The organism is Streptomyces sp. AMJ-169, assembly GCF_055597585.1.
In genome coordinates, this window is the sequence record NZ_JBVLTJ010000002.1 from 1 (window position 1) to 228,884 (window position 228,884).

A 228,884-nucleotide genomic window follows, 5' to 3' on the forward strand; every position below is an offset into this window, starting at 1 on the left:
TCCGGGCTTCCCTTCGTTCTTGCGTTTCCGACTCTATCAGATCTTTTTCCGATCCGATTTCCTCGGTGCTTTCCGGGTCTTGCTCGGCTTTCGCTTCGCGTTTCCCTTCCGGCGGTTCCGACTCTATCAGATCCTTTCGGCGTCTGATTCCCAGTCAGCGGGTTTGTCTTCCTGGCCCGTTGGGCCGTTCCGACGAGTGAGACTTTAGCGGATTCCCGGCCCCCGACGCCAATCGGGGGGCCGCGTCCTTTCGAACGTGGATTCCTCATTTCGCGAATACGCACGCCAATGAACCGACAGCGCGGACGGACAGGAAATACCTGTTCGACTGCTCGTCGAGTAGTGGTTGGTACTTGCTGAAATGGCTGTCCGGGGACCGACCGGAGTCGGCGCTCACGTCGGACAACTCGGAGAACACTACGTATCGGCCCGGGGTGTGTCAACTCCCGTCCCGCGGGCACCCCCGAGGCGTACCCTGACGGGCATGACGACGCATACGTGCACCCATCAGTGGTGGGCCGCCTGACCGCGGCCGTCCTTACGTATGCACCCAACGGCCGCCACCTCGGCGGCCGTTGACGTATCTCCTCCAGAACCTCCGGAGGCCGGCCGGGCGAGGCGGGCGGCTCCGAGCAGGAGGTGGAGTGAGATGACCCGGGTCTTCAGCGGGATCAAGCCGACCGGACATCTGACCCTGGGGAACTACCTGGGGGCGATGCGCCAGTGGGTCACGGTGGACCAGCACCGCGCGGACGCGGTGTTCTGCATCGTCGATCTGCACGCGCTGACCGTGGAACACGATCCCGCGCGCGTGCGCAGGCTCAGCCGGCAGGCGGCGACGCTGCTGCTGGCGGCCGGGCTCGATCCGCGGCTGTGCACGGTCTTCGTCCAGAGCCATGTCGACGAGCACGCCAGGCTGTCGTATCTCCTGGAGTGCGTCGCGAGCGACGGGGAGATGCGGCGGATGATCCAGTACCGGGAGAAGGCCGCGCGGGAACAGGCGCGGGGCGGGAGTGTGCGGCTGTCGCTGCTGACGTATCCGGTGCTGATGGCGGCGGACATCCTCGCGTACGGGGCGGACGAGGTGCCCGTGGGCGACGACCAGGCGCAGCACGTGGAGCTGACGCGGGATCTCGCGATGCGGTTCAACCAGCGCTACGGGCACGCGTTCGTCGTACCGAAGGCGGTGCATCCGGTGGTCGCGGCGCGGGTGATGAATCTGCGGGATCCGCTGTCGAAGATGGGGAAGTCGGATGATTCGGGGCCGGGGATCGTCTATCTGCTCGATGAGCCGGACGTGGTGCGGCAGAAGGTGATGCGGGCGGTCACGGACGGCGGGCAGGAGGTCGTGTACGACCCGGAGGGGCGGCCCGGGGTGGCGAATCTGCTGGAGATCCTCGCCGCGTGCACCGGCGGGAACCCTGACGGGCTGTCAGGCGTTCACCGGTCGTACGGCGCTCTGAAGCGGGATGTGGCGGAGGCGGTGGTGGAGGCTCTCCGGCCCCTGCGGGAGCGGCACAGGGAGTTGTGCGCGGACCGGGTGTTCGTGGAGGAGGTGTTGAGAGACGGTGCGGAGCGGGCGCGGGCGATGGCGAAGCCGGTGGTGGACGCCGCGTACCGGGCGATCGGGCTGCTGGAGCCGGCTGCGGCGCCGGTGGCCGTCCGGTAGCGCGGGGGCCGTCGTACGGGGGCGGGTCTTCCCGGGGAGAGGGGAGAGGCCCCCGTGCGGGGTGTCAGTCCTTGGTGCCGGAGGCGAGTTGGCGGCTGCGGTCGCGGGCGGCTTCGAGGGCGGCGATGAGGGCCGCGCGGACGCCGTGGTTCTCCAGTTCGCGGATGGCGCTGATGGTGGTGCCGGCCGGGGAGGTGACGTTCTCGCGGAGTTTGACGGGGTGCTCGCCGCTGTCGCGGAGCATGACGGCGGCGCCGATCGCGGACTGGACGATGAGGTCGTGGGCCTTGTCGCGCGGGAGGCCGAGGAGGATGCCGGCGTCGGTCATGGCTTCGACGAGGTAGAAGAAGTAGGCCGGTCCCGAGCCGGAGAGGGCGGTGCAGGCGTCCTGCTGGGACTCGGGGACGCGCAGGGTCTTGCCGACGGCGCCGAAGATCTCCTCCGCGTGCGCGAGGTGCTCGTCGGTGGCGTGGGTGCCGCCGGAGATGACGGACATGGCCTCGTCGACGAGGGCGGGGGTGTTCGTCATGACGCGGACGACGGGGGTGCCGGCGGCCAGGCGGTTCTCGAAGAAGGCGGTGGGGATGCCGGCGGCGCCGCTGATGACGAGGCGGTCGGCGGGGACGTGCGGGGCGAGTTCGTCGAGGAGGGCGCCCATGTCCTGCGGTTTGACGGTGAGGATCAGGGTGTCGGCGGTCTTCGCGGCCTCCGCGTTGGTGACCGGGGTGACTCCGTGGCGGGCGCGGAGTTCCTCGGCGCGCTCGGGGCGCCGGGCGGTCACCAGCAGGTCGGCCGGGGCCCAGCCGCCCCGGATCATCCCGCTGAGCAGGGCTTCACCGATCTTGCCGGTGCCGAGGACTGCGACTTTCTGGCTCATGGGGTTCATCCTCGCACCGGCCCGCGGCGCGGGCGGCGGGCGTCCGGTGGGCGGACCGGGGGTCAGGGGGTGCGCCGGCGCAGGGTGGCGGCGCCGAGGGTGAGGACGAGGAGGGCGCTGCCGGCGACGACGAGGAGGTCGCGTACGAAGGCCCCGGTGAGGTGGGGGTGGGTGAGGACCTGGTTCATGCCGTCGACGGCGTACGACATGGGCAGGACGTCGGAGAGGGCTTCGAGGACGGGGTGCATGGTGTTCCTCGGGGCGAAGAGGCCGCAGAGGAGGAGCTGGGGGAAGATCACGGCCGGCATGAACTGGACGGCCTGGAACTCGGAGTCGGCGAAGGCGGAGACGAAGAGGCCTAGGGCGGTGCCGAGGAGGGCGTCCAGGAGGGCGACGAGGAGGAGCAGCCAGGGGCTGCCGGTGACGTCGAGGCCGAGGAACCAGACGGCGAGGGCGGTGGCGAGGGCGGACTGGAGGACGGCGAGGGCGCCGAAGGCGAGGGCGTATCCGGCGATCAGGTCGGCTTTGCCGAGCGGCATCGCGAGGAGGCGTTCGAGGGTGCCTGAGGTGCGTTCGCGCAGGGTGGCGATGGAGGTGACGAGGAACATCGTGATCAGGGGGAAGACGCCGAGGAGGGAGGCGCCGATGGCGTCGAAGGTGCGGGGGCTGCCGTTGAAGACGTAGCGGAGCAGGACGAGCATCAGGCAGGGGATGAGCAGGAGCAGCGCGATCGTGCGGGGGTCGTGGCGGAGCTGGCGCAGGACGCGGGCGGCGGTGGCGGTGGTGCGGGCGGGGGTCAGGGTGCTCATCGCCGGGGCTCCTTCGCGGGAGTGGGGGCCGTCGCGGGCTCGTCGGCCGGGTGTTCGTCGGCGCGGTGTTCGTCGGCCGGGTGTTCGTCCACCAGGTGGAGGAAGGCCGCTTCGACGGTGTCGGTGGCGGTGCGGGTGCGCAGGGCCTGCGGGGTGTCGTCGGCGAGGAGCTGTCCCGCGCGCATGAGGAGGAGGTGGTCGCAGCGTTCGGCCTCGTCCATGACGTGGGAGGAGACGAGGAGGGTGGTGCCGCGAGCGGCGATGGTGCGGAAGAGCCGCCACAGGTCGCGGCGCAGGACGGGGTCGAGGCCGACGGTGGGTTCGTCGAGGACGAGCAGTTCGGGGGTGCCGAGGAGGGCGACGGCGAGGGAGACACGGCTGCGCTGGCCGCCGGAGAGGTTCCCGGCGAGCGCGCCGGCGTGGTCGGTGAGGTCGACGTCGGCGAGGACGCGGCCGGTGTCCGCGCGGCGTGCGGCGGCCGGGCGGGCGGGGTCGAGGACCGCGCCGAAGTAGTCGAGGTTCTGGCGGACGGTGAGGTCGTCGTAGACGGAGGGGGCCTGGGTGACGTAGCCGATCGCGCCGCGCAGGCTCGCGTGGCCGGCGGGGCGGCCGAGGACGTCGAGGGTGCCGGTGACCTTGGCCTGGGTGCCGACGATCGCGCGCATCAGGGTCGTCTTGCCGCAGCCGGAGGGGCCGAGGAGGCCGGTGATGCGGCCGGTGGGGACGGTGAAGGCGAGGTCGCGCAGGACGGGGTGGCCGCCTCGGGTGACGGTGAGGGCGGCGGCGTGGACGGCCGGGGTCGGGGCGGGTGAGCGTCGGGTGGAGGGGCGTGAGTTTTTATTCATCACGTGATGAATACTCCTCTCGCCGGAGGGTGTCGTCAAGGGATGCCGGGCCGGGGGCGCTCGGTGCGGCGCAGGCGCGTGCGGGGGTGAGCGGAGCCGGGTGTTCCGGTGGGTCTGCTTCCGCCGGTCCGGGAGCGGCCCGAAGTGGACGTGTGCGGTCAACTCCCTTTGCCGACAATGGATCTCGCGTACGGCGTGGCGGGGTTCCGGGCCGTACGCGTTCTGTTCCGCGCCCCTCCCCCGGCGCGGCGCCCACGCATCTCCCTGTCGTCGACCGGAGGTGCCGTCGAGATGCGCCATGGCGTGTGCAAGGCCGATCTGTTCGCTTCGCTAGTCGTGTTTCTTGTCGCGCTGCCCCTGTGTGTAGGGGTCGCGCTGGCCTCGGGGGTGCCGCCCGAGCTGGGGCTGGTCACGGGGATCGTCGGCGGGCTGGTCGCCGGGGCGCTGCCCGGGAGCAGCCTCCAGGTCAGCGGTCCCGCGGCCGGGCTGACGGTCCTCGTCCACGAGGCCGTGCGCTCGTACGGGCTCCAGGTGCTCGGCGTGCTCGTGTGCGCCGCCGGGCTGATACAGCTCGCGCTCGGGGCGCTGCGGCTGGGGCGGTGGTTCCGGGCGGTGTCGGTGGCCGTCGTGCACGGGATGCTCGCCGGGATCGGGCTGATCCTGGTCGCCGGGCAGGTGTACGCGCTGGGTGACGTGTCCGCGCCGGCGGGCGGGATCGCCAAGGTCACGGGCCTGTTGGAGCTGCCGGGGCGGGTGGATCCGGTGGCGTTGTCAGTGGGGGGTGCCACCATGGCCGTACTGCTTCTCTGGGGGCGGTGGCGGCGGGGGGCGCGGCTGGTGCCCGCGCCGTTGGTGGCGGTCGTGGTGGCCGCCGCCGGGTGTGCGGTGTGCGGGCTGGAGGTGCGGATGGTCGACGTGCGGGGGCTGTGGGAGGCGGTGCGGCTGCTGGCGCCGGGGGACTTCGGGCGGCTGGCGGACGTGGGGGTGATCGGGACGGTCGTGGCGTTCGCGCTGATCGCGTCGGCCGAGTCGCTGTTCAGCGCGGTCGCGGTGGACCGGATGCATGGGGGGCGGCGGACCGATTACGACCGTGAGCTGATGGCGCAGGGCGCGGGGAACGCGGTGTGCGGGGTGCTGGGGGCGCTGCCGATGACGGCGGTGATCGTGCGGAGTGCGGCCAATGTGCAGGCGGGGGCGCGGACGAAGGCGTCCCGAATACTTCACGGGGTCTGGCTGCTGCTGTTCACGGCCGTCGTCCCCGGGGTGCTCGGGCTGATACCCGTGGCGGCGCTGGCCGCGTTGCTGGTGTACGCCGGGTGCAGGCTCGTGCCGGTGCGGGAGATGCGGGCGCTGTGGCGCGGTGAGCGGGGCGAGGTGGTCGTCCTGGCGGTGACGGCCGTCGCGATCGCCGTCGGGAATCTCTTCGAGGGGGTGCTGATCGGGCTGGCTCTGGCCGTCGCGAAGACCGCGTGGGACACGAGCCGGGTGCAGGTGGAGATCGAGGATCTGCGCGCGGCGGGGCTGGTGGTGCGGGTCACCGGGCACGCGACGTTCCTTCGGCTGCCGAAGCTGCTTGACGCGCTGGAGGGTCTGCCTGCGGATCGCGTGGTGCGGTTGGAGCTTGGGGGCTTGCGGCACATGGATCTGGCGTGCGCGGGGGCGTTGGAGGGGTGGGTCGAGAGTCGGGAGAGGGGGGTGGGGGGTGGGGTGAGGGTTTGAGGGGGGTGGGGCTGAGCGGGGTGGATGGCTAGGGGCGAGGGTGCGGGTTTTTTTGGGGGGGGTCCGGGCGCCGTCCGTGTATGGGGGGGGCGGCGCCCGGCCGTGCGTCACGAGGCGTGGGTCAGGGGACGTGGGTCAGGAGGCATGCCTCAGGGGGTGTGGTCCGGGGGCTTGGTCAGGGGCGTGGGGCGACCAGGAGGAGGACGTCGTAGGCCTCTTCTACGACGGCGTCGGGGAACTCGGTGAGGAGGTGGGCGCGTTCGGCGGTGAGGAAGGCCTTGGTGCGCTCCTCGGTGTCGACCAGGAAGCTGGAGTGGCTGCCGATGTTGGCGAGGTGGGTGTCGAGGGGGACGCGGCGGGTCCAGCGGACGGTGCGCACCGTGAAGGTGAGGGTGCCCGTGGGGTCGGCGACGCGCGGGTCGGCGGCGCGCTTCTTCTCCTGGTCGACGTCGAGGCCGAAGTGGCGCGCGATCCGGGCGGACTGGGCCTCGAGCCAGGGGACCTCCGACGCGCTCCGGTTCCACCACAGCGCCAGCGCCCCGCCCGGCCGCAGCACCCGTACGGCCTCCGGGACCGCGCGCGCCGGGTCGGTCCAGTGCCAGGACTGGGCGTACGTCAGGAGGTCGAAGGAGGCGTCCGCGAAAGGGAGTTGATTGCCGTTGCCGCGGACGAGCGGCACCTCGGGGAGGGTCTTCCTGAACTCCGCCGCCATCCCGCCGCCCGGCTCGACCCCGACGACGTCCGCGCCGCGCGCGTGCAGCACCGCTGTGGAGATCCCGGTGCCCGCCCCGACGTCCCCGACTCTCGCCCCCACCAGCGGACGCCCGGCGAGCTCCTCGACGGTGTCCAGCAGAACGGGCGGATAGGAGGGCCGGTTCGCCGCGTACTGCGCCGCGGCGTCGTTGAAGGAGACGGCTCGGGCTGCTGGGGGGAGGGGGGTTGGGGTCATAGGGCCATGGTGGAGGGGGGTGGGGGTGGGGGGAACTGGAAATGGGTGAGAGAGAGGGGGGGATGGGGGTGAGGGGGGCGGTTGGTTGCGGGTGAGGGCTTGGGCGGGGGGCAGCTGCGGGGCGCGGCTCTCGACGGGGGCAGGGCGGCTGCTGGGGCCAGTCTCCCGGCGGGGGCCGGCTGTGGGTGGCGACTCGGCGGGCGGTCGGCTGCGGGGTGCGTCTCTCGGCCGGGGAGGGGAGGGCGGCTGCGGGGGCCGGTCTTCTGGCGGGGTCCTGTGGGGGGGCGACTCGGCGGGCGGTCGGCTGCGGGGTGCGTCTCTCGGGAGGGGGCGGCTGCGGGCGCGGGGCTCTTGGCGGGCGCTCGGGTGCGGGGCTCTTGGCGAGAACCCAGGTGCGGGTACGGGCCGGACTCACCGAGGTTCAGCAGTTCGAGGCTGTGGGCGAGAACTCAGGTGTGGGTACGAGCCTCTCGGCGGGCGCCCGGTCGCGCGGGCAGGCTCTCCGTCGGCGCTCGGCGGCGGGGCCGTCAGCCGCAAGGGCGGCCCCTCAGCTTGCGCCTGGCGTCGGCTTCCCGGTCTCTGGTGCGGCTCTCCCGGCCATGCGTCCGACGCGAGCGGGTCCTCCTCGGCCCGTGCCCGGCTGCCCGCTCCCGGCTCCCGGCTCCCGGCTCCCGGCCGTAGGTCCCCGGCCGCAGGTCCCCGGCCGCAGGTCCCCGCTCGTCGGCCTCAAACCCCCTCTGCGCGACGCCCCCTCAACTCCCGCCCCTCACACCCCCCTCACCCCCTGCGTCTCCTCTTCGCCGGGTTCCCCGTGCGTCGTGTCGAGCGGCGGTGGTGTTGTTCCAGGGCCGTCTCGTAGTCCTGGCGGTGGAGTTGTTCGCCGGGGGCCTCGGTCAGGGAGCGGATGAAGTAGGCGGCGAGGGAGCCCACGAAGCCGATGGCGAGGAGGCCTCGGAGGGATGCCTGGCGGGCCGGGTCGGGGTGTTTGCGGAAGGTGTCCCAGGTGTGGCCGAAGGCGAGCGCGCTGCACCCGGCGAACATCACGACCACCAGGACGTTGACGAAGCCGCCGACGTCGGCGAGCGCGAGGCCCTCGTAGGCGAGGCGCAGGACCAGGCAGGAGACGACCGTCGCGGCCAGCGCGCCCGCGCTGACGGCGGCGCGGCGGGCGGTGTAGCCCTCGCCGCGCTCGACCCAGCTCGTGCCGAAGAAGCGCAGGGGCTCCGGGCGAGGGCCCGCCGCTTCAGCCCCGGCGTCCGCCGCCGGGATGTCCGTGATGCCGCTCTCGTCGCTCACGTCACCGATTATGGCGCCGGGCACTGACAATGCCCCCGGCGGGGCGGCGCGGGCGCGCGGCTGCGGGAACGCGCCCTCGCCGTCGTACCGAACGCGCCCCTGAGCCGTCGTACGAGGCCGCCCCCGGACTTCCTCAGGGATGCCCCCTGGACTTTCTCAGGGGCGCGCCCCGGGCGTCGTACGAGGCCGCCGCGCTCCCCCCTGGAACTCGGCGGCCCTCATCGCCGTCAGCTACAGCGGCCCGCCACGTAGCCGTCGCTGCCGGTCTTGATGTACGAGTCGGAGACGTACTCGCCGTTGCCGATGCAGTCCCAGATGTTGCTGGTGTTGTAGTAGCCGGTGACCCAGGTGCCCGGGGTCTGGCAGTAGATCGCGACGCTGGCGCCGGCGGCGAGGACGCGGACTATGGAGTAGTTGGTGCCGGGGCCGCTGCGGACGTTGAGGCTGACGCCCGGGGCGACCGGGTAGTAGACCGTGTTGGACGTGACGGCGGCGGCGACCGCCTCTTCCGTGTGTTCGACGGACATGATGAAGAACTCCCCCCGTGTGTTTTCCCCCGATTTGATGCCCCTCGGCGGCCGAGCCTGCCGTGGGACCCCCTTGATTCCCGCCGAACGGCGGCTGAAACATGTGTACTTGATTCGTACAGGATGGCCAGCACGCCGCCTCTGCCGGGCCAGGGCCATCGATTAGGCTCCGAGGGCCGTACATCAGCACGGGGGTGGTCCATGGCGCCACGGAGGGACACGGGAGCGGGCCCGGAAGCGGAACTTCCGGAGTACGCCGGTCACTACCTCCTGGAGTCACGTCTCGGCGCGGGCGGCATGGGTGTGGTGCACCTGGCCCGCAGCACCTCGGGGCTGACGCTCGCGGTGAAGGTCGTGCACGCCGCCTTCGCCAAGGACCCCGAGTTCAGAGGCCGTTTCCGGCAGGAGGTCGCCGCCGCGCGGCGGGTCAGCGGGGCGTTCACCGCGCCCGTCGTGGACGCCGATTCCGAGGCCGACCGCCCCTGGATGGCGACTTTGTACATCCCTGGGCCGACGCTCTCCGAAGAGGTGAAGCGGAACGGGCCGATGCCCCCTGAGAAGCTGCGCAGGCTGATGGCGGGGCTCGCGGAGGCGCTGCGCGACATCCATCGCGTGGGTGTGGTGCACCGCGATCTCAAGCCGAGCAACGTCCTTCTGGCCGAGGACGGCCCTAAGGTCATCGATTTCGGGATCTCCCGCCCGAGCGACAGCGAACTGCGCACCGAGACGGGCAAGTTGATCGGCACCCCGCCGTTCATGGCGCCGGAGCAGTTCCGGCGTCCGCGCGAGGTGGGCCCGGCCGCGGACATCTTCGCGCTGGGGTCCGTCCTGGTGCACGCGGCGACCGGGCGCGGCCCGTTCGACTCCGACAGCCCGTACATCGTGGCCTACCAGGTCGTGCACGACGAGCCGGACCTGACCGGCGTCCCGGAGAACCTCGCGCCCCTGGTGCTGCGCTGCCTCGCGAAGGAGCCCGAGGACCGGCCCACGCCGGACGAGCTGATGCGTGAACTGCGGTCGGTGTCGGCGTCGTACGACACGCAGGCGTTCATACCGGGGCGGCGGGTTCCCGGGGGCGGGGCCGAGGAGACCCGGAGCACCACGGGGGTCGGGGGGCCGCTCCAGGACGCCGGGGCGCTTGGCACAGGGGCGCTCGGTACGGGGGCTCCCGACGCCGGGGTTCCTGAGGACGCTCCCGTTCCGGCGCGGCGCCGGCTGCGCAAGACCCTGCTCGTGACGGCCGCCCTCGCGCTGGTCGCCGGCGGCGGGCTGGCCGGGGTGACGCTGCTCGGCCCGGAGAGCCCCCGCCAGCCGCGCGAAACGGCCTCCACGGCACCCGCGTTCGCCCCCTGGGCGACGAAACCGGCCACGGGCGCGGACAGCGGCATGCCGCGCTGCACGTACGACCAGGAGCGCCTTCTGTGCGTTCAGAAGGGGCTCGTGTCGGCGCTGGACGCGACCGACGGACGGGTGCTGTGGCGGCACCGGCTCGACACGGACGACGTCCCCCCGCGCGCGCCCGTGGTCGAAGGCGGCCTGGCGCACGTCACCGTGCACGCGGGCGCGCGCGTGCTGGCGCTCGATCCGGCCACCGGGCGCACGCGCTGGCAGCGGGACGTCACGGCGTACCCCGGGGTCGCCTACGCGGGCGGTGCGCTGCTGCTGACCTCGCCGGGCGGCACGGTCACGGCGGTCGACGCCGCGTCCGGCGAGGAGCTGTGGAGCAAGCGGATCAGCGGGCAGAGGCTGCCGCTGTTCACGGTGTTCGGCGGGGACCGGCTGGCGTACGCGACGAGCACCTCCACCGACGGCGCACGGACGCGTGTGACGGCCGTCGACCCCGCGTCCGGCCAGATCCGCTGGGACAAGCGCTTCGAGGGCTCCCTGACGGCCGTGGGCAGCTCCGAGGGGCATCTGGTGCTGCTCGCGGGCGGCAGCGACTACGGGCGCTCCGACGCCGTCGTGCGCTACTCCCCGGCGAGCGGCGAGGTACGGCGCACGCGGCTCGGCGTCGCCCTCACGCAGGCGCGCGCGGTGATCCAGGGCGAGCGGATGTATCTCCTGGACTACGACGGCCTGTTGACCGCCCTCGACCTCGGGACGGGCCGTCAGGTGTGGTCGCTCCAGACCTCCGTGAGCCGCGGTTCGGCTCCGGCGGCGGAGGGCACGCGCGTGTACTTCAGCGCCGCCGACGGGCGGCTGCTGACCGTCGACGCGCGCGCGGGGCAGCTGATCGGGCAGACCGCCCTGCGGCTCGGGCCGCGCCCCGACCAGGTGGAGATGGCGCTGCCGGTTCCGCAGGTCGCCGAGGGGCGGGTGTACGCGGGCGCGCCGGACGGGACGGTGTTCGCGGTGAAGGAGTCGGCTCAAGGGTGAGGCGGGCCCTATAAGGCGGGGCCCTATGAGTCGGGGTCCTATAGGGACGTCGGTTGCAGGACGTCCCTATAGGAGTGCCGTTCTCCTAAGGGGTGGCGTTCCTCCAGGAGTGCCGTTCCCCGGGGGTCAGCCCAGCTTGCTGACGTCGCGGACGGCGCCCTTGTCGGCGCTGGTCGCCATGGCGGCGTACGCGCGCAGGGCGGCGGAAACCTTGCGCTCGCGGTTCTTGGGGGCGTAGACGCCGTTCAGGGCAGCCGCGCGGCGGGCGAGTTCGGCGTCGTCCACCAGGAGTTCGAGGGAGCGGCCCGGGATGTCGATGCGGATGCGGTCGCCGTCCTCGACGAGGGCGATGGTGCCGCCGCCGGCCGCCTCGGGGGAGGCATGGCCGATGGAGAGGCCGGAGGTGCCGCCGGAGAAGCGTCCGTCGGTGATCAGGGCGCACGCCTTGCCGAGGCCGCGGCCCTTCAGGTAGGAGGTCGGGTAGAGCATCTCCTGCATGCCGGGGCCGCCCTTGGGGCCCTCGTAGCGGATGACGACGACGTCGCCCTCCTTGATCTCCTTGAGGAGGATCTTCTGGACGGCCTCTTCCTGCGACTCGCAGACGACGGCGGGGCCCTCGAAGGTCCAGATGGACTCGTCGACGCCCGCGGTCTTCACGACGGCGCCGTCGACGGCCAGGTTGCCCTTGAGGACGGCGAGGCCGCCGTCCTTGGAGTAGGCGTGCTCGGCGGAGCGGATGCAGCCGCCCTCGGCGTCGTCGTCGAGGGTGTCCCAGCGCTCGGACTGGGAGAAGGCCTCGGCGGAGCGCACGCAGCCCGGGGCGGCGTGCCACAGCTCGACTGCCTCGGGGGACGGGGAGCCGCCTCGCACGTCCCAGGTCTTCATCCAGTCGGCCAGGGAGGGGCTGTGGACGGAGTGCACGTCCTCGTTGAGCAGCCCCGCGCGGTGCAGTTCGCCCATGAGCGCCGGGATGCCTCCCGCGCGGTGCACGTCCTCCATGTAGTACGTGCGGTTCTTGGCGACGTTGGGGGCCACCTTGGCGAGGCAGGGCACGCGGCGGGAGACGGCGTCGATCTGCTCCAGGCCGAAGGGGACCTCGGCCTCCTGGGCGGCGGCCAGCAGGTGCAGGATCGTGTTCGTGGAGCCGCCCATGGCGATGTCGAGCGCCATGGCGTTCTCGAAGGCCGCGAAGGAGGCGACGGAACGGGGCAGTACCGTCGCGTCGTCCTGCTCGTAGTACCGGCGGGTGATGTCCATGACGGTGCGCGCGGCGTCGACGTAGAGCTGTTTGCGCGCGGTGTGCGTGGCGAGCACCGAGCCGTTGCCCGGCAGGGACAGGCCGATCGCCTCGGTCAGACAGTTCATCGAGTTGGCGGTGAACATGCCGGAACAGCTGCCGCAGGTGGGGCAGGCGTTCTCCTCGATGCGCGCGATGTCCTCGTCGGAGATCTTGTCGTTGACGGCGTCGGAGATCGCGTCGACCAGGTCGAGCGTGCGGACCGTGCCGTCGACCAGGGTGGCGCGGCCGGACTCCATGGGGCCGCCGGAGACGAAGACCGTGGGGATGTTCAGCCGCAGGGCGGCGTTGAGCATGCCCGGGGTGATCTTGTCGCAGTTGGAGATGCACACCAGGGCGTCGGCGCAGTGGGCCTCGACCATGTACTCGACGCTGTCGGCGATCAGGTCGCGCGAGGGCAGGCTGTAGAGCATGCCGCCGTGGCCCATGGCGATGCCGTCGTCGACGGCGATGGTGTTGAACTCGCGCGGGATGCCGCCGGCTTCGGTGATCGCCTCGCTGACGATCCGGCCGACCGGCTGGAGGTGGGTGTGGCCCGGCACGAACTCGGTGAAGCTGTTGGCGACCGCGATGATGGGCTTCCGGCCGATGTCCGCACCGGGTACACCGGAGGCGCGCATAAGGGCGCGTGCGCCCGCCATGTTGCGGCCGTGGGTGACTGTGCGGGACCTCAGCTCGGGCATCGTCGCTCGCTCCTTCAGACAGGTAGGGCTGGTAGTGAGCGTACGCCGGTCATCCAGGGGGCGGGACGGTGTGTCCGGTATGCGGGATGTGCATCTCGGGCGCCCGCTGTTTTCCGCAGCCGCTCCTCAGGGTGCGGTCAGGTGTGCCTGGACGACGGGGGCGACGCGGGCGATGAGCTGTTCGACGTCCGCCGAGGCCAGCGGTTCGACCTTGATGACGTACCGCAGGATCGCGCAGCCGACGAGCTGGGCGGCGGCGAGTTCGGCGCGCAGCTCGGCGTCCGGGAGGTCGACCCGGGCGGCGATGCGGCGCAGCAGCTGGGAGGCGATCAGGCCGCGGAAGACGGCGGCGGCGGTCTCGTTGGTGACTGCCGAGCGCAGGACCGCGAGCAGGGGGACGCGGGTGGCCGGGTTCTCCCAGATGCCGAAGACGAACCGTGCGAACCGTTCGCCGGCCTGCTCCAGCGGGCCGTCCTCGATCGCGCCGGGGGCGGACAGGGCAGGCCCCATGACGGCTTCGACGGCCGCCGCGAAGACCTGTTCCTTGGTGCCGAAGTAGTGGTGGACCAGCGCGGAGTCGACCCCGGCGGCCTTCGCGATGCCCCGCATCGACGTCTTCTCGTAGCCGCGCTCGGCGAACTCCTCGCGGGCGGCGGTGAGGATGCGTCCGCGGGTCTCGCCGGTCGCCGCCTCGGTACGCCGGGGGCGGCCACGACGGCGGGGGGCCGGAGAGGGCCCTGAGGGGGGCTGGGGGGCGCCGGAGGAGGGTGGTGGGGTCGGGGGCCGGTCGGGGGTGTTCGGGGCGCCCGCGGGGCTTCTGCGGCTTTTTGTGGCGTCGGTCCCGTTCTGGGGGTCCGGTGCGGCCGGAGTCTCCGATGCGCGCTCCCTCACCTGCGGGGCACCTTGAGGGCCGACGCGAGGTGGAGGCGGGTGAAGGCGAGGGCCTCGGCGAGGTCGGCCTCGCGTTCGGCGCCCGACATCGCGCGGCGGGTGTTGACCTCGATGACGACATGGCCGTCGAAGCCGGTCAGCGCGAGCCGTTCCAGGAGCTCCGCGCAGGGCTGGGTGCCGCGACCCGGGACGAGGTGCTCGTCCTTGTTGGAGCCGAGGCCGTCGGCGAGGTGCACGTGGCCGAGCCGGTCGCCCATGCGGTCGACCATGTCCATCGCCTCCACGCGCGAGGTCGCCGCGTGGCTGAGGTCGATGGTGAAGTGCCGGTAGTCGTCCTTGGTGACGTCCCAGTCGGGGGCGTACGCGAGCATCTCGCGGTCGCGGTAGCGCCAGGGGTACATGTTCTCGACGGCGAACCGCACGTCCGTCTCGTCCGCCATCCGCCACACGCCCTGCACGAAGTCGCGCGCGTACTGGCGCTGCCAGCGGAACGGGGGGTGGACGACGACGGTGCTCGCGCCGAGTTTCTCGGCCGCCGCGCGGGCGCGCTGGAGCTTGGTCCAGGGGTCGGTGGACCACACCCTCTGGGTGATCAGCAGACAGGGCGCGTGGACGGCGAGGATCGGCATCCGGTGGTAGTCACTGAGCCTGCGCAGCGCCTCGATGTCCTGGCTCACGGGGTCGTTCCACACCATCACCTCGACCCCGTCGTAGCCCAGGCGCGCGGCGATCTCGAAGGCCGTCGCCGTCGACTCCGGATACACCGAGGCCGTAGACAGAGCGACCTTCGCATCCGGGATGCGCACCACTGGTTCTGCCACGAAGCACAGCGTACGGTCCCCGCCCGGAGCCTGAGTGTCCGGTCGCTGTGGGCCGCCTGTGGGCCCGCGTCAATCGGCCACGCGCGCGTGGGGGTTGTCCCGGTGGCCGCGCGCGTTCCGAATGGGGGCATAGAGGGAGGCCGGGATGGTCAGATGGGGGTCTAACGGGCGCCGGGGAGAGCCGTACGCGCGGGCGCGGGCGGGCGAGGTGACGGCGGGGCAGGGGTGGCGCACTTCACGTTTGCCGAATCGCGCCGGTCGGCTGCGCGATGCCGCAGGAGGCCGGGTCCGGTTCCCACTGGAGGGCCGTCCCGGGTCCGTCGTACGCGCCCCCTTGAACGGCCTCCTGGACGTGCCCTCTTGTGGTGCTCCCCCGCGCGCGGGCCCTCCGCCGTCCGCGCGCGGGTGGGGGTCATTCGGCGGGCATGTGGTCCAGGCGGCGCAGGATGATGCCCTCGCGCAGGGCCCAGGGGCAGATCTCCAGGGTCTCGACGCCGAAGAGGTCCATGGTGCCCTCGGCGACGAGCGCGCCGGCGAGGAGCTGGCCCGCGCGGCCCTCGGAGACGCCGGGGAGTTCGGCGCGCTGGCCGGTGGTCATGTCGGCGAGGCGGGGCACCCAGGCCTCCAGGGACTCGCGCTTGAGCTCGCGCTGGGTGTACAGGCCCTCGGCGGAGCGGGCGGCGCCGGCGATGCGGGCGAGCTGCTTGAAGGTCTTGGAGGTGGCGACGACGTGGTCGGGGGCGCCGAAGCGGCTGAACTCGCCGACGATGCGGGCGATCTGTGCGCGCGCGTGGCGGCGCAGCGCCCGTATGGCGTCCGGACCCGGCGGGTCCTCGGGCAGCCAGGCGGCCGTGAGGCGGCCCGCGCCCAGCGGCAGGGAGACGGCGGCGTCGGGCTCCTCGTCGATGCCGTAGGCGATCTCCAGGGAGCCGCCGCCGATGTCCAGGACGAGCAGCTTGCCCGCCGACCAGCCGAACCAGCGGCGGGCGGCGAGGAAGGTCAGGCGGGCCTCCTCGGGGCCGCTGAGGACCTGGAGTTCGACGCCGGTCTCGTCCTTCACGCGCGCGAGGACGTCGTCCGCGTTGCTGGCCTCGCGCACGGCGGAGGTCGCGAACGGGAGCAGTTCCTGGACGCCCTTGTCCTCGGCGGCCTGGAGGGCCTCGTGGATGACCGTGATCAGCCTGTCGACGCCTTCGGGGCCGATCGCCCCGTGCGCGTCGAGGAGTTGGGCGAGGCGCAGCTCCGCCTTGTGCGAGTGCGCGGGCAGCGGTCGTGCGCCGGGATGTGCGTCCACCACCAGCAGATGCACCGTGTTCGATCCCACGTCGAGGACACCGAGTCTCATGGGTGAAACGCTACTGCCAGCGGCTCTGTACTCCGTCCCCTGGGAAGTGCCGTAGGGGTCCCGCGGCGATTTACCCTGGGGGCGTGCCAAAGACGAAAAAGGCGAAGAACGAAAACCCTGATAAGCGGGGCAAGAAGGACAAGTCCGGTCAGTCTGTGCCGACCGAAGGTTCTTCGCGGGCGAAGCCGGGGAAGCGGCAGTCCCCGGCGGACGACGAGAAGGGGCTCGACTTCGCGCGCGCGTGGGTGGAGTTCCCCGACCCCGCCGACGACGAGCAGGTGTTCCGCTGCGACCTCACCTGGCTGACGTCCCGCTGGACGTGCGTCTTCGGCAGCGGCTGCCAGGGCATCCAGGCCGGCCGCGCGGACGACGGCTGCTGCTCCCTGGGGGCGCACTTCTCCGACGAGGACGACGAGAAGCGCGTCGCGGAGCACGTCGCCAAGCTCACGCCCGACATCTGGCAGCACCACGACGAGGGCACGCGCGCGGGATGGGTCTCCGAGGACGAGGAGGGCTCCCGCCAGACCCGCCCGTTCAACGGCTCCTGCATCTTCCAGAACCGCCCCGGCTTCTCCGGCGGCGCCGGCTGCTCCCTGCACATCCTCGCCCTGCGCGAGGGCCGCGAGCCCCTGGAGACCAAGCCGGACGTCTGCTGGCAGCTGCCCGTACGCCGCACGTACGACTGGATCGACCGCCCCGACGACACGCGCGTCCTACAGATCTCCATCGGCGAGTACGACCGCCGCGGCTGGGGTCCCGGCGGCCGCGACCTCCACTGGTGGTGCACCTCCGCCACCTCCGCCCACGGCGCCGGAGAACCCGTCTACGTCTCCTACCGCCCCGAACTCACCGAACTGATGGGCAAGGCCGGCTACGACCGCCTGGCCGAACTCTGCGAGGCCCGCCTGGCTTCGCAACTTCCCCTGCTCGCACCGCATCCGGCGGATCCGGTCGGCTGAGGCGAGCGGGGGCGCGCCGGGGGTTGACTGCGTAGTCAGCGCCGTGGCGGTGGGGTGACTACGCAGACATGACTGCGTAGACATGACTACGTAGTCGTGACTGCGCAAACATGACTACGCAGTCACCCCCTCCCCCACCCCCACTCCCCCCTAACCCCCCGAAGGACCCGCCTCCCCACTCCCCGACGGCGAAGGACTCCCCGGCTCCGGCGCCGTCTCACTGGCACTCGGCTCCGGAGAGGCGGACGGCGGCCCCGACGGGGACGGCTCCGCGGACGGCGATGCCGACGGGCTCGGCGTGGGAGCCGGCGTCGGGGAGGAGGGCGCCGGTGTCGACGGGGTGCCCGGGGTCGGCCCGTGCCCGGTGATGGAGACGACGGCGCCCGCCGGGGCGACGGCCACGCGCGCGTGCCAGGTGCCCGAGGGCTCGCGCAGGGGATCGACGTAGACCTTGACGGTGGTCGAGTCGCCGGGGGCGAGGGTGCCGGAGGTGTGGCTGAGGCGGAGCCAGGGGGCCGGGGTCACGGCGGACCAGTGGACCGGGGTGTCGCCAGCGGCGGTCAGGGTGATGAGGGTGGTGTCGCCGCTGGTCGTGGCGGTGACGGTGAGCCGGGCGGCGCCTTTCTTGTCGGCGCCGGTGACGCTGACGACCTCGACGGACACGGCGGGGGCGCCGTCGCGGCCGAGGTCGGCGCCGGGGCGGGCGGCGGAGCCGGGGCGGCGGCGCCCGGTCTCGGCGCCGAGTCCGGCGGGGCCCTGTGCCTCGCTGGAGCGCGGGGTGCGGTCGTCCGTGCCCTCGGCGGTGGGGGCGCCCCGGTAGGCGGCCCACAGGGCGAACACGGGGGCGGCGACGACCGTGGCGACGACGGTGGTCGTGACGGCCCGCGCGCGCAGGCGGTCGCGGCGGGCGGCGCGGTCCTTGGGGTCCATGGGGAAGCCGCGCCGGTCGAAGCGGGGTGCGGCGGCGCCCCGCGCGCGGGGGAGGTGTGCCAGCGCGGCGTGCAGGGCCGCGCGGGGGGCTTCCAGGACGGGCAGTTCGGCCGGGGTGACCTGGGCGCCGGGCCAGCGTCCCGGGACGGCCCGTTCGGCGGCGCGGCGGCAGCGGGGGCAGTCGTCGACGTGCCGGACGAGTTCGCGCCGCAGGGCGGAGCTGAGAGCCAGTTGGTGGTCGCCGGTGAGGCGGGCGACGCCGGGGCAGCCGCCGCTGTCGACGACGGCGAGGGCCGCGCGGGTGCGTTCGACCTCGCAGGCGGCGGTGGCGAGCAGCTCGCGCGCGGGTGCGAGATCGAGGCCGAGGACGGCGGCGACCTCGTGCACGGCGAGGTGGTGGCGTACGGCGAGTTCGAGGGCCTCGCGCTGCTCGGGGGTGGTGCCGGCGGCCTCCGGCCAGGCGAGCCGGGCGAGTTGGCGCCGGCGCCGGTCCTGTTCCTCGGCGTCGGGGGTCTCGGCGGGGCGGCCCGCCGCGTGGGAGGCAGGACGTTTCTGCTTGGCCTCGGCCAGCTTGCGCAGGCAGGCCCAGCGCGCGAGCGCGTACAGCCACGCGCGCTGGTCGTCGGGGGCGTCGGGGGCGCGGTGGGCGCGCCGTCCGGCCAGGGCGAGGGCGTCCCCGAGGGCGGCGACGGCCGTGTCGTGGTCGCACAGGACGGACAGGCAGTAGGTGAACAGGCCGTCGAGGTGGGGCTCGTGGCGCGCCGTCGGCTGCTGTGCCAGCACACGCGCCGCCGCGCGGTCACGCGCCTCCCGGCGCACCCGGTGCGCGCCGGTCGTACGGGGCGGGGTCTGCGGACTGGTGCTCATCACCCGTGCGACCGTAGGCGCACGGGAACCGCCCGTTCCTCCACCTTGAGCCCTTTTAATCCGTACGGGTGAAACGATCCCTCAAAAGGGGACCGGGGCGGGCGCGGGCGTGCCGGGCGGGCGGGGTTTTCCACAGGCCCGGCGGCGCTGTCGGTGGCGGCCGCTACGGTGTGCCCATGGCTGCCCGTACGAAGACCACCAAGGACCGTCCCTCCTATCGCTGCACGGAGTGCGGCTGGCAGACGGCCAAGTGGCTCGGCCGGTGCCCGGAGTGCCAGGCGTGGGGGACGGTCGAGGAGTACGGCACGCCCGCGGTGCGGACGACGGCGCCGGGGAGGGTGACGACGTCGGCGGTGCCGATCGGCCAGGTGGACGGCCGGCAGGCGACCGCGCGGACGACGGGGGTGCCGGAGCTGGACCGGGTGCTGGGCGGCGGTCTGGTGCCGGGCGCGGTGGTGCTGCTGGCCGGGGAGCCGGGGGTCGGCAAGTCGACGCTGCTGCTGGACGTGGCGGCGAAGGCGGCGAGCGACGAGCACCGCACGCTGTACGTGACGGGTGAGGAGTCGGCGAGCCAGGTGCGGCTGCGGGCGGACCGTATCGGCGCGCTGGACGACCATCTGTATCTCGCGGCGGAGACGGATCTGGCGGCGATCCTGGGGCATCTGGACGCGGTGAAGCCGTCCTTGCTGATCCTGGACTCGGTGCAGACGGTGGCGTCCCCGGAGATCGACGGCGCGCCGGGCGGGATGGCGCAGGTGCGCGAGGTGGCGGGCGCGCTGATCCGGGCGTCCAAGGAGCGCGGGATGTCGACGCTCCTGGTGGGTCACGTCACGAAGGACGGGGCGATCGCGGGTCCGCGGCTGCTGGAGCATCTGGTGGACGTGGTGCTGCACTTCGAGGGTGACCGGCACGCGCGCCTGAGGCTCGTGCGGGGCGTCAAGAACCGTTACGGGGCGACGGACGAGGTGGGCTGCTTCGAGCTGCACGACGAGGGGATCACGGGCCTCGCGGACCCCAGCGGCCTGTTCCTGACCCGGCGTGACGAGCCGGTGCCGGGGACGTGCCTGACGGTGACCCTGGAGGGCCGTCGCCCGCTGGTGGCGGAGGTGCAGGCGCTCACGGTGGACTCGCAGATCCCCTCCCCGCGCCGTACGACGTCGGGTCTGGAGACGTCCCGGGTGTCGATGATGCTGGCCGTCCTGGAGCAGCGCGGGCGGATCAGCGCGCTGGGGAAGCGGGACATCTATTCGGCGACGGTCGGCGGGGTGCGGCTCTCGGAGCCGGCGGCGGACCTGGCGATCGCGCTGGCGCTGGCGTCGGCCGCGAGTGACACCCCGTTGCCGAAGAACCTGGTGGCGATCGGTGAGGTGGGCCTCGCGGGCGAGGTCAGGCGGGTGACGGGGGTGCAGCGCAGGCTGTCGGAGGCGCACCGGCTGGGGTTCACGCACGCGCTGGTGCCGGGTGACCCGGGGAAGGTGCCGCAGGGGATGAAGGTCCTGGAAGTGGCGGACATGGGTGACGCCTTGCGCGTGCTGCCCCGTTCCCGTCGCCGGGAGGCCCCGCGGGGTGAGGAGGACCGCCGGTAGACTTTGCCCTGGTCTCGCCCGTCCGTACGAACCTGGTGCGTGGACGGGGAGCACCTCAGAACCTGCGACCGGAGGAGTGCAGTGGCAGCCAACGACCGGGCGGCGGCTCCCGGAAAGTCCGGTGGGAGTGCCGGTTCCGATGGCCTGATGCGCGCCTCGCTGAGCGCTGTCGCTCCGGGCACGGCCCTGCGCGACGGCCTGGAGCGCGTCCTGCGCGGCAACACGGGCGGTCTGATCGTCCTGGGTTCCGACAAGACCGTGGAGACCATGTGCACGGGCGGGTTCGTGCTGGACGTCGAGTTCACGGCGACGCGGCTGCGCGAGCTGTGCAAGCTGGACGGCGGGATCGTCGTCTCGTCGGACCTGTCGAAGATCCTGCGCGCGGGTGTGCAGCTGGTGCCTGATCCGACGATCCCCACGGAGGAGACGGGCACCCGGCATCGCACGGCGGACCGGGTCTCCAAGCAGGTCAACTTCCCTGTGGTGTCGGTCTCGCAGTCGATGCGGCTGATCGCCCTGTACGTGGACGGGCAGCGGCGGGTCCTGGAGGACTCGGCGGCGATCCTCTCGCGCGCGAACCAGGCGCTGGCGACCCTGGAGCGTTACAAGCTGCGTCTCGACGAGGTGGCGGGCACGCTGTCCGCGCTGGAGATCGAGGACCTGGTGACCGTGCGGGACGTCTGCGCGGTGGCCCAGCGGCTGGAGATGGTGCGCCGGATCGCGACGGAGATCGCCGAGTACGTCGTCGAGCTGGGCACCGACGGCCGGCTGCTGGCGCTCCAGCTGGACGAGCTGATCGCGGGCGTGGAGCCGGAGCGTGAGCTGGTCGTGCGGGATTATGTGCCCGAGCCGACGGCGAAGCGTTCGCGGACGGTGGAGGAGGCGCTGTCGGAGCTGGACGCGCTGACCCACGCGGAGTTGCTGGAGCTGTCCACGGTGGCGCGGGCGCTGGGGTACACGGCGTCTCCCGAGGCGCTCGACTCGGCGGTCTCCCCGCGCGGTTTCCGGCTGCTGGCGAAGGTGCCGCGGCTGCCCGGGGCGATCATCGACCGCCTGGTGGAGCACTTCGGCGGTCTCCAGAAGCTGCTGGCCGCGAGCGTGGACGACCTCCAGGCCGTGGACGGCGTCGGCGAGGCCCGCGCGCGCAGCGTCCGTGAGGGCCTTTCACGGCTGGCGGAGTCGTCGATCCTGGAGCGCTACGTCTGACGGCGCTTCAGCGGCCGTAGAGGCCCGCACAATCGCCGCCCGCCCCCGGCACAACCCCACGCAACCGCCTCAGGGGGCCGCACAGTCGTACAACCCGGTCGTACAACTCACCCCGGGGTATGCCTGCGGCACCCGCGCGCGGGAGGGTCAGTCGGCTTCCAGGACGAAGGAGGTCTGTGCCTTCGCAAATCCTGGGGCCTTGGCCTCGACGAGGTAGGTGCCGGGGCCCGCGGTGCCGGCGGGCGGGGTGGCGCACTGGGCGGCGCTGGGCTTGCGGTCCCACTTCAGGGTGTAGGTGAAGTCGCTGCCGGCCGGGACACGGTAGAGGGTGCTGCCGGTCTTGGGGCAGTCGGCGGAGGACCAGTAGGGGTTGTCGCCGCCGGTCTGAGTGATCGTCAGAACCGCTGCCTTGGGGCCGAGATCGACCTTGCAGTCGCTGGCGGAGGTGTTCTTCGCGGTGAAGCGGAAGGTGGGCGTCTGGTCGGGCGTGTAGGTGTTGCTGACGCTGCTGAGGGTCCAGGTGACCAGGCTGGCCGTGCAGTTGGGCAGGGTGCTGCTCGCCGGGAGGGCGCCGCCCGCGCTGCCGCTGCCGTTGGCGCCGTCGTCACTGCCGCCGGAGCCGCTGCCGCCCGCGCTGCCCGAGCCGCCCGAACTGCCGCCCGTACCGCCGGAGTCGCCGGTGCCCGATCCCGAACCGGAGCCGGATCCCGAGCCGTTGGAGCTGCCGTCGCCCGACTCGCCGCGCCCGCCGGGGTGTTGGCTGATCGCGGGGCCCGAGCCGGAGGGGCCGGGGGTGATCGAGGAGGCGGGATTCTTGCCGTTGGAGCCGTCGGCGGAGGTCTTGCGGCCACCGCCGCCCGAGAGGACGATCCAGGCGATCAGGAGCGCCAACAGGGCGAGTACGGACAGCAGTAGAGCCCTCCGTCGCCAGTAGATGGTGGAGGGAAGCGGCCCGACCGGATTGCGCAGTGATCCCACGCCCAAACTGTACGAGAGATCACGGCGTTCGCCGTCCCCACCCGCCGCCGGAACCACAACTTTTCCGGATCATCATTCCGGTCACGGGCACCCAAGGGGCCACCGCCGCCCCACTTGTTCACGATCGCACCCCTTGCACCTTTGGCCAGCACAGCCCGTAGCAGCACGACGCCACCCCTGTGCGCGCTTCCCCGCACGAGTGACGGCACGCACGCGTGGACCCCTTCCCATGGCAGGATCGAAGGGCCATGACTGCGCCCACGAAGCTCCCGCACACCTCCCCCGCCGACGCCGTCCCCGGCCCCTCCCGCGCCACCCCCGCGCGCGGGGAGATCACCGGCGGCCATCTGCACACCCCTGTCATCGACTGGTTCGACGAACACGCCAGAGACCTGCCCTGGCGGCGTCCCGAGGCGGGCGCATGGGGCGTGATGGTCAGCGAGTTCATGCTCCAGCAGACGCCGGTGAGCCGCGTCCTGCCGGCCTACGAGCAGTGGCTGGCCCGCTGGCCGCGCCCCGCCGACCTGGCCGCAGAGGCGCCAGGCGAGGCCGTACGCGCGTGGGGGCGGCTCGGCTACCCCCGGCGCGCGCTGCGGCTGCACGGGGCGGCGGTGGCCATAACGGAGCGGCACGGCGGCGACGTACCGGCGGACCACGCGCAGCTGCTGGCGCTGCCCGGGATCGGGGAGTACACGGCCGCCGCGGTCGCCTCCTTCGCCTTCGGCCGCCGGCACGCCGTCCTGGACACCAATGTGCGCCGCGTCTTCGCGCGCGCGGTGACGGGCGTGCAGTACCCGCCGAACGCGACGACGGCCGCCGAGCGCAAGCTCGCGCGCGCGTTGCTGCCGGACGACGAACCGACGTCCGCGCGGTGGGCCGCGGCCTCCATGGAGCTGGGCGCCCTGGTGTGCACGGCCAAGAACGAGACCTGTCACCGCTGCCCGATCGCCGCGAGCTGCGCCTGGCGGCTCGCGGGCAAGCCGGACCACGACGGGCCGCCGCGCCGGGGGCAGACGTACGCGGGGACGGACCGCCAGGTGCGCGGCAAGCTGCTCGCCGTCCTGCGCGAGGCGCACACGCCGGTGCCGCAGTCGGCGCTGGACCGGGTGTGGCACGAGCCGGTGCAGCGCGGGCGCGCGCTGGACGGGCTCGTCGCCGACGGCCTGGTCGAGCCGCTGCCGGGCGGCCTGTACCGCCTGCCGCTGACCTGACCCGCCGTCCGGCGCGCGGCCTGACGCAAAGTCACTTCACAGCCGAGGGCCCGTGTCACGGCGGTCTCTTCGGCTGTGTTGCACTCGACCGGCGGGCAAATCACCCTATAACTGGTCAAGTGGTCTGGGATTTTTATGCGGAGCCTGCTTCCGTTACACAACCGACGGACAGCTGAGCGCCAGCCGAAGGCTGCTCCGCACAGTGCCGTGACAACAGCTCCGTAACTTCATTCGCATGCCCCGGAAACAAGAAATCCGGGACGTACAGACCACGGGGACTCCGGCCGCGACGCCGGCCGGAACGGGGATTCGGAGGCGGTTGATCATGGCGCAGGGCGAGGTGCTCGCATTCGAGGAGTACGTCCGCACCCGGCAGGACGCGCTGCTGCGCAGTGCCCGCCGGCTGGTCCCGGACCCGGTCGACGCCCAGGACCTGCTCCAGACGGCGCTGGCGCGCACGTACGGCCGCTGGGAGGGCATCGCGGACAAGCGGCTCGCGGACGCCTACCTGCGCCGGGTCATGATCAACACCCGTACGGAGTGGTGGCGGGCGCGCAAGCTGGAGGAGGTCCCCACCGAGCAGCTCCCGGACGCCTCGGTCGACGACGCGACCGAACAGCACGCGGACCGCGCCCTGTTGATGGACGCCATGAAGGTGCTGGCTCCCAAGCAGCGCAGTGTCGTCGTCCTGCGACACTGGGAGCAGATGTCCACGGAAGAGACCGCCGCGGCCCTCGGTATGTCGGCCGGGACGGTCAAGAGCACGCTGCACCGGGCGCTCGCCCGGCTCCGCGAGGAGCTGGAGGCCCGCGATCTGGACGCACGCGCGCTGGAGCGTGAGGAGCGGGAGCGTTGCGCGGCAGCCTGACCCAGGCTGGGCAAGACCCGGACGGGGGGACCTACCAGGCGGCGATCACGGGGGTGGCCGTGCTCGCCGCCCTCGCCCTGTGCGCCTCCGCCTGCGGCACCGGCGGCACCGGCGCGCGTGACGAGGGCCCGGCGCACGCGCAGGCCGTCGCCAGCGCCACCCCGTCGGACCGCGGTCTGCCGTCCGTCGACGCCACCGAGGGCGAGAAGGTCGACGCCGTCCGGCTGGTCAAGGACGACCCCGAGGTGGCCACCGAGGTCAAGCACGAGCTGAAGCCCTGCGTGGCCGACGAGTACCCGGTCGACGTCTCCTACGGCAACCTCACCGGCGGCAGCGCCAACGACATCGTGGTGAACGTCCTGACCTGCTCCGACACGGTCGGCATCGGCGCGTACGTCTACCGGCTGGAGAACGGCCGCTACGAGAACGTCTTCAAGGCCGAGGAACCGCCGGTGTACGCCGAGATAGACCGCGGCTACCTCGTCGTGACGAAACAGGTGTACGCGAAGGACGACACGGTCGCCAACCCGTCCGGCGAGACCGTGATCACGTACTTGTGGACCTCGGGCGCCTTCGCCCGGAAGTTCAGCACCCACACCGAGTACGGCAGCACCGGCAGCGAGCCGACGGCGGCGCCCGCAGGCTGACGTCTCGACCGAACGGTCTCTGACCAGCCAGAATCGGGGTGCGGGAAAAAAAGTCCGGCGGTGTGAACCGATCGGGCGGCCCGGACCGATGTACGGGTGAAGGGCATCGCCCACCTGTACGACCAACGCCTACGAGGACTGAGAGCATCCGGATGGCAGATCAGACACACGTGCTGTTCGTCGAGGACGACGACGTCATCCGCGAAGCCACCCAGCTGGCTCTGGAGCGGGACGGCTTCGCGGTCACCGCCATGCCCGACGGCCTGTCGGGCCTGGACGCCTTCCGGGCGAACCGCCCCGACATCGCGCTGCTGGACGTGATGGTGCCCGGCCTGGACGGCGTGAGCCTGTGCCGCCGTATCCGTGACGAGTCGACCGTCCCCGTGATCATGCTCTCGGCCCGCGCCGACTCCATCGACGTGGTCCTGGGCCTGGAGGCCGGCGCGGACGACTATGTGACGAAGCCGTTCGACGGTGCGGTCCTCGTCGCCCGGATCCGCGCGGTGCTGCGCCGCTTCGGACACGCGGGCGGGGGCGAGCGCGGCGAGCCGGAGGCGGCGGCCGGCGGCGGCGTGCTGACCTTCGGCGACCTGGAGATCGACACCGAGGGCATGGAGGTCCACAAGGCGGGCCGCCCGGTGGCGCTGACACCGACGGAGATGCGCCTGCTCCTCGAGTTCTCGTCCGCGCCGGGGACGGTGCTCTCGCGCGACAAGCTGCTGGAGCGGGTCTGGGACTACGGCTGGGGCGGGGACACGCGGGTCGTGGACGTCCATGTGCAGCGGTTGCGAACGAAGATCGGCCAGGACCGGATCGAGACGGTCCGCGGCTTCGGCTACAAGCTGAAGGCCTGAGCGGGGCAGGGGTGCGGGGGATGAAGCGGGTGCGGACGCTGTGGGTGCGCGCGGAGATCCGTACGGGTCTGCGGTGGAAGCTGGCCTCGGCGATCGCCCTGGTCGGGGCGCTGGTCGCGGTCGTGCTGAGCCTGGTCGTGCACAACGCGGCGCGGGTGTCGATGCTGGACAACGCGCGGGATCTGGCCGACGAGCGGGTGCAGATCGCCCAGCGCAACTATGAGCTGTCCGGCCGCCCGAACTTCCCCGGTATCAAGATCGACGATCCGCAGCTGCCGGCGGAGCTGCGGCGCAAGGTCGACGAGGGCCGCAGGGCCACGTTCGTCTCCGACCGCAGGGGCGGGGTGCCCGACATCTGGGCGGCCGTCCCCGTCAAGGACGGGACCGTCCTGTCGCTGCACACCAACTTCACCGACCGCAGCACGGACATCCTCAAGGACCTCGACCAGGCCCTGATCATCGGCTCCATCGCGGTCGTCCTCGGCGGCAGCGCGCTCGGGGTCCTGATCGGCGGCCAGTTCTCCCGCCGGCTGCGCAAGGCCGCCGCCGCCGCGCATCAGGTCGCCGGCGGCGAGACGGACGTCCGGGTGCGGGACGCGATCGGCGGGGTCGTGCGGGACGAGACGGACGATCTGGCCAGCGCCGTCGACGCCATGGCCGACGCGCTCCAGCAGCGGCTGGAGGCCGAGCGCCGGGTGACCGCCGACATCGCGCACGAGCTGCGCACCCCGGTGACCGGTCTGCTCACCGCCGCCGAGCTGCTGCCGCCCGGCCGGCCCACGGAGCTGGTCCTGGACCGGGCGAAGGCGATGCGCACGCTGGTGGAGGACGTCCTGGAGGTGGCCCGCCTCGACAGCGCCTCCGAGCGGGCCGAGCTGATGGACATCATGCTGGGTGACTTCGTCGCCCGCCGGGTCGCCGCCAAGGACCCCGAGGTCAAGGTGAGAGTGGTCCACAACGCGGAGGTCACCACCGACCCGCGCCGCCTGGAGCGCGTCCTGTTCAACCTCCTGGCCAACGCCGCGCGGCACGGCAAGCCGCCCGTCGAGGTCACCGTCGAGGGCCGCGTCATCCGCGTCCGCGACCATGGCCGGGGCTTCCCCGAGGACCTCCTCGCGGAGGGCCCCAGCCGCTTCCGCACCGGCAGCACCGACCGCGCGGGCCATGGCCACGGACTGGGCCTCACCATCGCCGCCGGCCAGTCCCGGGTCCTGGGCGCCCGCCTGACCTTCCGCAACGTCCGCCCCCCGGGCGCCCCCGCCCACATACCCGCGGAGGGCGCGGTGGCGGTCCTGTGGCTGCCCGAACACGCACCGACCAATACGGGGAGCTACCCGATGCTGCCGTAGCGGGCATGGCGAAGGCCCCCGGGGCGGACACCTGCCGGGGGCCTTCGGCTCGCAGCCGGAGCGGTCGGTCGTCACCGCTCCGGCGTCACCTCATACGGACTCGGTGACCGTCTTCTTCGCGGCGGGTGTACCGGCGGCGGGCGTACCGGCGGCCGACGCCGAGTCACCCTCAGGAGCACCAGCCCCCTCCGAAGCACCGGCCGCCTCCACGGGCTCCGGCTTCGCGCCGGCCCCCCTCAGCGGCACCTCCTTCACGAACACCGAGGCGATCAGCACGACCACCGCGACGACAGCTCCGAGGAGGAACGAGGCATGGATACCGTCGGTCACCGCGTACTGGTACGCCTCCCGCGCCGCCGCGGGCAGCTTCGCCAGGCTCGCGGCGTCCAGCTGCGCCGACTGCTCGGTGACCTTCGAGCCGAGGGCGCCGGCCCGCTGGGCCATGGCGTCCTGGACGTGGCTGTTGAAGAGCGCGCCCATGATGGCGACGCCGAAGGAGGAGCCGAGGGTGCGGAAGAGGGTCGCCGAGGAGGAGGCGACGCCGATGTCCTTCATCTCGACGCTGTTCTGCGCGACCAGCATCGTGATCTGCATGAGGCAGCCCATGCCGAGCCCGACGACGGCCATGTAGACCCCGGAGGTGAACCGCGAGGTGCCGGTGCCCATCGTCGACAGCAGGTACAGCCCGACGATCATCAGCAGTCCGCCCACGACGGGGAAGACCTTGTAGTGCCCGGTGTTGGTGGTGATCCGCCCGGCGATCATCGAGGTCACGAGCATCGCGCCCAGCATCGGCAGGAGCAGCAGCCCGGAGTTGGTCGCGGACGCGCCCTGCACGGACTGCTGGTACAGCGGCAGGAAGAGGGTCGCGCCGAACATCACGAAGCCGGTGACGAAGCCGATGACGGACATCAGCGTGAAGTTGCGGCTGCGGAAGATGTGCAGCGGCAGGATCGGCTCGGCGGCCCTGGTCTGCCAGAACACGAACCCGACCAGCGAGGCGACGCCGATCGCGATCAGCTCCATGATCCGCGCGGACGTCCAGTCGTACTCGGTACCGCCCCAGGTGGTGACGAGGACGATCGAGGTGATGCCGACGGTGAGCAGCGCGGCGCCGAGATAGTCGATGCGGGCCGAGGACCGCTTCTTCGGCAGGTGGAGCACGACACTGATCAGGCCGAGGGCGACGACGCCCAGCGGCAGGTTGATGTAGAAGGCCCAGCGCCAGCCCCAGTGGTCGGTGATCGTGCCGCCGACCAGCGGTCCGCCGATCATCGCGAGCGCCATGACGCCCGCCATCATGCCCTGGTACTTGCCGCGCTCCCGGGGCGGTATGAGATCGCCGATGATCGCCATGACGCCGACCATCAGACCACCGGCCCCGAGCCCCTGAACGGCACGGAAGGCGATCAGCTGCCCCATGTCCTGGGCCATGCCGCTGAGCGCGGACCCGATCAGGAAGATCACGATCGAGGTCATGAAGGTGGCCTTGCGGCCGTACATGTCACCGAGCTTGCCCCAGATCGGGGTCGCCGCGGCCGTCGCGAGCGTGTACGCGGTGACGACCCACGACAGATGCGCGAGACCGCCGAGATCGCCGACGATCGTCGGCATCGCCGTGCCCACGATCATGTTGTCCAGCATCGCGAGCATCATCGTGATCATCAGCGCCAGCAGGACGACGCGTATGCTCCGCGGCTGTTTCCCCTCGGGTACCACTTGGCCCCCGTTCACCTCTTCGACACCCTGTGTGTCCGCCATCTTTTCCACTCCCCCAGGACGGGCCACTTACTTGCCGCCCGGCTAGTTGACTACACTCGGGAACGTAGCCCGGCAACTAGCCGGGCGTCAAGTAAGTTTTCAAGGAGTGCGAGGAGTACGAAAATGGGCGTCACCATGGACGGCACCAAGCAGCAGCGTCGCGGCAACACCCGCCAGCGCATCCAGGACGTCGCGCTCGAACTCTTCGCCGAGCAGGGCTACGAGAAGACGTCGCTCCGCGAGATCGCCGAGCGTCTCGACGTCACCAAAGCGGCCCTGTACTACCACTTCAAGACCAAGGAAGAGATCATCGTCAGCATCTTCGAGGATCTGACGAAGCCGATCGAGGACCTGATCGACTGGGGCACCGGGCAGCCGCACACCCTGGAGACCAAGCGGGAGATCCTGCGGCGCTACAGCGACATCCTGGCCGGCGCCGCCCCCCTGTTCCGCTTCATGCAGGAGAACCAGGCGACCGTCCGCGAGCTCCAGATCGGCGACTCCTTCAAGGACCGCATGCGCGGGATGCGCCGCCTCTTCCTCGACCCCGACGCCGCGCTGACCGACCAGGTCCGCTGCGTGAGCGCGATGTTCACGCTGCACGCCGGGATGTTCCTGCTCCAGGACCTCGACGGCGACCCCGAGGACAAGCGGGCAGCCGTCCTCGAAGTCGCCGTCGATCTGATCACCCAGGCCCACCAGGGCTCGCTCAGACAGTGACGCCCTTGCCGCGCAGGAAGGTCACGGGGTTGACCGCCGAGCCGTAGTTCGGCGTCGTACGGATCTCGAAGTGCAGGTGGGGGCCGGTGGAGTTGCCGGTCGAGCCGGAGAGGCCGATGCGCTGGCCGGTGCCGACGCTCTGGCCGACCCTGACGTCGATGCGCGAGAGGTGGGCGTACTGCGAGTAGACGCCGTCGGCGTGCTTGACCACGATGGCGTTGCCGTACGCGGACCCGTCCCCGGCGCCGCCGGAGCCGGCCTTGACGACCGTGCCCGCGTGCGCGGCGACGACGTTCGTCCCCGTCGGCACGGCGAAGTCCTGGCCGCTGTGCTTGGCGGACCACAGGTTGCCGGACTGCGCGAAGCTCGCGGAGAGCGTGTACGTCTTCACCGGGTCGACCCAGGCGGGGGTCGCGGCCGACGCCACTCCGCCGCCCAGCGCGACCGCGGCACCGACAGCGGTGGCACCGACGGCCACGCGGAGGCGGAGCGCGGACTTGCGGGCGGAGCGGGACGTGGCGCGGGAGAACATGCGTACCTCGGGAGGTCGGGGACAGAAAGACCACCCGGGCGAACAGCCGTCGCCGGGTGGACTCTCCCTTGGTAACCCCGAGCCCCCCGAAGCCCCAAAAGTGTGATCTACGACGGACGCTAGTACGTCGCCATAAACCACCCCGATCCGGACAGACAGCTGGTTCAAAGGATCTACTAAGCTCGTTAGTATGTGACCTGGAACCCGTGCCGCACCTCACTGGCCGGGCGCAGCAGTGTGATGCGCGTCTCGGCATCCCACTACCGTCCGGTAACCCTCTGGTTCCCCTCAAGCCACTCCCACCCACGAGCATGCCCACGACCGGCAGTGCTCGGAAGCGAGAGGACCCCCCCCATGACCACAGGCACCTGGACGCGCCGCATAGGTATGACGGTCGTCGCCACGACCGCCCTGACGGCCCTGGCCGTCCCGGCCGGCGCCCAGGCCGCTACGGCCACGACCACCTCGGCCTCCGCCACCGCCGCGGCGAAGGTCGACTACGCGACCTGGCAGCAGGACTGCCAGACCGTGATGGACCAGGCGCTGCCCTACCTGGAGGACCGGATCGCCGCCGGCAAGCCCGGCGAGAAGCAGGCGATCGTCTTCGACATCGACAACACCACGCTGGAGACCGACTTCGGCTTCAGCTTCCCCCAGCCGGCCAACAAGCCGGTCCTGAACGTCGCCAAGTACGCGCAGACCCACGGCGTCTCGCTGTTCTTCGTCACCGCGCGCCCCGGCATCATCAAGGCCGTCACCGACTACAACCTGAAGCACGTCGGCTACCAGGTCTCCGGGCTCTACGTCCGCGGCCTGAGCGACCTCTTCAAGGACGTCGCCGCCTACAAGACCGCCCAGCGCGTCGACATCGAGAACAAGGGCTACACGATCATCGCCAACATCGGCAACAGCGCCACCGACCTGTCGGGCGGCCACGCCGAGAAGACGTTCAAGCTGCCCGACTACGACGGCCAGCTGTCGTAGCTCTCCTCGGGAACAAGCCTTTCGCGTACGACGGAGAGGGGCCGGTGCTTCGACAGCACCGGCCCCTCTTCGTGCGGGCGCGCACCCTGGAAGCGCGCGCCCCTTGAGGCTTACGCCTCCTTGCTCAGGTTCGGCCCGGCACCGCCGGCCGCCTGCTCGATCGGCGGGACGTCGGGCAGCGCCGACTTCTCCTCACCCCGGAAGGTGAAGGTGGCGGTGTCGCCCTCGCCCTCGGTGTCCACGACCACGATGTGACCGGGGCGCAGCTCGCCGAAGAGGATCTTCTCCGAGAGCGTGTCCTCGATCTCGCGCTGGATCGTCCGGCGCAGCGGCCGGGCGCCCAGGACGGGGTCGTAACCCTTCTTGGACAGCAGTTCCTTGGCGGACTGGGAGAGCTCGAGGCCCATGTCCCGGTCCTTCAGGCGCTCGTCGACCTTGCCGATCATCAGGTCGACGATCCGCAGGATGTCCTCCTGCGTGAGCTGCGGGAAGACGACGACGTCGTCGACACGGTTGAGGAACTCGGGGCGGAAGTGCTGCTTGAGCTCGTCCGACACCTTGTTCTTCATGCGCTCGTAGTTGGTCTTCGAGTCGCCCGAGGCCGCGAAGCCCAGGTTGAAGCCCTTGGAGATGTCCCGGGTGCCGAGGTTGGTCGTCATGATGATGACCGTGTTCTTGAAGTCCACGACCCGGCCCTGGGAGTCGGTCAGGCGACCGTCCTCCAGGATCTGCAACAGGGAGTTGAAGATGTCCGGGTGGGCCTTCTCCACCTCGTCGAAGAGGACGACGGAGAACGGCTTGCGGCGCACCTTCTCGGTGAGCTGGCCGCCCTCCTCGTACCCGACGTAGCCGGGGGGCGAGCCGAAGAGCCGCGAGACCGTGTGCTTCTCGCTGAATTCCGACATGTCGAGGGAGATCAGGGCGTCCTCGTCGCCGAAGAGGAACTCGGCGAGCGCCTTGGACAGCTCGGTCTTACCGACACCGGACGGGCCGGCGAAGATGAACGAACCACCGGGACGCTTGGGGTCCTTGAGGCCGGCGCGGGTGCGGCGGATCGCCTTGGACAGCGCCTTGACGGCGTCGACCTGGCCGATGACCCGCTTGTGCAGCTCGTCCTCCATGCGCAGGAGGCGGCTGGACTCCTCCTCGGTGAGCTTGAAGACCGGGATGCCCGTCGCGGTGGCGAGGACCTCGGCGATCAGCTCGCCGTCGACCTCGGCGACGACGTCCATGTCGCCGGCCTTCCACTCCTTCTCCCGCTTGGCCTTCGCGGCGAGGAGCTGCTTCTCCTTGTCGCGCAGGGAGGCGGCCTTCTCGAAGTCCTGCGAGTCGATCGCGGACTCCTTGTCGCGGCGCACGCCGGCGATCTTCTCGTCGAACTCGCGCAGGTCCGGCGGCGCGGTCATCCGGCGGATGCGCATCCGGGAGCCGGCCTCGTCGATCAGGTCGATCGCCTTGTCCGGGAGGAAGCGGTCCGAGATGTAGCGGTCGGCCAGGGTGGCGGCCTGGACGAGGGCCTCGTCGGTGATGGAGACGCGGTGGTGGGCCTCGTAGCGGTCGCGCAGACCCTTGAGGATCTCGATGGTGTGCGGCAGCGAGGGCTCGGCGACCTGGATCGGCTGGAAGCGGCGCTCCAGCGCGGCGTCCTTCTCCAGGTGCTTGCGGTACTCGTCGAGCGTGGTGGCACCGATGGTCTGGAGCTCACCGCGGGCCAGCATCGGCTTGAGGATCGAGGCGGCGTCGATCGCGCCCTCGGCGGCGCCCGCACCAACCAGCGTGTGCAGCTCGTCGATGAACAGGATGATGTCGCCGCGGGTGCGGATCTCCTTGAGGACCTTCTTCAGGCGCTCCTCGAAGTCACCGCGGTAACGGGAGCCGGCGACCAGCGCGCCGAGGTCCAGAGTGTAGAGGTGCTTGTCCTTGAGGGTCTCGGGCACCTCGCCCTTGACGATGGCCTGCGCGAGGCCCTCGACGACCGCCGTCTTGCCGACGCCGGGCTCGCCGATGAGCACCGGGTTGTTCTTGGTGCGGCGGGACAGCACCTGCATGACCCGCTCGATCTCCTTCTCGCGCCCGATGACCGGGTCGAGCTTGGACTCGCGGGCGGCCTGCGTCAGGTTGCGGCCGAACTGGTCGAGGACCAGGGACGTCGAGGGGGTGCCCTCGGCAGGTCCGCCGGCGGTGGCGGTCTCCTTGCCCTGGTAACCGGAGAGCAGCTGGATGACCTGCTGCCGCACCCGGTTGAGGTCTGCGCCCAGCTTGACCAGGACCTGGGCGGCGACGCCCTCGCCCTCGCGGATCAGGCCGAGCAGGATGTGCTCCGTGCCGATGTAGTTGTGGCCCAGCTGAAGGGCCTCGCGGAGCGACAGCTCCAGGACCTTCTTGGCACGGGGGGTGAAGGGGATGTGCCCGGACGGAGCCTGCTGGCCCTGCCCGATGATCTCCTCCACCTGCTGACGGACCGCCTCAAGCGAAATGCCGAGGCTCTCCAGGGCCTTTGCGGCGACACCCTCACCCTCGTGGATCAGGCCCAGGAGGATGTGCTCGGTGCCGATGTAGTTGTGGTTGAGCATCCGGGCTTCTTCCTGAGCCAGGACGACAACCCGCCGCGCGCGGTCGGTGAACCTCTCGAACATCGTTAATCGCTCCTCAGAGCGGTCAGGCAATGAGGGGACGCTCCCCTCGCTGTCCTTCCGCAGCTTAGTCCCGCAAGCGGGGACCGCTCATTCCAACTGCCGACACCGTCCGGATCACCTCCGCGAATGCGGAGACCAGTAGCAGCCTCCTGACCCCGAACGCCGACATCTGCTCCAACCTGATGGTGCGAGACGATGTTCCCGCAGGCCAGGCAGTTACCCCAGTCGCCAGTACGCCGATGGCGAACGCGGGACCGCTCTGTCTGCGCGTCGCCCCCTCCCACTAGGGATGTCTTACCCGTCGAGGCTGACAGTCCATGCCGCACGCACCGAGTCCCTCCGCTACGGGCGAACAACCTTGCGCCGCCCGCCACGGCCGCACGCCCCCTCTTCCCGCACACCGCGCAGCCGCCTGAGCACCCAGCGTAACTCTCGGCCTCTTCCGGCGGTTGGCCGGTCATGGTTGGCATCCCGCCCCCGGCCGTCCCCGCCGTCACTGCTGCTTCCACGGTCCCTCTCCCCCGTCGGCCCCTCGATCCGGTCCGCGATCTGCGCGGTTGGTACGAGAACGAACTGCGCTGGCCGACCGTGCCCGGTTCCCCGGTACGACTTTTCACGGGCCGCCGCTTCGACGTCCTGGACGTGCCGGCGGAGGCGGGCCGGGCCGCGCTCGGCAGGACGGGCCCCCTCGCTCCGGTGGCCCTGTGCGGCGGGCGGATGCGGCTGCTGGTGGCGGCGGGGAGCGCGGAGGAGCTGCCGGGCGTCCTGGAGTGGCTGGAGTGGGGCGCGCTGACGCTCGACATCACGGCGTTCGGGGCGGGCGGGAGCATCGAGGCTCCGGAGCGGCCGGGAACGGCGGAAACGGTGCAGGGGGCCGCTGTGTGGCTGCGGCCCCCCGTCTCGGGTCGCGAGGTCGAGGCCTCGCTGCCGACGGTGTCGGCGCTGGGGGGCGGGAAGGGCGCCCCCGATCTCGTAAGGCTCGTGGACACGCTGGCGACGCACTGTCATCGTGTCCGGCTGCGGCGTGCCTGGCTTCAGCCGTTGGCCTTCTCGTAGGCCTCGCGGATGGTCGCGGGGACGCGGCCACGGTCGTTGACCTCGAAACCGTTCTCCTTCGCCCACGCGCGGATCTGAGCGGTGTCCTGGTTGCCGCCCGCGGCCACGGCACGGCCCTTGGCCCGCCCGGCGGCGCGGCCACCGGTGCGCCGGCCGCCCTTCAAGTAGGGCTCGAGGAGGCCGCGCAGCTTGTCGGCGTTGGCCGTCGTGAGATCGATCTCGAACGTCTTGCCGTCCAGCGCGAACGTCACGGTCTCGTCGGCCTCGCCGCCGTCGAGGTCGTCGACAAGAAGGACCTGAACCTTCTGTGCCACCGGATTTCCTTTCATCGATAACGAGTGGGCCGACAGTCCTCGGCGTCCGCCGTTTCGCCGCCCCTTGTTATATGAACTACGCAGTACGTCGGAAAGCAAACCGCTTTTGCCGGGAAAACACAAACCCCTGGGAGAGACTGACTGCCCGCACCGTCCGGAAACGTGCGCGTTTCGGACATAGACACCTTGGGCAAGGTCGATCACAGATGCAGAAGCATCCGACTGTTGCCCAAGGTGTTCGGTTTCACTCGTTCGAGTCCGAGGAACTCGGCGACCCCCTCGTCATAGGAACGCAGCAGCTCCGCGTACACATCGGTGTCCACGGGCGTCTCACCGATCTCCACGAAGCCGTGCTTGCCGAAGAAGTCCACTTCGAAGGTCAGGCAGAAAACTCGGCGAACACCGAGCCAACGTGCTGTGTGCAGCAACTTCTCCAGCAACAGATGGCCGACACCGGAGCCCTTCAAGCCGGGCTTGACCGCGAGAGTGCGGACTTCCGCGAGGTCTTCCCACATGACGTGCAGCGCGCCGACGCCGACCACCTCGGCGTTGTCGTCCCGTTCCGCCACCCAGAACTCCTGGATGTCCTCGTAAAGCGTCACTGTCGCTTTGTCGAGCAGGATGCGGTCGCGGGCGTAGGCGTCAAGGAGTCGGCGTACGGCGGGGACATCGCTGGTCCGGGCGCGTCGGACGGTGATGGCTTTAGCGGGGAGTTCGGGCATCTCCGCGGAGGGACTCTGCGCTGACATGAGCGGACGCTATCGCCCGGGGGAGTCCGCCGCCGACCCGGGGTTCTCGTTCTCCGCGCGCGGAGCGGGGGTTTCCGGCCCCTGGATCATGCGGACGGCATCTCGCAGGGCCGCGCGCTGTTCCTCGCTCATCATGCCGAAGAAGGCGACCAGAGCGGCGGCCGGGTTGTCGCTCTGGCTCCAGGCGTCGTTCATCAGGGCCGCCGCGTAGGCCGCGCGCGTGGAGACGGCCTCATATCGATAGGCCCGCCCTTCGGACTCCCGGCGCACCCAGCCCTTCTGATGGAGATTGTCCAAAACGGTCATCACCGTCGTGTAGGCGATGGACCGTTCCTGCTGAAGGTCTTCGAGGACTTCCCGAACGGTCACCGGGCGGTTCCACTTCCACACCCGCGTCATGACCGCGTCTTCGAGTTCTCCCAATGGGCGAGGCACAGCTGAACAATAGTGGGAGATCCGCCCAATGACGTGCGGAACGTGCGCCTCACCTTACAAAGGTGAACAAAAAGGGCGCCGCGGGGTCGGGGGCGTTCACCCCGGGGCGCGCCTTCGTCAGCTCTCGGTCGGCGCGGAGTTCTGGCGGGCGCTCTCCGCGCGCGCGAGGGCGGCGTCGACGGCCGCGTCCTCCTTGGCCTTGTTGGCGCCGCCCTGGGTCTTCACGATCACCCGGATCAGCCCGATGAAGAAGACCGCCATGACGATGGGCGGGACGAGCGCGGAGACATAGTCCATGCGTCCAGGGTAGCCACGCGGAAACCGGACATCCGGGCGGGGTCGGGGTAGGGGGCGGCCCCCTAAGGCGCAACGCGTCGCGCCTCGGAGCGCAACACGTTGCGTGATTAAGCAGCGACAGCGACCGGAATGGCAGGTCACGGGGGAACCGTGGCCGTAAATCGGAGGCCTGTAAATCGCGTGATCCGCCGAATCGGGCCCCGGAGAAGGCGGTGACCGGAAAATCGCCCGTCCCCCGACTTCGTGCGAACGTCCGAATGCATAGCGGCCGGCCGAACTCCTGACCGATTCAAGCCGACGGCACCATGACCGGACCCCTGTACCCCCCAGGAAGGAACCCCTACTCCGTCCCGGCCGGCGATCACACCGTCACCGCGGCCGGAAGCAACTCACAGCAAGGGGAAGATCTCGTACGGTAAACCGCGGGAAGGCGGGCTCCCTAGTGCGGTGGGGCGGGAAGTCGCCTTATGGCGAGAAAACCGTGCTTCTGCCGACGGCCGGCACGGACTCGCAAAGACGCGGGCCCCAAAGGTTCGCGGAGCTCCTGCCGTGCGGCAGAAGCCCCGTCGTCAAGGGCCGCAACCCCTTACCGGGAAGCGAACCCCTATTGCGGTCCGTTCAGCCCGCCGCCAGTCGTTCCTGGGGGTCGGCCGGGGGCGGGGTGGGTTTGCGGCGGGGGAAGACCTCGCCCGGGGTGGGGATCGGACGGCGAGGGGGCTGCTCGGGCGCCGGCGGGGTCTCCGCGGGGGGCGCCGGCGGGCGCTTCTCCGGGGGCTTGGGGGTCTCCGGGGCCGGGGCGTCCAGGCTGCCGCCCGGGGAGAGCCCGCCGGGGAGGGCCAGGAGGCGGGTGCGGGAGGGCGGGACGGCGGCGGTGGGCATGAGGGGCGCGGGGACGGCGTGCCGGGTGGTCCGGCGGGCCAGGCGGGCGCGGACGTCCTGTTCGGCGAGCCCCTGGCAGCGCGTCAGGAGGGTCGCCGCCAGCGGGTTGCCCCGCAGGGCGCGCAGGGCGGCGAGGTCGTCGGGCTCGGGACGGTATCCGGCGCCGAGCACCTCCTCCAGGAGCGTCAGATAGCCGGCGGCCGTGCCGGGCAGAGCGGCGCGGTACCGGGCGAGGTCGGCCACCAGGAAGGCCCGCAGCCGGGCCGCCTCCCGCACCGCCTCGTCGAGGGACGTGGCGAGGCGATGACAGTCCTGGATGTCCTCGGCCGAGGCGGGACCGGGGTGGAGGGCGAGGGCGAGAGCGCGGCGGAGCACACGCAGCTCCTCCGCACCGAACGCCATGCCGCCGCGAGATCCGTATGGCGTGGGCATGCGGCGACAGTACGCGCTAATCAGACAAATTCGACATAGGGGGCGGGCGTGGCGCCGAGCTTTCTGTCCGGGGGCGGGCGGGGGCGCCGGATCTGTACGACGCCGTCGGGCGCGGGGCCGGGGCCCCGCGCCCGGCTGAGAGCGCCGTGAGCGGCCCGCCAGCCGCCCTCAGAGGCGCCCGGACGGAACCAGGGCCCCGGAATCCCTCCCGGCCGGCCCCGGCCCGCTCACGGCGCTCTCAGCCCCGCCGCCCCGCTACAGCCGCGACACGTTCCGCTCGTACACCAGCCGCAGCCCGATCAGCGTCAGCCACGGCTCGTGCTCGTCGATCACCGAGGCCTCGCCCAGCACCATCGGCGCGAGCCCTCCGGTCGCGATGACGGTGACGTCGTCGGGGTCGGAGGCGAGTTCGCGGGTCATGCGCTGGACGACGCCGTCGACCTGGCCCGCGAAGCCGTAGACGATGCCGGACTGCATGGCCTCGACGGTGTTCTTGCCGATGACGCTGCGCGGGCGGGCCACCTCGATCTTGCGGAGCTGGGCACCCTTCACTCCCAGGGCCTCGACGGAGATCTCGATGCCGGGGGCGATGACGCCGCCGACGTACTCCCCGCGCGCGGAGACCGCGTCGAAGGTGGTCGCGGTGCCGAAGTCGACGACGACCGCGGGGCCGCCGTACAGCTCCACGGCGGCGACCGCGTTGATGATGCGGTCGGCGCCGACCTCCTTGGGGTTGTCGGTGAGGATCGGGACGCCCGTCTTGACGCCCGGTTCGACCAGGACGGCCGGGACGTCGCCGTAGTAGCGGCGGGTGACCTCGCGCAGTTCGTGCAGCACCGAGGGGACGGTCGCGCAGATGGCGATGCCGTCGATGCCGTCGCCCAGCTCCTCGCCCAGCAGGGGGTGCATGCCCATGAGGCCGTTGAGGAGGACCGCCAGCTCGTCGGCCGTGCGGCGGGCGTCGGTGGAGATGCGCCAGTGCTCGACGATGTCCTCGCCGTCGAACAGGCCGAGGGTGGTGTGCGTGTTGCCGACGTCGATCGTCAGAAGCATCTGGTCACTCCGCCTCGCGCAGGTCCAGGCCGATGTCCAGGATCGGCGAGGAGTGGGTGAGCGCGCCGACGGCGAGGAAGTCGACGCCCGTGTCGGCGTACGCCTTGGCGTTGTCCAGGGTGAGCCGCCCGGAGGCCTCCAGGAGCGCGCGCCCGGCGACGATCCCTACGGCTTCCTCGCACTCCCCGGGGGTGAAGTTGTCCAGGAGGATCAGGTCGGCACCTGCGTCGACGACCTCGCGCAGCTGGTGCAGGGTGTCGACCTCGACCTCGATGGGGACGTCCGGGAAGGCCTCCCGTACGGCGGTGAAGGCCTGGGTGACGCCGCCGGCGGCGACCACGTGGTTGTCCTTGACGAGGGCCGCGTCCGAGAGGGACATGCGGTGGTTGACGCCGCCGCCGCAGCGCACCGCGAACTTCTCCAGGGCGCGCAGCCCGGGGGTGGTCTTGCGGGTGTCGCGCACGCGCGCCTTGCCGCCCTCCAGGACGTCGGCCCACGCGCGCGTGGCGGTCGCGATGCCGGAGAGGCGGCACAGGATGTTCAGGGCGCTGCGCTCGGCGGTGAGCAGGTCGCGCGTGCGCGTGGTGATCGACAGCAGCGGCTGCCCGGCCTCCACGCGGTCGCCGTCCTCGACGTGCCGCTCGACCTCGAACTCGTCGGCGCAGACGATGGACACGACGGCCTCGGCGACCCTGAGGCCCGCGACGACGCCCGCCTCGCGCGCGACGAAGTCGGCGGTGGCGACGGCGTCCTCGGGGATGGTCGCGACGGTCGTGACGTCGACGCCGTGCGCGAGGTCCTCCTGGATGGCGACATTGGCGATGTCCTCGACCTCGACGGGGTCGAGGCCCGCGTCGGCCAGGAGTTCGGCGAGCGCGGGGTCGAGCCCGCACTCCAGGTACTCCTCGCCGCCTTCGGCACCGCAGGCGCAGCCGTCGCCGCAGCCACCGCTCTCGACGAGGGGAAGGTCGTTGCTCACTTCGCTCACTGCTCCTGGGGGCGCTGGGTCGGGGGGAAGTCGGCGGTGTCCGTGGGCCGCGCGGCCAGCGAACGGTCGGGACCGAGGGTCACGACGATATGGCGGCGCCAGGTGGTGTCGTCCCGCTCGGCGTGGTCTTCGCGCCAGTGGCAGCCGCGGGTCTCTTTGCGCAGGGAGGCGGCGGCGACCAGGACGCGGGCGACGAACAGGAGGTTGGTGGCCTCCCAGGTGTCGACGCCGGGTTCGGCGGTCTTGCCGTTGTCGTGCAGGGACTCCCGCGCGTGCGCGTGGAGCGCGTCGAGCTGGCTCGCGGCCTGTTCCAGGGAGGCGGCGGAGCGCAGGACGCCGGCGCCGTCGGTCATGATCCGCTGGATCGCGAAGCGTGCCTCGGGGGCGAGCAGCGGGTGCGCGGGGACCTGCGGGGCCGCGACGGGGGCGGGTACGCGCGCGGGGAGGCCGCCTTCCGCCTTCCGGTCCGCGATGTCGGCGGAGATCCGCTCGGCGTAGACCAGGCCCTCCAGGAGGGAGTTGGAGGCGAGCCGGTTGGCGCCGTGGACGCCCGTGCAGGCGACCTCGCCGCACGCGTACAGGCCCGGGACGGTCGTGCGGCCCTGGGAGTCGGTGCGGACGCCTCCGGAGGCGTAGTGGGCCGCCGGGGCGACCGGGACGGGCTCGTGGACGGGGTCGATGCCGTGGGCGCGGCAGGCGGCCAGGATCGTCGGGAAGCGGTGCTCCCACATGGAGGCGCCGAAGTGGCGGGCGTCGAGGTACATGTGCTCGGCGCCCTGCTCCTGCATGCGGCGCATGATGCCCTTGGCGACGATGTCGCGGGGCGCGAGCTCGCCCAGTTCGTGCTGGCCGGCCATGAAGCGCACGCCGCCGGCGTCGACCAGGTGGGCGCCTTCGCCGCGCACGGCCTCGGAGACGAGGGGCTGCTGGCCCTCCGCGTCGGCGCCGAGGAACAGCACCGTGGGGTGGAACTGCACGAACTCCAGGTCGCTGACCTCCGCGCCCGCGCGCAGGGCGAGCGCGACGCCGTCGCCGGTCGACACGGAGGGGTTGGTGGTCGCGGAGAACACCTGGCCCATGCCGCCGGTCGCGAGGACCACGGCGGGCGCGTGGACGGCTCCCACGCCGTCGTGCTGGCCCTCGCCCATGACGTGCAGGGTGACACCGGCCGTGCGGCCCTCGGCGTCGGTCAGGAGGTCCAGGACGAGCGCGTTCTCGATGGTGCGCACCCCGCGCGCGCGGACGGCCTCGACGAGCGCCCGGGAGATCTCCGCGCCGGTCGCGTCCCCGCCCGCGTGCGCGATGCGCCGCCGGTGATGGCCGCCCTCGCGCGTGAGCTCCAGGTCGCCCTCGGCCGACTCGTCGAAGTGCGCCCCGGTCGCGATGAGCCTGCGCACGGCGTCCGGGCCCTCGGTGACGAGGATGCGTACGGCGTCCTCGTCGCACAGGCCCGCGCCCGCGACGAGGGTGTCGTCCAGATGCTGCTCGGGGGTGTCGCCCTCGCCCAGGGCCGCCGCTATGCCGCCCTGGGCCCAGCGGGTGGAGCCGTCGTCGAGGCGGGCCTTGGTGACGACGACGGTGTCCAGGCCGGCGGCCTCGCAGCGCAGGGCGGCGGTCAGGCCGGCGACTCCGGAGCCGACGACCACCACGTCCGCGGTGATGGCCCAGCCGGGCGCGGGCGCGTGCAGCCGTATGCCGGTGGTGTGTGTGCCTGTGGTGGTCACGAGGCGGCTCCGAAGGTCAGCGGGAGGTTGTCGATCAGCCGGGTCGTGCCGACCCGGGCGGCGACGGCGAGGACGGCCTCGCCGGTGAAGTCGGCCCCGATCTCCGTGAAGTCGGCCGGGTCGACCAGCGCGAGGTAGTCCAGCTTCAGCGGCGGGTCCAGGCGGGCGGCCTCGTCGAGGACCACGCGCGCAGCCGCGCGGATGCCGGCCGCGCCTCCGGGGGACGCCTTGGCGACGGCGTGCGTGTCGGCCGCCGCGCGGGACTCGCCGATCGCGCTGAGCGCCTGCGCGCGCGCCTGGGTGGCGGGCACCTCCCGCGCGCGGGCGCGCAGCGCCTCCTGGGCGGCGTGCCGGTCGCGGCCCGCGAACAGCGCGCGCGAGAGGGCGAGCGCGGTGCGTCGCTCCGGGGGCGAGAGGTAGCGGTTGCGGCTGGAGCGGGCGAGTCCGTCGTCCTCGCGCACGGTGGGCACGGCGACGATCTCGACGCCGAAGTTCAGGTCGCGGACCATCCGGCGGATCAGGGCGAGCTGCTGGGCGTCCTTCTGCCCGAACAGGGCCACGTCCGGGCGGGTGAGGTGCAGCAGCTTGGCGACGACCGTCAGCATGCCGTCGAAGTGCCCGGGGCGCACGGCGCCTTCGAGGCGCTCCCCCATGGGTCCCGCGCTGACGCGGACCTGGGGTTCGCCGCCCGGGTAGACCTCCTCGGCGGACGGCGCGAACACCACGTCCGCGCCCGCCTGTTCGGCGATCTTCAGGTCGGCGTCCAGCGTGCGCGGGTAGCGGTCGAGGTCCTCGCCCTTGCCGAACTGCAAGGGGTTGACGAAGACGGTGACGACGACCTCGCCCGCGGGGCCGGCGAGTTCGCGCGCGGCGCGGACGAGGGCGGCGTGGCCGTCGTGGAGGGCGCCCATGGTCATGACGACGGCGCGCGGGCGCGCGGGGGCCTCGGCGGCGGGGCTGCCCGCGCGGGTGTGCAGTTCGGCGGCCGTCCGCAGCACGGTGGTCATCGGGCGTCCCCCTCCGCGCTGTCGGGGCCGGTGGTGCCGGCCGCCAGGACGTCCAGCAGGTCCTCGGCCAGCTCGGGCTTCAGCAGGCCGTGCGCGAGGGCGCGGTCGGCGGTGGCGCGGGCCATCGCGAGGTAGCCGGCGACGGCCTGGGGGGCGTGCTTGCGCAGCTCGCCGACGTGGGCGGCGACCGTGCCCGCGTCCCCGCGCGCGACGGGCCCGGTGAGGGCGGCGTCGCCGGAGCGCAGCGCGTTGTCGAGGGCGGCGCCCAGGAGCGGGCCCAGCATCCGGTCGGGGGCCGACACACCGGCCTCGCGCAGCAGTTCCATGGCCTGGGCGACCAGGGTGACCAGGTGGTTGGCGCCCAGCGCGAGGGCCGCGTGGTAGAGCGGGCGGCTCTCCTCGGCGATCCACTCCGGCTCGCCGCCCATCTCGATGACCAGGGCCTCGGCGGCCAGGCGCAGCTCCTCGGGGGCGGTGACGCCGAAGGAGCAGCCGGCCAGGCGCTGGACGTCGACGGGGGTGCCGGTGAACGTCATCGCCGGGTGCAGCGCCAGGGGCAGCGCGCCCACGCGCAGGGCCGGGTCGAGGACCCGCGCGCCGTAGCGCCCGGAGGTGTGCGCGATGAGCTGCCCCGGGCGGACGGCGCCGGTGTCGGCGAGGCCCTGGACGAGGGCGGGCAGCGCGTCGTCGGGGACGGTCAGCAGGACGAGTTCGGCGCGCCGCAGGACCTCCTCGGGCGTCACCAGGGGCACGTCGGGCAGGAGCAGCGCCGCGCGCTTGCGGGAGGCGTCGGAGACGCCGGAGACGGCCACCGGGCGGTGCCCGGCGAGCTGGAGGGACGCGGCGAGGGCGGTGCCCACCCGGCCGGCGCCGACGACGCCGACGGTGAGCCGCGCCGGGCGGTCCCTGGGGTCTGGCTGGTGGACTGTACTCACGCGACCGTGGCCTTCCCGTTCCAGTCCGCATCTGGGTACCGGACGATTTCTCGTCATGTTAACGCGATCTGTTCCGCGGGCCATCTCGTCGTCCACAGGCTGTGGGTGTTCGTCGTACCGGCCGTACGGTCTGTGGAAAACCCGGGTGTCCGTGCGGGCGGGGCGCGGCATCATCCGGGGCATGACCTACGACCCCGGCCCGCACGGGCAAGAGATCCCCTCCCCGCGCGAGGAGCTGCGTGAACGCCGCGCGGCGGCCCAGCGCGAAGCCGCCCGCGTCCTGTCCCGCCCCCTGCACCGCGCCTCCTTGCGCGAGCGGCTGGAGCATCTTCAGGACGCGGCCGAGGTGTACGACCTGGACGAGCGCGCGGATGTGTACGGCAACGGCGTGGTGACCGCCCTGGAGGAGCGGGTCGCCGGGCTGCTCGGCACGGAGGCGGCCGTGTTCTTCCCGACGGGGACGATGGCCCAGCAGGTCGCCCTGCGCTGCTGGGCGGGACGTACCGGCAACCCGGTGGTGGCGGTGCATCCGCTGGCCCATCTGGAGGTGCACGAGCGGGGCGCGCTCGCCCAGGTGTCCGGGCTGCGTCCGGTGCATCCCACACGGGAGCCGCGGACGCCGACCGCGCGGGAGGTGCGCGAGCTGGAGGAGCCCTTCGGGACGCTCGCGCTCGAACTGCCGTTGCGGGACGCCGGTTTCGTGCTGCCCACCTGGGAGGAGCTGACCGCCACGGTGGCCGCCGCGCGGGAGCGCGACGCGGTGGTGCACTTCGACGGCGCGCGCCTGTGGGAGTCGACCGTCCACCTGGGCCGTCCCCTGGAGGAGATCGCGGGGCTCGCGGACAGCGTCTACGTGTCGTTCTACAAGTCCCTGGGCGGGCTCAGCGGGGCCGCGCTGGCCGGTCCGCGCACGCTGGCGGACGAGGCCAGGGTGTGGCGGCACCGGTACGGCGGGATGCTCTTCCACCAGTTCCCGGCGGCCCTGACCGCCCTGGCGGGCCTGGAGCGGGAGCTGCCCCGGCTGCCGGAGTACGTCGCCCACGCGCGCGTGGTGGCCGACGCGCTGCGCGAGGGGTTCGCCGCGGCCGGGGTGCCCTGGGCGCGCGTGCACCCGGAGGTCCCGCACACCCACGAGTTCCAGGTCTGGCTGCCGTACGACGCGGACGTCCTGGCGGAGGCGGCCGTCCGGCAGGGCGAGGAGAGCGGCACCCTGCTGTTCTCGGACGCCTGGGAGCGGGGTGGGCCGGGGCTCGCGTACACGGAGGTGTCGGTGCGGGCGGCCGGGCTGGAGTGGGGCGTGCGGGACGTGAAGGAGGCGGCCCTGGAGTTCGTGCGGCGGCTGGAGCCGGCGGCGGGCTGAGGGGCGGTGCGGGGTGGGCAGGGGTGCCGGTCGGCCGGGGTGCCGGTCGCGGGGGCGTTGTCAGTGGCGGGGTGCACCATGGGGCCATGAGCGTGAGCATCGACGTCGCCGAGCTCCGGCCCGAGCAGGTGGCCTTCGTCCCGTCGCCCCTGGCCGAACTCGGCATGGCGCTGCACACGCTGTCGGAGCCGGGCCATCATCCGGGGCTCCAGGGCTGGGCCGCAGGCGTCATGGCGGGCCTGGACCCGCATCTGGCCGACCGGATGTGCGAGGCCGACTTCCTGTGGCGGACGGTGTTCTCGGACCTGTTCCTGGCCTGCGCGGGCATCCCCGGCGCGCTCCCGGGCGGGACCCTGGCCGAGGACCTGGCGCTGCTGGACAGGCTGCCGGACGACCAGTTCGTGGACGCGGCCCTGGAGTTCGCCTGCCCGACCTGCGAGTCGACGTCCCCCGGCATCCTCCAGGACGCCTCCTTGCGTGCCCGCGCCCTGGAGCTGGCCGCCTCGCGCGGGCCCCTGCAACTGCGGTTCACACAGCGGGTGCTCGACGACCCGCCCGGCGTGCGCGCGTGGCTGCGGCGCTTCCTGGAGGACTGCGACGAGGCGTTCTTCGCGGACGCCTGGGACCGGCTCGGCCATCAGCTGGCGGCCGACGCGCGCCACAAGACGCAGCTGCTGCGCAGGCGCGGCCCGGCGGAGGCGTTCGCGGCGGTGTCCCCGGCGGTGCGGCTGGACGAGGACGGCAGCCGGATCGTCGTCGACAAGCTGGTGCGCAGCCGTACGGACACCCGGGGCGGCGGGCTGCTGCTGATCCCAACGAGCCTGGGGCGGCCCCATCTGAACGTCCTGCACCGGCACGGCTGGCAGCCCGTGCTGCACTACCCGGTGCACTCCCCCGCCCCGGTGTCCCCGCCGTCGGTCGAACAGCTCACCTTGAGGATGGCCGCCCTCTCCCACCCGGTGCGCATGCAGCTGTCGCGCAACCTGGCGCGCAGCGCGTACACGACGACCGAGCTGGCCCGCATCCACGGCCTGTCGGCGCCGGAGATATCCCGGCACCTCGCGGCGATGAAGAAGGCCGGGCTCATCACGACCCGCAGGCGCGGGCGCTATGTGCTGCATCAGCTGGACGTCGCCCTGGTCGCCCGCCTGGGCAGCGACTTCCTGGAGGGCATCCTCAGGTAGGCGCCCTCTATAGGGCTCTCAAGGAGCGTGAGCGGCCCTCTTAAAGGAGCGTCAGCCTTAAAGGAGCGTCAGCCGTGCCCGCCGCCCGCGCGGACCAGCCCCGTCTCATACGCGAGGACGACGACCTGCACCCGGTCGCGCAGCCCCAGCTTGGTCAGGATGCGGCCGACATGGGTCTTCACGGTCGCCTCGGACAGCACGAGACGGCCCGCGATCTCCCCGTTGGACAGCCCCTGGGCGACCAGGACCATGACCTCGCGCTCGCGCTCGGTGAGCCGCTGGAGCTCCTTGTGCTCCGGCGAGCGGCCCGCGCTCGGCAGCATCGGCGCGAACCGGTCCAGGAGGCGGCGGGTCGTGGAGGGGGCGACGACGGCGTCACCGCTGTGCACGGAGCGGATCGCGGTGAGCAGCTCCCCCGGGGGCACGTCCTTGAGCATGAACCCTGAGGCGCCCGCCTTCAGCCCCGAGAAGGCGTACTCGTCGAGGTCGAACGTGGTCAGGATGAGCACCTTCGGCGGGTCCGGCTGCGCGCAGATGCGGCGCGTGGTCTCCACGCCGTCCAGCTTCGGCATGCGGACGTCCATCAGGACGACGTCGACCTCCTGGGCGCCCAGCACCTGGAGCGCCTCGACCCCGTCACCGGCCTCCGCGACGACCTCCATGTCCGGCTGGGCGGCGAGCACCATCCGGAACCCGGTGCGCAGCAGCACCTGGTCGTCGACGAGCATCACGCGGATCGTCATCGGGTCCTCTTCCGTGAGTCTTCTTCGGGGGCGTGACAGGTGTCAGCGAGGGGCGTGCGGAGGCTTCTAATGCGCCGGTTTCAGCGGCAGGAGGGCACTGATGCGGAATCCTCCGCCGGGACGCGGACCGGCGTCCAGGGTGCCGCCGACCATGCCGACGCGTTCGCGCATGCCTATCAGACCGTGCCCCCGGCCGTCGGCACCGCCCTCCTCGTACAGCTCGTGGGGAGCGCCCTTGCCGTCGTCCTCGACGAGCAGCCCCAGGCCGTCGTCGAAGTAGACCAGCCGCACACTGGCGCCCGCGTTGGGCCCGCCGTGCTTGCGGGTGTTGGTCAGGGCCTCCTGGACGATCCGGTACGCCGTCAGCTCGACGCCGCTGGGCAGCGGGCGCGGGGTGCCCTCGACCTTGAAGTCGACCGCCAGACCGGAGCCCCGGCACTGCTTGACGAGCTCCTCGATCTGCTCGACGTCCGGCTGCGGCACGTACTCGCCGCCCTCCTTGGGCTCCCCGGTGCGCAGGACGCCCAGCAGGCGGCGCATCTCCGCGAGGGCCTGGCGGCCGGTCGACGAGATCGTCTCCAGGGCCTTCTTGGCCTGGTCGGGGGCGGCGTCCATGACGTAGGCGGCGCCGTCGGCCTGGACGACCATCACGGACACGTTGTGGGCGACGACGTCGTGCAGCTCGCGCGCGATGCGGGCGCGCTCGGCGGCAACCGCGACCTTCGCCTGCGCCTCGCGCTCGCGCTCCAGGCGGGCCGCGCGCTCCTCCAGCTGGGCGAGATAGGCGCGCCTGGTGCGCATCGAGTCGCCGAGCACCCACGCGAGGACGAACGGCACGGTCTGGAAGACGATGACCACGAAGCCGGTCGCGGCCCCCATGCCCTCCTGCGGCCAGCGCAGCTGGGCGGCGCAGGCCGCCCCCAGGCCCATGCCGAGCGCCGCGCGGGAGGCCCAGCGGGCGCCGGTCGTGGCGACCGTGTAGACGATCACCAGCATCGCGAAGTCGGCGACACCGACCTCGACGCCCAGGACCAGCTGGGCGCAGCCCACGGCCGCCGCGAGCAGCAGCATGGCCTCGGGCCAGCGCCGGCGCAGCCCGACCACCAGGGACAGCAGCACCACCACGGGGACGACCAGCACCGGCGCGCCCATGCTGGCGGACCGGTCGCGCGAGGTCTCCATGGCAGCGGCGAACCCGAACAGGATGACGGCCCAGAGGCCGTCCACCCATGTCGGGTGCCTGCGGAGGAAGTCATAGAGGCGCTGCACGTAACCCAGCGTAGGGAAGCGTGATGCGGGTGGGGGTCAACCGGAGGACCGATCCGACCCCCCTACGTGTACTCCGCAAGGTGGAGGGAGTGATCACCTGTGCGCCTAGTCTGTCCGGATGACGGACGAGGTGACGGGCGTGGACGGTGGCTGGCACGGCTGGCGGGAAGCCGCCGAGAACGCCCTGTACGGCCCCGGTGGCTTCTACCGCGGACCGGAGGGCCCCGCCGGGCACTTCCGCACGTCCGTGCACGCCTCCCCGCTGTACGCGCGCGCGGTGGCCCTGCTGCTGTGCCATGTCGACGAAGCCCTGGGCCGGCCCGACGTCCTGGACTTCGTCGACATGGGCGCGGGCCGCGGGGAGCTGGCCGCGGGCGTGCTGGCCGTCCTGCCGGCGGAGGTGTCCGCGCGGACGCGCGCGTACGGCGTCGACCTCGCCGAGCGCCCGGCCGGTCTGCCGGACCGGATCACGTGGCTGTCCGAGCCGCCCGCGCGGATCACCGGGCTGCTGTTCGCCAACGAGTGGCTGGACAACGTGCCCGTGGAGGTCGCCGAGACCGACGCCGCCGGGGTCACCCGGATCGTCCTCGTGCGCCCCGACGGCACCGAGCAGCCGGGCCCGCCGGTGTCGGGGGCCGAGGCAAGCTGGCTGGCCCGCTGGTGGCCGCTGGAGGGCGCTGTGGGGCTGCGCGGCGAGATCGGGCTGCCCCGGGACGAGGCGTGGGCGTCCGTCGTCTCACGGCTCGACGGGGGGCTCGCGGTGGCGGTCGACTACGTCCACACGGCCGCCTCCCGGCCGCCGTTCGGCACGCTCACCGGCTTCCGCGAGGGCCGGGAGACGGCGCCCGTCCCGGACGGCACCTGTGACATCACGGCGCACGTCGCCGTGGACGCCTGCGCGCGGGCGGGCGAGGAGGCGGCCTCGGAACCCGCGCTGACCCTCCCCCAGCACGCCGCCCTGCGGGCCCTGGGCGTCTCGGGCGTCCGGCCGCCCCTCTCGCTCGCGTCCACCGACCCCACCGCGTACGTCCGCGGCCTCGCGCACGCGGGGGAGGCCGCGGAGATCACCGCGCGGGGCGGCCTGGGCGACTTCGGCTGGCTGACCCAGCCGGTCGGGATCCCGAACCCGTTCGCCGTGTAGCGGGCGCCGGCCCGGTGTCCCCGGCTCCCCAGGCCGCGGCCCTACTTGTCGATGTCCCCCACCACGAAGAACATCGACCCCAGGATCGCCACCATGTCCGCGATCAGCGTCCCCGGCAGCAGTTCGGCGAGCGCCTGGATGTTGTTGTACGACGCGGAGCGCAGCTTGAGGCGGTACGGGGTCTTCTCGCCCTTGCTCACGAGGTAGTAGCCGTTGATGCCCAGGGGGTTCTCGGTCCAGGCGTAGGTGTGGCCCTCGGGTGCCTTGAGGACCTTGGGCAGGCGCTGGTTGACCGGGCCCGGCGGGAGGTCGGCGAGGCGGTCGAGGCAGGCGTCGGCGAGGTCGAGGGCGTTGTGGGTCTGCCCGAGAAGGCACTCGAAGCGGGCCAGGCAGTCCCCTTCCGTCCCGGTGACGACCTTGAGGACGTCCTGGAGTTCGCCGTACGCGAGGTAGGGCTCGTCGCGGCGCAGGTCGAAGTCGACGCCCGACGCGCGCGCGATGGGGCCGCTGACGCCGTACGCGTGGACGGCCTCCGGGGAGAGGGTGCCCACCGCGCGGGTGCGGCCCCGGAAGATCTCGTTGCCGAGGACCAGGTCGTCGAAGACGTCCATGCGGGAGCGGACGGCGGCGACGGCCGTACGCGCGCGGGAGGTCCAGCCGGCGGGGAGGTCCTCCTTGAGGCCGCCGACGCGGTTGAACATGTAGTGCATGCGTCCGCCGGAGACCTCCTCCATGACGTTCTGGAGGGTCTCGCGCTCCCGGAACGCGTAGAACACCGGTGTGATCCCGCCGAGTTCCAGCGGGTACGAGCCGAGGAACATCAGGTGGTTGAGGACCCGGTTCAGCTCGGCGAGCAGGGTGCGCAGCCACACCGCGCGCGGGGGCACCTCCATGCCGAGCATGCGCTCCACCGCGAGGACGACGCCGAGTTCGTTGGAGAACGCCGACAGCCAGTCGTGCCGGTTGGCCAGCATGATGATCTGCCGGTAGTCACGGGCCTCGAACAGCTTCTCCGCGCCCCGGTGCATGTAGCCGATGACCGGCTCCGCGCGCACGATGCGCTCGCCGTCCAGCACCAGCCGCAGCCTCAGCACACCGTGCGTGGAGGGGTGCTGGGGGCCGATGTTGAGCACCATGTCGGTGCTCTCCGCGGCGCCGCCGATGCCGACCGTGGTCTCCGTCGTGGGAGTCATGGGCCCAGTTTCCCCTACGTACGCTGGCGGCATGGAGACGGGGAGCCCGCAGGGCACGCAGACGGCCGGACCTGAGCCGGTGTGGACGGGGTTGCCGCCGGGACTGCTGCGCATGCGGCGGCTGTTGCTGGTGGTGTGGCTGGGCCTCGCGGCCGTCGCCCTGGGGGTGACACTCGGGATGTTCATAGGTCCTTCGTGGGCCGCGTTCGCCCTGCTGCCGGTGGTACTGGCCGCCTGGTGCTGGGTCCTGCTCGGCCGCAACTGGCGTTCGTGGCGGTACGCCGAGCGCGCCGACGACCTGCTGATCAGCCGGGGTGTGCTGTGGCGGGAGGAGACGGTCGTGCCGTACGGGCGGATGCAGCTCGTGGAGGTCACCTCGGGGCCCGTGGAGCGCTGGTTCGGGCTGGCCAGCGTGCAGTTGCACACGGCCGCCGCCGCGACCGACGCGGCCATCCCGGGGCTGGACCCGGCGGAGGCCGAGCGGCTGCGCGACCGGCTCACGGCGCTCGGCGAGGCCCGATCGGCGGGCCTGTGACGACGCCGGGCGCCGACGGTGCCATAGGCCTCGGGAAGGGCTCTGAGGGGCCTCAGGAGGCGTCGGGGGACGGGGAGCGGCGGCTGCATCCGGTGACGCCGCTGCGGCGGGCGTGGGCGCCCGTGGCGGTGCTCGTGGGCTGGGCGGTGCACGACCCGAACCAGGCCCAGCAGCAGCTGACCCGGCTGACCACGACCACCTTGCTGATCGCGCTGGCGGTGCTGATACCCGCGTCCGCCCTGTACGGCTTCCTCAGCTGGTGGTTCACGCACTTCGCGGTGACCGACACCGAATTGCGCATCCGTACGGGCCTGTTGTTCCGGCGCACCGCGCACATCCGGCTGGAGCGGGTGCAGGCGATCGACGTCTCACGGCCGCTCCTCGCGCGCGTGGTGGGCGTGGCGAAGCTGCGGCTCGACGTCATAGGGACCGACGACAAGGACGAGCTGGCCTACCTGGGCGAGCGGGAGGCCCAGGCGCTGCGGGCCGAACTCCTCGCGCGCGCGGCCGGGTTCGCGCCGGAGACGGCCCACACCTTGGGCGAGGCGCCCACCCTGGAGCTGCTGCGGGTGCCCCCGCGCGAGCTGGCGATATCCCGGCTGCTGACCGGCGGCACCTGGGTGGCCCTGCTGGGCGCGCTCGTCACGGTCCCGCTGCTGTGGACGGCCGTCAACGGGTGGGCCGCCCTGGCGACCGCCCTGCCGATGCTGGGCGCCGCCGCCGCGGGCAGCGTGGGCCCGTTCCTCACGGAGTACGACTGGACGGTCGGCGAGTCCCCGGACGGGCTGCGGCTGGACCACGGGCTGCTGGACCGCTCGCACGAGACCGTGCCGCCGGGCCGGGTGCAGACCGTGCGGATCGTGGAGCCGCTGCTGTGGCGGCGGCTGGGCTGGGTGCGCGTCGAGCTGGACGTGGCCGGTTCGGACAACTCGGTTCTGGTGCCGGTCGCCCCGCGCGCGGCGGCGGAGGCGGTGATAGCGCGGGTGCTGCCCGGCGTGCGCGTGCCCGGGGCGCACGAGTTGTCCCGGCCGCCTGGGCGGGCCGGACGGGTCGTCCCGTGGTGGTGGCGCGGGTACGGACTGGTGGTCACGGACGCGGTGTTCGCGGCCCGGCACGGCCTGCTGCGCCGCAAGCTGTCCCTCGTCCCGCACGCCAAGGTCCAGAGCGTGCGCCTCACTCAAGGCCCCTGGTCGCGCCTGTGGCGGCTCGCGAGCGTCCGCGTGGACACGGGGGCCAACGAGACCGTCACGGCCCGCCTGAGGGACGCTCAGGAGGCCGCGGAGTTGCTGCTGGCGCAGGCCGAGCGCTCCCGCACCGGCCGCCGCGACGCCCGGCCCGACCGCTGGATGACGTGAGCCGGAGAACGCCAGAAGGGAACGCCCCTCGGCTCCCGACGTGAAAAAAGGGCCGTACGACCAAGTCGTACGGCCCTTCTCACGACGCGTCAGGAGACGGCGCTGCGCAGTCCCTGGAGGTCGAGCTGCTCGGTCTCGTCGTGCGCGGTCAGGTCGATGACCTGGCCGACGCCGCGCGCCTTCTCGTCGACCGGCTTGAACTCCGCCTCGGCCTCGGCCTTGTGCAGCGCGAGCGCCTCCTGGCCGACGACGTCGGCGAGGTCCTCGTTCTGCACGGCCTCCAGCGCGTCCGGGCCCTCCGGCCGCTTCGTGCCGAAGAAGTCGAACCCGCCCTGGATCATGGCGCGGCGCACCGGCTCCGCGGCCGGTACGACGGCGACGGCGGTCGGCACCGCGTAGTGCCCGGCGGGACGGCGGGCCAGGGCGCCCGCGGGGGCCGCGACCTCAAGTGCCGCTACGCCGTAGGAGGTCGAGGTCTCGCCAGCGCTCTGGCGGGCGCCGGCTTTTCCCAGGTCCTCGCCGCCCTGTTCCCCGGCGACCGCGCGCGTGTGCCCGTCGGCCGCCTCGGGCTTCCCCTGGGCGTCGTCCTCCCGCGCGGATTCCTTGCCGGCCGCGCCGCCGGGTTCGTCGCCGGGCCCCTTGCCGGACTTCTCCGGCTTCTGCTGCTTCTCCGACGCGACGGCCTTCTTGCCGACGGTCCCGGTCTTCTCCTCGCCCTTGCCGCCACCGAGCCGGTCGAGGGCGTCGTTGGCGCGCAGGAACAGCTGGGAGCCCTCGGGGGAGAAGATCCCCGCGGCCGGAGCCTTCGGGGCCTCCCCGACCGCCTCAGGCGCCTTCTCGGACCCGTCCTGCCCGTCGGCGGGCGCGGTGTTCTCTATCTCCAGCAGGCGGCGGCCCTCCAGCGCGCTCGCCCGCTCGGTCTCGGCGGTGGCGTAGCGGCGCAGCAGGGCCGCGTGCTCGCCGCGCAGGCCCGCGAGTTCGGCCCGCTTGGCGCGCAGCCGCTGCTCCAGCTTGGCGCGCAGTTCGCGGGACTCCTCCAGGTCGGTCTCCAGCTCGGCGACCCGCTCCTCGAAGCGCCACTCGTCGCTCACCCGCGCGTGCGTGAGGTCGGCGACCTGTTTGCCCGCGTGCGCGTCCCAGCGGCGCATGACGGCCGCGCCGATGACCGCGACGGCCGCGGCGAACGCGGCGATCATCCGGAGCGTGCCCGTATCGGAGAACAGCCAGGGGCCGAAGGCGCAGACAAGGGAGACGCCTGCGATCGCCGACGGAGGCAGCAGCCTGTGCAGAGGTGGGGAATGGCGGTGACGTCCACGTGGCATGGCCAGAAACTTACCGCGCGTAGGCGAACGTTGGCGCCCCGCCCCGGAAAAACACAGCCATCCCGAAACCTTCGCACGGCACCGGAAAAGAATTCCGCCGAACTCCGCCGCCCTCAGGGAGAGTACCGAGCGAATTCCAAGATCATTTCCGGCCGGACGGCGACGGGCGGCCATTCGGACATCTACGCGCGGAGCCGCCCGCGCCCCCTTGGGCGACCGCAGCCCCTACTGCTCCACGAGCCGCCCGCTGATCCACTGCAAGGTCGCCGGAATCTCCCGTCGCCATGTGTTGAAGTTGTGGCCCCCGCTGTCGAGGATGATCGACGAGATCCTGGTCTTGTTCGTCGCCTTGACCATGTCGATGAACTTGAGCGTCGCCTTGTAGTTGCTTTCACCGGCTTTGCTGGTCGTGACGAGCAGTGAAGTGTCCGGCGCGGGACGGTTCTTGAGGTACCACTTCAGGTCGGCCTCATTGCGCAGCGTGGCATTGCCCTGGAAGAGGTCGCCGGTCGTGGGGTCACTGGGCGCCGTGTAGTACGGCGAGAGGCCCGCGCCGGCGCCGTACGCCTCGGGGTGGTGCATGGCGAGCTTCAGGGCGCAGTAGCCGCCCGTGGAGTCGCCGATGACGCCCCAGCCCGCGGCGCCCTTGGTGACGCGGTAGCGGGAGGCCACCGCGTCCGGCAGGTCCTTGGCGAAGAACGACTCCGTCTGCGGACCGCCCGGGATGTCCACGCACTCCGTGTCGCGCGGCGGCGCCACCGTGGGGCGCAGCATCACCAGGATCATCGGCTGCGCCTTCCCCGCCTCGGCGAGGTCCCGCGCGGTGCGCGGATAGTGCAGCTTGTCGACGAGCGCCTCGGCCGTCCCGGGGTAGCCCGTGAGGACGACGGAGACGGGGAACCTCCGCGCGCGGTACTGCGACTGGAAGTACTCCGGCGGCAGGTACACGTACGCGGGCGAGGTGATGTGCGTCGTACGGCCGATGACCGCGACCTTCTGGATCTGGCCGCCCTTCTGCGGGCTGCCGCCCCTGCCGTCCACGCGCTGGAGGTCGAGCACCTGGAGCTGCGCCGACAAGGCGCTGCGGTCGGGGCCCGTGGCATGGTCGACGACGACCCCCTGGTCGGTCTCCTTGCCGAAGAGATCCGCCCAGCTGGCGTAGAAACCGAAAGCCTGGTTGGCCGCCAGGCCGACCGCCGCGAACAGCATCACCTGGGTGGCGAGCATCAGGGCGACGCGCCCGGCGACGGCGGGCACACTGCGCCGCGCCAGCCGCGGCCACAGCCATATCGTGCCGACGAACAGCAGTACGGCGGCCACGACCGCCAGCACCAGCACTTTCTTGCTCGTGAGACCCATCAGGTGTTCCTGCCTGCGCTTTCCGTCCGGAACGGGACGTTCGTCCCGCGTTTTCGCGAGGCCTTGTCCCGGACTTTCCCTGACCTTTGGAGCGGCTTTGGGGAGCGGAGTGAACCTCTCTCCCCTAGACACCGTCCTAGAGGGCGCAATGTCGCCGGATGCCCGAATAGGCGCCGGGATCCAGGTCTCTCGCGGAACTACGGGATGCGATGTCTGTCAGGGAAGATGGGGAAATGTCGGTTCGGGTTCCGAGCCAGTACAGCCGCGTACGGCGCGTTCTGCGAGGACCGCGCCCCGAGTCCGTGCCGCTGCTCATCGGACGGGCGTGTGCCCTTGTAGGCCTCGTCGACGTGACCGCGGCCGTCTTCCCGCGGTTCCGGCACAGCCGGATGCACACGATGGCCGAGGTGCTCCCGGGCTCCTTCGGGCCGTTCGCCGCCGCGCTGTCGCTGAGCGCGGGCATCCTGCTGCTGCTGCTCGCCCACGGCCTCAAGCGGGGCAAGCGGCGCGCCTGGCGCGCGGCGGTGGCCCTGCTGCCCGCCGGCGCGGTGGCGCAGTTCAGTTACCGGCACTCCCTGGTGGGCGTGCTGATCTCGCTGGCCCTGCTGGTGCCGCTGATCCGCCACCGCGACCAGTTCGCCGCGCTGCCCGACCCGCGCAGCCGCTGGCGGGCGCTCGCCAATTTCGTCCTCATGGCTGCTTTCTCCGTCCTGCTCGGCCTGGTGATCGTCAGTGTCCACGGCAAGCGCATGGTCGGCGACCCGAGTCTGGCGGACCGCCTCACGCACGTCCTGTACGGCCTGTTCGGCTTCGAGGGGCCCGTGGACTACATGGGGAGCACTTCCTGGACCGTGGCCTTCTCCCTGGGCGCCCTGGGCCTCCTGACGGCCGTCACGACGATCTACCTCGCCTTCCGCCCCGAGCACCCCGCCGCCCGCCTCACCGAGGACGACGAGGCCAAGCTGCGCGCCCTCCTGGAGAAGCACGGCCGCCGCGACTCCCTGGGTCACTTCGCGCTGCGCCGCGACAAGGCCGTCGTCTTCTCCCCCAGCGGCAAGGCCGCCGTCACCTACCGCGTCGTCTCCGGCGTGATGCTCGCCAGTGGCGACCCCATCGGCGACGTCGAGGCCTGGCCCGGCGCCATCGAACGCTTCATGGACGAGGCCAAGGCGCACTCCTGGACGCCCGCCGTCATGGGCTGCTCCGAGACCGGCGGCGAGGTCTGGACCCGCGAGACCGGCCTGGACGCCCTCGAACTCGGCGACGAGGCGGTGGTCGACGTCGCGGATTTCTCACTGGCCGGCCGCGCGATGCGCAACGTCCGGCAGATGGTCAAGCGCATCGAGCGCGCCGGGTACGAAACCCGCGTACGGCGGGTCCGTGACCTCGGTGACGCCGAGCTGGAGCGCGTCCGCCAGGCCGCCGAGGAGTGGCGCGGCACCGACACCGAGCGCGGCTTCTCGATGGCCCTGGGGCGCATCGGCGACCCCTCCGACGGCGACTGCCTGATCGCGACCGCCCACAAGGCCGACGACGCCGCCGGGCCCTTCGGCGACCTGAAAGCGATCCTGCACTTCGTCCCCTGGGGCAACGACGGCGTCTCCCTGGACCTCATGCGCCGCGACCGTGCCGCCGACCCCGGCATGAACGAGCTGCTGATCGTCGCCGCCCTCCAGGCCGCGCCCAAGCTGAACATCACGCGCGTGTCGCTCAACTTCGCCATGTTCCGCTCCGCCCTCGCGCGCGGGGAGAAGATCGGCGCCGGTCCCGTCCTGCGCGCCTGGCGCGGCCTCCTGGTGTTCCTCTCCCGCTGGTTCCAGATCGAGTCCCTGTACAAGTTCAACGCCAAGTTCCAGCCCCGCTGGGAGCCCCGCTTCGTCGTCTACCGCAACTCCGGCGACCTCCCCCGCATCGGCTTCGCCGCCATGCAGGCCGAAGGCTTCGTCACCCTGGCGCTCCCGATCCCCCGCTTCCTGCGCCGCACCACCCGCCCGGCCCGCCCCTGCGGCCACACGGTGGCGGAGACGGACGTGCGGGCGGCGTAAGAGGGGTGCCGAGGGGACGGGACGGTATCGTCGCGACGCAGCCGTCCACGTGACGACGAAACGGCATCGTCGCGACGCCTACGTCACAACGGAACAGGCTCGTCCCGACGTCCGCGCCACGACGGAACGGACTCGTCCCCACGCCCCCTCCCCCACCCGCCCTATACACCTCCCCCAGCCCCGGCCGAAAGCCCTTTCCCGCCAAAGAGGGCTCAGCCGGGGCTGGGGGCGTGGTGGATGGAGCGCTGGGCCTACGCTGAACGTATGAGCAAGCAGAGCGGGCGAGGGCGGGTCGCCGGGCTTCCCGAGTGGGACCGTTGCGCGGTGATGGGCGTCGTGAACGTGACGCCGGACTCGTTCTCCGACGGCGGTCGCTGGTTCGATCCGGCGCAGGCCGTGAAACGGGGCCTGAGCCTGGTGGCCGAGGGGGCGGACCTGGTCGACGTGGGCGGGGAGTCCACGCGGCCGGGGGCGGCGCGGGTCGGCGAGGAGGAGGAGCTGCGCCGGGTCGTGCCCGTGGTGCGCGACCTGGCCGCCGAGGGCGTGCTCGTCTCGGTCGACACGATGCGCGCGTCCGTCGCCGAGGCCTCCCTGGCCGCCGGCGCGGTCCTGGTCAACGACGTGAGCGGCGGCCTGGCCGACCCGGCGATGATCCCGGCCGTGGCCGCCTCGGGCGCCCCCTTCGTCGTGATGCACTGGCGCGGCTTCAACGAGGGCGGCAACATCCCGGGCGTGTACGCCGACGTCGTCACCGAAGTCATGGACGAGCTGCACGCGCGCGTGGACGCCGTGCTGGCCGGCGGCGTCGCGGCGGACCGGATCGTCGTCGACCCCGGTCTCGGCTTCTCCAAGAACGCCGAGCACGACCTGGCGCTCCTGGCCCACCTGGACCGGCTGCACGCCCTGGGGCTGCCCCTGCTGGTCGCGGCCTCCCGCAAGCGTTTCCTGGGCCATGTCCTGGCCGGCCCCGAGGGCACACCCCCGCCCGCGCGCGAGCGGGACGCCGCCACGGCCGCCGTCTCCGCGCTCGCCGCGCAGGCCGGCGCCTGGGCGGTGCGGGTGCACGAGGTGCGGGCGACCATGGACGCCGTACGCGTCGCGCGCGCCGTGGAGAGGGCGCGCGAGGCCGGTCAAGCGCCGGGCGCGCACATCGGCCGCCGTCAGCATTCCGAGCACGCCGAACACCCCCAGCGCATCGAGCGCCCCCAAGACTCCTCCGGCTCCGCCGCCCCCGTCACCGCCCCCGGCACCCCCGAAGGAGAGCGGTGAGCGCGCCCCACACGGACGTCGAGCAGGTCGAGGCCGCGAACACCGCCTTCTACGAGACGCTGGAGCGCGGCGACTTCGAGGGGCTCTCGGGGCTCTGGCTCACCCCGTCCGACCTGGGCGTCGACGAGGAGTACCACGACCCGGCGGACGTCGGCGTCGTCTCCTGCGTGCACCCCGGCTGGCCGGTGCTCACCGGGCGCGGCGAGGTGCTGCGGTCGTACGCGCTGATCATGGCGAACACCGACTACATCCAGTTCTTCCTGACGGACGTCCATGTGTCGGTGACCGGGGACACGGCCCTGGTGACCTGCACGGAGAACATCCTCAGCGGCGGGCCCGCGCCGGCCGCCGGGGAGGAGCTGGGGCCGCTGGTCGGACAGCTCGTCGTCGCCACGAACGTCTTCCGCCGCACCTCCGACGGCTGGAAGCTGTGGTCGCATCACGCGTCGCCGGTGCTGGCCGAGAACGAGGAGGACGACGACGAGGAGACGCCGTCGCCCTAGGCGCGCCGCCGTAGACATGGCAGCGCAGACATGACTACGCAGACATGACCGCGCAGACACACCGCCCCCCCACCCCACCACCCCAGCCCCACCCCCTCCCCCCACACGAACCAAGAAGTGGTTGGAATCACGAACCCGTGGGTAGGCGGGGCTTCCGACCCGTCAGCGGGCGGACGCGTCAAGGGAGTCGGTGAAGCGCCCCTTGCGCCCCGTCCCGGCCCCGCGCCCGCCGCGGACCGGCGCTGTCAGTGCTCGCGGGTAGATTCGTTCGAGGCCGGTGAGCCACCCGGGGTATGGGCGGCGGCCGTCCGCCAACCGACGACTTGCAGGAGTGATTCGCGTGGATCGTGTCGCGCTGCGCGGCCTGAAGGCCCGCGGGCACCACGGGGTGTTCCCCAAGGAGCGCGAGGAGGGGCAGACCTTCGTCGTGGACCTCGTGCTGGGTCTGGACACCCGCCCGGCCGCGGCGGACGACGACCTGACGAAGACCGTTCACTACGGCATCGTCGCCGAGGAGGTGGTGGCCGTCGTCCAGGGCGAGCCCGTCAACCTCATCGAGACGCTCGCCGAGCGCATCGCGCGCGCCTGCCTGGCGCATGACCTGGTCCAGGAGGTCGAGGTCCGCGTGCACAAGCCCGACGCGCCGATCACGGTCCCCTTCGACGACGTGACCGTCACGATCACCCGGAGCCGTACATGAACCAGTCCTACGTCCCCGGCCCCGTCGACCCGACCGTGCAGCCGGTGCCCGCGTCCGTCGTCGAGCAGGTCGACGCCGCCGACAGCACGCTGCACAACCCGCAGCGCGCGGTGATCTCCCTGGGCTCCAATCTGGGCAACCGGCTGGAGACGCTCCAGGGGGCCGTCGACGCGCTGGAGGACACTCCGGGGGTGCGGATCAAGGCCGTGTCGCCGGTGTACGAGACGGAGCCCTGGGGTGTCGAGCCGGGCAGCCAGCCGTCGTACTTCAACGCGGTGGTGGTCCTGAAGACGACGCTGCCCCCGTCGTCGCTGCTGGAGCGGGCGCACGCGGTGGAGGACGCCTTCGACCGGGTGCGGGACGAGCGCTGGGGCGCGCGCACGCTGGACGTGGACATCGTGTCGTACGCGAACGTCGTCGACGACGACCCGCGGCTGACGCTCCCGCACCCGCGCGCGCATGAGCGTGCTTTCGTCCTGGCGCCCTGGTACGACGTCGATCCGGAGGCCCAGTTGCCGGGTCTCGGCGGTGTCGGTGAGCTGCTCGCCGGGGTCGGCCTGAATGGTGTCGTGCCCCGCGCGGACCTGGAACTCCACCTGCCCTCATAGTCGTTAAGGTCAGTACGACCACTTGTCGCGGGCCGGCCGCGGCGGCTGGGGTAGCTGAAGGGACGCTGTGAGAGAGCTGCGCATCAGGTTGCTGGCCGGCGTGTTCGCCGTGGCCGGTGTCCTGTCCTGGGCGGGGGCCCGCCTCTGGAACTCGTTCGGGACCCTCCCCAGCGTCCCTCTGGCCGCGCCGATCGTCCTGGCCCTGATCGCCGTGGTCCTGCTGGCCACCGCGCTCTCGATCCGCGCCCGTCTGAAGGCCCAGCGCGAGCGGGTCGCGGGCGCCAAGGGGGTCGATCCGCTGATGGCCGCCCGCGCGGTCGTCTTCGGCCAGGCGAGCGCCCTGGTGGCCGCCCTGGTCGCCGGGATGTACGGCGGCACGGGGGTGTTCCTGCTGGAGCTGCTGGATCTCCCGGCCCGCCGTGACCAGGCCATCTACGCCGGCTTCTCGGTCCTGGCGGGGCTCGCGGTGATAGCGGCGGCCCTGTTCCTCGAACGGGTCTGCAAGCTCCCCGAGGACGACGAGCACAACGGCAACGGGCAGCCCTCGGCGGCCTGACGGCCCCTCAAGAATCAACAATAGTTGCGTTCAACGCATTGAACACCGCTCTCTCCTCTGCCATAGTCAACTATTGTTCAGACCGCAGAGGAGACGTCCCGCCGTGCCCGAAGGAACGCCCCAGGACGCCGGTTCAGCCCGGCCGCCGAGGGAACCGGTGCCCATGCCGGGGCCGTCCTCGACGTTCGCCGAGCGGCTGAACTACCTCTTCGACCGGTTCCGGCCGGCGGCGGACGACAAGGCCGCCGCCAACCCCAGGACCGGCGAGTACCGGCACAGCTACGTCGCCAAGAAGATCGCCGAGACCGGCAAGGGCTCCTTGACGTCCACGTACCTCGCGCAGCTGCGGGAGGGCGAGCGGCCCAACCCCAGCATCGCGATCGCGCGGCTGCTCGCGCAGTTCTTCTCGGTCCCCGCGTCCTTCCTGGTCGAGGACGAGGACACGGAGAAGATCCTCAGGCAGTTCGCCCTGGTCGAGTCGCTCAGGGAGAGCGGGGTGAAGAAGGTCGCGATGCGGATGCGGGGCCTGTCGCCCGCGCGGCAGGACGCCCTGCTGAAGATGGTCGACATCGCGCGGGAGGCCGAGGGGCTGCCCGCCGAACCGGACGACGACCCCACCGGCCGCCCGTGACGGCCAACCGCCGCGATCACCGCCCCCCACCGGCAGAAGGGACCGACCATGTGGCGCCGCAAGACCCGCAGGACCGCGGTCCCCGACCCGTCCGGGGCCCCCGAGGACGCCGACCCCGACGCGGCGCGGCGCGCCCAGGTCTACGACCGCAGCCGCGCCTTCCTCGACTCCCTGGATCTGCCGGCCGTCGCCAGTGTCCGCGATCTGGTGCCCTTCATCGAGGCGTGGACCGGCCGCCCGGTCAAGCTGATCCCGGTCGCGCACGACGAGATGCCCGAGGCCCTCGACGCGCAGGCGCCCTGCGGGATGTGGCTGGGCACGGACACCACCGACCACATCTTCTTCGACGCGGACACGAGCACCGCCCACGCCGATGTGATCATCGGCCACGAGTTCGCGCACATCCTGCGCGGACACCGCGACGAGGCGAACCCGGTCGGTGACCTGGGCGGTCTGGTCCCCGACCTGGACCCGGCCCTGGTGCGCGCCCTCCTGGGCCGCACGAAGTACGCCGAACCCGACGAGCACGAGGCCGAACTCCTCGGCTCCCTGCTGCAAGAACACGTCACCGCCCGCCCCGCCCCCGGCGAGGACGACGACCCGATAGCCCGCACCCTGCTGCGCTGACCGAGAAAGGGCACCGTGAAAGACATCCTGCACCCCGTGTGCCTGGCCATCGCCGGCGCCGGCTTCCTGATCCTGCTGCGCGACCTCGTCAAGAAGGACCGCCGCGACCCGGCCCTGGTCGCGCTCGCCTTCACCTACCTGTTCTCGGCGCTCAGCTACGCGGTCTCCCTGACCTGGGTGTGGGTGCGCATCGACCGCACCACGGGCGTCACCAACGTCTCCGTGCCGCTGGCCCAGTGCGCGGTCATCATGGTCTTCGCGCTCCAGGCGATCGTCCTGGCCCACTGGTCGAGGCCGCTGCCCCAGGCCCGGCGGCGCGCCCGCGGGCTGCTCGGCGCGGCGGGCGCCGTCATCGTCGGCATGGTCGTGCTGTTCGTGCTGCTCACCCCGGCGACGACCCGGCCCGTCGACTTCTCGACGTACTACGCGCACGACCCCTTCTACCAGGCGTACGTGCTGCTGTACTTCGGCACGTACACCGTCGCCGAGGTGTATCTGGCGCGCTCCTGCTGGAAGTACGCCCGGGGTGTGGCCCGTCCGTCGATCACCTGGGGGCTGCGGCTGATCAGTGTCGGCGCTCTCATCACGCTCGGCTACAGCACCGTCCGGATCGGCGCGGTCGGCGGCGCCGAGGTGGGTTTCACCGTGGCGCATCTGAACTCGTTCGCCTGGGCGTGCGGTGACATCGGGGCGACGCTCACCCAGATCGGGTACTTCCTGCCGGTCATCGCCATGCGGCTGACCGCCGTACGGGACTGGGCCGCCGAGCACCGCCGCTACGCCCGGCTGCATCCGCTGTGGGAGGCGCTCAGGGCGGCCGACCCGGGCATCGTCATGGAGGAGCCTCCGGGGCAGGGGGGCGAGCTGCGCGCGGGCCGTCGTATGCGGTTCCATCTGCTGCGGCACCGGGTCGAGATCCGGGACGGGCAGCGGGTGCTGCGTCCGTATCTCAGTGCGGCCGCGCGGGACGCGGCCGAGGCGCGGTGGCGGGCCGAGGGGCTCGCGGGCGGCGAACTGGCCGCGGCGGTCACGGCGGACCAGCTCCGGGACGCGCTGGCCCGCCACCGGCAGGGCGACGCGGTGACCCCGGCGGCGGAGTACGCCGACGCCGAGCTGGCCCTGGAGACGGTGGACGACGAACTGCGCCACCTCGTGCGGATCGCCACGTATTTCACGCCCCCGCAGCCGCGTTCCTCCGGCGCGCCGGCGTCCTCCGGAGCCCGTACGTGATGCGCCGCCGCTCCCTGCTGCGCGCGCCCGCCGCCGCGCTCCCCTTCGTCATCGCCCCAGAGGCGGTCATCGCCCCCACCGACACCGAGGCCCCCACCACCGTGAAGAACCTCCATCTGGCCCCCGCCCGCGAACAGGTCGCCGCCCTGCGCGCCGGCCGCATATCGAGCCGTCAGCTCCTCGACCGGCTCCTGGAGCATCACGCCCGGGTCAACCCGGGGCTGAACGCCGTGGTGACCCTCGACGCCGAGGGCGCGCGGGCCGCCGCCGACGCGGCCGACCGGCGGCTGGCCGCCACGGGCAAGCCGCTCGGCCCGCTGCACGGGCTGCCGCTGACCGTGAAGGACGCCCTGGAGACGCGGGGGCTGCGCACAACCAGCGGCTCGCCCGATCTCGCCGGGCACGTCCCGGACCGGGACGCCGACGCCGTCGCCCTGCTGCGCGCGGCCGGCGCCGTCGTCGTCGGCAAGACGAACGTGCCGACGATGTGCGCGGACATCCAGACGGCGAACCCGTTGTTCGGGCGGACGAGGAACCCCTTCGATCCGGAGAGGACGCCGGGCGGCTCCTCCGGGGGGCCTGCCGCCGCTGTCGCCGCGGGTCTGTCCAGCCTGGAGGTCGGTTCGGACCTCGCCGGGTCGCTGCGGCTGCCGGCCGCCTACTGCGGTGTCTACGCCCTGCGCACGTCGCGCGGCGCGAGCCCGGTCGTCCCGACCCGGGGTCACATCCCGCGGCTGCCTGGCTGGGCCACCAGCAGCGACATGATCAGCCTCGGCCCGATCGCCCGTACGGCCGACGACCTCGCCCTCCTCCTGGACGTCCTCGCCCAGCCCGCCCCGGCGGACCGCCCCGGCTGGCGGATCGACCTCCCGGCCCCGGCGAAGTCACGCCTGGGCGAGTACCGGGTCGGCCTGTGGGCGGACGACGCCTACTGCCGGGTCGGCGCCGACGTCCGCGCCCTGATGGACCGGGTCGCCGCGCTCGTACGGAAGTCCGGCGCGCGCCTGGACGACGCCGCGCGGCCGGTCGGTTTCGCGGACAGCGACCTGCTCTTCACCCGGCTGATGTACGCGACGGGGTCGGCGACCGCGTCCGAGGAGTCGTTCGCGGCGGATGTCGCGGCGGCGGAGAAGGCGCCCGAGGGGCCGGCCGGCGCCTATCTGCGCGGGCGGACCATGCGGCACCACGACTGGATGGTCCTCGACGAGCAGCGCCAGCGCTACCGGGCCGCGTGGGCGGAGTACTTCACCGAGCACGACGTCCTGATCACCCCGGCCGCGCCCACCACTGCCGTCCTCGACCAGACGGACACGCCTGCGCCGCAGCGGTTCATCACGGTCGACGGCGAGCGGCGCGGCTACTACGAGCAGACCGGCTGGCTGAACCTGGCGAGCCCGGTGGGCCTGCCTTCGGTGGTGCTCCCGGCGGGCGTGGACGCCCAGGGACTGCCGCTGTCCGTGCAGGTCATCGGCCCCTATCTGGCCGACCGTACGGTCGTCGCCGTGGCGGAGCTGCTCGCGCGGCTGCTGCCCGCCGCCCCGAAGGCGCCGGCGCTGACCTCCTGAGCTCTCGTTCAGCCCGTCACGGGGGTGTGGGCTGAGCGAGCAGACCGAAGGGCCCCAGGAAGCCGTTTCCCGGGGCCCTTCGGCTTTTCGCGGTTCAGCGCGCCATGATCAGGCTCATCGCCTCGTTGCGCGTCGCCGGGTCGCGCAGCTGCCCGCGCACGGCCGAGGTGATCGTCTTGGCGCCGGGCTTGCGCACACCTCGCATGGACATGCACATGTGCTCGCACTCGACGACGACGATGACCCCGCGCGGCTCCAGGATCTTCATCAGGGAGTCGGCCACCTGGGTGGTGAGCCGTTCCTGCACCTGGGGTCTGCGGGCGTAGACGTCGACGAGCCGGGCCAGCTTGGACAGTCCGGTGATCTTGCCGTCGGCGGACGGGATGTACCCGACGTGGGCGACCCCGACGAACGGCACCAGGTGGTGCTCGCAGCTGCTGAGCACCTCGATGTCCTTGACCAGCACCATCTCGTCGTGCCCGAGGTCGAAGGTGGTCGTCAGGACGTCCTCGGGCTTCTGCCACAGCCCCGCGAATATCTCCCGGTAGGCCCGCGCCACCCGCCCCGGGGTCTCCCGCAGCCCCTCCCGGTCCGGGTCCTCCCCGACGGCGATCAGCAGCTCGCGTACGGCGTTCTCGGCGCGTTTCTCGTCGAACTCGCCGATGGGGCCCTCGCCGTCCAGCGTCACGGCATCGGTCATGTGCTGCCTCGTTCCGGTCGGGGCACGCGTGCGGCCCGCTCTGTTCACGGCGGCGAGGGGGAGTGAAAGAAGAACGCCGCGCCCCCCAGGCTAGAACCTGGGGGGCGCGGCATCCATATCGGGCCTGGTGGGACCACCGGGGCCGAAGGGGTTCAGCTCTGTGCCGGCCGGTCCTCCGGGCCGTCGGCGGCGGCCGGTTCGGCGGCCGTCGCCTTGACGGTGGTGACCGTCGCCCCGTTGGCGCCGTTCGTCAGGGCCAGCTCCTTGGGGGAGAGGACCGGCGGACGGGTCGAGGGGGTGCGGCGGGAGGAGCCGGTCCACGCGGGCCGCGCGGGCCGCTTGTGGATCGCGGCGAAGATCTCGGCGATCTCCTCCTTGCCGAGGGTCTCCTTCTCCAGCAGCGCGAGCACGAGGTTGTCGAGGACGTCGCGGTTCTCGACCAGGATCTCCCAGGCCTCGTTGTGCGCGTTCTCGATGAGCTTCTTGACCTCTTCGTCGACCAGCGCGGCGACCTCTTCCGAGTAGTCGCGCTGGTGAGCCATCTCACGGCCGAGGAAGGGCTCGCTGTTGTCGCCGCCGAACTTGATGGCGCCGAGCCGCTCGGTCATGCCGTACTGGGTGACCATCGCGCGGGCCGTGGCGGTGGCCTTCTCGATGTCGTTCGAGGCGCCCGTGGTCGGGTCGTGGAAGACCAGTTCCTCGGCCGCCCGGCCGCCCAGCATGTAGGCGAGCTGGTCGAGCATCTCGTTGCGGGTGGTCGAGTACTTGTCCTCGTCCGGGAGCACCATCGTGTAGCCCAGGGCGCGGCCCCGGGACAGGATCGTGATCTTGTGGACGGGGTCGGAGTTGGGACAGGCCGCCGCGACCAGGGCGTGTCCGCCCTCGTGGTACGCGGTGATCTTCTTTTCCTTGTCCGACATGATCCGGGTCCGCTTCTGCGGGCCCGCGACGACTCGGTCGATCGCCTCGTCGAGCATGCTGTTGTCGATGAGCTTCTTGTCGCTGCGCGCGGTGAGCAGGGCGGCCTCGTTGAGGACGTTGCTCAGGTCGGCGCCGGTGAAGCCCGGCGTGCGGCGGGCGACGGCGGCCAGGTCGACGTCGGGCGCGACCGGCTTGCCCTTCTGGTGGACCTTGAGGATCTCCAGGCGGCCCTGGAGGTCCGGCGGGTCGACCGCGATCTGCCGGTCGAAGCGGCCCGGGCGCAGCAGCGCCGGGTCGAGGATGTCGGGCCGGTTCGTCGCGGCGATGAGGATCACGCCGCCCTTGACGTCGAAGCCGTCCATCTCGACGAGCAGCTGGTTCAGGGTCTGCTCGCGCTCGTCGTGACCACCGCCGAGGCCGGCGCCGCGGTGGCGGCCGACCGCGTCGATCTCGTCGACGAAGACGATCGCCGGGGCGTTCGCCTTGGCCTGCTCGAAGAGGTCACGCACCCGGGAGGCACCGACGCCGACGAACATCTCGACGAAGTCGGAACCCGAGATCGAGTAGAAGGGGACTCCGGCCTCACCGGCGACGGCGCGCGCGAGGAGCGTCTTGCCGGTGCCGGGACGGCCGTAGAGGAGCACGCCCTTGGGGATCTTGGCGCCGACGGCCTGGAACTTGGCCGGCTCCTGGAGGAACTCCTTGATCTCGTGGAGCTCCTCGACCGCTTCGTCGCAGCCCGCGACGTCCGCGAACGTCGTCTTCGGGGTGTCCTTGGTGATGAGCTTGGCCTTCGACTTGCCGAAGTTCATCACCCGGGAGCCGCCGCCCTGCATCTGATTCATCAGGAACAGGAAGACGACCACGATGAGGACGAAGGGGAGCAGGGACAGCAGGATGCCGACGAAGGCGTTCTGCTTGGTCGGGGAGACCGTGTACCCCTGGGGGATCTGCTTGTCCTGGTACTTGGTCTGTAGCGTGCCCGCGATGGTGACGCCCTGGTCACCGATGTAGCTCGCCTGGATCTTCGAGCTGCCCTTGATCTTCACACCGCTCTTGAGCGTGACCTTGATGGTCTGCTCGTCACCGGTGGTGATCTTGGCCGACTCGACCTGGTTGTTGTTGATCGCCTGAACGACCTGGCCGGTGTCCACCGTCTTGTAGCCGCCGGACGAGCCGACGACCTGCATCAACACGACCACGGCAAGGACGGCCAGCACGATCCACATGACCGGCCCACGGAAGTATCGCTTCACGTCCATCCATACGGAGCGGATGCCGCTCCGTCCCTCCTGCCATAGTGAGTTTGATAAGACAGTTCTTCTGACGGTACCCCAGCCTCGGTGGCCGAAGCCGCACACAAGTCCCGGCAGCGCCGTCTGCATGCTCCAACGGCGCGAATCCCGCTGGGGTTCCCGACCGCCCCGGAATCACTCGGATTCACCTCGTACGAGGCTTCAGCCGCCGTACACGTGGGGCGCGAGCGTACCGACGAACGGCAGGTTGCGGTACTTCTCCGCGTAGTCCAGGCCATAGCCGACGACGAACTCGTTAGGGATGTCGAACCCCACCCACTCGACGTCGATGGCGACCTTGGCCGCGTCGGGCTTGCGCAGCAGCGTGCACACCTTGAGCGACTCGGGCTCGCGCGAGCCGAGGTTCGACAGCAGCCAGGACAGGGTCAGGCCGGAGTCGATGATGTCCTCGACGATCAGGACATGGCGGCCCTTGATGTCGGCGTCGAGGTCCTTGAGGATGCGGACCACTCCGGAGGACTGGGTGCCCGCGCCGTACGAGGAGACGGCCATCCAGTCCATGGTGACGGGGGTGGACAGCGCGCGCGCGAGGTCCGCCATGACCATCACCGCGCCCTTGAGGACGCCGACGATCAGCAGGTCCTTGCCCTCGTACTCCGCGTCGATCTTCGCGGCCAGCTCGGCGAGCTTCGCGTCGATCTCTTCCTTGCTGATGAGTACCTCTTTGAGGTCGGCACCCATGTCTTTCGCGTCCACCCGCATCACTTTCGGTCGGTCCGTCCCACCGGCCAACCCGGGCCCCCGGAGCGCGGCTCCAGGGGTCGGGATTCAGCCTTGCCGGATCACCAGTCTGCCACCCTGGCGCTGGGCGACGACTTTGCCCGGGAGATTGATGGCTCCCTGGCCGCGCCAGCCGGTGATCAGCCGGTCGACCTCTTCGATGTGCCGGGCGAACAGCGAGCCCGCCGGGGCGCCCGCGGCGATGGCCGCGCGGCGCAGGACGCGGCGGCGTACGGCGGGCGGCAGCGCGTACAGCTTGGCGCACTCCAGGAGGCCCGCCGCGTCGCGGACGGTGCTCTCGGCCCGGCTGGCCCAGTCGTCGAGGGCGTCGGCGTCGTCGCGGGAGAGCTGGGCGGTGCGGGCGAGCGCCTCGACGACGCCTTTGCCGAGGGCCTTCTCCAGCGCGGGCAGGCCTTCGTGGCGCAGCCGGGAGCGGGTGTAGGCGGGGTCGGCGTTGTGGGGGTCGTCCCAGACAGGCAGGGACTGGACCATGCAGGCCTTGCGGGCGGTCTGCCGGTCGAGGCCGAGGAAGGGGCGCCGGTAACGGCCGCCGGCCCCCGAGACCGCGGCCATGCCCGACAGGGAGCGGATCCCGGAGCCGCGCGCGAGGCCCAGCAGGACGGTCTCGGCCTGGTCGTCGCGGGTGTGCCCGAGGAGGACGGCCGTGGCGCCGTGGCGTACGGCGGCGGCGTCCAGGGCGCTGTAGCGGGCGTCGCGGGCGGCGGCCTCGGGTCCGCCTTCGCGGCCCACGTGGACGGCGTGCGACTCGACGGGGTCGAGGCCGAGTTCGCGCAGGCGCAGGACGACTTCGTCGGCGCGCAGGTCGGAGCCGGGCTGGAGGCCGTGGTCGACGGTGACGCCGCCCGCGCGGACGCCGAGGCGGGGGGCCTCGAAGGCGAGGGCGGAGGCGAGGGCCATGGAGTCGGCGCCGCCGGAGCAGGCGACCAGCACCAGGGGGCGGGCGGGGAGGAGGGCGCTCGGGGTGCCCTGGGGTGTTCCGGTGGTACGGCCCGGGTCCGTCGTACGGGTGTGTTCGGTGAGGATGTCGTGGAGGACGCGGCGGACCGCCAGGCGTATCGCCGCGACCGCTGGATGGGGACCCATTGTCCGGTTCCCTTCATGAAGTTGTCGGGGGGTGAGCCCGAGGGTCGGTCACGCAGAGTGTGTAGATGGTGACAGAACCGGGCCGTTCCCCGAGCATCGCACGCCTATCCGTGGCTCACGGTCCCTCGGACGGGTGATTGCGGGGGCGTTCCCCTGCCGTCCGCCGGTTTCGCGTCACCCTTCGGCTGCGCCACGTCACTGTTCGGCCTTGCGGTGCACCCGGGAGACCCAGTCGGACGGCTTGGCGATCTCCGCCTTCGTGGGGAGGGTGTTGGGGGATGTCCACACCCGGTTGAAGCCGTCCATGCCGACCTGTTCGACGACCGCGCGGACGAACCGTTCGCCGTCACGGTACTGCTTGAGCTTGGCGTCGAGCCCCAGGAGCTTGCGCAGCGCGCTGTCCAGCCGGGAGGCGCCCTTGGCCCGCCGTTGCTGGAACTTCTCGCGGATCTCGGCGACGCTCGGGACGACCTCGGGGCCGACGCCGTCCATGACGAAGTCGGCGTGGCCCTCCAGGAGGGACATCACGGCCGTCACGCGCGCGAGGATCTCGCGCTGGGCGGGCGACTGGACGACCTCCACCAGGGAGTGCCCCCCGTCGTCCTCCTCGCCCTCGGGGCGGCCTCCCGCGAGGGACTGCGCGGCATCCCTGATGCGCTCCAGGAACGTCATGGGGTCGACGTCGGTCTCGCCCAGGAATGACTGGATCTCGCCCTCCAGGTGGTCCCGCAGCCAGGGGACCGCCGAGAACTGGGTGCGGTGCGTCTCCTCGTGGAGGCACACCCACAGGCGGAAGTCGTGCGGGTCGACGTCCAGTTCCCGCTCCACGTGGACGATGTTCGGCGCGACCAGGAGGAGCCGTCCGCCCCCGTCGGTGCCGGCGGGCAGGTCGCGCGTGGCCGGCGCGAACGTCTCGTACTGGCCGAGGACCCGGGACGACAGGAACGACAGGAGCATCCCGAGTTCGACGCCGGTGACCTTGCCGCCGACGGCCCCGAAGACGGCGCCCCCGGGTGAACTGCCGCGCCGCTGCTCCATCTTGTCGAGCAGGGGCTTGAGGACCGCGCGGAACCCGGCGACGTTGGCGCGGACCCAGCCGGGGCGGTCGACGACGAGGACGGGCGTGTCATGGGCGACGTCATCGCCCATACGGGTGAACCCCCGTACGTGCCCCTCGGACGCCTTCGCGTACCGCCGCAGCTCCGCGACGATCTGGCGGGCCTCGTCCCGGGAGACCTCGGGCCCGGGCCGCACCAGCCGCGTCGCGGTCGCCACCGCGAGATTCCAGTCGACCATCCCGGAAGAAGCGGCACCACCGATGCTCGTCATACGTCAACCGTACGTGAGGTGTTCCCTATGGGGGCAGGGCGTGGAGGCGGGGGTTCACCAGGGGACGGCTGGAGGGCGGGGGTCCGGTTCGGGGACCGGCCCCCGGGTCACCCGCCCCTCACTCGCAGCCGCAGGCCGCCAGTGCCGTCGCCGTGCGGTCGAGCGCCGACTGGGCCGTCGTCGGGTCGCTCGTGTCCGCCGCCAGGAAGGCGAACGCCAGCAGGCGGCCGTCCTGGTCCACCACGGTGCCCGCGAGGGCGTTGACGCCCGTCAGGGTGCCTGTCTTGGCGCGGACGAGGCCGGCCGCGCCCTGGGTGTAGCGGGACGTCAGGGTGCCGGTGAAGCCCGCGACGGGCAGGCCGGTCAGGACCGGGCGGAGGCCCGGCCGCTTGGGGTCCGCCGCCTTCGTCAGCAGGGACGTCAGGAGCCTGGTCGTGAGGCGGTCGTCGCGGTCGAGGCCGCTGCCGTCCTTGAACTGGGCGCCGGTGACCGGGAGGCCGAGCTTCCTCAGCTGGGCGGCGATCGCGGCGCCGCCGCCGGCGAAGTCCGCGCGGACGCCGGTCGCGAGGGCCGTCTGGCGGGCGAGGCCTTCGGCGATGTCGTTGTCGCTGTTGGTCAGCATGCGCTCGACGAGCGACGACAGGGGCGGGGAGCTGACGGTCGCGAGGTTCTGCGCGCGGGCCGTCGCCTTGGAGGGGCCCGGGTGGGTCGTCTTGATGCCGTCGGCCGCGAGGAAGCCGGCGAACTTGGCGGTCGCGTCGGCCGCCGGATCGGGCACCCGGTCCGCCGGTCCGCTGGCCGAGCCGTCCGCGCGGCCCTCGTCCGCCGTCAGCGGGGTGACCCGCGCGAGGTTGGGGTTGTCGCCGATGGGGTGGCGGTCGGAGCCGGCGTACAGGGTGGTGTCGTAGGAGAGGGTGACGGTGGTCAGGCCGCGTTTCTTGAGGGCCGCCGCCGTCGACGTGGCCAGGGTGCGCAGGCTGGCCCAGCCCTCGCCGTTGGCCGGGCGGGCGGTGAGGGTGGGGTCGCCGCCGCCGACGAGGACGAGTTCGCGGGTGTCGGGCTCCAGGGCGGCCCGGGTCGTCAGGCGGTGGTCGGGGCCCAGCGCGGAGAGGGCGGCCACCGCCGTCGCGATCTTCGTGGTGGAGGCGGGGGTGAGGGCGTCGTCGGGGCCCGCGCCGTACAGGAGGCGGCCGGAGGTGACGTCGACGACCGCGGCGGTGTGGCGGGCGCCGAGCGCCGGATCGGCCAGGAGGGGGCTCAGGACGGCCGTGAGGGCCCTCGGGGCCGGGGAAGTGCCCGAGACGCCCGGGGCGGCCTTCACGACCCCGCCGAGGGCCGTCAGGACGGTCGGGGCGCTGGGGGCGGGGTGCGGGGAACCGGCGCTCGTACCGTGATCCCTGTCACTGAGGGCGACAGCGCGGTCGCGTTCGGCCGTACGCTGGCCGGAGGAGTCCCAGGGGCCGGCGGCGGTCGCGGCGCAGGCGGCCAGCGCGAGGCCCGCGCCGGCGGCGGTGGCGGTGTACTGCCAGGCCCTGAGGTTCCGCCAAGTGCCCTGGCTCAGTGCGGGCTTGAGGTCCAGGGAGGGCTTCAGGCCGCGCAGCGCCTTGAGGTCGCGCGGTACGGCGGCGGCGAGTTTCGCGAGCCCCGGTTCTGCGGTTCTCCCCAGCTTCCCGAGGGCCGGCCGCAGGGACGTGGCAGCCTTCGCCAGGCGGTCCACGTGGGGTTTCGCGGCCCGCCACGGCCTCAGTCCCGGCACGACCACCAGCCCCTTTCGCGATCACACTCCAGCGTGAGGGACACTTAATCACCCGAAGTATGTGCTGATCATGGAGGAGCCACCGGTGGAGTTCGACGTAACGATCGAGATCCCGAAGGGTTCGCGCAACAAGTACGAGGTGGACCACGAGACCGGTCGGATCCGCCTGGACCGCAGGCTCTTCACCTCGACCGCCTACCCGACCGACTACGGCTTCGTCGAGGACACCCTCGGTGAGGACGGCGACCCGCTGGACGCGCTCGTCATCCTGGACGAGCCGACGTTCCCGGGCTGCCTGATCCGCTGCCGCGCGATCGGCATGTTCCGGATGACGGACGAGGCCGGCGGCGACGACAAGCTGCTGTGCGTCCCCGCGACCGACCCGCGCGTGGAGCACCTGCGTGACATCCACCACGTGTCGGAGTTCGACCGCCTGGAGATCCAGCACTTCTTCGAGGTGTACAAGGACCTGGAGCCCGGCAAGTCCGTCGAGGGCGCCAACTGGGTCGGCCGCGTCGAGGCCGAGCAGGAGATCGAGCGGTCGTACAAGCGCGCCCAGGAGGAGGGCGGCCACTGAGCCGCTCCCTATAGGGGCATCGCGCCCCTAGGAGCATCGAAGGGGCCGCACATCCCGTGCGGCCCCTTCGCTCGTCAGTGCGCATACTGAGGCCCCAGGGAAGGTGTTGTCGTACAGGGAAGTTCAGGAGCGTTGCCCGTGACGGAGGCGGAGGACCGAAAGCCGCAGTCGGACGAGGCGCGAGGGCCGTACGACCCGGAGATCACGTCGGAGTTCGCGATCCCCGAGGGAATGGCCGTCACCAAGGCTGCTCCCCCCGAGTCGGAGAGCACCTCCGAGTTCACCGTCCCCGAAGGGCTCGACGCGCCCCCTCCCCCGGAGGCCGAGGGGTCGGCGTTCTCCACGCCGCGCACCTACCGCGCGCGGGACGCCGCGTTCACGCCGCCCACCGGGGTGCCCCTGGTCAGCCTCGCGAAGGACGCGCCCTGGCAGGACCGGATGCGCACGATGCTGCGGATGCCGGTGGCCGAGCGGCCCGCGCCGGAGGCGGCGCCCAAGCACACCGAGGAGGGCGGTCCGGCCGTACCGCGCGTGCTGGACCTGACGCTGCGCATCGGGGAGCTGCTGCTGGCGGGCGGGGAGGGCGCGGAGGACGTCGAGGCCGCGATGTTCGCGGTCTGCCGGTCGTACGGGCTGGACCGGTGCGAGCCGACCGTGACGTTCACGCTGCTGTCGATCTCGTACCAGCCCTCGCTCGTCGAGGATCCGGTGACCGCGACCCGGACCGTACGGCGCCGCGGAACGGACTACACGCGCCTCTCGGCGGTTTTCAGGCTCGTGGACGACCTGAGTGACCCCGAGAGCCATCTGGGCCTCGAGGAGGCCTACAGGAGGCTCGCGGAGATACGCCGCAACCGGCACCCGTACCCGACCTGGGTGCTGACGGCGGCCAGCGGGCTGCTCGCGGGGGCCGCTTCGGTGCTCGTCGGCGGTGACGCCGTGGTGTTCGTGGCCGCCGCGATCGGCGCGATGCTCGGGGACCGGCTGGCCTGGCTGTGCGCCGGGCGCGGGCTGCCGGAGTTCTACCAGTTCCTCGTCGCCGCGCTGCCCCCGGCCGCCCTGGGCGTCGCCCTCACCGTCACCCATGTCGACGTCGCCGCGTCCGCCGTCATCACCGGCGGCCTCTTCGCGCTGCTGCCCGGGCGGGCCCTCGTCGCGGGCGTCCAGGACGGCCTCACCGGCTTCTACATCACCGCCGCCGCGCGCCTGCTGGAGGTCATGTACTTCTTCGTCGGCATCGTCGCGGGCGTCCTGTCGGTCCTGTACGCCGGCGTCAGCCTGGGCGCGCGGCTCAACCCCGACGCCGCGCTCGTCATGGCCAAGCGGCCCCTGTGGCAGATCCTCGCCGCCATGGCGCTGTCGCTGACCTTCGCCGTGCTGCTCCAGCAGGAACGGTCCACCGTGCTCGCGGCGACCCTCAACGGGGGTGTCGCCTGGTGCGTCTACGGCGCGCTGCACGACGTCGGCGGGGTCTCCCCCGTCGCCTCCACCGCCGCCGCGGCCGGGCTCGTCGGCCTCTTCGGGCAGCTGCTCGCGCGCTACCGGTACGCCTCCGCGCTGCCCTATACGACGGCCGCGATCGGGCCCTTGCTGCCGGGTTCCGCGACCTACTTCGGGCTGCTGTCGATCGCGCAGAACGAGGTCGACCGGGGGCTGGTGGGCCTCTCCAAGGCGGCGGCGCTCGCCATGGCCATCGCGATCGGGGTGAACCTGGGGTCCGAGGTGTCGCGGCTGTTCCTGCGGGTGTCCGGGGAGAAGCGCAAGGCGGCGAAAAGGACGCGAGGTTTCTGACCCCGCGCCCCTTTTAAAGCGCTTTAAGGCGCTTGAAGCGCTTTAAATCCTTGCCGTCAGCCCTGCGGGTAACCGTTCTGCGAGTAGCCGCCCTGCTGCTGAGGCTGCTGGGGCTGGTGCGGCTGCTGCGGGTACCCCTGGCCGCCCTGCTGCTGGTTCCCGTACGGGTACTGCTGCTGGCCGCCGTAGTAGCCCCCGCCCTGCTGCTGCGGGGCCCCGTACGGCTGCTGCTGGCCGCCGTAGTACTGCTGCTGGGGCTCCTCCGAGGGGATGCGGCGCAGCTGGGTCGTCGCGTCGTCCATCTGGAACTGGAACTCGGCCGTCCGCTCCGCCGGCTGCTCCTGCTCCGCCGGGGCCTCGGCCGCCGCGCGCTTGCGCTTGGAGCGCTCGCGCAGGAACTCGATGATGATCGGGACGACGGAGACGACGACGATGAGGACGAGGATCGCCTCGACGTTGGTGCGGATGAACTCGATCTGGCCGAGCCAGTAGCCGGCGAGGGTGACGCCGGAGCCCCAGGCGATGCCGCCGATGACGTTGTACGACAGGAACGTGCGGTACTTCATGCGGCCGGCGCCGGCGACGATCGGGGCGAACGTACGGACGATGGGGACGAAGCGGGCCAGGACGATCGCCTTGGGGCCGAACTTCTCCATGAACTCGTGCGCCTTGTCCAGGTTCTCCCGCTTGAAGAGCTTGGAGTTGGGGCGGCTGAAGAGCTTCGGGCCGAGGAACTTGCCGATCATGTAGCCGACTTGGTCACCGATGATCGCGGCGGCCACGATCAGCGTGCAGACCAGCCACAGGGGCTGGCTGATGTACTGCCCCTGGGCCACGAACAGGCCCGCCGTGAACAGCAGGGAGTCGCCCGGGAGGAAGGCGAAGAGCCCGGACTCCGCGAAGACGATCAGCAGGATGCCGGGCAGGGCGAAGGTCTCGATCAGGTAGTCCGGGCTGAGCCACTCGGGGCCGAGCGCAAGCATGGTCGTCACGGGGATGTGGCTCCTGCTGTGAGGTGACGGAGAAGGCGGGGAACTCAGAACCAGGCCCTGCGCGCCCAAACGTATCAACGTTGCCGACTCGGCCCAGGTTCCATGGGGGTCCCCAGGATGCACTGTGCGGGCGCTTGGGCAAACCTGTGGGCATGAGTATCGAGGACTACGGCGGGGGTCAGGGACCTCAGGCCGATGTGCTGGTCGTCACCACGAACGACGTACCCGGTTACCGCGTCGAGCAGGTCATCGGGGAGGTCTTCGGGCTGACCGTGCGCTCGCGGCATCTCGGGAGCCAGATCGGGGCGGGGCTGAAGTCGCTGATCGGCGGGGAGCTGAAGGGGCTGACCAAGACGCTCGTCGAGACCCGTAACGAGGCCATGGAGCGGCTCATCGAGCAGGCCCGCGCGCGCGGGGCGAACGCGGTGCTGGCGTTCCGGTTCGATGTGACCGAGGCGGCGGACATGGGCACCGAGGTGTGCGCGTACGGGACGGCGGTGGTACTTGCGAAGGAGTGAGCGGCGCCCATAAGGGACCTCATGCATAAACGCCATCCCTAGGGAGGCCTCTCACAACAGGGCCTCCCTAGGGCAACCGATCATCTATAGGGGTTCGTCTCGCCCTCCCCCAGGACCCCCACGAACGGCTCCCCCTCCCCCGCGAACACGTACGCCCCGCCCTCGATCCTCGTGATCAGCGCCCTGGTCCACTCCGTCTGCGCGTCCGCCGAGTGGAGCCAGAAGTTCATGATCTCGCCGATGTGACCGAACCGGGCGGGGTCCCCGTGATCCAGGTAGCTGTCCTGGACCTTCGTCCGCCAGGCGTCGATACGGCCGAGCCGCTCCCCCAGGAGAGCCGTCACCTCGTCCCTGGGGAGGTCGACCATGCCGCCCAGGGCCGCCGACATCTCGTCCGCCCGCTGGCCGTACGTCCGCAGCGCCTCGCGGAGCAGGTGCCGGTACTCCTCCCGCCCCTGCTCGGTCAGCTCGTACTCGACGCGCGGTGGCCCGCCGGCCGGGGACGGCGCGACCTCGTGCTCATGCAGATGCCCTTGTTTCGCCATCTGCCTCAGCGCGTGGTAGATCGACCCCGGCTTGGCGTTGGACCACTCATGGGCGCCCCAGTACTCCAGGTCGTTGCGGATCTGGTACCCATGGGCACGGCCGTCGTGCTGACGGAGCGCGCCCAGCACCAGGAGGCGGATCGCTGACATGAGGGCCAGCGTATGGGGGTGCCTCTACAGCTGGTACAGCTCGTAGGCCGTCTTCCCGTCGAGGCTTTCGCGGACGATGTCGGCGTGGCCGTTGTGCTGCGCGAGCTCCCTCAGCAGGTGCAGGCCGAGCCAGCGCAGGGAGGCGTACCCCTCCGGCGGGAACCACGGCCTGTCCGGCAGCGGGAACGTCTCGTCCAGGCTGCTCCGGCTCCGGAAGAACCGCTCGGTCTCCGCCGCGACCTCGTCCCAGTACGCCAGCTGCCCCTCCAGCGTCTCCCCGCCGAGCAGCCGGAAACAGTCCTGCCAGTTCTCCAGTTCCATCCCCACGGCGGGCTCCTCGCCCTTAGCCCGCGCGATCCAGCTCTGTTCGGCCCAGGCGAGGTGCTTGACGAGGCCGGCGAGGGACAGCGCGCTCGCGCTGGGGGCGCTGCCGGCCTGCTCGTCGCTCAGCCCCCGCAGGGTCCGCCGGATGCCGGCCCGCTGCTCGGCGAGAAAGGAGAGCAACGTGTCGGTCTCGCCGGCCTGCACCGCGGCCCGGGGTTCGGTAGTCATGGCTCGCCTCTTCTTCGTCGTCGGAGTGAGGGGTGTTCCCCGTTCACATCTCCGACGCTAGGCGGCATGTAGGTCAGATGCTGTCCGCTGGGGCACGTGTTGCGGGCGCCGGTGCCCCGAAGAAGAACCCGAGCCCGACGACACCCCGGCCCCTGGTCCCCGGCGCCGGCCGGCCCCTCAGAACGGAAACTCGCTCCGCCCGTACTGCACGGAGATCCACTTCAGCGTCGTGAAGGCGTCCAGCGTCGTCTCACCGTTCAGCCGGCCGATCCCCGAGTGCTTTTCTCCCCCGAAGGGAACCAACGGCTCGTCATGGATCGTTCCGTCATTGACATGGAACATCCCGGTGTCGACCCGCTTCGCGAACGCCACCCCCCGTTCCACGTCCGCCGTGTGGACGGCGCCGCTCAAGCCGTAAGGAGAGTCATTGACGATCGCCAGCGCCTCCTCCTCCCCCTCGAAGGGGACCAGGAGGGCCACGGGGCCGAAAATCTCCTTGCGGAGCAGGGAGGAGTCGGAAGGGACGTTCGTCAGCACCGAGGGTTCGACGAGGTTGTTGGTCGTCTCGCCGCGGACCAGAGCTGTCGCGCCTTCCGCCACCGCCTGGTCGACCGCCGCCGAAACCGCCTTCGCCTGGAGGGAGTTGATGACCGGGCCGATGACGGTACGCGGATCGCTCGGATCGCCCGTCTTCAGAGATCTGACCTTGGCGACGAACTTCTCGGTGAACGCCTCCAGGACCGAGCGGTCGACGAGGACGCGGTTCGCGGCCATACAGACCTGGCCCTGGTCGATGTACCGGGAGAAGACGGCGGCGTCGACGGCGTAGTCGATGTCGGCGTCGTCGAGGACGACCAGCGCGCTGTTCCCGCCCAGCTCCAGCACGGACCGCTTCAGCCGGGCGGCGCAGACGGCGGCGACATGGCGGCCGGTCTGGTCGGAGCCGGTGAAGGAGATGACGCGCGGGACGGGGTGCTCGATGAACGTGTCCCCTATCTCGGCGATGTCCGTCAGGACGACGTTCAGGAGCCCGCCCGGCAGTCCCGCGTCCTCGAAGAGCTTGGCGATGAGGGTGCCGCCGACGATCGGGGTGTCCTCGTGCGGCTTGAGGACCACACCGTTGCCGAGGGCCAGCGCGGCGGCGACCGGCTTGATGGACAGCAGAAAGGGGAAGTTGAAGGGGCTGATCACACCCACCACGCCCACCGGCTCGCGGTAGAGGCGGTTCTCCTTGCCGTCGATCGGCGACGGGAGCAGCCGGCCCTCGGAGCGCAGCGTCAACTGGGCGGCCTCGCGCAGGAATTCCTTCGCCATCCGGATCTCGAAGGCCGCGCGGAGCCGCGTCCCGCCGAGTTCGGTCACGATCAACTCGGTGACCAGGTCCTCGCGTTCCTCGACAAGACGCAGGAACCGTTCGAAGACGCCCCGGCGGGTGTAGGGATTGGTCGCCGCCCAGCCGCGCTGCGCCCGCTGGGCCGCGCGATAGGCCTGGTCGACCTCGCCGGCGGTGGCGATGGTGATCGAGGCCAGCTTGACGCCGTCGTACGGGTTGACGTCGATGATGTCCCAGGAGCCGGAGCCGGGGCGCCACTCGCCGTCGATGTACTGCTGGGCCAGTTCGCTGAAGCAGGAGGACGACATGTGATCCCTCAATCCCTTGCCGCCGAAGCACGCGCGCGCATGCCGTAGCCGTGGGGGCGGGCACCCGCTACCCGTCTCCGACCAGCCGTTCGGGCTGATCACCTGTCATGGTACTGACGAACCGCGGCCGTTGGGACGGCGATGGTTCAACAGGAAAGTTTCCATGTCCTGTTCAAGGACGTCACGACAGTTGCAGCAGCCCGCGCAGCAGGTCCCGGCTCTGCTCCGGGCTCGGGCTGTCGGCCTGGAGCTCCTGGAGCACCTGCTCGTACTGTGCGACGTCCTCGCGTTTGTCCAAGTAGAGGGCGCTGGTGAGCTGTTCGAGGTAGACGACGTCGGAGAGGTCCGACTCCGGGAAGCTGAGGATCGTGAAGGCGCCGGACTCGCCCGCGTGGCCGCCGAAGCTGAACGGCATCACCTGGAGGCGGACGTTGGGGCGCTCGGAGAACTCGATCAGATGCTGCAACTGGCCGCGCATCACCGCCCGGTCGCCGTAGGGGCGGCGCAGCGCGGCCTCGTCCAGGACGATGTGGACGTCGGGGGCGTTCTCGGAGACCAGGTACTTCTGGCGTTCCAGCCGCAGCGAGACGCGGCGGTCGATGTCGGCCGGGGTGGCGTCCTTCATGCCGCGCGCGACGACGGCGTGCGCGTACGCCTCGGTCTGCAACAGGCCGTGCACGAACTGGACTTCGTAGACCCGGATCAGGGAGGCGGCGCCTTCGAGGCCGACGTAGGTGGGGAACCAGCTGGGCAGGACGTCGGAGTAGCTGTGCCACCAGCCGGCCACGTTCGCCTCGCGGGCGAGGCCGACGAGGGCGGCGCGTTCGGTGTCGTCGGTGATGCCGTAGAGCGTCAGCAGGTCTTCCACGTCGCGTGTCTTGAAGCTCACGCGTCCCAGCTCCATCCGGCTGATCTTGGACTCGGAGGCACGGATCGAGTACCCCGCCGCTTCGCGTGTGATGCCACGCGACTCCCGCAGCCGCCTGAGTTGCGAGCCGAGCAGCATGCGTCGCACCACCGATCCGGGCTCTCCCGCGCTCACGTTCCGCCAGCCTCCCCAACCGTCTTCAGGGGCCGAAGTCTGCCACTAAATCACTCCGAGCAGTACTCGCCCGATTACAGAGACGGAAAGAAGCCAAAGGGTAGTCGCGGTGCGGGCGGGGCGACAGGGGGGCAGTGGGTGAGGAGTTGGCAAGAAGTCAGCCGTCACGGCCGACTCCGGACCCCTCCAACTCATGGCTTAGCCACCCCAGTCGGTGGAAAAAATAGGGCTGGAGGGTGACCAGGGTGGGTAATTCGGTCGCGTGCACGTGCATCTGCCCTTGCATCTGCGGGACGCATCCGAAACCATGGTCTCGCGCCACCGCTGCATCGCAACGACCGCGAATTCCCGGGAGTGCCTCGCATGGGGACGAATGGATCGACCATGCTCAAGCCATTACGGCAGGGCCTTCCGCCGCTTGATCCCGCGGCCGTGTCCGACGCCGCCTCCTGCGCCCTGCCCGCGCGGCTCGAAGCCGTGCGCGAGGCGCGGCAGTTCACGCGGCGCACGCTCGGCCAGTGGGACGTCGGCGACCGCTTCGACGACATCTGCCTCGTCGTCTCCGAACTCGTCACCAACGCCCTGCGGCACGGACTCGTACCCCTCGACCCGGCCTGCGCCGACGATCATCAGCCGCCCGTGCGGCTGCACCTGATGCGCTGGACCGGCCGGCTGGTGTGCGCGGTGCGCGATCCGGGGTGCAGTACGCCCGAGGCGCGCGACGGCGACGACCACGCCGCCGAGTCGGGCCGCGGCCTCTTCCTGGTCGACTCCTTCGCCGACAGCTGGGGCTGGCACCCGCTGGCCGGCGCGCTGGGCGGGAAGGTCGTCTGGGCGCTGTTCGGACTCGGCGCGCCGGGGCAGGGCACCCCAGCGGAGTAGAAGGATGACGACGGCCGCAGTGTGTGCGTTTTCTACGCGCGTCACCCGGGCGTCATAAGGTACGGCGGCCGTTCCCGCGAGCGAACGGCCGCCGGTCAGCCCACCAGGTGATCGAACTCCCCGTCCTTGACGCCGAGCAGCATCGCCTCGATCTCCGCGCGGGTGTAGACGAGCGCGGGCCCGTCGGGGAACCGCGAGTTGCGTACGGCGACATCGCCGCCCGGGAGCCGGGCGAACTCCACGCAGGAGCCCTGCGAGTTGCTGTGCCGGCTCTTCTGCCAGGCCACCCCGCGCAGCTGCGTCGCCGCCATGCCGTTGTCGTACACGTCGCGTCCCCCGTCAACGTCGTGGTTCACAGGTCGCTCCCTGCGTGGGTGCACCGGCCGGCGGCCATGAGTGCAGTGGTCAAGTGGTCAACTGACCCGGATCATAACTCCGTTCATGTGCGGATGCATGAGCAGATGCACGTGCACGCGGGGTGCTGCTGCGATTACAGCTTTGACGCACGCTTTACCGAGTCAGTTCCCGTGACCCCTGAGGCGACGACCCTCCGTGCACCGGCCCATCCATGAGTTAAAGACGCTTACCGGCCGTCCGGTGTTCCCGGATTCGAGGGATTGGTCCAGTCCGCTTGTTGGCCGGATCAAGTCCCCGATCATTCCGGCTACTTGGGGGCGTACGGCAGCAGAGCCATCTCCCGGGCGTTCTTGATCGCGCGGGCCAGCCGGCGCTGCTGCTGGGAGGTGACCCTGGTGACCCGGCGGCTGCGGATCTTGCCGCGGTCGGAGATGAACTTCCGCAGCAGATCGGTGTCCTTGTAGTCGATGTACTCGATGCCCGCCTGGTCGAGGGGGTTGGGGCGGGGCTTGACGGGGCGGTTGCGGTCGGGCTTGCGGGGCATGGTCAGACTTCCAGGAGGGTGTCGAAGGCGGGCGGGAGGCGTTTCCAGGCGGCGCGGCCTGCGGCGTACTCGGCGTCGGTGAGGAGGCAGGACTCCAGCACCTGTTCCAGGCCGTCGCGGTCGAGCCCCGGCGAGGTGAAGACGAGGTGCTGGCAGCGGTCGCCGTGCTGCGGATGCCAGTCCAGCGCGGCTGCCGCCCGGCGCACCGGCGGGATCATGTCCCAGGCCGCGTCCGGCAGCGAGGCGAGCCAGGGCCCGACGCTCTCGACGCAGAGGGCGCCGCCGGCCGCGTCCCAGTGCAGCAGCGTGTCCGGCTTGTCCGCCAGCCAGAACCGGCCGCGGCTGCGGGCCGCCGCGCACGTGATGTCCTCCAGCGCCGCGTACAGCCGCTCCGGGTGGAAGGGCCGGTCGCGGTGCCAGACCATCGTCCCGACCCCGTGGTTGTCGGCCTCGGTGGGGAACAGGGCGCAGGCCGGGTGCTGGGCCGCGGCGGCGGACTCGACGTCGAAACCGGAGAGGGCGGCGGCGACGAGTTCGGGGTTGGGGGCGGAGTCCGGTGCGGGGGTCGGCTCGGCGTTCGGCGCCGGGTTCGGCGCGAGGTTCGGCGTGCTGCCCGAGCTGCTGCTCAACTCGGCTTCCAGGGCGCTCAGTTCGGCGTCCAGGTTGTCCAGCAGGGCGTCCGGCGCGCCGTCCGCCGTCGCGGAGGCACCCGCCAGGTCCCCCAGGTGGCCGCCCGACACGGGGACCTGACGGGCGGTCGGGTGCAGTTGGGCGAGGAGTTCGCGGTCCTCGTCGTCCGCCTCGGGGGAGTCGAGGACGGCCAGGACCGGGGCGTACTCCAGCTGGCGGGCGAAGGTGTCGGCGACCGTGCGCTCATCGGTGGCCGCCGCCGCGAGCCCGCGTTCGGCGAGGTCGTCGCCGTTGCCGAGGAAGGGCAGCAGCAGCGCCGGGTCGACGGCCGTGACGACCCCGGTGACGGTCAGCCCGCCGGCCGCGATCACCTCGGCCATCGCCTTCGGCTCCACGGAGTCCCACAGCTCGACGACCGCCAGCCGCGTCGTCCCCCCGTCCCGCAGCCGCAGCAGCTCCGGCACCAGGTCCTCCCGCAGCGCGCAGCAGGCACAGTCGTTGACCAGCGCGGCCTCTCCCACGGAGAGCAGCCCGCCGGCGTCGCTGATGGTGCGTACGACCGTCCCGGCCGCCGCGGTCGCGAGGTCGTGGTGGAGCACGACGCTCCCGGGGACGTCGGCGAGCAGCCGGGCGACCGTCGCGCGGCGGGCCTGCGCGTGCAGCCCGCCGACGATGACTACGGACAGCATCAGCTCTTCTTCCCGTACCGCTTCTCGAAGCGCTCGACGCGGCCGGCCGTGTCCAGGACGCGGGCCGTGCCGGTGTAGAAGGGGTGGCTGACGTTCGAGATCTCGACGTCGACGACCGGGTAGGTGTTGCCGTCCTCCCACTCGACCGTCTTCCCCCTCGCCGCCGCCTCGTCGGCCATCGTCGAGCGGGTCAGGAAGGCGTAGTCGGCGGCCCGGTCGCGGAAGACGACGGGCCCGTACGCCGGGTGGATTCCTTCACGCATGTCTAGCGCTCCTCTCGGAAGTCGACGTGGCGGCCGACGACCGGGTCGTACTTGCGCAACGTCATACGGTCCGGGTCGTTGCGGCGGTTCTTGCGGGTCACGTAGGTGTAGCCGGTGCCCGCCGTGGAGCGGAGCTTGATGACCGGGCGGAGTTCGTTGCGTGCCATGCTGCTATCTTACTGAAAATGAATTCCATTAACAGTCGCCTTCCAGGAGAGGTACGTCACCTATGTCCGCGCACTGCATGCTGACCGGGGCGCAGCCGGGGTTCGGGAACCGGATCTCGCACTCGCACCGGCGCACGGCCCGCCGGTTCGATCCGAACATCCAGTCCAAGCGGTACTGGCTGCCGAGTGAAGGGCGGCACGTGCGGCTTCGGTTGTCGACGAAGGGGATCAAGACCGTCGACGTCATCGGCGTCGAGGCCGCCGTCGCCCGGATCCGTGCGCGGGGGGTGCGGGTCTGATGGCGAAGAAGAGCAAGGTCGCGAAGAATCTCCGGCGGCAGGAGGTCGTGGCGCGGTATGCCGTGCGGCGGGCCGAGCTGAAGGAGGTCATCCGGCGGCCGTCGTCCTCCGATGAGGAACGGGCCGCTGCGGTGGCGGAGTTGGGGCGGCAGCCTCGGGATGCCAGTGCGACTCGGGTGCGGAACCGGGATGCTGTGGATGGGCGGCCTCGGGGGTACTTCCGGGCGTTCGGGTTGTCTCGGGTGAATGTGCGGGGGCAGGCGCATGCCGGGTTCTTGCCGGGGGTGCGGAAGTCGTCCTGGTAGGCCGGGTTCGGCGGGTGCGGCGCCGTTGTGGCTGGTCGCGCCCGCGCGGCGGTAGCCGCAAAGAGGCACAGCCCCGCGCCCCTGAAAGGTCGGGCTGCTCGCCGCTCGTTTCCAGCCGCCCGGCGCCCCTGACCTTGTCGCAGTCACAGTTGGTTCCTAGTTCGCCCCTCCCCTACCGCTGGTAGCTTGCCTCCGTCTCGGCGTCTCGCTCTGGGAGTTGGCTGTGGGATCGGTTGTGATGCGTGGGGTTTCTCTGGTCGCGGGGGTTGTTGTGCTCGCTGGGTGCAGCAGTGGGGGTGAGTCGTCCTCGTCCTCACCCTCCCCCAGCCCTACTGCTTCCTCCGCGGCCTCCCCCTCCCCTTCTCCCTCCTCCAACAGCCCTTCCCTCGACGGGAGTTGGCTCGGGAGCGGCGGTGGCCAGGCCGTTGTGCTCATGGTTGAAGGGGGGAAGGCCTCCCTTTATGCCACCGGGGGGACCCTCTGTAAGGGGACCGCTGGGGAGGAGGCGGGGATGCTGATGGTTCATCTCAGTTGTCCTGCGGGGAAGGGCGAGCGGACCACCGGGATGGTCGACTCCGTCAGCTCGTCCTCGCTGGTGGTGACGTGGAGCGGGAGCGTGGGGAAGGAGACGTACACCAAGGCCGACGGGGGCGCGCTTCCTTCGGGGGTGCCTACGGGGGTGCTCGGGTAGGGGATGATCCCTGCGGGCGCTGTCCACGCTCCGAGCCCTCTCACGCTTCCCTAGGGATCAAGTCCATGCGCGTCGTTCCTCCGCTCCGCCTCGGTGTCGCCGTTCTCTCCGCCGGTCTGCTGCTCTCCGCCTGTTCCTCAGGCAGCGGCGACGACGGCAAGAACGCCGGCTCCGCCTCCTCCCCGGCCTCCGCCGCCTCCGGTTCCGGCTGTGCGGCCGGCAAGCTGGACGTCCAGGCGGGGGCCGTCAACGCCGCTCCGGGGGTCGGGGACAGCGGGAACGTGACGTTCACCGTCACCAACACCGGTGCGCAGTGCACCTTGTCCGGGTTCCCGGAGGTCAAGCTGAAGGGCGGCTCGGAGTCGGTCGTCGTGCCGAAGGACCCGGCGGCCGAGGCGCAGGCGCTGACGCTGGCGGCACAGGGGACCGCTTCGTTCACGGTGACCTATACGCGCGGGGACGGGGACAAGGCGGTCGCGGCCACGAAGGTGGCGGTCGGGGCGAAGGAGCTGGACTGGTCCTACGGGAGTGTGGTGCTGAAGGACTCCAGCACGCCCGACGCGACGGTCAGCGGGTATCAGCAGGCCGGGGACTGATCTCCTCTCGGGGTTCGCCCGGGGGTCGGCTCGCCCGGGGTTCCGGTTCGGCGGTTTCATGCTTCCGGGAGGCGGGGGCGGGCCTTGGTGCTCGCCCTGTCGGCCGCCTCGGTTCCGTCGGTCCAGCCCGCCTCGTCGGTGATGCCTCTCAGACGGGTGGTGACCGTGTCGGGGAACATACGGTCGGTGGTCGTGGTGACCGCGAGGTCGCGGGTGGCGAGGACCGGGAGCAGGTTCTCGGGGTGGTCCGTCTCCGCGCGCTGGGCCTCGGCCGCTTTGCTGAGGCGGGTGCCGACGCGGTGGGCGTAGGCCGCCAGGAAGGACTGGCGGAAGGTCTTCGTGCGGCCCCGGCCCGCTCTGCGCTGGGCCCTCTCCGCCTGGGTCATGGCGGTCTCCGCCTGCACGAGGAGTGAGGCGTAAAGCAGTTCCACCGCCTCCAGGTCCGGCGCGAAGCCGATGACCGTGGTGAAGCAGAAGGCCTCGTGCCAGATCGCCTTGCAGTGGTTGGCGTCGGCGATCGCGTGCAGGAGGGTCGCCTTGGCCTGCTCGTAGGGGGGTTCGACGCCGATGCGCAGGGCCGTCGGGGCGTCCGGGGCGGGGGCGCCGGCGTGCAGCAGGGCCTCGTCGATGCTGTGCCGGGCCGAGAGTTCCTGGGCCTTCGCCGTCAAGGCTTCCGCTTCTTCCGGGTAGGTCGTCGCCTCCGCTTTGGCGAGGAGGGCGCGGATGCGGGTGAGGGCGCGGTTCGGGGTGGTCCGGGCGGTGCCGGCCTGCGGCTGGAGGTCCGTCAGGGGGTCCAGGGTGGGCAGGCGCAGGAGGAAGCGGTAGAGCTCCAGGAGCGTGGTCGCCCGGGTGAAGCGGTCCGTCCTGGGCGGGGGGCCGGCGGGGAGCCGGTCGAGCTGAGCCGTCCAGCGCGGGGTGCGGGGGCGGTCCGCGCGGGAGTGCTCGGCGCGGATCAGGGCCGTGAGGTGGCGCAGGTGGGGGTCGTCGAGATCGCGGCGGGCCAGGCGTACGACGTCTGCGGGCTGCCAGCCGCGCGACCAGGCGGACGTCACGAACTCCTCGCCCCTGCCGGTGAGTTCCGCGTCGGCGGCGGGGTCGGCGGCGAGGAGGGACGCGGCGGTGTCGAGGCTCGCGTCGGTCGTGTCGTAGAGGGCGGTCTTGAAGGCCTGGTCGACGGTCGTATTGCTCTGGCTCACATCGTGATCGTGCCACGGGGCACTGACAACGCGCATGTCAACCTTGGGTTGACAGTGGATAACTGTCAACCTACGGTTGCCTCATGTCTGAAGCCGAGAACCAGAACGTCACTTCGTCCATCCGTCTCGACGATCTGATCGACGCCATCAAGAAGGTCCACCCCGAACCGCTCCAGCAGCTCCAGGACGCGGTCCTCGCCGGGGAGCACCTCGGGGACGTCGCCGACCATCTGATCGGGCACTTCGTCGACCAGGCCCGCCGGTCCGGGGCCTCCTGGACCGACATCGGGCGCAGCATGGGGGTCACCCGGCAGGCCGCGCAGAAGCGGTTCGTGCCGAAGGAGTCGGTCGACCTCGACTCCAGCCAGGGGTTCAGCCGGTTCACCCCGCGCGCGCGGAACGTCGTGGAGGCCGCGCACCGCGAGGGCAAGGCCGTCGGGGCGAAGGAGGGCGTCCCCGCGCACCTCGTCCTCGGGCTGCTCGCCGAGCCCGAGGGGATCGCGGCCAAGGCGCTGGCCGCGCAAGGGGTGAGCGCCGGGGCCGTACGGGAGGCCGCCGCCGCCGCCCTCCCGCCGGCCGCCCCGGACGCGCCGAACCTGATCCCCTACGGGCCCGACGCCAAGAAGGTCCTCGAACTCACCTTCCGGGAGGCGCTGCGGCTGGGGCACAACTACATCGGGACCGAGCACATCCTGCTGGCGCTGCTGGAGCACGAGAACGGGGAGGGGGTGCTCAGTGGGCTGGGGGTGTCGAAGGGGGCTGTCGAGGCCTATGTGGGTGAGGTGTTGGCGGTGCTGACGGCCGGGGCGGGGGACGAGGGCTGAGCACTGCGGGGAGGGGGCGGCCGGGGTTTCCTGGCCGGCGGCGGACGGCTCGGGCCACGGGGGTTCGGGCCGTCCGGCGTTGTGTGGTTCGCGGTGCGTGGTCGGCATTGCGTGACCGGCATTGCGTGACTGGCATTGCATGGCCGGTGTGATTTGCGTTTTTAGTTGCCGTTGGTGGGGTTTTCGGGGCGTTGTCAGTGGGGGGTGCCAGACTCGGACACATGAGCGAACGGTGGGTTCTCGGAGTGCGGGAGGGGGGTGGGGTGGAGGCTGCCGCCGTGGGGGGCGGGGAGGTCGTCCGGGGGAAGCTGCTCGACGTCGTACGGGGGCGGGCCGATGTGGGGCGGTGGGTGTGGGGGAGCACGGCCGAGGTGTATCCGGCGCTGGCCGGCGGCGGGGTGCGGGTGGAGCGGTGTTACGACCTTGAGGTGGGCGAGGGGATTCTGCTCGCGTACGAGGGGCGGCTGGGCGAGCCCCGGTCGCCGCTCGCCGCGCTGGCCCGGCTGCGCGGGGCCGCTCCTCCCGCCGACCGGCCTCCGCGCGCGGGCCGGCCCGGGGATCAGGGGGCTCTTTTCGAGGCGGACGGGGGCGGCGGCGGGGTCTCCCTCTCCGAGCTCACCGATGTCTATCAGGAGCAGCAGCGGCGGATCTCGCTCGTCGAGCATCCCGCGCGGATGCAGTTGCTGATCACCGCCGAGTCCGCCGGATGTCTCGTCGCCACCGAGATGAACGCGGCCGGGCTGCCCTGGAGCAGTGAGGTGCACCGGTCCGTGCTGCATGAATTGCTCGGGGAGCGGTACGCGGGCGGGGGTGAACCGAAGCGGCTGGCGGAATTGGCCGACGAGGTCTCCGAGGCTTTCGGACGGCGGGTGCGGCCGGAACTGCCCGCCGATGTCATAAAGGCGTTCAACCAGGCCGGAATCCGGATCCGGTCGACCCGTAAATGGGAGATCGAGGGGATCGAGCATCCCGCCGTCCGCCCTCTTCTCGAATACAAACGGCTTTACCGGATCTGGGTCGCCCATGGGTGGAGCTGGCTACAGGACTGGGTGCGCGACGGGCGGTTCCGTCCTGAGTTCCTGGTCGGGGGGACCGTCACGGGGCGGTGGGTCACCAATGGCGGGGGCGGATTGCAGATCCCGAAGGTGATCCGGCGGGCCGTCGTCGCCGATCCCGGGTGGCGGCTGGTCGTGGCGGACGCGGATCAGATGGAGCCCCGGGTGCTGGCCGCGATCTCCCGCGATCCGGGGTTCATGGAGGTCGCCGGGCGGAAGGACGACCTGTACCAGTCGGTGTCGGACCGGGCGTTCTCCGGGGACCGGGGGCAGGCCAAGCTGGCGGTGCTCGGGGCGATCTACGGGCAGACCTCGGGGGACGGCCTGAAGAATCTCGCCGCGCTGCGCAGGCGGTTCCCGCTGGCCGTGGAGTACGTCGACGAGGCGGCGCGGGCCGGGGAGGAGGGGCGGCTGGTGCGGACCTGGCTCGGCCGGACCTCGCCGCCCGCCGCCGGGGCCGAGGAGAGTTTCGGGGACGGCGCCGGGTTCCTGGAGGAGGAGTCCGGGTGGGTGCCGGGGTACGCGTCCACGAATTCACGGGCGCGGGGCCGGTTCGCGCGCAATTTCGTCGTACAGGGAAGTGCCGCGGACTGGGCTCTGCTGATGCTGGCGGCTTTGCGGCGGTCGTGTTCCGGGATGGCGGCGGAGCTGGTGTTCTTTCAGCACGACGAGGTGATCGTGCATTGCCCGGAAGGGGAGGCGGAGACGGTTGTGGAGGCTATTCGGGAGGCTTCTGAACTGGCCGCGCGGCTGACGTTCGGGGATACGCCGGTGAGAATTCCGTTCACTTCCGCGGTGGTGGAGTGTTATGGGGACGCGAAGTGATTTCGGGCTGCTCAGATGACCGGCGGCCGGCCCAGCCGGGTCAGTTTCCACACCGTCCGCCAGCTCATCGGGCGGCGCGGGCCCGCCGGCTGCCGTACGCCCTCCATGAACCCGGCGAACCATGCCTTCAGGCCGGCCAGCGAGCGGGTGCGCAGGAGGGTGACCGCCATCCAGATGCCCAGGTGGACCGGGATCAGCGGGAGGGGGAGGTTGCGGCGGACCAGCCAGACTCGGTTGCGGGCGGTGACCCGGTAGTAGATCGCGTGCCGGGCCGGGGACGTCTTCGGGTGCTGGAGCAGCAGCTCGGGCGCGTACAGGATCTTCCAGCCCGCGTCCGCCGCCCGCCAGGCGAGGTCGGTCTCCTCGTGGGCGAAGAAGAACTCCGCCGGCCAGTCCCCCGTCCGCTCCAGCATGCGCATGCTCAGCGCGTGGCCGCCGCCGAGGAAGCCGGTGACGTAACCGCCCTCCAGGGGGTCGGTGTTGCCGGGGCGCGGGACGTGCCGGCGCTGGGTCTCGCCGTGTTCGTCGGCGATGCGGAAGCCGACGATGCCGAGGCCGGGGTCGGCGGCGTACAGGTCGCGGACGCCGCGCAGGGTCGCCGGGTCGGGGAGGAGGCCGTCGTCGTCCAGGTCCACGACGACATCGACGTCGCCGTACTCCCGCAGCGCGGCCAGCGCCACGTTCCGGCCGCCCGGGCAGCCGAGGTTCTCCTCCTGTTCGAGGAGGGTGATCTCGCCGGGGAGGGAGAGGCGGGCGGTGATGTCCGGGAGGCGGCAGCCGTTGCCGACGATCACGATGCGGGCCGGGGGGACGTCCTGTTTCGCCACCGACTCCAGCAGGGCGTCCAGCTCCGCCGGACGGTTGCCCATCGTCACCACGGCGACGGCGATCCTCGGCTCCACGGCGGCTCTCTTCCCGGTGACGGCGGCTGTCGTTCACCAAGATGTTGCCTTAGGGGCTGGAGTTGTCCGGGCGGCGGGGGACTTTGCTTGGTTTTTGCGCTGATTGTTCTTGCACCAGCAGGGCGGCCTGGACGCGGGAGCGCAGGCCCAGCTTGGCGAGGATGTGGGAGACGTGGGTCTTGACCGTCGTCTCGCTGATGAAGAGGCGGCTCGCGATCTGCTGGTTCGACAGGCCCTCCCCCAGACAGTCGAAGACGTCCCGTTCCCGGTCGGTCAGCTGGTCGAGGCCTTCCGGTTCCGTCTCGGCGGGCGCGGCCAGGCCCGCGAACCGGGAGATCACCCGGCGGGTCACCTGCGGGGCCAGTACGCCCTCGCCGCGCGCGACCAGTCGTACCGCCTCCACCAGCTGAGCGGCCTCGACCGATTTGACCAGGAAGCCGGCCGCTCCCGCGCGCAGGGCGGCGTACACGTACTCGTCCAGGTCGAAGGTCGTGAGGATCAGGACCTGGGTGACGTCCTGCTGGACCAGCGTGCGGGTCGCCTCGATGCCGCCGCCCGGCATACGGATGTCCATCAGGACGACGTCGGGCTTGAGCTGCCGGGCCATCTGGACCGCCGTGGCGCCATCGGCCGCCTCGCCGACGACCTCGATGTCGGATGCGCGGCCCAGGACCAGGGCCAGGCCGAACCGTACGGCGGCGTGGTCGTCGGCGACCAGCACCCTGATGGTCATGCTTCACTCCGATCCGCTGTGTGCGGTCCGCGCCGGCCGTCCGGGCCGGCCCACTCCCCCGCCGCCGGTCCGGGAGGTGTCCCCCGGGAGGACGCGGTGCTTCCTCCGCCCAGCGGCAGCACCGCGTGGACTCGCCAGCGCCCGCCGTCCGGGCGGGCCGTGATGGTGCCGCCGAGCGTGACGGCCCGCTCCCGCATGTTGAGCAGTCCCGTGCCGCCACCGGGCAGCCCCGCGCCCCTGGCGTCCGGTGCCAGTTCGTTCACCACCTCCACGTGCAGCGCGCCCCCCTTCAGCCGTACGCCGACCTCGGCGCTCGCCCCGGACGCGTGCTTGACCGCGTTGGTCAGGGCCTCCTGGACGATGCGGTAGGCGGCGAGGTCGACGGCGGCCGGCAGGTCGTCCCTGCCGGTGCTGTCGGCGAGGGTGACGGCGAGGCCGGCCGTGCGCGCCGAGTCGATCAGCCGGTCCAGTTCGGCGAGGCGGGCCGGGGCCGTGTACGGGATACGGCGGGCGTCGGGGTGCTGGCCGCGCAGCAGCTCGATCATGGCGCGCATCTCGCCGAGCGCGTCGACGCTGTTGCGGCGGATCGTGCGCATGACGGCGTCGACGGCCTCCCGGTCGTCGTGCAGGACGTCCACCGCGTCCGACTGGAGGGCGATCGCCGAGAGATGGCCCGCGATCACGTCGTGCAGATCCCGCGCCATCCTGGAGCGCTCCTCCGTGACAGCCGTGCGGCGGTCCAGTTCGGCGATCCTGGACTGCTGTTCACGCCGGGTGCGTTCGGCTTCGGCGGTCTCGCGCTCCTGCCGCACGGTCATCGCCCACCAGACGGGGACGAAGAGGATCGTCAGCATCAGCAGGACGAGGAGGACGACGGACTGCCAGTCCTGGGTGACGTAGGAGAGGACCGAGGTGATGACGACGACCAGGGCGATGACCGCGCGGACGAGGAAACGGCTGGCGCGGCGGGAGCCGTAGAGGGTGGCGCTGTAGAGGAGTTCGGAGAGCACCAGCAGCATCGAGATGCTGAAGCCCATCAGGACTTCGACGGCACCGAAGAGGAGGCCGCCGCCGAGGGCCGCGAGGGGCGCCTGCCGGCGGACGAGGACGGCGCAGCAGGCGCCGAGGAGGGGGACCAGCCGCCAGGGCAGCTGGGCGGACCAGGGGGCGAGGGTGTTGAGGTCGCGGAAGAAGGGGTACCAGCCGGAGCTGTACAGCGCGAGACCGACGCCGAAGAGGCCCGCGGCCATCAACACGTCTTTGCGGTGCGGCCGTAACCCGCTGTCCCTCAGTTCCCCAAGCCCTGGCACATGGTCATGCAACCACAACGTGAACGGGTCTCCGCGGGCGCGGAATCAATCTCCTCCGAAAGTCGGAGGTTGAACGGATGCGCCTCCTCCGCCTGGGGAGAGTGCCCCCGCGCGCTTCCCCTAAGGGATGACCCCTGTCCCCCTCCAACCGACGAAGACGCAGGTGGGGGCGGGCGGCGAGGCTGTGAGGCATGACTTCACCGACCACCGCCGAGGCCGGGCGGGCGCCCGCCTCCCCGACGCGGCGCATCGAGGTCCTCGACATCCTGAGGGGTGTGGCGATCATCGGCACGCTCGGCACCAACATCTGGCTCTTCACCCATCCCCTGGGCCCGCCCAGCATGTTCTTCCGGTTACCGGAGGCGGACAGCGTGGGCGGGGCCGTCGAGGTCGCGCTGCGCTGGCTGTCGAACGGCAAGTTCCTGTCGCTGCTGACGATCCTGTTCGGCGTCGGGCTGGAGTTGCAGTACCAGTCGGCCAAGCGCAAGGGGAAGCCCTGGCCCGGCTGGTACCTGTGGCGGACGGCGCTGCTGTTCGTCGAGGGGGCGGTGCACTTCGTCCTCGTCTTCGAGTTCGACGCGCTGATCGGGTACGCGTTCACCTCGCTGATCGTCGTCTGGCTGGTGGGGCGCCGTGAGCGGGTCGTCCGGGCGTGGATGTACGCCATGGGCGGGTTCCATCTGCTGTTGGTGGGGGCGCTGACGGCGGCGCTGATCGCGACCGGCACCGGGTCGTCGGACACCGCGCTGGGGCATCCGGACGTGTATGCGACGGGAGGGTACGGCGAGCAGGTCCTGCTGCGGCTGAACCGTTTCCTGCTGTACCGGATCGAGGCGTTCTTCGTGATCCCGATGGGGGTCGTGCTGTTCCTGCTGGGGTCGCGGCTGCTGCGGGCCGGGGCGTTCGAGAACAGCGAGCGGGGCGCGCGGATCCGGGGCCGGCTGATGCTGATCGGGCTCGGCTTCGGCGCCCCGCTGAACCTGTTCACCGCCTTCGCGGGGCCGAACTGGTTCGTCGTGGACCGGTACTTGATGCCGCCGCTGGTCGCGCTGGGGCTGCTGGGTCTGGTCACCACGCTGGCCCATCGCCTCACCGGTGCCCCCGGCCTCGCCCGGCGCGGGGTCACCAATGTCGGCCGCACGGCCCTGTCCTGCTACGTCTTCCAGAATCTCGCCGCCTCCGCCCTCTGCTACGGCTGGGGCCTCGGCCTCGCCGAGCGGCTCGACTGGGCCCGGCCCTGGTGGCCCGTCCTCGCCTGGGGCGGCATCGTCGCGTCGTTCCTGGTGCTGTCGACGCTGTGGCTGCGGATGTTCGGCAGGGGGCCGATGGAGCTGGTGTGGAACTGGGCCTATACGGCGCCGCAGCGGCTCGGGGGCAAGGGCTGAGCACGGCCGGAGGGGACTTCCGGTGCCGGAAGTCCCCTCGTGTCACTGCGGCCGGCCGGGCCTCAGGCCGATGTCAGCCGGACCGTCCGCAGCACCGGCGACGCCTTGATGTCCGCCTCGCAGAAACGGGGCTCGGCGAGCCGGGACCGGGCGTACAGCTCCGTCTGGTCGGCGTGATGGGGCGAGGTCGGGTCGGCGGACTGGGAGGCCGGGAGCAGGCTCGCCACGTCCGGGCAGTCGCCGTCCGTGAAGGAGACGATCTGGATGAAGCTCGGCCCGTAGACGACCTCGCCGTATCCCTTCGCCGGGTCCCATGTGTGCGTCTGGACGTTGATCAGGCCCAGCGCGGCCGGCCCACCGTGGGACACCAGCTTGCGGCCGGCGCGTACGACGTACTGGTGATCGCCGAGGGGCGCGTCGGGAGCGATGCCGAGGCGGTTCAGCTCGGTGATCGCGTCGCCGAGGGCGAGGGGGACCGAGGGCGCCGAAGTGTCCAGGTCTCTCGGGGTGTTGACCGGATCGGACGGGGTGAACGCGGTTTTCCAGGGGGCCGGGGCCCGTTCGGTGAGACGGGTCCAGAAGCGGGTGAAGAGGAGGGCGCCCCGGCTGGCCGTCGTGTAGCGCAGGTCCCAGGCCGACAGGGCGCGGCAGGCGGGGCCGGCGTCGACCGTGCCACCGCCGGTCACCGGGGCCGCGGCCGCCGGGAGCGCGGCGCACATCCGGGCGACGTCGGCCGCCGCCAGTTCGGCGACCTTGCTGCGGTCGGCGAAGAGGAGCCGCTGCATCGCCGTGCGGTCGAAGCCCTTGGGCAGTTGCTCCTCCAGTGCAGTCAGGGTCATGCGGGTGCGCATCGTGCGTTCGGTGCCCACGCTGCCGGCGATGCGGGGATGGCTCGTCAGCGGCCGGCGGGGGTTGGTGAGCCAGGCGCTGTCGTTGGAGTTGGCGACGTAGTCCGTGCGGGACAGCGTGGGCAGCCTGCCCGGGCCGAGCAGGCCGGGGACGACGGCGTCGGCGCTGGTGCCCCAGGCGCAGCCGGATCTGGCGCCGTCGAGGACGGCGAGGCCGGTGGACGCGTAGATGGACGTGCCCAGCGCGGTGTTGCAGCGGGCGGCCAGCTCGTCGGTGATGTCCGGGACGGTGTGGACTCCGGAGAAGAGGGTGTCGCCCGCCTTGTCGGCGGCGACCGTGTTGATCCACGGCATGCCCTGGGTCCGTTCCAGGGCGTCCTTGACGTCCTTCGTGCTCTGGGCCCGGCCCAGGTCGAACCAGGTGTTCAGGCCGCGCAGATTGCCTTCGTTGCCGTCCCGCAGGGCGTACGCCTTCTGTGTCGTCCAGGCGGTGGGCAGGCCGAAGGCGCCGGTGACGACGGGGCCGTAGCGGGTGGACCAGAGGGTGCGTTCGACGGGGGTGGTCTTCCCGTCGGCCCCGCGCACCTGGACCTGGACCGTGCGCCGGGTCATCCGCTCCTGGACGCCGTCGACGAGGTAGGCCGTGGGGTCGCCGGGGACCAGGGCCAGCTCGTACAGGCTGAGGGGTACGGCGGCGGAGACGGTGTGGGACCAGGCGACGTTCTGGGTGTGGCCCGAGCGGATGAGGGGGACGCCGAGCGGGGCTGCGCCGGAGACGTTCATCTTGCCGGGGACGGTCAGCTGCGCCTCCCACAGGCGCAGGGCGCCGGTCCAGGGGAAGTGCGGGTTGTTGAGCAGGAGACCGCGGCCGTTGGCGGTCGCCGCACGGCCGACGGCGAAGGCGTTGCTGCCGTAGCCCTCCTGGCCGGCGTGGAGTCCCGCGGCGACGGCGCCGGCGTCCCAGGGCTGCGGGGCCGGTGCCTTCGCGGCCGGCGCCGGTGGCCGGGCGCCGACGATCGCGTCGATCGCCCGGCCTCCTCCCCCGGAGACACCGAGGGCGTGGAACTGGCGGTAGACGTCGATCTCGGTGATGGGCCGCAGCCAGGCGGCGCCCCGGCAGGCGGGGTCGGTGATCCCGCCCGGTCCAGTGTCCGCGAGGTAGCGGTTGTAGCCGGCGACATAGCCGCGCACGAGGTCGCGGACCTCGGTACGCGGGCCGTCCGGGGCCGGCCTGGCCAGTGTCCTTTCGATCACCTGGGAGTCGTTGACCTGCTGGTAGAAGAGGTCTCCGGCCAGGTTGGAGCCGGCGGGCGCGTACGCCGTGGCCGGGCCGTCGGCGCCGTGGTGGCGCGAGCGCTGGGCGGAGACCGTGACGTAGGTGTCCGCGAGCAGGCAGATGTTGTCCTTCGCGGAGGCGTGCCCGAAGCCGTAGCCGAGGCCCGCGTAGTCGTCGGCCAGGATGTGCGGAACACCGTGCTCGGTGTAGCGGATCGTCGCCGACAGGGTGTCCGCGCGGGTGGCGCTCAGGGCCGGCGGGGCCGCGGTGGTCAGCAGCGCCCCCGCGGCTGCCAGCGCTGCGGCGATCTTCGCGCGCAACGTCGTTCTCATGTGCGTTTCCTCGTTTCCCCGTTGAGGTCGTGCTGTTCAGGTGTGGGTCAGACGGGCTCCTCGACCAGTCCCTGGCGGGCGGCGAGCGAGCGGTAGAGCGGGCTGTCGCGCAGGAGGGTGCGGTGGGTTCCGACGGCGGCGACCGTGCCGCCGTCGACGACGACGATCTGGTCGGCGGTGACGAGCGCCGCGAGGCGGTGGGCGACCATGACCGTGGTGTGCCCGGTGCCGCGCCGCCCGGTCAGCAGGCGTTGCAGCCGCCATTCGGTCTCGGCGTCGAGACTGGACGTCGGCTCGTCGAGCAGCAGCAGTTCGTGGTCGTGCAGCAGCGCCCGCGCCCAGGCGAGGCGCTGGCGCTGGCCGCCGGAGAGCAGGACGCCGCCGTCGCCGAGGTCGCGGTCCAGCGCGCCCGGGTGGTCGAGGAGCGCGCCCAGTTCGACGTCCTTCAGCGCGCGGCGCAGTTGGTCGTCCGTGGCGTCGGGGGCGCCCAGTCTGAGGTTCTCGCGCAGGGTGCCGGCGAACACGGGGGCGTCCTGCTCGACCATCGACAGGCGGGAGCGGACCGCTTCGTGGGTGAGGGAGCGGATGTCGTGCCCCGCGACGCGGATCGTGCCGTCGTCGTGGTCGTAGAAGCGGGCCAGGAGCGCGAGGAGGGTCGACTTGCCGCCGCCTGAGGGGCCGACGATCGCCGTGTAGGAGCCCCGGGGGACGGTGAAGGTGACGTCGTGCAGGACCGGGGGGCCGCCGGGGTAGTGGAAGCCGACGGCGCGAAACTCCACGAGGTGGTCGCCCGCGGGCGGCGTGGGCCGGACCGGACCGGCGCCGTCTCCTTCGACGGGCAGGCGCAGCACCTCGGCGGTGCGGTCGACGGCGGCCAGCCCGATCTGGACGGTCGTGATCGCGCGGGACGCCTGGCTGAGCGGCAGCACGATGCTGAAGAGGTAGAGCAGGAACGCCACCAGGTCGCCCAGGTCCATCGCCCCGGAGGAGACGCGGTAGCCGCCGACGAGCAGGACGGCGAAGATCGCGGTCTGGACGCCGGTGGTCACCGCCGGCTGCACCAGCGCCTCCCGCCGCGCGAGCCCGAGCCCCGCCCGGTAGGCGTCCCGCGCCCGCCGCATCACCCGCTCGCCCTCGCGCTCGGTCGCGTCGAACACCCGGATCGTGCGGATGCCGTGCAGCGCCCGTTCGGTGTCGGCGGTCATCCGGCCGACGTGTTCCTGCGCGCTGCGGCTGATGCTCCGCAACGACGCCATGAGCACCGCCATCGCCAGCGCCGCGATCGTCACCGAGACGAGCGTGATCGCCAGCAGCAGTGGATCGATGAACGCGAGGACGACGATCGAGCCGAGTCCTAGCAAGGCCGCGGAGACGAGGTCGAAGAGGCCGTTGCTGACGACCGTCCGCAGCAGGGCGGTGTCGGTGCTGACCCGGGAGACGAGATCCCCGACCCGCCGCCGGTCGTACTCGGCGACGGGCAGCCGCAGCAGCCGGCGCAGCAGGGCCCTGCGGGTGTCGAGGACCACGCCCTCGGCCAGCCTCTTCAGCAGATACACCTGTACGCCGGTGAGGACGGCCTCGGCGAGGGTCGCGCCGACGAGGATCAGTACCGGTACGAGCAGGGGCCGTTGCTGTTCGGCGCCCGAGACGATCCCGCGCACGATGAGGGGCTGGGCCAGCGGCACGACCGGCGCCGCCAGGCAGGCGAGGCCGCCGAACACGACCAGCTTGCGCCGCCCGGCCCCGGGCGACCAGGCCAGCCGCAGCAGCATCCTGAGCGCGGAGGGGGCGCCGGAGCGGGTCATCGGGCGGCTCCGGGGCCGGCCACAGAGGTCACCGCTGCTCCCCGGGCGCCGCCTCGCCCAGCTCCGCCGCGATCTCCTTCTCCCCCGCCGCGCCGGTCACCGGCGGCCAGTCGTCGGTGTCGCACCGGACCCTGACCACCGCGACCCGGCCCGCGCCGGCCGCCAGCAGCGCGGCGGTCAAGGTCGGCGCCACGTCCGTCGGCCTGGCCGGCGTCCAGGTGATGACGCCGGGTCCGGGGAACGGGTGGGCGGGCGCATCTGCGGCCGTGAAGTGGCGGGGCCGGCCGCCGCGGTCGTCCAGCATGCGCTGGAGCCAGCCGTAGCCGCCGTTGTCGAGGACCACGTAGACCACGCCGATGCGTTCGCGCACCAGCGTGGGGAGTTCGGGCCGCAGCAGGTCGAAGGCGCCGTCGCCGACGATCGCCACGACGGCCGCGTCCGGGGCCGCCAGCTTCGCGCCGGCCGCCGCCGCGGCGCCGTACCCGAGCGTCGTCTGCTCGGACGGGACGATCGAGCGAGCGCCTTCCGGGAGGGTCAGGACCGGGTGGAGGTAGGACCAGATGTCCATCAGGCCGTTCTCATGGACGACCACGCTGTCCGGCGGAAGGACCCGGGAGAGCTCCCGTACGACCTCCTTCACCCGGACCCGGTCCGCCGGGAGTTCGGGGTGGGCGGGGCGCTGCGCCCAGGCGGACAGCCGCCGGCGGGCCCGTGTGACCGCCGCCGCCCAGTCCTCGTCCCGCGTCCGTTCCTTCTCCTCCTCCAGTGCCCTCAGTTCCTCCGCCCAGGCCTGTGCGCTCGCCCCGGCGTCCGCCAGGACCAGGGGGCCCGGGCGGTCGTAGGAGAACTCCGCCGCGTCGATGTTGAGCTGGCAGACCGGGGTGTCCGGAGGCAGGCCCTCGGTGGCCGTCTCCTCCAGACGGGAGCCCAGCGCGATCAGCAGATCGGCGGACGCGAGCAGTTCCCTCACCGGGGGCAGGGCGTAGAGGCCCGCGAGACCGCAGTACAGGGGGTGGGACTCGGTGACCGCGCCGCGGCCGCTCGCCGTCGTCAGCAGGGCCGCGCCCAGGGACTCCGCGAGGCGCTGCGCCGCTCCGGGGGCGCGCAGGCCGCCGCCGGCGAGGACCACCGGGCGCCGGGCGGCGGCGACCTCGGCGGGCAGCGGCGCGACGGTCACGCCCCGGACCGGAGCGGCGGCGGTCAGCAGGCTTTCGCGCGCGGTGATCCGTTCGTCCAGGAGACCGTCGGAGATCTCCAGGAAGACCGGTCCCGTCGGGGCCTGCCCGGCCAGGGTGTAGGCCTTGGCCAGCTCGGGCAGGAGCCGCCCCGGGTGGGTGACGCGGGCCGTCCGTTTGGTCACCGGGGCGGTGAGGGCCTGCTGCGGCGCGTCCTGGAAGGCGCGGGCCCCGTCGGCGGCGGGGTCGGTGCCGCCCGCCAGGACCAGCACCGGGCTGCCGCCGCTGAACGCCTCCAGCAGTCCGCCCACGGCATGCGCCACCGCGGGCCCCTTGCCGACGAGGCACACGCCGACCCGCCCGGAGACGGCCGCGTACCCGGACGTCATGTGGACGGCCGCGCGCTGGTCGCGGCACCACACGAGGCGCAGCCCGGCCCGCTCCAGCGCGGCGAGGGCCAGCACGTCGTCACCGGGAAGCCCGAAGACGGTGTCGACCCCGCGCGCCGCGAGCCAGTGGGCGACGAGGTCCCAGGCGCCGTCGAAGATCCGCTCGCTCATTTCCTCGTGTCTCCTGCGGTGTCGAAGAGTCGCCAGTACGGCGCGAACGGGGCGTGTGCGCCGGTGAGGAGAGCTCGGCGGAGGCTGCCCAGAAGGGTGCGGCGGGGTCTCAGGGCGGTCAGGGCGAGTCTGCGGGCGGCGGTGTCCGTGGGCGGGCGGCCCAGGGCGACGTGCATCGCGCGCAGGGCTTCGGGCGGGGCGTGGGTGAGGGCCCCCGCCGTGGCCAGGAGCAGTTCGCCGCCCAGGCCGTCCAGCCGGCGCCGTGCCTCGGGCTCGCCCCAGCGGCGCACCGCCAGGTTGTGGGTGTTGAAGGAGCCGTCGGCGGCGTCCTTCGCCACGCTCTTCAGATCGTCCTCGATGTCGACGAACGACATCAGCGGGCCGATCGCGTCGGTGAACCGGCGGGCGCCGGGACTGCGGACCAGGAGCGCGGCGACCGTCAGGAACGCGCGCAGATCGCTGGAGCGCAGCCGGACCGCCTCCGCCAGTTCGTCCGCGCCGAAGGTGTCCGCGGCCGCGAGCAGTCGCGTCTCCAGCCCGAAGTACCGTTCCAGGCCGGTCAGATGGCCGTCGACGGTGTCGTCCAGGAGGTCCAGCTCGCCGAGTACCGAGCGCAGCTGCTGCGCCCACCAGGTGCCGGGGTCGTCCGCTCCGGACGCCTGGTGCGCCTCGTACGCCCAGTCCGCCTCGTAGACCACCGCCCACAGATGGGTGAACAGGGGGGACACGAGGGCCCGATCGGCGTCGGTGTAGCCGAGCGCGCGGAAGACGGGGGCGAGGGTGCCGTACACCTTGGCGCCCTTGACGTGGGCGGCGAGGGAGGTACGGGGGATCTGCCAGGCGGGGCCCTCGGGGCGGGTGCCCTTGAGGAGGTGGGCGACGGCCGGGGACCTGGCGGGGTCGAGGAGGGCCGCCATGTCAGCACCCCGCCAGGACGGCGTGGGCCTCGGCGGCCGTGGCGGCTGGATCGGACATGACGCTCCTTGTCGGCGGGGTACGGGGCTCACGGCCCGGCGATGTGGTAGCCGCCGTCCGCCCACACCACCGAACCCGTGGTGACCGGCAGCCAGTCGGAGAGGACGGCGCAGCAGGTGCGGGCCACCGCCGCGATGTCGCGGTCGTCCCAGCCCAGGGGGGCGTGCCGCGCCCAGTGGGTGGAGTCGAAGCCGGGGATGGAGGTGGCGGCGACCGTGCGCAGCGGGCCGGCGGCGACCAGGTTGACCCTGATCCGGCGGGGGCCGAGCTGGACGGCCAGGTAGCGGGACACCGACTCCAGCGCCGCTTTGGACACGCCCATCCAGTTGTAGCCCTCCCAGGCGCGCTGCCCGTCGAAGTCGAGGCCGACGACCGACGCTCCCGGGGCGAGGAGGCCGCGGCAGGCGTGGGTGAGCGCGGCCAGGGAGTACGCGGAGACCTGGAGCGAGCGGGCGACGTCCGGCCAGGGCGCGGCGGCGAAGTCCTCGTCGAAGCAGGCCGGTGAACCGTGGGCCACGCAGTGGACGACGCCGTCGAGGCCGTCGGTGTGCTCGTGGACCGCCTGCGGGAGGCGGGCGAGCTGTTCGGGGTCGGTGAGGTCCAGCTCGATCACCGGGACCGGCTGCGGCAGGCGGGCGCAGACCCGCCGCACCAGGGAGGGGCGGCCGTAGGCGGTGGCGATGACCTGTGCTCCGGCGCGCCGGGCCTGTTCGGCGACGTGGTAGGCGATGGAGTCGGGGGTGAGGATGCCCGTGACCAGGAGCCGCTTGCCTGCCAGCAGGCCGTGCGAAGTCGTCTCAGACACCCATGCTCACCCCGCCGTCGACCGGGATGACGGCGCCGGTGATGTACCGCGCCTCGTCGCTCGCCAGGTAGGTGATCAGGGAGGCCACTTCCCCGACCGTGCCGACGCGGCGCAGCGGCACGGTGGCGACGAACTCCTCGCGGAGCCGGGCGGGAAGGTCGCGGCCCATGTCGGTGTCGATGAGGCCGGGCAGGACGACGTTCACCGTGGCCTGCCGGCCGGCGAGTTCGCGGGCGAGGGAACGGGCGAGGCCGATCAGCCCCGACTTGCCGGCCGCGTAGTTGCCCTGGCCGACGCCGCCCGTCAGAGCCGCCGTGCTGGAGCAGAAGACGACCCGGCCACGCCCGGAGCGCATCAGCGGGCGGATACCGAAGCGCACGGAGTGGAAAGCGCCCATGAGGTTGGTCCGCACGACCTCCGCGAAGTCCTCGACGGGCATCCGGGCGAGCAGATTGTCGCGGACGACACCGGCGTTGACCACCAGCACGTCCAGGCCGCCGAGGCCGGTCACCGCCTCGGCCATGGCCCGCTCCACGGCCTCGGGGTCACCGACGTCGCACGCGAACGAACGGGCCCCGCCGGCCGGGGCCCCGGAGGTGCTGAGCGAGACGACCGAGTCGCCCAGCGCCGTGAACCGGTCGACGACCTCCCGCCCGATGCCCCGGGTGCCGCCGGTGACGATCACCTTCCGGGGACCGGGCCCCGCTTCCGTCAGCATGCCTTCACCACCAGCACCGCGTTGTGCCCGCCGAACCCGAAGGAGTTGGACATCACCGTCCGCAGTCGGTGTTCCTGCGCGGTGTGCGCGACGTAGTTCATCTCGGGGAACTCGGGATCGTCGCAGTTGATCGTGGGCGGGACGACTCCGGTCCGCAGCGCCTGGACGCAGGCGACGAGTTCGACGGCGCCGGCGGCCCCGATCATGTGCCCGGTGGTCGACTTGGTGGAGCTGACCGGGATGCGCCGCGCCCGCTCCCCGAACTCGGCCTGGAGCGCGAGGGTTTCCGTACGGTCGTTCAGCTCGGTGCTCGTTCCGTGGGCGTTGACGTGATCGATGTCGTCCGCCGTGACCTGCGCCGCCGCCATGGCCCGCTGGATGGCGAACCGGGCGCCGAGGCCCTCGGGGTGCGGGGCGGTCACGTGGTGGGCGTCGCTGGCGGCGCCGTACCCGGCGATCTCCGCGAGCGGGGTGATGCCCCGGCGGCGGACGCTGCTCGCCGATTCGAGGACGACCGCGCCAGCGCCGGAGGAGAGCACGAAGCCGTCGCGGGCCTTGTCGAAGGGGCGGCTCGCCGCCGTCGGATCGTCGTTGAACTTGGCGGTCAGCGCCCTCGTGGCGGCCGTCAGCGCGAGGTCCTTGCCGCTCATCGAGTCCTCCGCGCCGACCGCGACGACGATGTCCGCCTCGCCGCGTCCGATCATGCGGTGGGCCTCGCCGATCACGACCGTGCCGGAGGCGCAGGCCGCCGACACCGCGAACGACTCGCCCATGGCGCCCAGTTCCATCGACAGATAGGCGGTGACGATGTCGACGGCCCCGTACGCCGAGAGGTACGGCCGGATCGCGCGGGCGCCCTTGGCGTCGTAGACGCGGACCGCCTCGGCGTCCAGCTGGGTGGTGCCGTAGCCCGAGCCGACGAGTACGGAGATCCGCTCCGGCGGGCAGGTCCCGGGTTTCACCCCGGCCTGTTCCAGGGCCTGGTGGGCGGCGGCCACCGCGTAGGCGGCGTACGGGTCCATGCGGCGCACCTCGGGACGCGGCAGCCAGTCGGCGGCGTCGAAGCCGCGGATCTCGCCGGCGATGCGCACGGCGCAGTCGCCGGGGTCGAAGGCGGTGATGGCGGTGATGCCGCTGCGGCCCGCCACCATTGCGTCCCAGGTATCGGACACCGTGTTACCGAGGGGCGTCACGGCCCCCAGGCCGGTCACATAGGAACCCATTGCCACTCCCTTGCCACTTCTGTCGCGAAACTGCGGGTCGGTCCGGAGCGCGGGTGCGTCACTCGGCGCCGCTCACGGCCACGGCCCGGCGCTCGCCCGCGGCCGGCCGCAACGTGTCCCAGTGCTCCGCCACCGCCTTCGAGACGAGCAGCGGCTGCGGCAGCCGGCGCCCGCGCAGACCGAGGTATCCGGCCCGCACCCCCCGGCCGCCGAACGGCTTGTTGCCGTCCTCGATCTCGATGAGCGTGGCGTCGACGCTGACCATGTGCCGTTCCCGCAGCAGTGCGACGAGTGTGGGCGCGCTGCCGTAGACGGAGGCCCCGAAGGCCCGTTCGGTGAAGGCGTTCGCGGTCAGCAGGGCGCCGAGCTGGTCCTCGTCGTCGTACTCGACCAGGTTGAAGACGGGCGCGAACTGCTCGGAGACGTCGAGGGGTTCGGCGGCGTCCCAGACCAGGACGGTGGGCGTGACATGGCTGTCGCCGACGTCGATCGCGCCGCCGTGCCGGATGCGGTGGCGGTTGGCGATCAGATAGCGGGAGACCCGGTGCAGGACGTCGGGGTCCTGGATCGCGCCGTAGTCGCCCGTCGGGCCGAACGTCAGCGCCGCGACGTGTTCGGCGAGCCGGGAGCGGAACTCCCCGGCGACCGTCCGGTGCACGAAGTAGATGTCCGGCGCGAGGCAGTCCTGCCCGGAGTTGAGCAGCCGGATACGGGCGCCGTCCCTGGCCGCGGCCGTGACGTCGGCGTGCTCGGTGATGATGAAGGGGTTGATGCCCTGCCCGAAGAAGAGGAAGAGCTGCCGGTCGTCGAGCCGGGTGCGCAGTTCCTCGGCGTTCTCGTAGCGGCCGGTGAAGACGACCGTGCCGGGGTTGCCCGCGATGCGGTCGGTGTAGTCGCCCTGGGTACCGGTGAACGCCTCGATCGCCAGCCCGTGGACGGGTGCCAGGAGTTCGTGCAGGCGCAGGGCGGTGCGGGCGCTTCGTGCGGACGGCCGGAAGCTGATGCGCCGGGTGAACAGGGCGGGCACCAGCAGGTGCAGGGCGTAGGAGTACAGCACCATGTTGGACGACATGAAGACCCAGGACTCGGGCACGGCCGGCGGCTGGTACAGCGCGTACTCGGCGGCGGCGCCGCGCAGGGTCGTGACGAAGCCCTCGATCTCGGTCTCGGCGGCCCGCCGGTCGGTGATCTCCGCGAGTACCTCGACGAACCGCCCGCGTTCGGCGTGCACATGGTCGGCGGTGCGGGCGAGGGCGGCGAGCACATCGGCGGCCCGGCGGTCGGCGCGGATGCGTTCGGGCAGGATCGCGGGGCTGTGCAGCCGCTGGGCGGTCGCGGCCTGCGCGAAGGCCTTCACCCGGCCGAGATCGACCTTCCCGAAGGCGTTCTGCGGCAGCTCGTCGACGACGAACACGTGGTCGGGCGCCTCGTACGACGTGAGGTGGCGGGTGATCTCGCGGCGCCAGTGTCCGTGCGGACGGCGGCCGGGGTCGGCGACGACGGTGACGAACCGGTCGCCGCGGGCGGCGTCCTCGACGACGACACCCGCGTTGACGATCCCGGCGTCGGTGAGCCGGCGCTGCACCTCCGCCGGGTAGACGGTGAACCCGGTGCGGGAGACGGCGGCGCGGCGGCCGAGGACGGTGAGGGTGCCGTCGGCGGTGAGCGAGGCGATGTCCTCGGTGCGCTGCCAGCCGCGCGGCGCGGGCAGCAGCGCGCCGTCCGCGCCGAGCCGGCCCGTGTACTGGTCGGGGGTGCGCACCAGCAGCTCGCCGATCTTGCCGGCGGGCACGGCGGCCCCGGCGGCGTCGACGATCCGCAGCTCGACCCCGTCGAGCGCCCGCACGGCCTCGGGCCGGCCGGGGAGGGCGTGGGCGACGTTGCCCAGCTCCGTCGACCCGTATCCGTCGAGGAGCGGACGCCCCGCCTCGCGGGCGAAGCGTCCGGCGAGCCGCCCGTCCAGCGGGCCGCCGCCGACACACCACAGCCGGACCGAGCCGAGGTCGCTCAGCAGGGCCGGATTACGGGCGGCCAGGTCGAGGATCGCCTGGTAGGTGCGCGGCGGCGCGTCGACGACGGTCGCCGCGTGCCGTTTGCCCAGCCGCAGCGCCTCGGACAGCCGCGCCGGGGGCACGAGCAGCAGCCGGGTCCCGGTCAGCCAGGCGAGGACGGCCAGCGACAGTCCGTACTGGTGGGTCATCGGCAGCAGCGGAAGCAGGACGTCGTCGGGGGTGTAGCCGACGCGTACGGCGGTGCGCTCGCAGTTGGCGAGGAAGGAGCCGCCGGATCTGACGATGGCGCTGGGCCGGCCGGTCGTGCCCGACGAGAGCAGGACGAGCCCGTCCTGCCGCTCGCGCCAGGCGACGGCTCCCGGGTCCGGCAGCTCGGCCGCGCCGCCGACGTCGGCGGCGCCGATCTCCCCGGCGCCGCAGTCCCACAGCTCCCTCATCCCCACAGCGCCGAGCACCGACCCCGCGAGGCCGTCGGGGACCACGGCGCACCGGGCGCCCGACAGGTTCTCCGGCCGGCCCAGCTGCTCCTCGTCGAGGAGGACGATCGAGACGTCGGAGGCGATCAGGGCGAGCAGAGCGGCATAGAACTCGACGGTGTTGGCGCCGCTGAGGACGACCCTGTCACCCGGCCGTGTCCCCCGGTCGTACAGGCCCCGCCGGATGACCTGAACGCCGTGGCCGAGCGCATACTGGCTGACGGAGGCCCGTCTGGCGACGGCGGCTGGTTTCTCCTCCATGGCGGAGGGCATGAGAATCACCCCGTGGTCGCTGATTCGCTGTCTTCTCATGGACGAGGGGCGCGACGCACAGGCCGCGTCGCGCCCCTCAGATCAGGGCCTGGTCAGGTCCTGACGGTGCGCAAGGTGTGCGCGTTTCAGCAGGAGTTGCTGATGGTGCTGCCCAGCGCCTCGGCGCTCTCGGCGGGAACTTCGAGGCCCTGGAGCTCGATGACCGACATATCTGCCTCCTGATTGGGTTGGGTGGCTGCTCACGACCGCTTCCGCGGCCGGTTCAGCGGTGAATCCGGCTGTGTTCAGCAGGAGTTGCTGATGGTGCTGCCCAGCGCCTCGGCGCTGTCGGCGGGGACCTCGAGGCCCTGGAGCTCGATGACCGACATGTCTGTACCTCCCTTCGGGGTGTGAGCGGCCGTACGGGGCACGGCCGTGGGACAGGTGCCGCTCCTTGGTGCGACGCGAGCCTCAGAAAGGCTCGGTCCCGAGGAACGGCAGGCTCTGGGTACCGCGGTCACGGACCGCGGTGAGGGCGGCGAGGACGCCGGCGGCGCCGGTGGCGAGGTCGGCGGAGAGCCGTGCCCCGCCGCTGCCGGGCACGCCGAGCCGGCCGCCGGTCTCGACCAGGTGCAGGCCGAGATCCTGGAGATGGCGCTCGACCGCCTCGTCGGCGCCGTCGAGTCCCTTCCGCAGTGCGGTCAGCGCCAGCAGCGCACCGGAGCGTCCGGAGAAGACGCCCGCGTCGGCCGTCAGGCGCACCCAGGCGGCGGCCGCCAGCAGGGGCAGCGCCGTGCGCAGCGGCTCGCTGTCGCGGTGGCGCAGCACGGCGTCCGCGCCGAGGGCGACACCGAGCGAGCCGACCGCGAGATACGGCAACCGCCTTTTGCCGTCGACCACTTGGAGCGCGCCCGCCTGGTCGGGGGCGCAGTGGCCGAGGTCGCGCAGCACCGCACGTTCGGCCAGGTCGAGCCAGCCGGTCTCGCCGGTCGCCTCGTACAGCCGGGTGAGGAACACCGCCGGACCGCTCCAGCCGCGCATCAGCCCGGCGGGGCGCTGCCGCAGGTGCGGACTGTCGAAGAGGTCGTCGCGCAGTCGCAGCGCCGCCCTCGTCGCGAGCTCCGCGCTCTGCCGCGGGTCCAGGCCGCCGAAGCCGCCCAGGCGCGGGGCGAGCGCCAGGGCCGCGAGGCCGAGGCCCGCCAGACCCGAGAAGAGCGAGGGGTCGGTGGTGGCCTCGAAGTCCCTCACCAAGGGTTTCAGCAGGTCCCGGGCGAGGCCGTGCTCGCCGCGCAGGGTCCAGTACCAGGCGACTCCGGTCGCGCCGTCCCACAGTCCTGGTGAGGCGTGTTCGTCGGCCCCGGACGTGAGGCGGGCGCGCAGCCAGTCCTCACCGGCCGCCGGGGGTGGGTGTCCGGCCGCCCGCAGCGCCCACAGGACACCCGCGGCGCCGTGCGCGAGGCTCGCCGGTCCCGCCGGGTTCAGGTACTGGTCGGGGTCGCCGGGGAAGAGCCGGTCGGAGCGGGTGGGGTCGGCCGACTCGGCCAGGGCGGCGGCCAGCCGGTCGGCGGTGTCCCGGGCACACGGCCGAGGCGCCGTACGGCCGGCGGGAGCGAGCCCCATCGTCGTCAGGCTGTCGTCGAAGTACCCGGCCGGCAGTCCGAACCACTCGGCCGCGGTGGCCGCGTGCTCCCGTGCCTTGTCCCGGTCGAGGGCGTAGAGCGGCGCGAGCGGCAGGAACAGCCACAGCTTGAGGACGGCCAGGGCGTACCGGTCGCGCCGGGCCGCGGTGCCCGTCGCCGGGGCGAACCCCGGGTAGGCCAGCGGGGGCCCGGACGGGTCGTCGGGACTCGTCGCCATCTCGTGGTCCAGCAGCCGAACCGTGAGGTCGTCGGCGACGACGATGTTGCCGGGGTGCAGATCGCGGTGCGCGAAGCCGGCCGCGTGCAGTTCGGCCACGGCGCCCGTGACCCGGCGCAGCACCTCCTCGGCCTGTTCCCGGTACACGGCGCACTCCGCCTCGCCGGCGCCGTGCCGGATGAACGGGTGCCGCAGCGCGGCCCAGTTCTGGAGGTTTCGCCCCTCGGCCCGCTCCAGGACGAGGTAATGGTGCTCCCAGTACCGGAACGAGTCGATCAGCTCCGGTACGGCGGCCACGTCACCGAGCTTGCCGAGGACATCGGCCTCGTACAGCGCGCGGTCGACCGCGTCGGCGCCGGTGCGGTCGATCCCGGCGTGCAGGCGGGCCTCCTTGAGGACGACCTCCCGCCCGCTCTCCGCGTGGCGGGCGAGATACACCCCGCCGCCGTTGGAGAACTGCAACGCTCGCTCGACGACGAACGGGAACGGCTCGTCGGACTCGGGCGGGCGCAGAGCGTGCTGGATCCCGACGGGGGGCGAGATCCAGGACGGCGGCCGGAAGGGGACCGACCGCGGATCGTGGACCGGCGTGCCGTCGGGACCGCGCAGCGCGAGCACGCGGCGGCCGTCCGGCGTGTAGGTGTAGCCGGTCGTGAAAGCGCCGTAGCGCAGATACACGGGGGACGTCTCGCGCCAGCGCCGGTCGGTGAGGACGTACGGGCCCGGCTGCCCGGCGAGCAGTCCGTGCAGCGCGTCCAGAGTCCCGACGAGCCCGGTCTCGTCCTGCGGCGGATAGACCGCGATGAACTTGCCGCTCGCGGTGCGCGGGGCGAACTTCAGGCCGTACGCCTGCACCAGGGCGCGGCGGGAGAGGAACTTGAAGTCGAGGTGGTGGCCGAGGCAGTACGCGGCGACCTTCTCCAGGATCTCGGCCGCGTTCTCGGGCCGGGCGGAGACGTGGATCTTCCAGCCCTGGTCCGGGAGCCGGCCGTCCGTGCGGCTCAGCTGGCACCAGGGCCCCTTGACCGTACGGCGGTAGCCCTCGGTCCGCGGCAGCAGGCGCACGAAGTCCTGGTCGCCGGAAGGGTGCCAGCGCTCGGGGGGTTCGAAGTACAGGGGGTCGGCGACGGAGAACAGCTCGCCCGCCTCACGCATCCGGTGCCGCCTCGGCGCGGATGTCCAGCGCGGTCAGGGCGCCGCCGCCGAGATAGTCACGCAGCAGCCGCCCGGCCCGCTCCTTGTCCGCCGCGGGCACGGTGGGCCGGTACTTCAGCCCGTCCAGATGCTCGGTCTTCTTCAGCTCCGCGTCGTACTCCTCGCGCAGCATCGACCAGACCGTCGCGTCGTGATAACAGCCGTCGACATAGTAGAAATCCCGCAGAATTCCTTCGAGGACGAAATTACCGCGCATGAGAGCAGGCAGCGTGTAAACGTTGAAAGCACCGGTCGTGAGTTGTACGCGACGAGCACCGTACGTCATGAAGAGAATGTCGATGAGCCGTACGATCGCCTCACCGCCGTAAGCACTCTGCCAGCGGTCAGGTTCACCCACGAGAATGGCTATCTCGTACGACTGATGGGCACCGCGCCGCCGCCAGTTCACAAAGCCGAGCGGTTCCCCGGAATTGCTGTGGATCATCCGGAACGTGACGCTCCCCATATGGTGCGCGGAGCTGAGCTCGGCAGGGCTCGCCGTTTCCAGCGCATCACCAGTGAGCGCGGTTCCCGGCGCGTCCGGCGCCAGCCACCCGGCCATCAGCTCGAAGTCACCGGCGACCGGCGGTCGTAAACTGATGAATCGCCCTTGCATAAGATTCCCCCGTCTTCGGCAAGTCGCCGCCCGGGGACTCCCGTCTCCCTCGCGGCCAAATCGAAGTTAAGCCTTTGCATTTTCTGTGTCAACCGCCATTGACGAAGTCGAACGGCCTCCATTCGGGAAGTCGAACATCCTCGCCCCCGCAGGCTTCTCGAAGCCGGGACCGGTCGTCGTAATCTCCCCGGCATGACAGGAAAAGGACGGACGGCGAGCTCCCCGTCATTGGCCTTTGTGGGGGCCGGACCGAGGACGACGGGCATCCTGGAACGGATTGCCGCGGGCTGGGCGGAGGCAGGCGGCGGGTGGCGGCTGCGCATCGACGTCGTGGACCCCCATCCACCGGGCGGCGGGCGGGTCTGGCGGCCCGGGCAGTACGCCGGGATGCTGATGAACTCGCGGGCCGGGGACGTCACGATGTTCACGGACGCGAGTGTGGAGTGCGCGGGGCCGATCACTCCGGGCCCTTCGCTGGCGGAGTGGGCGGCGGGGGTGTCCGAGGGGGCGGAGGGGGCGGAGGGGCTGACGCCTGAACTGGCCGCCGAGGCACGCTCCTTGACCTCCGCCTCCTTCCCTACCCGACGGCTCGGCGGCGCCTATCTCGCCTGGTGCTTCCGGCGGGCGGTCGCCGCGCTGCCGGCCTGTGTCGAGGTGCGGGAGCACCGGACGGCGGCCGTCTCCCTCACCGACGGGCCCGGCGGCCGCCAGCTGCTCCGGCTCGCCGACGGGACCTCGCTCGCCGCCGACGTCGTCGTCCTCGCGCAGGGCAACATCGACGGCAGTCCGGACGCCGGGCAGCGCCGGTACGCGGACTTCGCGGCCAGGGCCGGCGGCTCCTACACACCGCCGGGGCCCACCGCCGACCTGGACCTCGGCTGTCTGCCGGCCGGCACCGACGTGATCGTCTCCGGGCTGGGCCTGGCCTTCGTCGACCTCATGTCCCTGATGACCGAGGGGCGCGGCGGACGTTTCGTGGCGGAGGGCGGGGAAGGCGACGGGCCGCTGCGGTACGAGCCCTCGGGTGCGGAGCCCGTGCTGTGGGCGGGCTCGCGGCGCGGGGTGCCGTATCTGCCCAAGCAGAGCACGCGGCCGGGCGGACCGCCGGACGACGGCGTCCGGTTCGCGGACACGGCGGCGCTGCGGACAGCGCTGAAAGGCGGACCGGGTCCTGACGCCTGGGAACTGACCGCCCAAGAGGTCGGCTGGGGTTATCACCGAGAGCTGTTCACCACCCACCGGGGCCGTACGGGCACATCCTGGGAGGAGTTCGCCGAGGCGTACGTACGGCTTGAGGGCACCGCCCGGGACCGACTGGTCCGGCGGTTCGTACGCCCCGGGGACAGGCTGGACCTCGCCGGTCTCCAGCAGCCCTTGCGGGGCCGCCGGTTCGGCTCGTGGGAGGCCCTGGACAGCTGGATGCGCGGCCATCTGACGGCCACCGTGGAGCGGGCCACCCTTCCTGAGCACAGCGCCTGGGCCGGGGCCGCGCGGTCGCTCTTCCACGCCGGGAACCAGCTGGCCGAGCTGCTGATGACGGATGCCGAGGCGCTCGGGGCATCCGCGTGGGACGCCATCTCCCGCGTCTCTGCGTTCAACAGCTTCTTCACCTCGGGCCCGCCCCCGCTGCGGCTACGGCAGCTCGCCGCCCTCAACAGGGCCGGCGTGGTCCGCTTCCTCGGCGCGGGGCTGCGGGTCGAAACCGCGGACGGTCACTTCGTGGCGTCGTCGGACTCCGTCGCCGCGACATTGCGTGCCCGGCACTTCGTCGAGGCCAGGCTGGCCGCGCCGGACGCGCGGGGCGGCGCCGATCCGCTGCTGCGCGGGCTCATAGGCGAAGGCGGCGGCGCCGTACGCGTGGCGGCGCGGAACTCCTCGCGGCTGGTCGCCGAAGACGGTGACTATCGGGTGGTGGACGGGCGGGGAAACGTCCGCCCGCACCGGTACGCCCTCGGTGCGTTCGCCACGGGCGGCAGCCTCGGGTCATTCTCCGTGCCCGGTACCGGTTCACCGTTCTTCCGGCAGAACGACGCGCTGGCGAGAAGGCTGCTGCGGGAACTGCAAGAAATCGCCGCAACGGGACTTTCCGTACCGGCCGGCTGAAAGAAAAGGCCCGCTCGGGACAGGTGGAAACCTGATGTCCCGAACGGGCCGGTCACTCACGTCACTTTCCGGCGACGCCCTTGTAAAGCCCCCAGACGACCTCCAGCGCCCCCAGCGCCATCAGGACCACGCCGAGCTTCGTCAAGGTGACCACCGGGGTCTCGATGTCCCCCGTGAACTGCCACAGCACCAGCCCGATGACGAACGTGGCGCCACCACCGACCAGAGCCTTCGAAGTCGCACCCATTGCCTACCCTCTTTCGATCGCGCGCGCCTTGACCCGTACCGTGCCGGCGCATAGAAATCCGACAGCGCCGGGGCGCGCATTCTTTCCTTCACTTCCCGGACCCGGCCGGTCCGGACTTCTCTTCGTTCTCCGTCCGTGGGAGGCAGCCGTGGCGACACTTCAGGAAATAGCCGAGTGGTTCCAGGAGCGCGCGGGCCGCGATCTCGGCCCCAGCGAGTGGTACGAGATCACCCAGCGGGACGTCGACGCGTTCGCCGAACTGACCCATGACCGGCAGGAGATCCATGTGGACCCCGAGCGCGCGGCGGCCGGCCCCTTCGGCGCGCCGGTCGCGCACGGCTTTCTCGTGCTGTCCCTCGTCACCCACCTGACGGACGGTCTGCTGGACCTGGAGTGGTCCGAGTCGGGACTGAACCAGCGGCTGGACCGGGTCAGGTTCCGCGCGCCGGCGGTGGTCGGCCGCCGGCTGCGGGCGTCCGTGCGGATCACCGGCGCGCGGACCCGGCCCCGGGACTATCTGGAGCTGACCCTGTCGATCCGGATCGAGTCCGAGGACGCGGAGACGGTGTGCACGGCCGAGCAGACGAGGCTGTACCGGGCGCGGGCGGGCGCGGGACTGCCCGCGTTCCCTTGAGAAGGGCCCGGCCGGGGCGGTCCTGCCTGCGGCACGCTCACTCGCCGTCCGCCAGCGACCGCCGCACCCCGACCTGATCCGCGAACTCCCGCCACAACTCGGCGTTCTTGCGCGCGGTCGCCTCGATCAGCCCCAGTTGGTGCAGCGGCGCCGAGTCGATGTAGCGGCGCCACTCGTGCGGGGACATCAACCGCGCCTCCAGCCAGCGCAGGAAGTCCCGCCCCGACTGGCTGTGCCGCAGCGAGGGGTCCTTGCGCAGCCGTTCCAGGATGTCGTGCCCGGCGAGCGCGGGGTCGGCGGCGGCCGGTCTCTCCCGGATCTTCCCGTCCTGGGGTATCACGGTCCTCGCGCGGGCGGTCCGCTCATCTCCCGCGGTCATCGCCCGGCGCAGCCGGGGCGGCACCGGATCATCGCCTCTGCTGATCCGCGACCGTACGTCCCAGGCGGTGGAGATGGAGATCCCGGCCCGCTGGGCGACCTTGCGCAGCGGCAGGTCCGGCTCCCGGCCGAGCAGTTCATGCGCCCGCAGCCGCCCGGCGGCCCCGTCCAGCGGACGCAGCCGTCCGTCCTTGCCGACGCGGATGTTCAACTGCTGCCCGTCCTCGGTCGAATCCTTCCGGACGGCGGCCACGGTCTTGGCCGCGAGCCCGACGGTCGCGGCGACCACCCGGTCCGACCACTCCGGGTGGGAGCGGATGATCCGCCGGGCGGCAGCCGCCCGTTCGGTCACGGACAGCGGCAGCCCGTGCGCGGTGTTCGCCAGCACACCGAGGACGAACATGTCCTCCGCGTCGCCTCGCACCCACCGCACCTCGATCTCCCTCTCTCCCCTCAGCCGGGCGGCGTGCACCCGGTGCACGCCGTCGATCACCCGCATCGTCTCCCGGTGGACGAGGATCGGCGGCAGCTTCGCGTCGGTCTCCGCGAGCAGCCGCACATGCTCCTCCTGGTGCGAGGTGAAGCGAGGCGAGTCGGCCATCCGCAAGGAGTCGCACGGGACCCTCTCCGTCGGCCCTTCCCCGAGCTGGCTCAGCAACCGCGGAACAGTGCCGGTCTCCGCACCGTCCGCGCCGGTACATTCTTGGTTCAACAGCCGTGCCATTGCCTTCCCCCTCGGCGTTGTCGGCGTCTCCTCACCGATCTTGCCACCGCCGCCCGCCCGGACACGCCCTACGAAAGTAGGACCCGTGGGAGGAACCGGAGGACGGGATCAAGGGCGTTTCGGATGAGACGGCGGGAGGAGTCAGTGATGAAGCGGTTTCACCGCAACCCCTCGATCCACTCCCGCAGCAGCGAGTTGAACCGGGCCGGCTCCTCCAGGAAGGGGGCGTGGCCGCTGGTCTCGAAGACGGCGAGGCGGGCGCCGGGGACGTGCTCGACGAGCCAGTCGCCGACCGGGGTGGGGTGGATCCGGCTGCGGGCGCCGTGCACGAAGAGGGTGGGCAGCGGCGGAAGGCCGGCGAGCCGGTGGCGCCAGTCCTGCCGTACGGCGTCCTGCCAGAGGGAACGGCGGGCGGGGCCGGAGCTGGCGGAGGCGGCGGTGATGAGGTCGGGGTTGGGTGTTGCGGCGGGTTCTGCGCGGGCGGCTGGCTCCGCGCGGGTGGTCGGTGAGGCGGTCGGCTCGGTGCGGGCGGTCGGTGTCGCGGCTGGTTCCGCGTGGACACTCGGCGCTCCGGTCGACTCGGCGCAGACGTTCAACGCCCCGGTCGGTTCCGCGTAGGCGCTCGGTACTGCCGTCGGCTCCGCGCAGACCCCTGGCACTGCCCCCGCCGGCCCCGCGCCCCTCGCGTAGAACCCCGCGACCATTTCCGTCAGCGCCGCCCGATCCATCTCCGCGAGCCGTTCCCCGATGTCCGCCGCGCCCTGCGCGTCCAGCGTGCCGTACGCCGCGTGCTTCCAGCCGGGCTCACGCAGAAGGTACGGGGTCTGCTCGACCGAGATCAGGCTGCGGTAGCGGGCGGTGGTGCCGTGTCTTTCGAGCAGGTGGTACGCGACCGTCGCGCCCAACGCCCAGCCCAGCAAGGTGACTTCGGCGAGGTCCAGCTTCTCGGTCAGCGTGTGGACGGCGTCGGCGCAGGCGTCCAGGGTGAGCGGCTCGCCGTTGAACGGGGTGCCGCCGTGGCCGGGGAGGTCGACGCTGATGACCCGGTGGTCGCGGGCCAGGTCGGTGACGATGACGTCGAAGAAGGCCGAGGAGGCGCCCAGGCCGTGGATCAGGAGGAGGGCGGGCCGGTCCAGGGGGCCGGTGTCCTCGAAGTACAGCTCAGACATGGGGGTTCCTTCTCGCCGAGGGCGCGGGGGACGCGGGGCATGGAGGAAGCGGGGGGTGAGGGAAAGCGGAGGGAGGAGGAAGCGGGGGCTTGGGTAAGCAGGGGTCACAGGAAGGCGGAGGTCCCATTTTTGACCGGGGTTTCCGGCCCGGCGTAGGGCGTTGCGCATCCACGCAGAGGCGGGAGCGGGGTCGGCCGCTTCGAGCCAGGGGCGGTACGAGGGGGTGGCCGAACCTCTCAACCGGCCGGTAGGGAAGAGGTGTTGGTACGACTTGGGCGGCGGGCCAGGGATCGAAGCGCCTCTCGCTTCAGTACATCGCTCGCTTCAACGCACCCCTTCATGGACACGCCCCACCCGAGCACACCCCTTCATAAACGCACCCCGCCTCAGCGCCCCTCCGCAGACACACACCACCTCAACGCACCCCCACCTCGGCGCGCCCCCGCCTCAGCGAACCCCCACCTCGACGCACCCCCGACCTCAACGCCCCCTCGCCTCAGCGAACCCCCACCTCGACGCACCCCCGACCTCAGCGCACCCCCACCTCAACACACCCCCACCACACCCCCCACCCCCTCACCACCCCCCATCAAGCAACCCCGCATCATGCGCCAACACAGCCACCTGCACCCGATTCACACACCCCGTCCGCATAAGAATCCGACTGATATGCGCCTTCACCGTCCCCGCACTGGAGTGCAACTCCCCCGCGATCTCGGCATTGGACATCCCCGTCCCCACCAACCGCAGCACATCCCGCTCAGCCGGCGTCAACCCGTCCAGCCTGCGCTGCGCCGCCTCGGTGTCGCGGCCCGAGCGGACATGCCGGTCGAGGAGTTGCCGGGTGACCCGGGGCGCCAGCACCGGCTCCCCCTTCGCGGCGAGCTGCACCGCACGGATCAGCTCGGCCGGCCCGGTGTCCTTGAGCAGAAACCCGCTCGCCCCGGCCCGCAACGCCCGCGTGACACTGCTCTCCTCGCCGAACGCGGTGAGCATCACGACGCAGGTACGCGGCGACAGCCGCCCGATCTCGCGCGCGGCGGCGATCCCGTCGCCGCCCGGCATCTGGATGTCGAGCAGCGCGACGTCGATCTCCCGCTCCCGGCACACCGCGACGGCCTCCCGCCCGTCCCCCGCCTCGGCGACCACCTCGATGTCCTCGGCGTGCTGGAGGATCAGCCGGATCCCGGCCCGCATCAGCGCCTCGTCGTCGGCGATCAGCACTCGGATCATCGGCTCATCTTAGAACCGCCTCGGCGAGGAGGAGTATGAGGAAGAGGACCGTCGGCATGACGACGACCACGGAGAGACACCCGGAGCCGAGCAGCCGCGGCCAAGTGAGTATCTCGTCGGGGAGGGGGGCGCGGGCGCCGGGCGGGGTGAGAGCGGGATTGGGGCTGGGGGTACGGAAGTTGACACCGTTGGACTTCGGAGGGCTGCGGTCCGAGGACTTGGGCGAGCCGCCGTAAGACTCGGGGGAGCCGATCTCGTACGACGCCAGCACCCCGGTCTCGTACGACTCCGGCGCCCCCGCCTCGTACGACTCCAGCACCCCGGCCCTGTACGACTCAGGCGCCCCAGCTCCGTACGACTCCGGCGACTCAGCCCCGTACGAATGCCCGGCGCCCGCATCGTCGTACGGACGCCCCCCACCCGCGTCGTACACCCCCGCACCCCCACCCTCCCCCCCATCCACCGGCAGCCAAGCCACCACCCGGAACCCCCCATCCCCCGTACCCCCCGCCGCGAACTCGCCGCCGAGGAGGGAGACCCGTTCCTGGCAGCCGGCGAGGCCGCTATGGGTGCTGAGGGCGGGGCGGGCAGTGGGGTGGGGGGCGGAGTTGGTGACGGAGAGTTCGATGCCGGGGCCGACCGGGCGGACGGTGACGCGGGTGGGGGCGCCGCCCGCGTGTTTGAGGGCATTGGTGAGGCCTTCGCGGACGACACGGTGGATCGCCTGGCGGACGGCGAACGTCACCTCGGCGCTGTCGGGGACCTCCCACTCCAGCTCTACGGAGCTGCCGGCGCGCCGGGACTCGGTGACGAGGGCGGTGATGTCGGCCCGGGTGCCACGCTCCTCGCCGGCCCCCTCGTGCCGCAGCACTCCGAGGATCTCGCGCAGCTCTTGCAGGGCCGTACCTGCGGTGGTCCGCAACAGCTGGGCCTGCTCGGTGAGTTCGGGTGCCTTGCGGGCGGCGCCCAGCTCCAGCGCGCCGGCGTGCACGGAGAGCAGGCTCAGGCGGTGGCCCAGCAGATCGTGCATCTCACCGGCGATCCGGTTGCGCTCCTCCATGCGCGCCGCCGCGGCGGTCATCCAACGCGCCTGTTCCAGATAGGCGTTGCGCTCCCGCAGCAGCCGCACCAGCGGCCGCCGCCGCCCGAGCAGCGACCCGGCGAGCGCGGGCAGCACGATCAACAGCACGGCGGACAGGGCCCCTTCCCCCATCCGCACCGCCAACTCCCCTCTGAAGAGCCCGAGTACGAGACTCAGACCGGCGACGACCGCGCAGGCCACGCCCACGGTCCGCCACACCCGGCGAAGGCTTCGCGCCGCCGACATCACGACCAGCGGCGCGACCGCGGCCGTCCACACGTTGACCCCGACGACCGGCACCGCGGCCCCCACCACGGCGGCAGCCGGCCACCACCGCCGGGCCGGTACCAGCGCCACCGCCCACCCGGCCTCCAGCAGGGCCAGCCAGAGCCGGTCCGGGGGCGCGAGGAGCAGGGGCATCAGGCAGAAGGCGGCTGCGAGGAGGCAGAGGATGAGTTCTGCTGGGGTGCGGTGGCGTGAGCGGGACGGGTCTCGCGACGGCTGCGGCTGGCTCGGCGACTGGGAGTGCTGCGAGTGCTGCGAGTTCTGCGAGTTCTGCAAGGCCTGCGAGGCCTGGGGCACTCGCGGCACCCAAGACTCCCGCAGGCCCTCAGACATCCGCCGCTCCCGCGAGTCCCCCAACTCCCGCCGCCCCAACGGTTCCTGCAACTCCCGCCGCCCCCTTGAGAACAACGGCCACCGCACCCTCCCTAGCCACCCCTGCCTCACCCGGCCACACCCCCCAACTCCGCACACAGCAGCTCGACATCAACCTGCTGCTCCCCCAACACCCTTACGACAACGGGATCGTCGAGCAGCGCAGCCACCAGCCGTACGGTACCGACCGACCCGTCGTCCCCCTCCGCAGCCGCCAACCGGGCTACAGCCATGGTCCGTTCGGCGCCCGGAGTGGGCCGGACGGAATCGGAAGCGGCAACCACCACCGCCGTCTCCTCGAACGCCCCCGCGAACAGCAGGTCCTGCCGGACCCCGCACCGCCGCAGGATCTCCGCACCGGAGTTGACCCCGGCCAGCTCCCCGGAGAGCGTCCGTCCGGCGACGCCCAGCGCCCGCTCGACCCCCAGCACCCCGAGCAGCAGATCCACCGGCTCGACGGCACCGCGCCCGCACCGCACCGCCTGCCGCACCCCCTCGTGGACGACGGCCCCCAGCACCGGTGACCCGTTCGCCGTACTCCCGCTGATCCAGGAGAAGAAGGCCCGGCCGAGCCGGTTCCCGCCCTTCCCCAGCGCCCCGGCCCGCCGCAGTATCGCGACCCCGCCGCTCTCCAGGACCTCCTCCACCGCGCAGCCCTCGACCCGCCGCAGCGCCTCGTCGGCGTCGACCTTCTCCAGGACCAGCGCCTCAAGGGCCCGGCTCCCCGGCACGCTCAGCAGCGCCCGCGCGAGATGCGCGCACCGGACCGATATCCCGCCCTCCTCCCGAGCCATCCGCACCGCCACCGCAAGACACTCCAGCAGAGCCCCGCTGAACTGGGGGAACTCCGCCACCTCAGCGCCCTTGCGCAGCCCGTCCCGCCAGCGCAACTCACGGAGGAGGGCGTCGACTTCGGTGGAATCGGCCCTCGCGCCGGGGCCGACGGAGGCAGCGCTCGCACCGAGACCTCCTGCGCCAGAGCTAGGGCCAAAGCCGGACCCCGTGTCCTCACTCGCCCACCCCACCCCACCGCGCCCCCGGATCCCCCCACTGACAGCCCCCGACTTCCGCATCCCCGGCACCAGCACATCCCCCACCTCGCCGCCCTCGACCAGCAACTCCCCCAACACCGTGTCCGTCCCCACCATCGCCAACTCCCCCTTCGCAACCCGCCGCACCGCACCAGCCAGTACCTCGACAACGTCCGGCTCGAACTCAACGTTCCCCCCAACCACCACAAACGCCCCCATTTTTTTCCACTCCCATCGATACGACCATCCGACAACCCCTGACCCCCACGACGCTACGAACCCCCCACCCCACCCCACATCGGCCGACCGTCCACCCTTCCGAGCCGATCGGCCATCCAGGAGCCACGACCGGCCAGAGGTCACGCATATCAGCCAAGATCGCGAGACCGATCCGGCATCCACACCCCCACCTCCCCCTGAACAGATCCCCAACACCCCTGGTAGACGACCCACATCACCGGATCCGACATCGATGGCTCGAAATGGACCCCCATTCCTCAGTTCTGCGACTTTCAAGGATATCGTCCGGCAAGTCACTCTCGCGTCTCCCCCCACAGCAACCACGAGAGATCGGCCATATCCATGTCGCGTCATCGCAACAAAGTCACGTCGAGTAATTCGTGAACGGCGCCGGTCAGTGCATGAGAACGACCGTCGCCGACCCCGGACAAGCAGCCCTCTCCATCGAGGTCGCGGGTGACGGGCCATTCATCGTCGTCATGCGGGACGACACCTCATATTGCGCAAGAGAACTGACCCGGAACCTCGGACAGGTAACCGGCGGGGCGCACGCTCCACAGGCCGCAGTCGATTCTGTCTCGGAGAACTACCGGCTGTTCCAGGCCGATATACGAAACGCGCTGAGAAAGACGATCCACCACCCAGGAGGCGTCACTTTCCATGTGCTGGACGCTCCTTCACTGGAAAAGATCGTACGGCAGCGCGCCGGTACCGGGCCGCTGCTGAGTCTCGACCCCTTGATAGCGGAAGCGGATCACCATCTGCGGGCCTCGCGGGGGTTTCTGCTCGGCGGGGTGGAACAAGTGGGGCTCGTGCCCAGTCCGGGGTCGCCGTCTTTTCACCGGCAGATGTCCGTGCTCCCGGTCGACACCGAGTACACGCTGATCGAGGACGACATTTTCACGGGCGGCACCATCAAAGAGGTGCTGCGGATGCTGCGCCTGCTGGGTGTGCGGATAGGGCGCGTGGTGCCCGGCATCCGGCTGACCGAAGGGGCCGACGAACCGATCCCGGACGTCGTCGTCGATCCGGTGCTGCGGTACCGCATTCTGGGCGGCCACCGGAAGAAACACCCTCTGGAGATCGCCGACCCGAGGAATTTCCTGCTCGGCCTCTCCGGACTGGTGGTCCGGCTGCCCGACGGAACCTGGACACGGGCGCCCTACTGGCTGCCATTCGTGAGGGCTTCCGCGCGCATCGGGATATCCGCCGAGTGCGAAGAGGAATTCGCACTGCTGATGATGCGGGCGAACCTGGATTTCTACCGCCGGATCCAGTGCTCACTGGGTACGACCGTACGGGTGGCCGACTTTCCCGCCCCGCTGCGCGGTCTGCTGCCGGCGCTGGGATTCGCGGATCTGTCGACACCGGTGTGCACCGCGCTGGAACAGATGATGGCGCGGCTGGAGCTGCTGGCCGACGGACAGGGACCACTGAACGGCATCCCCGCGAACGCGGATTCCCTGCGATGACCGCATCCGGAATCCTGCCCCGGACGATATTCCTCGACCTCAACGGAACCCTCATCCCGTCCACCCCCGGATCCCCCCTGGACATGGCCGCTCTCCGGAAAGTGGGACAGCTGGCCCAGGAGTTGCGTGCGGCCGGATCTCTCGTGGGCCTGTGCTCCGACTCACCGCTGGAACAGCTGTGGGAGTTCGGCCGGTGCATCGGACTCGGTGAACCGGCGGAATTCCCGGTGATCGCCGAGAACGGGAACGTCACCGTGCGCGAAAGGCAAGTGAGCGTACTCACCCCGTTCGCCGCGCTGACCGAGGTCCGTTCGACGGTCTCCGCACTCGCCTCGGAATACGGGCTCCGGCAGGCGGCGGAAACCCTGGCACCGGAATTCGGCGGTGTCCGGCCGGGCCCCGGTCAGTGGGCGTTCGGCGCGGGCCGCAGGGCGTCCGTGAGCGTCTTCGGACCGCGTGACTTCCTGGCCGTCGTACGGAATAACGTGCGGGAGTGGGCCGGCAGGCGGCGTATCGAGATCGGGTTGGAAAGCAGTCCTGACGGTCTTTATCTCGGAATGCACCCGTACCGGGAGATCGCCTCGGGGAAACGGCGGACTCTGGCCATGCTGGCGGGCGCCGCACCGGAAAGCCCGCCGCGCGACGAGCTGTTGATGATCGGGAATTCCCTCGCGGACTGGGTTCCCCCGGGGCAAGGAGTCCGGTGCGCGTTCGTCGCCGATTCGACCATCGAGGACGATATCCGCGCCGCCGCCTGGCATATCTCTGAACGGCCGGACGTGTACGGGGTCATAGACACCCTGACGAAATTGACCGCTCTCGCGGCAGCCCGGACCAGCTGGATCTAGGTCACGCGCGTATCTGTTTTCCGACCTCTTCAACACCCATGGGAGTGATCAGTGTCTCGTGTTCGTCTTGGCATACTCGGGTGCGGACAGATCGCACAGCTGATGCATCTGCCTTACGCCGCTGAATTGCGTGACCGGTTCGAATTGGTGGCCCTGTGCGACCGGGCCACCGATCTCGCCGGACGGGTCGCCGCCCGCTACGGCATCGGCAAGACCTACGCGACCTTGACTGAGATGCTGGAGAACTCCCCGGAGATCGACGCCGTCCTCGTACTGAATCTCGACCACTCCGATTCGATCGGCACCGCGCTCCGGGCGGGAAAGCACGTCTTCACCGAGAAGCCGCTCGGCTATACGCTGGCGGAGACCGAAGAGGCGGTCCGGATCTCCGAGGAGACCGGCAAGATCCTCATGGTCGGCTATATGAAGCGTTATGACAGCGGGGTCCAGCGCGGCCTTGAGGAGATCCGGAAGATCTCCCGCCCGGTCATGGCGCGCGTTCATCTGGTGGTCGGCCCGCAGTACGGGAACTGGATCATCCCGGAGCTTCTGGAGATCGACCGTTCGGGAAGCCAGAATCCAGAGCGCGACGCACGCCGGGACCGGGTCCTCGACGAGTCGAAGGAAATGGACGAGGCCGCGCTGAACGCCTATATGGAGATGTTCGGCGTCTGGAGCCACGACATCAACGTCTATCGCGGCGCGTTCCCCGCCGAGCCGGTCTCGGTGAAGGCCCACACCACCCCCGACGGAAGCGCCCTGACCGCGCTGCTCCAGTACGCGGACGGATTCCAGTGCGTGTTCCAGGGCGCGAGCAATTCGGTGCACCGGTTCGAGGAGAGCCTCACCGTCTGGGGCGACGACAGGACCGTATCAATGGATATCTCGAACCCGTTTCTCCGGCACACGCCGTCGACGGTCCGGGTCTGGCGCAATGACGCCGAACCGCTGCCGGGCCACACCCGTCCCGCGGAGATCGAGGAAGTCTTCACGGGTTCCTACGAAGAGGCGTTCAAAGAGCAGTTGCGCCATTTCCACGCCTGCGTCACCTCCGCGGTACCCGCTCCGCTGACCAGTGGACGCGAGGCCCTGGAGGACACCCGTCTGATGGCCAGGATCGTGAAGGCGACGATGGCCGAGGGCCAGTAACACCCACCGAAACCCACCAGCGGAATTGAGGAGAACCGATGCCCGGAGCCGCTAAGACCACCGCGAACCCCGCCGACAGAGTTCTGGAAACGCTCCGGCGTCACGTCCTGGTGGACGGTCCCGACCTCGTCGTCGACCTGGAGCGCAGCCACGGATCGACACTCGTCGACGCCCGTTCCGGAGACGAATACCTCGACCTGGTCGCCTTCTTCGGATCGCTGCCGCTCGGCATGAACCACCCGGGCATGTCCCGGAATCCGGACTTCATGGCGAACCTGGGCCGGGCGGCGCTGCACAAGGTGGCCAACACCGGTTTCTACACCGCCGAATACGCCCGTTTCGTCGAGACCTTCACCCGCGTCCTCGGCGACCCGGAACTGCCGCGCATGTTCTTCATCGACGGCGGCACCCTGGCCGTCGAGAACGCTCTGAAAGTCGCCTTCGACTGGAAAGCGCAGCGGACCGGCGCGGGCGACGGCCGGGAACTCAAGGTCATGCATGTGACCGGGGCGTTCCACGGCTGTTCCGGCTACTCCATGAGCCTGACGAACATAGGCGACACGAAAGTCACCGACCTCTACCCCAAGTGGGACTGGCCGCGTATCGACCTGCCGGAGACGGATTCGGCCCGCCAGGCGCTGCGGGCGGCCCGTGAGATATTCGAGCGACAGGGCGACGACATCGCGTGCTTCATCGCCGAGCCCATCCTCGGCTCGGGCGGCGACATCCACCTCAGCGGCGAATTCCTCACCGGAATGCAGAAACTCTGCCAGGAGTACGACGCCCTGTTCGTCCTGGACGAGGTGCAGACCGGCTGCGGCTCCTCCGGAACCCCGTGGGTCTATCAGCAACTCGGCCTGGAACCGGACATCGTGGCGTTCGGGAAGCGGACGCAGGTGTGCGGCATCATGGCCGGCCGCCGCGTCGATCTCGTACCCGACAACGCCCTCGTGGTCTCCGCTCGGCTCGGTTCCACCTGGGGCGGGAATCTGGCCGACATGGTCAGGACGACGCGGGTCCTGGAAATCGTCGAGGACGAGGGCCTCGTCCAAGGCGCGGCCGAAAAGGGAAAGCACCTGCTGACCCAACTCCAGGCGCTTTCCGACCTGTTCCCGGAACTCCTGACGAACGTGCGCGGGCGGGGCCTGATCTGCGCCTTCGACCTCCCGTCCGCCGAGATCCGGGAAAAGGTCCTGGAGCGGCTGCACAAGGACGAGAACACCTTGCTGCGGGCGAGCGGCGCCCGCAGCATCCGGCTCCGCCCGTCCCTGGCCGTGACGACCGTCGACCTGGACCGGGGAATAGCGGCGATCAGCCGTGTACTGGAAGGCATTTAGCACCCCGACAGAGAACCCTCGGCAAAGAAGCCCTTCCGGGCGGAGGAAGAATGAATGACGCGGTTCGCAAAGTACTGGGCTCGGACATACCTGTCCCCGCGCGCTGGCCGCTGACCGCGATCGCCACGAATTTCGCCGCGCTGTCCGTTTTCATGACGTTTTTCGGAACCTGGCTCGTCGGCCCTCTCAAGGCCACGGCCGGCCAGGCCTCCGCCGCGTTCATGCTGGCCGGCGCGGCGGGAATGGCCGGCGGCTACCTGGGCGGCCGGCTGACGGACCGGCTCGGCCCGCGTCCCGTGGCACTCACCGGCTCGTCCCTCCAAGTCGCCTGCGCCGCAGCCCTGTTGCTGCCCTCGCTCGGCGTCTGGTCCGCAGGCGCGGTGCTGGTGGCCATGACCTTCCTCCAGCCACTGCGCAACGTCGCCCAGCGCATCGCCCTCGCGGACTGCGTCCCGGAAGGGGAGCGCGAGGGGGTGTTCGCCGCGTACCGGCTCGTCGTCAGCGTCGGCACCCTGACCGGCCCGCTGCTGGGCTCCGGGCTGGTGGGGGTCGGCTGGTGGGCGCTGCATCTGGAGGTCGTGGGGATCTGTCTGGTCTCGCTGGCCTGCGTCCTGCGCCTGCCGCCGGCGGCGAAGGCACGCGGCGGGCCCCGCAAGGACGGCCGCTTCTCCGCTGTCCTCGGCGACGTACGCCTCTACGGCCTGCTGCTGGCGACCACCGCCGCCTGGACCATCGTCTATACGTACGAGACGGTCCTGCCGATCGTCCTCACGCAGTCCCACGGGCTGGCCCCCTCCGACTGGGGCCGGATCTACGCGCTGGGCCCGGCCCTGGTCGTCCTCTTCCAACTGCGCATCGCCCGCTGGATCTCCGCCGCCTCCCCCACGTCCCGCCTCATGGCCGGGACCGTCCTCATGGGCGCGGCCTTCCTGACGCTCACGGTCCGGGCGACGCTGACGGCGGTGCTCGTCCTGACGGTGGCGTTCATCCTCGGCAACATGATCTGGGGCCCGGCGAGCGAACAGGCGGCCCTCCGCCTGGCCCCCGAGGGCGAGGCGGGCGTCTACCTGGGCATCGCGTCCTCATCCATCTGGCTGGGCAGCGCCCTGGCCCCCGGCCTGGGCCTCCCCCTACGCGAACACTTCGGCGACACCGCCCTCTGGACCGCCGTCCTGGCAACGGCCCTGCTGTCCGCCGCGAGCTACCTCTTGACGAACGTCAACAGAAAAGAGGCCAGGTCACTGGGGGGTGACCTGGCCTCTGATTGAGCCGCTTTCGGGATTCGAACCCGAGACCTACGCATTACGAGTGCGTTGCTCTGGCCATCTGAGCTAAAGCGGCGACTCTGCCTGCACCGGAGTGCGATCGGCAACGGAAGCAAGTTTACACAGTCCCGGAGCCTCCTCCGACCACCCCCGCTCCAGGCCTACGAGCAGCGCTTTCCGTTCGGTGGGACGGTGTCGTGGAGGAGGTAGGCGTCGATCGCCTTGTCGATGCACGCGCTGCCCCGCCCGTACGCCGTGTGGCCGTCGCCGTCGTAGGTGAGCAGCCGCGCGGAGGAGAGCTGGGCGGCTAGGGACTTGGCCCAGGGGTAGGGGGTCGCGGGGTCGCGGGTGGTGCCGACCACCAGGATGGGGGCGGCGCCCTTCGCGGTGATGCGGTGCGGCTCGCCGGTCGGCCGTACCGGCCAGTCCGCGCAGTTCAGGCCCGCCCACGCCATGCCGGCGCCGAAGACGGGGGACGCCTTCTCGAAGGCGGGGAGTTCGGCGCGGACCTGCTCGGGGGTGGTGAACGCGGGCGGGAGGTCGAGACAGTTCACGGCCGCGTTGGCGAACATCAGATTGCCGTACCGGCCCTTGGAGTCCCGCTCGTAGTAGCTGTCCGCGAGGACGAGCAGGCCCGCGCCGTCGTTCTCCTTCATCGCCGAGTGCAGCGCCTCCCGCAGCCGCTCCCACGCGCTCTCGTCGTACATCGCCGCGATCACGCCCGTCGTGCCGAGCGCCTCGCCCAGCTTGCGGCCGTCGGCGTCGCCGGTGGGGATCGGGTGGGCGTCGAGGCGCCTGAAGAACGCCTTCAGGGTCGTGCCGACGGCGGCCGGCGTGCTCGCGGGGCAGTCGGAGTGCCGTACGCAGTCCTTCGCGAAGGACTGGAACGCCGTCTCGAAGCCGGCCGTCTGGTCGAGGTTCATGCGGCGCGCGGGCAGCGAGGGGTCCATCGCGCCGTCCAGGACGAGCCTGCCGACCCGGTCGGGGAAGAGCCCGGCGTACGTCGCGCCGAGGAACGTCCCGTACGACGCCCCCACGTACGTCAGCTTCCGGTCGCCCAGGACCGCGCGGGCGATGTCCATGTCCCGCGCGGCCTCGACCGTCGACACGTGCCGCAGCAGCCTGGGCGCGGCGGCGCCGCAGCCCTCCGCGAACTTCTTGTAGGCGCCGACCAGTTGAGCCGTCTCCCGGTCGTCGTCCGGGGTGACGTCGGTCTGCGTGAACGCGTCCATCTGCCGGTTGTCCAGGCATACGATCGGCTCGCTGCGGGCCACTCCGCGCGGGTCGACGCCGACCATGTCGTACCGCGCCCGTACCTCCGCCGGGTAGCCGAGCCCCGCGTACTGCTGGAGATAGCCGACCGCCGAACCGCCGGGCCCGCCCGGGTTCACCAGCAGCGACCCCAGCCGCTTCCCCGGGCCCTTCGCCTTCACCCGCGACACCGCCAGCCGTACGTCCCCGCCCGTCGGCTTCGCGTAGTCCAGCGGCACCTTGAGCGTGGCGCACTCGAACCCGGGGACCCCGCAGGCCCGCCAGCCGAGCCGCTGCGCGTAGTACGACGCCAGCGCCTCCGGCGTCGCCCGGGGCAGCGCCACCAGCGCGACCCGCGACCCGTCCGCCACCGGCCCGCCCGACACGGCCCCGCCCGGCGAACAGGCCCCCAGGAAGAGGGCCGCGGCGGAGAGGGCGGCTGCCGCGAGACGAGGGGGGCGGGGGGTGCGGGAGTTGGGTCGCATTCGGCGAGAGTAACGCTGAGAGATGGCCTGTGTGCGCTGAGTAGACCATCTGCCACGTACGAGTGAGCTTTACGTCAACTCCGCGCCTACGCCGTCAACTCCACGCCCGCTCCACGGAGTCGGCCGCTGTCCCGTTGACTCGGCAGGCCTCCCGGAGTGACGGCTCTCCCAAGGGCGCCACCTTCAGAGGGCCGCCGCCGCAAGAGACCGCCCCTCAAGAGCGCCCCCTTCAAAGAGCCGCCCCTCAAGAGCGCTGCCCCCGACTACCCCGCCCGCAAAGCCATCGTCATCGCCTCCACCGCCAGCAGCGGCGCCACATTCCGGTCCAGCGCCACCCTGCACGCCGAGATCGCCTCGATCCTCCGCAGCGTCCCCTCGGGACTCCCGCCCCGCGCCAGCCGCTCCAGCGTGTCCTCGAGGTCCGCGTTGGCGATGGCGACCCGCGAGCCCAGCTGGAGCGCCAGCACATCCCGGTAGAACCCGGTGAGATCGCTGAGCGCGAGGTCGAGACTGTCCCGCTGGGTCCGGGTCCGCCGCCGCTTCTGCTTGTCCTCCAGGTCCTTCATCACCCCCGCCGTACCGCGCGGCATCCGCCCGCCCTGGACCGCCCCCATCGCCGCCTTCAGCTCCTCCGTCTCCTTCCCGTCGACCTCCTCCGCCAGCACCTTCGCGTCCTCGGCCGCCGCGTCGACCAGCTCCTGCGCGGCCCGCAGCGCGCCCCCGATGTCCTCGACCCGCAGCGGCAGCTTCAGCACGGCCGTACGCCGCTCCCGGGCCGCCGGGTCGGTCGCGAGACGGCGGGCCCGGTCGACGTGGCCCTGCGTGGCGCGCGCGACGGCGGCGGCGACGGCCGGCTCGATGCCCTCGCGCCGGACCAGCATGTCGGCGACGGCGTCGACGGACGGCGTACTCAGGTTCAGATGCCGGCAGCGCGAGCGGATCGTCGGCAGCACGTCCTCCAGCGACGGCGCGCACAGCAGCCAGACCGTGCGCGGCGCGGGCTCCTCGACCGCCTTGAGGACCGCGTTGGCCGACTTCTCGTTCAGCCGCTCGGCGTCCTCGACGAGGATGACCTGCCAGCGGCCGTTCGCCGGGGACGTGAACGACTTGCGGACGGTGTCCCTCATGTCGTCGGCGAGGATCTGCGTGCCGACGGCGGCCACCGTCGTCACGTCGGCGTGCGTCCCGATCAGCGCCGTGTGGCAGCCGTCGCAGAACCCGCAGCCGGGCGCGCCCGCGAGCGCCCGGTCCGGGCTGACGCACTGGAGGGCCGCCGCGAAGGCCCGCGCGGTCTGCGTACGACCGGCTCCCGGCGGTCCCGTGAACAGCCAGGCGTGCGTCATCTTGGACGCCTCGGGCGGCGTACCCCCGGTCTGCGCGGCGGTGACGAACGCGTCCGCGTCCCGGGCCGCCGCCCCCAGCTGCCCGCTCACCCTCTCCTGCCCGACCAGGTCATCCCACACGCTCATGCCGCACCCCGCCTTCCCGTCCCACCGGCTGCCTCCACGGCCGCCTCCGTCCGACTGCCTCCATTGTGGGGGCCACCACTGACAACGCCTCCCACCTGCCCAAACGAAACGGCACCCGCCGAGATCCGACGAGCGCCGCTCCGTTTTACGACAACATCCGGTCCGAGCCGGTCTCCGGCGGCCTGAGCCTCGGGACTGCGTCAGCTTCCGGTCCGAGCCGATCTCCGGCCCGCATCAGCTCCCGGCTACGTCAGCTCCGGTCCGAGCCGATCTCCGGCCCGCGCCAGCTCCCGGCACCCTCAGCGCCGCCGCCCCCGCCCCTGCCCGAACCCGTCCTCGTCCCCCCGGGGACCGAGCAACTCGTCGGCCAGTGACGGCAGATCGTCCAGCGGTGTCTCCTCGGCCCAGTCCGAACGGGGCCGCCGCCTGGGCGTCCCGTCCTCGCCGACCTGCGGCAGCTCCCGCGTGTTCGCCTCGGAGCCGTCCGGCCGGGGAGCCTCGTCCCGGAAGAACCCGGGCGGCACCCGGTCGACGGGCTTCTCGCCGGGGACGGGCGGGAGCACGGCGGTCTCGGCGGCGTCCGCGCTGGTGTTCCGGACCGGCGGGAGCACTGCCGTCTCAGCGGCGTCGGGGCCTGCGTCCCGCACGGGCGGCAGCACGGCCGTCTCGGCGGCGGCGTCCGCGCCCGCGCCCTTGGCGGCCCACGAAGGGCGCGCCCCGGGCTGCGGCAGTTCGGCGGTCACCTCGGTGTCCCCGGAAGCGGAAGCAGAACCGGAGCCGAAGCCGGAACCGGAACCAGAGCCGGAGCCCGCCCCAGCCCCCTTGGCCCCCGTGCCCCGCGCACCCCGAGCGACCTCCCCGGCATCCCCCTTCGCCACCCCCACCGACGGCAACACAGCCGTCTCATCAGCCGCCCGCCCCCGCGCAGCCTCCTCCGGCGTCACCACCGGAGTCGGCACGGTCACCTCCTCAGTGGCCGCAGCCTTACGCTCCGCCCGCGCGGTGCCCCAGCTGACCCGGGGCCCCTCGTCGCCGACGGCCGGCTCGGGCCACGTCACACCACCGGCGGCCGAAGCCGCGGAAGGCGCCGAGCCTGCGGCGGTCGGCCATGTCACGGCCGTCCCCCTGGGCGGCGTCTTCGGCCCCGCGGCGGCTGCCGCAGCCGCCTCCTCGGCGGCCCGGCGCGCCTGCTCGGCCCGCAGCAGCGCCTCCTCGGCCTTGCGCTGCTTCTCCAGGCGCAGCGCCTCGGCCTCGGCGCGCAGCCGGGCCTCCTCCTCGGCCTGCTTGCGCAAACGCTCCTGCTCGGCCGCGCGGCGGGCCTCCTCCTCCGCGCGGGCCTTCTCCTCGGCGAGCAGCCGGGCCCGCTCCTCCTCGGCCCGCTTGCGCGCCTCCTCCGCGCGCTGACGGGCCTCCTCGGCCTGCCGCTCGGCCTCACGGCGCTGAGCCTCCTCCAGCTCGCGCCGCTTGCGCTCCTCCTCCTCGGCGCGCAGCTTGGCGAGCTGCTCCTGGCGCTCGCGCTCCAGGCGCTCCTCCTCGGCCTTGCGCGCGGCCTCTTCCTCCGCCTTGCGCCGGGCCTCCTCCTCGGCCTGCCTGCGCGCCTCCTCCTGGGCCTTGATCTCGGCCTCGGAGAGCGGCAGCAGCTGGTCGAGGCGGTGGCGGATGACAGTGGTGACGGACTCGGGCTCCTGTCCGGCGTCGACGACCAGGTAGCGCCCGGGGTCGGCGGCGGCGAGGGTGAGGAAACCGGAGCGCACGCGCGCGTGGAACTCCGCCGGCTCCGACTCCAGCCGGTCCGGCGCCTCCGTGAACCGCTCCCGCGCGGTCTCCGGCGAGACGTCCAGCAGCACCGTCAGATGCGGCACCAGGCCGTCCGTCGCCCACCGCGAGATCCGCGCGATCTCCACCGGCGACAGGTCGCGCCCGGCGCCCTGGTAGGCGACGGAGGAGTCGACGTACCGGTCGGTGATGACGATCGCGCCGCGCTCCAGGGCGGGGCGTACGACGGTGTCGACGTGCTCCGCGCGGTCGGCGGCGTACAGCAGCGCCTCCGCGCGGTGGGACAGTCCCGCCGAGGAGACGTCCAGCAGGATCGAGCGCAGCCGCTTGCCGACCGGGGTCGCGCCGGGCTCGCGGGTGAGGACGACCTCGTGTCCCTTGGCCCTTATCCACTCCGCCAGCGCCTCGGCCTGCGTGGACTTGCCCGCGCCGTCGCCGCCCTCCAGGGCGATGAAGAACCCGGTCGTCGAAGGAGCCGTCTCGGGCTCGGCGCCGCCCAGGAGCGCGTCGCGCAGGTCGCGCCGCAGCGGTACGCCGGAGCGGTCGTCGACCTTGGCGAGCACCAGCGCGGCCACCGGCAGCAGCAGCGCGCCGACCAGCATCAGCGTGAACGCCGCGCCCCCGTGCGCGAACACGAACCGCCCGCTGACCAGCCGGTGCGGCCCGATCAGGCCGGCCAGCAGCGGGGTCACCAGGGCCCCGAGGCCGACGAAGACCCGTACGACCGCGTGGAGGTGTTCCGTGGTCCGCGCGCGGCGCTGGTCCCCGGTCTCCTGGTCGAGCAGCGCGTGCCCGGTGTTCGCGGCCACGCCCGCGCCGACGCCCGCGACGGCGGCGAGCAGCAGGACGGTCGCGACGTCCGGGACGAGCCCGGCGGCCAGCAGCGCCACCCCGGTCAGCGCGATGGCCAGCGCCAGCAGCCGCCGCCGCGACAGCGCGGGCAGCAGCTTCGGCGCCGTCCGGATCCCGGCGCCGACCCCGCCGCTCAGCCCCAGCACCAGCAGCCCGTACGCCACCGGCCCGCCGCCCAGGTCGTGCGCGTGCAGAACGGATACGGCGACGGCGGCGGCGACGGCTCCCGCGACGGCCCCGCAGGCCAGGACCAGCAGCGGGATCGCGCCCGTACGGCCGGCCTCGGGACCCGCACCGGCGCTCGCGCGCGGGCGGCGCAGTCCCTCAAGCGGCGACCTCGCGCGCGGGGTGCGCGTTTGCGGCAATTCCAGCGCCGAAACGATCGAAAGCGAAGCGGCGAACAGTCCCGCCGCGACATACGACGGCAGCGCCGCCTGGTGCTGGTCGAACCAGTCGATCCCGGTCCCCAGCAGGTTGTTGACCAGAGCCGCCGCCACCAGCACGGCCCCGCCCAGCGGGATCGCCGCGAACCCCGTCCGCAGCGACAGCCGCCGCAGCGCGTCCAGGTGATCCGGCAGCGGCCGTACGGTCGCCCCCTCCGGCGGCGGCGCCGGCAGCAGCGCGGGCGCGGCGCTCTCCCGTACGACGGTCCAGACCCGCTCGGCGCCGCCCGTCACCAGGACGGTCACCAGCAGGAGCAGCAGCGCGTCGCCCGGCGTCCAGTCGATCCACAGGGGCGCGACGATCAGCGCCAGCGCCCGCAGTCCGTCGGCGCCGACCATCGTCCAGCGCCGGTCGAGCGGGCCGTCAGGGGACGTGAGAGAGGTGAGCGGCCCCAGGAGGACCGCCCCGAAGAGCAAAGTGGCGAGAATGCGCACCCCGAGGGCGGCGGTCACCGCCAGCGCGGCCCCGCGGTATCCCCCGCCGAAGGCGTCCTGGGCGACGGCGGCCTGGAACACGAGGAAGACGAGGACGAGGAACGCGAGCGCGTCCCCGACCCCGCCCACGAGCTGTGCGCCCCACAGCCGCTTCAGCTGCGGCTGCCGCAGCAGCGCCCGGACGGCCCGCTCCCGGGAGTCCACCACCAGGGCACTGTCCGCCCCCGAGGAACCACCCACCCCCGCCTCGACCCCCACCGGCTGCTCACGTCGCGTCATGCTTTCAGCCTATCCGCCCCCACCGACACCCCACCCCGCCGAAGAGACGGCCCCACAAAAACTCCGCAGGACAGAGATGCAGGACAGAGACGGGAGGGAGACGAGGTCAGGGGCGCGGGGCTGTATCGATTTGCGGCCCCGCCGCGCGGACGCGACCAGCCACATCAGCACCCGCAAACCCCCCAGCAGCCCCTCAGTCCTCCGAAGCCGGCTTAGCAGCAGCCTTCTTAGCCACAGCAGTCGTCTTCTTGGCAACCGTCTTCTTGGCCGCAGCCGCCTTCTTGGCGGGAGCCTTCTTCGCCGGCGCCTTCTTGGCCGTCTTCTTGGCAGGAGCCTTCGCCCGCTTCTCCGCGAGGAGTTCATACCCGCGCTCGGGAGTGATCTCCTCCACGCTGTCCCCGGACCGAAGCGTCGCGTTGGTCTCCCCGTCGGTCACATACGGCCCGAACCGCCCGTCCTTGACGACGACGGGCTTGCCGCTGACCGGATCGGCACCGAGCTCCTTGAGCGGCGGCTTGGCGGCGGCACGCCCCCTCTGCTTCGGCTGGGAGTAGATCTCCAGCGCCTCTTCGAGGGTGATCGTGAACAGCTGATCCTCGGTCTGGAGCGACCGCGAGTCCGTGCCCTTCTTGAGATAGGGCCCGTACCGCCCGTTCTGCGCGGTGATCTCGACCCCTTCGGCATCGGCACCGACCACGCGCGGGAGCGACATCAGCCGCAGCGCGTCCTCAAGGGTGACGGTGTCCAGGGCCATCGACTTGAACAGCGAGGCCGTACGCGGCTTCACGGCGTTCTTGCCGGTCTTCGGCGTCCCCTCGGGCAGCACCTCGGTGACGTACGGCCCGTACCGCCCGTCCCTGGCGATGATCTGGTTCCCGGAGACGGGGTCGGCGCCGAGCTCGAAGTCGCCGCTGGGCTTGGCCAGCAGCTCCTCGGCCAGCTCGACGGTGAGCTCGTCGGGCGCGAGGTCCTCGGGGATGTCGGCGCGCTGATGCCCCTCGGAGTCCTTCTCGCCGCGCTCGATGTAGGGCCCGTACCGCCCGACGCGCAGGACGATGCCGTCCCCGACGGGGAACGACGACACCTCGCGGGCGTCGATCGCGCCGAGGTCGGTGACGAGCTCCTTGAGCCCGCCGAGGTGGTCCCCGTCGCCGTTGCCCGCGTCGGCGGCGCCGCCCGCGTCGCCGGAGCCCTCGCCGAAGTAGAACCGCTTGAGCCACGGCACGGACTGCGCCTCACCGCGCGCGATGCGGTCGAGGTCGTCCTCCATCCTGGCGGTGAAGTCGTAGTCGACGAGCCGCCCGAAGTGCTTCTCCAGGAGGTTGACGACGGCGAAGGAGAGGAACGACGGGACGAGCGCGGTGCCCTTCTTGAAGACGTAGCCGCGGTCGAGGATGGTCCCGATGATCGAGGCGTACGTCGACGGGCGGCCGATCTCGCGCTCTTCCAGCTCCTTGACGAGGGACGCCTCGGTGTAGCGGGCCGGGGGCTTGGTGGCGTGCCCGTCGACGGTGATCTCCTCGGCGGCGAGCGCGTCGCCCTCGGAGACCTGGGGCAGCCGCCGCTCGCGGTCGTCCAGCTCGGCGTTGGGGTCGTCGGCGCCCTCGACGTAGGCCTTGAGGAAGCCGTGGAACGTGATCGTCTTGCCGGAGGCGCTGAACTCGACGTCGCGGCCGTCGGCGGCGGTGCCGCCGATCTTGACGGTGACGCTGTTGCCGGTGGCGTCCTTCATCTGGGAGGCGACGGTCCGCTTCCAGATCAGCTCGTAGAGCCGGAACTGGTCGCCGGTGAGGCCGGTCTCGGCGGGGGTGCGGAAACGGTCACCCGACGGGCGGATGGCCTCGTGCGCCTCCTGCGCGTTCTTGACCTTGCCGGCGTACGTGCGCGGGGCGGAGGGCAGGTAGTCGGCGCCGTACAGCTGCGTCACCTGGGCGCGCGCGGCGGTGACCGCGGTGTCGCTCAGGGTCGTCGAGTCCGTACGCATGTAGGTGATGTAGCCGTTCTCGTACAGCTTCTGGGCCACCTGCATGGTCGCCTTCGCGCCGAAGCCGAGCTTGCGGCTGGCCTCCTGCTGGAGCGTCGTCGTACGGAAGGGGGCGTACGGGGAGCGGCGGTACGGCTTGGACTCGACCGAGCGGACGGCGAAGTCGGTGCCGGCGAGGGCGGCGGCCAGGGCGCGGGCGTTCGCCTCGTCGAGGTGGAGGATCTGCTCGCTCTTGAGTTGTCCCAGGGAGTCGAAGTCGCGGCCCTGCGCGACCCGCCTGCCGTCGACGGTCTGGAGGCGGGCGACCAGCGACGACGGGTCCGACGAGTCCCCGGCGCGGCCGGATGGGGGTCCCCCCGCTCGAGCGAAGCCGAGAGTGGGGGAGAAGGTCCCCGTCAGGTCCCAGTACTCAGCAGAACGAAAAGCGATCCGCTCGCGTTCCCGCTCGACGACAAGTCGTGTCGCGACCGACTGGACGCGGCCCGCCGACAGCCTCGGCATGACCTTCTTCCACAGGACCGGCGAGACCTCGTAGCCGTAGAGGCGGTCGAGGATGCGGCGGGTCTCCTGGGCGTCGACGAGCTTCTGGTTGAGCTGGCGGGGGTTGGCGACGGCCGCGCGGATCGCGTCCTTGGTGATCTCGTGGAAGACCATCCGCTTGACGGGGATCTTCGGCTTGAGGACCTCCTGGAGGTGCCAGGCGATCGCCTCGCCCTCGCGGTCCTCATCGGTGGCCAGGAAGAGTTCGTCGGAGTCCTTGAGGAGGTCCTTGAGCTTCTTGACCTGCGCCTTCTTGTCGGCGTTGATCACATAGACGGGCTGGAAGTCGTGTTCGACGTCCACGCCGAGCCGGCGCACCTCACCGGTGTACTTCTCCGGCACCTCGGCGGCGCCGTTCGGAAGGTCTCGGATGTGCCCGACGCTGGCCTCGACGACATAGCCGGGGCCGAGATAGCCCTTGATCGTCTTCGCCTTGGCGGGCGACTCGACGATGACGAGTCGCCTGCCGCCCTTCGCGGTCTCGCTGGTCGGGGACAACTTCGCTCTTCTCTCCGGTCGACGCTGGGGCCTCCCCAGGCGTTCGTCCCGGGGGCACAGTCATGGTGACGCTGCGGAGTGTGACGGTACATCCCGCCCCCGTGTCAAACGGGAAAAGCCCGCAACGGCCACTCGAACGGTAACCCGACTACCGCCATTCCTGCCGCCCGGAGTGGCGACCGACGGTTTTCCGACGCCCGGCGCCATGCCGTCCGACGTGCCGCTACGGCGTTCCCGCGCGGGTTGTCCGCCGGGTTCTCAGACCTGTGTGACGCACCACGCGGAGGCGGCGAGCGCCCCTAGGGCGACGACGGCGGCGAACGGGGCGGAGACCCCCTGACGCACTCCCAGGGCCACCGGCCGCCGGCCGCGCACCCTGACCGCCGTCCACCCCAGCAGTCCGCCCCCGAACAGCGCGAACACCACTCCCGCGAAGATCGCCGGCCCGCTCTCCATGTCCGTCCGCGCCCCCTCGTCGTCGCCCCGCGCGGGTGCGTCTCCCGCGCGCCCGCCACGCCTCCCGGCGACCATGCCACCCCCGCGCGGCGCCCCGGCGAACCTGAGGTGAACGCCCTGCCTCACCCGTTACCGGCCCTCCCGCGCGCGGGCGCTTTCCGGCCGACTTCCCGCAAGCCCGGGGGACGCCCGGTTTCCGTCCCTCAGATCTCCTCCACCGGCTCCAGGAACCCCTGCTCGACCAGCAGCCGGATCTGCGCGGGCGTGCGGTCGCGCAGCAGGAGCCGGTCCTCGCCGACGAGCTGGGCGATCGCGTCGAGGATCACGCCGGCGCTCAGGGAGCCGTCGCAGACGCCCGCGAACCCGGCGCCCACGGTGTCGACCTTGGTGGCGCGGCGCATCCCCCGGTGCTGGCGCAGGACGACGTGCTCGGGGTCCTCGGCGCCGGGCAGGCCGACCTGTTCCTGGACGACCTCGGCGGCCAGCCGGAAGCGGGCGGCGAGGAGGGCGGCGTCGTCATGGGCGCGCAGGTAGTCGACGCGGGCGAAGTGCGCGAGGACCGCGTCGCCCAGAGGCTGCTCGATGGAGTGCGGCCACTCCTCGACCGTGACGGACGGCTCGGCGGCGCCGGTCTTGCGCAGGGTGATCCAGCCGAAGCCGACCGCCTTGACCTTGCGCGCCTCGAACTCGTCCAGCCAGGCGTCGTAGCGGGCCTGGTAGGCGACCGGGTCGCCCTGGTGGTCGCCGGCGTCGCGCAGCCACAGTTCGGCGTACTGCGTGACGTCCTGGACCTCGCGCTGGACGATCCACGCGTCGCAGCCGCGCGGCACCCAGGAGCGCAGCCGGTCCTGCCAGTCCTCGCCCTCCACGTGCTGCCAGTTGGCGAGGAACTGCGCGTACCCGCCGTCGCCGAGCCGCTCCCCGGCGCCCTGGACGAGCGCGCGGCACAGGTCGTCGCCGCCCATCCCGCCGTCCCGGTACGTCAGCCGGGCGCCGGGCGAGATCACGAAGGGCGGGTTGGAGACGATCAGGTCGTACGTCTCGCCGTCCTTGAGGGGCGCGTACAGGGAGCCTTCGCGCAGGTCGGCGGCGGGGGCGCCGGAGAGGGCGAGGGTGAGGGCGGCGATGTGCAGCGCGCGCGGGTTGAGGTCGGTGGCCGTCACGCGCGTGGCGTGCCGGGCGGCGTGCAGCGCCTGGATGCCGGACCCGGTCCCGAGGTCGAGGGCGGCGCCGACGGGGGTGCGGACGGTGATCCCGGCCAGCGTCGTCGAGGCCCCGCCGACGCCGAGGACGACGGCCTCGTCCCGCCGTCCGATCCCGCCGGCCCCGCCGACGGCGCAGCCCAGGTCGGAGACGATGAACCAGTCCTCGCCCTCGGGGCCGCCGTACGGGCGTACGTCCGCCGTCGCGGCCACCTCGTCGTCGCCCGCGCGGGTGAGCCAGCCGGCGTCCAGGCAGTCGTCGACGGGCAGGACGTCCGCCACGCGCGCGCGGGGCACCGGCTGCTGGAGCAGGAAGAGCCGGACGAGGGTCTCCAGGGGGCTGTCGCCCCGGGTCGCGCGCAGGGCCGGGACGGTCTCGCTGCGGGCCAGCGCCGCGTACGCGGGGGCGCCGAGCAGGTCGAGCAGTCCGTCGGCCGTGAAGGAGGCCGCGAGCAGCGCCGCGCGCAGCCGGGCGGCGACCTCCGCGCGGTCGGCGGAGGGGAGCGGGGGCAGCGGGGGCAGGGTGGCTTCACTCACCCGCGCATTGTCCCCCGCCGAGGGCTCCGGCCCCGCGCATCGGCCCAGGGCATCCGCCCAGGCAGCCCCCGTACCCTCAGCTCCCCGCCGCGGACCTCGCCGACGCCGACGTGGCCACCTGCTTGCAGCTCGCCTGCTTCGCCATCGCCGTCTTCACGTCGCCCTCCTCCAGGTTCTTCAGCGCCGCGTTGCCGCTCTGGCTGAGGGTGCCGAGGGAGGTGGCGATGTCCTGGAGGCCGTCGGCGAACTTGGCCTGGTCCTTGACGTTCAGGGCGTCGACCTTCTGCTTGAGGCCGGCGTAGGACGTGGAGAGGTTGTTCAGGGCGGTCACGGCGGCCTGCTGCTTCTGGGCGCCGTTGTCGACCCCGGGAGGCGCGCCGGCGGTGCTCACGGCGCCCGCGAGGGCCTTGTAGGCGTCGGACATGTCCTGGAAGGCCTGGGAGTCGGTCTTCTGGACGTTCGCGGGGGCGTTGTCGTCCGTCGCGGCCTTCTTGATGGCCTCGTTGGCCGCGTCGACCTTGGCGTCCTGGGCGGGCAGCGCGTCGCAGACCTGCTTGGCCCAGGCGTCGAGCTCCTTGTTCTCCTTCTTGCCGCCGCCACCGCACCCCGTCAGCGCCAGTACCAGTACCGCACCGCCGGACAGCGCGGACGCGAGCTTCTTGTTCACCGGATGGGTCCCTTCACATGGCTCTCGGGCCACGGAAACATACACGCAGGACCGCTGGCCGCCCCAGAACGAATGTCCCCTAAGGGGCGCGGTGAGCCATTTGCACCAAGAGCGGCAAGGGAGAGAAGGCTCACTGCGGGACATCGCACACGGACACGGGCGGGCGCCCGGCGCGTCAACTCACGCCGGACGCCCGCCCCTTGCCCGAAACGGTCAGCCCCGCCTCACGAAACCACCGCCGGATCGGCCGACTTGGACGACGTCTCCTCGTCCCCCACGGCGATCCCGCGCCGCTTGGACACGTACACCGCCGCGACGATCACCACCAGCGAGACCACCGAGATCAGCACTCTGACGCCGACGCTCTTGTCCGCCCCGTACGAGAACTTGATCACGGCCGGCGCGATGAGCAGCGACACCAGGTTCATCACCTTCAGCAGCGGGTTGATCGCGGGCCCGGCGGTGTCCTTGAAGGGGTCGCCGACGGTGTCGCCGATGACCGTCGCCGCGTGCGCCTCGCTGCCCTTGCCGCCGTAGTGGCCGTCCTCGACGAGCTTCTTGGCGTTGTCCCAGGCGCCCCCGGAGTTGGCGAGGAACACCGCCATGAGCGTGCCCGTCCCGATCGCGCCCGCGAGATACGCGCCGAGCGCGCCGACGCCGAGCGTGAACCCGACGAAGATGGGCGCCATGACGGCGAGCAGCCCCGGGGTGGCCAGTTCGCGCAGCGCGTCCTTGGTGCAGATGTCGACGACGCGGCCGTACTCGGGTTTCTCGGTGTAGTCCATGATCCCGGGGTGCTCGCGGAACTGCCGGCGCACCTCGAAGACCACCGAACCCGCCGAGCGGGACACGGCGTTGATGGCGAGCCCGGAGAACAGGAAGACGACCGCCGCGCCCGCGATCAGCCCGACGAGGTTGTTGGGCTGCGAGATGTCCATCATCAGGCTCATCGGCGCCCCCGCCCCGCCGAGCTGCTCCCCGACCTTCTGCGCGCCGGTGGTGAGGGCGTCCCGGTACGACCCGAAGAGCGCCGAGGCGGCGAGGACGGCGGTGGCGATCGCGATGCCCTTGGTGATGGCCTTGGTGGTGTTGCCGACGGCGTCCAGGTTGGTCAGCACCTGCGCGCCCGCGCCCTGGACGTCACCGGACATCTCGGCGATGCCCTGGGCGTTGTCGGAGACCGGCCCGAAAGTGTCCATGGCGACGATCACACCGACGGTCGTGAGCAGCCCGGTCCCTGCGAGCGCGACCGCGAACAGCGCCAGCATGATCGACGTACCGCCGAGCAGGAACGCCCCGTAGACGCTCAGACCGATCAGGAGGGCGGTGTAGACGGCCGATTCGAGGCCGACCGAGATTCCGGCCAGGACGACCGTCGCGGGGCCCGTCAGGGACGTCTTGCCGATGTCGCGGACCGGGCGGCGGGTCGTCTCGGTGAAGTAGCCGGTCAGCTGCTGGATGACGGCGGCCAGCAGGATGCCGATCGCCACGGCGACCAGGGCCAGGACGCGCGGGTCGCCGCCGTGGCCGCTGATCGCGGGGTCGGTGACGCCGCCGAGGTCGCCGTAGGAGCCCGGCAGATAGACGTAGACGGCGATCGCGACGAGCGCGAGGGAGATCACGGCCGAGACGAAGAAGCCGCGGTTGATGGCGCTCATGCCGCTGCGGTCGGACCGGCGCGGGGCGACCGCGAAGATGCCGATCATGGCGGTGAGCACGCCGATCGCCGGGACGAGCAGCGGGAAGGCGAGCCCCGCGTCGCCGAAGGCCACCTTGCCGAGGATCAGCGCGGCGACCAGCGTCACGGCGTACGACTCGAAGAGGTCGGCCGCCATCCCGGCGCAGTCGCCGACGTTGTCGCCCACGTTGTCGGCGATGGTCGCGGCGTTGCGGGGGTCGTCCTCCGGGATGCCCTTCTCGACCTTGCCGACCAGGTCGGCGCCCACGTCGGCGGCCTTGGTGAAGATGCCGCCGCCGACCCTCATGAACATGGCGATGAGGGCGGCGCCGAGCCCGAAGCCCTCCAGGACCTTCGGGGCGTCGGCCGCGTAGACGAGGACCACGCAGGAGGCGCCGAGCAGGCCGAGGCCGACGGTGAACATGCCGACCACACCGCCGGTACGAAATGCGATCTTCATCGCTTTATGAGAGACGGAAGTGAGATCCTTTTCCGGTTCTCCCTCCGCCGGCGTCGCTTCTCTGGCCGCCGCGGCGACCCGCACATTACTGCGTACGGCGAGCCACATGCCGATATAGCCGGTGGCCGCCGAGAACCCCGCGCCGATCAGAAAGAACGCGGACCTTCCGGCCCGCTGTTTCCAGTCGTCCGCGGGCAGCAGCATCAGCAGGAAGAACACGATCACCGCGAATACGCCGAGCGTGCGCAACTGCCGGGCGAGATACGCGTTCGCGCCTTCCTGGACCGCCGCCGCGATCTTCTTCATGCCGTCGGTGCCCTCGCCCGCCGCCAGTACCTGCCGCAGCAGCACACCCGCGACGGCCAGTGCGGCGAGCGCGACGACGGCGATGACCGCCACCAGGACACGATTTCCGTCGGTCAGCTCCGCCATTCGTCCTCCTTGACGCTTGGGCTGAGCTCAAAGATGTGGACGGATTGTAGGTACCGGAACCCGATCAATACAGTGCGAGGCATGCACAATTCGCCGCCGCGTCAAGTAATGCGGCGAGGACATTAGGATTCTTTTGACGAATCCACTGTAAGTGTTAATCGCCGTACCCGCACATGACGAAGGGCCCCGCTCGGCGGGGCCCTTCGGATACTGCGAGAACCGGCCGGACGCTACGCCACCGGAGTGGTCGGCCACGTCATCCGGATCAGCCCTGGGGTGACCTGGACGTCGTCCACGAGCCCGCTGATGACCGCGAGCCCCATGTCGTCCTCCTCGGCGTCGACGCCGCCGGAGCCCCCGTCACCGGGGACCACGACGGGCGCCTCGTCACCGACCTCGATGGAGAACTGTTTCTCCTCCTCGATGAGCCGCACCTCGACGGGCGCGGCGAGACCCGCGCTCTGGTGCAGCCCCACGGCTCGGGTACAGGCCTCGCCGACGGCGAGCCGGACCTCGTCGAGTACGGCCTCGTCCACTCCGGCCCTGCGCGCCACCGCTGCCGCCACCAGCCGGGCGGTCCTGACGTGCTCGGGCAGCGCGCTGAAGCGGAGCTCAACGGTGGCCATGCGTCCCCCTCGGAAACTCGGGCGTGCTGTCGGGGCGGGATCAGTCGACAGCCTGCACCGCGTCCTCGACCGAGGTGTGGATCGGGAACACCTTGGTGAGGCCCGTGATGCGGAAGATCTTCAGAATGCGCTCCTGGTTGCAGACCAGGCGCAGCGAGCCCTCATGGGCACGCACCCGCTTGAGCCCGCCGACCAGCACGCCGAGCCCGGTGGAGTCGAGGAAGTCCACACCCTCCATGTCGACGACGAGGTGGAAACTCCCGTCGTTCACCAGCTCGACCAGCTGCTCCCGCAGCTTGGGCGCGGTATATACGTCGATTTCGCCACCGACCTTGACGATCGTACGATCGCCGATGGTCTCGGTCGACAGGGACAGGTCCACGGAACCTCCAGCACCTTGCTATCGAGCGGTCGCCCTATGGGACACCTCGGCAGGAGCCCCTGGACGGTTCGCCGGCCGCGATGGCATTCAATCACTTACCGGCGGGCGTGCACGACGCCTTCGGCCCATTGTCCGTCACGCCGGTGACACACTCGGTGCCGATGGCCAAGAATCTGCGCTCCGACCGACTCCCGCCGGCGAACGCCCCGAAGGCGACCCTGGACCAGCTCGCCGCCGGGCCGAGCCGGTCCGCGCGCATCACCCATACGGAGCACTTGCCCCCCAGGGCGGGCCGTCATGCCGTCTGGCCTGACCGAATCCGCGCGGAGGTGGTCGCGGCCGTGCAGGCGTACGGCATCCAGCACCCCTGGGCGCACCAGGCACTGGCCGCCGAGCACGCCCTGGACGGCGACTCGGTGGTCGTCGCCACGGGCACGGCGTCAGGCAAGTCCCTGGCCTATCTCGTACCGGTCCTCTCCGCGCTCCTGGACGGCTCCGAGGCCCCCAACGGGCGCGGCGCGACCGCCCTCTACCTCGCCCCGACGAAGGCGCTCGCGGCCGACCAGCTGCGTTCGGTGAAGGAACTTTCACAACCGCTGCGCCCCGCGGTGCGTCCCGCGGCCTACGACGGGGACACCCCGGTCGAGGAACGCGAGTGGATCCGCCAGTACGGCACTTATGTGCTGACCAACCCGGACATGCTGCACCGGGGCATCCTGCCGTCGCACCCCCGCTGGTCCTCCTTCCTGAAGTCCCTGAAGTACGTCGTGGTAGACGAATGTCACACCTACCGGGGCGTGTTCGGCTCCCATGTCGCGCAAGTCCTGCGCCGGCTGCGGCGGTTGTGCGCCCGCTACGGCTCCGACCCGGTGTTCCTCCTGGCGTCCGCGACGGCCGCCGAACCCGCGCTGGCCGCCGGCCGCCTGACGGGCCTGCCGGTCGTCGAGGTCGCCGACGACGCCTCCCCGCGCGGGGAGCTGGTGTTCGCCCTGTGGGAGCCGCCGCTGACGGAGCTGCGCGGCGAGAAGGGCGCCCCGGTGCGGCGCACGGCGATAGCGGAGACCGCCGATCTGCTGACCGACCTCGCCGTCCAGGGGGTGCGCACGGTCGCCTTCGTGCGCTCGCGGCGCGGGGCCGAGCTGATCTCCGTGATCGCGCAGGAGCGGCTGGCGGAGGTCGACCGCTCGCTGGCCCGGCGGGTCGCGGCCTACCGGGGCGGCTATCTGCCCGAGGAGCGGCGGGCGCTGGAGCAGGCGCTGCACTCCGGCGAGCTGCTGGGGCTCGCGGCGACGACGGCCCTGGAGCTGGGCGTGGACGTCTCGGGCCTGGACGCCGTCCTGATCGCCGGGTACCCGGGCACCCGCGCGTCGCTGTGGCAGCAGGCGGGGCGCGCGGGGCGGGGCGGCGAGGGGGCGCTGGCGATCATGGTCGCCAGGGACGATCCGCTGGACACGTTCCTCGTCCACCACCCCGAGGCCCTCTTCGACCAGCCGGTCGAGTCGACGGTCCTCGACCCCGACAACCCGTACGTCCTCGCGCCCCACTTGTGCGCGGCGGCGGCGGAACTGCCGCTGACCGAGGAGGACTTCGCCCTGTTCGGCCCCTCGGTGCCGCAGCTCCTCCCCCAGTTGGAGGCGGCGCAGCTGCTGCGCCGGCGGACGCGGGCGTGGCACTGGACGCGGCGGGAGCGGGCCGCCGACCTCGCGGATCTGCGCGGGGAGGGCGGGCAGCCGGTGCAGATCGTGGAGACCGGCACGGGCCGGCTGCTCGGCACGGTCGACGCCGGTTCCGCCCACACGGCCGTCCACGAGGGCGCCGTCCACCTCCATCAGGGCCGCACCTACCTGGTCCGCGCGCTGGACCTGGAGGACTCCACGGCCCTCGTGGAGGAAGCGAACCCGCCGTACTCGACGGTGGCCCGCGACACGACGGCCATCTCCATCCTGGAGACGGACACCGAAGTCCCCTGGGGCGAGGGGCGGTTGTGCTACGGCTCGGTCGAGGTCACCAACCAGGTCGTCTCCTTCCTGCGCCGCCGGGTGCTGACCGGGGAGGTCCTCGGTGAGACCAAGCTCGACCTGCCGCCGCGCAAGCTCCGTACCCGCGCGGTGTGGTGGACCCTGACGGAGTCCCAGCTGGACGCCGCCCGCATCAACCCCGAGTTCCTCGGCGGCGCCCTGCACGCCGCCGAACACGCCTCCATCGGCATGCTCCCCCTCTTCGCGACCTGCGACCGCTGGGACATCGGCGGCGTCTCCGTCCCCCTGCACCCCGACACCGCCCTCCCCACGGTCTTCGTCTACGACGGCCACCCCGGCGGCGCCGGCTTCGCGGAACGCGCCTTCCACACGGCCCCGAGCTGGCTGAGAGCAACCCAGGAGGCCATCAACTCCTGCCCCTGCGAGACGGGCTGCCCTTCCTGCATCCAGTCCCCCAAGTGCGGCAACGGGAACGAGCCGTTGCATAAGCGGGGGGCTGTGCGGGTGTTGGGGGAGTTGCTTCGGGGGGTGCCGGGAGGGGGGTAGGCGGGGAGGGTAGGCGGGGGTTGGGGTGAGGGGGAGCGGGGAGGCGGGGGCTGGGGCGGGAAGGAACGGGAAGTGGGCGCCGGAGTCAAGGGTGTTCGGGGAGTCGGCGGCTGGGGCGAGAGGGAGCGGGGAGCAAGCGCCGGAGTCAAGAGGGCACGGGGAGTTGGCGGCCGGGGTTAGGGCGTGCGGGGGGTGGGTGCCGGAGTCAAGGGGGCTCGGGGCGAAGGGGAGCGGGGGATGGGTGCCGGAGGCAAGGGGGCGCGGGGAGTGGCTGGTTGGGGCGAAGGGGCGCGGGGAGCGGGCGCCGGAGGGAAGAGTGTTCGGGGAGCCGGCGGCCGGGGTGAGGGTGGGCGAGGAGTCTGCCGCTGAGGTGAGGGTGTGCAGGGAGGTCGCGGGCGCGGCGAGGCGTGCGAGGGTCCGGCGGAGGGCTGGGGCTGAAGCCGCCAGGGCTCGGCGGAGGGCTCGGCGGAGGGCTCGGGCGGGGGCGGAAGCCGTCAGGGGCTGGCGGAGGCGGGTCCAGGTGCCGGTGGTTCGAGGTGCCCGTGAATCGGTCGGTCCATTCATTGCTCGGCCTCCGACAGGGTGGTCGGCGTCCCCGTAGACGGCGGCACGACTGGCCGGACCGTTCATCGTTCGGCCCCCGACAGGGCGGTCGGCGTGCTCGTCGGCGGCGGCACAACCGGCCGGCCCGTTCATCGCTCGGCCCCCGACAAGACGGTCGGCGCACCCATGGGTGACGGCACAACCGGCCGGCCTGTCCATCGCTCGGCCCCCGACAAGGCGGTCGGCGCACCCATGGGTGACGGCACAACCGGCCGGCCTGTCCATCGTTCGGCCCCCGACAGGGCGGTCGGCGCACCCGTCGGCAGCGGCACAACCGGCCGCGCCGACGCCGGCGGACCCGCCCGGGCCCGGACCTCCGCGACGAAGGGTCCCTCCCCCGAGGCCACCGACACATCAGAGACCTGCCCCACCAACACGCACCGCACGAGCCGGGTCCCCTGAGCCCGGGTCACGGCGTCGGCCCGCGCGCAAGCCTCCTCGGGCCCCGCCGCCCAGCGCCCGGCCACTGCCAGCGCGGCCAAGTCGGCCCCGACAGCGGCCCGATGCCGGACCACGACCGCGTGCCCGAGGGAGAGCACGAGCCCGAACACCACACACAGCACGGCGATGGCACCGACACTCCATACGCTGGCGGAGCCTTGGTCACCCGACGGCGGGCATACGCGGGCGAAACCTTGGTCATCCGACAGCGGGCGCCGGTCCAGGAGACGCCGGTTCACGGCGCCCGCCGGTACACAGAACACGCGGCCCCGCCGACGAGGGCTCCCGCCAGAACCCCAACGCCGCACGACATCCCCCGGCCCGCAGGGTTCCCCGCCCCGCAGCACAGCACCCCCCGGCCCACACCACTCCCCGCCCCGCAGCACAGCATCCCTATCCCTCAGCCCACAGCGCTCCCCACCCCGCCCACTCGACGCCCCTGAAAACACCCCGAGCCGATGCCGAAACCATCCCAGGGAAGCCCCCGGGGCAGCCTCGGTGGACCCCGGGGCGTCCCGAGAGCACCCCAGGGAAACCCCCCGCACCCGGCCACCGCCCCAGCGCACCCCCCTCACTCCGCCCCCTCCCCACCCTCGACCAACCCCACGGCCTCCCCGCGCACCTCGAACGGCACCGCCCCCAGCCCGGCGGGCCTCGCCACGACCGTCACCCGGACCTGCTCCCCCTCGTGAGCGACAGTCACCTGGGCATCGCGCGGAGCCACCTCCCGGACCACCCGGACGACAGCCTCCGCAGGATCCTGCCGAGCCGCCGAGCGGGCGCCGACGCCGGCGGCATCGACGCAGCGGATCTGGGCTAGGACCACGAGCAGCCCCCCGACCAGCACCATCGCGAACGCCACCAGCACCGGCAGCACCACAGCCGCCTCGGCCGTCACCGCCCCCCGGTCCCCACCCCGCTCAGACCCGGACACTGAGCGCCCGCTTCACGATCGCCTGCAACTGTTCGCCGATCCACTCACCGGTCACCACCTTGTAGAACGCCATCGCGAGCCCGACCGCGACGAGGATCCCGACCGCGTACTCACTGGTCACCATCCCGGCATCGCCCTTGCTCATCGCCCGCACCCTGCACACCATCGCCCGCATCCGAGCCCGTACCGCTTTGCGCATCTCAACCCCCGCGAAATCAGATCCCGTTGTTCCTGTGCTCTTGGTCATCAGTCGTCACCCCTCCTCAAAACCCCGCCCCTTCACCCACCCCCTCCCAGCGCCCCGCCCAACGCCCCTCCCGCCAGCCCGATCACGACCGGCACGATCCCCACCACCACGAACGCGGGCAGAAAACACAGCCCCACCGGAGCGGTGACGAGGACAGCGGCCCGCCGAGCCCGGGCGGTCGCCGTACGGCCCCGGTCGGCGCGGGCGTCGGAGGCGAGCCGGGCCACCGGATCGGCGGCGGGCAACCCGGACACATCGGCCCGCTCCAGCAGCCGGGCCAACGCCCCCGCACCCGGCATCTGGGCCAACCTCCGCCAGGCGGCGGCCGGTTCACCGCCCAGCCGCACCTCGGCGGCACCCCGCGCGAGCGCCTCCCCGACGGGCCCGCCCAAGGCCTCCCCGACGGCCTGGGCCGCGATCACCGGACCGGCCCCGGCCGCCACGCACGCGGCCAGCAGATCGGCCGCCAGCGGCAGTTGCCGCACCGCCTCGGCCTCGTCGGCGGCCCTCTCCGGCACCCGCCCCTTCGCCCACCGCCACCGCCACAGCCCCACCCCGGCCAACACCCCCAGCAGAGCCCCCGCTCCCCCACCGACCAACACCCACCCGGTGACGGCCACCGCCACCTCCGGCAACCGCCTGCGGACCGGCTCCCACACCCTCGTACGCGAAGCCGACTCCTCCGCGAGCGCGGTCAACTCCAGCAGCCGAGCCAGCCGTTGCCGGTCCCGCCGCTCGCGCCGCGCCTTCCGCACCCAGCTCACCGACAGCCCCAGCACCAGCGCGATCCCCGCGACCGCCCCCAGCCTGTGCACTACTTCCCCGCCCATCCCGTCTCCCCTCCACACTCTCGAAACGCCCGATAAATCCCGATAGTTCCCATTCGCCTCACTCTTTCTCCGCGCCTCTTCGCCGCGCTCCTTCTCCTTGCCGCGCGCCCTCGCCGCACCCCCATTTCCGCAGCGCCCCGCCTTCTCCCGCCGCTTGCCGCAAGCCGCCCGTCACTTGCCGCCTCCGCGAGCCGCCCACTGTCCGCCGCCCACCGCGAGCCGCGAGCCGCCTGCCACCCGATGCCCCGATGCGAGCCCACCTCCCCTCACACCCCCTCCGCCCCCCGCACGATCCGCGTCACCCACCACACCCCCACCCCCTCCAGCACCCCGCCCAGCACCAGACACCCCACCCCCGGCAAGCTGTGCAGCAGCACCCGCAGCGGATCGGCCCCAAGCGCCGTCCCCAGGGCGAGCCCGAGGACCGGCAGCGCGGCCAGCATCACGGCGGTCGCCCGAGGCCCCGCCAACTGCGCCCGCAGATCCGCCCGTTGATCCCGCTCGGCACGCAACGCCCCCTCCAGCCGGTCGAGTCCGGCCGCGAGGCCGGCCCCCTGGTCGACGGCCACCCGCCAGCAGGCGGCGAGCCCCAGCAGCCCCTCGGCACCCGGCCGCCGGGCCGCGACCGTGAGCGCGCCGGGCACGTCCCCGCCGAACCGGGCCGCCGCCAGCACGGCTGCCTGGGCACCGTCGAGCCCCTCCGACTCCCGGGCCGCCCGCAACAGGGCCTCCCCGGGCTGCCGCCCCGCCCGCACCTCCCCGGCGAGCACCCCGCACAGCCCGATCACCGCGTCGGCGCGCCGCTCCCGGGCCCGCCGCTCCTCGGCCGCCACCCGCACCCGCCGCAGCAGCGGCACCCCGGCCACCCCCACGAGGACCGGCAGAAGCGAGGCCCCCACCAGACCGACGGCGAGCCCGGCCACCGGCGCCCACCACTCCGGCCGCCACCTCCCCCGCAGCCGCCGCACCTCACGCCCGACGTCCCACCGGTCCACCGCCCCGCCCCCGACGTCCCCGCCGCCCGCCAGCAACAGCCGCGCCCGCCGCACCCCTTGCCGCCGCTCCCCGAACGTCCAGATCAACGCCCCGGCGTACAAAGCGGCCACCCCGGTCGTCATCTCCTGCCCCGAACTCCCCCAGGCCATCACCATCACCACCCGTCCCCCACCGTTCCCATCGCCGCGCCCCCGCTCCCGCCGCCACCCCGACCCCACGCCTCGCCTCCGGTCCCCCCTCCGACCCGGTCCCGGACCTCACCCCCGGCCTCCCCCTCGTCCCCCAGCAACTCCCCCAACCGCCCCCACCCGACCTCCCGCACGAACCCCCGCTCCCCCCACCGCAACGCCGGCACGGTCCGCACCAGCCCCGACCCGTCCCGCTCCAGCACATGCACCTCGGCGATCCGCCGCCGCCCGCCGCGATCACGCACCAGATGCAGCACGACCGACAACGCCGCCGCCAACTGGCTGTGCAGCGCGGCCCGGTCGAGCCCGGCCGCCGTCCCGAGCGCCTCCAGCCGCGCGGGCACCCCGGCGGCGGCATTGGCATGGACCGTCCCGCAGCCTCCTTCATGGCCTGTATTGAGAGCGGCCAGCAGATGCACCACCTCCGGCCCCCGCACCTCCCCGACGACCAGCCGGTCGGGCCGCATCCGCAGCGCCTGCCGCACCAGGTCCTCCAACGTCACCAGCCCCGCGCCCTCTTGGTTCGCCGGCCTGGTCTCCAGCCGTACGACGTGCGGATGGTCCGGCCGCAGCTCCGCCGAGTCCTCGGCGAGCACGATCCGCTCCCCCGGCCCGACCAGTCCCAGCAGCGCGCTCAGCAGCGTCGTCTTGCCACAGCCGGTGCCGCCGCTGACGACGAAGGAGAGCCGCGCCCGCATCAGGGCGCGCAGCACCCGGTCCCCGCCCGGCGGCACCGTCCCCGCCGCCGTCAGCTCGTCGAGGGTGAAGGCGCGCGGCCGTACGACGCGCAGCGCCAGGCAGGTGCAGCCGACGGCCACCGGGGGCAGGACCGCGTGCAGCCGGGTCCCGTCCGGGAGGCGGGCGTCCGCCCAGGGGCGGGCGTCGTCCAGGCGCCGTCCGGCGACCGCCGCCAGCCGCTGCGCGAGCCGTCGTACGGCCGCCGCGTCCGGGAAGGACACGGACGTGCGCTCCAGGCCGCCGCCTCGGTCCACCCACACCTGGTCGGGGGCGGAGACCAGCACGTCGGTCACCGAGGGGTCGGCGAGCAGGGGCTCCAGGGGCCCGCTGCCGACCAGTTCGGACCGCAGCCGCGCCGCCGCCGCGAGGACCTCCGCGTCGCCGAGCACCCGCCCCTGTTCCCGCAGTGCCTGGGCCACCCGCGCGGGCGTCGGCTCGGCCCCGCTCTCCGCGAGCCACCGCCGCACCCCGTCCAGCAACTCGGCCCCGCCCCGCTCCAGCCCGGAGAACGTACTCACACCCCGCCCCTCTCGCCCTCGTCCACGAACCGCCGCCCGAACCCCGGCCCCGCAAGGCCCCGCCCCCTCACACCCCGCCCCTCTCGATCAGCGCCCGCTCCCAGAACTCCGCGCAGAACCGCGCCAGCGGCGCCCTCGCCGTCGCCCCCGGCGGTTTCCCGCCGCCGGCCGGCCGCAGCAGGGACGGCTCCGACGGCACCTCCCCGGCCAGTGGAAGCCGCAGCAGCCGCGCGATCTCGCGTTCGTCGAGGCCGGGGGCGTACGGTCCGCGCACCGCGACGCGCAGGTCCTTCAGGACCATGCTCATCGAGGACGCGACCCGCCCGGAGGCGGCGACGGCGCGCAGTTCGGCGGGGACGACGAGGAGGCCGAGGTCGAGCTGGGCGAGGACCTCGGCGACCCCGTCGTCGATGCGGCGGGGCAGGTCGACGACGACGGTGCCGCCCCGGCGCCGGGCGGCGGCGAGCACCGCGCGCACGGCCTGCGGCGGGACCGCGACACAGTCGCCCCGGTCCCAGCTGAGCACCCGCAGCGCGTGCAGCCGGGGCAGCGACTCCTCCAGGGCCCCGCCGCCGACCCGCCCGCGCGAGGCGGCGAACGCGGGCCAGCGCAGGCCCTGGGCGCTCTCCCCGCCGAGCAGGACGTCGAGCCCGCCGCCCAGCGGATCGGCGTCCACGAGGAGGGTGCGCAGCCCCTCCCGCGCGGAGGTGACGGCGAGGGCGCAGGCCAGGGTGGAGGCCCCGGCCCCGCCCCGGCCGCCGATGACGCCGACGGTGAGGGCGGGCCTGCCGACGCCCTCGGCGACGTCGGCGATCCGGTCGACGAGCCACTGCTCGCCGTCGGGCAGCACCAGGACGTGGTCGGCGCCGATCCGGACGGCCCGCTGCCACACCCCCGAGTCGTCCTGGTCACGCCCGATGAGGACGACCCCGCGGCGGCGTACGGCCGTGCGCAGCCGCCGCGCGGCGTCGTCGCCGATCAGGACGAGCGGCGCGGACTCCCAGGCCCTGCCGCGCGAGGGCGGTGAAGGGTGCACCTCGGGTGTGGCGCCGGCGGCGGCGCACAGCCGCAGCAGGTCGTCCAGCAGGTCCATGTCCTCGGTGACGATGAGCGGCTTGCCGGGCCGCCCGCCCGCCGCGGAGCGCGGCGGTTCCTGTGTGACTGATCCAGCCACGATTTCCATCCCCCTTCGCCGCGGAAACACAAGGCCCCGCGCTTTACGGTCGTGTGGAGAGCCGATGCGCGGATCTCCGCGCCGGCCTCGCTGCGGCGGCCGGGCGTAAACCGGCCGTTCGCGTCCGGGAAAGGAACGAGTCTCGAACTCGGCCCGATCGGACGCGGTGGAATCACGATGCGGCGAACCCGGAAATCGTGGGGATCTTGGTCGAAAACTGTGGACGGATCAGTGGTTGTGGATAACTCCGTCACCCGAACCGGTGAGCCCGAACCACTGCGTGGACGACTTCTGTGCGACTTCCGCAGAGCAGTCCGACGGCTACGCAGCGTGACGTTCTGCGGACATGCGAAAGAGGCGGCCGAAGCCGCCTCGGTCCGGCCGTCAGGGCCGTGAAAGGAAGAGAAAACCCACCCGGACATGCGACGACCCCCGCCGGGGGGGAGAGCGGGGGTCGTCCCCACAGCCTGACTCGGGGGGGAGGAGTCGGGCCGGGTTAGCACGGTCGCGAACGATCCGTGACTTCCATGGTGTACCCGAGAGCCCTCTCAGGCAAACCCACGCGCCACACCTTACGCCGAATGGGCTGCACCTATGCTCGGGGACGTGGAAAACCACTCCTTGCCGCACTCCTTGCCCCGCACAGCCGCCTTCTTCGACCTGGACAAGACGGTCATTGCGAAGTCGAGCACTCTCACCTTCAGCAAGTCCTTCTACCAAGGCGGTCTGATCAACCGAAGAGCCGCCTTGCGGACCGCCTATGCCCAGTTCGTGTTCCTCGTGGGCGGTATGGACCACGAGCAGATGGAACGCACCCGGGAGTACCTCTCCGCCCTCGTACGCGGCTGGAACGTCCAGCAGGTGCGGGAGATCGTCGCCGAGACCCTGCACGACCTGATCGACCCGATCATCTACGACGAGGCCGCCTCCCTCATCGAGGAGCACCACACGGCCGGCCGCGACGTCGTGATCGTCTCCACCTCGGGCGCCGAGGTCGTCGAGCCGATCGGCGAACTCCTGGGCGCGGACCGGGTGGTGGCGACCCGCATGGTCGTCGGCGACGACGGCTGCTACACGGGCGAGGTGGAGTACTACGCGTACGGCCCGACGAAGGCGGAGGCCATCAGGGAACTCGCCGAGTCCGAGGGGTACGACCTCCAGCGCTGCCACGCCTACAGCGACTCAGTGACCGACCTGCCCATGCTGGAGGCCGTCGGCCACCCGCACGCGGTGAACCCGGACCGCGCCCTGCGCCGCGAGGCCCTCGCGCGCGGGTGGCCGATTCTCGACTTCCACCGCCCGGTACGGCTCAAGCAGCGCATCCCCTCGTTCTCCGTACCGCCCCGCCCGGCGCTCGTCGCGGCGGCGGCCGTGGGCGCGGCGGCGGCGACGGCCGGGCTCGTCTGGTACGTCAGCAAGCGGCGCACCCCGACCGCCTGACCGAACCTGACCGGATCACACCTGTTTGAGGCGAAAAGTAAAGAACTAGGGGCAGGACTTTCGCTCATCCGGGTCCGGGAGTACAAAGGAGACAGCGGCCCGCGAGACCAAGGACATCCGAGAGGATCACCTTCATTACGCATTTGGCCCCACGGACCACGCATGTGAATCGGGCACCCACGCGACGTCGACCCGTCGATTACGGGCCAGCCGCACCAGGTCACGGGCGAAGATCCCGGCCTGATGGGCAACACATCGAGGACGCTTGGTAACCCGGGGAACATGCCGGCGGCGGTACGAGACTTTCGTACCGCCGCAACCCTTTTATCGGACTTACACCACCCCTTGGGCCGCCTCTTGAGCTGCCCCTTAGGGCACCCCTTATGCCGCCCCGCGCTGAAGCGCCTCACACACGGCCGTCGACTCACGCGCCCCCAGGACGACCGCCCGCCCGCAGTGGGCGATCCAGGCGGCCATCCCCTCGGGCGTGCCGGAGACGTAGCCCTCCAGGGCGGCCAGATAGGCGGCCCGGCCCTGTTCGGCGTGGCCGACCTCGGCGGGGCAGACCGACTTGGGGTCGAGGCCGCTGCCGATCAGGACGATCCGTTCGGCCGCGCGCGCGATGAGCCCGTTGTGCGAGGTGAAGGGGCGCAGCGCGAGAAGCTCCCCGTGGACGACGGCCGCCGTCACCAGGGCGGGCGCGGAACCGCCCGCCACGATCAGCTCAGCGAGCCCCTCGAGCCGCGCGGAGACCTCGTCGGCCCCCGGCAGCTCCAGCTCGACCAGAGGCTCCTCGACGGCCTCTCCGGGCTGCCGTGGCCGTCCGGTCGCCGCGCCCTGTTCGGCCGCCGCGACCAGGTGCAGCCGGGCCAGCACCCGCAGCGGGGACTGCCGCCACACGGACAGCAGTTGGCCCGCCTCAGCGCTCAGCCGCAGGGCCGCGCCCATGACGCGCGCCTCGTCGTCGGCGCTGAAGTCGGTGCGCCGGCGCACCTCCTCCAGGGCCCAGTCCGCCCCGGCCAGCGCCGCCGACCCGCGCGCCCCGCGCAGGGCCGCCTCTCCGGTGATCGCGTTGCTGCGGCGGCGCATGATCCGGTGGCCGTAGACCCGGTCCACGGCCTTGCGCACGGACTCCACGGACTCGGCCACCCCGGGCAGCGAACCCAGGGCCACGAGCGGATCGGCGGTCGCACCTGTCGTACTCATGAGTACGACACTAGCCACTCGGCGGAACACCCCACGAAGGAGTGGTCTTCTCCGTAGTCTTCGCGACGCGCCGGGAGTGCGCCACTACCCTTCGTGAACATGAAAATTGCTTTCGTCGGGAAGGGCGGCAGCGGCAAGACCACGCTCTCCTCCCTGTTCATCCGCCATCTCGCGGCCGTCGGCGCGCCCGTGATCGCGATCGACGCGGACATCAACCAGCACCTGGCGCCCGCGCTCGGTCTGGACGAGGGGGAGGCCGCCGCGCTGCCCGCGATGGGTGAGCGGCTCCCGCTGATCAAGGACTACCTGCGGGGCGACAACCCGCGCATCGGCTCCGCCGAGACGATGATCAAGACCACCCCGCCCGGCACGGGCTCCCGGCTGCTGCGGGTGCGCGAGGAGAACCCGGTCTACGACGCCTGCGCCCGGCCGGTGGAACTCGACGGCGGTGCCGTTCGTTTGATGGTCACGGGCCCGTTCACGGACGCCGACCTCGGGGTCGCCTGCTACCACTCCAAGACGGGAGCGGTGGAGCTGTGTCTCAACCATCTCGTGGACGGCCCGGGCGAGTACGTCGTGGTGGACATGACGGCAGGTTCGGACTCCTTCGCGTCCGGCATGTTCACCCGCTTCGACATCACGTTCCTGGTGGCCGAGCCGACGCGCAAGGGGGTCTCGGTCTACCGGCAGTACAAGGAGTACGCCCGTGACTTCGGCGTCGAGCTGAGGGTCGTGGGCAACAAGGTGCAGGGCCCCGACGACCTCGACTTCCTGCGCGCGGAGGTCGGCGAGGACCTGCTGGTGACGGTCGGGCACTCGGACTGGGTGCGCGCCATGGAGAAGGGCCGCCCGCCCCGGTTCGGCTTCCTGGAGGAGGCCAACCAGGACGCCCTGGCCAGGCTGCGGGCGGCGGCGGACGCCTCGTACGAGCGCCGGGACTGGGCCCGGTACACGCGGCAGATGGTGCACTTCCACCAGAAGAACGCCGAGTCCTGGGGCAACGCGCGCACCGGGGTCGACCTGGCGGCGCAGGTCGACCCCGGGTTCGTCCTCGGCGAGGGTGTCGCCGCAGCCGTGTAAGGACCTACTGCTTGGCCGCCGGGGCGCCCGGGACGCCCTTGGGGGCGGGGGCCGGGTGGGCCGACAGGAAGGACGTCCAGCCCGCCTTGGGGGCTTCGCCGACCTTGAGGGTGCGCAGCTTCTCCAGGGTCTTCGGGTCCTGGGCGTCCAGCCAGTCGGCCAGCTGGCGGAAGGAGACGCAGCGGACGTCGGGCTTGTTGCAGACGCGTTCGACGGTCTCCTGGACGGCCCTCATGTAGGTGCCGCCGTTCCAGGACTCGAAGTGGTTGCCGATGATCAGGGGTGCGCGGTTGCCGTCGTAGGCGCGGCTGAAGCCCTGGAGGAGGCCGTCGCGCATCTCGTTGCCCCACTGCTCGTGCTTGTCGGGGTCGCCCTGGGTGGCCGTGCCGGACTGGTTGACCATGAAGTTGTAGTCCATGGTCAGCTGCTCGTAGCGGTGCCCGGGGAAGGGCACGAGCTGCATGGAGAGGTCCCAGAGGCCTTCCTTGCGGCCGGGCCACACCTGGTCGTTGACGCCGCTGGTGTCGTAGCGGAAGCCCAGTTCACGGCCCGCCTTCATGAAGTTCTTCTGGCCCTCCAGGCAAGGGGTGCGGGCGCCGATGAGCTCCTTGTCGTAGTCGAAGGGCAGGGGCGCCGACTTCGTCATCCCGGTGTTGGTCTTCCAGGTCTTGACGAACTGCTTGGCCTGGGAGATCTCGCTCTTCCACTCGGCGACCGACCACTCGCCGACGCCGCCGTCCTTGCCGCAGAAGTGGCCGTTGAAGTGGGTGCCGATCTCGTTGCCCTCCAGCCACGCGAGGCGCACCTGCTTGACGGTGTCGGCGATGCCCTGCTCGTCGTTGAAGCCGATGTCGGAGCGGCCCGGCGAGTGCTGCGGGGGACGGTAGAGGTCACGTTTCTCCTCGGGCAGCATGTACACGCCGCTGAGGAAGTACGTCATGGTCGCGTGGTTGGCCTTGGAGACCTCGCGGAAGTGCGAGAACAGCTTCTGGTTGTCCTCCCCGGCGCCGTCCCAGGAGAAGACGACGAACTGCGGGGGCTTCTGGCCCGGCGCGAGCCGCTCGGGCCGGGGCAGATGCGGCTGGGCACCGGTGTAGGCGGTGGACCCGTCACCGATCAGGCGTACGGCGTTCTGGGGGGCCGGCGCCGCGGGCTTCACCGCCTTCTGCGGGCCCGCGGCGCCCTCCTTGGCCCCGTCGGAACCGGCTCCGCAGCCGGCGAGCGAGCCGGCGACGGCCGCGACGAGCACGGCACACGCGGCGATCCTCTGGGTGGCGGCCATCTTCCGCCCACCTTCTTCCTTCTCTCGGGACGACGCTGACGGCGCCGCCGGGGCGAGCCGACGGCGCCGTCAAGGTCGCACGGGGCCGAGAAGGAATTAGTACGACAAGCCGATGAAATGCTCACATCACTCCACAGAGTGATCTATTACCCCTTTTGCTACGAAAATCCATGCCGGACCTTTACTCTGGATTACGATCCGTTTACCTAGCGTTGCTTCATACCCGCCGCTGCACGCCGTGACCCACGGCCGCGACCCGCCCCGTCCCACCGGACGGGCCCCATTCCGCGACCGCGCCGCCCCGGAGGAGACGGGAACATGATGTTCGCCTGCGCCCCCGCTCGTACCACCGAGCCGCCCCACTCCCCGGACCCCTCCGGAGGAGGCTCCGCCGAGAGCGCCCGCCGCTCTCACCGCCCGCCGCCGCGCCGCCGCCCGCGCGCCCCCAAGATCGCCGGCGCCGACGTGTCCGCCTCGATCGCGGTCTTCCTGATCGCCCTCCCGCTGTCCCTCGGCATCGCCCTCGCCACCGGCGCGCCCCTCCAGGCCGGACTCGTCGCCGCCGCCGTCGGCGGGATCGTCGCGGGCCGGCTCGGCGGCTCCCCGCTCCAGGTCAGCGGCCCGGCCGCCGGGCTCACGGTCGTCACCGCCGACCTCATCCACCGCTACGGCTGGCGCGCCACCTGCGCGATCACGATCCTCGCCGGGCTCACCCAGCTCGCCCTCGGCTGTCTGCACGTCGCGCGCACCGCCCTCGCCGTCAGCCCCGCCGTCGTCCACGGCATGCTCGCCGGCATCGGCGTCACCATCGCCGTCGCCCAGCTGCACATCGTCCTCGGCGGCACCCCCCAGAGCGCCGTCCTCGACAACCTCCGCGCGCTGCCCGCCCAGTTGGCGCGGCTGCACCCGGCCTCCGTCGGCGCCAGCGCGCTCACGCTGACCCTGCTGCTGCTCTGGCCGCGCCTCCCGGGCCGGGCCGGGCGGCTGCTGCGCAAGGTGCCCGCCGCCCTCGTCGCCGTGACCGGCGCGACCGCCGCCGTCTCGCTCACCGGGCTCACCCTGCCCAAGGTGGAGCTGCCCTCCTGGTCCAGCCACGCCCTCGCCGGGCTCCCCGACGGCTCCGCGCCCGGGATCGCGGCGGCCGTCCTCACCGTCACGCTCGTGTGCAGCGTGCAGTCGCTGCTGGGCGCGGTCGCGGTGGACAAGATGATCGCCGCCCGGCAGACGGCGGCGCCCGTCGCCGGGGGCACCGGCGGCAAGGGGAACGACGGCAAGGGCGCCGACGACAACACCGGCGGCAGCAGCGCTCGCGGCGACACCGGCACCGGCAAGAGCGCCCCCCGGGTCGGCCGCTCCGACCTCGACCGTGAACTCCTCGGCCAGGGCGCCGCCAACATCGTCTCCGGCGCCCTCGGCGGACTCCCCGTCGCCGGGGTCGCGGTGCGCAGTTCGGCGAATGTGCACGCGGGTGCCGTGAGCCGGAACTCCACGATGCTGCACGGCGTTCTCGTAGTAGTCGCCGCGCTGCTGATGGTCCCGGTACTGGAGCTGATCCCGCTCGCCTCGCTCGCCGCTCTGGTCATGGCCGTCGGTATCCAGATGGTGTCGCTGCACCACATCCGCACGGTGACGCGCCACCGAGAGGTGCTGGTCTACACGGTGACGACGGTCGGTGTGGTGTTCCTCGGCGTCCTCCAGGGCGTCCTCCTCGGGATCGCCGTCGCCGTCGCCGTGGCCCTGCGCCGCCTCACCCGCACCCGCATCACGCACGCCGAGAAGGAAGGGGTCCATCACGTACACGTCCGAGGCCAGCTGACGTTCCTCGCGGTCCCCCGCCTCAGCCGCACCCTCCACCTCGTCCCCCAGGGCGCCCACGCCGTCCTGGAACTCGACGGCTCCTTCATGGACCACGCGGCGTACGAGTCCCTCCAGGACTGGCAGAAGACCCATACCGCGCAAGGGGGTTCGGTGGACTTCGCGGGACGGCGGGCAGGGGCGAGCGCGGTCCAGGCGGCTGGGTCCGAGGCCGGCGCCCACAGCACCGCCGACACCGGCACAGGCAGCCCCGTCACGCCCGGCATCCCCCGCGAGACCGACCGGCCCGGTACGACCATCACCCCGCCCGCCTCCCCCCGCCCCAGCAACCACCGACTCGACCACGGCATCCGCACCTTCCACCGCGACACCGCCCCCCTGGTCCGCGGTGAGCTCGCCCGGCTGGCGCGGGAAGGGCAGCGGCCTGCCCAGCTGTTCCTGACCTGTGCCGACTCCCGGCTGGTGACCTCGATGATCACGTCCAGCGGGCCGGGGGACCTGTTCGTCGTACGCAATGTCGGCAATCTCGTGCCGCCGCCCGGCGCGGAGAGCGGGGACGACTCGGTGGCCGCGGCGATCGAGTACGCGGTGGACGTGCTGAAGGTGCGGTCCATCACGGTGTGCGGGCACTCCGGGTGCGGGGCGATGCAGGCGCTGCTGAACTCCGAACCGGGCGGCGCGCAGACCCCGTTGCGCCGCTGGCTGCGGCACGGCCGGCCGAGCCTCGCGCGGCTCGCGGACGGCGGCAGGCCCTGGGCGCGGCTCGCTGGAAGGGCGCCCGCGGACCCGGTGGAGCAGCTCTGCCTGACCAACGTCGTGCAGCAGCTGGACCACCTCAGGGCGCATGACTCGGTGTCCCGCGCGCTCGCCGCGGGCGCGCTGAAGCTGCACGGCATGTACTTCCACGTGGGCGAGGCGCGGGCCTATCTGCTCACCGAGGCGCACGAGGGCGGCACGCTCTTCGACCACGTGGCCGCCGACCTGGCCTGACCCGCCGGTCCAGACCATGATCGTCCCGGTCAAATCCCGGTAAACGCACGACACCTGACACCCCCTCCAGGTCAACCGAGGTGGACCAGGACCGGGGCGCGCGCCCCGGAAACGGCGTACGGCGGACCGAGTTCCCGGCCGGGATCGTGCCTCCCCTCCCGGCCGGAACCACCCCTCCCGCGCGCCCCGCCGCCCGGGCGCCGTAAGGGAATTCGAACTCCCGCCCCCGATCCGCTCGAACCTCGGCCCCCGGAGTGTGAAAGGGGTTACACCACCTGAACTCCCGTTCCCTGGGAACCGTGGGTACGGATGACCCGTCCGAAAGCGGAATCCGAGAGGTCTACACCACTGCTCGGCCGACCCTTGTCATCACTCCTCGGGTCTGATGAGCTGTGGCCTGGGACACAACGGACACCCTGGGAAAGGGAGATGTCGTGAGCAACGAAAGCCTGGCCAACCTCCTCAAGGAGGAGCGCCGTTTCGCGCCGCCGAGCCAGCTGGCCGCGCACGCCAACGTGACGGCGGAGGCGTACGAGCAGGCCAAGGCTGACCGGCTCGGCTTCTGGGCCGCGCAGGCGCGCCGGCTGAGCTGGGCCAAGGAGCCGACGCGCACGCTGGACTGGTCGAACCCGCCGTTCGCGAAGTGGTTCGAGGACGGCGAGCTGAACGTCGCGTACAACTGCGTGGACCGGCATGTCGAGGCGGGCAACGGCGACCGGGTCGCCATCCACTTCGAGGGCGAGCCCGGCGACAGCCGCTCGATCACCTACGCCGAGCTGAAGGACGAGGTCTCCAGGGCGGCCAACGCCCTGCTGGAGCTGGGCGTCGGCAAGGGCGACCGGGTCGCCGTCTACATGCCGATGATCCCCGAGACGGCGATCACGATGCTGGCCTGCGCCCGGATCGGCGCCGCGCACTCGGTCGTCTTCGGCGGCTTCTCCGCCGACGCGCTGTCCACGCGGATCAAGGACGCCGACGCCAAGGTCGTCGTCACCACCGACGGCGGCTACCGGCGCGGCAAGCCGATGGCGCTCAAGCCCGCCGTGGACGAGGCCGTGGCCAAGGCCGGCGGGGTGCGCAGCGTCCTCGTCGTGCGCCGCACCGGCCAGGAGGTCGCCTGGAACGATGAGACCGACCTGAGCTGGGACGACGTCGTCGGCCGGCAGTCCGCCGAGCACACGCCGGAGGCCTTCGGCGCCGAGCACCCCCTGTTCATCCTCTACACCTCCGGGACGACGGGGAAGCCCAAGGGCATCCTGCACACCTCCGGCGGCTACCTCACCCAGGTGGCGTACACCCACAACGCCGTCTTCGACCTCAAGCCGGAGACGGACGTCTACTGGTGCACCGCCGACGTCGGCTGGGTCACCGGGCACTCCTACATCGTCTACGGCCCGCTCGCCAACGGCGCGACGCAGGTCATGTACGAGGGCACGCCGGACACCCCGCACCAGGGGAGGTTCTGGGAGATCGTCCAAAAGTATGGAGTGACGATTCTCTACACCGCTCCCACGGCGATCCGGACGTTCATGAAGTGGGGCGACGACATCCCCGCGAAGTTCGATCTGTCCAGCCTGCGTGTGCTCGGCTCGGTAGGAGAACCGATCAACCCCGAGGCGTGGATCTGGTACCGCAAGCACATCGGGGCCGACGCGGTCCCGGTCGTCGACACGTGGTGGCAGACCGAGACCGGCGCCGTCATGATCTCCCCGCTGCCGGGCGTCACCGAGGCCAAGCCCGGCTCGGCGCAGACCCCGCTGCCGGGGATCTCGGCGACCGTCGTCGACGACGAGGGCAACGAGGTCCCCAACGGGGGCGGCGGCTATCTCGTCGTCACCGAGCCCTGGCCCTCGATGCTGCGCACCATCTGGGGCGACGACCAGCGGTTCATCGACACCTACTGGTCGCGTTTCGAGGGCAAGTACTTCGCGGGCGACGGGGCGAAGAAGGACGACGACGGCGACATCTGGCTGCTCGGCCGCGTCGACGACGTCATGCTCGTCTCCGGCCACAACATCTCCACCACCGAGGTCGAGTCCGCCCTCGTCTCGCACCCGGCGGTCGCCGAGGCGGCCGTGGTCGGCGCCGCCGACGAGACCACCGGCCAGGCCATCGTCGCCTTCGTCATCCTGCGCGGTACGGCGTCGGAGAGCGAGGACCTCGTCGGGGAGCTGCGCAACCACGTCGGCAGCACCCTCGGGCCGATCGCCAAGCCCAAGCGGGTCCTGCCGGTCGCGGAACTTCCGAAGACACGTTCCGGCAAGATCATGCGGCGGCTGCTGCGGGATGTGGCGGAGAACAGGGCCTTGGGGGACACCACGACCCTGACCGATTCCACGGTGATGTCGCTCATCCAGGAGAAGCTGCCCGCGGCGCCGAGTGAGGACTGAGGCGGGTGTGGTCGGTCGTATGAGCTGACCGGTTGCTCAGGCCCCCCTGTACTGCTGAACGGAGCAGGGGGGCAGGGAGTTCCGGTTTGGGTATCCTGGTCAAAGGCGTGTCAAGGATGCGCCAAGATCCGAACGGGTGAATCCCGGTCGAATCGCCCAGGTGTGCCGGGAAGTCTGGTCGGCAGGTGCTCAGTCCTGCCCGCAGACCGGAGGTCCCCGTGTCCACCCCCCGTACGCCCCGCAAGCTGCTCGGCCGCCTGTCGCTCCCGGAGCGCAGGTTCGTCGCGGACGCGCTGCGGGCGGAGACGGTGGGCGGGGTGCTGCTGCTCATCGCCACGATCACCGCGCTGCTGTGGGCCAACATCCCTGCCCTGCGCGGGAGTTACGCCTCCGTCAGCGGCTTCCACCTCGGGCCGGGCGCCCTCGGTCTCAACCTCTCCATAGCGCACTGGGCCGCCGACGGGCTGCTCGCCGTGTTCTTCTTCGTCGCCGGGATCGAGCTGAAGCGCGAGCTGGTCGCCGGGGAGCTGAAGGATCCGCGCGCCGCCGCGCTGCCCGTCGTCGCCGCGCTGTGCGGGATGGCCGTACCGGCGCTCGTCTATACGCTCACCAGCCTCGGCGGGGGCGGTTCGCTGCGCGGGTGGGCCGTGCCGACCGCGACCGACATCGCGTTCGCGCTCGCCGTGCTGGCCGTGATCGGGACCTCGCTGCCGAGCGCGCTGCGGGCGTTCCTGCTGACCCTGGCGGTCGTCGACGACCTGTTCGCCATCCTGATCATCGCGGTCTTCTACACCAGCGACCTCAACTTCGCGGCCCTGGGCGGCGCGGTGGCGGGCCTGGTCCTCTTCCGGTGGCTGCTGCGGCGGGGCGTGCGCGGGTGGTACGTGTACGTTCCGCTGGCCGTCGTCATCTGGGCGCTGATGTACAACAGCGGCGTCCACGCGACGATCGCGGGCGTCGCGATGGGGCTGATGCTGCGCTGCACGACGCGCGAGGGCGAGGCCCGCTCCCCCGGCGAACGGGTCGAGCACCTCGTACGGCCCCTGTCGGCCGGTCTCGCCGTCCCCCTGTTCGCGCTGTTCAGCGCGGGGGTGCGGGTGTCGGGGGGCGCGCTCGGGGACGTGTTCGGCAGGCCCGAGACGCTGGGGGTCGTCCTCGGTCTCGTCGTCGGCAAGACGCTCGGGATCTTCGGCGGGACCTGGCTGACCGCGCGGTTCACGCGGGCCTCGCTGAGCGAGGAGCTGGCCTGGGCGGACGTCTTCGCGCTGGCCTCGCTCGCCGGGATCGGGTTCACCGTGTCGCTGCTCATCGGCGAACTGGCCTTCGCGGCCGATCCGGGGCTGACCGACGAGGTCAAGGCGGCCGTCCTGGCCGGCTCGCTGATCGCCGCCTGCTGGGCGACGGTCCTGCTGAAGCTGCGCAACGCGAAGTACCGGCGGCTGACCGAGCGGGAGGAGCGCGACGAGGACGCCGACGGCATCCCCGACGTGTACGAGGAGGACGACCCCGCGTATCACCTCCGGATGGCCGACATCCTGGACGGCAAGGCCGCCGAGCACCGCCGGATCGCCCGCGAACTGGCCGCCGCCCGCCACACATCCGCCGAACCGCCGGGCGGGGCGGGCGCCGGGGACGGCCGTCCGGCATGATCTGACGGGACGGTACAGATCGAGACCGTACGAGTTGTCCGGCACGACGGCAGGACAGATTCGGTACGGCAATCACAAGGGAGACCTCGATGAGCGCACCCGACGACAGCCCGGTCGGCGCCGAACGCAGCGTCGGACAGCTGTTCGCCTCCGCGACGGCCGAGATGTCCGCGCTGGTGCACGACGAGATCGCGCTGGCGAAGGCGCAGCTCAAGCAGGATGTGAAGCGGGGTGCCGTGGGCAGCGCGGCCTTCCTCGTGGCCGCCGTCGCCCTGCTGTTCTCCCTGCCGATGCTGAGTTTCGCGCTCGCCTACGGCATCAACGCCTGGACCGGCGGGCACAACGGCACCGGCGGCTGGAACCTCGCCTGGTGCTTCCTGCTGTCGTTCGCGGCCAACGCGCTGATCGCGGGCCTGCTGATCCTCATCGGCATCGCCATGTTCAAGAAGGCGCAGAAGGGCAAGGGTCCGCAGAAGGTCGCCGCCTCCGTGAAGGAGACCGCCGGGGTCCTCCAGAACGCCAGGCCGCACCCGCGCCCCGAACTCGCCGCCAGGGACGCCGCCCCGCAACCCCTCGAAGCTGTGGCACGCTCGACATCATGACGGACCCGGCCACCTCCTCGGCTCAGCACCCCTCCTCGGTCGTCCGGCCGGACGGCCCCTGGATCCATCGGGACGTCGCCGCCAACGGCGCCCGCTTCCACATCGCTGAAATGGGCGACGGGCCGCTGGTGCTGCTGGTGCACGGCTTCCCGCAGTTCTGGTGGACCTGGCGGCACCAGCTGACCGCGCTCGCGGCGGCCGGCTTCCGGGCCGTCGCCCTCGACCTGCGCGGAGTCGGCGGCAGCGACCGCACCCCGCGCGGCTACGACCCCGCGAACCTGGCCCTCGACATCACCGGCGTGATCCGCTCCCTCGGCGAGCCGGACGCCGCGCTCGTCGGCCACGACCTCGGCGGCTACCTCGCCTGGACGGCCGCCGCGATGCGCCCCAAGCTCGTGCGCCGGCTCGCGGTCGCGTCGATGCCGCACCCCCGGCGCTGGCGGTCCGCGATGCTCGCCGACGTCAAGCAGACGGCGGCGAGTTCACACATCTGGGGGTTCCAGCGGCCCTGGATCCCCGAACGCCGGCTCGTCGCGGACGACGGCGCGCTGGTCGCCGACCTCATCCGCGACTGGTCCGGGCCGCTCCCGCCGGACGAGGCGGCGCTCACGGCGTACCGCGAGGCGATGCTGATCCCGTCCACCGCGCACTGCTCCGTCGAGCCCTACCGCTGGCTGGTGCGCTCGCTCGCGCGGCCCGACGGCATCCAGTTCTACCGGCGGATGAAGCGGCCGGTGCGGGTGCCGACGCTGCATCTGCACGGCTCGCTCGACCCGGTCAGCCGGCCGCGCAGCGCGGCGGGCAGCGGGGAGTACGTCGAAGCGCCGTACCGGTGGCGGCTGTTCGACGGGCTCGGGCACTTTCCGCACGAGGAGGATCCGGCGGCGTTCTCGACGGAGCTGATCGGCTGGCTGAAGGATTCCGAGCCGGATCGGTGAGCCGGGCCGTCCGGCGGTGCCTGTTCGGTGAGTTCGGCCTGTTGGCCGGAAGGGGTTCGCCTCGGGGTGTGAGCGCGCCGATACGCCCGGTATCCGGATCCGAACGTCTGTCCTGCGGACGTCCATGTGCCCGACGCATAGGCCGATTGGCGGGCCGCCGGGAGGTTATCGACCTTGGGGCGGGGGCAGACGTCGGGGTATGGGCTGGACGCACGACTACAGTGACGCAGCACGCAACCGCCGCTCGGCCGAAGGCCTGAGCGCCCATCAGCGGGGGCCAGGCGCGCCAACGCCGGGGGGTGACCTCCGGGTGGGCATCCCACGGATCCTGCGCCGCAGGGCCCGGTGGGTCTCGGTGCGGCTGCGGCATCCACGGGGCTGAGCTCCCCTTTTCCCGACACCCCCGCCCCGGTCCGGGGCGCCTCTTCCCGGCTGCCGCCTCAGAGGGCGCAGTTGTCGCTGTCCACCTGCTGGCTGGCCGTCTTGCCGTCCGTGATGTCCTGCCGGATCTCGTCGGCGGTCAGGGCGTAGCCGGTCTCCGCGTCGTCGAGGGACTTGGCGAAGACGACGCCGTAGACCTTTCCGTCGGGGGTCAGCAGGGGGCCGCCGGAGTTGCCCTGACGGACCGTCGCGTACAGGGAGTAGACGTCGCGGCGGACGGTGCCCCGCTTGTAGATGTCCGCGCCGGAGGCGGTGATGCGCCCGCGCACGCGCGCCGAACGCACGTCGTACGAGCCGTTCTCCGGGAACCCGGCGACGATCGCGCTGTCGCCGGTCGCGGCGTCCTTCGAGGTGAACTGGAGGGCCGGCGCGTCGAGTCCGGGGACGTCGAGGACGGCGATGTCGCGCCGCCAGTCGTACAGGACGACCTTCGCGTCGTACTTGCGGCCCTCGCCGCCTATCTGGACGGTCGGTTCGGTGACGCCGCCCACGACGTGCGCGTTGGTCATCACCCGGCGCTCGCCGAAGACGAAGCCGGTGCCCTCCAGGACCTTGCCGCAGCTCTCCGCGGTGCCCATGACCTTGACGATCGACGCCTGCGCGCGGGCGGCGACGGCGCTGCCGGCGAGCGCCGGGTCGGGCGGCTCGACCTCGCGGATCGGCTCGTTGGAGAACGGGCTGAAGACCTGCGGGAAGCCGTTCTGCGCGAGGACCGACGTGAAGTCCTTGAACCAGGTGTCCGCCTGGACCGGGAGCACCTCGGAGACGCCCAGGAGCACCTTCGAGCCGCGGACCTCCTTGCCGAGCGTCGGCAGCGTCGTCTGCGCCAGCATCGAGCCCAGCAGCCACGCCACCAGCAGCATCGCGCCCACATTGACCAGCGCCCCGCCCGTCGCGTCCAGCGCGCGGGCCGGGGACCACGTGATGTAGCGGCGCAGCTTGCTGCCGAGGTGGGTGGTGAGCGCCTGGCCGACGGAGGCGCAGACGATCACGACGACGACGGCGACGACCGCCGCGGTCGTACTGACCTCCGAGCTGTCGGTCAGGGCGTCCCAGACGACCGGCAGCAGATAGACGGCGACGAGGCCGCCGCCCAGGAAGCCGATCACCGACAGGATGCCGACGACGAAGCCCTGGCGGTAGCCGACGACCGCGAACCACACGGCCGCGACCAGCAACAGGATGTCCAGCACGTTCACCGCTCGGCGCCTCGCCTCGTCAACTCGCCCTCACTACAGGTCGGCCGGGGAGATCCCGGGGATCGGAGGACACCCTGTCATGACCGCCAGTCCAGCGGGACCTGCTTGTCCCTGTCCCAGGGGCGCTCCCAGCCCGCGTAGTGCAGCAGGCGGTCGATCACTCCCGCCGTGAACCCCCAGACGAGGGCCGATTCGACCAGGAATGCCGGGCCTCGGTGGCCGCTGGGGTGCACGGTCGTCGCTCTGTGGGCCGGGTCCGTGAGATCCGCCACGGGGACCGTGAAGACCCGCGCGGTCTCCGCCGGGTCCATCGCGCCGACCGGGCTGGGGGTGCGCCACCAGCCCAGGACGGGGGTCACGACGAACTGGCTGACCGGGATGTACAGCGGGGGCAGGACACCGAAGAGCTGCACCCCCGCCGGGTCCAGCCCCGTCTCCTCCTCGGCCTCCCGCAGCGCGGCCCGCAGCGGTCCGTCGCCCTTCGGGTCGCCGTCCTGCGGGTCGAGGGCGCCGCCGGGGAAGGAGGGCTGGCCGGCGTGCGAGCGCAGCGAGCTCGCCCGCTCCATCAGCAGCAGTTCCGGCCCTCTCCCTCCCTCGCCGAAGAGGATGAGCACCGCCGACTGGCGCCCGCCCCCGTCCTCCGGCGGCAGGAACCTGCTCAGCTGCCGGGGCTCGACGGTCTCCACCGCCCGCACCACCGGGTCCAGCCACTCGGGCAGCCCGTCCTTGCTGACGGCCACTCGCCCCTCGTACGGACCCGCCTTTGCGGGCCCTCCCTGCGCGTCCCTGACTTGCTTCATCTCCGCACCACCCCCCGATCTTTCCCTTCCAACGCCCGCCCCTCCCGAGATCGTTCCGCACCTCGCCGCCGGCCGACCCTGATTTCTCTCGGGGGAGGGTTCTCAGGGTCGGGGGCGGCCGGCTCGCGGAGCGTCTCGGCGTGGGCCGGCGCCTCGGGCAGGCCGGGCGGGGGGCGGTGACCGGCTGCGGGGCGGCCGGATATCGCTCGGGTGCCGGGGCAGGGGCTCCGGGCGGGCTCACGTCCGGGAGGCCGGCCTGTGGCGTTCACGGCGGTCCTCCGCCTCACCCCGCCCCCAGCGGCGGCGCGGGCCTGCCGCCCGCGTCCAGGTAGGACTGGGGCGGGTTCAGGCGCTGGCCGGGGAAGCCGCCCTTCTCGTACTTCAGGAGCTTCTGGGCCTTCTCCGGGTCCGTCTCACCCTCGCCGTAGGAGGGGCAGAGGGGGGCGATGGGGCAGGCTCCGCAGGCCGGTTTACGGGCGTGGCAGATGCGGCGGCCGTGCCAGATGACGTGGTGGGAGAGGTCGGTCCAGTCGGACTTGGGGAACAGCTCCGCGATGGCCGCCTCGATCTTGTCGGGGTCGGTCTCGGCGGTCCAGCGGAAGCGGCGTACGAGGCGCTGGAAGTGGGTGTCGACGGTGATGCCGGGTCTGCCGAACACGTTGCCCAATACGACGAACGCCGTCTTCCTGCCGACTCCGGGCAACTTGACCAAGTCCTCGAGCCGGCCCGGGACTTCGCCCCCGAACTGCTCCACCAGCGCCTTCGACAGGCCGATGACCGACTTGGTCTTGGCTCGGAAGAAACCGGTCGGGCGGAGGATCTCCTCGACCTCCTCGGGGTCGGCGACGGCCAGGTCCTCGGGGGTGGGGTACTTCGCGAAGAGCAGGGGGGTCGTCTGGTTGACCCTCAGGTCGGTGGTCTGGGCGGACAGGACGGTCGCGACGACCAGCTGGAAGGGGTTGTCGAAGTCCAGCTCGGGGTGCGCGTACGGGTACACCTCGGCGAGCTCCCGGTTGATCCGGCGCGCGCGGCGGACGAGGGCCGTACGGGACTCGGGTTTGCCGGGCGGCAAGGGCGCCGGTTTCTTCGGTCCGGACGTTTTCTTAGCTGAAGTCTTCTCTGTCACCTTTGCCGCTTTCCTACCGCCACCAGGGTTGCCGCCCGCGTCCTGTTCGCCCACGGCGGAATCCCGTCGTACGGCGGTCCGCCGAGCCCCCACGGCCCGCGCTCTGACCGGCGATCCGGACACCTGGCCAGCCTAAAGCCCGGCACCGACATCCGCCCCGGACCCCGGGAATCGGTCCCCGATTGGACCCCTGCCGCTTACCTCCGGACAGGTGTGCGGCATCCTTGTGACAGATCACACTGTTTGGACCGTCAGGCAAAATGGGCACCACGGTCCCCTGGTACGTGGGGGAGAAAGATCCCCTGAGCAGGTCGACAAGGAGAGAACTCGTGGACGACGTTCTGCGGCGCAACCCGCTCTTCGCGGCTCTCGACGACGAGCAGGCCGCGGAGCTGCGCGCCTCCATGAGTGAGGTCACCCTCGCGCGTGGTGACTCGCTTTTTCACGAGGGCGACCCCGGTGACCGGCTCTACGTCGTGACCGAGGGCAAGGTCAAGCTTCACCGCACATCCCCCGACGGCCGCGAGAACATGCTGGCGGTGGTCGGCCCCGGCGAGCTGATCGGCGAACTGTCGCTGTTCGACCCGGGTCCGCGTACGGCGACGGCGACGGCCCTCACGGAGGTCAAGCTGCTGGGCCTCGGCCACGGCGACCTCCAGCCCTGGCTGAACGCCCGCCCCGAGGTCGCCGGAGCGCTGCTGCGCGCGGTCGCCCGGCGGCTGCGCAAGACCAACGACCAGATGTCCGACCTGGTCTTCTCCGACGTCCCCGGCCGTGTCGCGCGCGCGCTGCTCGACCTCTCCCGCCGCTTCGGCGTGCAGTCGGAGGAGGGCATCCATGTCGTCCACGACCTCACTCAGGAGGAGCTGGCCCAACTGGTAGGCGCCTCCCGCGAGACGGTGAACAAGGCCCTGGCCGACTTCGCCCAGCGAGGCTGGCTCCGCCTGGAGGCCCGCGCGGTGATCCTGCTGGACGTGGAACGCCTGGCGAAGCGGTCACGCTGACGCCGGGTCTCGGCCGGGGTGGTGCGGGTCCCTTGGGGGGCGGGCGCGGAATGCGGCGCCCCTTAGATCAGCCCGTGCTCCTTCAGGTACTCCAGTTGGGCCCGGACCGAGAGTTCCGCTGCCGGCCATAGGGAGTGGTCTATGTCGGCGTAGACGTGGGCGACGACCTCTGGTGGGGTCGTGTGGCCGGTTTCCACCGCTGTCTCCACCTGGGCCAGGCGGTGGGCCCGGTGGGCCAGGTAGTACTCGACGGCGCCTTGGGCGTCGTCCAGGACGGGGCCGTGGCCTGGGAGGACCGTTCGCACGCCGTCGTCGACCGTCAGGGACCTCAGGCGGCGCAGGGAGTCCAGGTAGTCGCCCAGGCGGCCGTCGGGGTGGGCCACCACTGTGGTGCCGCGGCCCAGGACGGTGTCGCCGGTGAGGACCGCCTGGTCGGCCGGGAGGTGGAAGCACAGGGAGTCCGCCGTGTGGCCGGGGGTGGGGACCACCCTGAGGTCCAGGCCGCCTGTGGTGATCGCGTCGCCCGCCGTCAGGCCCTCGTCGCCGAGGCGGAGCGCGGGGTCCAGGGCGCGGACCTTGGTGCCGGTCAGTTCGGCGAAGCGGACCGCTCCCTCGGCGTGGTCGGAGTGGCCGTGGGTCAGCAGGGTCAGGGCCACGCGTCTGCCCGAGCGCTCCGCTGCGTCGATCACCGCGCGGAGGTGGCCTTCGTCCAGGGGACCCGGGTCGATCACCACCGCCAGGTCCGAGTCCGGTTCGGCCACGATCCACGTGTTGGTGCCGTCCAGGGTCATCGCCGAGGCGTTCGGCGCGAGGACGTTCACCGCGCGGGTGGTGGCGGGTCCGGAGACGACCGCCGCGCGCGGCTGGCCGGGAAGGGCGCCGGCGTGGGTCATGCGGAGGCTCCTCCGATCGGGATGCGCTTGGTGAACTCGTCGTGTCCGGGCCAGGAGAGGGTGATCTGGCTCGGCTCCAGCTTCGCCCGCGCGAGGACGGGGGTGAGATCCCGCGCGCGGGACGCCTCCAGGGCCTCGGCGGCGGAGCGGTACGGGATCAGCTGGCGCAGGGTCGCGACGGTCGGCGGCATCATCAGCAGGTCGCCGGCGTCGTACGAGGCCGCCGCGGCGGGCGGGGTGATCCAGACGGTGCGGTCGGCCTCGGTGGAGGCGTTGCGGGTGCGCTGGCCGGCGGGGAGGGCGGCGACGAAGAACCAGGTGTCGTAGCGGCGCGGTTCGAACTCGGGGGTGATCCAGCGCGTCCAGGCCCCCAGGAGGTCCGAGCGCAGGATCAGGCCCCGCCGGTCCAGGAACTCCGCGAACGACAGCTCACGGGCCACCAGGGCCGCTCTGTCGGCCTCCCAGTCGGGGGCGGTGGTGTCGCCGGTGACGGTGTCGGGCGTGGGGCCCGCGAGAAGGACGCCCGACTCCTCGTACGTCTCGCGCACGGCCGCGCAGACGATCGCCTGGGCCGCCGGCTCCCCGACGCCGAGCCGGGCCGCCCACCACGCGCGCGTGGGGCCCGCCCAGCGCACCGTGCGGTCGTCGTCGCGCGGGTCGACGCCGCCGCCCGGATACGCGTACGCGCCTCCGGCGAAAGCCATGGAGGCGCGTCTGCGCAGCATGTGGACGGCAGGGCCGCCGTCGCCGTCCTTCAGGAGGATGACGGTGGCCGCGCGCTTGGGGGCGACCGGTGTGAGGGTGCCCTCCGCCAGGGCGCGGATACGGTCCGGCCAGTCCGGGGGGAACCACTGCCCATTCGCCATGGGCGGAGGCTATCCGCTGACCGGCGAATCTTCGAGAGCCCCCGGGGTCACCCCTCGGTGAGCTCGACCAGGACCTCGACCTCGACCGGCGCGTCCAGGGGCAGCACGGCGACGCCGACGGCACTGCGCGCGTGGACGCCCTTCTCCCCCAGGATCTCGCCGAGGAGTTCGCTGGTCCCGTTGATCACACCGGGCTGGCCGGTGAAGTCGGGGGCGGAGGCGACGAAGCCGACGACCTTCACCACGCGCGCGATGCGGTCCAGGTCACCCGTGACGGACTTCACGGCGGCCAGGGCGTTCAGCGCGCACCGCGCGGCCAGCTCCTTGGCCTCCTCCGCGGTGACCTCGGCGCCGACCTTGCCGGTGACGGGCAGCTTGCCGTCGACCAGGGGCAGCTGGCCCGACGTGTACACGTAATTGCCGGTCCGCACGGCCGGCTGGTAGGCGGCGAGCGGCGGGACGACGTCCGGCAGGGCCAGGCCCAGCTCGGCGATCCTGGCCTCTACAGCGCTCATGCCTTGGCCCGCTTCAGGTAGGCCACCAGCTGCTCGGGGTTGGGGCCGGGCACGACCTGGACCAGCTCCCAGCCGTCCTCGCCCCAGGTGTCCAGGATCTGCTTCGTGGCGTGGACGAGCAGCGGCACAGTTGCGTATTCCCACTTGGTCATGGGGGGACTTTATCCGCTGTGATGATCGCCGCTTCGCGACGGCTTTTCCTGCGACTGTCGTACCGGTTATCCACAGGGCGCTGATTGGTCCGGGCGCCGAGTGGTTACGCTCGAAGACGTGAGCAGGCTCCAGGTCGTCAGCGGCAAGGGCGGGACCGGAAAGACGACGGTCGCCGCGGCCCTCGCGCTGGCCCTCGCGCGGCAGGGGAAGCGGACGCTTCTCGTCGAGGTCGAGGGCCGGCAGGGCATCGCCCAGCTCTTCGAGACGGAGGTCCTTCCGTACGAGGAGCGAAAGATCGCCGTCGCGCCCGGGGGCGGGGAGGTGTACGCGCTGGCCATCGACCCCGAGCTGGCCCTGCTGGACTACCTCCAGATGTTCTACAAACTGGGCTCGGCGGGCCGGGCCCTGAAGAAACTCGGCGCGATCGACTTCGCGACGACGATCGCTCCCGGTCTCAGGGACGTCCTGCTGACCGGCAAGGCGTGCGAGGCCGTCCGCCGCAAGGACCGCGCGGGGCGGTTCGTGTACGACTACGTCGTCATGGACGCACCGCCGACCGGCCGGGTGACGCGGTTCCTCAACGTCAACGACGAGGTCGCCGGGCTCGCCCGGATCGGGCCGATACACAATCAGGCGCAGGCCGTGATGCGGGTGCTGAAGTCCGCGGAGACCGCCGTGCACCTCGTGACGCTCCTTGAGGAGATGCCGGTCCAGGAGACCGCCGACGGCATCGCCGAACTGCGGGCCGCGCGGCTGCCGGTGGGGCGGGTCGTCGTCAACATGGTGCGGCCCGAGGTGCTCGACGCGGCCGGGCTGGAACTCGCGGGGAGTGTCGCGCGTTCTTCGGTCGCCAGGTCCCTTTCGGCGGCCGGGCTGGGCGGGGCGCGTCGCGGGGGGCACGCCGAGAAGCTCGTCGACCCCCTGCTCGCGCAGGCCGGGGAGTACGCCGAGCGGCACCGCCTGGAGCAGGAGCAGCGCGCCGTCCTGGCCGAGCTGGCGCTCCCGACCCATGAACTCCCGCTGCTCGCCGAGGGCCTGGACCTGGCGGGCCTGTACGAACTGGCCACCGAGCTGCGGAAGCAGGGGATCGCATGAGCAGGGACCCGGCGGGGCGGGCGGACTCGGGGGGCGGGTCCGAAGGGGGCGTGTCCGAGGGGGCCGCGTCCGACAAGGCCGTGTCCGAGGGGGCCGCATCCGGGGAGGCTGCCTCCAAGGGGGCTGTATCCGGAGAGGCTGCCTCCAAAGGGGCCGCATCCGGAGAGGCTGCCTCCAAAGGGGCCGCATCCGGGGAAGCCGCCTCCAAGGGGGCGTCCGCCTCGAAGAACCCCGGCGCCAAGCTCCCGTCGTCCGCCGCGAGAACCCCCGCCCCCGACACCCACCACCTCTCCCCCACCCGCACCCTGGAGATCGACCCCCTCCTCGACGACCCCGCCACCCGCATCGTCGTCTGCTGCGGCTCCGGCGGTGTCGGGAAGACGACCACCGCCGCCGCCCTGGGCGTGCGCGCCGCCGAGCGGGGGCGCAAGGTCGTCGTCCTCACCATCGACCCCGCCCGCCGCCTCGCGCAGTCCATGGGGATCGACTCCCTGGACAACACCCCCCGGCGGGTGAAGGGCGTCGAGGGCGGCGGTGAGCTGCACGCGATGATGCTCGACATGAAGCGCACCTTCGACGAGATCGTCGAGGCGCACGCCGATCCCGAGCGGGCGGCGGCCATCCTGGGCAACCCGTTCTACCAGTCGCTCTCGGCGGGCTTCGCGGGCACGCAGGAGTACATGGCGATGGAGAAGCTGGGCCAGCTGCGGGCCCGGGACGAGTGGGACCTGATCGTCGTCGACACGCCCCCCTCGCGCTCCGCGCTGGACTTCCTGGACGCGCCCAAGCGGCTCGGGTCCTTCCTCGACGGCAAGCTGATCCGCGTGCTCCTCGCGCCCGCGAAGGTCGGCGGGCGGGCCGGGATGAAGTTCCTCAACGTCGGGATGTCGATGATGACCGGCGCCCTCGGCAAGCTGCTCGGCGGCCAGCTCCTCAAGGACGTCCAGACGTTCGTCGCCGCCATGGACTCCATGTTCGGCGGCTTCCGCACCCGCGCGGACGCCACCTACAAGCTGCTCCAGGCGCCGGGTACGGCCTTCCTCGTCGTCGCCGCCCCCGAGCGGGACGCGCTGCGCGAGGCCGCCTACTTCGTCGAGCGGCTCGCCGCCGAGGACATGCCGTTCGCCGGGCTGGTCCTCAACCGGGTGCACGGCAGCGGGGCGGCCCAGCTGACCGCCGAACGCGCGCTGGCGGCGGCGGAGGGCCTTGAGGAGGCCGCAGGGGGCGAGACGGGCGACGGGGCGGCCGGAGAGGCGGCTGACGGAACGTCCGACAGTCCCGCGCGCGCTGACGGCTCCCCTTCGGACGACCCCAACTCCCCCGCCCCCCAAGCGGATTCCCCCGCCCCCGCGGAAAATCTTGACCGCTCCGGCATTGTGGATCAGCCCCCAGGGAAGGCTGGAACTCGTAACTCTCCCGACACGTTCGGCGGTTCGGAATCCCACGCTCCGAACTCCCCGGCCCCAGGCGGCGGTTCCCCCACCGGCGCGGGCGCCGAGGCCGCGGTCGACCGGCTCACCGCCGGGCTGCTGAGGCTCCACGCGGAACGGATGCATCTGCTCTCCCGCGAGCGGCGCACCCGTGACCGCTTCACCGCGCTGCACCCCGAGGTCGCGGTGGCCGAGGTGGCCGCGCTCCCCGGGGACGTCCATGACCTCGCCGGTCTGCGTGACATCGGCGAACGGCTCGCCGCGGGGCGGCCCGAGCTGCCTGGGGACGCCGTCAACTGAAACGCCGGCGACCGGTCGTACCCGGCATGCAGGGCCTCGTACGAAGGAGCCCCGGCGCCCCGGTCGTACGCGAGGCGCGCAGGCTCCCCGTCGCCGTGCCCGTACTCCGGTACCCCGGCAACTCCCGTTGCCCCGGTACCCGTTGATCCATGTCTGGTGGGCCCCCGGGCGGTCGGCCAGGCCGGTTGGGTCCGCCTCGGATTCTGCCCCGGTCCGAGGGGGGTTCCCGGCGTGGTGCCCGAGGGCGCCGTCAGCCGACCGCCGCGTAGTTGACGTACACGTGCTCGGCCCCGAGCGGCAGTGTGCCCCGCTCGTACTCCGTCCGCGCCGTCTCCAGGAGGCGGCGCCAGGAGGTGACGGTCGGGCGGCGGCGCAGCAGGGCGCGCCGTTCGCGTTCCGTCATTCCTCCCCACACGCCGAACTCGACGCGGTTGTCCAGCGCGTCCGCCAGGCATTCCGTGCGTACCGGGCAACCGGTGCACACCGCCTTGGCCCTGTTCTGCGCTGCTCCCTGAACGAACAGTTCATCCGGATCGGTAGTGCGGCAGGCAGCCTGCGCACTCCAGTCGGTTACCCAGCCCATACCGGCGCCGTCCTCTCCCGAATCGAGGCTCCCCCACGGCGGCAGCGGCATATTCACCGCCGCCAGTTGAGGACGTTACGGAAGGCGGACACAGCGCAACACCCCCTTCGGGCCCAATCTTGAATGGCCCGAACGGACTATGCGCATCCGGCAGATCACCCGCGGGAGTGAGCCCGCGACATACATGACTTTCCCGGCGAAACCGGGGCAGTTCACTGGGATCACACCGGACACCGGCTGACACACAAGGCGGATTCGGGCACGCCGTCGACAAAAAAGTCGCGTACATCCGGAACGATTCGGGGTCGCCGGACGTACTTCTCACAAGGCCCTGCTGCCGTGACAGCTGACAGCAGCTTAGGCCAAGGCATATACGCGTGTCCGGCGATTGAGAACGTAGGCTGCCCTCATGCCAAAGAAGCGCTCGGGCGGTGGGCTGTCCAGTACGCAGCAGGCCGCCAAGTTCCTCGGTGTCAGTGTGCTCTCGGGAGCGGTCCTCGCCGGCATCGCGCTGCCCGCGTTCGGGGCGCTGGGGCTCGCCGCGAAGGGGTCGGTGGAGTCGTTCGACGAACTCCCGGCCAACCTGAAGACGCCGCCGCTCAGCCAGCGCACGACGATACTGGACAACGACGGCAACCAGATCGCCTCCGTGTACTCGCGCGACCGTACGGTCGTCGACCTCAAGAACATCTCGCCGTACATGCAGAAGGCGATCGTCGCGATCGAGGACTCGCGCTTCTACCAGCACGGCGCGGTCGACCTCAAGGGAATTCTCCGCGCGGTCAACAAGAACGCCCAGAGCGGCGGCGTCTCCGAGGGCGCCTCGACGCTCACCCAGCAGTACGTGAAGAACGTCTTCATCGAGGAGGCCGGTGACGACCCGACGAAGGTCGCGCAGGCCACCCAGCAGACCATCGGCCGCAAGATCCGCGAACTGAAGTACGCGATCCAGGTCGAGGAGGAACTGGGCAAGAAGAAGATCCTGGAGAACTACCTCAACATCACCTTCTTCGGTGAGCAGGCGTACGGCGTCGAGGCGGCCTCCCAGCGGTACTTCTCCAAGCACGCCAAGGACCTCAACGTCCAGGAGGCGGCGCTGCTCGCGGGCATCGTGCAGTCGCCGAGCCTGTACGACCCGATCAACGACGAGAAGCAGGCGACCCTGCGCCGCAACATCGTCCTCCAGCGGATGGCCGAGCTCGGCGACATCTCCCAGGCCGACGCCGACAAGGCCAAGGCCGCCCCGCTGGGCCTGAAGGTCACCCAGCCGAAGAACGGCTGCATCACGGCCGTCAAGGGCGCCAGTTTCTTCTGCAAATACGTCGAGAAGGTCTTCCTCAGCGACCCGGTCTTCGGCAAGACCAAGGAGGACCGCGCGAAGGTCTGGAACCAGGGCGGCCTGACCATCCGTACGACGCTGGACCCGCAGGCGCAGGACTCGGTGCAGTCCTCGATCAAGGACCACGTCTACCAGTCCGACAAGGTCGCCACGGCCGTCACCCTCGTGCAGCCCGGCACCGGCAAGATCCTCGGCATGGGCCAGTCGAAGCCCTACGGCTACGGCAAGAACGAGACCGAGTACAACTACTCGGTCGACTCCGCGTACGGCGGCTCCAACTACGGCTTCCCGACCGGTTCGACGTTCAAGCCGTTCGTCGCCGCCGCCGCGCTGGAGCAGGGCCGCCCGGCCAACCAGACGTACTCCGCGCCCTACGAGATGCCCTACCCGGACCGCGTCAGCACGTGCAGCGGCAAGGACTGGCGCAACAACGGCAACGAGAAGCTGGAGAACGAGAACGAGGCAGAGGTCGGCCCCTACGCGCTCAAGCAGGCCATGGCCAAGTCGGTGAACACCTACTTCGTGCAGATGGTCGCGGACATCGGCATGTGCCCGGTCGTGAAGATGACCGACGCGCTGCACGTCGTCCAGGGCAACGGCGACAAGGTCCCCGAGGTGCCCTCCTCGATGACCCTCGGCTCCACCGGCCTCTCCCCGCTGACCATGGCCAGCGCGTACGCCGCCTTCGCCTCCCGGGGCATGTACTGCACCCCGGTCGCCATCGAGTCGATCACGCAGACCATCGGCAACACCAAGAAGTCGCTCGAGGTCCCCAAGTCGACCTGCTCGCGCGCGATGAGCGAGAAGACCGCGGACACCATCAACACCCTGCTCAGCGGCGTGATCGACTCCGGTACCGGCCAGGCGGCCGGCCTCAAGGGCATCGACAACGCGGGCAAGACCGGTACCACCGACGAGCGCAAGAACGCCTGGTTCGTCGGCTACACCCCGTCCCTGTCGGGCGCGGTCTGGGTCGGCAGCGCCACCCAGAAGGTCAAGATGACCAACATCAGCATCGGCGGGGTCTACCACGACCAGGTCTACGGCGGTGACACCCCGGGTCCGATCTGGAAGGACGCGATGACCGGGGCGCTGTCCGGCAAGGACTCCGGTTCGTTCAACCTGGTCAGCATTCCCGACGGGGGCAAGGGCAACGGGAACGGCAACGGCAACGGCCGGGGCAACAATGACGACAATCGCAACGGCGGGGGCACGACCGGGTTCATCGGCGGCCTGCTGACCGGGGGTTCGTCCGACGGGGGCACGTCCTCCGGCGGGTCGAACGGGGGCTCCAGCAGTTCGGGGGGCTCCGGGGACACTCCGACGCCGACGTTCAGCTTCCCTGACGGGTTCATCCGGGGGAATGGGAACGGGGGCAGGAACTGAGGGGACCGCTGCGCTGACCTGGCGGTTTCAGGTGGGGACGCTGCGCTGACCCGAGGAGCTTGAGAAGGGGCCCCTCGTCGTCGTACAGGAATGTTTTCCTACGATGACGAGGGGCCCCTTTGTCGTGCGGCGCCGGGGGGTCGGGCGGGCGGCTTCTTGGGCGGCCGGTGTTTCTCGTTCAGCCGGCGAGGTGCTTCTTGACCGCTGCTGCCACTCGGCCGCCCTCCGCGAGGCCCGCGACCTTGGGGTTGACGAGCTTCATGACGGCGCCCATCGCGCGGGGGCCCTCGGCGCCGTTCGCCTTGGCCTCGGCGACGGCTGCCGCGACGATGCCGTCGAGCTCTTCGTCGGTGAGCTGCTTGGGCAGGTACTCGGCGAGGACGCCGCCCTCCGCCTTCTCCCGCTCCGCCTGCTCGGGCCGGTTGCCCTGCTCGAACGCCTCCGCGGCCTCGCGGCGCTTCTTCGCCTCGCGGGTGATCACCTTCTGGACCTCGTCCTCGGAGAGCTCGCGCTTCTCCTTGCCCGCGACCTCTTCCTTCGTGATCGCGGCGAGGGTCATCCGGAGGGTGGAGGAGCGGAGTTCGTCGCGGGCCTTGATCGCGGTGTTGAGGTCTTTCTGGAGCTTGGACTTGAGCGTGGTCATGGGGTGATTGTGGCAGGTGGGGGTGGGGTGGTGCGTCGGGGTTTTGGGGTGGGGCGGTGACGGGGCGGGGCTCAGGGGGCAAAGGTCGGGGGGGCCGGGCGTCGGGGTTTTGGGGTGAGGTTCCCCTAGGGGGGCTTTGGGGGTGAGATCAGGGGGGCGGGCGGTGAAGTGGGGGTGGGGGGTCTGACACGATGTTCGTATGCGAGCGCGATATGGAATTCCCTTGGGAATCGCGGCGGTCGGGGCCGCCGGACTTCTCTACTCGGCCGGGTTCGAGGCCCGTTCGTTCCGGCTGCGGCGGGTCACCGTCCCCGTCCTGCCGGCCGGGATGCGTCCGCTGCGCGTCTTGCAGGTCTCCGACATCCACATGGTCGGCGGCCAGCGCAAGAAGCAGCGCTGGCTGCGCTCGCTCGCCGGGCTGCGGCCCGACTTCGTGATCAACACGGGCGACAATCTGTCCGACCCCGAGGGCATCCCGGAGACGCTGGACGCGCTGGGCCCGCTGATGGAGTTCCCGGGGGCGTACGTCTTCGGTTCGAACGACTATTACGGCCCCAAGCCGCGCAACCCCGCCCGCTATCTGCTGGAGCGGACGACCGGCAAGCACGGCCTGAACGGCAACGCCCCCGTCGTAGGCGTCATCCACAACCCCTGGGAGGACCTGCGGGACGGGTTCGACGCGGCCGGGTGGCTCAACCTCACCAATACGCGCGGGGTGCTGAAGATCGAGGGGGTCTCCGTCGAGCTGACCGGTCTCGACGATCCGCACATCAAGCGGGACCGGTACGCGCGGGTGTCCGGGGGCCCGTCGGCCGCCGCCGATTTCTCGATGGGGGTGGTGCACGCGCCGTATCTGCGGGTCCTCGACTCCTTCACCGCCGACGACTATCCGCTGATCCTCGCGGGGCACACGCATGGGGGGCAGTTGTGTGTGCCGTTCTACGGGGCGCTGGTGACGAACTGTGATCTGGACGCGGACCGGGTGAAGGGGTTGTCCACGCATACGGCCGGGGGGCGGACGGCTTATCTGCATGTGTCGGCGGGGTGCGGGACTAATCGGTATACGCCGGTGCGGTTCGCTTGTCCGCCTGAGGTGACGTTGTTGACGTTGGTGGAGGTGGGGAAGGGGGTGGGTTAGGGGAGGGTCGCGGGGGCGAACTGGCAGGGCCGGGCTGGGATTCGTTACGGGGTTCGGTCGGCCGGAGGTGATCCGTGAGGTCTGTCGGGGAGACTCAGTCGGCCAGGGCGATCTGGGGCAGCCGGGGTGATCTGAGGGCGGCCGGGAGGCAGTTGGGCGGGTCACTCGGGTGGGTCACTCGCGTCGCCCGGTATGCCCTGTTTGCCTAGCTTGGGGGCATGACCGCTCCGATACCCAGGGACATCCCCGAGCTGCCGGCGATTCCCCGTACGCATGCCCTGTTCCCCTCTTATGTGCCGGCGTCGGCGGTGGTGGCGCCGGTGCGGCGGCCGGTGGCCGCGGTGCTGCGGTTGCTGCTGGCCGTCGGGGCGGCGGCGAGCGTGGGGCTTGCCGTGCTACTGGGGCGTCCGCTTCAGGTGCTGAGCCATTTCTCGGTGCAGGCGGCGCTGATCCTGGCGATGGTGACGTTCGTGTCGGCGCGGCGGGCGTGGACCGCCCGGCGGCCATTGCCGGGGGCGGTGACGGGGGCGGCGCTGCTGTATGTGGTGGCCGGGGCGCTGCTGTATCACCTGCTGCTGGCGGGGCGGGCGGGTGTGGTGTCGGTGACGGGGGTGGCGGGGGCGCCGACGGGGTGGCATGCGGTGGCCGGGCAACTGCTGCACACGGTGGTGCCGGCGGCGGCCGTGCTGGACTGGCTGCTGTTGACGCCGCCGGGGCGGATGCGGGTGCGGCAGGCGGCGGCGTGGCTGTTGTATCCGTTGGCGTATCTGGGGTTCACGTTGGCGCGGGGGTACTACTTGGCGGGCGGGGTGGGTACGGGGGCGGCCGGGGGGACGGGGACAGGAGTTGCCGGAGGGATGGGGACTGGGGGGACGGGAACAGCGGCGGTCGGCGGGGTGGTCAAGGGGGCGGTCGGGGAAGTGGTCAAAGGGGGCGCCGGAGGGGTGGGTGAGGGGGTGCGGGAGGGGGCTCGCGCAGGGGTTCGTGCGGGGGCCGACTACCTCTATCCCTTCCTGGACGTCGCCGCCCACGGCTACAAGCACACCCTGGCCAACGCCCTCCTCCTAGGCCTCGCCCTCTACGCCCTCTCCCTCCTCCTCACCGCCCTCGACCACGCCCGCCCCGGCCCCCTCCACCCCCGCCCCAAAACCGGATTTCGTCTCCAGCCGCCGGTGGGCTAAAGTAAACGACGTCGCCGCAGGGAGCAGGACAGCAGCGATATCGGGGTGTAGCGCAGCTTGGCAGCGCGCTTCGTTCGGGACGAAGAGGTCGTGGGTTCAAATCCCGCCACCCCGACAGTATTACGCCAGGTCAGGCCCGGCGCTGAGAGATCAGCGTCGGGTCTGATTTGTTTTGTGGGGTTCCTCTGGGTGTCAGTCGAGCGGGCGCCGTGAGCAGGGCCTCTCAGACCCCCAGCTCCTCCCCCATCCTCACCGTCACAGCCCCCCACGGCACCTCCGGTTCGGCGAACAGGCTCCAGTAGCGGTAGGACGTGCGGATCAGGGGGCGGTGCGGACGGTGTCCAGGGTCGGTGGGGGTGCCAGGGGGCGAAGCTGCCGAAGATCAGGTCTCTCCAGTCCAGCCGCGTCCTCGCCCAGGCCAGGCGTTCCAGGCCCGTGCCGAGGTCCACGGCCAGGCCAGGCGTTCCAAGCCGGTGCCGAAGTCTACGGCCAGGTGGGCGGGGTGTCGGTGGGCCGGAGGAGGACTATGTCGCCCAGGGGGAGGTCCAGGTGGTTGAAGTGGAGGGTCATGCCCTTCACCTGGCGTCGTCGCCATACCGTCGGCCTGCCGTGGATGCTGATGTGGCGGGCGTGGAAGCCCAACCCGGACAGTGCGCCCAGCCTGCCGTCGCAGGATGCCCCCGTACTCGTCGAGGCGCTGGATCGGCTGGACGCGGGAGATGTTGGCGGACGAGGTCAGGAAATCGTCCAGGAGCGTGCCGGACGTGTCGCGGCGGAGCGGACTACGGGCTGGGGGAGGAAGCCGCTGCGGTAGGTCACCTTGGCGGACCTCCTTGAGGAACGGATCGAGGGCCTGGACCGCCGAGATCGTCAGCTCGGTCTCGCGGCCCCACCGCAGCGGCAGGCAGGGTTCTCGCCGGACGCCCTGGGCGGCGAGACCCTCCTTGAGGCCCGTCAGGAGTTCCTCCCAGGGGTACGGCGTTCCTCGGAGACCGTGAACTCCCAATGGGCTCCCAGGGATTGGCGGAGGGCCTCGAACACGCGGGCCCCGAAGGAGGGGGCGCGCTCAGCATGGTCGGGGCGACATCGCCGTGAAGCGGCGCATCCCCGTCTCCTGGACCTCCGTGTGGCCGAAGTTCCCGGCCCGCTCGATCGCGAGGGCGAGCAGCTTCGCCGCCGTCTCGTCGTCCGCCGCGGGGTCGGCCACCGTGGCCGCGCCCGTCCGGTCGCACAGGGCCGCCTCGGCGCGGTTCCCTCGCGCCAGGTGAGTGCGGCCACGGGGGTGCGGCGCGCGGGGACTCGCCGAAGACGGCCGCGCCGGCCTCCCCGTACGTACGGATCCGTCGCGGAGGGCGGCCGTCTTCGCCGAGCCACTGCACGTGGTCCGCGCCGAACAGGCGTGCGTGGCGGCGTACGTACGCCTCGTCGAAGACGGGGCCGGCGATCCGTGTCCGGCGGCCGAGGAGCTGGGCCGCCCGGACGGCTAGGGCCTGTCCGGCGGATCAGGCCGGCCGGCTTGCGTGAGCGGGGTCTGGTGCGTGCGGCTGCAAGGCGGAGGAGACGCTGACATCTGCCGCTGCCGCGGCGGGCGACGCGGTGGGGGCACCTCCCGGCCGAAGGCCGGGGGACGTCGGCAACCGACGACAACGCCTGGGGGAGGGCGTGCCAGACCCCGCGACCCCAGCAGGATCCGCCGGACAGGCCCTAGGTGCGGTGCTTCTCCTCGTCTGTGCGGCCGAGCCGTATGAAGTCGAGGCCGGTGTTGGCGGGGGCGGTCGCGGGGACGGTGGTGCGCGTACCGCTCGGTCGTCTCCGGCGAGTAGCAGCGCGCTCGCCGTCGAAGGCCGCGTCGGTGTGCCGGAAGGTGGCGATGTCGCAGTCCGGCTCGCGCCAGGTGCGCGTCCAGGCCGGCCGGGACGGGTACTCGTGCCCGGCGACCAGGAGGTCGTACCCGGTGTCGCGCAGCGCGCGTTCGGTGAGCGGGCCGGGCGGCGGGCCCGGTCGGGCTCCAGGTCCGTCCGCCGGCCCGGCCCTAGGAGGTGTACGTCGGCGACCCCCCACAGCCGTCGTTGGCCGGCGGGCGGGAAGGCGTGGTTACCGAGCGACGAGCGCTTACGCCTCCGGTTTGCCGTCCGCCGAGATGCGGCGGAAGCCGAGGTACGGGACGAGGGATTCGGGCAGGACGAGGGAGCCGTCCTCTTGCTGGCACTGTTCGAGGAGCGCGGCCAGGGTGCGGCCGACGGGGAGGCCGGAGCCGTTGAGGGTGGCGACGAGCTTGGGCTTGCCGTCCTCGCCACGGGTGCGGATGTTGGCGCGGCGGGCCTGGAAGGTGCCGAAGTTGGAGACCGAGGAGATCTCGCGGTACGTGTTCTGGCTCGGGATCCAGACCTCGAGGTCGTAGGTGAGCTGGGCGGAGAAGCCCGTGTCGCCGGCGGCCAGTTTGACGACGCGGTAGACGAGCCCGAGTTCCTTCAGGCACGCCTCGGCGTGGCCGACCATCGTCTCCAGCGCGGCGTCCGCGTCCGCCGGGTCGACCATCTGGACCATCTCGACCTTGGCGAACTGGTGCTGGCGGATCAGCCCCCGGGTGTCGCGGCCGTAGGAGCCCGCCTCGGAGCGGAAGCAGGGGGTGTGGGCGGTGAGCGCCAGCGGCAGTTCGGCGGGGGGGATGATCTCGTCGGCGTAGAGGTTGGTCAGCGGCACTTCGGCGGTCGGGATCAGGAACAGCTCCCGGTCGGCGACGCCGGTCTTGAACAGGTCCTCCTCGAACTTCGGCAGCTGGCCCGTGCCGGTCATGGTCTTGCGGGTGACCAGGTAGGGGACCGCGTGCTCGACGTATCCGTGCCGGCGGGTGTGCAGGTCGAGGAAGAGTGTGGCCAGGGCGCGTTCCAGGGCCGCTCCGGCGCCGCGCGAGACCGCGAAGCGCGGGCCGGACAGCTTCGTCGCACGGGCGAAGTCGAGGATGCCGGTGGCCTCGCCGAGGTCGACGTGGTCCTTCGGCTCGAACGGGAAGACCGGCGGGGTGCCGACCCGGCGGATCTCGACCGCGAAGTCCTCGGAGTCGCCGTCGGGGGCGGCGTCGTCCGGCAGGTTCGGGATGCTGAGGAGGAGGTCGCGCAGCTGCTCCTCGACCTGGGCCTGTCCGGCCTCGATGTCCCGGATGCGGTCCTTCAGTTCGCGGGCGCGCTCCTTCAGTCCGGCGATGTCGCCGCCCTGCTTGGCCGTCCGCTGTACCTCACCCGCCACCCGCTTGGACTCGGCCCGCAGCTCGTCGGCCGAGCGGATGTTCTGGTTGCGCCGGGACTGGAGGGACTCCAGCTCGGGCAGGTCCAGAGAGTAGCCGCGGCGAGCGAGCCGACGAACCGCTTCGGCACCCATGTCGATGAGGGCGCGGGCATCATGCATGAGGGAGATCCTTCTGATCCGGCTGGTGGGATACGGACCCGACGGTAGCAACCGCCGCGCCCCCGCCGATCCGGAATATGTCCCCACCGCCGCGGGCCGCGCGGGCTCGGGGAACGGCTGCGCGGGGGGCGTCTGTCAGCGCCTTGATGCGGTCCGGCGGTTCGGCGTCGGGCAGGGACTCGGTGAGGTGGACGGGGCGGGACGGGTCGCCGTTGACGAGGTGGCGCGGGGCGTAGGTGGTCACGCGGCCCTCCTCGGGGGCGGGGAGGGCGGCGAGCACGTCGGTCATGCGCGGGGCTCTCGGGTCGCCGGTCTCCCGGTAGGAGAGGAGTCCGTCGAGGGCCAGGGCCCGGCACCAGGGGGCGAGTTCGGGGGCGGGGATACGGGAGACACGCGAGCGGCGGTGGCGAGCCGTCCGCCGGTGCCGTGCCCGAGGTCGTAGTAGACGGTCCAGAAGGCCCGGTCGAACGGCACGTTCTCCCGGTACAGGTCCTCCCGCAGGGCGGCGAGCGCCGGCGGATCGCGCTACAGGCCGACGAACTGCGCGGCTACGACTTCCACCCCACCGAACGCCTCCCGGAACTCGCCCTCCCCCGCCTCGTACGCCGGATCACAGCGGGCGTCCAGGCTCGGGCGGCTGGTTTGGCGGTTTATCTGGAGCGGGGGGCGTGCCGGCTTCGGCGTCGAGGGTGATACGCGTGGAGCAGACCAATGCGCGGTGGTTTGCATAGGTACACGGCGCCGGTCCGGGGTGGCTGAGTTCAACTCCGGTCAGTTTCAAGAGAGTTATCGGACCAAGGCCTATGAGTCCGTGGCTCGCCCGTCCGCCCTCACCAGCGATTATGAGACAAGCTATGGCGCAAAAGCTTCCGCACACAGTGATGTTCGCCTAAGTAACGACTACTGTCCGGAAGCGTGGCGGACAGTGGGGCTGTAGGTATTCGCGTGGCGATGCTGGGGCGGGTTCGGGTCTGGGTTGGGGGGGTGGAGGTTTCCGTCGGGGCGCCTCAGCAGCAGGCCGTGCTGGCTTTGCTGGTGAGCAAACGGCATCCGGTGGGGGTTTCCCTCATTGTCGACGGGGTTTGGGGGAGTTCGCCGCCTCGGGGGGCCGTTTCTGTGGTGCGGACCTATGTCTCCCGGCTGCGGAAGGTTCTTGAGCCTGACCGGGGGGCCAGTGAGGCGCCGCGTGTGGTGCTGTCCGCCGGGGACGGGTACGTGTTGCGGCGGGACCTCGTCTCCAGTGATCTCGACTTCGCGGAGAGTGAGCTTCTGCGGGCCGAACAGGCGCGCGCCGCCGGGGAGTTCGACGATGCTCTGCGGATCGTGCGGGATGTGCTCGGCTCCTGGCAGGAACCGCTGCTCGGGGTGCCGGGGCCGTTCGCCTCGGCGGTTCGGGTCGAGGTGCTCGAACGGCGGCTGCGGGCGCTGGAGTTCAGGATGCGGCTGGAGCTGGAGTGCGGGCAGCACACCGGGGTGCTGGCCGAGCTGCGGGCGCTGTGCGACGAGCATCCGCTCCGGGAGTCGTTCCGTGAACTGCTCATCCTTGCCCTTTATCGCAGTGACCGAAGAGGGGAAGCGCTTGACGCCTACTCCCAGGCGCGGCGATCCCTCGTCGATGAGCTGGGCATCGAACCAGGGCCCTCGCTACGGGAGTTGCAGGCCCGCGTCCTCGCCGACGATCCCTCCCTCGGACTGCATCCGCCCGAACCACCGGGCCCCTCCCGCATACGGCCCTCCCAACTCCCCGCCGATCTGCCGACGTTCACCGGTCGGCGCACCGAACTCGAACGGTTCTCCGCCCTGTTGGGCGACGGACAGTCCTCGATCGCCGTGCTCGACGGGATGGCCGGCGCCGGCAAGACCACGCTCGCCGTGCACTGGGCGCATCGGGTCGCCGGAGCCTTTCCCGACGGGAATCTGTACGTCAATCTGCGCGGGTACGACCCCGGGGGCGCGCGGATGGACCCGGGGGAGGCGCTGGAGACGTTCCTGATGGCGCTGGGGGTCGCCGCGCAGGCCGTGCCGGAAGGACTCGACGCCCAAGCGGCGCTCTATCGGAGCGTGTTGGCCGAGCGGCGGGTGCTGATCGTGCTCGACAACGCCGGGGACACCGAACAGGTACGGCCGCTGCTGCCGGGCGCCTCGGGCTGCCTCGTCCTCGTCACCAGCCGCAGCCGGCTCACCGGGCTCGTCGTACGGTACGGGGCCACGCCCTTCACGCTCGGGCTGCTCGGGACCGAGGAGGCAAGGGAGCTGCTGGCACGGCGAGTTGGGCAGCAGCGCGTCGGCGCCGAACCCCGGGCCGCCGACGCCATCGTCCAGCTGTGCGCCCGGCTGCCGCTCGCGCTCGCCATCGTCGCCGCCCGTGCCTCCTACCGGCCCGCGTTCCAACTCTCCGACATTGTCGAGGAGTTGCGCGAGGATCACGGCAGCCTCGACGCGTTCGTCGCCGGGGACGACATCGGGGCCGACGCGCGGGCGGTGTTCTCGTGGTCGTACCACGCCCTCTCCCCCGTCGCCGCCGAGCTGTTCCGACGGCTCGCGCTGCATCCGGGGCCCGATGTGTCCGCCGCCGTCGCCGCCGCGCTCAGCGGGGTCGAGCGGCGCCGGGTGCGGCCGGCGCTGGCCGAGCTGACGGGGGCCAGTCTGCTCATCGAGCAGCGGCCCGGGCGGTACGTCTTCCATGACCTGTTGCGGGTCTACGCACGGGAGTTGACCGTCGATCTCGACAGCGGGGCGGTGCAGGAAGGCGCGGTCGTGCGCATGCTCGATCACTATCTGCACACCGCCCTCCACGCGTCCGCCGTGCTCAGCCCGTTCCGCGAGACCATCCCGCAGCCACCCACCACAACGGACAGCGGGCCCGTTCGGTTCGACGACAGCCGGCAGGCGACCGATTGGCTGCGGACCGAGCGGAATGTCCTGCGCGCGGTCGTCGAACACGCCGTCTCCAAAGGGCAGTTCGCGTACGCCTGGCGGCTCGCCCACGCGCTCGACCTCTCCCTCGACCGGCTCGGCTTCCAGCGCGACCTCATGGAGATCAACAAAGCCGCCCTGAGGGCCGCCCGCGCGCTCGGCGACCCCGTCGCCCAGGCCCACGCGCTGCGCGGACTCGGCTTCGGGCACACCCGGTTCGGGCACCCCGAGGAGGCAATGCGGCTGCTGGCGCAGGCACTTGAGCTGTTCCGCGCCGCCGGTGACGCCTTCGGCCGCGCCCGCACCCATCGCGCGTTCGCCTATCAGGCCAACGCCCTTGCCAAGTACGACATCTCACTCGGCCACTACGCCCAGGCCGGTGAGCTGTACCGCTCGCTCGGCCACCACAGCGGCGAGGCGAGCGTCCTCAACGAGATCGGCTGGACGTACATCCTGCTCGGTGAGCCCGAACGGGCCCTGGAGAACTGCGAGTTGGCCATCGCGCTGCACCGCAAGGTCGGGGACCCCAGCGGTGAGGCGTCCGCGCAGGACAGTGTGGGGTACGCGCTGCACCACCTCGGGCGGCACGCCGACGCCGTCGAGCGCTTCGAGGCGGCCGTGCAGCTCTATCAGCGCATCGGGAACCGGTACTTGGAGGCCGACACGCTGCGGCATCTCGGGGATTCCCACCATGCCGCCGGGGACGAGGGCTCCGCGCGCGCCGCCTGGGGATCGGCGCTGGTCCTGCTGGAGGAGGGCGGGCACGGGGAGGAGGCGGAGGAGGTGCGGCTCCTCCTGAAATGACCGCCTGAAGTAACCGCTCGGCAGCTGAAGCGGTCACTCAACAGCGGTCTCCCAAACGGGACTTACCGCACCAGCCCGCGCCCCTCCAGCGCCGTCCGCAGACTCCGCAGCGCGTAATACACCCGGGACTTCACCGTCCCCTGCGGAACGCCCAGCGCGTCCGCCGCCTGCTGCGTCGTCCGGTCCGCGAAGAACGTCGCGTGCAGCACCTCGCGGTGGGCCGGCGTCAGGTCCTCCAGGGCGTCGTGCACCACCATCGACGACAGCATGCTCTCTATCTCGTCGGCCTCCGCGCCGAGTTCGCTCAGCCAGGTCGCGCCGCCGATCTCCAGCGGGCGGGCCATCTTGGTGCGGTGGCCGTCTATGACGAGGTTGCGGGCGACCCGGAACATCCAGGGGCGCACCGCCATGCCCTCGTGGTCGGACAGGTTCTGCTTGCTCCAGCAGCGCAGCAGCGTCTCCTGGATGACGTCCTCCGTGCGGTGCGTGTCGCCGCCGAGCATGCGCAGTACGTACGCGTACAGCGCCGGTCCGTGCTCCAAGTACAGGTCGCGCAGCGCCCGTTCCTCGGTGGAGACCGCGTTCGCCGAGCCGATGACCGTCACGTTCATGGTGAGCTCCTGCTCCCTCAGGAAGACCGGCCCCTGGTGGGGAGCCAGGGGTTGGGGGTCTTCTTGACTGGGGAGTGTTCCGAGGGGCGTTCCACGTTCGTTTGACGCTCGTTTGACAACGGCTGTACGACCGGCGCCGCGCGGTTTACGCGCAGGCCGGTGCGGGGGTCGGCGGCGGGTCAGGCGTATATCGCCAGCGCCTCCACATGCCGCCGGACCTGTTCCACGAGGCTCGCGTACGCCGGCGGGAGCAGTCCGCGCCGGCGCAACCTGTCCCACATGTGCAGGAGTTCGCGGCCGTGTACGAGGGCTGCGCGGTCGTCGTCGAGCCGCTGCCACGCCGCTGCCGCTCGCGCGACCTCTTCCGCCGCCCTCGGGTCGCCGGCCCCGCAGCGGATACGGGCCACCGCCAGCGCCAGCACCGTCGCCTCCCGGTGGTCGCCGCGCAGATGCGCCAAGTAGGCCTCGATCGCCCGGGCTTCGAGGGCGTGGGGGTGTTCGGTGCCCGCCGACGCCGTCAACTCCTCGCGCAGTGTGGTGGCTTCGGCGAACGCCTGGTCCAAGTGGCCCGCTGCGGAGAGGGCGTTGACCCGGGCGATACGGGAGGCGACCTCTCGGGTGAGGGGCGGGGGCGGCGGGGGGAGCTGGGTGGCGGCGGTGGCGCGGGCGCGGGCCTGGGCGAGGGCGGAGGCGAGGGCGGAGGGGCGGGGAGGGGACGGCTCCGGCGCAACTTCCGGCTGGGCGAGTCCACTTGGGGCGACCGGCGACGCCGGAGCAGGGGCTGGCACCGGAGCAGAGGCCGGCGTCAGAGCCGGGACCGGAGCAGGGGCCGGGGCCGGAGCAGAGGCCGACGCCGAAGCAGCCGCCGGCACCGGAACAGAGGCCGACGCCGGAGCAGAGGCCGGCACGGGAGCAGGGGCCGGAGCCGAAGCCGGGACCGACACCGAAGCAGCCGCCGGCACCGGCGCAGAGGCCGGCGTCAGAGCCGGGACCGGAGCAGGGGCCGACGCCGGAACAGTCGCCGACCCCGAAGCCGGGACCGGAACAGAGGCCGAAGCCGGGACCGACACCGAAGCAGCCGCCGGCACCCGCGCCGAGGCAAGCAGCTCCGCCGGAGCCTCCGCAGCGGCCTCCCCCCAAGACTCCGTCTCCTCCGGCGAACTCCCCCTCGCCTCAACCCCCTCCGGCACCTCCTCCAACACCCTGCTCGACCCGTCCGGCGCCACCTCCAACACGAAGTGCCCCTCACCCGCCCCCTCGACCACCGTCGCGTGCACCGGAGTGGCCAGCAACTGGGCGTGGTGGTGCAGCAGATCGAGCACCGCCTCGTGGACGGACTGGTCCGGCGCGGGGGTGATCGGGCGGCCGTCGATCTCGGGGGCGGTCTCGTCGGTGAGGCGGACGTGGAAGTGGGGCATCGCTGGAGGTGTCCTTCCGAGTTACGCGGTGGGAGACGGATTGGACGTGGGTGAGGGCGAGTCGGTGCCGGCGGGGTCGGTCGGGGACGGCGTCGTACCCGGTGTCGTACCGGGCGGCGGGGTGTACATCCCGGAGTACTTGGAGAACTGGGCGCGGATGGCGAGGACGTATTCCTGGGCGTCGGCGTTCTGGGGGACGCCCTTCGCGGCGAGGACGGTGTCCATGCCGACGTTGTACGCGGCGAGGGTGATGTCGAGGACGGCGCTGTCGGTGCTCTGGTCGTCGGTGGAGCGGTTGACCTTGCCGTCGAGGAGGGCGGTGCGGGCCTGTCCGGCGAGGTCGCAGAGGTAGCGGCCCTGGGCCATGATCGAGTCCTTGGCGTCCAGGGCGGACGTCTTGCCGTTGTCGTCGTCGTCCTTGCCGTACTTGTTGAACAGGTCCGGTGTCAGCTGGGAGAGGCCCTGTTTGCCGTCCGGGCCCACCTTCCCCTTGTCGAAGTTGGACTCCTTCTCCAGCTGTGAGGCGATGACGATCGGGCCGATCTCGGGGCAGATGGCGCCCGCGTCCTTGATGTCCTCGTAGAGGTCCGACGGGACGGTGTCCTCCGCCAACTCCCCTTTGCCGTCGCCCTCGAAGACCGCCTGGACCTGTTCGGCGTCGGACTCGTTGTAGTTGTCCCCGCCGCCCCCGCCGCCGCCACCGCCGGTGAAGAGCAGGATCAGCGCGATGAGCGGGGCGAGCAGCACGCCGAGGCCGCCGAAGATGATGACGATCACCGAGCCGCCGACCAGCAGCAACGGCAGCCCGGCGCAGCCGCAACCGCCCACGGCGAGCATGGAGTTGCGTACCGCGTCCCCGCCTTCACCCGATTCCGCGCCCATTTGTGCCCGCCTTCTTCCTCTCGTCTTGAACCGCCGTGGCCGGACCGCCCGTTGTGTGGTCGCTACGGGCTCGGCAGATCAAACGGCGCCCGCGACAAAGAAGTTCAAACCGGTGAAAAGCAGATCGACCAGATCCAGCGAAGAGGGGGCGGGGCACGCATGAGCGGCGGCACACCTTCGGCCAAGCCTTCGGGGCCGCAGCAGCCATGGGTACGAGGCCCGAAAGCCCCCGCCCCTACCCCAACTCCCGTCCCCCCGCAGGGCTACACCGCTCCCCCCGTCCAGGACCCCGACTTCCCCTACGGCCCCGCAGGCCGCCCGGCGGCGCCGGCGCCAGCCTCAACCGCCCCCGCCCCGGCCCCTGTCGCCGTCCGCCGCCCCGCGCCCCCGGTCCAGAAGCAACCGGTCCAAAAGCAACCGGTCCGACAACAACCGGCCCAGAACCAACCCGCCCAGAACCAACCCGCCCCCTCCTGGGGCTCCCCCCGCCGCCCCGCCCCCTCCCGCGGCCGGTCCCGTGACGAGATCGGCTGGGTCAAGGCGCACGGCGGCGCCGGTGTCTCCTCCCTCGTCGAGGTGATCGGCGGCGTCGACGTCGGCGCCCGCTGGCCCGAGCCCGCGCGGGGCGAACCCCGCCGGATCATGCTCGTCGGCCGCAGCAGCGCGCGCGGTATGCGGGCCGTCTCGCAGGCGCTCGGCGCGTTCGAGGAGGGCAAGGTGCCGCCGGGGCTCGAACTGCTCGGCGTCGTCCTGGTCGCCGACGCGCCGGGGCGGCTGCCGCTGGCGCTGCTGCGCCGGATCCGGGTGCTGCGCTCGGCCACGCACGTGCACCGGGTGCCGTGGATCGCGGCGTGGCGCACGGGCGGCCGGCCCAAGGCGCTGCCCCGTCAACTCGCCACGCTCGCCGAACTGGTGGGCTCGTCCGTGCACGAGGGACCCACGTCATGACCCTGTCACACCTGACGGCACTCGGCCCGTCGTACCCCACCGCGTCCGACCCGTCGTACCTCGCGGCCTTCAACCCTCTGGTCGGCGGCAACGAGATGTCGGACCTGCTCGGTCCCCTCGCGTGGTGCGTCACCGCCGCCGGGGTGTTCGGGCTGATCGTCGTCGGGATGCAGATGGCGCTCCAGCTGCGCCGGGGCGATCCCGGCGAGGGCGGCGAGCACTTCCGCGGCGTCTTCTACGTCACCCTCGGGTGCCTCGTCGGTACCACCGCCGGGCCCCTCGTCAGCTTCCTCGGCGACCTCAGTCTCCACTGAGCGGCCACACCCCACACCTCAGTCCCCAGTACGCAGAAATCCGGAGAATCCCCATGTCCCAGCTGCTGATGGAAACATCGAACTTCCTCGCCGCCGGCGTCCCCCAGCCCGCCCCCAACGCGCCGGGCGAGCTGACCAGCAAGGTCAACACCGTGCTCGGCATCGCCGCCTGGGCCGGTACCGCGGCGGGTGTCGCGGGGGTGCTGATCACCGGCGCCATGATGGCCATCTCCCTGAAGCGCGGCGAGAGTTCGGAGCACATGAGCCGGCTCGGCATGGTGCTGGGCGGCTGTGTCCTGGTCTCCACGGCGGGGCCGCTGATCTCCTTCGTCTTCGCGTAGGCGGACGGACGGCTCCCTGATGTTCCTACGCAGGAAGCACGAGCCCGTGCACGACGGGCCGTACTGGACGCAGCGCGGCTGGCAGCTGTCGGCGGCCTTCCTCGCGGTCGTGCTCGTCATGGGCGCCGTCGCGGTGGCGGTCTCGGGTGGCGACGACGCCAGCGCCTCGACGCCCAAGAGCCCGCTGAGCGCGAGTTCGCTGACGCCGGAGGGGCGGCCCCAGGGCTGCCACACCGTCGACAGCACCGGCGAGAGCGTGCCGAAGGACGTGGCCTGGAAGGCGATCGGGGTCACGATGGTGCCGGTCTCGCCGACCGCCGGGCCGACGCACACCACGGGCACGCCCTGGTGGTGCTTCGCGCACACACCCGTCGGCGCGGTCATCGCCGCCCACACGATCACCGCGCAGATGAGCGAGGACGGGTGGCGGACCGTCGCCGAGGACCAGGTCATGCCGGGTGACGGGCGCAATCTGTTCGTCTTCCGGCGCCAGACCGTCAACGGCACCGGCACCCAGCGCTCCCGCAACGAGACCGACCCGTCGTCGTACGCGGGCTTCAAGGTCCGCGCCTACGACGCGAAGGAGGCGACCGTGAGCCTGCTGATCAAGAACAGCCAGGGTTTCATGGCGACTTCGGTCGATCTGAAGTGGGACGGCGGGGACTGGAAGGTCGTCGCGAACGGCAACGGCACCCTCTACTCCGATCTGACCACGGTGCAGAACGCCGCCGGATATCACCTCTGGGGGGCCTGACCATGTCGTGCGACGACGGCAATCCGCTCCTCAACGCGCTGCTGGGGTTCTTCAAGTTCCTCGGCGACCCCATCGGCACCATCATGAACATGGTCGCCGACTTCGTGCTGGCCGCCGCGATCACCGTCTTCGGCGCGCTCGCGAACTCGGTGCCGAGCTTCGAGAACTCCGGCGCGGCCCAGGACATCAACAACCAGTCGCAGTGGATCGTCGTCTATCTGGCGGTCGGTTCGCTGATCTTCGCCGCCGTGCGGATGGCGATCGAGCGCCGGGGCGAGGCCGGGATCACCGCCCTCAAAGGCATCATGCGGGTCATCCTCGTCTCGGGCGGGGCGACCACCGTCGTCGTGGCCGCGGCGTCGCTGTCGGAGCGCTACTCCTCCTATCTGTTCGCGGCCGGTGCCACGAAGCAGCTGGAGGCCATCGGGCGCTGCGACGACGGCGGTTCGATGACCGCGTTCCTGCTGATCATCCTGGCGTTCCTGCTGCTCATCGCGGGCATCATCCACACGATCCTGCTGTACATCCGGCTCGGTGTGATGACGCTCCTGCTGGGCACGCTGCCGCTGGCCGCCGCCGCGTCGATGACGAACTGGGGCAGCGGCTGGTGGCGCAAGCACATCGGCTGGATGGTCGCCTGGCTGCTGTACAAACCGGCGGCGGCGCTCGTCCTGTACGGCGGCACCGCGATGCTCAACGCGCAGCCGAAGGACGGCGAGTCGGCGAGCGCCAGCACCCGGATCGCCGGTATCGGCGTGATGCTGCTGTCGGCGGTGGCGCTGCCCGCGCTGCTGAAGCTGGTGATGCCGGCGACGGCGGCGCTCGGCGGCGGGAACGCGATGTCCGGCGCCATGTCGGCGGCCGGCGGCGCGCTCGCCACGGGCGCCCGCTCGCTCGGCGGCGCGCTCGACGGCAAGGGCGGTGAATCGGGCGGCGGCGGGTCCTCGGGCCGCCAGGGTCCGAGCGGTGCCTCGGGCAGCGGCGGCGGTTCGGGCTCCAGCGGTGCCAACGGCATGAGCGGGGGCGGCGGTTCGGCCGGCGGGGTCGGCAAGGCCGGTTCCACGGGCGGCGGTTCGGCCGGCGGCGTTGGCGGCGGCGGCTCGGGCGGTGGCGGCATGGGTGGCGGCGGAATGGGCGGCGGTGGCGGCGGTGCGGCCAGCGGCGCGCTGAAGGCCGCGGGCCCGGTCGGCATGGCCGTCGAGGCCGGTATCGCCGCCGCGAAGATCGTCAGCGGGGCGGCGACCGGTTCGATCGAAGGCGCCGACGGCAACGCGGGGCACAACCAGTAACTCCGGCCGGCGGGCGGGCAATCGGTAACTCTCCAGCCGGCCGGCGGGCCCCCAACTCCAGCCCCCCACAGGGCACTCAAGCCGGCCGCCGAGCCCCTTCCCCCGTAGGGGGCCCGGCGGCCACCTCTCTCCCCAAACCTCGTTCATCTCCGGAAGGAGCCCTCATGGCCACGGAGGCAGTAACCCATCCGACGTACGGGAACTGGCGTCGGCCGCGGCGCGCGGGGCTCGGGCCGCTCGGTCTCGTCGGCACGTTCGTCGTGTTCGGCGGCCTGGTCGTCACCCTGATCGCGTCGCTGATCTCGCTGTACGCGGCGCTCGTGGTGATCGTGCCGACGGTCCTGTTCCTGATCCCGCTCACCATCCGCACCCAGGACGGCCGCAACGTCTACCAGCTGGCGGCGCTGCGGATCGGCTGGTCGCGGCGGAAGGCGAAGGGCGCGCACCTGTACGTCTCGGGGCCGATGTCGGCGCGTCCGGGCGGCCGGTTCCGCCCGCCGGGCCTGCTGAACAAGGTGACGGCGACCGAGGGCCGCGACGCGTACGACCGGGCGTTCGGGGTGCTGCACCATCCGCAGCGCAACCTCTACACGATCGTCCTCGGCTGCGACCCGGACGGCGGTTCGCTGGTCGACCCCGACCAGGTAGACGTGTGGGTGGCACTGTGGGGCGAGTGGCTGGCGCGGCTCTCGCACGAGCCGGGACTGCGCGGCGCGTCGGTCGTCATCGAGACCGCCCCCGACCCGGGCACCCGCCTCGCGCACGAAGTACTCCCCCGCGTCAGCGCGACCGCGCCGCCGGCCGCGCGCGCGGTGATGGAGGAGGTCGTCGAGCGCTATCCGACCGCGTCCTCCGAGATGCACACCTACATCACCCTCACCTACGGCACCCCGGCCGGCCAGCGGCGCAAGAAGGAGGACGTCATCGCCGACCTCGCGATCCGCGTCCCCGGCCTGCTCAGCGGCCTGATCGCGGCCGGCGGCGGCGCGGCGTACCCGCTCAGCGCGGAGCGCATCGCGGAGGTCGTCCGGGTCGCGTACGACCCCGCCGTCGCCGCCGACGTCCTCGACGCCCGCTCCCGGCACGGCGGTACGGGCCTGGAGTGGGAGGACGCCGGTCCCGCGGCGGCCGTCGAGACGGTCAACAGCTACCAGCACGACTCCGGGGTCTCCCGGACCTGGCTGATGACGCTGGCGCCGCGCGGCACCGTACGGTCCTCTGTGCTGCGCGGCCTGCTGGAGGCGGCGCCCGGCACCCGGCGCAAGCGGGTCGCGCTGGTGTACCGGCCCATCGACCCGGCGACGTCCGCCCGGATCGTCGAGGCCGACCGGCGCAGCGCCCAGTTCATGGCGACGTCCGGACGCGGCATGGTCCAGGCGCGCGCCGCCTCCGAGATGCGGGCGGCGGAGCAGACGGCGGCCGAGGAGGCGTCGGGCGCGGGGCTCGTGGAGTTCTCGCTGATGCTGACGGTCACCGTCGACAACAACGCCGAACTCGCCGACGCCACAACAGCGGTTCGCAACCTGACGGCCGCCTCGCGCGTCCAGATGCGCCCCGCCGACCGGATGCAGGCGGCGGCGTTCACCTGCACCCTGCCGGCCGGCATCCTCCCCTGGGAGCAGACGCTGGTCCCGCACGAGATCCAGGAGGCGCTGTGAGCCGGCGCAGCGAGGAGAAGCTCGCCGAGCGCGAGGACCTGCTGGCGGAGGAGCGGGCCCGCAAGGCGCTGCTGTCAGGGTCAAGTCCCATGGAGGCGGCGGCGGTTCGCTCGTCGCTGGCCGCTCCAGCGGCCAAGCAGACCTCCGGCAAGAAGAAGGCGCCGCCCCGCGAGCCGTACGTCCCCCCGCGCGGCTGGTACGGCGCCGGCGGCGGGCGCGTCGGCTATCTGGACCCGCCGACGATGTGGCGCGCGACGACCGTACAGGCGTGCGGCATGTGGCCGTTCGCCGCCGGTTCGGGCTCGCCGATGACCGGAGTCCCGCTCGGGCAGCACCTGTTCACCGGCGCGACGGTGTGCGGGGACCCGCTGAACTGGTTCACGCGGGCCCGCTACATCTCCAACCCGTCGCTGTTCATGCTGGGCATGCCGGGCCTGGGCAAGTCGACGCTGGTGAACCGGATGCTGATCGGGCTCGCGGCAACGGGCGTCGTACCGCTGGTCCTTGGCGACCTCAAGCCCGACTACGCCGACACCGTACGGGCGTTGGGCGGGCAGGTCATCTCGATCGGGCGCGGGCGGGGCGGGATCAACGTCCTGGACCCGGGGGCGATGGGCGAGGCGGCGGCGCGGATCGGCGGCGAGGCCGGGGAGGTGCTGAAGGCCGAGACGCACGGCCGGGTGCTGAACATGGTGGCCGCGCTGGTGACGATCGTGCGCGGCCGGGCGATGGACGACCACGAACAGTCCGTGCTGTCAGCGGTGTTGCACCACCTGCGGGAGCGTACGACGCCCGGGAGGCCGCCGCTGCTGCCCGACGTGCTGCGCATCCTCACCGAGGGCCCGGACCGGGTGCGCGCGGTGACGCTGGACCGGGGCGACGACACCCGCTACCGGGACGCCGTCGACCCGCTGCACCGCTCGCTGCTGGGCATCCTGGACGGCCCGCTGGGCGACACGTTCGCCTCCGAGACGTCCACCCGCATCAACCCGGACTCGCCGGCCGTCTGCATCGACATCTCCGGCATCGGCGAGGCGGACACCCAGCTCACGGCCGCCGCGATGCTCGCCGCCTGGTCCGACGGACTCGGTACGGTCGCCGCGTCGCACGCCCTCGCCGACGCCGGCCTCGCGCCCCGGCGCTGGTTCTTCACCGTCCTCGACGAGCTGTGGCGCCCGCTGCGGGCCGCCTCCGGCATCGTCGACCGCATCGACGCCCTCACCCGCCTCAACCGTTCGCTCGGCCTCGGCGACGCGAAGATCACCCACACCCTCAAGGACGCCGAGGCGCTGGGCACCGACTCCGACCGGGCCAAGGCGCGCGGCTTCGTCGAGCGCGCGGGGATGGTCGTGTGCGCGGGGCTGCCGAAGGCGGAGATGGAGGATCTGGGGAAGGTCGTCGGGCTGTCGCGGCGCGAGATCGACCTGGTGTCGTCGTGGTCCTCGCCGCCGGGGTGGGGGGTGTCGGGCGAGCATGAGGAGCCGCCCGGACGGGGGCGGTTCCTCATCAAGGTCGGTGGGCGGCCGGGGATTCCGATCAAGGTCGCGATCACGGACGCGGAGCGGGATCTGCACAACACGAACACGCGGTGGACGCCCAACGACAAGGCGGTGGAGGAGGCTGCGGCGCGGGCGGCGGCGGAGGTGCGGCGGGCTGCCGAGCAGGGGATGCCGGCGCTGCCGCCGGGTTCTTCCGGGGGGCTGGCATTGCCGCCGGGGGCTGGGGAGTTGGCGTTGCCGCCGGGGGTTTCGGATATGGATGGGAGCTGGGGCCGATGAGCAGTCCCCGCAGTGACCTGGGCGCTCAACTCCCTTGGGCGATCGTCGGGTTGGCCGGTTTCGGGATGACGATGTTCACGATCGCGTGGGCCGGCGGGACGCTGGGCTCCGGGGTGACCGGGCACGGCTGGGACGCGCCGCCGTTCGCGATGTCGACAATGGGCAAGCTGGTCTCGCAGGGCCCGGACCAGCTGTGGCCCGGGGCGCCGGCGGCGGCCGTCTACGCCGGGATGTTCCTGCTGCTGATGCTGATCTGCGTGCCGGTCGTGGTCGTCGTACGGCTGCTGCTCGACCGGGCCGGGCGGACCAAGGGGCTCGCCGGGCAGAAGGAGCTGGCGGCGATGTGCCCGAAGGGGATCGAGGCGCGGGCACGGGAGTTGCGGCCGACGCTGAAGGGCCGGGACAAGGTGCACCCGGACGAGACCGGCAACCTGCTCGGCGACCTGGACCCCAAGGGCCCTGAGCTGCGCAGCAGTTACGAGGACGTCGAGCTGGACCTGATGGCCCCGCGCGCCGGCAAGTCGACGGGCATCGCGATCCCCCGGGTGCTGCGGGCGCAGGGCGCGGTGCTGCTGACGTCCAACAAGTCCGACGTGTACGCCGTCACCCGCGCGCAGCGTGAACAGGTGGGCCACGTCTGGACGTTCGACCCGCAGGGCATCGCGCACACGCCCCGGGAGATGTGGTGGAACCTGCTCGGCGAGTGCGGGTCCATCGAGGGGGCGCGGCGGCTCGCGGGGCACTTCGTGGCGTCCGTGAACGACGACGCGTCGAAGAAGGACTTCTGGATCTCGGCCGCGCAGAACACGCTGACGGCGCTGTTCCTCGCCGCCGCGCGCGGCAAGGCGTCCGTGCACGACCTGCTGTCCTGGCTCGCCGATCCGGCCGACCGTACGCCGATCGACCTGCTGCGGGAGACCGGACTCCCGGCCATGGCCGATCAGTTGCAGGGGACCGTGCGGGGTGCCGTCGAGACGCGGGACGGTATCTACGAGACGGCCCGGCAGACCGTGTCGTGTCTGCTCGACCCCGACATCCTCGCGTGGGTCACGCCGGATCACCGCACTCCCGAATTCCGGCCGAACGAGCATGTGTTGGGCCAGGACACGCTGTATCTGCTGTCCAAGGACGGGGGCGGGTCCGCCGCCGGGGTCATCGCGGGGCTCGCCGACGCGACGATGCGCGCCGGGGTCGTCGCCGCCGAGCGGATGGGCGGGCGGCTCGATCCGCCGCTCACCGCTGTGCTCGACGAGGCGGCGAACGTGTGCCGGATCTCCGATCTCCCCGATCTCTACTCGCACTTCGGCTCACGGGGCATCAACGTCGTGACGCTGCTTCAGAGTTACCGGCAGGGGGCGCGGGTGTGGGGGGAGATCGGGATGGACGCGCTGTGGAGCGCGGCGACCGTGAAGCTGCTGGGCGCCGGGCTCGACGACGCCGACTTCGTGCAGAAGATCTCGACGCTGGTCGGGCAGCATGACGTCAAGACGCCGAGCATCTCCCGGAGCAAGGACGGGACTTCGCGGTCGTACTCCTATCGGCAGGAGTCGGTGCTGCCGCCGGACAAGATCCGGGCGCTGCCCAAGGGGACGGCGCTGCTGCTGGCGACGGGTGTGCGGCCTGCGTTGATTCGGCTGCGGCCCTGGTACAAGGAGCCGGGGGCCGGGGTGATTTCGGCTGCCGCCAAGGCGGAGGCGGAGGCGATCACCGCTCGGGCGGCGCGGAAGCTGACGGTGGATTTCGCGAAGTAGTCGCTGCTCTGAGGAGGCGTTCTGCTGGGCCTCGTTTGGTGGACTGCCTTGTGGAGAGCGCCAGTTGGGCCGTGTAGAGGAGGAGGCAGCCGGCCACCAAGGTGGCTGTGCCGACCTTTTCGTACAGGTCCAGCCAGGTGAACAGGGCGGCCAGGACCAGGGATTGAGTCAGGTAGTGGGTGAGGGCGAGGCGTCCGGTGGCGGCCAGGGTGTGGGCTGCTGCCGGGCGCTTCTGTGTGAACAGGAGGAGGGCGCAGGCGTAGGTGGTGGTGAGGGCGGGGGCGGTGAGGAGGGCAATCGCGTGGCCGATCAGGAACCAGCGGCTGTCCAGGGGGCCGTTGACGCAGATCGCTGTCGCCACTGCGCCGGTGAGGCCTATCGGGGCGGTGCGGGTGAGGGTGCGGCGGAGGGTCTTCGTTGTCATGCGGTCCAGTACGCGGGTTTTGGCTGCCGCCAGGCCCAGGAGGAAGGCGGCGAACATGTCGGGGGCGTAGAGGAGGTTCGCGGAGAGGGCTGTGGGGAGGGTGAGGGGGAGGGGTCTCGGTGGGGTGGGGGGTGTGGTGGTGACGGTCAGGATGCCGGCTGCCAGGAGGAGGGCGGACAGGGTGAGGATGAGGGCGACTGCCGTTTTTATGGCCCTGGTCGGGGTCATGTTGCGGCAGGCGTAGAGGGGGAGGGAGAGGGCGGCGTAGGTGGTGAGGATGTCGCCGGGGTAGAGGAGGAGGGCGTGGGTGAGGCCTATGGCGAAGAGGGTTGTGGTGCGGCGGAGGTGGTGGGTTGCGGTGCCGGGGGTGGGGGTTTTCGTTGCTGCGGACTGTTGTCGGAGGACGAAGCTGTAGCCGAAGAGGAAGGAGAAGAGGAGGTAGAACTTGGTGGTGGCGAGGGCGGTGATGAGCCAAGCCGCCATTTGGTCCAAGGGGGTTGAGTCTGGGGGGCCGCCGTAGGAGGCGTACGCGGTCGACATCAGTTGGGCGTTGACCAGGAGGATGCCGAGGAGGGCGAAGCCTCTTAGGACGTCTACGGGTTGGAGGCGGGGTGGGGTTGCCGGGGGCGGGGGCGTCGAGGCCGGAGTTGTCGGGGGCGTCGGGGGCGTCGAGGGTGTTCGGTGGGGGGCGGTCATCTTGTTGCGCCGTATACCGTGCCGCAGGCCGCTGTTGCTGCCAGGAACCAGGCGAAGGGGGGTAGCAGGAGGTATCTGGGGAGGGCCGGACGGGCTGCCGTGGGGCGGTTGCGGGGGTAGACGACCGGGACTTGGGCGCCGATCGGGGGGACTCCTCTGAGGCGGGCGTATCTTCCGGGGTCGAGGATCAGGGTCTGGCCCAAGTGGTCCGAGAAGAGGATCAGGCCGCCGGGGCGGGGGTCCGAGTCGGCTCGGGGGACGACTCTGCCGTTCACCAACAGGCCTCGTATCCATAGGCGTACGACTGTTGCCAGGGCTCTGGTCGCGAGGAACAGGCAGCCCAGGCCGAAGCCTGTGGAGAGGGCGAGGAGGAGGAGTTTGGGCAAGTCGGCTGGCATGGGGGCCTTTCCCGGATCGGGGGTGTCTCCTGGGGGGTCCTTTTTGGGATAACGGGTGGGGTGGTGGGGTGGTTCAGGTGGGGTGGGAGTTGGGGTGGGCCGGCGGGTGCGGGTGCGTCGTGGCTGGTCGCGCCCGCGCGGCGGAGCCGCAGATCGATACAGCCCCGCGCCCCTCAAGGGGCGGCTGCGCCGCCGTCTTCGGGCGCCTCAGCTGCGGAAGCCGCGCCCTCGTGAGCCGCCGCTCCGCAGCTCTACGACGCCCCCCGCCCCGTGCTGCGCCAGCAGCGCGCTGCTCCCCCCTCTCCCTCAGCCCCACCCGTACCCCCACTTCCCCTCCCGCTCACTGAACCGCTCCCCCACCCACCCCCGTTGTGACTACGCCCCGCCCGTGAAACCCCGCGTGGCGGCCCGCTTGGGAGGGAGTTTTCGTGCGGAGACATGGGATGCGGGCGGCTGTCCTCGCCGCCGTGGCCGGGTGTGTCGTCTCGGGAATGGGGACCGGACCGGCGTACGCCACCCCCGGCACCCCCACCACCCTCACCGAAGTACGCCTCAAACTCGACACGCTCTACCACGACGCCGAAGTCGCCACCGAGAAGTACAACGCCGCCGACGTCCAAGTCGGCAAGCAGCACAAGACGATCAGCGCGCTGAAGAAGCAAATAAGCGCCAACGAAGTGAAGTTGGTCAGGCTGACCTCGCTCGCGGGGGCCGCCGCCCGTGCCCAGTACCGTAGCGGCGGGCTCCCCGCGGAGGTGCAGTTCGCGCTGTCCCGGAACCCCCAAAGCGCCCTGAACGACGCCTCGTTGGTGCAGCAGGCCCAGCAGTCGACGCAGACTCTGCTGAGCACGCTCACCGAGACCCGGAGAACGCTGCGCAGCCGGTCCGACGAGGCCGGCGTCGCACTGAAGAAACTTGAGGACAACCGGCGGGAGATGGACTCCCACCGCAAGACCATCGAGAAGCAGATCGCCGAGGCGAAGCAGATCGAGGCGGGCCTGGCGGAGCAACAGCGCCTCGAACTGGCCGCGTTGGAGAAGCAGGCCGACGCCGACGCGCAGTCGAAGTGGGTCAAGACCGGGGTCCTGAAGAACACCGGCAACAAGGCGGTCGGCGCCGCCGCGAAGGCCGTCGCTTTCGCCACCGCCCAGCTGGGCAAGCCGTACGTCTGGGGCGCCGAGGGCCCCAACTCCTTCGACTGCTCCGGCCTCACCTCCCAGGCATGGCTGGCAGCCGGCGTCCCCATCCCCCGTACCTCCCAGGAACAGTGGCGCCAGCTGACCCGGGTACCGGTGTCGTCCATGCAGCCGGGCGACCTGATCATCTACTTCTCCGGGGCGACACACGTAGCCCTCTACATCGGCGAGGGCGAGATCATCCACGCCCCGAGGCCGGGACGGACGGTGACGGTCGCCCCGGCCGGGTCGATGGAGATCCTGGGGGTGGTACGGCCGGGCTGACCCTCGTCCGCACCCCCGCTACGGCCGGTCGGCGAAGCCCTCGACCACGCCGGGCGGGCCCTCCAAGTACGCCTGCTCCCCGGCACGTTGGCCCGCGAACGCCGTTCCGTGGGGGCCCGGACCGACGGCTGCGCGGTCTGGACTCCGCCTCACTACGTGAGAAGAGGGGCGAGTCCGCCTCTCCCCAGGTGGTCTCGCCCCTCTCTGACATGCACAACGGGGCTCACCCCTAGGGCGGTTCAACGGCGGGGCCTTGAACCGTGCGGGGTTTGTGAAACGTAGTTGCGGTGGCTGGTCGGCGTAACTCCTCAGGAAGGGCCCCTACATGGCGGACGAACCGCAGAGCGAGCCCGCGTTCATTCTGTACATGGACGGTGAGGAGTACGACGACGCCCTCTATCGGCTGACGTTGTGGGTCCGGCATCTGCTGCTTCCGGTGTACGGGCGGGAGATCGCCTCGGCGGCGCCCTGGTGCTCCAGCTGGTGGCGGCACCGGGAGGCGGTCGCGCAGTTCTACGGGCTGTGGATGGCGTGGCAGGACCTGACGGGTCCGGAGGCGAACCTCAGCGGACCCTCCGCCTGGCACCGCGACCATCTCAGCCCCGTCATGGCGAGCCTGCGCGACCCCAACGGTCCCTTCGCGGGCTGCAAACCGGGTTCCCATCGCGCCAAGGAGGCCCCGGAGATGGACCCGTACCCGTCCTGAATCAAGTGAACCGCCGTACAGGGTACGGACGTTGTACCTCCGCATAGGCGGGCACGAACGAGTTCAGGGAGGCGCCATGAGCCACGGAACGCGGGGCGAACGGAAGTTAGGGCCCAGCGGGCTGCTCGCGCGACGACGGGACGCCGGGGATGCGGGGCGAGCGTCATACGACGGCGGCGCCAACGCCCCTGCGGCTACGACCACTTGGCCCTCGTACGACGCCCCCGTACGCCTCATGCCCGCCGTCCCCCTCCCCGCCGGACTCCCGCCGCTCCCCGCCGGGTTCGAGCCGGTGAGCGCGCTGGACTCCAGCTGGGAAGTCATGCCTGGGCTGCGACGGGTGGGGTGAACCGCCGTACGCCTGCGGGCCGTTGAGCCTGCGAACCCCCGCGAGAGGGGGAGGGAGCGGGTCGGGAGTGTGGGGCTCCCGACCCGCTTTCGTACGCCCGGCCCTCTTTCGTACGCCCGGCCCGGCCCGGCTCGCTTTCGTACGCCCCGCCCGGCTCGCGCTCGTACGCCCAGGCCGCGCGGTCCGCTCTCGTACGTCCGGCCCGCGCGCCCCGCCCCCGTACCCACAACTCCCCTCAGCGGCGCGGCCCCTGCGTCGCCGGCTTCTGGGCCGTGGCCCGCGTCGGCGCCCCCTCGTCGCTGCTCGTGCTGGAGCGTGGGCTGACGCGGCCGGTGCCGCCGCCGAGGGAGAGGCGGGCCACGTCCGCCGCGCTCAGCTGGCGTTCGGCGGGGGACTGGCTGCGTTCGCTGCTGGAGGGCGAAGGGGCCGGGGTCGCCGGAGTCGCGATCTCGGTGAGGACCGAGTTCAGGCCCGCCTCCCGCCACACCTGCGGAGACGCGAGCAGCGGCGAGGAAAGCTGGTCCGCCCACTTGTAGTTGCAGTTCTGGGCGCCCAACTGCGCGGCCATGACGTCGGCGAGGCGCATGTCACGGTAGGCGGGCAGCAGCCCGACCCGGTCCGGCACGGTGAGCCCCTCCAACTGCTCGCGGTTGAAGCCCCGTTCCTGCATGAGCCACTGGCTCACCCCCTCCCGGTTCACGGCCATGCCCTCGCCCGCGATCCACTTGTGCGCCTCGGCGCGCTGGGCGTCCGCGCTCTCGAAGAGCGGCGTCAGCTTGTCCGTCACCTCCTTGGGGAGCGGCTCCGGATTGTTCGTCCGGCACACCTGCTGGTCCATCGTCCAGTTGTTCACGGCACTCTGCGCCGCCGCCACCTCGTTCGCGTTCACGAACGGTTGGTGCGCGTAGTCGAGGATGTCGTGCCGGAAGGCGTTGAGGTTGGCCTGCTGGGATTCCTTGCTGCCGCTGCTGAGGATCATGTGGGCGCCGCCCGGGACCCGGTAGGCGGCCTGCTCGGCGATCACCGAGGCGCCGGACAGCGCGCCGACGTCCAGCTTCCCGCCCGAGTTGCGGCGCTCGTGGTGGGCCTTGACCTCGTTCAGGGTGCGGACGACGTTGTAGTAGTACAGGTCGGTCTTGTCGCCGAGCTTGGTCAGCATCTCCTGGACCTTGGCGTCCGCCAGCACCCCGCGCACCGAGTTCTCGACGACACCGAACATCAGCGACGAGTCGTCCGAGTCGGAGTCATGGCCCAGCTGCTTGTTCGCCTCCGCCTTCGGCGAGCCCTTGTCGGAGCCCTGCCGGGAGTTCGAGGGCGAGGCGGGCGGGGAGAACTCGACGACGTCGAACTTGTTCTGATTCGCGAGTGCGTACACCAGTTTGTCGTGGTGCGGCATGATGTTGCCGACACCCGCCTTGCTGATGACGCCGTCCTTCTTCAGCTCGTGCAGCGCGTTCCACGTCTGCTTGACCGCAGCGTCGCTCGGGCCCTCCAGGTTGTGGATGAGGACGGCGTCCAGCTTGCCGCCGAACTGCGCCGCGATCCCCTGGACGCGGGCCTTCGTCTGCTGGACGGACTCGCCCTCGTTGACGTCGATCTTGGCGAGCACCTCGATGTCGGCCCGCGGCAGGTCCTTCACCGCCGCCGACAGCGCCCGCGTCGTGTCCCCGCCGGTCGGCGTGCGGTAGCTCTCCGCCGTGTCGAACCTCCGATAGCCCAGCTGCACCGCGCTGTTGATGTCCTCCGCTGACCTGCCGTCCAGCCCGAACACCAGCCATGGCTCGTGCGCCATCGCCCCGCCGCCTCTCTCACGTCGTACGGCGGTCTCGCCCGCCCGGTCGTCGTGCAGCACAACGGCGGGGCGGGCGGGGGTGGTTCAGCGGGTCAGCGGGTGGGGCCCTGCGCCGCCGGGCGGGCGGGAGTCGTCGCGGGCTTGGCCGCTGTGTCGGGGCTGGTGTGTGAACGGCCTTGGTTCGTCGGGGTGTTGTTCCACTGCGCCCGCAGGTAGAGGACGGCTTCCATCGGGAGGCCGTGGGATTCGGCGGGGGCGGCGGGGGCGGCGGGGGCGGCCGGGGTTGCCAGGGGGCTCACCGGGGAGGGCGGGGTCGCGGGGGTCGCCGGGTCGAGCAGCGGGCTGACGGGGGTGATGTGCGCCGCCGAGCTGACCGAACTCACGGAACTTACCGAACTCGACGAACTCGACGAACTCGCCGAGCGGGAAAGGGCGGTGGGCGTCGACGTCGCTGTCGTCGCAGGCGTCGCTGTCGTCGCCGCCGTCGTCGCAGGCGTCGTAGATGTCGTCGTGCTCGACCGCTCCGACGCGTCCTTCAGCGCCTGGAGGGCCACCGAGTCGTACAGCTGGCCCCAAGTCCCGTTGATCGTGGCCGGGTTCTGGGACGTCTGGACCATCTCGGGCTGTCTGGCGGGCTGCGCGGGGCGGGAGAAGCGTTCCTGGAGGGACTCGAACTGCTTGCGGTCGTTCTCGATGGTGCGCTGGGCGTACTTCTCCGCCGCCTCGCGGGCCGCCTGCTCCCGGCCTGTCGCCGTCGTCGCGAACATGGCGTCGGCGTCCAGCCCGCCCGGCTTCGCCAACGGGCCCAGCCGCGGCGGCTGTTCGGCCTTCCGCGCGGCTTCCGCCTCCCGTGCGATCTCGCGTTCCTGCGCCCTGGAGGCGTAGTGCGCGACCGCCGGCATGCTCAGCAGATTCCCGTCGAGCGCCTTCTTCCACTTGTTGTCGGCGCCGTTGGCGTTCTCCTTGCGCACCAGCTCCAGGAGAGCGTCCTCGAACGCCTCGCGCTGCGGCTTGTCGAGCGCCTGGATCGCCGCTTCGAGCCTGCCCAGCGGGGAGTTCACGGGCGGCTGCGCCAACTGCTGGGGCTGCGGCGCCCGTTGGCCGAACGCCGGCTCCTGCTCGTACGACGGCCCGCCCCGGTACGCCTGTTGCTGGGGCGCCCACTCCCCCTCGGACCCCTCGCCCCCGCCGGACCGCTCCCGCCTCGGCCGCAGCCGGTTGAGCAGGGCCCGCATCGCGGTGCGCAGGGACTGCCAGGCGCGGCCGGGCGCCGTACGGGCCTGGTACTCGGTGGTGAGCAACTGCCGTGCGAGCTTCGTCTCGGCCGACTCGGGTGGTTCCTTGGTCAGCCGTCTCGCTTCCTCGGGTCCCGGGCTGTCCTGAGCCATGTCCGCCTCCCTCTTCCGGAACTGCTGCAATGGGTCGGGCTGGTAAGGCTGTTGGGCGTAGAGCCCGCCTGCCACGCACACGACGGCTCGCCGCGCCCGCCGGTTCAACCCGGCCGACGGCTCACCGCTCCCGCCGGTTCAGCCGGCCGACGGCCCCCGCATGACCGTGACTTGGCCGACTGCGTTGAACCCCCGCGCGCGGCAACGCCGTTGTCGTAGCGCACGACACGCGCATACCGCCCGTACTCCCCTGCCGGCTCCGGAGATCCCATGCCCGACGAGAAGAACCCCCCGCCGTACGCACCCGATCCGCGTGACCGGTGGGTGCGGGGCAGCACGGCCTCCGCGCAGCCGCGCCCCGCCACACCCGGCTCCGACGGCTTCGCCCAGTCCTTCGCGCGCTCCAACGCGGAGCGGCCACAGGAGTCGGTGGCGCCGCAGAACCCGTACGGCGGCTACCAGCAGGGCACCGGAACCATGCTGGAGGGCGACGGCAGGCCCCCGCCGGAGACCGCCGCCCGGCCCGTCGACCCCCGCTACCAGGAGGAGTTGCCCCCTTACACGCCCTCCGAGTCGCGCTCGGTGTTCAGGTACCCGACCGTCGCCCCCGGTGTGTCGGGCGGCTCGGTGCCGAGCAGCCCGGCCCGGTACGCCGCCGATCCGCTGCCGCTGCGCCGCACCGGCAGCGAGCGCAGGGCGGGCAGCGGCGACAACACCGTCACGGCCGACATGCTCACCCGCAACTCCCTTCCCCGCGCGGAGAACCGGGCGAGCGGGACCGCGCACACCTCAACGGCCGCCGCCCGGCCGTCCGTTGACCGGCAGCAGAGTCAGAGCCAGGGCGCGCGGCGGTGAACATACCGTAGTCGCAACGGAGTTCAGGATCGGTGAACCGTCCACCGACCCCCATCCGTCGTGCCTGCGCAAGCGCCCCGCGCGCCGACCGACGAAAGGGGCCTCCGCCCTATGCGTTTCACGCTCCCGACACTGCGTCGCCCCGGCAGACGCACCTCATTTCTGCTGGCGCTGCTGCTGGTGATCGTCGGGGTCACCGGTACGGCGCTGGGTATTCAGGCGAGCCGGTCGGACAAGGACCTCGACAGCAAGTCGGTCTCCGCGACGGCCGATCACACCGTGACGTTCGAGAACCGCACCCAGGGGAAGATCTGGGTCGGCAGCACGGTCAACGCGGACGGTTCGGCCGAACTGGCCGGGCTGCCCGCGCTGGACCCGGGCCAGACCGCGACCATCACCATCCCCGAGCACGAGGGCGCGGGGCACTGGCGGGGCAAGTTCTTCGCGCGGGAGGGCTGCGGCGGCGACGAGGGGTCGTCGTTCCACTGCGCGGTGGGCGACTGCGGTCCGTACGCCGATCACTGCACGACGGGTGAACAGCCCGCGAGCCTCGCGGAGTTCAACTTCGACCCGGCCGACGCGGCGGCGCCCTGGTACAACGTCAGCTATGTGAACGCCGTTTCGGCGGCCGTCGTCATCACCCCGAACGGCACCGACCCGCCCGCGAGCGGTGAGTGCCAAGTCATGGGCTGCGCCGTCGACTTGCTCTCGGCCTGCCCGGCGGAGAACCTCACCAAGGACGCGGCCGGCAACCCGCTGGTGTGCGTCAACCCCAACCGGGACGCGAAGACGGCGTACAGCGACGCGATCAGCGCCAAGTGCCCCACCGCGTACGCCTGGTCGAAGCAGGACGCGGAGGCCGGCAACCAGACCGTGCGGCAGTGCACCAAGTGCTCGGGGCTGACGGTGTCGTTCTACGGCAACGGCGGCTCGGGGGCCACGCAGCCGGCGAACCAGCCGACCGCCGAACCCCGCACCCCTGAGACAACTGCCTCCGGGCGCAAGGGAGTCAGCCTGAACCCGGTCGACGGCGCCGCCCAGGCCCTCGTCGACTCCAAGGCGTCCTGGTACTACAACTGGGCGTCCACCACAGGCGCGGTGCCGAAGCCGGACGGCGTCGAGTACGTGCCGATGATCTGGGGTCCGGGTTCCGTCACCGACGCCGAGCTGGGCAGCGCGAAGGCCGAGGGCAAGAACCTCCTCGGCTTCAACGAGCCCGACCGGCCTGACCAGGCCAACATGACGCCGGAGCAGGCCCTCGACCTGTGGCCCCGGCTCCAGTCGACCGGGCTGCGCATGGGCGCCCCGGCCGTCTCCGCGAACGCCGACGTCGAGGGCGGCTGGCTCGACCGGTTCATGAGCGGTGCCCAACAGCGGGGTCTCCAGGTCGACTTCATCCCGCTGCACTGGTACGGCGGCGACTTCGGGCCCGACGCCGCGAACCAGCTGCGCGGCTACCTCCAGCGCGTGTGGGACCGCTACCACAAGCCGGTCTGGCTGACCGAGTACGCGCTCATCGACTTCAGCGGCGGCGCACCGCGCTACCCCAGCTCGCAGGAGCAGGTCGACTTCGTCAACTCCTCCACGCAGATGCTCAACAGCCTTGATTTCGTGGAGCGTTACTCGTGGTTCACGCTCTCGACGCAGACCGCGCCGACGGGTCTCTACGACGGGGCGACGGCGAACGCGAGCGGGGAGGCGTACCGGGCGGTCAACTGACCCTCGCCGGGGGCCGCTCGACTGACCTGCAATTCTTCGGGTACTCGCACGTAACCCGTTGAACCCTCCCCCTCCTCCCGCCCGTTGTTCGGGTGCGGCGACCCGCCGCACCCGGCGACGGCGCGAGAGGAGGGGGACGCTCATGTCAGCCGTCACTCTCCAGGCGCGCCAGCCGCTCGCGGATCTTCTCCGCGTCGGGGTGGTCGAACTCGGCGAGGATGCACAGCGCCTGCTCCCAGGTCGCGCGCGCCGACTCCGGGTCTCCTGCGGCGAGTTGGGCGTCACCGAGGTGGCCGAGGGTGTTGCCCTCGCCCCAGCGGTTGGCGATCTCCCGGTGGATCTCCAGGGCCAGCCGGTAGTGGGCGACGGCCTCTTCGCACCGGCCCGACTTCAGGTCGACGGAGCCGAGCACGTCCAGGGCGACGCCCTCCACCCACCGGTTGCCGCTGTCGCGCAGGACGACCAGGGCCGCCCGCAGACTGGTGGTGGCCTCTTCGAGCCGGCCGAGGCCGAGGTAGGCCTCGCCGAGGTTGCTGAGCGCGATGCCCTCGCCCCACGCGTTGCCCAGGCGCCGGTCGATGGCGAGGCCCCGGCGGGTGTACTCGACGGACTTCTTGAAGTCGCCGGTGTGCAGATAGGCGTCGCCGATGTTGGCCACCGCCGTGATCCGGCCCGCGATGTCCTTGAGGTCCCGGAACCCGGCCATCGCCATGAACTGGTGCGCGATGGCGTCGTCGTAGCGCTCGGTGGTGCGCAGCGCGGTCGCCACGTCGGAGGCGGCCCACGACTCGCCGAGCCGGTCGCCCGCCGCGCGCGCGGCGGCCAGCGCCGTACGGCCGCACTCCAGCCACTCCGTCGTATGGCTGCGCAGGTAGAAGAAGCCCCACAGGACGGAGGACTGCCGCCAGGCGAGCTCCGGATGGCCGGTGGCGACGGCCTGCTGGACCGCCGCGACCAGGTTGGGCCGCTCCGCCTCGCACCAAGCAAGTGCTTGGTCGTGCGTCTCGAACTCCCGTGGCCGCAGCCCCTCGGGCACCGGCAGGAGCGGCACGCGCCGGCGCCGCGGCACGATGTGGGTATAGGCGGCGTCGGCACTGTGCAGATACCAGCCGAGCAGCCGTACGACGGCCCGGTCCCGCTCCTCGGCCGGCTCCTCGGCCTCGGCGCGTTCGGCGGCGTACACGCGCAGCAGGTCGTGCAGGGCGTAGCGGCCGGGGAAGTGCTCGCTCAGCAGGTGCGCCCGGGTCAACTCGACCAGCAGCGGCCGGGTTTCACGCGGGGTGAGCCCGGCGAGGCCGGCCGCGGCGGACGCCGACAGGTCGGTGCCGCAGTGCAGGCCGAGCAGCCGGAAGAGGCGCGCGGCCGGGGCGGACAGCGCCTGGTAGGACCAGGAGAAGACGGCCCGGACGTCGGTCGTGATGTCGTCACCGCCTGCGAAGGCGTCCAGACTGCCGTGGCTGTCCCGGAGTTCCTCCGCGATCGCGCCGAGCGGGAAGTCCGGGTGCGCGGCGGCCTGTGCCGCGACGATCGCCAGGGCCAGCGGGAGCCAGGCGCAGCGGGCGATGATCTCCTCAACTGCCTGCGGTTCGGCGGCCAGCCGGTCCGTGCCGAGGCGGCGCGCGAGGAGGTCGTAGGCCTCGGCGAACGGCATCGGGTCGAGCGTCAGCGGATGCGCGCCCTCCCCAACCACCAAGCCGGCCAGTTGATTTCGGCTGGTGACGATCACCAGCGAGCCCGGGGAGCCCGGCAGCAGCGGGCGTACCTGGTCGGCGTCGCGCGCGTTGTCGAGCAGGATCAGGACTCTGCGGTGCGCCAACAGGCTTCGGTAGAGGGCGGTTTGGGCGTCGAGCCCGGTCGGGATGCGCATCGGCGGCACCCCGAGGGCGTCCAGGAGGACGCGCACCGCCTCGCCGGGGGTGGCCGTCGCGCCGGTCGGGTCGAAGCCCCGGAGGTTCACGAAGAGCTGGCCGTCGGGGAAGCGGTGGGCTATCTCATGGGCCCAGTGCACGGCGAGGGTCGTCTTGCCGATGCCGCCCATGCCGCCGATCGCGCTGATCACGACCGTCGAGGGGGCTTGGTCGGCGTCGGGCAACAGGGCGCGGACGCGGTCGAGTTCGACGGAGCGGCCGGTGAAGGTGGGGAGGTCGGCGGGGAGTTGGGCGGGGGTGTTGGGCTTGGGGGCGGGGTCGGGGAGGGGGGCGTCCGGGGAGTCGTCCCGGGGCTGGTCCTGCTGTCGGGCGGAATCCCCTTGCTGTTGGGCGGAGTTGCCCTGCGAGCGGGCCGAGTTGGCCTGTGCGCTCGCCGGTTCGGCCGGCAGGCTGAGGCTCAAGTCCCCTTCCAGGATGCGCCGGTGGAGATCCTGGAGCGCCTGCCCCGGGTCGGTCCCCAGCTCGGCGATCAGCTTCTCCCTGGCCGTCCGGTAGGCCGCGAGCGCCTCCGCCTGGCGGGCCGACCGGTACAGGGCCAGCATCAGCAGGCGGTGCAGCTCCTCGCGGAGCGGGTGGCGGCCGGTGAGCGCGATGAGTTCGGGGACGGCCTCGGCATGGCGGCCGAGGTGCAGGTCGGAGTCGAAGCAGGCCTCCAGCGCGGCGAGCCGCTGCTCCTCCAGGCGGGCGCGCTCGGACTCGGCGAGGGGTCCGGGCAGTCCGGACAGCGGGGTGCCCTGCCAGGCGGCGAGCGCGGTGTGCAGCAGACCGGCGGCGGCGTGGTGATCGCCGTTCGCCCGCAACTTCCTTGCCCGGGACACCTGTTGCTCGAACACGGCGAGGTCCAGCGCGTCCTCGGCGACGCGGGCCAGATAGCCGTCGCCGACCGACACCAGCACCTGCGGCGCCCCGGCCGGGTCACGCCCCGGCTCCAGCACCTTGCGCAGCCGCGAGGCGTACGTACGCAGCACGGACACCGCCGTCGCCGGATGGTGCTCGCCCCAGACCGCGTCTATCAGTTCATCGACGGTCGCCGGACGGCCGCGTCTCAGCAGCAGCGCGACCAATAGCGCGCGCTGCTGCGGGGACCCCAGCTCCATCTCGTCGTCGCCGCGCCAGGCCCGGACCGGGCCCAACACCGCGTACCGCACGGAAAGTTCGTCGGCAGTCACCTGGTGCACTCTACTGACCAGCGACTCTTCCTCAGCGCCCTTCACGGAATCCTTCCTTCCGTATCTACCGCGGTCCCCGTTGCCCGGCCATTGAACCGTTTCCTCCTGTGACCCGTTGCGATGCCGTGAGGTGTCAGGAAGGGGTGCGCCCATGAACCGGGGTGACCAGACAGACGAGCCGATCGAGCAGCCGGTTACGGGAGTTACGGGACCGGGACATCCCGGTGACGAGGAGGGCGGTGCCCAACTCGCCGCCGAGGGGCCCGACTTCTCGGTCGTGATCTCCGCCGACGGCTCCGCCACCGTCAACGGCCGGCCGGTCCTGGCCCCGGACGGCGAGAGCGTCGACGCGGCCGTCCTCGACACGCTCCACGAGTACGCCCGCGAGGCGGGCACCGGCGTGACGGCGGCGATCGCCGACGCGTCCGGGTACGTGGCGTACGTGGAGGTGGCCCCGGACGGCTCCAGCAAGATGCTGGAGGAACCGCCGACTCCCGCTCCGGAAGCCGGAGTTGTGCCTCCGCCAGTAGTGCTGGAGAAGGAGGAAGAAGAGGACTGGGACGACGAACCCGGCTACTCCGAGCCCGAGCCGGACGACGAGGCGTCCTACCGGCTCCCCGAACCCCCGGCCCCTGAACCCGACTTGGACAACTCCGGCTTCTCGGCGCCGAGTTATGGAGTGGCCGCGCCCGGCTTCGGCGGCGGCGAGGCCTCGTACGCCCTGCCCGAACCCGAGGCCCCCGCCCCGGACCGCCCCCTCCTCAGCCGTACCCCGCCGCCCGAACCCGCCAAGAAGAGCCGCCAGTCGGACGACGAGTACGAGGGGCCGGGGCTGCTGCACAAGCCGATGGTCATCGGGCCGGTCTCGCTGGGCGTGGCCGCGCTGGTGATCATCCCGCTGGTGATCCTGGGCAGCAATTCGGGGGGCGGCGGAGGGAACGATCGAGAGCAGGCGACCGGGGCCAACAGCTCTGCGGGGGCGCCCAGTTCACCCGAGGGGCTGCCGACGCCGACGGTGTCCGTCTCGCCGTCGACCGGGGTGGTCAGCCCCTCCCCCTCTCCTTCGGCCAGCGGTTCGGCGAGCGCGGGGCCGACGCCGTCGGAGAGCGCGCGCGGGACGCTGCCGGGCGGCGGAACAGTCACGGTGACCGCGCGACCGCCGCAGGCGACGACGACGGTGACCGCGAAACCGGCCGCCGACACGGCCGCGACCGCCGTCAACCGCCTGTTCAAGCAGGACCCTTCGGGCCGGCACATCTGCTATCGCGTGTACGTCGGCGGGCAGGGCTGGCAGCGGCCGGTCTGCGACGGGACGCTGGCCGGGACCACCGGGCAGGGCAAGTCCATCAAGGCGGTCAACATCTCGGTGCGCGGGGTGGGCGGCAGCGCCGCCAACGACTTTGTGCACAACCCGAGTTCGACCAACGGCATCGGCGTGTGGAAGCCGCACTGGACGGAGATCAAGCCCGAGGGGCAGAACATCTACATCGGGAGCGCCAGCAACAGCGCCCCGGACATCCTGGCGTTCGCGATGAACGTCGGCAGCGGCCAGGTCTGCCAGAACTCGTCCAACTTCAGGTCAGGTTGGCATCCCCAGACCTGCTCGGACCCGAGGCCGCAGCTGGTGACCATCGGGGCGTTCGGGAACGACGAGTCGCTGGAAGCCGTCAAGCTGACCGTGTGAGGAGCTTCGACCGGAGGGCGCCGCTGGGACAACTCCCCTAGCGGCGCTCTTCTTTGGGCTTCGGCTCGCGCGGCAGGAACGCGTCCGGGTTGACGTACCGCACCCGGCGCAGCCACAGCGCGCCGCCGCCGACGCCGGCCGCGGCGAAGCCGGTGATGGTGAGCAGGAGGAAGAGGCCGCGCAGGACGGCTGCGTCGACGTGCCGGTAGACCGTCCAGCTGACCGTGCACAGGGTCAAGCCGACCAGGAACAGGGCAAGTTGGCGCCAGGACAGCCAGGTCTTCAGAGCGTGCAGGGGGTCGCCCTCGACCCACAGGAGCTGAGAACGACGGTTGCGCAGCGCCGACTTGACCTGCGTGGCGGTGTTCTCCGGCGCGGCGTCCGGGGTGAGGTCCAGGTACTCCCAGAGGTCGGCCAGGGCCTCGTACGCCTGCTGGTCGTCGTAGTGGACCGGCTCCGCGCCCTCGCCGTCCTCCTGCGCGCGGCGCGCGAACTCCTTGTTGATGACGCCCGTCGGGACCGGCGCCTCGCCCTCCAGGATGCGGCGCAGGTGCTGGCAGAAGGCGTTCACGACGGGCTTGCGGCGGACCGCGTGGACGGCTTCCTTGAGGTCGGCCATGCCGCTCTCGCCGTAGGAGAGGTAGTCGCGCATGACGACCGCGAGGGCGTGGGCTGATGGCTGGTCCGGCGTCACATGATCCCCCGTCGTCAAGTCCTGCGGCAGCCAAGGCGATTGGCAGTATAGACACTTCCTCGTAGGGTATAGACACATGCGCGTCGCCGGTTCTCCCGGTCCGGGCGCGGCTCACGGGGGAGCGACGGGTGGACAAGAAAAGCCTCATAGCCGTACTCGCCGTCTGCGCCCTCCTGTTCGGCGGCTGCGGCGCGATGACGATCGCCGGGAGCGGCGCGGTGATCGGGGCCGCGAGCATCCTGGGCGCCGTGACCGGCGGCGACGAGGGTGCCGGTGGCGGCGGGGGTACGGCGCCGGGGACGGTCTGCGACCCGGGCGGCACGTCGATCGCCACGCAGGTGCCCGGGTACGGCCAATACCGGGTCACGGACGAGCAGATGGGCAACGCGGCCGTCATCGTGCACGTCGGCGAGGGCGCCAAGGTCCCCGACGACGGGCTCGTCATCGCCGTCATGACGTCGCTCCAGGAGAGCCAGTTGCGCAATCTCGACTACGGCGACCGCGACAGCCTCGGCCTCTTCCAGCAGCGCCCGTCGGCCGGTTGGGGCAGCCGTGCCCAGGTCACGGACCCGACGTACAGCGCCAACGCGTTCTACGGCGGCCCCGGCCACCCGTCCCCGCCGGGCCTCCTCCAGATCTCGAACTGGCGGCAGATGGAGAAGGGCGCCGCCGCGCAGGCCGTCCAGGTCTCCGCGTTCCCCGACGCCTACTCCAAGTGGGAGGGGCTCGCCGGGATGATCGTCGGCCGCGCCAAGGACATCAAGTGCTCGGACGTCGGGCTCAGCGGCGACGTCGGCAAGGTCATCCAGGCCGCCGAGAACCAGCTCGGTATCGACTACTGCTGGGCCGGCGGTGACGCCAACGGGCCGACGTACACGTCGTATTGCCCCTCCGGCGTCGCCACGGGCTTCGACTGCTCCGGGTTCACCCTCTACGCGTACGCCCAAGTCGGCATCACGCTCGGGCACTACACCGGCGACCAGTGGGACGCCGGGACCCGGGTCGGGGCCTACAGCGCCCTGAAACCAGGGGACTTGATGTTCTGGTCGACCGACGGGAGCGTCGGCGGCATCCACCACGTCAGCATGTATCTGGGCGACGACGAGATGATCCACGCCCCGCGCACCGGCAAGACCGTCGAGATCGTCCAGCACGTCAGCGCCAACCGGTACTGGATGGATCAGTGGATCGGCGGGACGCGGCTGTTGAAGGACGCCGGGAGCAGTGGCCGGCCCGTGAGCGACGGCACAGACTGAACACCCTTGAGAAAGGCTCCCCTTGACCCGCCCTATCGCCCTGGCCGTCTGCCTGGCCGCAGCCCTGGCCCTCGCCGCGACCGGCTGCTCCAGCGCCAACCCCGCGCCCAAGCCGAGTAGTTCCCCAACTCCCGCCATGAGCGCGGCTCCTGGCCCCGGCGGGAACACCCCGGCGACCCCGAGCACCTCCGCCGGCCCCGCTCCCTCCCCCTCGGCCGGCCTCGACTACGGCGACCCGGAGCAGGTCGCCGCCGCCTACGTGGACGCGTACGTCCGCCAGGACTGGACCGCCGACCCGCCCCGCGGCTACCTCACCCGCATCGCCCCCTACGCAACCCCCGCCTACGTCAAGCGACTTCGCGACTCCAGCAGCGACCGCTGCGACCTGATGTGCGCGTCCGACAAGAAGAACGGCGTCCGCGTCAGCGCCGACGGCATCGCGACGGTCGTCCCCGACGAGGCGCCGCGCTCGGCCAACTCGGTCTGGGTGCAGGTGTCGTACACGGAACGCACGTCCTGGGACGGCGGAGGGGACGGCAACAGCACGGGAATGGTGCTGGAGTTGGTGAAGGCCGGGGGGAGGTGGCTGGTCGACGGGCGGGTCGGGAGCCAGTGAGCCCGGCTGTCTAGACGGTCCCGAAGCCGTCCGCGAGCAGCGCCGCGAGGTCCAGGTACGCGCCCCGGGTCGCCGCCGACACCCGGTCGTAGTGGATCGTGCCGCCCGCGTACAGATGCGGGTCGTAGGGGACGCGCACGACGTGCGTGCACAGCTGCTGGAAGTAGTCGACCAGGGTGTTGAGGTCGATGCCGACGGCCTTGGGGGCGTCCATGGTGATGACGACGACGGCGTCCCGGACCAGGTGCGGATACCCCTGGGCGTACACCTCGTCGAGGGTCTTCGCGGCGCGGCGGGCGGCGTCGAAGCGGGGGGCGGCCACCACGACCAGCCGGTCGGTCGTCGCCAGCGTCCCTTTCATCGCGGAGTGTTTCATCCCCGTGCCGCTGTCGGTGACGACGATGTCGAAGGCGTGGGTGAGGATGTCGAGGGCGGTGCGGTACTGGGCCTCGTCGAACAACTCGCTGATGTCGGGGTTCTGTTCGCTGGCCGCGACCATCAACCGGTCGGCCTGGCCCAGGTATTGGTGGATCTGCGCGGCGTCGAGCAGCCCTTGCCCCACGGTCTCGCGGCGGCGCCGGTCGGCGATGACGAGGTCGCGTACGGTCGGCATGATCCGCTCGCCGAGCAGCCGGTCGGCGAGGGTGCCGGCGTGCGGGTTGGCGTCGATCACGACCGGGCGGTCGGCGCGGTGGCGGGCGAACGTCAGGCCGAGCATCGCGGAGGTGGTGGTCTTGCCGACGCCGCCTTTGATGCTGGAGACGCTGATCCGGTAGGGGCGGGCGACGGGGCGTTGGAGGCGGGCGAGGCGCTGCTGTTCGGGGGCGGCGGGGTGCGCGGGGCGGCCTGGGCGGCCGGGGCGGCGGAAGAAACCCCTGCGGGGGTCGGGGTCCGGTTCCGTGAGGGGGGCGGTGGGGGCCGGGGTGTACGGGTTCGCCGGGGGCGTCACGTAAGGGTTCGCGCCCGGTGTCGTCGCGGGTGCCGGGGTCGTATCCGGCATCGGCGCAGGGCCCGGCGCGGGCCCCGCCCCGGGCAGTACCCGTGCGAAGCCCGGCGGCAGTTCGTCCTCGTCGTCCGCCCCGGCGGGGCCGTTGCTGGTGCTCACGCTCAACTACCCAGGCTCTGAAACGGAGTTGCTATGGACGGATCACTCCTGCTCGTCCTTCGGCGGGTACAGGGAGAGCAGCCGGCGGCTCACGGTCTGCGGCCGACTCGGCTTGCCCGTCGCGTACTTGACGAGCATCTCTTCCAGGATGGCCGTCAGGTTCGTGCCCTCGACCTCCGCGCGGGCGTGCGCCATCGCGAGGTAGCGGGCCGGGAAGCGGTTGACGACCGGGACCTTGCGGGCGTTCTCCGGCGGCAGTTCGTCCGGCACCTCGGGGCGCTTGGCGCCCTCCCGCTTGGGGGCCTGGCTCAGCTCGTTGCGCCGGCGGCGGCGCAGCACGCCGAGGGCCTCGGCGTCGGTGATGGGCCCCCGGTTGGGGGTCCACTCCAGCGGCTCCAGCTCGCCCGGCAGGGCCTGCGCCTCGTCCACCCCGTCGGGGCGGCGGGTCAGGACCGACTTGGACGTCACCATCCGGCGGCGCTGCGAGCGCCGTGGTGTCTCCGAAGTGCTCATGCCTCTCCAGCGCTTGGTCGACGACTTGAGTTGGCCCCTGCACGCGAGCACAAATGCAGTCTGTACAGACACTACCGCACCGGTATCACCACAGCGACGTCACCGCATCCTCACGGCCCGCAGGCCACTTTCACCTGTCCCAACGCCGCTTCCCCCGCGCAGAGTTCCGCGAGGAAGAGGGAATCCGAGTCGGGTTCGCCGAGATCGACCCCGAAACAGACGCCCAGCAGCCAGGACCCTTCCGCCCCGGCGGGCGTCCACTCCTCCGGCACCGCGAGCGCTCCGGCGGCCAGCAGCCAGGGATAGCCCGCGAGTTCGAGGACGAGCCCCTGTTCGGTGGGGCGCAGTTCGATCAGCGGGGTGTCGGCGACCTCCGCCAACTCGTCGCCGGCCAGGCGCGTGAAGCCCCACACGGCTGCCAAGTACTCGGCGTCGCTGCTGAGTTCGGGCCCCTCCGCGGCGCCCGCCCGGGTCATCTCCCGGTCGTGCGCGAGGAACAGCCCTCTCGGCAGGGACAGCAACAGGGCGGGCCCGGCCGGGTCGAAGACCTCGGTGATCCGCGCGGACCACTCGTGCTCCCGCACGTCCAGCACCAGCGCCTGGCGCGCGTTCGCGCGCACGGCATTCTTACGCTCCACGACCATCTCCCCCGATGAGACCGCTGAAGTCGCGGGAGTCGCTTCTGCAACTCCCCTATGCACGATCATCATGGCAGTAATCCGGTCAACCGGCGTAACTGTTGAGTCCCAGAGTGTTCATGAGCGGGCATCAGCCGAACGCGGTCAAAGACCCACCGCACCCGCCCCGCGAGCCCGCTCCCGCCACCCCCGCGCCGCTGCCAACTCCCGCTCTGTACCAGGCAGTTTCAGCCACATCCGGACGACGGCCTCCCCCACCCGTTCGCAGTCGCCCGGGTCCGGCACCCGCGTCCAGCAGTAGTGCGCGTTCGCCGCACACCGCCGCACCTCACGCCCCCGCTCCCCCGACCGCTCCAACCAGTCGGCGGCCAGGGCGAGATGCAGCTCGGCCGCGCGCGCCCAGCCGTTCGCGAGGGCGACGACATGCGCGCGCACCGCCCGCGCCTGGAGGGTGTGCGGATGCGAGCCGCCGAAGAGGAGGGCGACCTCACGCTCCAGCTCACCGGCGAGCGCGGCAGCCGTGCCCGTATCCCCCGCCTGTCCGGCCGCCGAGATCCGCGCCAGCACCTCCCGGAACCGCTGAGGCGGCTCGGGCGACTCGACGGGGTCGGTCAACTGCCCGCCGAGAAAGAGGGTTTGCGTACGAAGCGCCTGCGAGACCGGCTCATCAGGAGCCCCCGCCGCGCTGTCCTCCGCCACCCGCCCGTCAGGATGAATCACCAACGGCCATACAGACCCGTCCGGTTCGAAGGCGAGCGCGGAAAGGGGACGGCCGCCGCGCCCCGCCATCGTGACCGCGACACGGAGGGCGGCAGCGCGTACGAGGCCCAAGTCGCCGTCGCTGTCGGCGGCTTCGGGGACGACGACGGGTACGCCGCCCACGCTGGCCCGGCCGCCGGCGTAGAGCACGATGGTGAGCGGAGCGCACGCGGATTGCGAACGATCGTATATACACAAGGCGGATGCGGCACGCGGTTTCCCCCGTCGGGTCCTGTCGTCCCCGCAGTCACCCTCTATGTATAGACGTTCCTCAACTGCTGGGCGAGGGGCTGCCGCTGGGCTGTTGCACGCCTGTCGATGTTGTTGCGCGCGGATAAGGGGCGGGACTCTGCGGATACATGTCCCCGGTCCCCTCCGAGGGCCGCACGACCGGCAGTTGGTCCCCGCCGAAGCTCCCGGCGGCGGCGACCGGATCGGCCGCGAAGTACCACTGCCCGTCGCGCCGCACGATGTCCACCCGGTACGACGACGTCTGCGCGGCCTTCCCGTCGGCGCTCACCAGCGTCGTCGTGAACGAGACCGTCCGCCGGTCCCCCGCCTGCCCCTTGGCGGGCGCCGGCACATACACGTCGTCCACCTCGGGCCGCCCCCCCGTCGCCGCCGCCGGTGTAGGCGCCGCCGAGCCCGAACGAGACCGTGCCCGGCAGCAGATACCGGTCCAGGTCGACGGTGTCGCTCTGCGCCCAGGCCGCCAGAAAGGGCGGCAGCAGCTCGGACTTGAGGGTCTGCGCGAGCGCCGAGTCGTTGCTCGCCCGGTTCGCGCCGGTGCCCTGCGGCGGCGAGGTCAGCCCCCCGCACGGCACGTAGACGGGACCGGCGGTGAGCCCGAACGCCGTCGAACTCCCGCGCGTCACCGCGTACATGGGCACCGCGACGCACCGCCACGACCCGTCCTGGATCTGCACCGTCCCGCGCACCAGCGCGGTGTTCCTGCCCTCGCTCCGCACCTGCGGGCTCATCACCAGGTCGATGACGGTCTGCTTGCCCTGTCCGTTCCAACCCAGCTGCGGATCAATGCCGTTGACGGCGTACGGCTGCAAGGCCCTTGCCCGCTCGTCGACATGCTCGGCGTCGTACGAGGCGAAGACCTTCACCACCGGCGCGGCCCACAGCACGGCCGCGCCCTCGGGGAAGCCGGTGGCGGCGGCCTTCACCCGCTCGTCCACCGCCGCCCGCACATCCGCCTTGCTCGCCTTGCCGCCGACCTTGGCGAAGAGGACGAGCAGGAGGAGGACGCCGAAGAGGCCGAGGACGCGGCGCAGGAGGATGCCTCGGCGGGGGCCGGCCCACATCTGGGCGGCGGAGAGGTTGGAACGGCCGTTCTTGGCGGGCTTCCGCGATGCCTTCTCTGTTTTTCGGGTCGGACTCCCTTGATCTGCCCACGAGTTGGGCGGCGCCGGCGGCGCGGCCCGCTTCCGTCCGAACCTCCCGCGCGCCTTCCCCTCCCCACCCTTGAGCAGCATCTCCTCCGTGAGCTCAGGCACTTGCGGCCGGCCCTGCGGCGGCACTGTCACGGCTCCCCCTCGACCGGCCTGGTGACTGTATAGACACCATGCACCCTACCTCTCGGGACCCGCTCAGTGTGTAGACACAGGGCGGCTTCAGCCAGACGTTTCTCCGGACTCCGCGATCCGCGCCGCCCCGCCCGCCCGCGCGATGGCCTCCTCCACCGCCGCCACCCGCTCCGCCAGCACCCCCAGCGCCGCGATCAACGGGTCCCCGCCACCGGCCCGTTCGCGCAGATACGCCGCCTTCACGGCCGCCCACCGCACTTGCTGTTCGTCGGTGAGGGTCCCCCTCAACTCCCCCAGTTTCAGGAGGTTCTCCTCCGCTCCGGTCGTCAAGGTGTGGGCGTCGGCGGTGAATTGGTCGGCGACCAGGGCGTCCAGCTCGGCGGCGTTCATCACCGGGCGGACGCGTTGGGCGATGCGGTTCATCGTGCGGTAGGAGCCCTGGAGCCGGAACGCCGGTTCGGTGCGGGCCTGTTCGGAGCGGGCGGCGGAGGCGATGTAAGCCGCGTTGACGGTGAGGACCGTCTCCCTGGCCCGCAGCAGATGGCGTACGACGGCGGTGATCTCCGTCGACTCCGCCTCGCTGTAGGGGTGTTGGAGGTGGTCCGAGGTCGCGGTGGGGTCGCCCTCGGCCAGGCGGGTGAAGAGTTCCAGGTCGGGAGTGCCCCGGCCGGACAGAACCGCCAGGGTCGGGTTCGACGTGAGGGCGTTCTCCAGGAAACTCAGCGCGAAGGCGTCCTCCTTGCCGGTCAGGACGTCGCCCAGGTTCCATACGTCGGCCCGGTTGGCGAGCATGTCGGGGACGCGGAAGCGGGCGCCGGACTCGGTGTAGGGGTTGCCGGCCATGCAGACGGCGAAGCGCTTGCCGCGCAGGTCGTAGGTGCGGGGCTCGCCGTTCCAGACGCCGTCGATGCGGCGGGTCGCGTCGCACAACGGGATGAATTTCTGGAGGAGTTCGGGCGAGCAGTGCTGGATGTCGTCGATGTGCAGGAGGGTGTTGGTGCCGGCCGTCAGCGCGAAGTTGATCTTCTCGACCTCCTGGCGGGCCGTCGCGTTCGGGGCCTGCGCCGGGTCCAGGGACGTCACGTCGTGGCCCAGCGCCGGTCCGCTCACCTTCACCAGCATCAGCCCCAGCCGGTCGGCGACGTACTCGACCAGCGTCGTCTTCCCGTAGCCCGGCGGGGAGATGAGCATCAGCAGACCGCCGGTGTCCGTCCGCCGCCCCTCCCCCGCCGTGCCCAGCTGACGGGCCAGGCTGTCGCCGATCAGCGGCAGATACACCTCGTCGACGAGCCGCCCGCGCACGAACGTCGTCATCGGGCGGGGCCGGTGGTCGTCAAGTCGCAGGCGGGCACGCTCCGTTGCGACGAGAGCGGTACGACGGCGCTGGTAGGCGCGGAACTCCGGTACGTCCTCCTCGGCGAACTTCCGTGTCCTGGCCAGGAATTCGTCGATCCGCAGCCGCAACCTGCCGTCCTTGACGCGCGGATGGCCGCCCAGCAGACCGTCCACCGTCACCTCCGGCGACACCTCCACCGAGTAGCGCGGCACGTCCGGCGAGAGCTCCGCCGCGACCGCTTCCGCGAGTTCACCGTCCGTGACGGCGAGGCCGGTGGAGGCGGCGTAGGCGGAGAGCCAGGCGTGGGTCAGCCGGCGGCGGGCGGTCAGGGAGTCGGCGGCGTCAGAGCCGCCCGAGGCGTCGGCGGCGCCGGGAATCCCGTCCTGGAACGAACTCCCCACCGCCGCGCGGAACTTGTCCAGCAGCGTCCGAGCCGCCGCCCCCAGCACGAACCCCTCCTCCCCGCCGGTCAGCTCCTCGAAGAGATACGCGGCCCCAGCGGCCCCGGCCGCCCCAGCCGCCCCACCAGCCGCCCCGATCTCCCGCGCCCACTCCCCCTCCAGTTCCCCGATGGCGGCCGCCACCCCAGCCTCCGCCCCCGCCCCCGCCCCGAACATCTCCCGCACCCGAGCCAACGACACCGCCCGCCGCAGCCACCCCTCCCGCTGCACCGCGGTCGCCCCATGTACCCAGAACAGCAAGGCACTTGCCCGCGCCCCCGGCTCGTGCCGCAGCGTCCCGACGCTCTCGTACAGCGGCAGCAGCGCCCGGAGGATCGCCTCCGTGTCGTGGTCGTGCACCCCCCGCTCGTACCCCTCGTCGTACGCCTCCTGCGCCGCCCGCCGGACCAGCGCGGAGAGGTCGCCCTCCGCGGCGGCGGCCGGGAGGAGGCGGGCCGCAAGATGCTCAGACCGGTAGATCTCCGGTGATTCGGAAGGGAGTTGGCGGTCCCAGAAGGCTTTCGTGGCGGTGAAGGAGGGGTCGGTGACCGGCGAGCGGTAGTCGGTCCCGGTGAGCGCGAAGGCGAGTCCGTCCCCGTGCGGGACCAGCGTCAGGTCCAGCGGCTGCGTGGTGACGGCGAACCGGTGGGTGCCCAGGCGCAGGGTCCGGCCGCCGTCGGCGTACAGGTCGCTGCGGTCGCGCAGCGCGCGAGTCGCCTCCTGGCGGGCCGCCTTCAGCCGGCCCTCCAGCTCCTCCGCCCTTACGGAATCGCCGAGTTGGGCCAGTTCCCCGGCCGTGCGGCGGAGTTTCGCGACCATCGGGTCGGAGGCGAAGTAGGTGCTGACGGCGTCCGCGTCGGCGAGACCGGCGGCGCGGCGGGCGACCGTCTCCAGGACCCGGCGCGCGGAGCCGGCGAGCTGTTCGGCGCGCCGGGCGCGGGCGTCGAGGAGGGTCTGTTTGCGGGCGGCGAAGGTGTCCGCCAACTCCGCTCGGCGGTCGGTGAGTTGATCCAGGAAGTCGTCGAACTCCACGAACCTGGCCTCCAGGTTCTCCAACCTGACCAGCACGGCGGCCAGTTGGGCGTCACACGCGTCCGGGGTGTCCGCCGCCGCGAGCGCTCCCGTCACCGTCTGGGCAAGCAGGGCGAGTTCGGCGGTGAACTCGGCGCGGCCCTCGCTCTCGCGCAGGGCGCGGCGGCGGGCGTCCAGGACGGCGCGGGCGCGGTTGACGGCGCCCAGCACCTCGGCGATCCGCTCCAGGACGGCCGTGCGGACGGTCGCGTCACCGGCCTCGAGTCCGGCCACCACCTCGGTGAGCGTGGCGAGTTCGGCGCCCCGCTGCTCGATCCGGGCCAGCAGGGACCCCGCCTCCGAGACGGTCGCGGCGGCCTCCGCGTCCTGCGCCAACTGCCGTACCTCGGCGTGCTGTTCGGCGAAGGCGTCCTCGCGGGCCAGGGCGGTGACCGCGCGCCGGCCGAAGGAGTCCAGGTCCCGCCCCGCCTCGGCGGCCAGCTCGTCGATGCGGCCGAGGTCGGCGTACCGCAGCTCCTTCAGCGTCAGCAAGTGCCCTTGTGCGCGCCGGAGTTCGGTGAGTCCGGTGACCCATGCGGCGGCCGTGCGCGGGGCCTCGCCGCGCAGCCTGCGCACCACGGAGGCCAGCCGCTCGGCGGCCTCGTCGAGCGCTTCGGCGGACCGCCGGGTGAGGTCGCGGACGGTACGGAACTCGGTGAGGACCTGTTCGGCGGTGGCCCGGACCTCCGCCAACAGGGCGCCTATGGAACCGAGTTCGGGCGCGGCGAGCCAGTGGTGGGTGTCGGCCGCCCGGACACAGGCGGCGGCCAGCGCCTCGTACGCGTCAACGGTCGGCGCCGCTCCGGAACCGTCCCCCGGCACCGCCCCGGACCCTCGCGCCGCCCGCGCCACCCCCAGGCAGTCCGCGATCCCCCGCACCAGATCGGCGTTCCCGATCCGCCCCAGCGGCCCGTCCCCGGTCGTCGTCGCCCGCGTGTCGGAGACGTACGGCGAGGCCCACCGCGCCACCGCGTGCACGCGCCCCAACTCCCCGCCCTCCGCGCGGAGTACGGCGAGCGTCCCGTCGTCGAACCGCGCCCACCCCCGGCAGACCAGCGGCGCCGCCGTCTCCTTGCGGATGGTGTTGTACGACAGCAGCAGCGCGCGCCCGTCGCCCTGGAAGACGTACAACACGTCCTCGCCGTAAGGGGATCGGACCTCGCGGTCGTAAGCGAGGCCCGTCACGTCCACGTCGAACGTCTTGTGCCCGCCCCCGGCCAGGCAGTAGCCGCCGGAGAAGACGATCCCCTGCCCGTCGGGCAGCCGCCGCGCGCCCTGGCCGATGCCGTCGAGGCGTACGACGGTCCCGGTGAGGCGGTCGACGACGAGGTGGCGGTGGGTGTCCTCGCGGTAGGGGCGCACCCGCAGGAGGGTGAGGTCGCCGACGCCCGCGTGGGCCAACTCGGCGTCGGCCAGGGCTTGGAGGGGCTCGGTGACGGGTTCGGTGTACAGGGTCTCGCCGGTCTCGGCCGTCACGGTCAGCAGGCCGTCGGAGGTCGAGATCCGCAGGTCCTGGACGAGGATGTGGCGGCCGTCGGCGTGGTCGGCGCGGGTGGCCTCGGTCCAGGTGAAGTCGTGGGCGGGCGGGCGGACATGGTCGCGTTCGCCGCGCGCGTCGAGGAACGCCGGGCGGTCCGCCGCGTCCAGGGTCCAGCGCAGGACGCGGATGTCGCCGGGCTTCTCGCCGGTGCGGAAGACGGCCAGCAGGCGGTCGTCGGTGCGGCGCAGCCGCAGCAGCCGGGCCTGGCGGTAGTAGCGGTGGAGGTCTCTGAACTCCCGGATGAAATCAGGGTCGTTCAGGAGGCCGGGGAGTGCTTCGGGCGGCTGCGGGGTGAGGTCCTCGGTGTACAGGGAGAAGACGTCCGAGGGCTGCCCGGCGGCGTCGGAGCCGTCGTGGCCGAGGAGGAGGAAGTCGCCGACCGCGACGATGTCCCGTGGGGTGCACGGGAGTTGGGTGCGCAGGGTGTCCGTGGCGGTCAGCGCGAGGCCCGTCGTACCGAACTCCTCGATCCGGCGGGTGTTCAACTCCTCGGTGGCCCGCGCGAGTTCGGCGGCCTGTGCGGTGAGGCGGTCGCGGAGCACCTCGTAGGCGCCGTGCTCGACGCCCCCGGCGTCCTGGATGCTGCCCCTGGTCATGGCGATGTCCTTCCTTCAGCCCCTGTACAGCGAAGAAGCGGGACCCCGCAGCTGCTGCCCCCCGCGCGGCAGCTGCGGCGTCCCGCTGGTCCGTCAGCCCTTGGCCGAGCCGTTCAGCGCGCCGGCACCGGCGAGGAGCTGCTTGAGCTGCTCGGGGTCGGTGGCGCCGGACTTCATCAGCTTGGTCAACAGGGCGGAGACTGTGAGGTGTTGGACGTCGGCGGCGCTGACCGAGCCGAGCGCGGTGGTCAGGTCGTCGGTGAAGGAGGAGCTGCCGTCGAGCCAGGAGGCCGTCAACGCCTGCGCGGTGTCGGAGTGTTGGACGAACCCGTCGACGCTCTTGCCGAGCGAGATCGCGCCGACCAGCCGGTCGAAGAAGACCGAGTCGCCGCCGACGATGTCGATGTCCGCGTTCTCAAGTCCCTTGGCCAGTACGGTCGCTTGGGCCTCGGCGACCTGCCGCTGGACGTCGAGTCCGGCGAGCCTGATCTCCTTCTCGGTCTGGATCCGCAGCCGGTACTCCTCGTGGGTGCGGGAGGCCTCGTCGAGGGCGGCCAGCGCGGCGGCCTTGTCGGTGAGCCCGGCGGCCTCGGCCTTCAGCTTCTCGCCGATGGCCTTGGCGTCGGCGAGGGCCTGCGCCTCGGCGCCCTCCGCGCGGGCCAGGGCGGTCGCGCGGGCGCCCTCCGCCTCGGCGCGCATCCGGGCCTGTGTCGCCTCGGCCTCGGCGCGCCCGGCCTTCTCGATGACCTCGGCCTCCTTGTCGCGCACCTGCACGGCGGCGAGCCCTTCGGCGGCGGCCTCGGCCTGGATGCCCTCCGCGAGCCGCAGCTTGGCCTGCGCGTCGAGGTCGGCGCTCTTCAACCGGGCCTCGGCCAGGGTGAGTTCCTCGGCGGCGCGGTGAACTGCCGCCGCCTCGGCGGCTTCTGCGGCCTTGATGTCCTTGACGAGCCGCTCCTGTGCCTCGGCCTCGGCGGCGATGACGACGGTCTGCCGCTCCCGCTCGGCCTCCTCCACAGCCCGCAACCGCTTGATGGCTTCCTCCTGTTCGGCGACCGTGCGGTCCACCGCGATCCGCTCGCGCACGACTTCGGCGATGTCGCGGCGCTCCGCCTCGACCTCCTTGTCGGCGGCGATCCGCGTCAGCTGGGTCTCCCGCTCGCGCGCGATGACCTCCAGCATCCGGTCCTTCTCGATGCGCTCGTTCTCGACGGCGATGACCCGCTCGCGGTTCTTCGCGGCCACGGCGACCTCGCGGGCCTGGTTCTCGCGCTGCACGCCGAGTTGCTCCTCGGTGCGCAGGAACGCCCCCTGGGCACGCAGCCGTTCCTCCTCGACGACCCGCGCGGTCTCCGCCTCCTCGCGCGCCCGCGACGTCTCGATCTCCCGGCGCTGCTTGATCTCCGCGTCCGCCTGCCGCCGCTCCAGCTCCAGGATGGCCTCGCGGGCGTCGACGTTCTGCCGGGTGATCTCCTTCTCCTCGGTGCGCTGCGCCTCGTTGGTGCGGACGTGCTCGACGGCCGTCAACTCGGTGATTTTCCGGATGCCTTGGGCGTCCAGGACGTTCGCCGGGTCGAGCTGGGTGAGCGGCGTCTGCTCCAGGTAGTCGATCGCCGCGTCCTCCAGGTGGTAGCCGTTGAGGTCGACGCCGATGACCTCGATGATCCGGTACCGCAGTTCTTCGCGTTTGGTGTAGAGGTCGGTGAAGTCGAGCTGCTTGCCGACCGTCTTGAGGGCCTCGGAGAACTTCGCGTGGAACAGTTCCTGGAGCGTCTTCTGGTCGCTCGCCCGTGCCGTGCCGACCGCCTGGGCGACCTTGACGACGTCCTCGACCGTCTTGTTGACCTTGACGAAGAACGAGATCCGGATATCGGCGCGGATGTTGTCCTTGCAGATCAGGCCCTCTTTCCCGGCCCGGGTGATCTCGATCGCCTTCACCGAGATGTCCATCGTCTCGGCCTTGTGC

At 71.8% G+C, this 228,884-nt stretch carries 193 protein-coding genes, 2 tRNA genes and 1 pseudogene (1 of these 196 running past the window's edge); 80 read left to right on the forward strand and 116 right to left on the reverse strand.

Annotated elements, in window-relative coordinates; genetic code table 11:
• Positions 1 to 649: 649 nt before the first annotated feature.
• Positions 650 to 1,669: a tryptophan--tRNA ligase gene (gene trpS / locus ACYUD3_RS04605; RefSeq protein ID WP_470964004.1), complete on the forward strand. Its 1,020-nt coding sequence runs from the start codon at positions 650 to 652 to the stop codon at positions 1,667 to 1,669.
• 64 nt (positions 1,670 to 1,733) lie between these two features.
• Here trpS and proC read toward each other — a convergent pair whose 3' ends face one another.
• The 3 genes from proC to ACYUD3_RS04620 form a co-directional block, all read right to left on the reverse strand.
• A complete protein-coding gene (gene proC / locus ACYUD3_RS04610) occupies positions 1,734 to 2,546 on the reverse strand; it encodes a pyrroline-5-carboxylate reductase (protein WP_470964007.1) in 813 nt (270 codons plus the stop codon).
• A gap of 62 nt (positions 2,547 to 2,608) precedes the next feature.
• Positions 2,609 to 3,355, reverse strand: a complete 747-nt coding sequence (locus ACYUD3_RS04615) for an ABC transporter permease (protein WP_470964010.1) — start codon at positions 3,353 to 3,355, stop codon at positions 2,609 to 2,611.
• Positions 3,352 to 4,203, reverse strand: coding sequence for an ABC transporter ATP-binding protein (locus ACYUD3_RS04620; protein WP_470964013.1), 852 nt, complete (start codon positions 4,201 to 4,203; stop codon positions 3,352 to 3,354). Before ACYUD3_RS04620 ends, ACYUD3_RS04615 begins: the two co-directional genes overlap by 4 nt.
• A gap of 288 nt (positions 4,204 to 4,491) precedes the next feature.
• Here ACYUD3_RS04620 and ACYUD3_RS04625 point away from each other — a divergent pair, with 288 nt between their 5' ends.
• Positions 4,492 to 5,919: a SulP family inorganic anion transporter gene (locus ACYUD3_RS04625; RefSeq protein WP_470966001.1), complete on the forward strand. Its 1,428-nt coding sequence runs from the start codon at positions 4,492 to 4,494 to the stop codon at positions 5,917 to 5,919.
• Positions 5,920 to 6,094: 175 nt separating this feature from the next.
• On the opposite strand, the gene ACYUD3_RS04630 is transcribed toward ACYUD3_RS04625, so the two are convergent.
• The 3 genes from ACYUD3_RS04630 to ACYUD3_RS04640 form a co-directional block, all read right to left on the reverse strand.
• A complete protein-coding gene (locus tag ACYUD3_RS04630; RefSeq protein ID WP_470964015.1) occupies positions 6,095 to 6,868 on the reverse strand; it encodes a class I SAM-dependent methyltransferase in 774 nt (257 codons plus the stop codon).
• Between the two features lie 777 nt (positions 6,869 to 7,645).
• Positions 7,646 to 8,164 carry an EamA/RhaT family transporter gene (locus ACYUD3_RS04635; protein WP_470964018.1) on the reverse strand — a complete coding sequence of 173 codons (519 nt, stop codon included), beginning with the start codon at positions 8,162 to 8,164 and terminating at the stop codon, positions 7,646 to 7,648.
• A 227-nt stretch (positions 8,165 to 8,391) separates the two neighbouring features.
• Entirely contained in the window at positions 8,392 to 8,691 is a 300-nt protein-coding gene (locus tag ACYUD3_RS04640; protein WP_470964021.1) for an SH3 domain-containing protein, read from the reverse strand.
• A gap of 201 nt (positions 8,692 to 8,892) precedes the next feature.
• On the opposite strand from ACYUD3_RS04640, the gene ACYUD3_RS04645 reads away from it, so the two are divergent.
• Positions 8,893 to 11,067, forward strand: a complete 2,175-nt coding sequence (locus ACYUD3_RS04645) for a protein kinase domain-containing protein (RefSeq protein WP_470964024.1) — start codon at positions 8,893 to 8,895, stop codon at positions 11,065 to 11,067.
• Positions 11,068 to 11,193: 126 nt separating this feature from the next.
• Here the strand turns inward: ACYUD3_RS04645 and ilvD are convergent, their stop codons facing one another.
• The 4 genes from ilvD to ACYUD3_RS04665 all read right to left on the reverse strand — a co-directional run bounded on the left by ilvD (position 11,194) and on the right by ACYUD3_RS04665 (position 16,104).
• Positions 11,194 to 13,047 (reverse strand): dihydroxy-acid dehydratase, encoded by a 1,854-nt coding sequence (ilvD, locus tag ACYUD3_RS04650; RefSeq protein ID WP_470964027.1) that lies wholly within the window; start codon positions 13,045 to 13,047, stop codon positions 11,194 to 11,196.
• 126 nt (positions 13,048 to 13,173) lie between these two features.
• Positions 13,174 to 13,938, reverse strand: coding sequence for a TetR/AcrR family transcriptional regulator (locus ACYUD3_RS04655; protein ID WP_470964030.1), 765 nt, complete (start codon positions 13,936 to 13,938; stop codon positions 13,174 to 13,176).
• Positions 13,935 to 14,759 carry a sugar phosphate isomerase/epimerase family protein gene (locus ACYUD3_RS04660; RefSeq protein WP_470964033.1) on the reverse strand — a complete coding sequence of 275 codons (825 nt, stop codon included), beginning with the start codon at positions 14,757 to 14,759 and terminating at the stop codon, positions 13,935 to 13,937. The genes ACYUD3_RS04655 and ACYUD3_RS04660 overlap by 4 nt, the downstream gene beginning before the upstream one ends.
• Positions 14,760 to 15,171: 412 nt before the next feature.
• Positions 15,172 to 16,104 carry a Ppx/GppA family phosphatase gene (locus tag ACYUD3_RS04665; protein ID WP_470964036.1) on the reverse strand — a complete coding sequence of 311 codons (933 nt, stop codon included), beginning with the start codon at positions 16,102 to 16,104 and terminating at the stop codon, positions 15,172 to 15,174.
• Between the two features lie 83 nt (positions 16,105 to 16,187).
• Between ACYUD3_RS04665 and ACYUD3_RS04670 the strand changes: the two genes are divergently transcribed.
• On the forward strand, positions 16,188 to 17,063 hold the full coding sequence (locus ACYUD3_RS04670; RefSeq protein ID WP_470964039.1) for a DUF3109 family protein: 876 nt from the start codon (positions 16,188 to 16,190) through the stop codon (positions 17,061 to 17,063).
• A gap of 150 nt (positions 17,064 to 17,213) precedes the next feature.
• Here the strand turns inward: ACYUD3_RS04670 and ACYUD3_RS04675 are convergent, their stop codons facing one another.
• On the reverse strand, positions 17,214 to 18,860 hold the full coding sequence (locus tag ACYUD3_RS04675) for a BACON domain-containing protein (RefSeq protein ID WP_470964042.1): 1,647 nt from the start codon (positions 18,858 to 18,860) through the stop codon (positions 17,214 to 17,216).
• A gap of 176 nt (positions 18,861 to 19,036) precedes the next feature.
• On the opposite strand from ACYUD3_RS04675, the gene radA reads away from it, so the two are divergent.
• The gene (radA, locus tag ACYUD3_RS04680) at positions 19,037 to 20,446 is read left to right on the forward strand and encodes a DNA repair protein RadA (RefSeq protein ID WP_470964045.1); all 1,410 of its coding nucleotides are present in this window, start codon (positions 19,037 to 19,039) and stop codon (positions 20,444 to 20,446) included.
• Positions 20,447 to 20,527: 81 nt separating this feature from the next.
• Entirely contained in the window at positions 20,528 to 21,652 is a 1,125-nt protein-coding gene (disA, locus tag ACYUD3_RS04685; protein ID WP_470964048.1) for a DNA integrity scanning diadenylate cyclase DisA, read from the forward strand.
• 147 nt (positions 21,653 to 21,799) lie between these two features.
• Here the strand turns inward: disA and ACYUD3_RS04690 are convergent, their stop codons facing one another.
• Positions 21,800 to 22,630, reverse strand: a complete 831-nt coding sequence (locus ACYUD3_RS04690) for a hypothetical protein (protein ID WP_470964051.1) — start codon at positions 22,628 to 22,630, stop codon at positions 21,800 to 21,802.
• Positions 22,631 to 22,878: 248 nt separating this feature from the next.
• Here ACYUD3_RS04690 and ACYUD3_RS04695 point away from each other — a divergent pair, with 248 nt between their 5' ends.
• From ACYUD3_RS04695 to cseC, 5 genes are all read left to right on the forward strand, one after another.
• Positions 22,879 to 23,841, forward strand: a complete 963-nt coding sequence (locus ACYUD3_RS04695; protein ID WP_470964054.1) for an HhH-GPD family protein — start codon at positions 22,879 to 22,881, stop codon at positions 23,839 to 23,841.
• A gap of 325 nt (positions 23,842 to 24,166) precedes the next feature.
• On the forward strand, positions 24,167 to 24,709 hold the full coding sequence (locus ACYUD3_RS04700; RefSeq protein ID WP_470966004.1) for a SigE family RNA polymerase sigma factor: 543 nt from the start codon (positions 24,167 to 24,169) through the stop codon (positions 24,707 to 24,709).
• A complete protein-coding gene (locus ACYUD3_RS04705; protein ID WP_470964057.1) occupies positions 24,694 to 25,356 on the forward strand; it encodes a hypothetical protein in 663 nt (220 codons plus the stop codon). Before ACYUD3_RS04700 ends, ACYUD3_RS04705 begins: the two co-directional genes overlap by 16 nt.
• A 152-nt stretch (positions 25,357 to 25,508) precedes the next feature.
• A complete protein-coding gene (gene cseB, locus ACYUD3_RS04710; protein WP_470964060.1) occupies positions 25,509 to 26,210 on the forward strand; it encodes a two-component system response regulator CseB in 702 nt (233 codons plus the stop codon).
• Positions 26,211 to 26,230: 20 nt separating this feature from the next.
• Entirely contained in the window at positions 26,231 to 27,559 is a 1,329-nt protein-coding gene (cseC, locus tag ACYUD3_RS04715) for a two-component system sensor histidine kinase CseC (protein ID WP_470964063.1), read from the forward strand.
• Between the two features lie 90 nt (positions 27,560 to 27,649).
• Here the strand turns inward: cseC and ACYUD3_RS04720 are convergent, their stop codons facing one another.
• The gene (locus ACYUD3_RS04720; RefSeq protein ID WP_470964066.1) at positions 27,650 to 29,320 is read right to left on the reverse strand and encodes an MDR family MFS transporter; all 1,671 of its coding nucleotides are present in this window, start codon (positions 29,318 to 29,320) and stop codon (positions 27,650 to 27,652) included.
• 123 nt (positions 29,321 to 29,443) lie between these two features.
• On the opposite strand from ACYUD3_RS04720, the gene ACYUD3_RS04725 reads away from it, so the two are divergent.
• The gene (locus ACYUD3_RS04725) at positions 29,444 to 30,040 is read left to right on the forward strand and encodes a TetR/AcrR family transcriptional regulator (protein ID WP_470964069.1); all 597 of its coding nucleotides are present in this window, start codon (positions 29,444 to 29,446) and stop codon (positions 30,038 to 30,040) included.
• Here ACYUD3_RS04725 and ACYUD3_RS04730 read toward each other — a convergent pair.
• Positions 30,030 to 30,572, reverse strand: coding sequence for a M23 family metallopeptidase (locus ACYUD3_RS04730; protein ID WP_470964072.1), 543 nt, complete (start codon positions 30,570 to 30,572; stop codon positions 30,030 to 30,032). The two genes, ACYUD3_RS04725 and ACYUD3_RS04730, sit on opposite strands and share 11 nt — an antisense overlap.
• A gap of 354 nt (positions 30,573 to 30,926) precedes the next feature.
• Between ACYUD3_RS04730 and ACYUD3_RS04735 the strand changes: the two genes are divergently transcribed.
• Positions 30,927 to 31,556 carry an HAD family acid phosphatase gene (locus tag ACYUD3_RS04735; protein ID WP_470964075.1) on the forward strand — a complete coding sequence of 210 codons (630 nt, stop codon included), beginning with the start codon at positions 30,927 to 30,929 and terminating at the stop codon, positions 31,554 to 31,556.
• 110 nt (positions 31,557 to 31,666) lie between these two features.
• Here ACYUD3_RS04735 and ACYUD3_RS04740 read toward each other — a convergent pair whose 3' ends face one another.
• Positions 31,667 to 34,192: an ATP-dependent Clp protease ATP-binding subunit gene (locus ACYUD3_RS04740; protein ID WP_470964078.1), complete on the reverse strand. Its 2,526-nt coding sequence runs from the start codon at positions 34,190 to 34,192 to the stop codon at positions 31,667 to 31,669.
• 459 nt (positions 34,193 to 34,651) lie between these two features.
• Between ACYUD3_RS04740 and ACYUD3_RS04745 the strand changes: the two genes are divergently transcribed.
• Positions 34,652 to 35,248 carry an SCO3374 family protein gene (locus ACYUD3_RS04745; RefSeq protein WP_470964081.1) on the forward strand — a complete coding sequence of 199 codons (597 nt, stop codon included), beginning with the start codon at positions 34,652 to 34,654 and terminating at the stop codon, positions 35,246 to 35,248.
• Here the strand turns inward: ACYUD3_RS04745 and ACYUD3_RS04750 are convergent.
• From ACYUD3_RS04750 to ACYUD3_RS04795, 10 genes are all read right to left on the reverse strand, one after another.
• Positions 35,227 to 35,562, reverse strand: a complete 336-nt coding sequence (locus ACYUD3_RS04750) for a histone-like nucleoid-structuring protein Lsr2 (protein WP_470964085.1) — start codon at positions 35,560 to 35,562, stop codon at positions 35,227 to 35,229. The two genes, ACYUD3_RS04745 and ACYUD3_RS04750, sit on opposite strands and share 22 nt — an antisense overlap.
• Positions 35,563 to 35,762: 200 nt before the next feature.
• Entirely contained in the window at positions 35,763 to 36,311 is a 549-nt protein-coding gene (locus ACYUD3_RS04755; protein ID WP_470964088.1) for an amino-acid N-acetyltransferase, read from the reverse strand.
• 9 nt (positions 36,312 to 36,320) lie between these two features.
• On the reverse strand, positions 36,321 to 36,734 hold the full coding sequence (locus ACYUD3_RS04760; RefSeq protein WP_470966006.1) for a BlaI/MecI/CopY family transcriptional regulator: 414 nt from the start codon (positions 36,732 to 36,734) through the stop codon (positions 36,321 to 36,323).
• A 129-nt stretch (positions 36,735 to 36,863) separates the two neighbouring features.
• Positions 36,864 to 37,043 carry a hypothetical protein gene (locus ACYUD3_RS04765; protein ID WP_470964091.1) on the reverse strand — a complete coding sequence of 60 codons (180 nt, stop codon included), beginning with the start codon at positions 37,041 to 37,043 and terminating at the stop codon, positions 36,864 to 36,866.
• A 618-nt stretch (positions 37,044 to 37,661) separates the two neighbouring features.
• Complete coding sequence (locus ACYUD3_RS04770; RefSeq protein ID WP_470966009.1) at positions 37,662 to 38,324, reverse strand: hypothetical protein; 663 nt, start codon at positions 38,322 to 38,324, stop codon at positions 37,662 to 37,664.
• A gap of 285 nt (positions 38,325 to 38,609) precedes the next feature.
• Entirely contained in the window at positions 38,610 to 39,407 is a 798-nt protein-coding gene (locus tag ACYUD3_RS04775; protein WP_470964094.1) for a type III pantothenate kinase, read from the reverse strand.
• A gap of 4 nt (positions 39,408 to 39,411) precedes the next feature.
• Positions 39,412 to 40,395: a carboxylating nicotinate-nucleotide diphosphorylase gene (gene nadC, locus ACYUD3_RS04780; protein ID WP_470964097.1), complete on the reverse strand. Its 984-nt coding sequence runs from the start codon at positions 40,393 to 40,395 to the stop codon at positions 39,412 to 39,414.
• Entirely contained in the window at positions 40,392 to 42,119 is a 1,728-nt protein-coding gene (locus ACYUD3_RS04785; protein WP_470964100.1) for an L-aspartate oxidase, read from the reverse strand. The genes nadC and ACYUD3_RS04785 overlap by 4 nt, the downstream gene beginning before the upstream one ends.
• A complete protein-coding gene (panC, locus tag ACYUD3_RS04790; protein ID WP_470964103.1) occupies positions 42,116 to 43,126 on the reverse strand; it encodes a pantoate--beta-alanine ligase in 1,011 nt (336 codons plus the stop codon). The genes ACYUD3_RS04785 and panC overlap by 4 nt, the downstream gene beginning before the upstream one ends.
• Positions 43,123 to 44,061 carry a Rossmann-like and DUF2520 domain-containing protein gene (locus ACYUD3_RS04795; protein ID WP_470964106.1) on the reverse strand — a complete coding sequence of 313 codons (939 nt, stop codon included), beginning with the start codon at positions 44,059 to 44,061 and terminating at the stop codon, positions 43,123 to 43,125. The genes panC and ACYUD3_RS04795 overlap by 4 nt, the downstream gene beginning before the upstream one ends.
• 181 nt (positions 44,062 to 44,242) lie before the next feature.
• Here ACYUD3_RS04795 and ACYUD3_RS04800 point away from each other — a divergent pair, with 181 nt between their 5' ends.
• Positions 44,243 to 45,421, forward strand: coding sequence for a threonine aldolase family protein (locus ACYUD3_RS04800; RefSeq protein ID WP_470964109.1), 1,179 nt, complete (start codon positions 44,243 to 44,245; stop codon positions 45,419 to 45,421).
• 86 nt (positions 45,422 to 45,507) lie between these two features.
• Complete coding sequence (locus ACYUD3_RS04805) at positions 45,508 to 46,605, forward strand: DUF5937 family protein (RefSeq protein ID WP_470964112.1); 1,098 nt, start codon at positions 45,508 to 45,510, stop codon at positions 46,603 to 46,605.
• 68 nt (positions 46,606 to 46,673) lie between these two features.
• Here the strand turns inward: ACYUD3_RS04805 and ACYUD3_RS04810 are convergent, their stop codons facing one another.
• Positions 46,674 to 47,348 carry a response regulator gene (locus ACYUD3_RS04810; protein WP_470964114.1) on the reverse strand — a complete coding sequence of 225 codons (675 nt, stop codon included), beginning with the start codon at positions 47,346 to 47,348 and terminating at the stop codon, positions 46,674 to 46,676.
• Positions 47,349 to 47,414: 66 nt separating this feature from the next.
• Complete coding sequence (locus tag ACYUD3_RS04815; RefSeq protein WP_470964117.1) at positions 47,415 to 48,617, reverse strand: sensor histidine kinase; 1,203 nt, start codon at positions 48,615 to 48,617, stop codon at positions 47,415 to 47,417.
• Between the two features lie 118 nt (positions 48,618 to 48,735).
• Between ACYUD3_RS04815 and ACYUD3_RS04820 the strand changes: the two genes are divergently transcribed.
• A complete protein-coding gene (locus tag ACYUD3_RS04820; RefSeq protein ID WP_470964120.1) occupies positions 48,736 to 49,758 on the forward strand; it encodes an SAM-dependent methyltransferase in 1,023 nt (340 codons plus the stop codon).
• A gap of 41 nt (positions 49,759 to 49,799) precedes the next feature.
• Here ACYUD3_RS04820 and ACYUD3_RS04825 read toward each other — a convergent pair whose 3' ends face one another.
• Positions 49,800 to 50,951, reverse strand: a complete 1,152-nt coding sequence (locus tag ACYUD3_RS04825; RefSeq protein ID WP_470964123.1) for an NADH-quinone oxidoreductase subunit D — start codon at positions 50,949 to 50,951, stop codon at positions 49,800 to 49,802.
• Positions 50,952 to 50,982: 31 nt separating this feature from the next.
• Here ACYUD3_RS04825 and ACYUD3_RS04830 point away from each other — a divergent pair, with 31 nt between their 5' ends.
• A complete protein-coding gene (locus tag ACYUD3_RS04830; protein ID WP_470964126.1) occupies positions 50,983 to 51,486 on the forward strand; it encodes a PH domain-containing protein in 504 nt (167 codons plus the stop codon).
• Positions 51,483 to 52,841, forward strand: coding sequence for a PH domain-containing protein (locus ACYUD3_RS04835; protein WP_470964129.1), 1,359 nt, complete (start codon positions 51,483 to 51,485; stop codon positions 52,839 to 52,841). Before ACYUD3_RS04830 ends, ACYUD3_RS04835 begins: the two co-directional genes overlap by 4 nt.
• 89 nt (positions 52,842 to 52,930) lie before the next feature.
• Here ACYUD3_RS04835 and ACYUD3_RS04840 read toward each other — a convergent pair whose 3' ends face one another.
• Entirely contained in the window at positions 52,931 to 54,163 is a 1,233-nt protein-coding gene (locus ACYUD3_RS04840) for a hypothetical protein (protein ID WP_470964132.1), read from the reverse strand.
• Between the two features lie 225 nt (positions 54,164 to 54,388).
• Entirely contained in the window at positions 54,389 to 55,522 is a 1,134-nt protein-coding gene (locus ACYUD3_RS04845; RefSeq protein WP_470964134.1) for an alpha/beta hydrolase, read from the reverse strand.
• Positions 55,523 to 55,755: 233 nt separating this feature from the next.
• Here ACYUD3_RS04845 and ACYUD3_RS04850 point away from each other — a divergent pair, with 233 nt between their 5' ends.
• The 10 genes from ACYUD3_RS04850 to ACYUD3_RS04895 all read left to right on the forward strand — a co-directional run bounded on the left by ACYUD3_RS04850 (position 55,756) and on the right by ACYUD3_RS04895 (position 65,256).
• Positions 55,756 to 57,567, forward strand: a complete 1,812-nt coding sequence (locus ACYUD3_RS04850; RefSeq protein ID WP_470964137.1) for a phosphatidylglycerol lysyltransferase domain-containing protein — start codon at positions 55,756 to 55,758, stop codon at positions 57,565 to 57,567.
• Positions 57,568 to 57,831: 264 nt separating this feature from the next.
• A complete protein-coding gene (gene folP, locus ACYUD3_RS04855) occupies positions 57,832 to 58,836 on the forward strand; it encodes a dihydropteroate synthase (RefSeq protein ID WP_470964140.1) in 1,005 nt (334 codons plus the stop codon).
• Positions 58,833 to 59,339, forward strand: a complete 507-nt coding sequence (locus ACYUD3_RS04860) for a nuclear transport factor 2 family protein (RefSeq protein WP_470964144.1) — start codon at positions 58,833 to 58,835, stop codon at positions 59,337 to 59,339. Before folP ends, ACYUD3_RS04860 begins: the two co-directional genes overlap by 4 nt.
• A 340-nt stretch (positions 59,340 to 59,679) precedes the next feature.
• Positions 59,680 to 60,039: a dihydroneopterin aldolase gene (folB, locus tag ACYUD3_RS04865; RefSeq protein ID WP_470964147.1), complete on the forward strand. Its 360-nt coding sequence runs from the start codon at positions 59,680 to 59,682 to the stop codon at positions 60,037 to 60,039.
• Positions 60,036 to 60,647 carry a 2-amino-4-hydroxy-6-hydroxymethyldihydropteridine diphosphokinase gene (gene folK, locus ACYUD3_RS04870; RefSeq protein WP_470964149.1) on the forward strand — a complete coding sequence of 204 codons (612 nt, stop codon included), beginning with the start codon at positions 60,036 to 60,038 and terminating at the stop codon, positions 60,645 to 60,647. The genes folB and folK overlap by 4 nt, the downstream gene beginning before the upstream one ends.
• A gap of 67 nt (positions 60,648 to 60,714) precedes the next feature.
• On the forward strand, positions 60,715 to 61,203 hold the full coding sequence (locus ACYUD3_RS04875) for a DUF3180 domain-containing protein (RefSeq protein WP_470964152.1): 489 nt from the start codon (positions 60,715 to 60,717) through the stop codon (positions 61,201 to 61,203).
• Between the two features lie 163 nt (positions 61,204 to 61,366).
• The gene (locus ACYUD3_RS04880) at positions 61,367 to 61,834 is read left to right on the forward strand and encodes a hypothetical protein (RefSeq protein WP_470964155.1); all 468 of its coding nucleotides are present in this window, start codon (positions 61,367 to 61,369) and stop codon (positions 61,832 to 61,834) included.
• Positions 61,835 to 61,882: 48 nt separating this feature from the next.
• The gene (locus tag ACYUD3_RS04885) at positions 61,883 to 62,461 is read left to right on the forward strand and encodes a hypothetical protein (RefSeq protein ID WP_470964159.1); all 579 of its coding nucleotides are present in this window, start codon (positions 61,883 to 61,885) and stop codon (positions 62,459 to 62,461) included.
• A gap of 15 nt (positions 62,462 to 62,476) precedes the next feature.
• Positions 62,477 to 63,691, forward strand: coding sequence for an MAB_1171c family putative transporter (locus ACYUD3_RS04890; RefSeq protein ID WP_470964162.1), 1,215 nt, complete (start codon positions 62,477 to 62,479; stop codon positions 63,689 to 63,691).
• Entirely contained in the window at positions 63,691 to 65,256 is a 1,566-nt protein-coding gene (locus ACYUD3_RS04895) for an amidase family protein (protein ID WP_470964165.1), read from the forward strand. The genes ACYUD3_RS04890 and ACYUD3_RS04895 overlap by 1 nt, the downstream gene beginning before the upstream one ends.
• Before the next feature lie 94 nt (positions 65,257 to 65,350).
• Here the strand turns inward: ACYUD3_RS04895 and folE are convergent, their stop codons facing one another.
• The 6 genes from folE to dacB all read right to left on the reverse strand — a co-directional run bounded on the left by folE (position 65,351) and on the right by dacB (position 73,108).
• Complete coding sequence (gene folE / locus ACYUD3_RS04900) at positions 65,351 to 65,956, reverse strand: GTP cyclohydrolase I FolE (RefSeq protein ID WP_470964168.1); 606 nt, start codon at positions 65,954 to 65,956, stop codon at positions 65,351 to 65,353.
• Positions 65,957 to 66,108: 152 nt separating this feature from the next.
• Entirely contained in the window at positions 66,109 to 68,139 is a 2,031-nt protein-coding gene (ftsH, locus tag ACYUD3_RS04905; RefSeq protein WP_470964171.1) for an ATP-dependent zinc metalloprotease FtsH, read from the reverse strand.
• A gap of 195 nt (positions 68,140 to 68,334) precedes the next feature.
• The gene (gene hpt / locus ACYUD3_RS04910; protein WP_470966011.1) at positions 68,335 to 68,895 is read right to left on the reverse strand and encodes a hypoxanthine phosphoribosyltransferase; all 561 of its coding nucleotides are present in this window, start codon (positions 68,893 to 68,895) and stop codon (positions 68,335 to 68,337) included.
• Between the two features lie 66 nt (positions 68,896 to 68,961).
• Complete coding sequence (tilS, locus tag ACYUD3_RS04915) at positions 68,962 to 70,017, reverse strand: tRNA lysidine(34) synthetase TilS (RefSeq protein ID WP_470964174.1); 1,056 nt, start codon at positions 70,015 to 70,017, stop codon at positions 68,962 to 68,964.
• 195 nt (positions 70,018 to 70,212) lie between these two features.
• Positions 70,213 to 71,346: a zinc-dependent metalloprotease gene (locus ACYUD3_RS04920; protein ID WP_470964177.1), complete on the reverse strand. Its 1,134-nt coding sequence runs from the start codon at positions 71,344 to 71,346 to the stop codon at positions 70,213 to 70,215.
• A gap of 118 nt (positions 71,347 to 71,464) precedes the next feature.
• A complete protein-coding gene (dacB, locus tag ACYUD3_RS04925; protein ID WP_470964180.1) occupies positions 71,465 to 73,108 on the reverse strand; it encodes a D-alanyl-D-alanine carboxypeptidase/D-alanyl-D-alanine endopeptidase in 1,644 nt (547 codons plus the stop codon).
• A 79-nt stretch (positions 73,109 to 73,187) separates the two neighbouring features.
• Between dacB and ACYUD3_RS04930 the strand changes: the two genes are divergently transcribed.
• Positions 73,188 to 73,679, forward strand: a complete 492-nt coding sequence (locus ACYUD3_RS04930; RefSeq protein WP_470964183.1) for an inorganic diphosphatase — start codon at positions 73,188 to 73,190, stop codon at positions 73,677 to 73,679.
• Between the two features lie 138 nt (positions 73,680 to 73,817).
• Complete coding sequence (locus tag ACYUD3_RS04935; protein ID WP_470964186.1) at positions 73,818 to 75,470, forward strand: threonine/serine exporter family protein; 1,653 nt, start codon at positions 73,818 to 73,820, stop codon at positions 75,468 to 75,470.
• 56 nt (positions 75,471 to 75,526) lie between these two features.
• Here the strand turns inward: ACYUD3_RS04935 and ACYUD3_RS04940 are convergent, their stop codons facing one another.
• Positions 75,527 to 76,453: a DedA family protein gene (locus ACYUD3_RS04940; protein ID WP_470966014.1), complete on the reverse strand. Its 927-nt coding sequence runs from the start codon at positions 76,451 to 76,453 to the stop codon at positions 75,527 to 75,529.
• Between the two features lie 161 nt (positions 76,454 to 76,614).
• On the opposite strand from ACYUD3_RS04940, the gene ACYUD3_RS04945 reads away from it, so the two are divergent.
• Entirely contained in the window at positions 76,615 to 76,980 is a 366-nt protein-coding gene (locus tag ACYUD3_RS04945) for a YbjQ family protein (protein WP_470964189.1), read from the forward strand.
• A gap of 80 nt (positions 76,981 to 77,060) precedes the next feature.
• On the opposite strand, the gene ACYUD3_RS04950 is transcribed toward ACYUD3_RS04945, so the two are convergent.
• The 4 genes from ACYUD3_RS04950 to ACYUD3_RS04965 form a co-directional block, all read right to left on the reverse strand.
• Positions 77,061 to 77,675, reverse strand: coding sequence for a PadR family transcriptional regulator (locus tag ACYUD3_RS04950; protein ID WP_470964192.1), 615 nt, complete (start codon positions 77,673 to 77,675; stop codon positions 77,061 to 77,063).
• Between the two features lie 24 nt (positions 77,676 to 77,699).
• A complete protein-coding gene (locus ACYUD3_RS04955; protein ID WP_470964195.1) occupies positions 77,700 to 78,227 on the reverse strand; it encodes a DinB family protein in 528 nt (175 codons plus the stop codon).
• A gap of 177 nt (positions 78,228 to 78,404) precedes the next feature.
• Entirely contained in the window at positions 78,405 to 79,868 is a 1,464-nt protein-coding gene (locus tag ACYUD3_RS04960; RefSeq protein ID WP_470964198.1) for an aldehyde dehydrogenase family protein, read from the reverse strand.
• Positions 79,869 to 80,049: 181 nt separating this feature from the next.
• Entirely contained in the window at positions 80,050 to 80,874 is an 825-nt protein-coding gene (locus tag ACYUD3_RS04965; protein WP_470964201.1) for a helix-turn-helix domain-containing protein, read from the reverse strand.
• A 399-nt stretch (positions 80,875 to 81,273) separates the two neighbouring features.
• On the opposite strand from ACYUD3_RS04965, the gene ACYUD3_RS04970 reads away from it, so the two are divergent.
• Positions 81,274 to 81,792 carry an ATP-binding protein gene (locus ACYUD3_RS04970; RefSeq protein ID WP_470964204.1) on the forward strand — a complete coding sequence of 173 codons (519 nt, stop codon included), beginning with the start codon at positions 81,274 to 81,276 and terminating at the stop codon, positions 81,790 to 81,792.
• Between the two features lie 95 nt (positions 81,793 to 81,887).
• On the opposite strand, the gene ACYUD3_RS04975 is transcribed toward ACYUD3_RS04970, so the two are convergent.
• From ACYUD3_RS04975 to rpmG, 5 genes are all read right to left on the reverse strand, one after another.
• Positions 81,888 to 82,148, reverse strand: a complete 261-nt coding sequence (locus ACYUD3_RS04975) for a DUF397 domain-containing protein (RefSeq protein WP_470964207.1) — start codon at positions 82,146 to 82,148, stop codon at positions 81,888 to 81,890.
• 308 nt (positions 82,149 to 82,456) lie between these two features.
• On the reverse strand, positions 82,457 to 82,693 hold the full coding sequence (rpsR, locus tag ACYUD3_RS04980) for a 30S ribosomal protein S18 (protein ID WP_470964210.1): 237 nt from the start codon (positions 82,691 to 82,693) through the stop codon (positions 82,457 to 82,459).
• A 2-nt stretch (positions 82,694 to 82,695) separates the two neighbouring features.
• A complete protein-coding gene (locus ACYUD3_RS04985; RefSeq protein ID WP_470964212.1) occupies positions 82,696 to 84,012 on the reverse strand; it encodes a GTP-binding protein in 1,317 nt (438 codons plus the stop codon).
• Positions 84,012 to 84,275: a type B 50S ribosomal protein L31 gene (locus ACYUD3_RS04990; RefSeq protein ID WP_470964215.1), complete on the reverse strand. Its 264-nt coding sequence runs from the start codon at positions 84,273 to 84,275 to the stop codon at positions 84,012 to 84,014. The genes ACYUD3_RS04985 and ACYUD3_RS04990 overlap by 1 nt, the downstream gene beginning before the upstream one ends.
• 2 nt (positions 84,276 to 84,277) lie before the next feature.
• A complete protein-coding gene (rpmG, locus tag ACYUD3_RS04995) occupies positions 84,278 to 84,442 on the reverse strand; it encodes a 50S ribosomal protein L33 (RefSeq protein WP_003999141.1) in 165 nt (54 codons plus the stop codon).
• Positions 84,443 to 84,504: 62 nt separating this feature from the next.
• Between rpmG and rpmB the strand changes: the two genes are divergently transcribed.
• The 4 genes from rpmB to ACYUD3_RS05015 all read left to right on the forward strand — a co-directional run bounded on the left by rpmB (position 84,505) and on the right by ACYUD3_RS05015 (position 86,333).
• The gene (rpmB, locus tag ACYUD3_RS05000; RefSeq protein WP_470964218.1) at positions 84,505 to 84,741 is read left to right on the forward strand and encodes a 50S ribosomal protein L28; all 237 of its coding nucleotides are present in this window, start codon (positions 84,505 to 84,507) and stop codon (positions 84,739 to 84,741) included.
• Positions 84,741 to 85,046, forward strand: a complete 306-nt coding sequence (gene rpsN / locus ACYUD3_RS05005; protein ID WP_470964221.1) for a 30S ribosomal protein S14 — start codon at positions 84,741 to 84,743, stop codon at positions 85,044 to 85,046. The genes rpmB and rpsN overlap by 1 nt, the downstream gene beginning before the upstream one ends.
• Before the next feature lie 511 nt (positions 85,047 to 85,557).
• Positions 85,558 to 85,737 carry a hypothetical protein gene (locus ACYUD3_RS05010; RefSeq protein WP_470964224.1) on the forward strand — a complete coding sequence of 60 codons (180 nt, stop codon included), beginning with the start codon at positions 85,558 to 85,560 and terminating at the stop codon, positions 85,735 to 85,737.
• A gap of 65 nt (positions 85,738 to 85,802) precedes the next feature.
• Positions 85,803 to 86,333 (forward strand): DUF4232 domain-containing protein, encoded by a 531-nt coding sequence (locus tag ACYUD3_RS05015; RefSeq protein ID WP_470964227.1) that lies wholly within the window; start codon positions 85,803 to 85,805, stop codon positions 86,331 to 86,333.
• Between the two features lie 56 nt (positions 86,334 to 86,389).
• Here ACYUD3_RS05015 and ACYUD3_RS05020 read toward each other — a convergent pair whose 3' ends face one another.
• A complete protein-coding gene (locus tag ACYUD3_RS05020) occupies positions 86,390 to 87,565 on the reverse strand; it encodes a DUF2786 domain-containing protein (protein ID WP_470964230.1) in 1,176 nt (391 codons plus the stop codon).
• A gap of 47 nt (positions 87,566 to 87,612) precedes the next feature.
• On the opposite strand from ACYUD3_RS05020, the gene ACYUD3_RS05025 reads away from it, so the two are divergent.
• Together ACYUD3_RS05025 and ACYUD3_RS05030 are read left to right on the forward strand one after the other, a co-directional pair.
• Positions 87,613 to 88,353 carry a Clp protease N-terminal domain-containing protein gene (locus ACYUD3_RS05025; protein ID WP_470964233.1) on the forward strand — a complete coding sequence of 247 codons (741 nt, stop codon included), beginning with the start codon at positions 87,613 to 87,615 and terminating at the stop codon, positions 88,351 to 88,353.
• A gap of 221 nt (positions 88,354 to 88,574) precedes the next feature.
• Positions 88,575 to 90,233, forward strand: a complete 1,659-nt coding sequence (locus ACYUD3_RS05030) for a bifunctional 3'-5' exonuclease/DNA polymerase (protein WP_470964236.1) — start codon at positions 88,575 to 88,577, stop codon at positions 90,231 to 90,233.
• Positions 90,234 to 90,244: 11 nt separating this feature from the next.
• Here ACYUD3_RS05030 and ACYUD3_RS05035 read toward each other — a convergent pair whose 3' ends face one another.
• Genes ACYUD3_RS05035 through ACYUD3_RS05045 form a run of 3 tightly spaced genes read right to left on the reverse strand, consistent with a single transcriptional unit; the run spans position 90,245 to position 93,118 of the window.
• Positions 90,245 to 91,135: a glycosyltransferase family 2 protein gene (locus tag ACYUD3_RS05035; RefSeq protein ID WP_470964239.1), complete on the reverse strand. Its 891-nt coding sequence runs from the start codon at positions 91,133 to 91,135 to the stop codon at positions 90,245 to 90,247.
• Positions 91,136 to 91,184: 49 nt separating this feature from the next.
• Positions 91,185 to 91,868, reverse strand: a complete 684-nt coding sequence (locus ACYUD3_RS05040) for a response regulator (RefSeq protein ID WP_470964242.1) — start codon at positions 91,866 to 91,868, stop codon at positions 91,185 to 91,187.
• On the reverse strand, positions 91,865 to 93,118 hold the full coding sequence (locus tag ACYUD3_RS05045) for a sensor histidine kinase (protein ID WP_470964245.1): 1,254 nt from the start codon (positions 93,116 to 93,118) through the stop codon (positions 91,865 to 91,867). Before ACYUD3_RS05045 ends, ACYUD3_RS05040 begins: the two co-directional genes overlap by 4 nt.
• 251 nt (positions 93,119 to 93,369) lie before the next feature.
• Here ACYUD3_RS05045 and ACYUD3_RS05050 point away from each other — a divergent pair, with 251 nt between their 5' ends.
• Positions 93,370 to 94,563, forward strand: a complete 1,194-nt coding sequence (locus ACYUD3_RS05050; protein ID WP_470964248.1) for a DUF418 domain-containing protein — start codon at positions 93,370 to 93,372, stop codon at positions 94,561 to 94,563.
• Between the two features lie 62 nt (positions 94,564 to 94,625).
• On the opposite strand, the gene ACYUD3_RS05055 is transcribed toward ACYUD3_RS05050, so the two are convergent.
• The 11 genes from ACYUD3_RS05055 to ACYUD3_RS05105 all read right to left on the reverse strand — a co-directional run bounded on the left by ACYUD3_RS05055 (position 94,626) and on the right by ACYUD3_RS05105 (position 110,687).
• Positions 94,626 to 97,019 (reverse strand): penicillin acylase family protein, encoded by a 2,394-nt coding sequence (locus tag ACYUD3_RS05055; RefSeq protein ID WP_470964251.1) that lies wholly within the window; start codon positions 97,017 to 97,019, stop codon positions 94,626 to 94,628.
• 47 nt (positions 97,020 to 97,066) lie between these two features.
• On the reverse strand, positions 97,067 to 98,824 hold the full coding sequence (locus ACYUD3_RS05060) for an ABC transporter ATP-binding protein (protein WP_470964254.1): 1,758 nt from the start codon (positions 98,822 to 98,824) through the stop codon (positions 97,067 to 97,069).
• A gap of 28 nt (positions 98,825 to 98,852) precedes the next feature.
• Positions 98,853 to 100,559 (reverse strand): thiamine pyrophosphate-binding protein, encoded by a 1,707-nt coding sequence (locus ACYUD3_RS05065; RefSeq protein WP_470964257.1) that lies wholly within the window; start codon positions 100,557 to 100,559, stop codon positions 98,853 to 98,855.
• A complete protein-coding gene (locus tag ACYUD3_RS05070) occupies positions 100,556 to 101,476 on the reverse strand; it encodes a hypothetical protein (RefSeq protein WP_470964260.1) in 921 nt (306 codons plus the stop codon). The genes ACYUD3_RS05065 and ACYUD3_RS05070 overlap by 4 nt, the downstream gene beginning before the upstream one ends.
• Before the next feature lie 86 nt (positions 101,477 to 101,562).
• Positions 101,563 to 102,339, reverse strand: coding sequence for an enoyl-ACP reductase FabI (gene fabI / locus ACYUD3_RS05075; RefSeq protein ID WP_470964262.1), 777 nt, complete (start codon positions 102,337 to 102,339; stop codon positions 101,563 to 101,565).
• Positions 102,332 to 103,057 (reverse strand): SDR family oxidoreductase, encoded by a 726-nt coding sequence (locus tag ACYUD3_RS05080; protein ID WP_470964265.1) that lies wholly within the window; start codon positions 103,055 to 103,057, stop codon positions 102,332 to 102,334. Before ACYUD3_RS05080 ends, fabI begins: the two co-directional genes overlap by 8 nt.
• Entirely contained in the window at positions 103,051 to 104,280 is a 1,230-nt protein-coding gene (locus ACYUD3_RS05085; protein WP_470964268.1) for a beta-ketoacyl-[acyl-carrier-protein] synthase family protein, read from the reverse strand. Before ACYUD3_RS05085 ends, ACYUD3_RS05080 begins: the two co-directional genes overlap by 7 nt.
• 58 nt (positions 104,281 to 104,338) lie before the next feature.
• A complete protein-coding gene (locus tag ACYUD3_RS05090; RefSeq protein WP_470964271.1) occupies positions 104,339 to 107,041 on the reverse strand; it encodes an aldehyde dehydrogenase family protein in 2,703 nt (900 codons plus the stop codon).
• Between the two features lie 125 nt (positions 107,042 to 107,166).
• Positions 107,167 to 107,250, reverse strand: a complete 84-nt coding sequence (locus tag ACYUD3_RS05095) for a class III lanthipeptide (protein ID WP_470966016.1) — start codon at positions 107,248 to 107,250, stop codon at positions 107,167 to 107,169.
• A 241-nt stretch (positions 107,251 to 107,491) separates the two neighbouring features.
• Positions 107,492 to 110,032, reverse strand: a complete 2,541-nt coding sequence (lanKC, locus tag ACYUD3_RS05100; protein ID WP_470964274.1) for a class III lanthionine synthetase LanKC — start codon at positions 110,030 to 110,032, stop codon at positions 107,492 to 107,494.
• Positions 110,025 to 110,687, reverse strand: coding sequence for a GNAT family N-acetyltransferase (locus ACYUD3_RS05105; RefSeq protein ID WP_470964277.1), 663 nt, complete (start codon positions 110,685 to 110,687; stop codon positions 110,025 to 110,027). Before ACYUD3_RS05105 ends, lanKC begins: the two co-directional genes overlap by 8 nt.
• Positions 110,688 to 110,879: 192 nt before the next feature.
• On the opposite strand from ACYUD3_RS05105, the gene ACYUD3_RS05110 reads away from it, so the two are divergent.
• Positions 110,880 to 112,790 carry an FAD/NAD(P)-binding protein gene (locus ACYUD3_RS05110; protein ID WP_470964280.1) on the forward strand — a complete coding sequence of 637 codons (1,911 nt, stop codon included), beginning with the start codon at positions 110,880 to 110,882 and terminating at the stop codon, positions 112,788 to 112,790.
• Positions 112,791 to 112,851: 61 nt separating this feature from the next.
• On the opposite strand, the gene ACYUD3_RS05115 is transcribed toward ACYUD3_RS05110, so the two are convergent.
• On the reverse strand, positions 112,852 to 113,037 hold the full coding sequence (locus ACYUD3_RS05115) for a DUF5708 family protein (protein WP_470964283.1): 186 nt from the start codon (positions 113,035 to 113,037) through the stop codon (positions 112,852 to 112,854).
• Between the two features lie 148 nt (positions 113,038 to 113,185).
• On the opposite strand from ACYUD3_RS05115, the gene ACYUD3_RS05120 reads away from it, so the two are divergent.
• Positions 113,186 to 113,671, forward strand: coding sequence for a MaoC family dehydratase (locus tag ACYUD3_RS05120; RefSeq protein ID WP_470964286.1), 486 nt, complete (start codon positions 113,186 to 113,188; stop codon positions 113,669 to 113,671).
• A 37-nt stretch (positions 113,672 to 113,708) separates the two neighbouring features.
• Here ACYUD3_RS05120 and ACYUD3_RS05125 read toward each other — a convergent pair whose 3' ends face one another.
• From ACYUD3_RS05125 to ACYUD3_RS05145, 5 genes are all read right to left on the reverse strand, one after another.
• A complete protein-coding gene (locus ACYUD3_RS05125) occupies positions 113,709 to 114,650 on the reverse strand; it encodes a ParB/RepB/Spo0J family partition protein (RefSeq protein ID WP_470964289.1) in 942 nt (313 codons plus the stop codon).
• 281 nt (positions 114,651 to 114,931) lie between these two features.
• Complete coding sequence (locus ACYUD3_RS05130; RefSeq protein ID WP_470964292.1) at positions 114,932 to 115,942, reverse strand: alpha/beta fold hydrolase; 1,011 nt, start codon at positions 115,940 to 115,942, stop codon at positions 114,932 to 114,934.
• A gap of 576 nt (positions 115,943 to 116,518) precedes the next feature.
• A complete protein-coding gene (locus tag ACYUD3_RS05135) occupies positions 116,519 to 117,175 on the reverse strand; it encodes a response regulator (RefSeq protein ID WP_470964295.1) in 657 nt (218 codons plus the stop codon).
• 4 nt (positions 117,176 to 117,179) lie between these two features.
• Positions 117,180 to 118,847, reverse strand: a complete 1,668-nt coding sequence (locus ACYUD3_RS05140) for a sensor histidine kinase (RefSeq protein WP_470964298.1) — start codon at positions 118,845 to 118,847, stop codon at positions 117,180 to 117,182.
• 134 nt (positions 118,848 to 118,981) lie between these two features.
• Positions 118,982 to 120,061: a hypothetical protein gene (locus ACYUD3_RS05145; protein ID WP_470964301.1), complete on the reverse strand. Its 1,080-nt coding sequence runs from the start codon at positions 120,059 to 120,061 to the stop codon at positions 118,982 to 118,984.
• A 524-nt stretch (positions 120,062 to 120,585) separates the two neighbouring features.
• Here ACYUD3_RS05145 and ACYUD3_RS05150 point away from each other — a divergent pair.
• From ACYUD3_RS05150 to ACYUD3_RS05170, 5 genes are all read left to right on the forward strand, one after another.
• Entirely contained in the window at positions 120,586 to 121,656 is a 1,071-nt protein-coding gene (locus tag ACYUD3_RS05150; protein ID WP_470964304.1) for a hypothetical protein, read from the forward strand.
• Between the two features lie 101 nt (positions 121,657 to 121,757).
• Complete coding sequence (locus ACYUD3_RS05155) at positions 121,758 to 122,504, forward strand: hypothetical protein (protein ID WP_470964307.1); 747 nt, start codon at positions 121,758 to 121,760, stop codon at positions 122,502 to 122,504.
• A 51-nt stretch (positions 122,505 to 122,555) separates the two neighbouring features.
• Positions 122,556 to 123,653, forward strand: a complete 1,098-nt coding sequence (locus ACYUD3_RS05160) for a Gfo/Idh/MocA family protein (protein WP_470964310.1) — start codon at positions 122,556 to 122,558, stop codon at positions 123,651 to 123,653.
• A 38-nt stretch (positions 123,654 to 123,691) separates the two neighbouring features.
• Entirely contained in the window at positions 123,692 to 124,990 is a 1,299-nt protein-coding gene (gene lat / locus ACYUD3_RS05165) for an L-lysine 6-transaminase (RefSeq protein WP_470964314.1), read from the forward strand.
• A 50-nt stretch (positions 124,991 to 125,040) separates the two neighbouring features.
• Positions 125,041 to 126,258, forward strand: coding sequence for an MFS transporter (locus tag ACYUD3_RS05170; protein WP_470964317.1), 1,218 nt, complete (start codon positions 125,041 to 125,043; stop codon positions 126,256 to 126,258).
• Here the strand turns inward: ACYUD3_RS05170 and ACYUD3_RS05175 are convergent.
• The 11 genes from ACYUD3_RS05175 to ACYUD3_RS05225 all read right to left on the reverse strand — a co-directional run bounded on the left by ACYUD3_RS05175 (position 126,258) and on the right by ACYUD3_RS05225 (position 142,707).
• Positions 126,258 to 126,331: transfer RNA gene (locus ACYUD3_RS05175), tRNA-Thr, on the reverse strand. The two genes, ACYUD3_RS05170 and ACYUD3_RS05175, sit on opposite strands and share 1 nt — an antisense overlap.
• A gap of 85 nt (positions 126,332 to 126,416) precedes the next feature.
• Positions 126,417 to 127,991, reverse strand: a complete 1,575-nt coding sequence (locus ACYUD3_RS05180; protein ID WP_470964320.1) for an alpha/beta hydrolase — start codon at positions 127,989 to 127,991, stop codon at positions 126,417 to 126,419.
• A gap of 263 nt (positions 127,992 to 128,254) precedes the next feature.
• Positions 128,255 to 129,460, reverse strand: coding sequence for a DNA polymerase III subunit delta' (locus ACYUD3_RS05185; RefSeq protein WP_470964323.1), 1,206 nt, complete (start codon positions 129,458 to 129,460; stop codon positions 128,255 to 128,257).
• A 299-nt stretch (positions 129,461 to 129,759) separates the two neighbouring features.
• On the reverse strand, positions 129,760 to 133,245 hold the full coding sequence (tmk, locus tag ACYUD3_RS05190) for a dTMP kinase (protein ID WP_470964326.1): 3,486 nt from the start codon (positions 133,243 to 133,245) through the stop codon (positions 129,760 to 129,762).
• A gap of 193 nt (positions 133,246 to 133,438) precedes the next feature.
• Entirely contained in the window at positions 133,439 to 136,267 is a 2,829-nt protein-coding gene (gene topA / locus ACYUD3_RS05195) for a type I DNA topoisomerase (RefSeq protein ID WP_470964328.1), read from the reverse strand.
• A gap of 258 nt (positions 136,268 to 136,525) precedes the next feature.
• Entirely contained in the window at positions 136,526 to 136,798 is a 273-nt protein-coding gene (locus ACYUD3_RS05200) for a hypothetical protein (protein ID WP_470964330.1), read from the reverse strand.
• A 128-nt stretch (positions 136,799 to 136,926) separates the two neighbouring features.
• The gene (locus ACYUD3_RS05205) at positions 136,927 to 138,462 is read right to left on the reverse strand and encodes a DUF7059 domain-containing protein (RefSeq protein WP_470964333.1); all 1,536 of its coding nucleotides are present in this window, start codon (positions 138,460 to 138,462) and stop codon (positions 136,927 to 136,929) included.
• A 76-nt stretch (positions 138,463 to 138,538) separates the two neighbouring features.
• Entirely contained in the window at positions 138,539 to 139,129 is a 591-nt protein-coding gene (locus ACYUD3_RS05210) for a small secreted protein (RefSeq protein ID WP_470964336.1), read from the reverse strand.
• A 224-nt stretch (positions 139,130 to 139,353) separates the two neighbouring features.
• Entirely contained in the window at positions 139,354 to 141,699 is a 2,346-nt protein-coding gene (locus tag ACYUD3_RS05215) for a sodium-translocating pyrophosphatase (protein ID WP_470964339.1), read from the reverse strand.
• Between the two features lie 230 nt (positions 141,700 to 141,929).
• The gene (locus ACYUD3_RS05220; protein WP_470964342.1) at positions 141,930 to 142,325 is read right to left on the reverse strand and encodes an ATP-binding protein; all 396 of its coding nucleotides are present in this window, start codon (positions 142,323 to 142,325) and stop codon (positions 141,930 to 141,932) included.
• 40 nt (positions 142,326 to 142,365) lie between these two features.
• Positions 142,366 to 142,707 carry an STAS domain-containing protein gene (locus ACYUD3_RS05225; RefSeq protein WP_470964345.1) on the reverse strand — a complete coding sequence of 114 codons (342 nt, stop codon included), beginning with the start codon at positions 142,705 to 142,707 and terminating at the stop codon, positions 142,366 to 142,368.
• Positions 142,708 to 142,787: 80 nt separating this feature from the next.
• On the opposite strand from ACYUD3_RS05225, the gene ACYUD3_RS05230 reads away from it, so the two are divergent.
• Positions 142,788 to 145,232 carry a DEAD/DEAH box helicase gene (locus ACYUD3_RS05230; protein ID WP_470964348.1) on the forward strand — a complete coding sequence of 815 codons (2,445 nt, stop codon included), beginning with the start codon at positions 142,788 to 142,790 and terminating at the stop codon, positions 145,230 to 145,232.
• Positions 145,233 to 146,095: 863 nt separating this feature from the next.
• Here ACYUD3_RS05230 and ACYUD3_RS05235 read toward each other — a convergent pair.
• The 7 genes and pseudogenes from ACYUD3_RS05235 to ssd all read right to left on the reverse strand — a co-directional run.
• Positions 146,096 to 146,485 (reverse strand): annotated as a pseudogene (locus ACYUD3_RS05235) (Rv3654c family TadE-like protein); the annotation flags it as partial.
• 362 nt (positions 146,486 to 146,847) lie between these two features.
• Positions 146,848 to 147,210 carry a TadE family type IV pilus minor pilin gene (locus tag ACYUD3_RS05240; protein ID WP_470964351.1) on the reverse strand — a complete coding sequence of 121 codons (363 nt, stop codon included), beginning with the start codon at positions 147,208 to 147,210 and terminating at the stop codon, positions 146,848 to 146,850.
• Positions 147,197 to 147,355, reverse strand: a complete 159-nt coding sequence (locus ACYUD3_RS05245; protein ID WP_470964354.1) for a DUF4244 domain-containing protein — start codon at positions 147,353 to 147,355, stop codon at positions 147,197 to 147,199. Before ACYUD3_RS05245 ends, ACYUD3_RS05240 begins: the two co-directional genes overlap by 14 nt.
• 134 nt (positions 147,356 to 147,489) lie before the next feature.
• The gene (locus ACYUD3_RS05250; protein WP_470964357.1) at positions 147,490 to 148,287 is read right to left on the reverse strand and encodes a type II secretion system F family protein; all 798 of its coding nucleotides are present in this window, start codon (positions 148,285 to 148,287) and stop codon (positions 147,490 to 147,492) included.
• A gap of 266 nt (positions 148,288 to 148,553) precedes the next feature.
• Complete coding sequence (locus tag ACYUD3_RS05255) at positions 148,554 to 149,438, reverse strand: type II secretion system F family protein (RefSeq protein WP_470964360.1); 885 nt, start codon at positions 149,436 to 149,438, stop codon at positions 148,554 to 148,556.
• Positions 149,438 to 150,727: a TadA family conjugal transfer-associated ATPase gene (locus tag ACYUD3_RS05260; RefSeq protein ID WP_470964363.1), complete on the reverse strand. Its 1,290-nt coding sequence runs from the start codon at positions 150,725 to 150,727 to the stop codon at positions 149,438 to 149,440. Before ACYUD3_RS05260 ends, ACYUD3_RS05255 begins: the two co-directional genes overlap by 1 nt.
• Positions 150,728 to 150,794: 67 nt before the next feature.
• Complete coding sequence (ssd, locus tag ACYUD3_RS05265; RefSeq protein WP_470964366.1) at positions 150,795 to 151,910, reverse strand: septum site-determining protein Ssd; 1,116 nt, start codon at positions 151,908 to 151,910, stop codon at positions 150,795 to 150,797.
• Between the two features lie 585 nt (positions 151,911 to 152,495).
• On the opposite strand from ssd, the gene ACYUD3_RS05270 reads away from it, so the two are divergent.
• Complete coding sequence (locus tag ACYUD3_RS05270; protein WP_470964369.1) at positions 152,496 to 153,341, forward strand: HAD family hydrolase; 846 nt, start codon at positions 152,496 to 152,498, stop codon at positions 153,339 to 153,341.
• Between the two features lie 381 nt (positions 153,342 to 153,722).
• Here ACYUD3_RS05270 and ACYUD3_RS05275 read toward each other — a convergent pair whose 3' ends face one another.
• Positions 153,723 to 154,547, reverse strand: a complete 825-nt coding sequence (locus ACYUD3_RS05275; protein WP_470964372.1) for a Fic family protein — start codon at positions 154,545 to 154,547, stop codon at positions 153,723 to 153,725.
• Positions 154,548 to 154,646: 99 nt separating this feature from the next.
• Between ACYUD3_RS05275 and ACYUD3_RS05280 the strand changes: the two genes are divergently transcribed.
• Positions 154,647 to 155,627, forward strand: coding sequence for an ATP-binding protein (locus tag ACYUD3_RS05280; protein WP_470964375.1), 981 nt, complete (start codon positions 154,647 to 154,649; stop codon positions 155,625 to 155,627).
• Between the two features lie 4 nt (positions 155,628 to 155,631).
• Here the strand turns inward: ACYUD3_RS05280 and ACYUD3_RS05285 are convergent, their stop codons facing one another.
• The gene (locus tag ACYUD3_RS05285; RefSeq protein WP_470964378.1) at positions 155,632 to 156,909 is read right to left on the reverse strand and encodes a polysaccharide deacetylase family protein; all 1,278 of its coding nucleotides are present in this window, start codon (positions 156,907 to 156,909) and stop codon (positions 155,632 to 155,634) included.
• Between the two features lie 321 nt (positions 156,910 to 157,230).
• On the opposite strand from ACYUD3_RS05285, the gene ACYUD3_RS05290 reads away from it, so the two are divergent.
• From ACYUD3_RS05290 to ACYUD3_RS05315, 6 genes are all read left to right on the forward strand, one after another.
• Positions 157,231 to 159,714, forward strand: coding sequence for a SulP family inorganic anion transporter (locus ACYUD3_RS05290; RefSeq protein ID WP_470966019.1), 2,484 nt, complete (start codon positions 157,231 to 157,233; stop codon positions 159,712 to 159,714).
• 434 nt (positions 159,715 to 160,148) lie between these two features.
• Entirely contained in the window at positions 160,149 to 162,104 is a 1,956-nt protein-coding gene (gene acs / locus ACYUD3_RS05295; RefSeq protein ID WP_470964382.1) for an acetate--CoA ligase, read from the forward strand.
• A 218-nt stretch (positions 162,105 to 162,322) separates the two neighbouring features.
• Positions 162,323 to 163,753 (forward strand): Na+/H+ antiporter NhaA, encoded by a 1,431-nt coding sequence (gene nhaA, locus ACYUD3_RS05300; protein ID WP_470964385.1) that lies wholly within the window; start codon positions 162,323 to 162,325, stop codon positions 163,751 to 163,753.
• Positions 163,754 to 163,842: 89 nt separating this feature from the next.
• Positions 163,843 to 164,355, forward strand: coding sequence for a phage holin family protein (locus tag ACYUD3_RS05305; protein ID WP_470964388.1), 513 nt, complete (start codon positions 163,843 to 163,845; stop codon positions 164,353 to 164,355).
• Positions 164,352 to 165,293: an alpha/beta fold hydrolase gene (locus ACYUD3_RS05310; RefSeq protein WP_470964391.1), complete on the forward strand. Its 942-nt coding sequence runs from the start codon at positions 164,352 to 164,354 to the stop codon at positions 165,291 to 165,293. Before ACYUD3_RS05305 ends, ACYUD3_RS05310 begins: the two co-directional genes overlap by 4 nt.
• Before the next feature lie 199 nt (positions 165,294 to 165,492).
• Positions 165,493 to 165,675, forward strand: a complete 183-nt coding sequence (locus ACYUD3_RS05315; RefSeq protein ID WP_470964394.1) for a hypothetical protein — start codon at positions 165,493 to 165,495, stop codon at positions 165,673 to 165,675.
• Between the two features lie 58 nt (positions 165,676 to 165,733).
• Here ACYUD3_RS05315 and ACYUD3_RS05320 read toward each other — a convergent pair whose 3' ends face one another.
• From ACYUD3_RS05320 to nth, 3 genes are all read right to left on the reverse strand, one after another.
• On the reverse strand, positions 165,734 to 166,933 hold the full coding sequence (locus ACYUD3_RS05320; RefSeq protein WP_470964397.1) for a MarP family serine protease: 1,200 nt from the start codon (positions 166,931 to 166,933) through the stop codon (positions 165,734 to 165,736).
• Between the two features lie 77 nt (positions 166,934 to 167,010).
• Complete coding sequence (locus tag ACYUD3_RS05325) at positions 167,011 to 167,733, reverse strand: NUDIX hydrolase (RefSeq protein WP_470964400.1); 723 nt, start codon at positions 167,731 to 167,733, stop codon at positions 167,011 to 167,013.
• Between the two features lie 283 nt (positions 167,734 to 168,016).
• On the reverse strand, positions 168,017 to 168,859 hold the full coding sequence (gene nth / locus ACYUD3_RS05330) for an endonuclease III (protein ID WP_470964403.1): 843 nt from the start codon (positions 168,857 to 168,859) through the stop codon (positions 168,017 to 168,019).
• A 329-nt stretch (positions 168,860 to 169,188) separates the two neighbouring features.
• On the opposite strand from nth, the gene ACYUD3_RS05335 reads away from it, so the two are divergent.
• A complete protein-coding gene (locus tag ACYUD3_RS05335) occupies positions 169,189 to 169,863 on the forward strand; it encodes a Crp/Fnr family transcriptional regulator (RefSeq protein WP_010350941.1) in 675 nt (224 codons plus the stop codon).
• Between the two features lie 62 nt (positions 169,864 to 169,925).
• On the opposite strand, the gene ACYUD3_RS05340 is transcribed toward ACYUD3_RS05335, so the two are convergent.
• Genes ACYUD3_RS05340 through ACYUD3_RS05355 form a run of 4 tightly spaced genes read right to left on the reverse strand, consistent with a single transcriptional unit; the run spans position 169,926 to position 172,289 of the window.
• Entirely contained in the window at positions 169,926 to 170,756 is an 831-nt protein-coding gene (locus tag ACYUD3_RS05340) for an MBL fold metallo-hydrolase (RefSeq protein ID WP_470964406.1), read from the reverse strand.
• Positions 170,753 to 171,622 carry an NUDIX hydrolase gene (locus ACYUD3_RS05345; protein ID WP_470964409.1) on the reverse strand — a complete coding sequence of 290 codons (870 nt, stop codon included), beginning with the start codon at positions 171,620 to 171,622 and terminating at the stop codon, positions 170,753 to 170,755. Before ACYUD3_RS05345 ends, ACYUD3_RS05340 begins: the two co-directional genes overlap by 4 nt.
• Before the next feature lie 47 nt (positions 171,623 to 171,669).
• Positions 171,670 to 172,137, reverse strand: a complete 468-nt coding sequence (locus ACYUD3_RS05350) for a RidA family protein (protein WP_470964412.1) — start codon at positions 172,135 to 172,137, stop codon at positions 171,670 to 171,672.
• Complete coding sequence (locus tag ACYUD3_RS05355; protein WP_010350935.1) at positions 172,134 to 172,289, reverse strand: DUF4177 domain-containing protein; 156 nt, start codon at positions 172,287 to 172,289, stop codon at positions 172,134 to 172,136. The genes ACYUD3_RS05350 and ACYUD3_RS05355 overlap by 4 nt, the downstream gene beginning before the upstream one ends.
• A 118-nt stretch (positions 172,290 to 172,407) precedes the next feature.
• Between ACYUD3_RS05355 and bagA the strand changes: the two genes are divergently transcribed.
• Together bagA and bagB are read left to right on the forward strand one after the other, a co-directional pair.
• Entirely contained in the window at positions 172,408 to 173,385 is a 978-nt protein-coding gene (bagA, locus tag ACYUD3_RS05360; RefSeq protein ID WP_470964415.1) for an ATPase BagA, read from the forward strand.
• Positions 173,382 to 175,115, forward strand: coding sequence for an ATPase BagB (gene bagB, locus ACYUD3_RS05365; protein ID WP_470964418.1), 1,734 nt, complete (start codon positions 173,382 to 173,384; stop codon positions 175,113 to 175,115). Before bagA ends, bagB begins: the two co-directional genes overlap by 4 nt.
• Positions 175,116 to 175,365: 250 nt before the next feature.
• On the opposite strand, the gene ACYUD3_RS05370 is transcribed toward bagB, so the two are convergent.
• Positions 175,366 to 175,698 (reverse strand): WhiB family transcriptional regulator, encoded by a 333-nt coding sequence (locus tag ACYUD3_RS05370; protein WP_470964421.1) that lies wholly within the window; start codon positions 175,696 to 175,698, stop codon positions 175,366 to 175,368.
• Between the two features lie 409 nt (positions 175,699 to 176,107).
• Between ACYUD3_RS05370 and ACYUD3_RS05375 the strand changes: the two genes are divergently transcribed.
• A complete protein-coding gene (locus ACYUD3_RS05375; protein ID WP_470964424.1) occupies positions 176,108 to 178,423 on the forward strand; it encodes a transglycosylase domain-containing protein in 2,316 nt (771 codons plus the stop codon).
• 178 nt (positions 178,424 to 178,601) lie between these two features.
• On the opposite strand, the gene ACYUD3_RS05380 is transcribed toward ACYUD3_RS05375, so the two are convergent.
• Positions 178,602 to 179,066 (reverse strand): GatB/YqeY domain-containing protein, encoded by a 465-nt coding sequence (locus tag ACYUD3_RS05380; protein WP_470964427.1) that lies wholly within the window; start codon positions 179,064 to 179,066, stop codon positions 178,602 to 178,604.
• A gap of 199 nt (positions 179,067 to 179,265) precedes the next feature.
• On the opposite strand from ACYUD3_RS05380, the gene ACYUD3_RS05385 reads away from it, so the two are divergent.
• The 3 genes from ACYUD3_RS05385 to ACYUD3_RS05395 all read left to right on the forward strand — a co-directional run bounded on the left by ACYUD3_RS05385 (position 179,266) and on the right by ACYUD3_RS05395 (position 181,500).
• Positions 179,266 to 180,204, forward strand: a complete 939-nt coding sequence (locus ACYUD3_RS05385) for a metallophosphoesterase (RefSeq protein WP_470964430.1) — start codon at positions 179,266 to 179,268, stop codon at positions 180,202 to 180,204.
• A 218-nt stretch (positions 180,205 to 180,422) separates the two neighbouring features.
• Positions 180,423 to 181,385 carry a Pr6Pr family membrane protein gene (locus ACYUD3_RS05390; protein ID WP_470964433.1) on the forward strand — a complete coding sequence of 321 codons (963 nt, stop codon included), beginning with the start codon at positions 180,423 to 180,425 and terminating at the stop codon, positions 181,383 to 181,385.
• A gap of 41 nt (positions 181,386 to 181,426) precedes the next feature.
• A tRNA-Pro gene (locus ACYUD3_RS05395) sits at positions 181,427 to 181,500 on the forward strand.
• Between the two features lie 951 nt (positions 181,501 to 182,451).
• Here ACYUD3_RS05395 and ACYUD3_RS05400 read toward each other — a convergent pair.
• The 4 genes from ACYUD3_RS05400 to ACYUD3_RS05415 all read right to left on the reverse strand — a co-directional run bounded on the left by ACYUD3_RS05400 (position 182,452) and on the right by ACYUD3_RS05415 (position 185,079).
• Positions 182,452 to 182,592: a hypothetical protein gene (locus ACYUD3_RS05400; protein WP_470964436.1), complete on the reverse strand. Its 141-nt coding sequence runs from the start codon at positions 182,590 to 182,592 to the stop codon at positions 182,452 to 182,454.
• Positions 182,593 to 183,089: 497 nt separating this feature from the next.
• Positions 183,090 to 183,446, reverse strand: a complete 357-nt coding sequence (locus ACYUD3_RS05405; protein ID WP_470964439.1) for a hypothetical protein — start codon at positions 183,444 to 183,446, stop codon at positions 183,090 to 183,092.
• Between the two features lie 51 nt (positions 183,447 to 183,497).
• A complete protein-coding gene (gene serS, locus ACYUD3_RS05410) occupies positions 183,498 to 184,790 on the reverse strand; it encodes a serine--tRNA ligase (RefSeq protein ID WP_470964442.1) in 1,293 nt (430 codons plus the stop codon).
• Positions 184,783 to 185,079, reverse strand: a complete 297-nt coding sequence (locus ACYUD3_RS05415; RefSeq protein ID WP_470964445.1) for a hypothetical protein — start codon at positions 185,077 to 185,079, stop codon at positions 184,783 to 184,785. Before ACYUD3_RS05415 ends, serS begins: the two co-directional genes overlap by 8 nt.
• Positions 185,080 to 185,216: 137 nt before the next feature.
• On the opposite strand from ACYUD3_RS05415, the gene ACYUD3_RS05420 reads away from it, so the two are divergent.
• Both ACYUD3_RS05420 and ACYUD3_RS05425 read left to right on the forward strand, forming a co-directional pair.
• On the forward strand, positions 185,217 to 185,483 hold the full coding sequence (locus tag ACYUD3_RS05420; RefSeq protein WP_470964448.1) for a hypothetical protein: 267 nt from the start codon (positions 185,217 to 185,219) through the stop codon (positions 185,481 to 185,483).
• Between the two features lie 495 nt (positions 185,484 to 185,978).
• On the forward strand, positions 185,979 to 188,510 hold the full coding sequence (locus ACYUD3_RS05425) for an ATP-binding protein (protein WP_470964451.1): 2,532 nt from the start codon (positions 185,979 to 185,981) through the stop codon (positions 188,508 to 188,510).
• Positions 188,511 to 188,572: 62 nt separating this feature from the next.
• On the opposite strand, the gene ACYUD3_RS05430 is transcribed toward ACYUD3_RS05425, so the two are convergent.
• The 3 genes from ACYUD3_RS05430 to ACYUD3_RS05440 all read right to left on the reverse strand — a co-directional run bounded on the left by ACYUD3_RS05430 (position 188,573) and on the right by ACYUD3_RS05440 (position 191,421).
• Positions 188,573 to 189,121: a sigma-70 family RNA polymerase sigma factor gene (locus ACYUD3_RS05430; protein ID WP_470964454.1), complete on the reverse strand. Its 549-nt coding sequence runs from the start codon at positions 189,119 to 189,121 to the stop codon at positions 188,573 to 188,575.
• A gap of 179 nt (positions 189,122 to 189,300) precedes the next feature.
• A complete protein-coding gene (locus ACYUD3_RS05435; protein WP_470964457.1) occupies positions 189,301 to 190,539 on the reverse strand; it encodes a hypothetical protein in 1,239 nt (412 codons plus the stop codon).
• Between the two features lie 21 nt (positions 190,540 to 190,560).
• The gene (locus ACYUD3_RS05440; RefSeq protein WP_470964460.1) at positions 190,561 to 191,421 is read right to left on the reverse strand and encodes a transglycosylase SLT domain-containing protein; all 861 of its coding nucleotides are present in this window, start codon (positions 191,419 to 191,421) and stop codon (positions 190,561 to 190,563) included.
• 159 nt (positions 191,422 to 191,580) lie between these two features.
• On the opposite strand from ACYUD3_RS05440, the gene ACYUD3_RS05445 reads away from it, so the two are divergent.
• The 8 genes from ACYUD3_RS05445 (at position 191,581) to ACYUD3_RS05480 (ending at position 200,254) form a co-directional block, all read left to right on the forward strand.
• Positions 191,581 to 192,369: a hypothetical protein gene (locus ACYUD3_RS05445; protein WP_470964463.1), complete on the forward strand. Its 789-nt coding sequence runs from the start codon at positions 191,581 to 191,583 to the stop codon at positions 192,367 to 192,369.
• Entirely contained in the window at positions 192,366 to 192,683 is a 318-nt protein-coding gene (locus ACYUD3_RS05450) for a hypothetical protein (RefSeq protein WP_470964465.1), read from the forward strand. Before ACYUD3_RS05445 ends, ACYUD3_RS05450 begins: the two co-directional genes overlap by 4 nt.
• A 53-nt stretch (positions 192,684 to 192,736) precedes the next feature.
• Positions 192,737 to 193,024 carry a hypothetical protein gene (locus ACYUD3_RS05455; RefSeq protein WP_470964468.1) on the forward strand — a complete coding sequence of 96 codons (288 nt, stop codon included), beginning with the start codon at positions 192,737 to 192,739 and terminating at the stop codon, positions 193,022 to 193,024.
• 19 nt (positions 193,025 to 193,043) lie between these two features.
• Positions 193,044 to 193,778: a DUF8175 domain-containg protein gene (locus ACYUD3_RS05460; protein ID WP_470964471.1), complete on the forward strand. Its 735-nt coding sequence runs from the start codon at positions 193,044 to 193,046 to the stop codon at positions 193,776 to 193,778.
• Between the two features lie 2 nt (positions 193,779 to 193,780).
• Complete coding sequence (locus ACYUD3_RS05465; protein WP_470964474.1) at positions 193,781 to 195,067, forward strand: hypothetical protein; 1,287 nt, start codon at positions 193,781 to 193,783, stop codon at positions 195,065 to 195,067.
• A gap of 164 nt (positions 195,068 to 195,231) precedes the next feature.
• A complete protein-coding gene (locus tag ACYUD3_RS05470; protein WP_470964477.1) occupies positions 195,232 to 196,725 on the forward strand; it encodes an SCO6880 family protein in 1,494 nt (497 codons plus the stop codon).
• Positions 196,722 to 198,503 (forward strand): ATP/GTP-binding protein, encoded by a 1,782-nt coding sequence (locus tag ACYUD3_RS05475; protein WP_470964479.1) that lies wholly within the window; start codon positions 196,722 to 196,724, stop codon positions 198,501 to 198,503. The genes ACYUD3_RS05470 and ACYUD3_RS05475 overlap by 4 nt, the downstream gene beginning before the upstream one ends.
• Positions 198,500 to 200,254, forward strand: coding sequence for a type IV secretory system conjugative DNA transfer family protein (locus ACYUD3_RS05480; RefSeq protein WP_470964481.1), 1,755 nt, complete (start codon positions 198,500 to 198,502; stop codon positions 200,252 to 200,254). The genes ACYUD3_RS05475 and ACYUD3_RS05480 overlap by 4 nt, the downstream gene beginning before the upstream one ends.
• Here ACYUD3_RS05480 and ACYUD3_RS05485 read toward each other — a convergent pair.
• Together ACYUD3_RS05485 and ACYUD3_RS05490 are read right to left on the reverse strand one after the other, a co-directional pair.
• Complete coding sequence (locus tag ACYUD3_RS05485; protein ID WP_470964483.1) at positions 200,208 to 201,161, reverse strand: DUF418 domain-containing protein; 954 nt, start codon at positions 201,159 to 201,161, stop codon at positions 200,208 to 200,210. The two genes, ACYUD3_RS05480 and ACYUD3_RS05485, sit on opposite strands and share 47 nt — an antisense overlap.
• Positions 201,162 to 201,370: 209 nt before the next feature.
• Positions 201,371 to 201,772 (reverse strand): hypothetical protein, encoded by a 402-nt coding sequence (locus ACYUD3_RS05490; RefSeq protein WP_470964485.1) that lies wholly within the window; start codon positions 201,770 to 201,772, stop codon positions 201,371 to 201,373.
• Between the two features lie 428 nt (positions 201,773 to 202,200).
• Here ACYUD3_RS05490 and ACYUD3_RS05495 point away from each other — a divergent pair, with 428 nt between their 5' ends.
• Together ACYUD3_RS05495 and ACYUD3_RS05500 are read left to right on the forward strand one after the other, a co-directional pair.
• Positions 202,201 to 203,232, forward strand: coding sequence for a C40 family peptidase (locus ACYUD3_RS05495; RefSeq protein WP_470964488.1), 1,032 nt, complete (start codon positions 202,201 to 202,203; stop codon positions 203,230 to 203,232).
• Between the two features lie 325 nt (positions 203,233 to 203,557).
• Positions 203,558 to 203,938, forward strand: a complete 381-nt coding sequence (locus tag ACYUD3_RS05500) for a DUF4913 domain-containing protein (protein WP_470964491.1) — start codon at positions 203,558 to 203,560, stop codon at positions 203,936 to 203,938.
• A gap of 584 nt (positions 203,939 to 204,522) precedes the next feature.
• On the opposite strand, the gene ACYUD3_RS05505 is transcribed toward ACYUD3_RS05500, so the two are convergent.
• Positions 204,523 to 206,079: an aldo/keto reductase gene (locus ACYUD3_RS05505; protein WP_470964494.1), complete on the reverse strand. Its 1,557-nt coding sequence runs from the start codon at positions 206,077 to 206,079 to the stop codon at positions 204,523 to 204,525.
• Positions 206,080 to 206,171: 92 nt separating this feature from the next.
• Entirely contained in the window at positions 206,172 to 207,467 is a 1,296-nt protein-coding gene (locus ACYUD3_RS05510) for a hypothetical protein (protein WP_470964497.1), read from the reverse strand.
• 270 nt (positions 207,468 to 207,737) lie between these two features.
• Here ACYUD3_RS05510 and ACYUD3_RS05515 point away from each other — a divergent pair, with 270 nt between their 5' ends.
• Positions 207,738 to 208,322 carry a hypothetical protein gene (locus tag ACYUD3_RS05515; protein WP_470964500.1) on the forward strand — a complete coding sequence of 195 codons (585 nt, stop codon included), beginning with the start codon at positions 207,738 to 207,740 and terminating at the stop codon, positions 208,320 to 208,322.
• Between the two features lie 111 nt (positions 208,323 to 208,433).
• Positions 208,434 to 210,041 (forward strand): glycosyl hydrolase, encoded by a 1,608-nt coding sequence (locus tag ACYUD3_RS05520; protein ID WP_470964503.1) that lies wholly within the window; start codon positions 208,434 to 208,436, stop codon positions 210,039 to 210,041.
• A gap of 145 nt (positions 210,042 to 210,186) precedes the next feature.
• On the opposite strand, the gene ACYUD3_RS05525 is transcribed toward ACYUD3_RS05520, so the two are convergent.
• Positions 210,187 to 213,138 carry an AfsR/SARP family transcriptional regulator gene (locus ACYUD3_RS05525; protein ID WP_470964506.1) on the reverse strand — a complete coding sequence of 984 codons (2,952 nt, stop codon included), beginning with the start codon at positions 213,136 to 213,138 and terminating at the stop codon, positions 210,187 to 210,189.
• A 151-nt stretch (positions 213,139 to 213,289) separates the two neighbouring features.
• On the opposite strand from ACYUD3_RS05525, the gene ACYUD3_RS05530 reads away from it, so the two are divergent.
• Positions 213,290 to 214,822, forward strand: coding sequence for a hypothetical protein (locus ACYUD3_RS05530; protein ID WP_470964509.1), 1,533 nt, complete (start codon positions 213,290 to 213,292; stop codon positions 214,820 to 214,822).
• A 37-nt stretch (positions 214,823 to 214,859) separates the two neighbouring features.
• On the opposite strand, the gene ACYUD3_RS05535 is transcribed toward ACYUD3_RS05530, so the two are convergent.
• A complete protein-coding gene (locus ACYUD3_RS05535) occupies positions 214,860 to 215,516 on the reverse strand; it encodes a hypothetical protein (protein ID WP_470964512.1) in 657 nt (218 codons plus the stop codon).
• A 128-nt stretch (positions 215,517 to 215,644) separates the two neighbouring features.
• On the opposite strand from ACYUD3_RS05535, the gene ACYUD3_RS05540 reads away from it, so the two are divergent.
• Entirely contained in the window at positions 215,645 to 216,772 is a 1,128-nt protein-coding gene (locus ACYUD3_RS05540) for a C40 family peptidase (RefSeq protein WP_470964514.1), read from the forward strand.
• 22 nt (positions 216,773 to 216,794) lie between these two features.
• Positions 216,795 to 217,388, forward strand: coding sequence for a hypothetical protein (locus ACYUD3_RS05545; RefSeq protein ID WP_470964516.1), 594 nt, complete (start codon positions 216,795 to 216,797; stop codon positions 217,386 to 217,388).
• 10 nt (positions 217,389 to 217,398) lie between these two features.
• On the opposite strand, the gene ACYUD3_RS05550 is transcribed toward ACYUD3_RS05545, so the two are convergent.
• From ACYUD3_RS05550 to ACYUD3_RS05580, 7 genes are all read right to left on the reverse strand, one after another.
• Positions 217,399 to 218,493 carry a MinD/ParA family ATP-binding protein gene (locus tag ACYUD3_RS05550; RefSeq protein WP_470964519.1) on the reverse strand — a complete coding sequence of 365 codons (1,095 nt, stop codon included), beginning with the start codon at positions 218,491 to 218,493 and terminating at the stop codon, positions 217,399 to 217,401.
• Between the two features lie 42 nt (positions 218,494 to 218,535).
• Positions 218,536 to 219,006 (reverse strand): hypothetical protein, encoded by a 471-nt coding sequence (locus tag ACYUD3_RS05555; RefSeq protein ID WP_470964522.1) that lies wholly within the window; start codon positions 219,004 to 219,006, stop codon positions 218,536 to 218,538.
• Between the two features lie 110 nt (positions 219,007 to 219,116).
• Entirely contained in the window at positions 219,117 to 219,644 is a 528-nt protein-coding gene (locus tag ACYUD3_RS05560) for a hypothetical protein (RefSeq protein WP_470964525.1), read from the reverse strand.
• 144 nt (positions 219,645 to 219,788) lie between these two features.
• On the reverse strand, positions 219,789 to 220,553 hold the full coding sequence (locus ACYUD3_RS05565; RefSeq protein WP_470964528.1) for a hypothetical protein: 765 nt from the start codon (positions 220,551 to 220,553) through the stop codon (positions 219,789 to 219,791).
• A gap of 104 nt (positions 220,554 to 220,657) precedes the next feature.
• Positions 220,658 to 221,908, reverse strand: a complete 1,251-nt coding sequence (locus ACYUD3_RS05570; protein ID WP_470964531.1) for a hypothetical protein — start codon at positions 221,906 to 221,908, stop codon at positions 220,658 to 220,660.
• Between the two features lie 117 nt (positions 221,909 to 222,025).
• The gene (locus ACYUD3_RS05575; protein ID WP_470964534.1) at positions 222,026 to 226,921 is read right to left on the reverse strand and encodes a DNA repair ATPase; all 4,896 of its coding nucleotides are present in this window, start codon (positions 226,919 to 226,921) and stop codon (positions 222,026 to 222,028) included.
• 93 nt (positions 226,922 to 227,014) lie between these two features.
• Positions 227,015 to 228,884 carry the 3' portion of a flotillin family protein gene (locus ACYUD3_RS05580; RefSeq protein ID WP_470964537.1) on the reverse strand. Its footprint extends 167 nt past the window's final position, so the window shows 1,870 of its 2,037 coding nt (coding positions 168-2,037); its start codon lies beyond the right edge, outside the window; the stop codon is at positions 227,015 to 227,017.

Coding starts and splice junctions, on each gene's coding strand:
- trpS (WP_470964004.1), top strand. CDS start 650: ATGACCCGGGTCTTCAGCGGGATCAAGCCGACCGGACATCTGACCCTG.
- proC (WP_470964007.1), bottom strand. CDS start 2,546: ATGAGCCAGAAAGTCGCAGTCCTCGGCACCGGCAAGATCGGTGAAGCC.
- ACYUD3_RS04615 (WP_470964010.1), bottom strand. CDS start 3,355: ATGAGCACCCTGACCCCCGCCCGCACCACCGCCACCGCCGCCCGCGTC.
- ACYUD3_RS04625 (WP_470966001.1), top strand. CDS start 4,492: ATGCGCCATGGCGTGTGCAAGGCCGATCTGTTCGCTTCGCTAGTCGTG.
- ACYUD3_RS04630 (WP_470964015.1), bottom strand. CDS start 6,868: ATGACCCCAACCCCCCTCCCCCCAGCAGCCCGAGCCGTCTCCTTCAAC.
- ACYUD3_RS04640 (WP_470964021.1), bottom strand. CDS start 8,691: ATGTCCGTCGAACACACGGAAGAGGCGGTCGCCGCCGCCGTCACGTCC.
- ACYUD3_RS04645 (WP_470964024.1), top strand. CDS start 8,893: ATGGCGCCACGGAGGGACACGGGAGCGGGCCCGGAAGCGGAACTTCCG.
- ilvD (WP_470964027.1), bottom strand. CDS start 13,047: ATGCCCGAGCTGAGGTCCCGCACAGTCACCCACGGCCGCAACATGGCG.
- ACYUD3_RS04665 (WP_470964036.1), bottom strand. CDS start 16,104: ATGAGACTCGGTGTCCTCGACGTGGGATCGAACACGGTGCATCTGCTG.
- ACYUD3_RS04675 (WP_470964042.1), bottom strand. CDS start 18,860: ATGAGCACCAGTCCGCAGACCCCGCCCCGTACGACCGGCGCGCACCGG.
- radA (WP_470964045.1), top strand. CDS start 19,037: ATGGCTGCCCGTACGAAGACCACCAAGGACCGTCCCTCCTATCGCTGC.
- ACYUD3_RS04695 (WP_470964054.1), top strand. CDS start 22,879: ATGACTGCGCCCACGAAGCTCCCGCACACCTCCCCCGCCGACGCCGTC.
- ACYUD3_RS04700 (WP_470966004.1), top strand. CDS start 24,167: ATGGCGCAGGGCGAGGTGCTCGCATTCGAGGAGTACGTCCGCACCCGG.
- cseB (WP_470964060.1), top strand. CDS start 25,509: ATGGCAGATCAGACACACGTGCTGTTCGTCGAGGACGACGACGTCATC.
- cseC (WP_470964063.1), top strand. CDS start 26,231: ATGAAGCGGGTGCGGACGCTGTGGGTGCGCGCGGAGATCCGTACGGGT.
- ACYUD3_RS04720 (WP_470964066.1), bottom strand. CDS start 29,320: ATGGCGGACACACAGGGTGTCGAAGAGGTGAACGGGGGCCAAGTGGTA.
- ACYUD3_RS04725 (WP_470964069.1), top strand. CDS start 29,444: ATGGGCGTCACCATGGACGGCACCAAGCAGCAGCGTCGCGGCAACACC.
- ACYUD3_RS04730 (WP_470964072.1), bottom strand. CDS start 30,572: ATGTTCTCCCGCGCCACGTCCCGCTCCGCCCGCAAGTCCGCGCTCCGC.
- ACYUD3_RS04735 (WP_470964075.1), top strand. CDS start 30,927: ATGACCACAGGCACCTGGACGCGCCGCATAGGTATGACGGTCGTCGCC.
- ACYUD3_RS04740 (WP_470964078.1), bottom strand. CDS start 34,192: ATGTTCGAGAGGTTCACCGACCGCGCGCGGCGGGTTGTCGTCCTGGCT.
- ACYUD3_RS04745 (WP_470964081.1), top strand. CDS start 34,652: ATGGTTGGCATCCCGCCCCCGGCCGTCCCCGCCGTCACTGCTGCTTCC.
- ACYUD3_RS04755 (WP_470964088.1), bottom strand. CDS start 36,311: ATGTCAGCGCAGAGTCCCTCCGCGGAGATGCCCGAACTCCCCGCTAAA.
- ACYUD3_RS04765 (WP_470964091.1), bottom strand. CDS start 37,043: ATGGACTATGTCTCCGCGCTCGTCCCGCCCATCGTCATGGCGGTCTTC.
- ACYUD3_RS04770 (WP_470966009.1), bottom strand. CDS start 38,324: ATGGCGTTCGGTGCGGAGGAGCTGCGTGTGCTCCGCCGCGCTCTCGCC.
- ACYUD3_RS04775 (WP_470964094.1), bottom strand. CDS start 39,407: ATGCTTCTGACGATCGACGTCGGCAACACGCACACCACCCTCGGCCTG.
- panC (WP_470964103.1), bottom strand. CDS start 43,126: ATGACCACCGTGCTGCGGACGGCCGCCGAACTGCACACCCGCGCGGGC.
- ACYUD3_RS04800 (WP_470964109.1), top strand. CDS start 44,243: ATGACCTACGACCCCGGCCCGCACGGGCAAGAGATCCCCTCCCCGCGC.
- ACYUD3_RS04805 (WP_470964112.1), top strand. CDS start 45,508: ATGAGCGTGAGCATCGACGTCGCCGAGCTCCGGCCCGAGCAGGTGGCC.
- ACYUD3_RS04810 (WP_470964114.1), bottom strand. CDS start 47,348: ATGACGATCCGCGTGATGCTCGTCGACGACCAGGTGCTGCTGCGCACC.
- ACYUD3_RS04820 (WP_470964120.1), top strand. CDS start 48,736: ATGACGGACGAGGTGACGGGCGTGGACGGTGGCTGGCACGGCTGGCGG.
- ACYUD3_RS04825 (WP_470964123.1), bottom strand. CDS start 50,951: ATGACTCCCACGACGGAGACCACGGTCGGCATCGGCGGCGCCGCGGAG.
- ACYUD3_RS04830 (WP_470964126.1), top strand. CDS start 50,983: ATGGAGACGGGGAGCCCGCAGGGCACGCAGACGGCCGGACCTGAGCCG.
- ACYUD3_RS04840 (WP_470964132.1), bottom strand. CDS start 54,163: ATGCCACGTGGACGTCACCGCCATTCCCCACCTCTGCACAGGCTGCTG.
- ACYUD3_RS04845 (WP_470964134.1), bottom strand. CDS start 55,522: ATGGGTCTCACGAGCAAGAAAGTGCTGGTGCTGGCGGTCGTGGCCGCC.
- ACYUD3_RS04850 (WP_470964137.1), top strand. CDS start 55,756: ATGTCGGTTCGGGTTCCGAGCCAGTACAGCCGCGTACGGCGCGTTCTG.
- folP (WP_470964140.1), top strand. CDS start 57,832: ATGAGCAAGCAGAGCGGGCGAGGGCGGGTCGCCGGGCTTCCCGAGTGG.
- folK (WP_470964149.1), top strand. CDS start 60,036: ATGAACCAGTCCTACGTCCCCGGCCCCGTCGACCCGACCGTGCAGCCG.
- ACYUD3_RS04880 (WP_470964155.1), top strand. CDS start 61,367: ATGCCGGGGCCGTCCTCGACGTTCGCCGAGCGGCTGAACTACCTCTTC.
- ACYUD3_RS04885 (WP_470964159.1), top strand. CDS start 61,883: ATGTGGCGCCGCAAGACCCGCAGGACCGCGGTCCCCGACCCGTCCGGG.
- ACYUD3_RS04895 (WP_470964165.1), top strand. CDS start 63,691: ATGCGCCGCCGCTCCCTGCTGCGCGCGCCCGCCGCCGCGCTCCCCTTC.
- folE (WP_470964168.1), bottom strand. CDS start 65,956: ATGACCGATGCCGTGACGCTGGACGGCGAGGGCCCCATCGGCGAGTTC.
- ftsH (WP_470964171.1), bottom strand. CDS start 68,139: ATGGACGTGAAGCGATACTTCCGTGGGCCGGTCATGTGGATCGTGCTG.
- hpt (WP_470966011.1), bottom strand. CDS start 68,895: ATGCGGGTGGACGCGAAAGACATGGGTGCCGACCTCAAAGAGGTACTC.
- tilS (WP_470964174.1), bottom strand. CDS start 70,017: ATGGGTCCCCATCCAGCGGTCGCGGCGATACGCCTGGCGGTCCGCCGC.
- ACYUD3_RS04920 (WP_470964177.1), bottom strand. CDS start 71,346: ATGACGAGCATCGGTGGTGCCGCTTCTTCCGGGATGGTCGACTGGAAT.
- ACYUD3_RS04940 (WP_470966014.1), bottom strand. CDS start 76,453: ATGCTTGCGCTCGGCCCCGAGTGGCTCAGCCCGGACTACCTGATCGAG.
- ACYUD3_RS04945 (WP_470964189.1), top strand. CDS start 76,615: ATGAGTATCGAGGACTACGGCGGGGGTCAGGGACCTCAGGCCGATGTG.
- ACYUD3_RS04950 (WP_470964192.1), bottom strand. CDS start 77,675: ATGTCAGCGATCCGCCTCCTGGTGCTGGGCGCGCTCCGTCAGCACGAC.
- ACYUD3_RS04955 (WP_470964195.1), bottom strand. CDS start 78,227: ATGACTACCGAACCCCGGGCCGCGGTGCAGGCCGGCGAGACCGACACG.
- ACYUD3_RS04960 (WP_470964198.1), bottom strand. CDS start 79,868: ATGTCGTCCTCCTGCTTCAGCGAACTGGCCCAGCAGTACATCGACGGC.
- ACYUD3_RS04965 (WP_470964201.1), bottom strand. CDS start 80,874: ATGCTGCTCGGCTCGCAACTCAGGCGGCTGCGGGAGTCGCGTGGCATC.
- ACYUD3_RS04970 (WP_470964204.1), top strand. CDS start 81,274: ATGGGGACGAATGGATCGACCATGCTCAAGCCATTACGGCAGGGCCTT.
- rpsR (WP_470964210.1), bottom strand. CDS start 82,693: ATGCCCCGCAAGCCCGACCGCAACCGCCCCGTCAAGCCCCGCCCCAAC.
- ACYUD3_RS04985 (WP_470964212.1), bottom strand. CDS start 84,012: ATGCTGTCCGTAGTCATCGTCGGCGGGCTGCACGCGCAGGCCCGCCGC.
- ACYUD3_RS04990 (WP_470964215.1), bottom strand. CDS start 84,275: ATGCGTGAAGGAATCCACCCGGCGTACGGGCCCGTCGTCTTCCGCGAC.
- rpmG (WP_003999141.1), bottom strand. CDS start 84,442: ATGGCACGCAACGAACTCCGCCCGGTCATCAAGCTCCGCTCCACGGCG.
- rpmB (WP_470964218.1), top strand. CDS start 84,505: ATGTCCGCGCACTGCATGCTGACCGGGGCGCAGCCGGGGTTCGGGAAC.
- rpsN (WP_470964221.1), top strand. CDS start 84,741: ATGGCGAAGAAGAGCAAGGTCGCGAAGAATCTCCGGCGGCAGGAGGTC.
- ACYUD3_RS05010 (WP_470964224.1), top strand. CDS start 85,558: ATGCTGATGGTTCATCTCAGTTGTCCTGCGGGGAAGGGCGAGCGGACC.
- ACYUD3_RS05015 (WP_470964227.1), top strand. CDS start 85,803: ATGCGCGTCGTTCCTCCGCTCCGCCTCGGTGTCGCCGTTCTCTCCGCC.
- ACYUD3_RS05020 (WP_470964230.1), bottom strand. CDS start 87,565: ATGCGCGTTGTCAGTGCCCCGTGGCACGATCACGATGTGAGCCAGAGC.
- ACYUD3_RS05025 (WP_470964233.1), top strand. CDS start 87,613: ATGTCTGAAGCCGAGAACCAGAACGTCACTTCGTCCATCCGTCTCGAC.
- ACYUD3_RS05030 (WP_470964236.1), top strand. CDS start 88,575: ATGAGCGAACGGTGGGTTCTCGGAGTGCGGGAGGGGGGTGGGGTGGAG.
- ACYUD3_RS05040 (WP_470964242.1), bottom strand. CDS start 91,868: ATGACCATCAGGGTGCTGGTCGCCGACGACCACGCCGCCGTACGGTTC.
- ACYUD3_RS05045 (WP_470964245.1), bottom strand. CDS start 93,118: ATGGCCGCGGGCCTCTTCGGCGTCGGTCTCGCGCTGTACAGCTCCGGC.
- ACYUD3_RS05050 (WP_470964248.1), top strand. CDS start 93,370: ATGACTTCACCGACCACCGCCGAGGCCGGGCGGGCGCCCGCCTCCCCG.
- ACYUD3_RS05055 (WP_470964251.1), bottom strand. CDS start 97,019: ATGAGAACGACGTTGCGCGCGAAGATCGCCGCAGCGCTGGCAGCCGCG.
- ACYUD3_RS05060 (WP_470964254.1), bottom strand. CDS start 98,824: ATGACCCGCTCCGGCGCCCCCTCCGCGCTCAGGATGCTGCTGCGGCTG.
- ACYUD3_RS05065 (WP_470964257.1), bottom strand. CDS start 100,559: ATGAGCGAGCGGATCTTCGACGGCGCCTGGGACCTCGTCGCCCACTGG.
- ACYUD3_RS05070 (WP_470964260.1), bottom strand. CDS start 101,476: ATGGCGGCCCTCCTCGACCCCGCCAGGTCCCCGGCCGTCGCCCACCTC.
- ACYUD3_RS05080 (WP_470964265.1), bottom strand. CDS start 103,057: ATGCTGACGGAAGCGGGGCCCGGTCCCCGGAAGGTGATCGTCACCGGC.
- ACYUD3_RS05085 (WP_470964268.1), bottom strand. CDS start 104,280: ATGGGTTCCTATGTGACCGGCCTGGGGGCCGTGACGCCCCTCGGTAAC.
- ACYUD3_RS05090 (WP_470964271.1), bottom strand. CDS start 107,041: ATGCCCTCCGCCATGGAGGAGAAACCAGCCGCCGTCGCCAGACGGGCC.
- ACYUD3_RS05095 (WP_470966016.1), bottom strand. CDS start 107,250: ATGTCGGTCATCGAGCTCCAGGGCCTCGAAGTTCCCGCCGAGAGCGCC.
- lanKC (WP_470964274.1), bottom strand. CDS start 110,032: ATGCGTGAGGCGGGCGAGCTGTTCTCCGTCGCCGACCCCCTGTACTTC.
- ACYUD3_RS05105 (WP_470964277.1), bottom strand. CDS start 110,687: ATGCAAGGGCGATTCATCAGTTTACGACCGCCGGTCGCCGGTGACTTC.
- ACYUD3_RS05110 (WP_470964280.1), top strand. CDS start 110,880: ATGACAGGAAAAGGACGGACGGCGAGCTCCCCGTCATTGGCCTTTGTG.
- ACYUD3_RS05115 (WP_470964283.1), bottom strand. CDS start 113,037: ATGGGTGCGACTTCGAAGGCTCTGGTCGGTGGTGGCGCCACGTTCGTC.
- ACYUD3_RS05125 (WP_470964289.1), bottom strand. CDS start 114,650: ATGGCCGACTCGCCTCGCTTCACCTCGCACCAGGAGGAGCATGTGCGG.
- ACYUD3_RS05130 (WP_470964292.1), bottom strand. CDS start 115,942: ATGTCTGAGCTGTACTTCGAGGACACCGGCCCCCTGGACCGGCCCGCC.
- ACYUD3_RS05135 (WP_470964295.1), bottom strand. CDS start 117,175: ATGATCCGAGTGCTGATCGCCGACGACGAGGCGCTGATGCGGGCCGGG.
- ACYUD3_RS05145 (WP_470964301.1), bottom strand. CDS start 120,061: ATGGTGGGGACGGACACGGTGTTGGGGGAGTTGCTGGTCGAGGGCGGC.
- ACYUD3_RS05150 (WP_470964304.1), top strand. CDS start 120,586: ATGAGAACGACCGTCGCCGACCCCGGACAAGCAGCCCTCTCCATCGAG.
- lat (WP_470964314.1), top strand. CDS start 123,692: ATGCCCGGAGCCGCTAAGACCACCGCGAACCCCGCCGACAGAGTTCTG.
- ACYUD3_RS05170 (WP_470964317.1), top strand. CDS start 125,041: ATGAATGACGCGGTTCGCAAAGTACTGGGCTCGGACATACCTGTCCCC.
- ACYUD3_RS05180 (WP_470964320.1), bottom strand. CDS start 127,991: ATGCGACCCAACTCCCGCACCCCCCGCCCCCCTCGTCTCGCGGCAGCC.
- ACYUD3_RS05185 (WP_470964323.1), bottom strand. CDS start 129,460: ATGAGCGTGTGGGATGACCTGGTCGGGCAGGAGAGGGTGAGCGGGCAG.
- tmk (WP_470964326.1), bottom strand. CDS start 133,245: ATGACGCGACGTGAGCAGCCGGTGGGGGTCGAGGCGGGGGTGGGTGGT.
- ACYUD3_RS05200 (WP_470964330.1), bottom strand. CDS start 136,798: ATGGTCGCCGGGAGGCGTGGCGGGCGCGCGGGAGACGCACCCGCGCGG.
- ACYUD3_RS05215 (WP_470964339.1), bottom strand. CDS start 141,699: ATGGCGGAGCTGACCGACGGAAATCGTGTCCTGGTGGCGGTCATCGCC.
- ACYUD3_RS05220 (WP_470964342.1), bottom strand. CDS start 142,325: ATGGCCACCGTTGAGCTCCGCTTCAGCGCGCTGCCCGAGCACGTCAGG.
- ACYUD3_RS05230 (WP_470964348.1), top strand. CDS start 142,788: ATGGCATTCAATCACTTACCGGCGGGCGTGCACGACGCCTTCGGCCCA.
- ACYUD3_RS05245 (WP_470964354.1), bottom strand. CDS start 147,355: ATGAGCAAGGGCGATGCCGGGATGGTGACCAGTGAGTACGCGGTCGGG.
- ACYUD3_RS05250 (WP_470964357.1), bottom strand. CDS start 148,287: ATGGGCGGGGAAGTAGTGCACAGGCTGGGGGCGGTCGCGGGGATCGCG.
- ACYUD3_RS05255 (WP_470964360.1), bottom strand. CDS start 149,438: ATGGTGATGGCCTGGGGGAGTTCGGGGCAGGAGATGACGACCGGGGTG.
- ssd (WP_470964366.1), bottom strand. CDS start 151,910: ATGGAAATCGTGGCTGGATCAGTCACACAGGAACCGCCGCGCTCCGCG.
- ACYUD3_RS05270 (WP_470964369.1), top strand. CDS start 152,496: ATGCTCGGGGACGTGGAAAACCACTCCTTGCCGCACTCCTTGCCCCGC.
- ACYUD3_RS05275 (WP_470964372.1), bottom strand. CDS start 154,547: ATGAGTACGACAGGTGCGACCGCCGATCCGCTCGTGGCCCTGGGTTCG.
- ACYUD3_RS05280 (WP_470964375.1), top strand. CDS start 154,647: ATGAAAATTGCTTTCGTCGGGAAGGGCGGCAGCGGCAAGACCACGCTC.
- ACYUD3_RS05285 (WP_470964378.1), bottom strand. CDS start 156,909: ATGGCCGCCACCCAGAGGATCGCCGCGTGTGCCGTGCTCGTCGCGGCC.
- ACYUD3_RS05290 (WP_470966019.1), top strand. CDS start 157,231: ATGTTCGCCTGCGCCCCCGCTCGTACCACCGAGCCGCCCCACTCCCCG.
- ACYUD3_RS05305 (WP_470964388.1), top strand. CDS start 163,843: ATGAGCGCACCCGACGACAGCCCGGTCGGCGCCGAACGCAGCGTCGGA.
- ACYUD3_RS05310 (WP_470964391.1), top strand. CDS start 164,352: ATGACGGACCCGGCCACCTCCTCGGCTCAGCACCCCTCCTCGGTCGTC.
- ACYUD3_RS05315 (WP_470964394.1), top strand. CDS start 165,493: ATGGGCTGGACGCACGACTACAGTGACGCAGCACGCAACCGCCGCTCG.
- ACYUD3_RS05325 (WP_470964400.1), bottom strand. CDS start 167,733: ATGAAGCAAGTCAGGGACGCGCAGGGAGGGCCCGCAAAGGCGGGTCCG.
- ACYUD3_RS05340 (WP_470964406.1), bottom strand. CDS start 170,756: ATGACCCACGCCGGCGCCCTTCCCGGCCAGCCGCGCGCGGCGGTCGTC.
- ACYUD3_RS05345 (WP_470964409.1), bottom strand. CDS start 171,622: ATGGCGAATGGGCAGTGGTTCCCCCCGGACTGGCCGGACCGTATCCGC.
- ACYUD3_RS05350 (WP_470964412.1), bottom strand. CDS start 172,137: ATGAGCGCTGTAGAGGCCAGGATCGCCGAGCTGGGCCTGGCCCTGCCG.
- ACYUD3_RS05355 (WP_010350935.1), bottom strand. CDS start 172,289: ATGACCAAGTGGGAATACGCAACTGTGCCGCTGCTCGTCCACGCCACG.
- bagB (WP_470964418.1), top strand. CDS start 173,382: ATGAGCAGGGACCCGGCGGGGCGGGCGGACTCGGGGGGCGGGTCCGAA.
- ACYUD3_RS05370 (WP_470964421.1), bottom strand. CDS start 175,698: ATGGGCTGGGTAACCGACTGGAGTGCGCAGGCTGCCTGCCGCACTACC.
- ACYUD3_RS05375 (WP_470964424.1), top strand. CDS start 176,108: ATGCCAAAGAAGCGCTCGGGCGGTGGGCTGTCCAGTACGCAGCAGGCC.
- ACYUD3_RS05380 (WP_470964427.1), bottom strand. CDS start 179,066: ATGACCACGCTCAAGTCCAAGCTCCAGAAAGACCTCAACACCGCGATC.
- ACYUD3_RS05385 (WP_470964430.1), top strand. CDS start 179,266: ATGCGAGCGCGATATGGAATTCCCTTGGGAATCGCGGCGGTCGGGGCC.
- ACYUD3_RS05390 (WP_470964433.1), top strand. CDS start 180,423: ATGACCGCTCCGATACCCAGGGACATCCCCGAGCTGCCGGCGATTCCC.
- serS (WP_470964442.1), bottom strand. CDS start 184,790: ATGCATGATGCCCGCGCCCTCATCGACATGGGTGCCGAAGCGGTTCGT.
- ACYUD3_RS05415 (WP_470964445.1), bottom strand. CDS start 185,079: ATGACCGACGTGCTCGCCGCCCTCCCCGCCCCCGAGGAGGGCCGCGTG.
- ACYUD3_RS05430 (WP_470964454.1), bottom strand. CDS start 189,121: ATGAACGTGACGGTCATCGGCTCGGCGAACGCGGTCTCCACCGAGGAA.
- ACYUD3_RS05435 (WP_470964457.1), bottom strand. CDS start 190,539: ATGCCCCACTTCCACGTCCGCCTCACCGACGAGACCGCCCCCGAGATC.
- ACYUD3_RS05440 (WP_470964460.1), bottom strand. CDS start 191,421: ATGGGCGCGGAATCGGGTGAAGGCGGGGACGCGGTACGCAACTCCATG.
- ACYUD3_RS05445 (WP_470964463.1), top strand. CDS start 191,581: ATGAGCGGCGGCACACCTTCGGCCAAGCCTTCGGGGCCGCAGCAGCCA.
- ACYUD3_RS05450 (WP_470964465.1), top strand. CDS start 192,366: ATGACCCTGTCACACCTGACGGCACTCGGCCCGTCGTACCCCACCGCG.
- ACYUD3_RS05455 (WP_470964468.1), top strand. CDS start 192,737: ATGTCCCAGCTGCTGATGGAAACATCGAACTTCCTCGCCGCCGGCGTC.
- ACYUD3_RS05460 (WP_470964471.1), top strand. CDS start 193,044: ATGTTCCTACGCAGGAAGCACGAGCCCGTGCACGACGGGCCGTACTGG.
- ACYUD3_RS05465 (WP_470964474.1), top strand. CDS start 193,781: ATGTCGTGCGACGACGGCAATCCGCTCCTCAACGCGCTGCTGGGGTTC.
- ACYUD3_RS05470 (WP_470964477.1), top strand. CDS start 195,232: ATGGCCACGGAGGCAGTAACCCATCCGACGTACGGGAACTGGCGTCGG.
- ACYUD3_RS05480 (WP_470964481.1), top strand. CDS start 198,500: ATGAGCAGTCCCCGCAGTGACCTGGGCGCTCAACTCCCTTGGGCGATC.
- ACYUD3_RS05485 (WP_470964483.1), bottom strand. CDS start 201,161: ATGGCGGCTTGGCTCATCACCGCCCTCGCCACCACCAAGTTCTACCTC.
- ACYUD3_RS05490 (WP_470964485.1), bottom strand. CDS start 201,772: ATGCCAGCCGACTTGCCCAAACTCCTCCTCCTCGCCCTCTCCACAGGC.
- ACYUD3_RS05500 (WP_470964491.1), top strand. CDS start 203,558: ATGGCGGACGAACCGCAGAGCGAGCCCGCGTTCATTCTGTACATGGAC.
- ACYUD3_RS05505 (WP_470964494.1), bottom strand. CDS start 206,079: ATGGCGCACGAGCCATGGCTGGTGTTCGGGCTGGACGGCAGGTCAGCG.
- ACYUD3_RS05510 (WP_470964497.1), bottom strand. CDS start 207,467: ATGGCTCAGGACAGCCCGGGACCCGAGGAAGCGAGACGGCTGACCAAG.
- ACYUD3_RS05515 (WP_470964500.1), top strand. CDS start 207,738: ATGCCCGACGAGAAGAACCCCCCGCCGTACGCACCCGATCCGCGTGAC.
- ACYUD3_RS05520 (WP_470964503.1), top strand. CDS start 208,434: ATGCGTTTCACGCTCCCGACACTGCGTCGCCCCGGCAGACGCACCTCA.
- ACYUD3_RS05530 (WP_470964509.1), top strand. CDS start 213,290: ATGAACCGGGGTGACCAGACAGACGAGCCGATCGAGCAGCCGGTTACG.
- ACYUD3_RS05555 (WP_470964522.1), bottom strand. CDS start 219,006: ATGAGCACTTCGGAGACACCACGGCGCTCGCAGCGCCGCCGGATGGTG.
- ACYUD3_RS05575 (WP_470964534.1), bottom strand. CDS start 226,921: ATGACCAGGGGCAGCATCCAGGACGCCGGGGGCGTCGAGCACGGCGCC.